The sequence below is a fragment of the Pseudomonas graminis genome, from assembly GCF_001705435.1.
GTDB classification, from domain to species: domain Bacteria; phylum Pseudomonadota; class Gammaproteobacteria; order Pseudomonadales; family Pseudomonadaceae; genus Aquipseudomonas; species Aquipseudomonas graminis_B.
In genome coordinates this window covers 114380-344532 of record NZ_MDEN01000062.1, presented here as the reverse complement: position 1 = coordinate 344532, position 230153 = coordinate 114380, and the positions used below count along the sequence as shown (strand labels likewise).

190 protein-coding genes, 13 pseudogenes and 1 riboswitch (1 of these 204 cut by a window edge) are annotated in these 230153 nt (G+C 60.7%); of the genes and pseudogenes, 115 read left to right on the top strand and 88 right to left on the bottom strand.

All coding sequences use genetic code 11. From position 1 onward, the window contains the following. The first annotated feature begins 837 nt into the window (after positions 1 to 837). The 4 genes from BBI10_RS13630 (at position 838) to BBI10_RS13615 (ending at position 4095) form a co-directional block, all read left to right on the top strand. Positions 838 to 1902, top strand: coding sequence for a M4 family metallopeptidase (locus BBI10_RS13630; protein ID WP_065989054.1), 1065 nt, complete (start codon positions 838 to 840; stop codon positions 1900 to 1902). A gap of 25 nt (positions 1903 to 1927) precedes the next feature. Further along, positions 1928 to 2233, top strand: a complete 306-nt coding sequence (locus BBI10_RS13625; protein WP_065989052.1) for a protealysin inhibitor emfourin — start codon at positions 1928 to 1930, stop codon at positions 2231 to 2233. Positions 2234 to 2419: 186 nt separating this feature from the next. Continuing rightward, positions 2420 to 3958 (top strand): cryptochrome/photolyase family protein, encoded by a 1539-nt coding sequence (locus tag BBI10_RS13620; protein ID WP_065989049.1) that lies wholly within the window; start codon positions 2420 to 2422, stop codon positions 3956 to 3958. After that, positions 3955 to 4095 (top strand): DUF2256 domain-containing protein, encoded by a 141-nt coding sequence (locus BBI10_RS13615; protein ID WP_065989039.1) that lies wholly within the window; start codon positions 3955 to 3957, stop codon positions 4093 to 4095. Before BBI10_RS13620 ends, BBI10_RS13615 begins: the two co-directional genes overlap by 4 nt. 47 nt (positions 4096 to 4142) lie before the next feature. On the opposite strand, the gene BBI10_RS13610 is transcribed toward BBI10_RS13615, so the two are convergent. Next, positions 4143 to 4364 (bottom strand): hypothetical protein, encoded by a 222-nt coding sequence (locus BBI10_RS13610; protein ID WP_065989030.1) that lies wholly within the window; start codon positions 4362 to 4364, stop codon positions 4143 to 4145. 289 nt (positions 4365 to 4653) lie between these two features. Between BBI10_RS13610 and BBI10_RS13605 the strand changes: the two genes are divergently transcribed. Continuing rightward, on the top strand, positions 4654 to 5280 hold the full coding sequence (locus BBI10_RS13605; protein WP_065989029.1) for a TetR/AcrR family transcriptional regulator: 627 nt from the start codon (positions 4654 to 4656) through the stop codon (positions 5278 to 5280). 144 nt (positions 5281 to 5424) lie between these two features. On the opposite strand, the gene BBI10_RS13600 is transcribed toward BBI10_RS13605, so the two are convergent. After that, positions 5425 to 8166 (bottom strand): beta-glucosidase, encoded by a 2742-nt coding sequence (locus BBI10_RS13600; RefSeq protein ID WP_065989028.1) that lies wholly within the window; start codon positions 8164 to 8166, stop codon positions 5425 to 5427. Between the two features lie 470 nt (positions 8167 to 8636). Between BBI10_RS13600 and BBI10_RS13595 the strand changes: the two genes are divergently transcribed. From BBI10_RS13595 to BBI10_RS13520, 16 genes and pseudogenes are all read left to right on the top strand, one after another. Next, complete coding sequence (locus BBI10_RS13595; protein WP_065989026.1) at positions 8637 to 8864, top strand: hypothetical protein; 228 nt, start codon at positions 8637 to 8639, stop codon at positions 8862 to 8864. A 110-nt stretch (positions 8865 to 8974) separates the two neighbouring features. Continuing rightward, positions 8975 to 10693: a type II secretion system ATPase GspE gene (gene gspE / locus BBI10_RS13590; protein WP_065989098.1), complete on the top strand. Its 1719-nt coding sequence runs from the start codon at positions 8975 to 8977 to the stop codon at positions 10691 to 10693. A gap of 2 nt (positions 10694 to 10695) precedes the next feature. Continuing rightward, the gene (gspF, locus tag BBI10_RS13585) at positions 10696 to 11898 is read left to right on the top strand and encodes a type II secretion system inner membrane protein GspF (protein ID WP_065989020.1); all 1203 of its coding nucleotides are present in this window, start codon (positions 10696 to 10698) and stop codon (positions 11896 to 11898) included. Positions 11899 to 11908: 10 nt separating this feature from the next. Continuing rightward, positions 11909 to 12334 (top strand): type II secretion system major pseudopilin GspG, encoded by a 426-nt coding sequence (gspG, locus tag BBI10_RS13580; protein WP_065989019.1) that lies wholly within the window; start codon positions 11909 to 11911, stop codon positions 12332 to 12334. A gap of 1 nt (position 12335) precedes the next feature. Continuing rightward, a complete protein-coding gene (locus tag BBI10_RS13575; RefSeq protein ID WP_065989018.1) occupies positions 12336 to 12773 on the top strand; it encodes a GspH/FimT family pseudopilin in 438 nt (145 codons plus the stop codon). After that, on the top strand, positions 12770 to 13138 hold the full coding sequence (locus BBI10_RS13570) for a type II secretion system protein (RefSeq protein ID WP_083233109.1): 369 nt from the start codon (positions 12770 to 12772) through the stop codon (positions 13136 to 13138). Before BBI10_RS13575 ends, BBI10_RS13570 begins: the two co-directional genes overlap by 4 nt. 11 nt (positions 13139 to 13149) lie before the next feature. Continuing rightward, positions 13150 to 13761 (top strand): prepilin-type N-terminal cleavage/methylation domain-containing protein, encoded by a 612-nt coding sequence (locus BBI10_RS13565; RefSeq protein ID WP_065989015.1) that lies wholly within the window; start codon positions 13150 to 13152, stop codon positions 13759 to 13761. Then, positions 13758 to 14486 carry a type II secretion system protein GspK gene (locus tag BBI10_RS13560; protein WP_065989014.1) on the top strand — a complete coding sequence of 243 codons (729 nt, stop codon included), beginning with the start codon at positions 13758 to 13760 and terminating at the stop codon, positions 14484 to 14486. The genes BBI10_RS13565 and BBI10_RS13560 overlap by 4 nt, the downstream gene beginning before the upstream one ends. Continuing rightward, positions 14483 to 15514, top strand: a complete 1032-nt coding sequence (locus BBI10_RS13555; RefSeq protein ID WP_065989013.1) for a PilN domain-containing protein — start codon at positions 14483 to 14485, stop codon at positions 15512 to 15514. The genes BBI10_RS13560 and BBI10_RS13555 overlap by 4 nt, the downstream gene beginning before the upstream one ends. Beyond that, a pseudogene (gspM, locus tag BBI10_RS13550) lies at positions 15504 to 16094 on the top strand (type II secretion system protein GspM); the annotation flags it as partial. The gene BBI10_RS13555 and the pseudogene gspM, both read left to right, overlap by 11 nt. 134 nt (positions 16095 to 16228) lie before the next feature. Continuing rightward, the gene (locus BBI10_RS13545; protein WP_065989012.1) at positions 16229 to 16744 is read left to right on the top strand and encodes a DNA utilization family protein; all 516 of its coding nucleotides are present in this window, start codon (positions 16229 to 16231) and stop codon (positions 16742 to 16744) included. Continuing rightward, complete coding sequence (gene gspD / locus BBI10_RS13540) at positions 16741 to 19077, top strand: type II secretion system secretin GspD (RefSeq protein ID WP_065989011.1); 2337 nt, start codon at positions 16741 to 16743, stop codon at positions 19075 to 19077. The genes BBI10_RS13545 and gspD overlap by 4 nt, the downstream gene beginning before the upstream one ends. Before the next feature lie 233 nt (positions 19078 to 19310). Further along, the gene (locus BBI10_RS13535) at positions 19311 to 19946 is read left to right on the top strand and encodes a LysE family translocator (protein WP_065989010.1); all 636 of its coding nucleotides are present in this window, start codon (positions 19311 to 19313) and stop codon (positions 19944 to 19946) included. Positions 19947 to 20019: 73 nt separating this feature from the next. Then, positions 20020 to 20994, top strand: coding sequence for an alpha/beta hydrolase (locus BBI10_RS13530; protein WP_065989009.1), 975 nt, complete (start codon positions 20020 to 20022; stop codon positions 20992 to 20994). A 522-nt stretch (positions 20995 to 21516) separates the two neighbouring features. Beyond that, positions 21517 to 22323 (top strand): DUF1206 domain-containing protein, encoded by an 807-nt coding sequence (locus BBI10_RS13525; RefSeq protein ID WP_065989007.1) that lies wholly within the window; start codon positions 21517 to 21519, stop codon positions 22321 to 22323. 145 nt (positions 22324 to 22468) lie between these two features. Next, positions 22469 to 23689, top strand: a complete 1221-nt coding sequence (locus BBI10_RS13520) for an MFS transporter (RefSeq protein WP_065989006.1) — start codon at positions 22469 to 22471, stop codon at positions 23687 to 23689. A 1-nt stretch (position 23690) separates the two neighbouring features. Here the strand turns inward: BBI10_RS13520 and BBI10_RS13515 are convergent, their stop codons facing one another. Next, positions 23691 to 24578 carry a LysR family transcriptional regulator gene (locus tag BBI10_RS13515; RefSeq protein ID WP_065989096.1) on the bottom strand — a complete coding sequence of 296 codons (888 nt, stop codon included), beginning with the start codon at positions 24576 to 24578 and terminating at the stop codon, positions 23691 to 23693. Positions 24579 to 25530: 952 nt separating this feature from the next. Here BBI10_RS13515 and arnB point away from each other — a divergent pair. The 9 genes and pseudogenes from arnB to BBI10_RS13470 all read left to right on the top strand — a co-directional run bounded on the left by arnB (position 25531) and on the right by BBI10_RS13470 (position 34973). Next, positions 25531 to 26679, top strand: a complete 1149-nt coding sequence (gene arnB / locus BBI10_RS13510; protein WP_065989005.1) for a UDP-4-amino-4-deoxy-L-arabinose aminotransferase — start codon at positions 25531 to 25533, stop codon at positions 26677 to 26679. Next, the gene (gene arnC / locus BBI10_RS13505; protein ID WP_065989004.1) at positions 26676 to 27689 is read left to right on the top strand and encodes an undecaprenyl-phosphate 4-deoxy-4-formamido-L-arabinose transferase; all 1014 of its coding nucleotides are present in this window, start codon (positions 26676 to 26678) and stop codon (positions 27687 to 27689) included. The genes arnB and arnC overlap by 4 nt, the downstream gene beginning before the upstream one ends. Next, a pseudogene (gene arnA, locus BBI10_RS13500) lies at positions 27686 to 29697 on the top strand (bifunctional UDP-4-amino-4-deoxy-L-arabinose formyltransferase/UDP-glucuronic acid oxidase ArnA). Before arnC ends, arnA begins: the two are co-directional and overlap by 4 nt. After that, positions 29697 to 30578, top strand: coding sequence for a 4-deoxy-4-formamido-L-arabinose-phosphoundecaprenol deformylase (gene arnD / locus BBI10_RS13495; protein WP_065989003.1), 882 nt, complete (start codon positions 29697 to 29699; stop codon positions 30576 to 30578). The pseudogene arnA and the gene arnD overlap by 1 nt, the downstream one beginning before the upstream one ends. Next, a complete protein-coding gene (gene arnT, locus BBI10_RS13490; protein ID WP_065989002.1) occupies positions 30575 to 32227 on the top strand; it encodes a lipid IV(A) 4-amino-4-deoxy-L-arabinosyltransferase in 1653 nt (550 codons plus the stop codon). The genes arnD and arnT overlap by 4 nt, the downstream gene beginning before the upstream one ends. Next, positions 32224 to 32568, top strand: a complete 345-nt coding sequence (locus tag BBI10_RS13485; RefSeq protein WP_065989001.1) for an EamA family transporter — start codon at positions 32224 to 32226, stop codon at positions 32566 to 32568. The genes arnT and BBI10_RS13485 overlap by 4 nt, the downstream gene beginning before the upstream one ends. 53 nt (positions 32569 to 32621) lie before the next feature. Further along, positions 32622 to 33027: pseudogene (arnF, locus tag BBI10_RS13480) on the top strand (4-amino-4-deoxy-L-arabinose-phosphoundecaprenol flippase subunit ArnF). Further along, positions 33005 to 34399: a UDP-glucose dehydrogenase family protein gene (locus tag BBI10_RS13475; protein WP_065989000.1), complete on the top strand. Its 1395-nt coding sequence runs from the start codon at positions 33005 to 33007 to the stop codon at positions 34397 to 34399. The pseudogene arnF and the gene BBI10_RS13475 overlap by 23 nt, the downstream one beginning before the upstream one ends. 280 nt (positions 34400 to 34679) lie before the next feature. Further along, positions 34680 to 34973 (top strand): winged helix-turn-helix domain-containing protein, encoded by a 294-nt coding sequence (locus BBI10_RS13470; RefSeq protein ID WP_065988998.1) that lies wholly within the window; start codon positions 34680 to 34682, stop codon positions 34971 to 34973. Positions 34974 to 34986: 13 nt separating this feature from the next. Here BBI10_RS13470 and BBI10_RS13465 read toward each other — a convergent pair whose 3' ends face one another. Beyond that, complete coding sequence (locus BBI10_RS13465) at positions 34987 to 35682, bottom strand: histidine phosphatase family protein (protein WP_141695178.1); 696 nt, start codon at positions 35680 to 35682, stop codon at positions 34987 to 34989. Between the two features lie 349 nt (positions 35683 to 36031). Here BBI10_RS13465 and BBI10_RS13460 point away from each other — a divergent pair, with 349 nt between their 5' ends. Continuing rightward, complete coding sequence (locus BBI10_RS13460) at positions 36032 to 36874, top strand: phosphatase PAP2 family protein (RefSeq protein WP_065988996.1); 843 nt, start codon at positions 36032 to 36034, stop codon at positions 36872 to 36874. Here BBI10_RS13460 and BBI10_RS13455 read toward each other — a convergent pair. After that, the gene (locus BBI10_RS13455; protein WP_065988995.1) at positions 36827 to 39082 is read right to left on the bottom strand and encodes a putative bifunctional diguanylate cyclase/phosphodiesterase; all 2256 of its coding nucleotides are present in this window, start codon (positions 39080 to 39082) and stop codon (positions 36827 to 36829) included. The two genes, BBI10_RS13460 and BBI10_RS13455, sit on opposite strands and share 48 nt — an antisense overlap. A gap of 14 nt (positions 39083 to 39096) precedes the next feature. Then, the gene (locus BBI10_RS13450) at positions 39097 to 42000 is read right to left on the bottom strand and encodes a chemotaxis protein CheB (RefSeq protein WP_244160360.1); all 2904 of its coding nucleotides are present in this window, start codon (positions 41998 to 42000) and stop codon (positions 39097 to 39099) included. A gap of 293 nt (positions 42001 to 42293) precedes the next feature. Here BBI10_RS13450 and BBI10_RS13445 point away from each other — a divergent pair, with 293 nt between their 5' ends. Both BBI10_RS13445 and BBI10_RS13440 read left to right on the top strand, forming a co-directional pair. Next, positions 42294 to 44987 (top strand): ATP-binding protein, encoded by a 2694-nt coding sequence (locus BBI10_RS13445; RefSeq protein WP_083233107.1) that lies wholly within the window; start codon positions 42294 to 42296, stop codon positions 44985 to 44987. 109 nt (positions 44988 to 45096) lie between these two features. Then, the gene (locus tag BBI10_RS13440; RefSeq protein WP_065988991.1) at positions 45097 to 46518 is read left to right on the top strand and encodes a sugar porter family MFS transporter; all 1422 of its coding nucleotides are present in this window, start codon (positions 45097 to 45099) and stop codon (positions 46516 to 46518) included. Between the two features lie 67 nt (positions 46519 to 46585). Here the strand turns inward: BBI10_RS13440 and BBI10_RS13435 are convergent, their stop codons facing one another. Next, on the bottom strand, positions 46586 to 47281 hold the full coding sequence (locus BBI10_RS13435; RefSeq protein WP_065988990.1) for a tRNA (adenine(22)-N(1))-methyltransferase: 696 nt from the start codon (positions 47279 to 47281) through the stop codon (positions 46586 to 46588). A gap of 122 nt (positions 47282 to 47403) precedes the next feature. Continuing rightward, positions 47404 to 47793, bottom strand: a complete 390-nt coding sequence (locus BBI10_RS13430) for a RidA family protein (protein ID WP_065988989.1) — start codon at positions 47791 to 47793, stop codon at positions 47404 to 47406. Between the two features lie 130 nt (positions 47794 to 47923). Between BBI10_RS13430 and BBI10_RS13425 the strand changes: the two genes are divergently transcribed. The 7 genes and pseudogenes from BBI10_RS13425 (at position 47924) to BBI10_RS13395 (ending at position 52528) form a co-directional block, all read left to right on the top strand. Then, positions 47924 to 48844 (top strand): LysR family transcriptional regulator, encoded by a 921-nt coding sequence (locus BBI10_RS13425; RefSeq protein WP_065988988.1) that lies wholly within the window; start codon positions 47924 to 47926, stop codon positions 48842 to 48844. Between the two features lie 17 nt (positions 48845 to 48861). Then, entirely contained in the window at positions 48862 to 49347 is a 486-nt protein-coding gene (locus tag BBI10_RS13420; protein ID WP_065988987.1) for a GNAT family N-acetyltransferase, read from the top strand. Between the two features lie 69 nt (positions 49348 to 49416). Beyond that, positions 49417 to 49545: pseudogene (locus BBI10_RS13415) on the top strand (TetR family transcriptional regulator); the annotation flags it as partial. A gap of 5 nt (positions 49546 to 49550) precedes the next feature. After that, a pseudogene (locus BBI10_RS13410) lies at positions 49551 to 50653 on the top strand (alkene reductase). Between the two features lie 114 nt (positions 50654 to 50767). Continuing rightward, entirely contained in the window at positions 50768 to 51511 is a 744-nt protein-coding gene (locus tag BBI10_RS13405) for an SDR family oxidoreductase (RefSeq protein WP_065988985.1), read from the top strand. 61 nt (positions 51512 to 51572) lie between these two features. Continuing rightward, positions 51573 to 51959, top strand: a complete 387-nt coding sequence (locus BBI10_RS13400) for a nuclear transport factor 2 family protein (RefSeq protein ID WP_065988984.1) — start codon at positions 51573 to 51575, stop codon at positions 51957 to 51959. Positions 51960 to 52087: 128 nt separating this feature from the next. After that, on the top strand, positions 52088 to 52528 hold the full coding sequence (locus BBI10_RS13395; protein WP_065988983.1) for an SRPBCC family protein: 441 nt from the start codon (positions 52088 to 52090) through the stop codon (positions 52526 to 52528). Positions 52529 to 52647: 119 nt separating this feature from the next. Here BBI10_RS13395 and BBI10_RS13390 read toward each other — a convergent pair whose 3' ends face one another. From BBI10_RS13390 to tssI (BBI10_RS13265), 29 genes and pseudogenes are all read right to left on the bottom strand, one after another. After that, a complete protein-coding gene (locus tag BBI10_RS13390; protein WP_065988982.1) occupies positions 52648 to 53367 on the bottom strand; it encodes a hypothetical protein in 720 nt (239 codons plus the stop codon). 119 nt (positions 53368 to 53486) lie between these two features. Then, entirely contained in the window at positions 53487 to 54173 is a 687-nt protein-coding gene (locus BBI10_RS13385) for a hypothetical protein (RefSeq protein WP_065988981.1), read from the bottom strand. Between the two features lie 197 nt (positions 54174 to 54370). Next, positions 54371 to 54565 carry a hypothetical protein gene (locus tag BBI10_RS13380; RefSeq protein ID WP_065988980.1) on the bottom strand — a complete coding sequence of 65 codons (195 nt, stop codon included), beginning with the start codon at positions 54563 to 54565 and terminating at the stop codon, positions 54371 to 54373. A 70-nt stretch (positions 54566 to 54635) separates the two neighbouring features. After that, positions 54636 to 54989 (bottom strand): hypothetical protein, encoded by a 354-nt coding sequence (locus tag BBI10_RS13375; protein WP_065989093.1) that lies wholly within the window; start codon positions 54987 to 54989, stop codon positions 54636 to 54638. A gap of 101 nt (positions 54990 to 55090) precedes the next feature. Continuing rightward, a pseudogene (locus BBI10_RS13370) lies at positions 55091 to 55813 on the bottom strand (type IV secretion protein Rhs); the annotation flags it as partial. Positions 55814 to 56047: 234 nt separating this feature from the next. Further along, entirely contained in the window at positions 56048 to 56401 is a 354-nt protein-coding gene (locus BBI10_RS13365) for a hypothetical protein (RefSeq protein WP_065988978.1), read from the bottom strand. 14 nt (positions 56402 to 56415) lie between these two features. Further along, positions 56416 to 56574: pseudogene (locus tag BBI10_RS28590) on the bottom strand (DUF6531 domain-containing protein); the annotation flags it as partial. A 92-nt stretch (positions 56575 to 56666) separates the two neighbouring features. Further along, positions 56667 to 57359, bottom strand: a complete 693-nt coding sequence (locus BBI10_RS27220) for a hypothetical protein (protein WP_065988977.1) — start codon at positions 57357 to 57359, stop codon at positions 56667 to 56669. A 154-nt stretch (positions 57360 to 57513) separates the two neighbouring features. Next, positions 57514 to 58767 (bottom strand): DUF6531 domain-containing protein, encoded by a 1254-nt coding sequence (locus BBI10_RS28355; protein ID WP_065988976.1) that lies wholly within the window; start codon positions 58765 to 58767, stop codon positions 57514 to 57516. 100 nt (positions 58768 to 58867) lie between these two features. Beyond that, a complete protein-coding gene (locus BBI10_RS13350; protein ID WP_141695175.1) occupies positions 58868 to 59311 on the bottom strand; it encodes an Imm26 family immunity protein in 444 nt (147 codons plus the stop codon). Then, positions 59308 to 59649 carry a hypothetical protein gene (locus BBI10_RS27205; RefSeq protein WP_141695174.1) on the bottom strand — a complete coding sequence of 114 codons (342 nt, stop codon included), beginning with the start codon at positions 59647 to 59649 and terminating at the stop codon, positions 59308 to 59310. The genes BBI10_RS13350 and BBI10_RS27205 overlap by 4 nt, the downstream gene beginning before the upstream one ends. Positions 59650 to 59730: 81 nt before the next feature. Next, a pseudogene (locus BBI10_RS13345) lies at positions 59731 to 61728 on the bottom strand (RHS repeat-associated core domain-containing protein); the annotation flags it as partial. Positions 61729 to 61903: 175 nt separating this feature from the next. Continuing rightward, entirely contained in the window at positions 61904 to 62923 is a 1020-nt protein-coding gene (locus tag BBI10_RS13340; RefSeq protein WP_244160359.1) for a hypothetical protein, read from the bottom strand. Continuing rightward, positions 62923 to 65441: pseudogene (locus tag BBI10_RS13335) on the bottom strand (RHS repeat-associated core domain-containing protein); the annotation flags it as partial. The pseudogene BBI10_RS13335 and the gene BBI10_RS13340, both read right to left, overlap by 1 nt. Before the next feature lie 85 nt (positions 65442 to 65526). Further along, positions 65527 to 66129 (bottom strand): suppressor of fused domain protein, encoded by a 603-nt coding sequence (locus BBI10_RS13330; protein ID WP_065988974.1) that lies wholly within the window; start codon positions 66127 to 66129, stop codon positions 65527 to 65529. Then, the gene (locus tag BBI10_RS13325) at positions 66130 to 67266 is read right to left on the bottom strand and encodes a GH-E family nuclease (RefSeq protein ID WP_065988973.1); all 1137 of its coding nucleotides are present in this window, start codon (positions 67264 to 67266) and stop codon (positions 66130 to 66132) included. Next, positions 67263 to 67865: a DcrB-related protein gene (locus BBI10_RS13320; protein ID WP_065988972.1), complete on the bottom strand. Its 603-nt coding sequence runs from the start codon at positions 67863 to 67865 to the stop codon at positions 67263 to 67265. The genes BBI10_RS13325 and BBI10_RS13320 overlap by 4 nt, the downstream gene beginning before the upstream one ends. Before the next feature lie 21 nt (positions 67866 to 67886). After that, a pseudogene (tssI, locus tag BBI10_RS13315) lies at positions 67887 to 69271 on the bottom strand (type VI secretion system tip protein TssI/VgrG); the annotation flags it as partial. A gap of 366 nt (positions 69272 to 69637) precedes the next feature. Then, positions 69638 to 70231 (bottom strand): suppressor of fused domain protein, encoded by a 594-nt coding sequence (locus BBI10_RS13310; RefSeq protein ID WP_065988971.1) that lies wholly within the window; start codon positions 70229 to 70231, stop codon positions 69638 to 69640. A 305-nt stretch (positions 70232 to 70536) separates the two neighbouring features. Beyond that, entirely contained in the window at positions 70537 to 71166 is a 630-nt protein-coding gene (locus BBI10_RS13305) for a hypothetical protein (RefSeq protein WP_065988970.1), read from the bottom strand. Further along, positions 71167 to 72984, bottom strand: a pseudogene (locus BBI10_RS13300) (RHS repeat-associated core domain-containing protein); the annotation flags it as partial. Between the two features lie 502 nt (positions 72985 to 73486). Next, positions 73487 to 74101 carry a hypothetical protein gene (locus BBI10_RS26585; RefSeq protein ID WP_083233103.1) on the bottom strand — a complete coding sequence of 205 codons (615 nt, stop codon included), beginning with the start codon at positions 74099 to 74101 and terminating at the stop codon, positions 73487 to 73489. 387 nt (positions 74102 to 74488) lie between these two features. Further along, a pseudogene (locus BBI10_RS13295) lies at positions 74489 to 76777 on the bottom strand (RHS repeat-associated core domain-containing protein); the annotation flags it as partial. 11 nt (positions 76778 to 76788) lie between these two features. Further along, the gene (locus tag BBI10_RS13290) at positions 76789 to 77217 is read right to left on the bottom strand and encodes a tetratricopeptide repeat protein (protein ID WP_065988968.1); all 429 of its coding nucleotides are present in this window, start codon (positions 77215 to 77217) and stop codon (positions 76789 to 76791) included. A 4-nt stretch (positions 77218 to 77221) separates the two neighbouring features. Further along, positions 77222 to 77653, bottom strand: coding sequence for a hypothetical protein (locus tag BBI10_RS13285; RefSeq protein ID WP_065988967.1), 432 nt, complete (start codon positions 77651 to 77653; stop codon positions 77222 to 77224). Between the two features lie 7 nt (positions 77654 to 77660). After that, positions 77661 to 81857, bottom strand: a complete 4197-nt coding sequence (locus BBI10_RS13280) for an RHS repeat-associated core domain-containing protein (RefSeq protein WP_065988966.1) — start codon at positions 81855 to 81857, stop codon at positions 77661 to 77663. A 5-nt stretch (positions 81858 to 81862) separates the two neighbouring features. Further along, positions 81863 to 82312 (bottom strand): DcrB-related protein, encoded by a 450-nt coding sequence (locus BBI10_RS13275; RefSeq protein ID WP_065988965.1) that lies wholly within the window; start codon positions 82310 to 82312, stop codon positions 81863 to 81865. 29 nt (positions 82313 to 82341) lie between these two features. After that, the gene (locus BBI10_RS13270) at positions 82342 to 82932 is read right to left on the bottom strand and encodes a hypothetical protein (protein ID WP_244160358.1); all 591 of its coding nucleotides are present in this window, start codon (positions 82930 to 82932) and stop codon (positions 82342 to 82344) included. An 11-nt stretch (positions 82933 to 82943) separates the two neighbouring features. Further along, positions 82944 to 84797, bottom strand: a complete 1854-nt coding sequence (gene tssI / locus BBI10_RS13265) for a type VI secretion system tip protein TssI/VgrG (RefSeq protein WP_065988964.1) — start codon at positions 84795 to 84797, stop codon at positions 82944 to 82946. 749 nt (positions 84798 to 85546) lie between these two features. Here tssI (BBI10_RS13265) and BBI10_RS27980 point away from each other — a divergent pair. From BBI10_RS27980 to BBI10_RS13235, 6 genes are all read left to right on the top strand, one after another. Next, positions 85547 to 86944: a DUF6861 domain-containing protein gene (locus tag BBI10_RS27980; RefSeq protein ID WP_244160357.1), complete on the top strand. Its 1398-nt coding sequence runs from the start codon at positions 85547 to 85549 to the stop codon at positions 86942 to 86944. 8 nt (positions 86945 to 86952) lie between these two features. Further along, on the top strand, positions 86953 to 87216 hold the full coding sequence (locus BBI10_RS13255; RefSeq protein WP_065988963.1) for a hypothetical protein: 264 nt from the start codon (positions 86953 to 86955) through the stop codon (positions 87214 to 87216). Between the two features lie 155 nt (positions 87217 to 87371). Next, complete coding sequence (locus tag BBI10_RS13250) at positions 87372 to 87791, top strand: hypothetical protein (protein ID WP_244160356.1); 420 nt, start codon at positions 87372 to 87374, stop codon at positions 87789 to 87791. A 68-nt stretch (positions 87792 to 87859) separates the two neighbouring features. Further along, positions 87860 to 88105 carry a DUF6966 domain-containing protein gene (locus BBI10_RS28585; protein ID WP_065989088.1) on the top strand — a complete coding sequence of 82 codons (246 nt, stop codon included), beginning with the start codon at positions 87860 to 87862 and terminating at the stop codon, positions 88103 to 88105. Between the two features lie 102 nt (positions 88106 to 88207). Beyond that, the gene (locus BBI10_RS13240; protein WP_065988962.1) at positions 88208 to 89134 is read left to right on the top strand and encodes a hypothetical protein; all 927 of its coding nucleotides are present in this window, start codon (positions 88208 to 88210) and stop codon (positions 89132 to 89134) included. After that, on the top strand, positions 89131 to 89415 hold the full coding sequence (locus tag BBI10_RS13235) for a hypothetical protein (RefSeq protein WP_065988961.1): 285 nt from the start codon (positions 89131 to 89133) through the stop codon (positions 89413 to 89415). Before BBI10_RS13240 ends, BBI10_RS13235 begins: the two co-directional genes overlap by 4 nt. 2 nt (positions 89416 to 89417) lie before the next feature. Here the strand turns inward: BBI10_RS13235 and BBI10_RS13230 are convergent, their stop codons facing one another. Both BBI10_RS13230 and BBI10_RS13225 read right to left on the bottom strand, forming a co-directional pair. Then, on the bottom strand, positions 89418 to 89888 hold the full coding sequence (locus BBI10_RS13230; protein ID WP_065988960.1) for a hypothetical protein: 471 nt from the start codon (positions 89886 to 89888) through the stop codon (positions 89418 to 89420). A gap of 18 nt (positions 89889 to 89906) precedes the next feature. Beyond that, on the bottom strand, positions 89907 to 90449 hold the full coding sequence (locus tag BBI10_RS13225) for a CbrC family protein (RefSeq protein ID WP_065988959.1): 543 nt from the start codon (positions 90447 to 90449) through the stop codon (positions 89907 to 89909). Positions 90450 to 90839: 390 nt separating this feature from the next. Here BBI10_RS13225 and BBI10_RS13220 point away from each other — a divergent pair, with 390 nt between their 5' ends. The 7 genes from BBI10_RS13220 (at position 90840) to BBI10_RS13190 (ending at position 94410) form a co-directional block, all read left to right on the top strand. Further along, a complete protein-coding gene (locus tag BBI10_RS13220; RefSeq protein ID WP_065988958.1) occupies positions 90840 to 91373 on the top strand; it encodes a hypothetical protein in 534 nt (177 codons plus the stop codon). Positions 91374 to 91650: 277 nt separating this feature from the next. Next, positions 91651 to 91953 (top strand): hypothetical protein, encoded by a 303-nt coding sequence (locus tag BBI10_RS13215; protein WP_065989087.1) that lies wholly within the window; start codon positions 91651 to 91653, stop codon positions 91951 to 91953. A 62-nt stretch (positions 91954 to 92015) separates the two neighbouring features. Then, a complete protein-coding gene (locus tag BBI10_RS13210) occupies positions 92016 to 92324 on the top strand; it encodes a hypothetical protein (protein WP_065988957.1) in 309 nt (102 codons plus the stop codon). Positions 92325 to 92330: 6 nt separating this feature from the next. Further along, positions 92331 to 92762: a hypothetical protein gene (locus BBI10_RS13205; protein WP_083233100.1), complete on the top strand. Its 432-nt coding sequence runs from the start codon at positions 92331 to 92333 to the stop codon at positions 92760 to 92762. 92 nt (positions 92763 to 92854) lie between these two features. Beyond that, entirely contained in the window at positions 92855 to 93355 is a 501-nt protein-coding gene (locus BBI10_RS13200) for a hypothetical protein (RefSeq protein WP_347876469.1), read from the top strand. Between the two features lie 76 nt (positions 93356 to 93431). Next, entirely contained in the window at positions 93432 to 93941 is a 510-nt protein-coding gene (locus tag BBI10_RS13195) for an SMI1/KNR4 family protein (RefSeq protein WP_065988956.1), read from the top strand. Between the two features lie 205 nt (positions 93942 to 94146). After that, positions 94147 to 94410, top strand: a complete 264-nt coding sequence (locus tag BBI10_RS13190) for a hypothetical protein (RefSeq protein WP_065988955.1) — start codon at positions 94147 to 94149, stop codon at positions 94408 to 94410. 426 nt (positions 94411 to 94836) lie between these two features. Here the strand turns inward: BBI10_RS13190 and BBI10_RS13185 are convergent, their stop codons facing one another. From BBI10_RS13185 to BBI10_RS13170, 3 genes are all read right to left on the bottom strand, one after another. Further along, complete coding sequence (locus BBI10_RS13185) at positions 94837 to 95568, bottom strand: hypothetical protein (protein WP_083233099.1); 732 nt, start codon at positions 95566 to 95568, stop codon at positions 94837 to 94839. Positions 95569 to 95875: 307 nt separating this feature from the next. Next, complete coding sequence (locus tag BBI10_RS13175) at positions 95876 to 96544, bottom strand: hypothetical protein (RefSeq protein WP_083233098.1); 669 nt, start codon at positions 96542 to 96544, stop codon at positions 95876 to 95878. Positions 96545 to 97103: 559 nt separating this feature from the next. Continuing rightward, complete coding sequence (locus BBI10_RS13170) at positions 97104 to 97892, bottom strand: hypothetical protein (protein ID WP_065988952.1); 789 nt, start codon at positions 97890 to 97892, stop codon at positions 97104 to 97106. A gap of 199 nt (positions 97893 to 98091) precedes the next feature. On the opposite strand from BBI10_RS13170, the gene BBI10_RS13165 reads away from it, so the two are divergent. From BBI10_RS13165 to BBI10_RS13155, 3 genes are read left to right on the top strand one after another with little or no spacing between them, the layout of a single operon-like run. After that, positions 98092 to 98355 (top strand): hypothetical protein, encoded by a 264-nt coding sequence (locus BBI10_RS13165; protein ID WP_065988951.1) that lies wholly within the window; start codon positions 98092 to 98094, stop codon positions 98353 to 98355. A gap of 32 nt (positions 98356 to 98387) precedes the next feature. Beyond that, the gene (locus tag BBI10_RS13160) at positions 98388 to 98732 is read left to right on the top strand and encodes an immunity protein Tsi6 family protein (protein WP_065988950.1); all 345 of its coding nucleotides are present in this window, start codon (positions 98388 to 98390) and stop codon (positions 98730 to 98732) included. Further along, positions 98733 to 99293 carry an HD domain-containing protein gene (locus BBI10_RS13155; RefSeq protein WP_065988949.1) on the top strand — a complete coding sequence of 187 codons (561 nt, stop codon included), beginning with the start codon at positions 98733 to 98735 and terminating at the stop codon, positions 99291 to 99293. It begins immediately after the preceding gene. A 55-nt stretch (positions 99294 to 99348) separates the two neighbouring features. Here the strand turns inward: BBI10_RS13155 and BBI10_RS13150 are convergent, their stop codons facing one another. Then, on the bottom strand, positions 99349 to 99873 hold the full coding sequence (locus tag BBI10_RS13150) for a hypothetical protein (RefSeq protein WP_141695173.1): 525 nt from the start codon (positions 99871 to 99873) through the stop codon (positions 99349 to 99351). Positions 99874 to 100529: 656 nt separating this feature from the next. On the opposite strand from BBI10_RS13150, the gene BBI10_RS13145 reads away from it, so the two are divergent. The 15 genes from BBI10_RS13145 to tssA (BBI10_RS13075) all read left to right on the top strand — a co-directional run bounded on the left by BBI10_RS13145 (position 100530) and on the right by tssA (BBI10_RS13075) (position 121674). Next, entirely contained in the window at positions 100530 to 101279 is a 750-nt protein-coding gene (locus BBI10_RS13145; RefSeq protein WP_065988947.1) for a hypothetical protein, read from the top strand. A gap of 69 nt (positions 101280 to 101348) precedes the next feature. Further along, positions 101349 to 101882, top strand: coding sequence for a type VI secretion system contractile sheath small subunit (gene tssB, locus BBI10_RS13140; RefSeq protein ID WP_062387737.1), 534 nt, complete (start codon positions 101349 to 101351; stop codon positions 101880 to 101882). A 14-nt stretch (positions 101883 to 101896) separates the two neighbouring features. Beyond that, complete coding sequence (tssC, locus tag BBI10_RS13135; protein ID WP_065988946.1) at positions 101897 to 103399, top strand: type VI secretion system contractile sheath large subunit; 1503 nt, start codon at positions 101897 to 101899, stop codon at positions 103397 to 103399. A 27-nt stretch (positions 103400 to 103426) separates the two neighbouring features. Then, positions 103427 to 103909 (top strand): type VI secretion system baseplate subunit TssE, encoded by a 483-nt coding sequence (gene tssE / locus BBI10_RS13130; protein ID WP_065988945.1) that lies wholly within the window; start codon positions 103427 to 103429, stop codon positions 103907 to 103909. Continuing rightward, positions 103909 to 105741, top strand: coding sequence for a type VI secretion system baseplate subunit TssF (gene tssF / locus BBI10_RS13125; RefSeq protein WP_065988944.1), 1833 nt, complete (start codon positions 103909 to 103911; stop codon positions 105739 to 105741). Before tssE (BBI10_RS13130) ends, tssF (BBI10_RS13125) begins: the two co-directional genes overlap by 1 nt. After that, positions 105705 to 106775 (top strand): type VI secretion system baseplate subunit TssG, encoded by a 1071-nt coding sequence (gene tssG / locus BBI10_RS13120; protein WP_065988943.1) that lies wholly within the window; start codon positions 105705 to 105707, stop codon positions 106773 to 106775. Before tssF (BBI10_RS13125) ends, tssG (BBI10_RS13120) begins: the two co-directional genes overlap by 37 nt. Next, positions 106772 to 109399 carry a type VI secretion system ATPase TssH gene (gene tssH, locus BBI10_RS13115; RefSeq protein WP_065988942.1) on the top strand — a complete coding sequence of 876 codons (2628 nt, stop codon included), beginning with the start codon at positions 106772 to 106774 and terminating at the stop codon, positions 109397 to 109399. Before tssG (BBI10_RS13120) ends, tssH (BBI10_RS13115) begins: the two co-directional genes overlap by 4 nt. A gap of 24 nt (positions 109400 to 109423) precedes the next feature. After that, positions 109424 to 110197 carry a type VI secretion system lipoprotein TssJ gene (tssJ, locus tag BBI10_RS13110; RefSeq protein WP_141695172.1) on the top strand — a complete coding sequence of 258 codons (774 nt, stop codon included), beginning with the start codon at positions 109424 to 109426 and terminating at the stop codon, positions 110195 to 110197. Beyond that, on the top strand, positions 110190 to 111533 hold the full coding sequence (gene tssK, locus BBI10_RS13105; protein ID WP_065988940.1) for a type VI secretion system baseplate subunit TssK: 1344 nt from the start codon (positions 110190 to 110192) through the stop codon (positions 111531 to 111533). The genes tssJ (BBI10_RS13110) and tssK (BBI10_RS13105) overlap by 8 nt, the downstream gene beginning before the upstream one ends. Further along, the gene (gene icmH / locus BBI10_RS13100; protein WP_065988939.1) at positions 111530 to 112327 is read left to right on the top strand and encodes a type IVB secretion system protein IcmH/DotU; all 798 of its coding nucleotides are present in this window, start codon (positions 111530 to 111532) and stop codon (positions 112325 to 112327) included. Before tssK (BBI10_RS13105) ends, icmH (BBI10_RS13100) begins: the two co-directional genes overlap by 4 nt. Positions 112328 to 112357: 30 nt before the next feature. Then, complete coding sequence (locus BBI10_RS13095) at positions 112358 to 116296, top strand: type VI secretion protein IcmF/TssM N-terminal domain-containing protein (RefSeq protein ID WP_065988938.1); 3939 nt, start codon at positions 112358 to 112360, stop codon at positions 116294 to 116296. 79 nt (positions 116297 to 116375) lie between these two features. Beyond that, positions 116376 to 117302 (top strand): type VI secretion system-associated protein TagF, encoded by a 927-nt coding sequence (tagF, locus tag BBI10_RS13090; RefSeq protein ID WP_065988937.1) that lies wholly within the window; start codon positions 116376 to 116378, stop codon positions 117300 to 117302. Further along, positions 117299 to 119794, top strand: coding sequence for a type VI secretion system membrane subunit TssM (gene tssM / locus BBI10_RS13085; RefSeq protein WP_065988936.1), 2496 nt, complete (start codon positions 117299 to 117301; stop codon positions 119792 to 119794). Before tagF ends, tssM (BBI10_RS13085) begins: the two co-directional genes overlap by 4 nt. A 159-nt stretch (positions 119795 to 119953) precedes the next feature. After that, positions 119954 to 120472 (top strand): Hcp family type VI secretion system effector, encoded by a 519-nt coding sequence (locus BBI10_RS13080; RefSeq protein ID WP_065988935.1) that lies wholly within the window; start codon positions 119954 to 119956, stop codon positions 120470 to 120472. Positions 120473 to 120573: 101 nt separating this feature from the next. Beyond that, on the top strand, positions 120574 to 121674 hold the full coding sequence (tssA, locus tag BBI10_RS13075) for a type VI secretion system protein TssA (RefSeq protein WP_065988934.1): 1101 nt from the start codon (positions 120574 to 120576) through the stop codon (positions 121672 to 121674). Between the two features lie 95 nt (positions 121675 to 121769). Here tssA (BBI10_RS13075) and BBI10_RS13070 read toward each other — a convergent pair whose 3' ends face one another. The 5 genes from BBI10_RS13070 to BBI10_RS13050 all read right to left on the bottom strand — a co-directional run bounded on the left by BBI10_RS13070 (position 121770) and on the right by BBI10_RS13050 (position 126801). Beyond that, entirely contained in the window at positions 121770 to 122150 is a 381-nt protein-coding gene (locus BBI10_RS13070; RefSeq protein WP_065988933.1) for a VOC family protein, read from the bottom strand. 57 nt (positions 122151 to 122207) lie between these two features. Next, the gene (locus tag BBI10_RS13065; protein ID WP_065988932.1) at positions 122208 to 123545 is read right to left on the bottom strand and encodes an MFS transporter; all 1338 of its coding nucleotides are present in this window, start codon (positions 123543 to 123545) and stop codon (positions 122208 to 122210) included. 109 nt (positions 123546 to 123654) lie between these two features. Next, positions 123655 to 124593: a hydroxymethylglutaryl-CoA lyase gene (locus BBI10_RS13060; RefSeq protein WP_065988931.1), complete on the bottom strand. Its 939-nt coding sequence runs from the start codon at positions 124591 to 124593 to the stop codon at positions 123655 to 123657. Further along, positions 124590 to 125783: a CaiB/BaiF CoA transferase family protein gene (locus BBI10_RS13055; RefSeq protein ID WP_065988930.1), complete on the bottom strand. Its 1194-nt coding sequence runs from the start codon at positions 125781 to 125783 to the stop codon at positions 124590 to 124592. Before BBI10_RS13055 ends, BBI10_RS13060 begins: the two co-directional genes overlap by 4 nt. Before the next feature lie 106 nt (positions 125784 to 125889). Then, the gene (locus BBI10_RS13050) at positions 125890 to 126801 is read right to left on the bottom strand and encodes a LysR family transcriptional regulator (RefSeq protein ID WP_065988929.1); all 912 of its coding nucleotides are present in this window, start codon (positions 126799 to 126801) and stop codon (positions 125890 to 125892) included. A gap of 265 nt (positions 126802 to 127066) precedes the next feature. Here BBI10_RS13050 and BBI10_RS13045 point away from each other — a divergent pair, with 265 nt between their 5' ends. From BBI10_RS13045 to BBI10_RS13000, 10 genes are all read left to right on the top strand, one after another. Then, a complete protein-coding gene (locus tag BBI10_RS13045) occupies positions 127067 to 128713 on the top strand; it encodes a methyl-accepting chemotaxis protein (protein ID WP_432213749.1) in 1647 nt (548 codons plus the stop codon). Between the two features lie 66 nt (positions 128714 to 128779). Continuing rightward, positions 128780 to 129775, top strand: a complete 996-nt coding sequence (locus tag BBI10_RS13040) for an aldo/keto reductase (protein ID WP_065988927.1) — start codon at positions 128780 to 128782, stop codon at positions 129773 to 129775. Continuing rightward, the gene (locus BBI10_RS13035; RefSeq protein WP_065988926.1) at positions 129772 to 130221 is read left to right on the top strand and encodes a thiol-disulfide oxidoreductase DCC family protein; all 450 of its coding nucleotides are present in this window, start codon (positions 129772 to 129774) and stop codon (positions 130219 to 130221) included. The genes BBI10_RS13040 and BBI10_RS13035 overlap by 4 nt, the downstream gene beginning before the upstream one ends. Positions 130222 to 130558: 337 nt before the next feature. Further along, entirely contained in the window at positions 130559 to 131923 is a 1365-nt protein-coding gene (locus tag BBI10_RS13030) for an MFS transporter (protein ID WP_065988925.1), read from the top strand. Beyond that, positions 131904 to 132833, top strand: coding sequence for a 2-hydroxyacid dehydrogenase (locus BBI10_RS13025; RefSeq protein WP_065988924.1), 930 nt, complete (start codon positions 131904 to 131906; stop codon positions 132831 to 132833). The genes BBI10_RS13030 and BBI10_RS13025 overlap by 20 nt, the downstream gene beginning before the upstream one ends. 119 nt (positions 132834 to 132952) lie before the next feature. Beyond that, on the top strand, positions 132953 to 133747 hold the full coding sequence (locus BBI10_RS13020) for an NYN domain-containing protein (RefSeq protein WP_065988923.1): 795 nt from the start codon (positions 132953 to 132955) through the stop codon (positions 133745 to 133747). Positions 133748 to 133779: 32 nt separating this feature from the next. Continuing rightward, positions 133780 to 134028 (top strand): hypothetical protein, encoded by a 249-nt coding sequence (locus BBI10_RS13015; RefSeq protein ID WP_065988922.1) that lies wholly within the window; start codon positions 133780 to 133782, stop codon positions 134026 to 134028. 73 nt (positions 134029 to 134101) lie between these two features. After that, complete coding sequence (locus BBI10_RS13010; RefSeq protein ID WP_065988921.1) at positions 134102 to 134977, top strand: hypothetical protein; 876 nt, start codon at positions 134102 to 134104, stop codon at positions 134975 to 134977. Positions 134978 to 135168: 191 nt separating this feature from the next. Then, positions 135169 to 136467, top strand: a complete 1299-nt coding sequence (locus tag BBI10_RS13005) for an MFS transporter (RefSeq protein ID WP_065988920.1) — start codon at positions 135169 to 135171, stop codon at positions 136465 to 136467. Between the two features lie 41 nt (positions 136468 to 136508). After that, positions 136509 to 137255, top strand: a complete 747-nt coding sequence (locus BBI10_RS13000) for a substrate-binding domain-containing protein (protein ID WP_065988919.1) — start codon at positions 136509 to 136511, stop codon at positions 137253 to 137255. On the opposite strand, the gene BBI10_RS12995 is transcribed toward BBI10_RS13000, so the two are convergent. Both BBI10_RS12995 and BBI10_RS12990 read right to left on the bottom strand, forming a co-directional pair. Further along, positions 137241 to 138149 (bottom strand): LysR family transcriptional regulator, encoded by a 909-nt coding sequence (locus tag BBI10_RS12995; protein ID WP_065988918.1) that lies wholly within the window; start codon positions 138147 to 138149, stop codon positions 137241 to 137243. The genes BBI10_RS13000 and BBI10_RS12995 overlap by 15 nt on opposite strands. 108 nt (positions 138150 to 138257) lie before the next feature. Further along, positions 138258 to 138884, bottom strand: a complete 627-nt coding sequence (locus BBI10_RS12990; protein WP_065988917.1) for a pyridoxamine 5'-phosphate oxidase family protein — start codon at positions 138882 to 138884, stop codon at positions 138258 to 138260. A gap of 164 nt (positions 138885 to 139048) precedes the next feature. On the opposite strand from BBI10_RS12990, the gene BBI10_RS12985 reads away from it, so the two are divergent. Next, the gene (locus tag BBI10_RS12985) at positions 139049 to 139249 is read left to right on the top strand and encodes a DUF2986 domain-containing protein (protein WP_065988916.1); all 201 of its coding nucleotides are present in this window, start codon (positions 139049 to 139051) and stop codon (positions 139247 to 139249) included. Positions 139250 to 139888: 639 nt separating this feature from the next. Here the strand turns inward: BBI10_RS12985 and BBI10_RS12980 are convergent. After that, entirely contained in the window at positions 139889 to 140782 is an 894-nt protein-coding gene (locus BBI10_RS12980) for a helix-turn-helix transcriptional regulator (RefSeq protein WP_065988915.1), read from the bottom strand. Positions 140783 to 140881: 99 nt separating this feature from the next. Between BBI10_RS12980 and BBI10_RS12975 the strand changes: the two genes are divergently transcribed. Further along, on the top strand, positions 140882 to 141772 hold the full coding sequence (locus tag BBI10_RS12975) for an SDR family oxidoreductase (protein ID WP_065988914.1): 891 nt from the start codon (positions 140882 to 140884) through the stop codon (positions 141770 to 141772). A 56-nt stretch (positions 141773 to 141828) separates the two neighbouring features. Here BBI10_RS12975 and BBI10_RS12970 read toward each other — a convergent pair whose 3' ends face one another. Genes BBI10_RS12970 through BBI10_RS12955 form a run of 4 tightly spaced genes read right to left on the bottom strand, consistent with a single transcriptional unit; the run spans position 141829 to position 145426 of the window. Further along, a complete protein-coding gene (locus tag BBI10_RS12970) occupies positions 141829 to 143349 on the bottom strand; it encodes an ArnT family glycosyltransferase (RefSeq protein WP_065988913.1) in 1521 nt (506 codons plus the stop codon). 3 nt (positions 143350 to 143352) lie between these two features. Next, positions 143353 to 143631 carry a lipid-A-disaccharide synthase N-terminal domain-containing protein gene (locus BBI10_RS12965; RefSeq protein ID WP_065988912.1) on the bottom strand — a complete coding sequence of 93 codons (279 nt, stop codon included), beginning with the start codon at positions 143629 to 143631 and terminating at the stop codon, positions 143353 to 143355. After that, entirely contained in the window at positions 143628 to 144386 is a 759-nt protein-coding gene (locus tag BBI10_RS12960) for a glycosyltransferase family 2 protein (protein WP_065989082.1), read from the bottom strand. Before BBI10_RS12960 ends, BBI10_RS12965 begins: the two co-directional genes overlap by 4 nt. Next, on the bottom strand, positions 144386 to 145426 hold the full coding sequence (locus BBI10_RS12955; RefSeq protein ID WP_065989081.1) for an NAD-dependent epimerase: 1041 nt from the start codon (positions 145424 to 145426) through the stop codon (positions 144386 to 144388). The genes BBI10_RS12960 and BBI10_RS12955 overlap by 1 nt, the downstream gene beginning before the upstream one ends. A gap of 392 nt (positions 145427 to 145818) precedes the next feature. Between BBI10_RS12955 and BBI10_RS12950 the strand changes: the two genes are divergently transcribed. Then, positions 145819 to 147891, top strand: coding sequence for a calcium-binding protein (locus BBI10_RS12950; RefSeq protein WP_065988911.1), 2073 nt, complete (start codon positions 145819 to 145821; stop codon positions 147889 to 147891). A gap of 53 nt (positions 147892 to 147944) precedes the next feature. On the opposite strand, the gene BBI10_RS12945 is transcribed toward BBI10_RS12950, so the two are convergent. Next, the gene (locus BBI10_RS12945; protein ID WP_065988910.1) at positions 147945 to 148178 is read right to left on the bottom strand and encodes a hypothetical protein; all 234 of its coding nucleotides are present in this window, start codon (positions 148176 to 148178) and stop codon (positions 147945 to 147947) included. Positions 148179 to 148188: 10 nt separating this feature from the next. On the opposite strand from BBI10_RS12945, the gene BBI10_RS12940 reads away from it, so the two are divergent. Both BBI10_RS12940 and mntP read left to right on the top strand, forming a co-directional pair. Next, positions 148189 to 149508, top strand: coding sequence for a sensor histidine kinase (locus BBI10_RS12940; RefSeq protein WP_065988909.1), 1320 nt, complete (start codon positions 148189 to 148191; stop codon positions 149506 to 149508). 64 nt (positions 149509 to 149572) lie between these two features. Next, positions 149573 to 149734, top strand: a riboswitch (yybP-ykoY riboswitch). Positions 149735 to 149746: 12 nt separating this feature from the next. Then, entirely contained in the window at positions 149747 to 150313 is a 567-nt protein-coding gene (gene mntP, locus BBI10_RS12935) for a manganese efflux pump MntP (RefSeq protein ID WP_065988908.1), read from the top strand. Between the two features lie 52 nt (positions 150314 to 150365). On the opposite strand, the gene BBI10_RS12930 is transcribed toward mntP, so the two are convergent. Further along, positions 150366 to 151115, bottom strand: a complete 750-nt coding sequence (locus BBI10_RS12930) for a glucose 1-dehydrogenase (RefSeq protein ID WP_065988907.1) — start codon at positions 151113 to 151115, stop codon at positions 150366 to 150368. Between the two features lie 215 nt (positions 151116 to 151330). On the opposite strand from BBI10_RS12930, the gene BBI10_RS12925 reads away from it, so the two are divergent. Next, positions 151331 to 152236, top strand: coding sequence for an AraC family transcriptional regulator (locus BBI10_RS12925; protein WP_065988906.1), 906 nt, complete (start codon positions 151331 to 151333; stop codon positions 152234 to 152236). A gap of 6 nt (positions 152237 to 152242) precedes the next feature. Here BBI10_RS12925 and BBI10_RS12920 read toward each other — a convergent pair whose 3' ends face one another. Genes BBI10_RS12920 through BBI10_RS12910 form a run of 3 tightly spaced genes read right to left on the bottom strand, consistent with a single transcriptional unit; the run spans position 152243 to position 154390 of the window. Then, positions 152243 to 153229: a saccharopine dehydrogenase family protein gene (locus BBI10_RS12920; RefSeq protein ID WP_065988905.1), complete on the bottom strand. Its 987-nt coding sequence runs from the start codon at positions 153227 to 153229 to the stop codon at positions 152243 to 152245. Further along, positions 153226 to 153627, bottom strand: a complete 402-nt coding sequence (locus BBI10_RS12915) for a VOC family protein (RefSeq protein WP_065988904.1) — start codon at positions 153625 to 153627, stop codon at positions 153226 to 153228. The genes BBI10_RS12920 and BBI10_RS12915 overlap by 4 nt, the downstream gene beginning before the upstream one ends. Before the next feature lie 19 nt (positions 153628 to 153646). Next, positions 153647 to 154390, bottom strand: coding sequence for an SDR family NAD(P)-dependent oxidoreductase (locus tag BBI10_RS12910; protein WP_065988903.1), 744 nt, complete (start codon positions 154388 to 154390; stop codon positions 153647 to 153649). A 138-nt stretch (positions 154391 to 154528) separates the two neighbouring features. On the opposite strand from BBI10_RS12910, the gene BBI10_RS12905 reads away from it, so the two are divergent. The 3 genes and pseudogenes from BBI10_RS12905 (at position 154529) to BBI10_RS12895 (ending at position 156640) form a co-directional block, all read left to right on the top strand. Further along, on the top strand, positions 154529 to 155425 hold the full coding sequence (locus BBI10_RS12905; protein WP_065989076.1) for an AraC family transcriptional regulator: 897 nt from the start codon (positions 154529 to 154531) through the stop codon (positions 155423 to 155425). 125 nt (positions 155426 to 155550) lie between these two features. Continuing rightward, positions 155551 to 156102, top strand: a pseudogene (locus BBI10_RS12900) (Fic family protein); the annotation flags it as partial. A 76-nt stretch (positions 156103 to 156178) separates the two neighbouring features. After that, positions 156179 to 156640, top strand: a complete 462-nt coding sequence (locus tag BBI10_RS12895; protein WP_065988902.1) for a GNAT family N-acetyltransferase — start codon at positions 156179 to 156181, stop codon at positions 156638 to 156640. Here the strand turns inward: BBI10_RS12895 and BBI10_RS12890 are convergent, their stop codons facing one another. The 6 genes from BBI10_RS12890 to BBI10_RS12865 all read right to left on the bottom strand — a co-directional run bounded on the left by BBI10_RS12890 (position 156641) and on the right by BBI10_RS12865 (position 165153). Beyond that, positions 156641 to 157882: a DUF1835 domain-containing protein gene (locus tag BBI10_RS12890; protein ID WP_065988901.1), complete on the bottom strand. Its 1242-nt coding sequence runs from the start codon at positions 157880 to 157882 to the stop codon at positions 156641 to 156643. It abuts the gene before it with no gap. A 275-nt stretch (positions 157883 to 158157) separates the two neighbouring features. After that, entirely contained in the window at positions 158158 to 159900 is a 1743-nt protein-coding gene (locus BBI10_RS12885) for a right-handed parallel beta-helix repeat-containing protein (RefSeq protein WP_083233113.1), read from the bottom strand. 338 nt (positions 159901 to 160238) lie between these two features. Continuing rightward, positions 160239 to 160949: a hypothetical protein gene (locus tag BBI10_RS12880; protein WP_065988899.1), complete on the bottom strand. Its 711-nt coding sequence runs from the start codon at positions 160947 to 160949 to the stop codon at positions 160239 to 160241. A gap of 119 nt (positions 160950 to 161068) precedes the next feature. Beyond that, positions 161069 to 163255: a M48 family metallopeptidase gene (locus tag BBI10_RS12875; protein WP_065989074.1), complete on the bottom strand. Its 2187-nt coding sequence runs from the start codon at positions 163253 to 163255 to the stop codon at positions 161069 to 161071. 157 nt (positions 163256 to 163412) lie between these two features. Further along, positions 163413 to 164114 carry a DUF3053 domain-containing protein gene (locus tag BBI10_RS12870; protein ID WP_065988898.1) on the bottom strand — a complete coding sequence of 234 codons (702 nt, stop codon included), beginning with the start codon at positions 164112 to 164114 and terminating at the stop codon, positions 163413 to 163415. Between the two features lie 130 nt (positions 164115 to 164244). Further along, positions 164245 to 165153 (bottom strand): hypothetical protein, encoded by a 909-nt coding sequence (locus BBI10_RS12865; protein ID WP_065988897.1) that lies wholly within the window; start codon positions 165151 to 165153, stop codon positions 164245 to 164247. Between the two features lie 318 nt (positions 165154 to 165471). Between BBI10_RS12865 and BBI10_RS12860 the strand changes: the two genes are divergently transcribed. Both BBI10_RS12860 and BBI10_RS12855 read left to right on the top strand, forming a co-directional pair. After that, positions 165472 to 167169 carry a molecular chaperone HscC gene (locus BBI10_RS12860; RefSeq protein ID WP_065988896.1) on the top strand — a complete coding sequence of 566 codons (1698 nt, stop codon included), beginning with the start codon at positions 165472 to 165474 and terminating at the stop codon, positions 167167 to 167169. A 3-nt stretch (positions 167170 to 167172) separates the two neighbouring features. After that, the gene (locus BBI10_RS12855; RefSeq protein ID WP_065988895.1) at positions 167173 to 168771 is read left to right on the top strand and encodes a J domain-containing protein; all 1599 of its coding nucleotides are present in this window, start codon (positions 167173 to 167175) and stop codon (positions 168769 to 168771) included. Positions 168772 to 168870: 99 nt separating this feature from the next. Here the strand turns inward: BBI10_RS12855 and BBI10_RS12850 are convergent, their stop codons facing one another. After that, positions 168871 to 169815, bottom strand: coding sequence for a DNA/RNA non-specific endonuclease (locus BBI10_RS12850; RefSeq protein ID WP_065988894.1), 945 nt, complete (start codon positions 169813 to 169815; stop codon positions 168871 to 168873). Between the two features lie 454 nt (positions 169816 to 170269). Between BBI10_RS12850 and BBI10_RS12845 the strand changes: the two genes are divergently transcribed. Continuing rightward, positions 170270 to 172699, top strand: coding sequence for a DUF3772 domain-containing protein (locus BBI10_RS12845; RefSeq protein ID WP_065988893.1), 2430 nt, complete (start codon positions 170270 to 170272; stop codon positions 172697 to 172699). Between the two features lie 74 nt (positions 172700 to 172773). Here the strand turns inward: BBI10_RS12845 and BBI10_RS12840 are convergent, their stop codons facing one another. From BBI10_RS12840 to tssA (BBI10_RS12755), 17 genes are all read right to left on the bottom strand, one after another. Next, positions 172774 to 174132 (bottom strand): MFS transporter, encoded by a 1359-nt coding sequence (locus BBI10_RS12840; RefSeq protein WP_141695171.1) that lies wholly within the window; start codon positions 174130 to 174132, stop codon positions 172774 to 172776. A gap of 579 nt (positions 174133 to 174711) precedes the next feature. After that, a complete protein-coding gene (locus BBI10_RS12830) occupies positions 174712 to 175734 on the bottom strand; it encodes a serine/threonine-protein kinase (RefSeq protein ID WP_065988890.1) in 1023 nt (340 codons plus the stop codon). Then, complete coding sequence (locus BBI10_RS12825; protein ID WP_065988889.1) at positions 175731 to 176459, bottom strand: PP2C family protein-serine/threonine phosphatase; 729 nt, start codon at positions 176457 to 176459, stop codon at positions 175731 to 175733. Before BBI10_RS12825 ends, BBI10_RS12830 begins: the two co-directional genes overlap by 4 nt. Next, complete coding sequence (gene tssM, locus BBI10_RS12820) at positions 176459 to 179986, bottom strand: type VI secretion system membrane subunit TssM (RefSeq protein ID WP_065988888.1); 3528 nt, start codon at positions 179984 to 179986, stop codon at positions 176459 to 176461. The genes BBI10_RS12825 and tssM (BBI10_RS12820) overlap by 1 nt, the downstream gene beginning before the upstream one ends. 13 nt (positions 179987 to 179999) lie before the next feature. After that, positions 180000 to 180881, bottom strand: coding sequence for a type IVB secretion system protein IcmH/DotU (gene icmH, locus BBI10_RS12815; RefSeq protein WP_065988887.1), 882 nt, complete (start codon positions 180879 to 180881; stop codon positions 180000 to 180002). Positions 180882 to 180886: 5 nt separating this feature from the next. Continuing rightward, complete coding sequence (gene tssK, locus BBI10_RS12810; protein WP_065988886.1) at positions 180887 to 182218, bottom strand: type VI secretion system baseplate subunit TssK; 1332 nt, start codon at positions 182216 to 182218, stop codon at positions 180887 to 180889. After that, positions 182215 to 182721, bottom strand: a complete 507-nt coding sequence (gene tssJ / locus BBI10_RS12805; RefSeq protein WP_065989072.1) for a type VI secretion system lipoprotein TssJ — start codon at positions 182719 to 182721, stop codon at positions 182215 to 182217. The genes tssK (BBI10_RS12810) and tssJ (BBI10_RS12805) overlap by 4 nt, the downstream gene beginning before the upstream one ends. A gap of 5 nt (positions 182722 to 182726) precedes the next feature. Next, positions 182727 to 183926: a type VI secretion system-associated FHA domain protein TagH gene (gene tagH, locus BBI10_RS12800; RefSeq protein WP_065988885.1), complete on the bottom strand. Its 1200-nt coding sequence runs from the start codon at positions 183924 to 183926 to the stop codon at positions 182727 to 182729. A gap of 17 nt (positions 183927 to 183943) precedes the next feature. Then, positions 183944 to 184084 carry a type VI secretion protein gene (locus BBI10_RS12795; protein ID WP_065988884.1) on the bottom strand — a complete coding sequence of 47 codons (141 nt, stop codon included), beginning with the start codon at positions 184082 to 184084 and terminating at the stop codon, positions 183944 to 183946. A gap of 78 nt (positions 184085 to 184162) precedes the next feature. Continuing rightward, complete coding sequence (locus BBI10_RS12790; RefSeq protein ID WP_065988883.1) at positions 184163 to 185680, bottom strand: sigma-54 interaction domain-containing protein; 1518 nt, start codon at positions 185678 to 185680, stop codon at positions 184163 to 184165. A 10-nt stretch (positions 185681 to 185690) separates the two neighbouring features. Continuing rightward, the gene (gene tssH, locus BBI10_RS12785; protein ID WP_065988882.1) at positions 185691 to 188270 is read right to left on the bottom strand and encodes a type VI secretion system ATPase TssH; all 2580 of its coding nucleotides are present in this window, start codon (positions 188268 to 188270) and stop codon (positions 185691 to 185693) included. Beyond that, the gene (tssG, locus tag BBI10_RS12780; protein WP_065988881.1) at positions 188267 to 189289 is read right to left on the bottom strand and encodes a type VI secretion system baseplate subunit TssG; all 1023 of its coding nucleotides are present in this window, start codon (positions 189287 to 189289) and stop codon (positions 188267 to 188269) included. Before tssG (BBI10_RS12780) ends, tssH (BBI10_RS12785) begins: the two co-directional genes overlap by 4 nt. After that, positions 189253 to 191040 carry a type VI secretion system baseplate subunit TssF gene (tssF, locus tag BBI10_RS12775; protein WP_065988880.1) on the bottom strand — a complete coding sequence of 596 codons (1788 nt, stop codon included), beginning with the start codon at positions 191038 to 191040 and terminating at the stop codon, positions 189253 to 189255. The genes tssG (BBI10_RS12780) and tssF (BBI10_RS12775) overlap by 37 nt, the downstream gene beginning before the upstream one ends. A 107-nt stretch (positions 191041 to 191147) precedes the next feature. Beyond that, a complete protein-coding gene (gene tssE / locus BBI10_RS12770; protein WP_065988879.1) occupies positions 191148 to 191567 on the bottom strand; it encodes a type VI secretion system baseplate subunit TssE in 420 nt (139 codons plus the stop codon). A 13-nt stretch (positions 191568 to 191580) separates the two neighbouring features. Then, positions 191581 to 193056, bottom strand: coding sequence for a type VI secretion system contractile sheath large subunit (gene tssC, locus BBI10_RS12765; protein ID WP_065988878.1), 1476 nt, complete (start codon positions 193054 to 193056; stop codon positions 191581 to 191583). Positions 193057 to 193081: 25 nt separating this feature from the next. Then, entirely contained in the window at positions 193082 to 193585 is a 504-nt protein-coding gene (gene tssB / locus BBI10_RS12760) for a type VI secretion system contractile sheath small subunit (RefSeq protein WP_065988877.1), read from the bottom strand. Positions 193586 to 193617: 32 nt separating this feature from the next. Then, the gene (tssA, locus tag BBI10_RS12755; RefSeq protein ID WP_065988876.1) at positions 193618 to 195174 is read right to left on the bottom strand and encodes a type VI secretion system protein TssA; all 1557 of its coding nucleotides are present in this window, start codon (positions 195172 to 195174) and stop codon (positions 193618 to 193620) included. A 680-nt stretch (positions 195175 to 195854) separates the two neighbouring features. On the opposite strand from tssA (BBI10_RS12755), the gene BBI10_RS12750 reads away from it, so the two are divergent. Together BBI10_RS12750 and BBI10_RS12745 are read left to right on the top strand one after the other, a co-directional pair. Continuing rightward, on the top strand, positions 195855 to 196373 hold the full coding sequence (locus BBI10_RS12750) for an Hcp family type VI secretion system effector (protein ID WP_065988875.1): 519 nt from the start codon (positions 195855 to 195857) through the stop codon (positions 196371 to 196373). A gap of 177 nt (positions 196374 to 196550) precedes the next feature. Continuing rightward, a complete protein-coding gene (locus tag BBI10_RS12745) occupies positions 196551 to 196832 on the top strand; it encodes a hypothetical protein (protein ID WP_065988874.1) in 282 nt (93 codons plus the stop codon). A gap of 11 nt (positions 196833 to 196843) precedes the next feature. Here BBI10_RS12745 and BBI10_RS12740 read toward each other — a convergent pair whose 3' ends face one another. Further along, a complete protein-coding gene (locus BBI10_RS12740) occupies positions 196844 to 197671 on the bottom strand; it encodes a DMT family transporter (protein WP_065988873.1) in 828 nt (275 codons plus the stop codon). A 77-nt stretch (positions 197672 to 197748) separates the two neighbouring features. Further along, positions 197749 to 198654 (bottom strand): transcriptional regulator GcvA, encoded by a 906-nt coding sequence (gene gcvA, locus BBI10_RS12735; RefSeq protein WP_065988872.1) that lies wholly within the window; start codon positions 198652 to 198654, stop codon positions 197749 to 197751. A gap of 97 nt (positions 198655 to 198751) precedes the next feature. On the opposite strand from gcvA, the gene BBI10_RS27565 reads away from it, so the two are divergent. Next, the gene (locus tag BBI10_RS27565) at positions 198752 to 198907 is read left to right on the top strand and encodes a hypothetical protein (RefSeq protein ID WP_167355792.1); all 156 of its coding nucleotides are present in this window, start codon (positions 198752 to 198754) and stop codon (positions 198905 to 198907) included. Positions 198908 to 199053: 146 nt separating this feature from the next. Here BBI10_RS27565 and BBI10_RS12730 read toward each other — a convergent pair whose 3' ends face one another. Then, on the bottom strand, positions 199054 to 199974 hold the full coding sequence (locus tag BBI10_RS12730) for a LysR family transcriptional regulator (protein ID WP_065988871.1): 921 nt from the start codon (positions 199972 to 199974) through the stop codon (positions 199054 to 199056). Between the two features lie 194 nt (positions 199975 to 200168). Between BBI10_RS12730 and tcuA the strand changes: the two genes are divergently transcribed. The 3 genes from tcuA (at position 200169) to BBI10_RS12715 (ending at position 204134) form a co-directional block, all read left to right on the top strand. Beyond that, positions 200169 to 201623 (top strand): FAD-dependent tricarballylate dehydrogenase TcuA, encoded by a 1455-nt coding sequence (gene tcuA / locus BBI10_RS12725; protein ID WP_065988870.1) that lies wholly within the window; start codon positions 200169 to 200171, stop codon positions 201621 to 201623. Beyond that, a complete protein-coding gene (gene tcuB, locus BBI10_RS12720) occupies positions 201610 to 202767 on the top strand; it encodes a tricarballylate utilization 4Fe-4S protein TcuB (RefSeq protein ID WP_065988869.1) in 1158 nt (385 codons plus the stop codon). The genes tcuA and tcuB overlap by 14 nt, the downstream gene beginning before the upstream one ends. A 62-nt stretch (positions 202768 to 202829) precedes the next feature. Then, positions 202830 to 204134 (top strand): MFS transporter, encoded by a 1305-nt coding sequence (locus BBI10_RS12715; RefSeq protein ID WP_065988868.1) that lies wholly within the window; start codon positions 202830 to 202832, stop codon positions 204132 to 204134. An 84-nt stretch (positions 204135 to 204218) separates the two neighbouring features. On the opposite strand, the gene BBI10_RS12710 is transcribed toward BBI10_RS12715, so the two are convergent. After that, a complete protein-coding gene (locus BBI10_RS12710) occupies positions 204219 to 205709 on the bottom strand; it encodes an MmgE/PrpD family protein (RefSeq protein ID WP_065988867.1) in 1491 nt (496 codons plus the stop codon). A 117-nt stretch (positions 205710 to 205826) separates the two neighbouring features. Between BBI10_RS12710 and BBI10_RS12705 the strand changes: the two genes are divergently transcribed. From BBI10_RS12705 to BBI10_RS12630, 16 genes are all read left to right on the top strand, one after another. Further along, positions 205827 to 206723: a LysR family transcriptional regulator gene (locus BBI10_RS12705; protein ID WP_065989070.1), complete on the top strand. Its 897-nt coding sequence runs from the start codon at positions 205827 to 205829 to the stop codon at positions 206721 to 206723. A 294-nt stretch (positions 206724 to 207017) separates the two neighbouring features. Next, positions 207018 to 208178 carry a transporter substrate-binding protein gene (locus BBI10_RS12700; RefSeq protein ID WP_065988866.1) on the top strand — a complete coding sequence of 387 codons (1161 nt, stop codon included), beginning with the start codon at positions 207018 to 207020 and terminating at the stop codon, positions 208176 to 208178. Next, positions 208175 to 208759 (top strand): ANTAR domain-containing response regulator, encoded by a 585-nt coding sequence (locus BBI10_RS12695; RefSeq protein ID WP_065988865.1) that lies wholly within the window; start codon positions 208175 to 208177, stop codon positions 208757 to 208759. The genes BBI10_RS12700 and BBI10_RS12695 overlap by 4 nt, the downstream gene beginning before the upstream one ends. Further along, positions 208756 to 209604, top strand: a complete 849-nt coding sequence (locus tag BBI10_RS12690; RefSeq protein ID WP_065988864.1) for an ABC transporter permease — start codon at positions 208756 to 208758, stop codon at positions 209602 to 209604. The genes BBI10_RS12695 and BBI10_RS12690 overlap by 4 nt, the downstream gene beginning before the upstream one ends. After that, positions 209604 to 210530, top strand: a complete 927-nt coding sequence (locus BBI10_RS12685) for an ABC transporter permease (protein ID WP_065988863.1) — start codon at positions 209604 to 209606, stop codon at positions 210528 to 210530. The genes BBI10_RS12690 and BBI10_RS12685 overlap by 1 nt, the downstream gene beginning before the upstream one ends. A gap of 26 nt (positions 210531 to 210556) precedes the next feature. Further along, positions 210557 to 212164 carry an ABC transporter substrate-binding protein gene (locus BBI10_RS12680; protein WP_065988862.1) on the top strand — a complete coding sequence of 536 codons (1608 nt, stop codon included), beginning with the start codon at positions 210557 to 210559 and terminating at the stop codon, positions 212162 to 212164. 78 nt (positions 212165 to 212242) lie between these two features. After that, on the top strand, positions 212243 to 213190 hold the full coding sequence (locus BBI10_RS12675; RefSeq protein WP_065988861.1) for an acetamidase/formamidase family protein: 948 nt from the start codon (positions 212243 to 212245) through the stop codon (positions 213188 to 213190). After that, positions 213187 to 214929 (top strand): ABC transporter ATP-binding protein, encoded by a 1743-nt coding sequence (locus BBI10_RS12670; RefSeq protein ID WP_065988860.1) that lies wholly within the window; start codon positions 213187 to 213189, stop codon positions 214927 to 214929. Before BBI10_RS12675 ends, BBI10_RS12670 begins: the two co-directional genes overlap by 4 nt. Before the next feature lie 262 nt (positions 214930 to 215191). Continuing rightward, complete coding sequence (locus BBI10_RS12665; protein ID WP_083233096.1) at positions 215192 to 215914, top strand: thermostable hemolysin; 723 nt, start codon at positions 215192 to 215194, stop codon at positions 215912 to 215914. Continuing rightward, positions 215904 to 217385, top strand: a complete 1482-nt coding sequence (locus BBI10_RS12660) for an AMP-binding protein (protein WP_065988858.1) — start codon at positions 215904 to 215906, stop codon at positions 217383 to 217385. Before BBI10_RS12665 ends, BBI10_RS12660 begins: the two co-directional genes overlap by 11 nt. Continuing rightward, complete coding sequence (locus BBI10_RS12655; RefSeq protein WP_065988857.1) at positions 217382 to 218071, top strand: TenA family transcriptional regulator; 690 nt, start codon at positions 217382 to 217384, stop codon at positions 218069 to 218071. Before BBI10_RS12660 ends, BBI10_RS12655 begins: the two co-directional genes overlap by 4 nt. Next, the gene (locus tag BBI10_RS12650) at positions 218058 to 218867 is read left to right on the top strand and encodes an SDR family oxidoreductase (RefSeq protein ID WP_065988856.1); all 810 of its coding nucleotides are present in this window, start codon (positions 218058 to 218060) and stop codon (positions 218865 to 218867) included. The genes BBI10_RS12655 and BBI10_RS12650 overlap by 14 nt, the downstream gene beginning before the upstream one ends. After that, the gene (locus BBI10_RS12645; RefSeq protein WP_065988855.1) at positions 218864 to 219505 is read left to right on the top strand and encodes a tetratricopeptide repeat protein; all 642 of its coding nucleotides are present in this window, start codon (positions 218864 to 218866) and stop codon (positions 219503 to 219505) included. Before BBI10_RS12650 ends, BBI10_RS12645 begins: the two co-directional genes overlap by 4 nt. 10 nt (positions 219506 to 219515) lie before the next feature. Further along, on the top strand, positions 219516 to 220178 hold the full coding sequence (locus BBI10_RS12640) for a response regulator (protein ID WP_065988854.1): 663 nt from the start codon (positions 219516 to 219518) through the stop codon (positions 220176 to 220178). Then, the gene (locus BBI10_RS12635) at positions 220175 to 221551 is read left to right on the top strand and encodes an ATP-binding protein (RefSeq protein WP_065988853.1); all 1377 of its coding nucleotides are present in this window, start codon (positions 220175 to 220177) and stop codon (positions 221549 to 221551) included. Before BBI10_RS12640 ends, BBI10_RS12635 begins: the two co-directional genes overlap by 4 nt. 127 nt (positions 221552 to 221678) lie before the next feature. Next, positions 221679 to 230153: the 5' portion of a GH36-type glycosyl hydrolase domain-containing protein gene (locus BBI10_RS12630; RefSeq protein WP_065988852.1), read on the top strand. The gene runs 171 nt beyond the window's last position; the window shows 8475 of its 8646 coding nt (coding positions 1-8475); its start codon is at positions 221679 to 221681; its stop codon lies off the right edge, out of view.

Sequence of the window (230153 nt, the reverse complement as noted above, 5' to 3'; positions counted from 1 at the left end):
GGGTTCCTTCACTCCGGTCTCGCTCCGTGGGCCCGCGCCGAACGGACATCCATGTCCTGACGGCGCTCTCGCCGCATCCATGCGGCTCGACCCACTCCACGAGACCTCCGTTCAGCCTGCACCAAAGTCGCGTTTCGCGGTGACTGGACCTTTTGTGTACGAAGATCAAAAGCAGATCAAAAGCTTCCCGGCTGAAGCCGGTCCCACTAACGGTGCGCGTTGATCGTTCCCACGCTCCGCGTGGGAATGCATCCTGTGACGCTCCGCGTCACCTCCCCCGGCCTGAATGCGCGTTGTCTTCGGGACGCGGAGCGTCCGGGGCTGCGTTACCACGCGGAGCGTGGGAACGATCATGTCGGCGCCTGAGCTGGCCTCTTCCCGGCTGAAGCCGGTCCCACTAAAAGCACCGCGTATACCCGGTAGGACCGGCTTTAGCCGGGAAGCTTTTGATCTGCTTTAGAGGCGCCTTTGATCTTCATACGCAAAAAGTCCAGTCACCGCCAATCGCGACTTGGGTGCAGGCTGAACGCAGGTCTCGCTCCGTGGGCCGAGCCGCATGGATGCGGCGAGAGCTGCCCCCCGCCATGGATGGCGGATGGCAGCGGGCCCACGGAGCGAGACCGAAGTGAAGGAACCCTGACGAAGGAAGGGCCAAACCAGGAGCAAGCACCCTTGGTTACTTGGGGTGCTTTTCCAAGTAACTCGCCGAAGGCGAAACAGTCTGCCCCCAGGCAGACGCTTTTGACCCTGGGGAACACGACAGCATCCAAGCTTGTCGATTAAAGCGAGACCGCGACGCCTCGCTCAACTGAACGATGTCACTCAGGAGCATTGCCCATGTGCAGGAACCACACGCGTAACCCCATTCTTTGCCTCATCCCGCCCTACCTGCTCGACCAGATAGCCCGCAACGGCAACAAAGCCCAGCGGGAAGCGGCCCTGCGCACCCGGGCCAAAGACAACACCTTTCGCTCCCTGCGCCTCAGCGCACAACCCGACCGACGCCTCGTGCACCTGGCCGCAGCCCCCCTCACCGGCAAACGCCGTTCGATCTACACCGCCGACGGCGGCGAAACCCTGCCCGGCACCCTTGTACGCGGCGAAGGCCAACCCGCCAGCGGCGACATTGCCGTCGACGAAGCCTACGACGGCCTCGGCGCCACCTTCGACTTCTTCTTCGACGTGTTCGACCGCAACTCCATCGACGATGCCGGCATGGCCCTCGACGCCACCGTGCACTTCGGCAAAGGCTACAACAACGCCTTCTGGAACTCCGCCCAGATGGTCTTCGGCGACGGCGATCAGTCACTGTTCAACCGCTTCACCATCGCCCTCGACGTGATCGGCCACGAACTGGCCCACGGCGTCACCGAAGACGAAGCCGGGCTCGTCTACTTCAACCAGGCCGGCGCGCTGAACGAGTCCATGTCTGACGTATTCGGCTCGCTGATCAAGCAGTACGCCCTGAAACAAACCGCCAAACAAGCCAGCTGGCTGATCGGTGAAGGGCTGTTCACCGACCAGATCACCGGCACCGCCCTGCGCTCGATGAAAGCCCCCGGCACCGCCTTCGATGACGCCGTGCTGGGCAAGGACCCGCAACCCGGCCACATGGACGACTTCGTCCACACCTACGACGACAACGGTGGCGTGCACATCAACTCGGGCATTCCCAACCACGCGTTCTATCAAGTGGCGACGCGCATCGGCGGTCATGCCTGGGAAAAGGCCGGGCGCATCTGGTATGACGCGCTGCGCGATTCACGTCTGCGCCCCAATGCCGGCTTCGTGCGGTTTGCGCGGATCACCCATGACGTTGCCGGCCGGCTGTACGGTGTAGGCGAAGCGGCCCAAATCGCGGTACAAGAAGGCTGGGCGGCCGTGGGCATTAACGCGCAATGACCCGCCATGACGAGGAACCACCCACATGCGTATCTCATTCAGCGAAAGCGGCGGGGTCGCCTTTTTTCCCGGGCTGAACAAGCCCAACACCATCGAAGTGGACGCCCTGCCCGAACCCGACCAGCGAGAGCTGCGGCAGTTGGTCGACGCGTCCGAGTTCTTCGCGTTGCCGGAAGGTCGGCGCCCGGCCCGTGCGTTGCGCGGCATGCAGCATTACACGCTGACCATCAGCGAAGGCGACCGGGAGCGCACGGTCTGCGTCCCCGCCCCGGTGGAGTCCGGTCCGTTGCAAGGCCTGATGCAGTGCGTCAGGCGCCACGTGTCCGGATAGCCCCCTGACCGCCTGGACCCCTGACTGCGCGCCGGGCAGAACGCTCTGCTCGGCGCTTCACTCCCTTCCCTGCCATCATTTGCCGCCATTCAGGAATCCCTTGCCCTACCTTCACTCGCCCCCTGCCGCTCACACCCAGGCAAAGCCGATGCCCGGCAAACCGTCCTTGTCACCAGAGACCTGCCCATGATGCCTGTCCGCCGTCTGTGCCTGGTCCTCGGCGACCAGTTGTCGTTCGACCTGGCTTCCCTCGCCGAGCTGGACCCCGCACGCGATGCCGTGCTGATGGTCGAGGTCATGGAAGAAGCCACCCATGTCCCCCATCACCCGCAAAAAATCGCCCTGATCTTCAGCGCCATGCGCCATTTCGCCCAGGCGCTGCAGGAGCGCGGCATCATCGTCCAGTACGTGACGCTGGACGATGCGCTGAACACCGGCTCGGTGCCGACCGAATTGCAGCGCTGGCACGCGTCATTGCAGGCCGAGGAAGTCCACGCCACCGAGTGCGGCGACTGGCGTCTGGAGCACTCGGTCAGAGCATGCGGCCTGCCGCTGGTCTGGCACAGCGACACGCGCTTTCTGTGCTCACGCGAAGCGTTCGCCCAATGGGCCAGCGGCAAGGTTCAGCTGCGCATGGAGTTCTTCTACCGCGAAATGCGCCGCAAGCAGCGGCTGCTGCTCAACAGCGACGGCACGCCGGTGGGCGGTGCCTGGAACTTCGACGCCGAAAACCGCAAGGCGCTGCCGAAGAAAGTCTCCGCGCCCTACCCCGCGCGTTTCGCCCCGGACGCCATCACCCGCGACGTGCTGGAACTGGTGGGTGAACGGTTCTCCGGCCACTACGGCTCGCTGGACAATTTCGACTACCCGGTAACCCACGCCGACGCCCAGGCCCTGTGGCAGTACTTCCTCGATTACGGGCTGGCGGCGTTTGGCGACTATCAGGACGCCATGGCCATCGATGAGCCTTTCCTGTTCCACGCGCGCATCAGCGCGGCGCTGAACATCGGCTTGCTCGACCTGCGCCAGCTGTGCAGCGATGTGGAGTCGGCGTACTGGTCGGGCGGCGTCGCGCTGAACGCCGCCGAGGGGTTCATCCGCCAACTGATCGGCTGGCGGGAGTACGTGCGTGGGGTTTACTGGCTGAACATGCCGGACTACGCCGACGGCAACGCATTCGGCAACACCCGCGCGCTGCCAGAGTTCTACTGGACCGGCCAGACCAAAATGAACTGCATGAGCCAGGCCATCGGCCAGAGTCTTGAACACGCCTACGCCCATCACATTCAGCGGTTGATGGTCACCGGCAACTTCGCCCTGCTGGCCGGCATCGCACCCACGCAAATCTGCGAGTGGTACCTGGCGATCTACACGGACGCCTTCGAATGGGTGGAGCTGCCCAACACCCTCGGCATGGTCATGCACGCCGATGGCGGCTATTTGGGTTCCAAGCCCTATTGCGCCAGCGGCCAGTACATCAAGCGCATGTCCGACTACTGCGGCACCTGCGCCTACAAGGTTAAGGAAAGCACCACGGAAGACGCTTGCCCGTTCAATTCGCTGTACTGGCATTTCGTAATGCGCCACAGCAACCTGCTGCGTGCCAATCAACGCATGGGCATGGTCTACAAAAATCTTGATCGGATGACCGAGGCGAAGCAGGACGCGCTGTGGCAAAGGGGCGAGTCGCTGCTGGGCAAACTCGACGCCGGAGAGGCGATTTGAAGAAGAGCGAGCTGCCCGTGAAAACCTGCGTGGTCTGCGGACTGCCGTTCACCTGGCGGAAAAAATGGGCGCGCTGCTGGGATGAGGTGCGTTACTGCTCGGAGCGCTGCCGGCGGGGCAAGCGCTCCGAGTCGTGAAAGGGTTCAATCGGCGTCAGTGGGCCCACACGGGGTGCCCCGCCTGATCAGTGGACCTGTGCGCGACTGGCTCGGCCGATCAGCCTGATCAACAATTGCTGCTTGGGGCCGGCCGTGGTCTCGCGTGCCACCTTGATCAAGTATTCTTGGGGAACGAGCCCGCCCGCTTCGGCCAGGGCTTCGTAATTGGCAAACAGCCGCGAATCGATCGTCGTCTCCTGGGCACATTCGATCAGATAGGCGATTCCGGGATTGGCTTGTTCGTTCACAGTGGATCCTCCTTGTGGGTCAGTTACTTCAAAGGAGAGGCACGCGCGACGGGAGTTCCCACTTTCTGGAAGGGCCTCACCCGAACGGTGGTGCCCGCTCGCCGACAGTCCTGAATATCAGTTTTCGCTTGCCAAAATCCGGTTGCGCCCTTAAACAGAGCGTGCCGTTTCAGCCGCCGCGACGACGTGCCGCGCCCGTTTTGCCTTTTGCGCCTCGCAATCCGGCTACGGGAAAGGCCTGCTGAATCGCCCAGACACCTGCAAATCATGGAGACGCCAGGTAAACCCGATGACAGGAAATACGTCAGACACACTCCCCCGCACCCGTCGCGCACCCAAGGGTGAAAAGCGCCGCGAAGAACTTCTCGACGCCGCGCTGCAACTGTTTTCACTGGAGGGCTACACCGGTTCCTCCATTGCCCGCATCGCCGACATCGCCGGCATCTCGGTGGCGGGCGTGCTGCACCACTTTCCGAACAAGGTCGCCTTGCTGATGGGCGTGCTCGCGCGCCGCGACGAGGTCAACCACAAGGTGATCAGCAGCCTGCACAACGAGCCGACGCTGCAGGGCTTCGTCAGCGGCCTGCGGCAGATCAACCGTTCCAGCGCGACGGCGCCCGGCGTGATTCGCGCGTTCAGCATGCTCAATGCCGAAAGCCTGGTGGAGAGTCATCCGGGGTGGGAGTGGTTTCAGTCTCGCTACGTGACGATTCACGGGCGCATGCGGGCACGGCTCGATCATCTGGTGGCCACCGGCGAGGTGCGTGGGGATGTGGACCTGGATGCGCTCATCCACCAGATACTGGCGATGATGGACGGGTTGCAGCTGCAGTGGCTGCGCTTCCCGGACAAAGTGGATCTGGTGCAGCGTTTCGACAGTTACATGGCCCAGGTCGAGCGCGCTATCCGCGCCTAAAAAAAATGAGGCGATCCGGGCTGGCCGGATCGCCTCACTCTCTGTCACTCGAGCTCAAGTTGCCACGCGGGTTCAGGCCTCAGCCAGCACCGGGATCAGATCCCGACACCGGCCAGTGTTTCAGCCCTTTCCCGTTGTGATCACTCAGTACTCGGTGTTGCCGTCGTAGTCGCTGTTGCCATCGGCTGCGTCGGTGCCTTCGGCCTGATCAAGCACACCGCCGGTCTTCACCGCTGGCAGGGTCACTTTGACCGAGTTCAGCGCCGAACGTGGCAGCGGGTTGCTGGTGGTGGTCGACAGTTCCTGGCGGAACGAGTTGACCAGCTTGGCGTTCAGACGGATGTCGTCCGAGGCCGCGCCCAGGCTGATGTTGAAGGTGTCGGCATCGATCACCCACTGCTTGCTTGCCTCGTCGAAGTACGCCAGCGAACGATCGTTGAGTTCGATGGTGACGTGACGGGTTTCGCCCGGCTGCAGGAAGACCTTCTTGTAGCCTTTCAGCTCTTTGACGGCGCGCTCGACGGTCGGGTTCTGCTGGCCGACGTACAGCTCGGCGACTTCGGAACCGGCACGCTTGCCGCTGTTGGTCAGGTCGAACGAGACCTTGATCGGCGTGTTGCCCACTGCAACGCCCGGGGTGACCGAGATGTTGTTGTAGGTGAACTGGGTGTACGACAGGCCGTGACCGAACGCGAACAGCGGTTTGGTGTTGGTCTTGTCGTAGCCACGGTAGCCGAGCATGGTCAGGTCGTGGGCGTAGGTGATTTCCTTGACCTTGGTGCGTGTGTTATCGAAGGCCGGGAAATCCTTATACAGCGGATTGTCTTCGATGTTGCGCTCGATACTGATCGGCAGCTTGCCCGACGGGTTGACCTTGCCGAACAGGATCTCGGCCAGGGCCTGACCACCGTTCTGACCTGGGTAGAACGCGTGCAACGCAGCCGGAACCTGGTCGATCCAGTCGCTCATTTTCAGCGCGGTACCGCCGTGCATGGTCACCACGGTGTTCGGGTTGGCCTTGGCGATGTTCTGGATCAGTTCGTTCTGGTATTCAGGCAGATCGAAGCTGTGGTCGAAACCTTCACCTTCGTATTCAGCGCTGTTACCGACGGCAACCACGACCGCGTCGTATTGCGACAGGTCGGAAGGTGCGGTCAGCGAAGCGGTCGACATCTGCACGCCCACCAGGCCGCCCATGGTCGACAGGTAGCCGTCACGGCGCGAGTACTCAAGCTTCACGTCGTAGGCCTTGCCGGCTTCCAGCTTGATCTTGCCGGAAACAGGGATGGTCGGCGGAATGCTCTTGTTGGTGATGTTCTCACCGTCGCCGTTGTCGATGACCTTCTCGCCGTTGACCCACAGACGCACAGCGCCGTCGGCACGGATTTTGAAGACCTGGTCGCCGCTGATGGTCGGGGTGACCTGACCGCTCCAGCGAATCGAGGTGTTGGCGGTGTCGCCGTTGCTCGGCACGCTGTCGGTGGACCAGTCCAGGTTGACGTAAGTGTCAATCTGGGTGGCCGAAGGATCGCCGGACCAGGTGGCGTTGTTGAAGTACTCGGTCTTCATGCCCGCAACGCTGTTGCCTTTGCTGTCGGTGGTGGTCCAGTGCATCGCTGTCGGGTCAAGGGACAGGCTGTCGAGGAACTCCACCTGAGCACCCGGTGCGATCTGGCGCAGACCGCTCAGCTCGCTGATGTAACGGGTGGCGTCAACGTGAGCACTGCCGAAACCGGTCGGCGGCGCGTACTTGGCCAGGTCGCCAACGACGGCGATGCGCTTGACCTTGTTCTTGTCCAGCGGCAGCACGTCGCCCTGGTTTTTCAGCAGCACGATACCTTCGCGAGCGATGTTCAGGGCGACCTTGTTGCTGGTAGCGCTGTTCATGTTGTGCGTGGTCAGCGGTGCGAACTTGTCGAACTGGTACAGGTAGATGTTCTTCAGGATGCGGCGGACCTTGTCGTCGATGGTCGCCATGTCCAGCTCGCCACTGTCCAGGTAAGGCTTGAGCACCTTGCTGTTCATCTGGCCGCCCATCATGTCCAGGTCGGTGCCGGCTTGTGCCGCTGGCAGACCGTGGACGACGGCGTTGTAGTCACTCTGTACCAGACCCTTGAAGCCCCATTCCTTTTTCAGGATGTCGGCGATCAGGTGCTTGTTCTCGCATGCGTACTCGCCGTTCACTTTCTGGAACGAGCACATCATCATCGCCACGGTGCTGTTCTTGGTGGCGGATTCGAACGGCGGCAGGGTCATCTCGCGCAGGACGCGCTCAGGCATGACCTGATTCAGGATGAAGCGGTTGGTTTCCTGGTCGTTACCGGCGTAGTGCTTGGCTTCCGCCCAGACGCGACGCTGCTGGATACCGTTGATCACCGCAGGACCCAGGCTGGCGCCGAGGAACGGGTCTTCACCGGAGAGGTATTCGAAGGCGCGGCCGCTCCACGGCATGCGGTACAGGTTCATGCCCGGGCCGGTGACGAACTGGTAGCCGCCGCTGGCGGTGTCGTAGCCTAGGGCGCGGCCGAAATCGATGGCGCGGCGCGGGTTGAAGGTGGACGCCAGGTTCGGGCCGGACGGATAGACCACGCCCGGATCGTTGCCTTCGCTGGTGTAACGGATACCTGCGCCGCCGTCAGCGCCGTGGATCTGTGGTACGCCGTACTGGCTGAGCGGTTTGACGTCCCAGCCGCCGATGCCGCCGATGTAGGCCAGCTTTTCTTCCTGAGTCATCTTCGCCAGGGTTTTTTCTGCGGCTTTGTCCGCGCGCAGTTCCTTGGCAGCGAGTTGCTCTTGGGTGGTGGTGTCGGCTGCGTTGGCGTGGCAGATGGCCAGGCTCAACAAAGCCAGTGCCGAGTGGGCACCGAAAGTTTTACGGTTTCGCATAGGGGACGCTCTCCAAGTACCACCCGCGCTCATTTGTCGCAGTTGACACGCCACAAGCCTTTGTTTTCAGGCAATACGCTGCCTATACCGATATTTCTCGAAAGAACATCGGCGAACGGAAAGTGGCGTTATAACAGGACGATGAGTAAGGGCAATATGATCTTCTGTAACTTATGTTAATGGCGATGAGCCACCCAACTGCACGAGCATTGCCCGAGACGTTTAAATTAAGGCAATTGTTTTCAATTGATGTCAAACAAAATAATCAATCTCGAACAAACTCGACATTTTTTGATACATCATCTGAACTCTTGCTAAACCTACAGGTCTGTAGGTTTAGCAATTTTCACCGCTCACCCCCTGAAACCCCGTAAATACTGGGGTTCGCTCCCCGAGCGAGTGATGAACCTGCGCTGCGAGCCAGCGTTTCGATCATTTCAAACACATGACAAACATTGGAGAAACAACACATGAAACTGCCAGTACTGGGCGCCATCGCTGCACTGACCCTGTCGTTCGCAACTGCAACTATGGCCGCTGATTCCGACACTCAGGAAACTATCTCCGGCGCAGCAGATTCTACCGTCATGACCCAGACGCAAGATGCAAAAGCCGTGAAAAAAGCCACCAAACAGAATCAGGCTGATGAAAACAAGCGTGGCCGTCCGTCCGCTAACACTTCATCTGCGACAAACTAACGCACTGCCGTTCAGTTGCTGTTAAGCAGCATACTGTTATGCACGTTATGTAATTGATCCCCCCCGAGGTCTCGTCAGAGGCCTCTCTTATTTGAACCGGTGCTGTGTCCATTCCCCTGTCCCCTATCAATAGCCAACAACTCACCGCGCACTCGGCCGAAGCGCTGTGTGCCTGGCTGTTGGCCAATGCCGGGCTTAAGACAGGTGATCTGGAACGGGCACAGCGACTGGCCCAGGAATCGGAAGGCAGTTCGCTGACCGAATTGCTGACCCGCTTGGGGCTGGTGTCCGAACTGGACCTGGCCAAGGCGTGGGCCTCAACGCTGCAGGCGCCGCTGCTGCTGGCGGAAAACGTGACGCTGTCCGGCGAGCCGTTGCCAGAGTTGAGCGAGCGCTTTCTGCGCCACTATCGCCTGCTGCCCATCGGCGCCCACGCCGATGGCGTGCACGTGCTGGCCGCCAACCCGGGCAATGCCTATGGGCTGGACGCCGTGGCCTACGCCTGCCAGGCGCCGGTGTACGTGTCGGTAGGCGCTGGCAGCGAGGTCGACGGGCTGATCGAGCGTTATTACGGCCAGGGCCGCTCAGCCATGGGCTCGCTGATCGAAACCCTCGACGAGCACGACGGCGCCAAAGAAGACATCGAGCACCTCAAGGACCTCGCGTCCGAGGCGCCGGTCATTCGACTGGTCAACCTGATCCTGCAGCGGGCCGTCGAGCAACGCGCTTCCGACATTCATATCGAGCCCTTCGAGAGTCAGCTGAAAGTGCGCTACCGCATCGACGGCGTGCTCCACGAAGCGGAAGCACCGCCCTCCAGTTCTTCAGCTGCCATTATTTCGCGACTGAAGATCATGGCGCGGCTGGACATCGCCGAGCGGCGCCTGCCTCAGGACGGCCGGATCATGCTGCGCATTCAGGGCAAAGAGCTGGATTTGCGGGTGAGCACGGTGCCCACCAGTTTCGGCGAGTCGGTGGTGATGCGTCTGCTGGACCGGCAGACCGTCAGCTTCGACTTCCCCAGCCTGGGCATGGACGGCGAGCGCCTGCAGAATTTCCTCGACGTGCTGGAAAACCCCCACGGCATTCTGCTGGTCACCGGCCCCACCGGTTCCGGCAAGACCACCACGCTGTACACCGCGCTGTCACGGCTCAACACCGCCGAGCGCAAGATCATCACCGTGGAAGACCCGGTCGAGTATCAGCTCGAGGGCATCAACCAGATTCAGGTCAAGCCGGCCATCGGTCTGGACTTCGCCGGCGCCCTGCGCTCAATCGTCCGGCAAGACCCGGACGTGATCATGATCGGCGAGATGCGTGACCTGGAAACCTGCCGCATCGCCATTCAATCGTCCCTGACCGGTCACCTCGTGCTCTCGACCCTGCACACCAACAGTGCGGCGGCGAGTATCACGCGGCTGCTGGACATGGGCGTCGAAAGCTACCTGATCGCCTCCACCGTCAAAGGCATTCTGGCCCAGCGGCTGGTGCGCAGGCTCGATCCGCTCACGCGCATCGCCTTCGAAGCACCGCCGGAACTGGTCGCCGAGCACGGCCTGGACCGCTTCACCGATCAGCGTCCCATCACCCTGTATCGCCCCGCCAGCGAATTGCCCGGCGGCGGTTATCACGGCCGCAGCGCCATCACCGAATTGCTGGTGATGAACGAAGAACTGCGCGGCCTGCTGATGCGTCAGGCCGATGCCTCGACGCTGGAACAGGCGGCCCGCCGTGGTGGCCTGCGCACCCTGTATGAAGAAGGCCTGCGCCAGGCGGTGGCCGGCGTGACCTCCCTTGAAGAGGTGCTGCGCGTTACGCGTGGCGACTGATCATGGCCCATTTCAAATACCGCGCTCTGGATGCCGACGGCGTCGCCCAACACGGCACCCTCGAAGCCGCCGATCAGACCGCGGCAACAGCCGTCCTGCACAAACGCGGCCTGTTGCTGCTCAGCCTTGAGGCCAGTACCAACAGCGGCCTGCGTGCGGCCATGCGCCGGGGCGCCATGAACGGCGCGGCGCTGGTGAGTTTGACTCAGCAACTGGCGACCCTGCTCGGCGCCGGCCAGCCGCTGGAACGCGCCCTGACCATCCTCCTCAAACAGACCCACGAGCCCAAGCGTCAGGCGCTGCTCGAACGAATTCGCGAACAGGTCAAGGCCGGTAAACCCTTGAGCCAGGCGCTGGAAGAAGAGCACGGCCAGTTTTCCAGCCTGTACATCAGCATGGTCCGCGCAGGCGAGGCCGGCGGCTCTCTGGAAAACACCCTGCGTCAACTCAGCGAGTACCTGGAGCGCAGCCAGATGCTGCGCGGCGAAGTCATCAATGCGCTGATCTACCCGATCTTTCTGGTGGTCGGCGTGCTCGGTTCCCTGGCCCTGCTGCTGGCCTACGTGGTGCCGCAGTTCGTGCCGATCTTTCGTGACTTGGGCGTGCCGATTCCCTTCATAACCCAGGCGATCCTGTGGCTGGGGGAGTTCCTCAGCGCTTACGGGTTGCTGCTGCTCGGTGCGATCGTCGGCCTGATCTGGACCGTCGCGGTGCTGCGCCGCGATCCGCAACGGCGCCAGCGTCATGACCGACGCCTGCTGTTCATCAAAGTCATCGGCCCGCTGTTGCAGCGGATCGAAGCCGCGCGTCTGGCGCGCACCCTCGGCACGCTGCTGAGCAACGGCGTCGCGCTGTTGCAGGCGATGACCATCGTCCGTCAGGTGTGCGGCAACTACGCCCTGCGCGCCCAGGTCGAGCAAGCCACCGAATGGGTCAAGGCTGGCGGCACGCTGGCCCAGGCATTCGGCGAGCAACCGCTGCTGCCGGAACTGGCCCTGCAGATGATCGAAGTCGGCGAACAGGCCGGCAACCTCGACGGCATGCTGCTCAAGGTCGCCGACGTGTTCGACGTCGAAGCCAAGCGCGGCATCGACCGTCTGCTCGCGGCGCTGGTGCCGAGCCTGACCGTTGTCATGGCGGTGATGGTGGCGGTGATCATGCTCGCCATCATGCTGCCGCTGATGAGCCTTACCAGTAACATTTGAGGAAATACACATGTCCCGATTCAACGCTGCCCAAGGCCGTCGCCAGGGCGGTTTCACCCTGCTGGAAATGCTCGCCGTGATCGTGCTGCTGGGCATTGTCGCCACCATCGTCGTGCGTCAGGTCGGCGGCAACGTCGACAAGGGCAAGTACGGCGCAGGCAAGGCGCAACTCGCCAGCCTCGGCATGAAGGTCGAAAGCTACGGCCTGGACGTCGGCACGCCGCCGGCCAATCTGCAGCAACTGGTGACCAAGCCGGCCAACGCCACTGGCTGGGCCGGCCCGTACGCCAAGCCTTCGGACCTGAAAGATCCGTTCGGCCACGCGTTCGGCTACCGCTACCCGGGCGAGCACGGCAGCTTTGACCTGATCTTCTTTGGTCAGGACGGCCAGCCTGGCGGTGACGGCTACAAGGCCGACATCGGTAACTGGGAATAACATGCGCGCCCTGCCCCGCGCCCGCGGCTTCACCCTGTTCGAATTGCTGGTGGTGATCATTCTGATCGGCATCAGCGTCGGCCTGGTGAGCTTTGGCGTGGGTCGGGGCTTGCACGCGGCCGGTGAGCGTCGGGCGTTGAGCGAAGTGGTGCAATCCCTGCGCGCGGCGCGGGTGCAGGCGATCGTCAGCGGGCAACCGGCGCAGACACGCTTTGACCTGCGCCACGGGCGCCTTCAGGGCCCGCACCTGAAGCCGGTGCAACTGCCCGACGACATGCGCGTGCAATTGCAGACCGCCGACGGCCTGGGCCCGGCGTTCGAGTTCTACCCCGACGGCGGTTCCAGCGGTGGCCATCTGCTGCTGGCCCGGGGCGACAAACACTGGCGCGTCGACATCAACTGGCTGACCGGCAACGTTCAGTTGCGCACGCTCAATTGACGCGTCAGCGCGGTTTCACATTGCTGGAGATGCTTGCTGCCCTGGCGGTGCTGGCGGTGTGCAGCAGCGTGCTGGTGGTGGCGTTCGGGCAGAGCGCGCGGGCCTTGCAGCAGGCGCAACGCAGCGACCGGCTGAGTCTGGCCGCGCGTTCGCTGATTGATGAGTCCAGCGCCGGCCGCTTGCAGCCGGGTCGCACGGAGGGCAAGTGGAGCGGCGTGACCTGGCAGATGGATGTCAGCGCACTGCCCCGCGGCAATGCACCGGCGACGGCCTGGCGCCTGGACCTTGAGGTGAGCGACGGCGCGCGGCGCGCCCATTACAGCAGCCTGCAAGTGCGCAGCTCAGACTCGGGTGCCGGGCAATGAGGCGCCGTTCAATGACGCGCCAATGCCAAGGTTTCACCTTGCTCGAAGTGCTGGCGGTGTTGAGCCTGCTCGGCGTGCTGCTGACCATGGTTGGCGCCGCGATCACCGGTGCCAACCGCGCCATGGCCAAGGCCGAGCGCTACAGCACGCGGCTCGATGAAATACGGTCCACCCAGAATTTTCTGCGCCACGCCATCGGCCAGGCGCTGCCACTGGCGGCCGGCGGGTCCGACCCCGGCCAGGCGCCGGTGTTCGAGGGCGACGCCCAGGCCATGAGCTTTTATGCGCCGCTGCCCGCCACATTGGGCGGCGGTTTGTACCGGCACAGCGTGACGCTGGCGGCCGGTCAGCGTTTGCAGATCAGTCTGGAGCGGTTGAGGGGCCAGGCCTTGCTGCCGGCCGAAGAGCCCCAAGTGCTGTTGCACGACGTGCGCTCGCTGCAACTGAGTTATCGCGGCGTGTCGCCCACCGGTGAATCGACTGCATGGCTGGATCACTGGCCTTGGCCGGGGCGCCTGCCGATCAGCGTGCGCATCGACGCGCAACTGGGCGGCCCCGTGCCTTGGCCATTACAGAGCATCAATCTGCGCCTGGACCTGTCCGGCGAGGCGCACACGTTATGAATGAACGTCGGCAAAAAGGCGTCGCATTGCTGCTGGTGTTGTGGGTGCTGGCGCTGCTCAGTACCCTGCTGGCCGGTTTGCTCGGCTGGGTGCATTTGCAGAACCGCCAGGCCCTGTGGCAACGCCAGCACACCCAAGGGGTGCTCGCCGCTGAAGCCGGGATCGGTATGGCGGTGCTGGCGCAGCTGGACCGCGACCCGGTGCGGCACTGGAAAGCCGACAACCAGCCCCATGAATTGCGTTTCGATGACGCCGCGCTGGCGGTGAGCCTGGGCAGCGAGACCGGCAAGCTCGACCTCAACGCGGCACCGGCGGAATCCTTTACCCGCCTGCTGGTGGCGTGCGGCGCGAATCCGGATCTGGCGCGGCAGGTGGCGCAGGGCCTGGAACAGCGTCGTGGCGGTGGCCGGGCGCCGCTGCGGATGGTCGAGGAAGTGCGCGAACTGCCGGGCATCGGCCAGCCGCTGTACCAGTGCGCCAGCCCGCACGTCACGTTATGGAGCGGCCTGAGCGCGCCGGATCCGCGCATGACGTCGCCCTGGCTGCGGCAAGCGCTGGGGCTGCCCCAGGCCGGGCCCGCAACCGAAGACGCAGGACCGGTTATCAGTATTCGAAGCCAGGCGACATTGCCCGGCGGTTACACCACGACGCTCAACGTCACGTTGTTATTGAACCCATCGAAGGAGGGAGCGCGACCGTATCGCGTTCTGCGTTGGCAAGAATGAAGCAATCACTTTTACAGCAACTGGCGCCCTTGCAGGCCCGGGTGCGCAGTCAGTGGCGCGACAGCCCGGCGCAGCATCTGTGGCAGGCGTGGCTGGACGAGTTGCAGGCGATGCTGCCCGCCAGCGTCCGCGCGCGGCTGATGCCCCAGGTGCGCGAGCGGCTGATCGACTGGCCCCTGCCCGAGCACATTGCCCACGAGACCGGCGAGCGGCTGATCCTGATGCTCCCCGCCGGCATGGTGCTGGCGCAACCGTTGCAACTGCCGCTGGCGGCGCTGCGGGATCTGCACAGCGTGGTCGGCTTCGAGCTGGACAAGTACACGCCCTACCCCCGCGAGCAGATGCATTACGTCGCGCGCGTCACCAGCAAAGGCAAAACCCTGGCGCAGGTGCTGCTGGTGGCGGTGCTGCGCGAGCGTTTGCAGCCGATCATCGACAGCTGCAAGGACCGTGGCCTGTCGCTCTATGCCGTGGATGCGCGCAACGCCAAGGGCGAACGGCTGAATGTCGATCTGCTGCCGGCCGAGCTGAAGCCAGCGACCGCAGGTTCCGCACGCCTGCCGCGCTTCCTTGCCGTGGTCTGCGGTGCGTTGCTGCTGACCTGCATGGTGCTCTGGCTGGATGCGCGTACGGTGCAAGTTGAAGCGATGCAACAGCACGTCGACGAGCAACGCAGCCAGGTGCAAGCCGTACAGAACCTGCGCCGCGAACTGATCAACACCCAAGGCGCCGCGCGCTATCTGGCCCAGCAAAAGGCCGCGCAACCCACCACCTCCAGCGTGCTCGCCGACCTCACCGGTTGCCTGGGCGCTGACACGTGGGTCGAGCAGTTGGAGATTTCCGACGGAGGCAGCGTGTCGATCACCGGCCAGAGCGCCAAGGCCAGTGCCCTCATCAGCCGCATGAAAGACTGCCGCACCCTGACCGACGCGCAGTTCCAGGGGATCATTCAGCCCGATGCGCAGACCGGCAAAGAGCGCTTTTCCCTGCGCGCCCAGCTGCCCAAGGAGGCCGCCGATGCGCCGTGAACTGACCCCGCGCGAACGTCGCGGTGCCGCGCTGATCGCCCTGGCCCTTGTGCTGTGGGCGGCCTGGTGGCTGCTGGTGCAGAGCTGGTTTCTTGATCCGTTGAGCGATCTGCAGGAACAGGCCGAGACCCTGCGCCATCAAGAACAACGCTATGCCGGCGCACTCGCTCAACGCGACAGCCTTGAGGAGCAGTTGCAGGCCGCCCGCCGCGACCCGTCGAGCCGCAGCAGTCTGTTGCCCGGCGAAGACCCCAGCGCAGTGGCCGCCGACCTGATGCAACGCAGCCTCGATCTGGTCAAGGCCCACGCCGATCAGGGCCCCGGCTGCCAGGTGACCCAACGCATGCCGATCACCCCCGAGCGCGACAGTGCCGAGCCCTATCGTCAGGTCAAAGTCAGCCTGACCCTCGACTGCGCCATGGAGCCGCTGGTGGGTTTGCTCCACGAGCTGGAATACGGCCAGCCGTTTCTGTTCATCGACAACCTGAGCATTCGCCGCGCCACCTCGGCCCCGGCCAGTGGTGGCGCCGGCCGCTTGCAGGTGCATCTGCTGTTGCGCGGGTATCTGCAACAGGCCGCGCCGCACAAGGCGCTGCCGTCCAAAGCCCCCGCCGCCGAGCCAGAGACCGACGCCCGGCAGCAGCCTGATCCCGCCGAGCAGGCCGATCTGGATGATCAACCCCAACCACTGACACCGTCCGAGGAGCCTGACGCATGAAGTTCGACTCCCTTACCCTCGCGCTCGGCGCTGTCACGGTCGCCCTCGCCGCCGTTGCCGTCAGCCTGAGCATGGGCGCCGGTCAGGAGATCGACTGGTTGCCGGCCGGCGAAGCCCGTGAAGCGGCACCAACCGCCGGGCCCGCGGCGTTGCCCTCGCTGCCGGCTCAAGAGCTCACGCTGACCTGGCAGCAGTCGATGTTCAGCCCGGACCGCAAGCCTGATCTGGTTACCGGCAAATCCCAGGCCTCGTCCCTGGACGGCATCAGCCTGAGCGGCGTGATCACCGATGGCGCTTCACAGTGGGTGCTGCTGCAACTGCCGCAGAAGCGCCGCCTCAAGCTGGCCGTCGGCAGCACGCTGGACAATGGCTGGACCCTGGATTCGGTCACGCCGCAACACGCCACTTTCAGCCATCAGGGCCAGACCCGCGAACTGCGACTGCCCCTGCTGCGCCTTCCGCCGCCGTCGAAAGTCCCCCCTATTACTCTTCCAAACGTACCCACACCATGAACAATCGCACCCCTGAGTTTTCCCGTCTGCGCAGCCCGTTGTTGTGCCTGGCCACCGCCGTGGCCCTGGCCGGATGCGCGTCCACCCCGGAACGTTTTGAAAACGATCCGGCCCTGATGCAGGAAGCACTCAATGGCACCGGCTCGCAGCGAGGCCCGGTCAGCGATCCGGTCGAAGCGCCGAGTCCGAACAATCCTGGCGCCAGGCCTGCGCCCGCGCGCCAGCAGATCATTCGTGGCAACCAGACCTTCGTGCGCGGTGCCGGTCCGGCCCAGAGTGGCGCGGGTGGAAGAGGCGCGTCGGCGGCGGCTGGTGATATCACCTTCAACTTCGCCAATCAGCCCATCGAAGCGGTAATCAACACCGTGCTGGGGGATTTGCTGCACGAGAACTACAGCATCAATCAGGGCGTGAAAGGCGACGTCAGCTTCTCCACCTCGCAACCGGTGAACAAGCAGCAGGCGCTGTCGATTCTGGAAACGCTGCTGTCGTGGACCGACAACGCGATGATCCGCCAGGGCGACCGTTACGTGATCCTCCCGGCCAACCAGGCCGTGGCCGGCAAGCTGGTGCCGGAGATGCCGGTGGCGCGCCCGGCTACCGGGCTGTCGGCGCGGTTGTTCCCGCTGCACTTTATCTCGGCCACCGAGATGCAGAAGCTGCTCAAACCCTTCGCCCGTGACAACGCGTTCTTGCTGGTCGATCCCGCGCGCAACGTCTTGAGCCTCGCCGGTACGCCGGATGAACTGGCCAACTATCAGGACACCATCGACACCTTCGACGTCGACTGGCTCAAGGGCATGTCTATCGCCGTGTATGGCTTGCAGCGCGCCAGCGTCAGCGAACTGATGCCGGAGCTGCAGAAGATGTTCGGCCCGGACAGCGGCATGCCGTTGGCCGGCATGGTCAAGTTTCTGCCCATCGAGCGCACCAATTCGGTGGTGGCGATTTCTTCCCAGCCGCGTTACTTGAGCGAAGTCGGTGACTGGATTCACACCATCGACGAAGGCGGCGGCAACGAGCCGCAGATGTACGTCTACGACGTGCGCAACATGAAAGCCACGGACCTGGCCAAATACCTGCGGCAGATTTACGGCAACGGCCAGATCAAGGACGACAGCGCGGCCAAGGTCGCGCCGGGCCTGCGCACCCGTTCGCTGTCCTCGCTCAACGGCAGTGGCACCGGCAGCAGCGGCGGATTGAGCGGCAGTGGTCAGGGCCTGAATGGCAGCTCCGGGATGGGCGGCGGCCTGGGCTCGGGCATGGGTGGCGCCAATGGCGGTTTGCAGAACGGCACTCAGCAAGGTGAAGAAGAGCAGGACGGCGAAACCTCCGAGGACAGCGCCGACAGCAGCGGACAGAGCGACAGTTCGGACGCCGCCTCGAGTGGCTCTGGCGCCAGCAAGCGCCTGGACGACAGCACGCGCATCACCGCGCAGCAGAGCAGCAACCAGTTGCTGATCCGCACGCGTCCGGCCCAGTGGGCCGAGATCGAGTCGGCCATCAAGCGACTGGACAACGCGCCGATGCAGGTGCAGATCGAAACGCGGATTCTGGAAGTGAACCTGACCGGCGAGCTGGACCTCGGCGTGCAGTGGTACCTCGGTCGTCTGGCCGGCAATTCCGCCAGCACTACTGTCGCGAACACCGCCGGCAGTCAGGGCGCTCTGGGCGGCGGCGGTGCTGGGCTCGGTGCCACCGATTCGCTGTTCTATTCCTTCGTCAGCAACAACCTGCAGATCGCCCTTCACGCGCTGGAACAGAGTGGCCGCACGCAAGTGCTGTCGGCGCCTTCGCTGGTGGTGATGAACAACCAGCAGGCGCAGATTCAGGTTGGTGACAACATCCCGATCAGCCAGACCACGGTCAACACCTCGACCACCACCGCCACCCTGAGCAGCGTTGAATACGTGCAGACCGGGGTCATCCTCGACGTCGTGCCGCGCATCAATCCGGGCGGCCTGGTGTACATGGACATTCAGCAGCAGGTCAGCGACGCCAACGACACGGCCACTGACGCCAACGGCAACCCACGGATCTCGACGCGTTCGGTGTCGACCCAGGTGGCGGTGCAGAGTGGTCAGACCGTGTTGCTTGGCGGCCTGATCAAACAGGACAACGCCGACACCGTGTCTGCCGTCCCGTACCTGGGCAGCATCCCCGGCCTGCGCTGGCTGTTCGGCAACACCGTCAAGAGCAAGAAACGCACCGAGCTGGTCGTGCTGATCACCCCACGGGTCATCACCAGCAACAGCCAGGCGCGGCAAGTGACCGATGATTATCGTCAGCAACTGCAGTTGATCAAGCCGACGCCGCCGATGAGTACTCGGTAGTTTTGATCGTTCCCGCGCTCCGCGTGGGAATGCCGCCCCGGACGCTCCGCGTCCTTTCGCTGTAGGCTGTTTAAGGTCTGGGGGCGGGATGACGCGGAGCGTCATGGGAGGCATACCCACGCAGAGCGTGGGCACGATCAACCTAAGTCATTGCGCGCTTGGCAATCCACAGGGCCGTGGTAAAACAGGTTTTCAAACGACCCGCTCACCGCGAACTTAAAGGACCAAGGCCCATGCCCTTCGATCTCCATCACCTTCTGCTGGTGTACACCGCCTACATCGTCGGCGCGGCGAGTCCGGGGCCGAGCAACATGCGCATTATGGCGGTGGCCATGCACCGGGGGCGGCGCGCTGCGCTGGTGCTGGCGGCAGGCGTGATCAGCGGGTCGTTTTTCTGGGGTGCGATGGCGGCCACCGGCGTTTCCGCCGTACTCACGCAATACGCCAATGCGCTGACGCTGCTGAAAATCCTTGGCGGCGCCTACTTGCTGTTTCTCGCTTTCAAAGCGGCGCGTTCCGCCATGACGTCGAGTGAACAGGTCGAACGCGCAATCGCGGCTACGCCGGATGTTTCGGGCGTGCGCCTTTACCAGCGTGGCCTGCTCATGCACCTGACCAACCCGAAGGCGCTGCTGGGCTGGGTGGCGACGATGACGCTGGGGTTGGGCGCGCATGCAACGCCGCAGACCGTCGCCGTCATCCTCGCCGGTTGCGCGGTGCTCAGCGTCAACATCTTCTGTGGCTACGCTATTGTCTTTTCGACCACGCCGATGATCCGCGCCTATCGCAGGGCGCGGCGCTGGATCGAAGGCACCCTTGCCGCGGTTTATGCTACGGCCGGCGTCAAACTGTTGTGGTCACGCACGTGAAACTCTCGGCCTCGGGCGAAGACCAACACAGTACCCATGACTGGCGGGTTTGAGCCCGAGAGAGCGCACGCAATTGGACAGCAACGACGGTTTGCATTTTCACGACGACGAACTGGCGCAGGCGCGGCGGTTCAACAAGAAGCTGGCCTGGCTGCCGCGGTTTCGTATCCGCAATCGCTTCACGCCCCTTCTGATCCAATCACTGTTGCGCGTTGGCCAGCTCAATGGCGCAGCCAATCTGGCCCGCCATGGCTTGCACGCTGAAACCACCACGGCGAGTGTCGACGGTCATCGCGTGCCGGTGCGGATCATTCGGCCCAGGGGCAAAGCCAAAGGTGTGGTGCTGGACATTCATGGTGGCGGCTGGGTCATCGGCAATGCGCAGATGAATGACGACCTCAATATGGCGATGGTGCGGGCGTGCGAAGTGGCGGTGGTCTCGGTTGACTATCGGCTCGCTGGCTCAACGCCGGTGGAAGGGCTGATGGAGGATTGCCTCGTCGCCGCGCGCTGGTTGCTGGGTGATGGCTGCCCGGAATTCGCCGGGCTGCCGGTGATCGTCGTCGGCGAATCGGCGGGCGGGCATCTGGCCGGGACGACGCTGCTGCAGCTCCAGGCCTGGCCCGAGTTGTTCAAGCGCGTGTGCGGTGCCCTGCTCTACTACGGCGTGTACGACCTGAGCGGTACGCCGAGCGTGCGCACGGCAGGCCCGGACACGCTGGTGCTGGACGGCCCGGGAATGGTCGAGGCCCTGCGCATGCTCACGCCCGACATCAGCGACGCCCAGCGTCAGGCGCCGCCGCTATCGCCATTGTATGGGGATTTGTCCGGTTTCCCGCCCGCGTTGATGTGGGTCGGCGAGTTGGACCCGCTGCGCGATGACACCCTGCAACTGGCGGATCGCTGGGGCAAAACCGCAGGGGTCGAAGTGCACCTGCTCCCGGAAGCGCCCCATGGCTTCATCCACTTCCCCACCCTGATGGCCGACCGTGTGCTGGAGCATAGCCGCGCCTGGATTCGTCAGCGCATTCAATCTACGGCGGGTTGACCGAATTCGACTGACTGCACGCGGCTTTCTAGCGGGACCTGGCCGTGGCGCAGAATTGTGGGACCGGCTTCAGCCGGGAAGGCGTCGGCAGCCACACCGCCAATTTGAGGGTGTTCATACCGGCCTCTTCCCGGCTGAAGCCGGTCCTACAAAAGCATCGCGTGCATCTAATGAAAACTGGCCGTGACGCGGACCTGTGGGACCGGCTTTAGCCGGGAAGGCATCAGCAGCCACACCGCCAATTTGAGGGTGTTCATACCGGCCTCTTCCCGGCTGAAGCCGGTCCCACTAAAAGCATCGCGTGCATGCAGTGGAATCTGACCGTGACGCGTACCTGTAGACCGGCTTTAGCCGGGAAGGCGTCGGCAGCCCACACCGCTAAATTGAGGGTGTTCATACCGGCCTCTTCCCGGCTGAAGCCGGTCCCACTAACAGCAATCGCAGGGCCCTCCCGCTAAACCCGATCGAACCCCTCGTGCCGTCTCGGGTCTGCTGATCAATCGCTTTCCCGGAGAACCTTCGATGTCCCCGCATCACACCCTTGTCCTGCTCGCACGAGCGGGATATGCCGCACGCGGCGTTATGTACCTGATCATCGGCATTTTCGCCTTGCTCGCCGCCCGCGATTCGTCACGCCCCAAGGACAGCCACAGCAGCCTCGAAGCCCTGTTCAGCCAGCCCTTCGGTCACTTTCTGGTCGGGCTGGTGGTGGCAGGTCTGCTGGCATTCGCGGCCTGGCGGGTGTTGCAAGCCACTCGCGACGTCGACCATCACGGCAGGGAGTTCAAGGGCCTGGTCATTCGCGGCGGCCTGCTCGCCGGCGGTCTGGTCAACGGTGCGCTGGCGTTCTTTGCCCTGGGCCTGTTGATCGACGGCCTGCGCAGTTCCGGCGGCGGTCAAACCGAAGACCTGCTGGCTTACCTGCTGTCGTGGAAACACTCCAATCTGGTCGTCTACCTGGTTGCGCTGGTGCCGTTCGGCGTAGGCATTGCGCATTTCTTCAAGGGCTGGAAAGCGTCCTTCGAGAAGTATTTCGAGGCCGACGATGAAGTCATGAAATACGTGACCCCGGTGTCCCGCTTCGGCCTGATCGCGCGCGGCGTGGCGTTCGTCGAAATCGGCGTGCTGCTGGCCATCAGCGGCTCGAGCTATCAGGCGATGCACCCGCCCGGGCTGAAAGATGCACTCAATGCGCTGCAAAACCTGCCGGCAGGCGGCGTGGTGTTGATGGTCATGGCGCTGGGTCTGATCGCGTTTTCGGCGTACAGCTTTGCCGAAGCCGCCTGGCGCCGGATCAACATGGACGTGCCCGGCATGGCCCAGGCCTGAGCCTCTGCGGGATCAGGCGGTTCAGAGCTGCCGCAGATTGACTGATTGCGGAGTCATCGATCCACAGTGATCGGAACCCCAGCCTGTTTTTCCTCGCGCCCTCGCTCCCTAGCATGGCTCCACTCATTACGGTGGAGCTTTCCCCATGCACGACTTGCCCGTTGTTTCGACCCACGTGACGCCCATGTCCTCGGCGTCCCCCTCCTGGCGCGAGTGGCTGTCGGTGTATTCCGTGGCCTTGGGCGCGTTTGCCTTTGTCACTGCCGAATACCTGCCGGTGGGCGTTCTGCCGCAGATCGCCGAAAGCCTTGACGTCACCGATGGGGTGGCGGGGCTGATGGTCACCGTACCGGGCATCATCGCGGCGATCTCCGCGCCAGCGATCATCCTGGGTGCCGGACGCATGAACCGCCGGCATCTGTTGCTGTTCCTCAGCCTGCTACTGGTGCTGTCGAACCTGATCTGCGCGGTGTCACCGTCGCTGCCGATCATGCTGCTGGGTCGCGGGCTATTAGGGATTTCCCTCGGCGGCTTCTGGGCCGTGGCGATTGCGGCGGCCGGGCGTCTGGTCAGTGAGTCGAGGGCGGCTAAAGCCACGGCGCTGATCTTCGCCGGTATCACCCTGGCGACGGTGTTCGGGGTGCCCTTCGGGACTTTCGTCAGCACGGTCTTTTCATGGCGCATGTCCTTCGTCGTCACCGCCGGATTGGGCCTGATCGCTCTGGCAGCGCAGGCCATCACCCTGCCCTCGCTGCCTTCCAGCGAAGGACTCAAAGCCCGTGCGCTGCGGGCATTTCTGTCCCGGGGCACAGCGCGGCGCAGCATGCTTTTGCTCGGAACGGTGGTCGCCGCGCACTTCACCGGCTACACCTACGTCGCGCCGTTTCTCGGCCAGTACGCCGGGTTCTCGCCCAACGCGATTACTGGGGTGCTGCTGGGTTTCGGGCTGGTGGGCATGCTGGCGAACTTCGCCATGGCCGGGACCCTCACCACGCATTTGCGCGCGTCGCTGGGCGCCGTGATTGTGCTGATGGTGCTGGCGCAACTGGCGTTGCCGCATTTGCAAGGCGTCGGCGTGATACTGGCGGTGCTGGTGTGGGGGGTGGCCTATGGCGCGATTCCGCTGGGCGTCAGCAGCTGGATGCAACTGACCTCGCCGCAGTTGCCGGAAGCCAGTTCGGCGATGCTGGTGACCATGTTTCAGGTGGCGATCGCCTCGGGCTCGCTGTTCGGCGGGCTGATGGTCGATCACCAGGGCGTGTCGGCGGCGCTGTGGCTGGGCGCGGGTTTGGGGCTGCTGGGCCTGGCGGTGATGCTCAGCTTCGGTGTCGCCCGGGCGCCTATCGCTCAAGCGTTGCAGCGCTGAGTCAGCCCTTGAGGATGTTGCCCTTGAAATAGTCGATCAACACCCGCAGCCGAGGGGCGGTCTGCTTCGACGCAGGCCAGAGCATCCACAGGTTGCCGGTGTGGTCGGTGTAATCCCCGAGCACCACCTTCAGCCTGCCGTCGGCCAGCGGCGCGCGGATGGAAAAATCCGGCAGGCAGGCAATCCCGACGCCATCGATCGCCAGATGTGCCAGCGGGTCCGTCGTCGTGCAGGTCAATGCCCGCGAGAGGTTCGGCTGAATGTGCGTGTCGCCGACGCGCAACGGCCAGCGCTCGATCATCCCGGTAGCCGGAAACTTGTGCAGCAGGCAGGTGTGGTGAATCAGCTCGTCGGGGTGCGCCGGCTCACCGCAGCGCTCCAGGTACGCGGGCGATGCCACCAGTTGCAGCTGGAAGCCGCCGAGCTTGCGCGCGGTCAGCCGCGAATCCTGGGGCGCACCGGTGCGGATCACGGCATCGAAACCTTCCTCGATCACGTCCACCATACGGTCGGACATGTCCACTTCCAGCTCGATGTCCGGGTAGGCGCGCATGAACCCGGCCAGCACCGGCATGATCAGTACGTTCTGAATCGGCACGCTGATGCGCACTTTGCCGCGTGGGGTGGCGGACAGCTCATGCAGTTCCAGTTCCGCCGCTTCGACCTCGCTGACGATGCGCTTGCAGCGATCGAGAAACAGCTCGCCTTCGGTGGTCAGCGTCACGCTACGGGTACTGCGGTGGAACAGCCGCACGCCGAGGCGCTCCTCCATGCGCGCCACGCTCTTGCCCACGGCGGACGACGAGATTTCCAGCAGACGCCCCGCTTCGGTGAAGCTGCGGGTTTCGGCCACGGTGATGAACGCCGTGATGCCGCTGAGACTGTCCATCATGGGTGGTGTGCTCTTGGATGGATGAAAGTGATGCATCGTTGGGTGAGACGGGTTGTAGCACTGACTGTGGGGCTGACTCCAGACCGGATTGCGGGACCGGCGATGATCACGACCGTGGAGCGGCTTTAGCCGGAAAGGCGTCGGATGGCGCACTGCAAAAGTGGGGGGTGAATGCAATGGCCCCTTCCCGGCTGAGGCCGGTCCTACGAACAGCATTGCGTGTGTCCAGTCAGTTCCATTACAGATTCCATGCGCCGAGGGGACCGGCTGCGGAACACCGTTGTGGGACCGGCTTTAGCCGGGAAGGCGTCGGATGTCGCTCTGCAGAAGTGAGGGGTGAATGCAATGGCCCCTTCCCGGCTGAAGCCGGTCCTACCAACAGCATTGCGTGTGTCCAGTGCGGTGAGCTGCAGCCTCGCCAAAGCATGCTTCATGTTCAGCTCCGATTAAGTATCCGGGCGCTAACTTATGAAAACGGCCACCCAGCCTGTCAAACAAGTTCAACGGAGGAATTAAAGCAGATCTGCAGCTCGGCTGTTTATAACCCACTACCGATAACTGCCGGCATGCTGAACCCAAGCTGTCTGAGCACGAAATAACAGTCAGATGTTTAAACATGAAGCTTCTAACCACGGCAATACTCGAACAACCGTCATATCCAGCTGATAGCCCCGTATTCATTGGCTATCACTGCCTGACGAACACACGGAAATGTTACGCGTCACGAACGTTATTTTCATATGTGTGAGATTAATCTCCAGATCAGGTGATAGCGGAACAACGTAATCAGATCTCATCATCTGATGACTCAGTTACATAAATGACACGATGCCCGCAACGGCACCGTTATGAATACCTGCACGTGTTTTAAATAACTTCCCAGGCGGTGCATGTTAGCGCCAGCGGACGGGTGTGTTCAAAACTTGAACTTCAGTGGGACGTTCTCATTATGAATGAGGCTTTTCTTCCTTTTTCCCGGCCCAGTATCGGCGATGAAGAAGTGGCGGCCGTAACCCGCGTGCTGCGCTCCGGCTGGATCACCACGGGCCCCGAATGCCAGCAGCTCGAAGCGCAGTTCGCCGAACGGGTCGGTGCCCTGCATGCCATCGCTGTTTCCTCCGCAACAGGCGCCATGCACATCGCCTTGCTCGCCCTGGGCGTCGGCCCCGGCGATGAAGTGATCACGCCTTCGCAGACCTGGGTCTCGACCGCCAACATGATCTGCCTGCTGGGCGCCACCCCGGTGTTTGTCGACGTTGACCGGGACACGCTGATGACCGACGCCGATTTGATCGAACAAGCCATCACCCCGCGCACCAAAGCCATTGTGCCGGTGCATTACGCCGGCGCCGCCTGCGACCTCGACCCGATTTACGCCCTGGCGGACCGCCACGGCATCGCGGTCATCGAAGACGCCGCCCACGCGGCGGGCACAGGCTACAAGGCCCAGCCGGTAGGCAGCCGCGGCACGGCGATCTTTTCCTTCCATGCCATCAAAAACATGACCTGCGCAGAGGGCGCGATGGTCGTCACCGACGATGCCGTGCTGGCCGATCGCGTGCGCCAGCTGAAATTCCACGGCCTCGGCGTCGATGCCTACGACCGCCTGACCCTGGGCCGCAAACCCCAGGCTGAAGTCATCGAGCCGGGCTTCAAATACAACCTGGCGGACATCAACGCCAGCATCGCCCTCGTGCAATTGCACCGGCTGGATCACATCAACGAGCAACGCCGCCGGCTGGCCAGCCACTACCTGGACCGCCTGGCAAGCAGCCCGGTCATGCCACTGGCGCAACCCGTGTACCCGCAACAGCACGCCTGGCACCTGTTCATCCTGCGCATCGACCCCGAGCGCTGCGGCCTGGACCGCGACGGGTTCATGAAAGCCCTGCAAGAGCAGCGCATCGGCACCGGCATTCACTTCATCGCCACGCACCTGCACCGCTATTACCGACAGCGTTTCCCGAACGTGCACCTGCCGAACACCGAGTGGAATTCGTCGCGGCTGTGTTCGATCCCGCTGTTCCCGGACATGACCCGCGACGATGTCGAGCGGGTGGTCGGGGCCATTGAATCCATCGTGGAAGCGCGCCCTTGAAAGCCTATCCCGTCCGCTATGTGTCCATCGTCATCCCGGTCTACAACGAGGAACGAAGCCTGCCCGAATTACTGCGCCGCACCGAGGCCGCCTGCGCCCTGATAGGTCACGCTTTTGAAATCGTGCTGGTGGACGACGGCAGCCGCGACGCCTCGGCCGAGCTGCTTCAACAGGCCGCCGAGCGACCAGGCAGCCCCGTCGTGGCGGTCATTCTCAACCGCAATTACGGCCAGCACGCGGCGATCATGGCCGGCTTCGAGCAGTGCAAGGGCGACGTGGTCATCACCCTGGACGCTGACCTGCAGAACCCGCCGGAAGAGATTCCGCGCCTGGTGCGCCTCGCCGAACAGGGTTACGACGTGGTCGGCACGGTGCGCAACCATCGGCAGGATTCCGCCTGGCGGCGCTGGCCGTCGAAGCTGATCAATCTGGCCGTGCAGCGCTCCACTGGCGTGGCGATGAACGACTACGGCTGCATGCTCCGCGCGTACCGGCGCAGCATCGTCGACGCCATGCTCGCCTGCCGGGAGCGCAGCACCTTCATCCCGATTCTGGCCAACAGCTTCGCCCGGCACACCACAGAAATTCTGGTCGAGCATGCCGAGCGCGAGCACGGCGATTCCAAATACAGCCCCATGCGCCTGATCAACTTGATGTTCGACCTCATCACCTGCATGACCACCACGCCCCTGCGGCTGCTGAGCATCGTGGGTTTTGGCATGGCGCTGCTGGGCGTGCTGTTCGCCCTGGCGCTGGTGGTCCTGCGGCTGATCTTCGGCGCGCCCTGGGCCGGGCACGGCACCTTTGTCCTGTTTGCGGTGCTGTTCGTGTTCACCGGCGGGCAGTTCATCGGCATGGGCCTGCTCGGTGAATACCTCGGGCGCATGTACAGCGACGTGCGCGCACGGCCGCGTTTCTTCATTGAAAAGGTCGTGCGCCGCACCGCTGTTTCCAGCGCCTACCCGGTCAACTCCTCCCCCTCTGCTGATGCCCACAAGGTCGCACCATGAACAAGAAAGCGGTTGTTTTTGCTTACCACGATATTGGCTGCGTTGGCCTGCAGGCCCTGCTCGCCGCCGGGTATGACATCGCAGCGGTGTTCACCCACGCCGATGACCCCAAGGAAACCACCTTCTTCGGCTCGGTGGCGCAGCTGTGCGCGCTGCACGGGATCGCCGTGTACGCGCCGGAAGACCCCAATCACCCGCTGTGGGTTGAGCGCATCGCCCGGCTCGAACCCGATTTCATCTTCTCCTTCTACTACCGCCAGCTGCTCGGCGAACCGTTACTGGCCTGCGCGAAAGAAGGCGCGTTCAACCTGCACGGCTCACTGCTGCCCAAATACCGTGGCCGGGCGCCGGCCAACTGGGTGCTGGTGAACGGCGAAAGCGAAACCGGCGTGACCTTGCACCAGATGGTCAAACGCGCCGACGCAGGCCCTATCGTCGCCCAGCAGCGGATCTCGATCAGTCCGACTGAAACGGCCCTGACCCTGCACGGCAAGTTACGTGAAACCGCCGCAGACCTGCTCTCGGACACCCTGCCATTGCTCGCCCAGGGCCGGTTGCCGGGCACACCCCAGGATGAATCCGCCGCCACCTGTTACGGCCGGCGCAGCGCTGCCGACGGTCTGATCGACTGGTCCCTGCCGGCCACCCGGCTGGGCAATCTGGTCCGCGCGGTGACTCAGCCCTACCCGGCGCGTTCTGCCCGGTGGGTGAGCACAAACTGATTGTCTGGGTCGCCCGCGCAGAGACCGGCTATACCGGCGAAGCCCCCGGCACGGTGCTCGGTTGCGAGCCGTTGCGCATTGCCTGCGGCGAAGGCTCGCTGGTGATCAGCGCCGGCCAGCGTGGCGACAACGGCCTGTACCTGAGCGGCGCGCAACTGGCCCGTGAGTTCGGTCTGGTGGAGGGCTCGCGCTTGCAGGGCATGGACCCGCGCCGCCCGGTCCGACGCACCCGCGTGCTGATCCTGGGGGTCAACGGCTTCATCGGCAATCACTTGTCCGAACGTTTGCTGCAAGACGACCGCTATGAAATCTATGGCATGGACATCGGCTCGGACGCCATCGAACGCCTGCGGACCAGGCCGAATTTCCACTTCATCGAAGGCGACATCAGCATCCACTCCGAGTGGATCGAGTACCACATCAAGAAGTGCGACGTGGTGCTGCCGCTGGTGGCCATCGCCACGCCCATCGAATACACGCGCAACCCGCTGCGGGTGTTCGAGCTGGACTTCGAAGAGAACCTGAAAATCGTCCGCTACTGCGTCAAGTACAACAAGCGCGTGATCTTCCCGTCGACCTCGGAGGTGTATGGCATGTGCCAGGACGCCAGCTTTGACGAGGACACCTCGAATCTGGTGGTCGGCCCGATCAACAAGCAGCGCTGGATCTACTCGGTGTCCAAGCAGTTGCTCGACAGGGTGATCTGGGCCTACGGGCAGAAAGGTTTGCAGTTCACCCTGTTTCGCCCGTTCAACTGGATGGGGCCACGGCTGGATCGCCTGGACTCCGCGCGCATCGGCAGCTCACGGGCCATTACCCAGCTGATTCTGCACCTGGTCGAGGGCACGCCGATCCGGCTGGTGGACGGCGGCGCGCAAAAGCGCTGCTTCACCGACGTGGTCGACGGCATCGAAGCCCTGGCGCGGATCATCGAAAACAAGGGCGGGCTCTGCAACGGCCAGATCATCAACATCGGCAACCCCGACAACGAAGCCAGCATTCGTCAGCTGGGCGCCGAGTTGCTGCGTCAGTTCGAGGCCCATCCGCTGCGCGACAACTTCCCGCCGTTTGCCGGTTTCCGTGAGGTCGAGAGCCAGTCGTTCTACGGCAAGGGCTATCAGGACGTCAGCCACCGCAAGCCGAGCATCGACAACGCCCAGCGGCTGATCGCCTGGACACCGACCATCGAGCTGAGCGAAACCATCGGCAAGACCCTGGACTTCTTCCTCCGGGAAGCCATGGCCGAGAAGGCCGAACCGACTGTCAGCACCGGCGCACGCAGCTGATGAAGGCCGGTCTGCGCATCGACGTCGACACCTGGCGCGGCACCCGCGACGGCGTGCCGCGACTGCTGGACCTGCTCGACGAAGCGCAGGTCAAGGCGACGTTTTTCTTCAGCGTCGGCCCGGACAACATGGGGCGCCATCTGTGGCGTCTCGCGCGGCCACAGTTCCTCTGGAAAATGCTGCGCTCCCGGGCGGCCAGTCTGTACGGCTGGGACATTCTGCTGGCGGGCACCGCGTGGCCCGGCAAACCCATCGGTCGCGATCTCGGGCCGCTGATGCGCCGCGCTCAGGAGGCCGGTCATGAAGTGGGCTTGCACGCCTGGGATCACCACGGCTGGCAGGCCAATGCCGGGCGCTGGAGCGAGGCCGAGCTGGCCGATCAGATACAGCGCGGCGTTGACGTTCTCAGCGATATTCTCGGCCACCCGGTGACCTGCTCCGCCGCCGCCGGCTGGCGTGCCAATGAGCGGGTGGTGCAGGCGAAAGAGGCATTCGGTTTTCGCTACAACAGCGACTGTCGGGGCACCTCGATATTCCGTCCGCTTCTGGCCGATGGCGCGCCGGGCACACCGCAGATTCCGGTGGACCTGCCGACTTACGACGAATTGATTTCGCCACAGCTCGATGCCCAGGCCTTCAACGACGACATCCTCGGGCGGTTTGCGGCCTGGAAGCTGAACGTCTACACCGTCCACGCCGAGGTCGAAGGCATCGTCATGGCCCCGGCTTTTCGCGCGCTGTTGAGCGAGGCGAAAAACCATGGCGTCGACTTTCAGCCCCTTGGCGCGCTGTTGCCGGACAGACTGGATCACTTGCCCGCGGGCCAATTGGTCCGCGGGGCGTTGCGCGGTCGCGAAGGCTGGCTGGGGGTGCAGCGATGATCAAAGCCGAACATCGCAACATCGCCCTGCTGGTGCTGGCCTTCGCCGCGTTCTATCTGCTGCCGCTGGGGTCCCACGGCTTGTGGATTCCCGATGAGACCCGCTACGCCCAGATCAGCCAGGAAATGCTGCACAGCGGTCACTGGGCCGCGCCGCATTTCATGGGCCTGCGGTATTTCGAGAAACCCGCTGCGGGCTATTGGCTGATTGCCGTCGGCCAGGCCATCTTTGGAGAAAACCTGTTTGGCGTGCGCATCGTGTCAGCGCTGAGCAGTGGCCTGAGCGTGGTGCTTGCTTACTGGCTCGCCGCGCGGATGTGGAACGACCCGCGCAAGAGTTTCGCCAGTGCGCTGCTGTTCATGAGTTTCGCCTTTATTGCCGGGCAAGCTGGTTATGCCAACCTCGATCCTCAGTTCACCCTGTGGTCCAACCTGACGCTGGTCGGGTTCTGGTGCGCCGTTCACCGCAGCGGGCGTGCGCGACTCGGCGCCTGGACGTTGATCGGTCTGGCCTGCGGCATCGGCTTCATGACCAAAGGTTTTCTGGCCTGGGCGCTGCCGGTGATGATCACCCTGCCCTACATGCTCTGGCAGCGGCGCCTCGGCGAGCTGCTTCGCTATGGGCCGCTGGCGGTGTTGATCGCCATCGTCGTGAGCCTGCCGTGGGTGCTCTCGGTGCATGTTGAGGAACCGGACTTCTGGCGATTCTTCTTCTGGCATGAGCATGTGCGACGCTTTGCCGGAGCCGATGCCCAGCACGCCGAACCCTGGTGGTTTTACCTGCCACTGCTGGTGGTGTCGTGCCTGCCGTGGGCTGCGTTGCTGCCGGTCACGTTCCGCCAGGCCTGGCAGCGCAGGCGTCGACCCGACATCGGCTTTCTGCTGCTGTGGCTGCTGGTGCCGCTGGCGTTTCTCAGCGTCAGCAACGGCAAGCTGCCGACGTACATTCTGCCGTGCCTGCTGCCGGTGGCGCTGTTGATGGCGGATGGGCTGATCGAACGCCTCAAGCAAGGTCAACTCACCGCGTTGCGCGTCAACGGCTGGCTGAATGGGGCCGCCGGCTTGATCGGGTTGGGCGTGCTGCTCTGGCTGCAACTCCAACAGCCGGTGTACGTCCACGAACCGCTGAACCTGCTGCTGGCGATCATCGTGTTGATCGGCTGGTGCGCGAGCAATGCGCTGCAAGGCCTGCGCCCGATGAAGTATTGGGCCGCACCGGCGCTGGGCAGCTGGCTGCTGGTGGCGTTGTTGCCCGCGGCCCTTCCCTATGACGTGGTGCATAACAAGACGCCTGACCAGTTTGTGCTTGCCCATCAAGCGCAACTGGCAGCGAGCACGCACTTATTGAGCAACGACCTGGGCGCTGCATCAGCACTGGCGTGGCGGCTTAACAGAACCGACGTGTCGTTTTTCAACACCTGGAACGAACTGGATTACGGGCTGGGCTATCCCGACGTCACAGGGCGCGAAGTCCCCCTTAAGGGGATTGATGAGTGGATGACCCAAGCCCGCCGCGAGGGTCAGGTCGGGGTGGTCATGCGTGGCAGAAGTGACGAGGAGCTGCGCGAGCTTGAGTTGCTGCCCAAGGACGCCGAGCGCTATGACGAAGGCAATCTGATCATCCTCATTTACGGGAAGTCAGCGCCATGACCTGGCTGCTGTTGTTGGGCACCTGCGGGCTGACCTGCCTGGGCCAGGTCGCGCAGAAGTGCGCGGTGGAGCGCTGGGGCGGCACGTTCCCCGGCGTGCTCGCGGCCGCGCGCTCGTTCTGGTTGTGGCTGGCCGTGGGCTGTCTGGGACTGGGCCTCGTCGGCTGGCTGCTGGTGTTGCAACGCCTGGAAGTCGGCATCGCTTACCCGATGCTGGGGCTGAATGTGGTGCTGATCACCCTCGCCAGCCGGTTCGTTTTCAAGGAATCCATCGACGCCGTGCACTGGTTGGGCGTCGCGTTGATTCTGGCGGGCGTCGTGCTGCTGGGGCGTCAGGCATGAGCCGGTCAAGTCTTTGCCAATCGGGCAGGCAGCGCGGGGCGACCGCGTGGGCGATGGGCAGCGTGGCGCTGGTGAGTTCGGCGCAGCTGGGCATGCGCTGGGGCATGAGCCGTCTGCCCTCCCCTGATGCCTGGCCGGGTTTGCGCGGGCTGACACAACTGAGCCCTTTCGCCGTGCTGGTGATCGGCGCCGCGATCATTGCCTATGGGCTGTCGATGCTCGCCTGGCTGCTGGCGCTGCGCGACCTTCCGCTGAGTCGCGCCTATTCCCTGCTCAGCGTCAGCTACGGGCTGGTGTATGCCCTCGCCGCGGCGCTGCCATTTTTCCATGAGACGTTCACGGTATCGAAAACTTTGGGCGTCATCCTGATCGTGATGGGCGTGCTGACCATCAACCTTCGGCGCATTTCCAGCACTCCTCCACAGGGCTTTTCTTCATGAGAATCAGCGTTTTCGGTAGCGGGTATGTCGGGCTGGTGCAAGCCACCGTGCTTGCTGAAGTGGGCCACGACGTGGTCTGCATGGACATCGACCAGGCCAAGGTCGAGCAGTTGCGGCAGGGTCAGGTGCATATTTTCGAACCGGGGCTGGCCGGCCTGGTGCGCGAGAACCTGGAGAACAAACGCCTGCAGTTCACCACCGACGCGCAACGCGCGGTCGAGCACGCCGAGGTGCTGTTTATCGCCGTCGGCACGCCGTCCCGCGATGACGGCTCGGCAGACCTGACGGGTTTTTTCGCCGTCGGAGACGCCATCGCGACGTACCGGTCGGAGCCGCTGATCATCGTCGAGAAGTCAACGGTGCCGGTGGGCAGTGGCGACGCGTTGCGCGGTCATATCGACAAGGCGCTGCGCCAGGCCGGTCGCTTGCTGCAGTTCGATATCGTCTCCAATCCGGAGTTTCTCAAAGAGGGTTCGGCGGTCAACGACTGCCGGCGCCCGGACCGCATCGTCATCGGCTGCGACAGCGATGCCGTGCGCAAAGTCATGCGCGAGCTGTACGCGCCGTTCAACCGCAACCATGACCGGATCATGTTCATGGACCTGCGCAGCGCCGAGCTGACCAAGTACGCGGCCAATTGCATGCTGGCGACCAAGATCAGCTTCATCAACCAGATCGCCGAACTGGCCGAGCACCTGGGCGCCGACGTTGAGTCAGTGCGGCTGGGCATCGGCGCAGATTCGCGGATCGGCTACGACTTCATCTACCCCGGCTGCGGTTACGGCGGCTCGTGCTTCGGCAAGGACATTCGCGCGCTGATCCACAGCGCCCGGGAAGCCCATTGCTCCAACGACCTGTTAGCGGTGGTCGAGGCCATCAACGAGCGGCAGAAGAACAAGCTGTTCGAGCGGGTGAACGCCTTTTACGAAGGGGATCTGCGCGGCAAGACGTTCGCGCTATGGGGCTTGGCGTTCAAGCCAAACACCGACGACATGCGCGACGCGCCGAGCCGGGTGCTGATGGAAGCGTTGTGGGACGCCGGCGCCACCGTCCGCGCGTTCGACCCCGAGGCCATGCAGGAGACGCAACGGATTTACGGCCACCGCAGGGATCTGATTTTGATGGGCACGCCGGAATCCACGCTGAACGATGCCGATGCGTTGATCGTTTGCACCGAGTGGCAGCAGTTCAAGGCCCCGGATTTCGAGTTGATCCAGCAGCGGCTTGCCGCGCCGGTGATCTTCGACGGCCGCAACCTGTACGACACCGAACGCCTGGCCCAGAGCGGGTTTCACTACTTCCCGATCGGGCGCGGGGAATCCTGCGAGCTGCCGATCCCGCAAAAGCAGTGGATGCCGTACAAAAGTGTGGCGGGTGGTTCGATGGTGTAGCAGCCGACCCCTTCCCGGCTAAAGCCGGTCCCACAATTGGGATCGGCGCCGGCCCCGCTGGATGCAGTCGATGCTTTTTAGTAGGACCGGCTTCAGCCGGGAAGAGGCCAATGTGTACGACATCAATTTCGCGGTGTGACGCCTGACGCCTTCCCGGCTGCAGCCGGTCCCACAATAAGGGCCCGGCGTCAGCCCCACGAGTTCTTCACACCCCTCAAACCAATTTTTGACAATCGCGGCCCTACTATCCCGTCACTGTCGCGAGGGTGGAATCATTACGATGCTGGTTGTTGAAGATCTGGTGCTGGACACCGGAAAATACAGGGCCTTCCGCGCCGACAAACACTTGAAACTCAACCCGACCAACATCGGAATCCTGGCGCTGCTGATGCTAAGAAGTCCCGCTATTGTCAGCAAGGAAGAGATCGCCAAAATGCTCTGGGGCGAACAAGGTACTGACAAGAGCACCGGCCTCGGCACCCGCGTCCATCAAATCAGAAAAGTTGTCGATGACGGTTTTGCTTATCCTCTGGTTCATACGGTGTATGGCGTCGGCTATCAACTGTGCAAGTAAGCCACTCAATACCTTATGTTGTTTCAGTCACCCCCTCCCTCTCCAGTTGCTTCCAGTCTTGTGGATTGATGACGCCCCTGATCACTGGCCTGTTGCGCTTGTCCAGCGAGATAAATACCGCCCCGTCGTATTCGCTGGTTTCGGCACTGGGATAACCCTGCTGACTTTCCAGCTGACCGATGCATTCGCTGTGGGTCACCAGGACCAGATTCCGGTTGATCGCCTTGTGCGCCATGACCCGGCCGAGGTTCATGTTCTCGCAATCAACCAACCAGTCCTGGGATGCCACCGGATGGCCAAACAGGGATTGGGCGGTCTGCGCCGTGCGTGTGGACGGGCTGGCGAGGATATCGGTCCGCGCTAACCCCAGCTGACTGAGCGAACGTCCCACCTGGGCAGACACTTGGCTGCCGTTGCGGGTGATGCCGTCCTTTGGACCCAGGCACTCATTATCCGACCGATCGCAGCGCTCCCCGTGGCGCACCAGCACCACCACTTGGCCTTTCTTCCAGCTCTCGTAAAGACCCGCCCTGCTCATGTTTTGCCCCCTGACGAGGTCAATCGGCGAACGGGACCAACAGGTATACCCCGTTAACAGCAGCAGCGACACGACGATACCCGAGGCGGTCAGCAGTACACGGAATTTACTGGCGCTGTTGAATAACTTACCCGCTACCAGTGCGGGCGGTACATTGACGTGTTCGCGCATCGTGTTGCTCCGACTGTTCAGTCCATGGCAGATGGAAATCTGCGTCATTGAATGGCAAGGAGCGTAAACAGGGATGCATGGTTATTTGGTTAAGGGCTCGTGAAAAATACAGTGATGATCAAGCGTGACCACTTTCAACAGGAGAACAAGACGCGCGACTAAACGATCATGGGGTACGACGTTTCATACCCACAGCGTCATCTTGTGATTAAAACCCTCAGCACGCCGTATATATCAACGCCGTTTTCACATCGTCTTCACCGCGAGCTGACTCGGTCACCCGTAACTTCCGTCAGCGCCGACTTATTTCCCGGCGAAGTTATGAACCCCACTTATCGGGACACTCAGCGTGCGAAACCAACGATCACGATTTTATGCCTGGAACCTGGGTTTACCGATCGCCATTGCCCTGGCGATATTCGTGGTCTTCGACCTGACTTCGCTGGACGAGGTCATCAGCAACTGGCTGTATGGCCCGAATCACGAATTCCCGTTTGGCCACAATCGCCTGTTTGAAAACCTGACCCACCGCTGGCCGCGGATCATTCCCGACCTCACGGGGGAAGCCGCGATCATCGGCTCGCTCCTGTCATTCCTCTGGCCGCTGTTGAAACCGGGGCGACACGACCGGCTTATCAGGTCGCTGGAGAGGTTGCGCATCGCCCCGCTGCTGCGCTTCACCGCCCGCCACCGGCGGGACTTCCTGTTCATCGTTGTCTCGTTCGCCGTGACCACCGGCATGATCCACTTCTTCAAAAGCCACACCAGCATCTACTGCCCGGTCGAAACGACGCTGTACGGCGGGACGATGGAGAAGAAGGAGTGGTTCGAGAATTTCAGCCTGTTCCATGAAGCCGGCGCCGGTCGCTGCTGGCCGGGTGGGCATGCCTCCGGCGGCTTCACCATGGTCGCGCTGTACTTCGTCGCGCGCCGGTATCAATGGCGCCACGCCCGCGCGATCCTGTATGCCTCAATGATTCTGGGGGCGATCTACGGCACCACGCGCGTCCTGCAAGGCTGGCATTTCATGTCGCACACGTTCTGGGCCGGGGTGATCGTGTGGATCGGTGCGCTGCTCACTGCCCTCGCCTTCTACGGCTGGCGACAGCTTGCCCCTGGGCCCGTCGAGGAGGCCAGTCCCGCGCTACGGAAGCGGTCGGTGTCCGGGCCCAACGGAGTCACCGATCTGTAAATGTGGCATGAGCGGGTCAGCCATCCAGGCGTCGATCCAGCCGCGAATCAACGTCGCCGGCATTGGCTCGGCGATGCCGAAACCCTGGCCGATCTCACAACCGAGCTGCAACAGGCGTGACGCCTGGGCGGGGCTGTTGACGCCCTCGGCGATGACTTCGCGACCGAACGCGCTGGCCAGCCCCAGTATCGCCTGCAGGATCGAGATATCGCCGGGGGCGTCGAGCATGCCGTGAATGAACGTCTGATCGATCTTCAGTTGCGCCACCGGCAAGCGCTTCAAGTAGCTGAGGGACGAATACCCTGTGCCGAAATCGTCCAAGGCAAAGCGCACGCCCAGTTGCTCGCACGCACGCAACGTGCGCGAGACGCCTTCGACGTCTTCCAGCGCGCTGGTTTCGAGGATCTCGATCATCAGCATTTCCGGCCCGACATCAGGGTGTGCTGCGAGTCGCTCGGTCAGGTTCGCCACAAAATCAGGGTGCTGAAGTTGCCGTGCGCCGACATTGATGCTCACCGCCAGATGCAGCCCTTCCCGTTGCCAGCGCTCGATCTGGCTCAAGGCACTTTCGAGCACCCACTCACCCACCACCTCCGCCAGTGAGCTGCTTTCGATCAGCGGCAGAAAACTGCCCGGCAACAGCAATCCGCGCTCCGGATGCTCCCAGCGCAGCAGGGCTTCCGCACCGACGACCGCGCCCGTGCGCAGGTTGACCTTGGGCTGAAAATACAGGCGCAGTTCCCCCTCGCGAATGGCCTGATCGATACGGTCCAGACGCGCGTTGTGCCCACGCATCTCCTGGTCATGCTGCGCATCGAACACGTGGAAACGGTTCTTGCCCTCGAGTTTCGCCTGGTACATCGCCTGATCGGCCTGGCGCAGCAGTTGATCGGCGCTGATCTCGTTATCCTGCGGGTAGTAACTGACGCCGATGCTCGCCGACAGCGTCAGGTTCAGCGCGCCCACCTGCACCACCTCGCTGGCGGCCGTGAGCAGACGTTCAAGGATCGGCGCGCTGTCGCAGAGCTGGTCAAGATCGACGATCAGCGCCACAAATTCGTCTCCCCCCAGACGCGCCAGCGTGCAGGCCTCGTTCAGGACGTTCTGCATGCGCCGGGACACGCTGGACAGTACCCGGTCCCCCACGTCATGGCCGTGCAGGTCATTGATCGCCTTGAAGCCGTCCAGGTCCAGGTAACCCAATGCCAGCCGGGTGCCGTTGCCCAAGGCATCGGCCATCGCCTGTTGCATGCGCGAGGCGAGCAGAACGCGGTTGGGCAAGTGGGTCAGCGGGTCGTAGTGGGCCACGTATTCCAGCTGCCGCTGGTAGCTGTGCAGTTCGGTGACGTCGGTGAACAGCGAGACGTAATGCTGGGTGACGCCGTGGGCGTCGACGATGGCGGTAATGGTCTGTCGCGCGGCATAGGCCGAGCCGTCGCGCCGGCGGTTCCACAAGTCGCCCTGCCAGTAATGCTCGGTCAGCAGGCTGCGCCAGAGGCTGACGTACTCGGCACGCGGGGTCATGCCAGAGGCAAGAAAGCGCGGGTTCTTGCCCGTCGACTCATCGCGTTCGTAGCCGGTGATGGTGGTGAACGCGTCGTTGACCTCGATGATCGCGCCGGTCGGGTCAGTGATCATGATGCCCTCCCGCGCGTGGGTGAATACGCTGGCAGCGAGGTTGAGGCGATGTTCGATCTGCCGGCGCGCGGTGAGGTCGGTCAGGGTCACACGGATGCCGCTCGTCTCGCCGCCGTGGCGCACGCAGTTCAGCCGGGCCTGCCAGTGCGTGCCGTCGGTGCGCTCCAGGCTGAGATCGCACTCCTCCGCTTGCCCGGTGCGACAGACTCGGGCGAATACCTGCTGCCAGTGGTCGCGGTCCCGGCTGACGACGCGGCCGGCAAAGCGCCGTTGCAACAGGCGGTGGCGCGGGTAGGTCAGCAGCGTCTCGCCGGTGCGGTTGACGGCTTCAATGACCCCTTGGCGCGTCAGCGTGAGGTAACCCACCGGCGCGTTTTCGTACAAATCCAGGTAGAGGTCGCGGGAGGCCTCCAGTGCGGACTGGGCAACGCGCAGTTCCTCGTTCTGCATCTGCAACTCGGCCTGGTGCAATTGCAGGTCATGCAGCAGCCGGGCGTTGTCGTCCGGGTCCGGGATGTCGGGAGGGTTCGCCGGATGAACGATATGGGGCTCGAAAGGCGGGGTTTTCATGGTCGTCCCGCACCTCAGGCGTGTGAAGTGTCAGGCTGCATCGCCAGAAGAATCAGGTGCGGCCGCGTCGCGTCTCCCACCACCCGACGGGCGTTCAGGGTGATCGCCCGCGGGCCTGCATCGGTCAGTTCATGTTCCACGACGAAGCCGTCGAAACTGGTGTCGTTCTCCAGCAGGGTGCCGAGCTTTTGCCGCAGCGCCGGGATGTCCCACAGGCGGTTGTTGAGTTCAAAGAGTGTGCGACCGGTGGTCAGCGGCTCGGTCGTCGGAAAGGTGCGGTAGTAGGACCGACTGGCGGACACGACGCACAGGTCTTCGTCCAGCACCAGCAGCGGCTCGATGACCGTGTCGACGATGGCTTCGGCCAACTCGCGCGCCGCCTGCACGGCCTTCTGGTTGGCGATGCGGCTGTTGATGTCGTGAAAGGTCATGACCACGCCGTGAATGACGTTGTCCAGCGTGCGGTACGGTGCCAGCCGCGCCAGGAACCAGTTGCCCGACACAGTGCACAGTTCGATCTCTTGCGGGATCAACATGTCGAGCACCTCCTGTGCGGGGACCAGCAGGTCCATGGAGTGAATGTACGAAGAGATATCGGCCAGTGGCCGCCCCACATCCTTGGGGATCAGGCGGTAGATCTTCACGGCGTCGCGCGTGAAGCGGCGAATGATCAGCTTTGTGTCAAGAAATATAGTCCCGATATTGATGCTGTCGAGGAGGTTCTTCATGTCATTTTGCATGTCGCCGAGCTGTTCGATCTTCGTTTGCAGCTCGGCATTGACCGTGACCAGCTCCTCGTTGACCGATTGCAGCTCTTCACGGGAGGTTTCCAGCTCCTCGTTGGACGACTGCAATTCTTCGTTGGTCGATTGCATCTCTTCGTTGGCCGCGCCCAGCTCCTCGTTCAGGTGCTGCAACTCATCAATGGTCGCCTGCAGGTTCTCCCGCGTGTACGCCAGGTCGTGCTCCAGCAGCCTGACCCGATCGGGCGCCAGATGTGCGGCGGTATCCGGTACCGCGTCGGGCGGAATGTCCGCGCCGCTGGCCGGTTCCTGGAACGTGATCAGGAGCAACTGCTCGCCCTGAGCCGTGTTGCCCATCCGGCGCACGCTGAGGCTGACCCAGCGCGTCGCGCCGTCACCGCTGACCGGCAGCGGCCGGGTGGCAGTCGGCTCGGCGCTGAGGGCGGCACGCTGCACCGCACTGCGCAGGTCCAGCTGCAGGCCTTCGCGGGCCATTTCGACGACGTTGAGGCTGGGTTGCCCCGGCGCAGGGCGCAGGTAGCGGCCGGTGTCGCCGTGGACATACAGAATGTTGCCGGTCAGATCAGTGACCACCGAGGCAGGGCCAAAGTCCTGCAGCAGCGCCCGACGGGTCAGTTCGGCAATGTTGGTTTCCTTGGTCATGGTCGCGGGGCGGTCCGGGGGTCGGCTGATGGGGCTGGGCAGCCACGACAGCGTGCTGTCCATCGGCATGGATTTAGGGGTTCGGGTCTTCACGGCCCGGTAGAACTTCCATTTGCGCTGCAACGGCGTGAACAGTGTGGCATGCCCGCCGATGCTCTCGGAAGGCGAGAGAAACAGCACGCCGTCAGGCTTGAGCGCGTAATGAAAGGTCGGGATCAGGCGGTTCTGCAGCGCATGCCCCAGGTAGATCATCAGGTTGCGGCAGCACAGCAGATCGATACGGGTGAAGGGCGGATCCTTGATCACGTTCTGCACCGCGAACACGATCATCTCGCGGATTTCCTTCTTCACCCGGTAACCGCCTTCGACGCGACTGAAATAGCGCTCCAGGCGCTCGGCGCCGACGTCACGGGCGACGGAAAGCGGGTAGAACCCGGCGCGGGCGGTGCTGATGGCATCGGCGTCCAGGTCGGTGGCGAACACCTGAATGCCCGGCGCCACGCCGGCAGCCTGACCCTGCGGATGCAGGAGCTCGTGCAGAACGATGGCCACCGAGTAGGCCTCTTCACCCGTGGCGCAACCGGCAATCCACACCCGCAGCGGCTCATCGCCAGCCTTGGCGTCGATCATCGGCTGGAGGATCTGCCGCTGCATGACCGTGAACGCGGCCGGGTCACGAAAGAACTGGGTGACGTTGATCAGCAACTCGCTGAACAGCAACTTGCATTCCTCCGCCGAGCCCTGCAGCAGCCGCAGGTAGTCGTCCTGACTAGCGAGGTTCATGATCTGCAGCCGTCGCTCGATGCGCCGCGCGATGGTGCTCTTCTTGTACTGGGTGAAGTCATGGCCGGTCATGGTGCGCAGGTGCAGCAGAATCTGCTCGATGGCGTCGCCCTGCGTCGTCGACGGTGCCGGGCCGTCCGGGTCCGTGCTGCCGGTCAGTACGCCGGGCATTTGCTCCACGCTCATCACATGACTGGCGTTGCCCGCCTGGATCGCGCTGTCGGGCATGCCGCTGTAGGTCGCCTCCTCCGGCCACTGCACCAGGGTTCTGCCGCCGTGATCGAGGATCGCCCGGCAGCCGGCGGTGCCGTCCGCACCGGTACCGGACAGAATCACGCCGACCGCCCTCGTCCCATGGTGCTCGGCCATTGAGGCGAAGCAGGCGTCGATGGGCAGAGGGTGACCGCGCTCGCCCTCGTAGCGGGTCAGGACCAGCGTGTCGGCCGTCACGCTCAAGCCAAAGTGCGGCGGGATCACATACACGGTGTCGGCGTCGAGCGGCGCGCCATGGGTGGCCTCGACGACCCTCATGCCGGTCGAACGGGCGAGGATTTCGGTGAGCAGGCTGGGCGTGGTCGGTGCAAGGTGCTGGATCACCAGAAAGCTCATGCCCGAATCGCTCGGCATCAGGCTCAGGAAGCGCTGCAGCACTTCCAGACCGCCCGCGGACGCGCCAAGGCCGACGAGCAGTCGGCCCTGGGGGCGGTGGTGCTGCGCGATGTCGGACACGGGATCCCTCATGTGGCAAATGGACGCGGATGATGCCCGCTGCCGGCCGGCCGGGCAATGGCGGATAGGCCGCCAGGCCTCGCCGATGAGTCTCCCCGACGGGTCAACACGCCAGACAGGCGCCTGCATTAATGTCACACTAACGCCCGGCCTGTCCCTGATAGCGCTGTGCCATACTCTACGTATGCCGGGTCACAGCGTCGCGCGTCAATGCCGTTCATCCAGAAGCGGAAATCTCTTCCCGCGCCCCCAGTCCATCCCTTTCTCTGAACCACTGTGTCGAGATGTCGCCCATGAAGTCGGACAACGTACAAATTGGCCCGCTGGATTTCCTGCTGGGCGGGGGTGAGATGGGGCAGTTGATCCGGGATTTCGACTGGGCGTCGACGTCACTGGGGGATCCGGCAGCGTGGCCGCAGTCTCTGCGCTCGGCCATCAGCATCTGCCTGCACTCCAGCTTCCCGACCGCGATCTACTGGGGCGAAGACTTCTGCCTGCTGTACAACGACGCCTGGGCACCGATCCCGGCGGATCGTCACCCGGCGGTACTGGGCCACCCGGCGCGGGAGGTCTGGCCGATTATCTGGGACGTCGTCGGGCCGCAGCTCGAAGCCGCCGTCCGGGATGCCGAGGGATTTTCGGCGTTCGACCAGCGGTTGATGATGGAGCGTGGCGGGAGCCTGGTGGAGACGTGGTGGAACTACAGTTTCACGCCGATCCGCGGGGAAAACGGGCGCATCGCGGGCATCCTCAATCAGGGCCACGAGGTCACTGACCGGATTCTCGCCGAGCGTCGCCGTACGGACCAACTCGTCCGTCAACGCAAGATGTTCGAGCAGGCGCCCGGCTTCATCACGGTGCTCCATGGCCCCGAGCACCGCTTCGAATTCGTCAACCAGTCCTACACCCGGCTGTTCGGCGAGCGCGATTACGTCGGCAAAACCATCTACGAGGCATTCCCGGAGCTCGCAGGCCAGGGCTTTTATGAGTGGCTGGACGGGGTCTACCGCACCGGCGAGCGCCTGGTTCAGCAACACACCCCGATCCAGCTCAGTCACCCGGACGCCCCGTGCGAAGTGCGCTACCTGGATTTTATCTATGAGCCGCTGCTCGATGATGCCGGCCAGGTGACGGGTATTTTCTGCGAAGGCCACGACGTCACCGAGGCGCATATCTCCCGGGCGGCGCTGGAGGCCAGTGAAGCGGCACTGCGCGAGGAGACCCGCACGCTGGAGACACTGAATCGGGTGAACGCCGAGCTGGCCCTCGACCTGGACCTCAAACGACTGGTACAGACCGTGACCGATGCCGGACGAGAGATGACCGGCGCACACATCGGCGGCTACTTTCACAACGTTGCAGGCGATCACTTCGATCTCTTTACGCTGTCTGGCGCGCCGCCCACGGAATTGGCCCGGTTGCCAGGCCCGCGGGCGAGCCCGGTGTTCGCGCCGGCGTTCCTCACCGAGGGCGTGATGCGCTCCGACGATATTTTGCCGGACCCACGCTATGGCGGCATCACGCCGCATTTCGGCTTGCCGGCCGGCCATGCGCCGGTGCGAAGCTACCTGGCAGTCTCGGTGGTGTCGCGCTCGGGGGAGGTGCTCGGCGGACTGTTCTACGGGCACTCGGAGCCGGCGCAGTTCAGCGCGCGTCACGAAGCACTGATGTCGGCGCTCGCCGCTCAGGCCGCCATCGCCATCGATAACGCGACGCTGTTCCAGCAGGTGCACAGCGCCAACGAAACCCTCGAACAGCGGGTGCTGGCCCGTACCCGGGAGTTGTCTGAAGCCCACTCGGCCCTGCGCCAGGCGCAGAAGATGGAAGCCGTGGGACAACTCACCGGCGGCATCGCCCACGACTTCAACAACTTGCTCGCCGGGATTCTCGGCAGCCTGGAAATGATCGAGCGGCGCATCGCCAACGGCCGGGTGGACGGCCTGGACCGCTACGTCAGCGCGGCCCATGACTCGGCCAATCGCGCCGCCCAGCTCACCCAGCGGCTGCTGGCGTTTTCCCGTCGCCAGACACTCGACCCCAAGCCGACCGACGTCAACCGCCTGGTGGCGGGGATGGGTCAGCTGATCTCTTCGACCCTCGGCCCCTCCATCGGCACGCGGACGATCGCCAGCGGTGACCTGTGGCTGAGCAAGATCGACGCGCCGCAGCTGGAAAGCGCGCTGGTCAACCTCACCCTCAACGCCCGCGACGCCATGCCGGAAGGCGGCGAACTCACGGTGCAGACCCGCAACGTCTCCTCAGACAGCGCCGCGGGAGTGGCCGCGCAGCTGCCCGAAGGCGACTTCGTGGAAATCAGTGTCAGCGACACCGGCATAGGTATCGCCCCGGAGATTCTCGATCGGATTTTCGACCCGTTCTTCACCACCAAACCCATCGGCCAGGGCACGGGCCTGGGGCTGTCAATGATTCACGGCTTCGTGCACCAGTCCGGCGGGACGATTCAGGCGCGTTCCACCCACGGCGCAGGCACGACGGTTTCGCTGTATTTGCCGCGTTACCTGGGAGACAGCCATTTGGCCCCAGCCCGCAGCGCACCCCAGAACCGCAGCAGTGGCGAATCCGTTCTGGTGATTGACGACGAACCCCACGTGCGGATGCTGATGTGCGACGCCCTGCGCGAGCGCGGTTATGCCGTCACCGAAGCCATGGACGGACCGTCGGGCCTGCAGATGCTGCGGTCGATGACCTCGATCGATCTGCTGGTGACCGATGTCGGGCTGCCCGGCGGCATGAATGGCCGGCAGGTCGCCGATGCCGCCCGTGCGCTGCTGCCTTCGCTGAATGTGCTGTTTGTCACCGGCTACGCGGAAAATTCGGCGGTGGGCGGTGACCAGCTCGAAGCCGGAATGGCCGTGCTGCTCAAGCCCTTCGGCATGGACAGCTTCACGCGGAAGGTCAGCGACATACTCGCGGCGTCACCCCCCTCGCCCTCTGCGGAGCGCGACGGCCGCGGGGTGGATGACTGATCAGTCAGCTTTTTTACACCGACCCATGGAACTCACAGGGCCGGCATGCCCCTAACCACGACGTCAGCGAACCGGCATAACGCCCGTTCCACGAGAGGTTTAGGTTTCCATGTCTTCCAGCACCCCATCCGCCGCCATAGGCCAACCAGACGAGCAGCGCACGTCGCCGCGTCGCCTGATTTTCATCTCGGTCCTTGTCGCCACCATGGGCGCACTCGCTTTCGGTTACGACACGGGCATCATCGCGGGCGCACTGCCTTTCATGACCTTGCCCCTCGATCAGGGCGGTCTTGGCCTGAACCCGGTCAGCGAAGGGCTGATTACCGCGTCGCTGATCGTCGGCGCCGCCTTCGGCTCACTGGCCAGCGGCTACCTCTCCGACCGTTTTGGCCGACGCGTGACCCTGCGCATGCTGTCGCTGTTGTTCATCGTCGGTGCACTCGGCACGGCCACGGCGCCCTCGGTGCCGTTCATGGTCGCCGCGCGTTTTCTGCTGGGTATCGCGGTTGGCGGGGGCTCGGCGACGGTGCCGGTGTTCATCGCCGAGATCGCAGGGCCTTCTCGTCGCGCCCGACTGGTCAGCCGCAACGAGCTGATGATCGTCAGCGGCCAGTTGCTGGCCTACGTGCTCAGCGCCGTGCTCGCGGCGTTGCTGCACACCCCCGGTATCTGGCGCTACATGCTGGCCATCGCGATGGTCCCGGGCGTGTTGCTGCTGATCGGTACGTTCTTCGTGCCGCCGTCGCCGCGCTGGCTGGCCTCCAAAGGCCGCTTCGATGAAGCGCAAGACGTGCTCGAACAACTGCGTGACACCAAAGACGCCGCCAAGCGCGAAGTCGAGGAAATGAAAGCCCAGGAAAAAGAAGCCCACAAGCGCGTCGCCGCTCGCGATCTGCTGCGTCAGCCGTGGGTGTTGAAGCTGTTGCTGATCGGTGTCGGGCTGGGCTTTACCGCGCAGTTCACCGGCGTCAACGCGTTCATGTATTACACGCCGATCATCCTCAAACACACCGGCATGGGCACCAACGCTGCACTGACCGCGACCATCGGCAACGGCATCGTGTCGGTCATCGCCACGCTGCTGGGGATCTGGGCCATCGGCCGGTACGGGCGTCGGCACTTGCTGATGACCGGTCTGGTCATCGTGATCATGATGCAGGCGGCACTGGGTTGCGTGCTGATGTTCATGCCGCAGAACCTGACCCAGAGCTATGCCGCGCTGGCGTGCATTCTGGTGTTCCTGCTGTTCATGCAGATGTGCATCTCGCCGGTCTACTGGCTGCTGATGTCCGAGCTGTTCCCGATGCAGGTGCGCGGGCTGTTGACCGGCACGGCAGTGTCGATGCAGTGGCTGTTCAACGCCACGGTCGCGTTCCTCTTCCCGATCGCGGTGGACACGATCGGCAACCCGACCTTCTTCGTGTTTGCGGCGATCAACATCGGCTCGCTGATCTTCGTCTTCCTGTGCCTGCCGGAAACCAAGGGCAAGTCCCTGGAGCAGATCGAGAAGCACATGAAGAAGGAGCTTTGAGGCGAGGTTTCAGATCCCGGGCCTTGGGTCCGGGTCTTTGAAACCAAGGGGCTGGGACTGCGCAGGGTCAGCCGAGCAATTCGGTGATCCAGCGCACTTGCTGTGCGATGTCGTGCAGCGTGTGTTCCGAGACTCCCTGCCGCGCCCGCTGCAAGCCGGCCAGGCTGCGTTGCTTGTTACGCAGCCGCCGCTGCCATTTATCGAGGAACGACGGACTGCGTTCCGTCATCAACAGCGGGCCGAAGTATAGGGCTTCAGGGCTGTAGACCACCGGTCCGCTGGGTTCGGCGACGATGATTTCGTAGTCGAAGCGGTTCTCCCGCAGCACGTCCTCGTGGACGATGCGATAACCGTTGTCCATCAGCCACTGGCGCAGCTCAGGCTCGCCGCCGTTGGGCTGCAGAATCAGCCGCTCCCTTCCGTTGAGCCGCGCTTTGCCGGCCTCAAAAATGTCTCGAATCGTCTCGCCCCCCATGCCGCAGAGGCTGATCGCAGTGATGCCGTCGTCCGCTTCAATCGCTGCAAGGCCGTCAGCCAGACGCACGCGAATGTGCGCCTCGAAACCGTTCTCGCGCACCGTCCGTTGCGCGGCGCTGAACGGCGTCGTCGCCACCTCCCCCGCCACTGCCATCGCAATGAGCCCACGGCGCATCAACGCCACCGGCAGGTAGGCGTGATCGGAGCCGATGTCGGCCAGTCGCGCGTCGGCAGGCACCAGCGCCGCCACGCGCTCCAGGCGCCTGGACAATGTGTGTTCGTTCAACGTTGCCGCCCCTTCTCTCGCTACCGCCCGGCACGACCTGCCGAAACGGGGCGTGAGTCTGTCGGGCGGTGGCGAGGATTTCAACTGCGGTGAGGCATGGCCGGCGGATTGAGCGTCGGGTACTAAGGCAGCTTGGCGATCACCTTGATCTCGAAATCGAAGCCATACAGCCAGGTCACGCCCACGGCTGTAATGGTCGGATGCGGCGCCTCGCCCCAGAACTCCGGCACCACTTCCCAGGCGGTTTCGAAGGTCGACTGCGGATCGACCATGAACACGGTGACGTCAATCACGTCATCGAAGGTGCAGCCGGCGGCGTTGAGAATGGCATTGAGGTGAGTGAAGGCCAGGCGGACCTGGGCGCGCAGATCGGGTTCGGGCGAGCCATCTTCGCGGCTGCCGACCTGCCCCGAGACAAACAGCAAGCCGGCGGATTTGATTGCCGGCGAGTAGCGATTGCGCTCGTACAGCGCATGGCGGCCAGGGGGGAATACAACGTCACGAACAGTCATGGGCTTTCTCCTTCAGCGGAGCGGGAGGCTCCGTGGTTTCGGTGGGCAGACTGTAGGGCGGCGGATTCCCTGGATAAACCAGCAGCGCTGATCAAGACTGTTTGCATTCCCCAAACAATCAGGTGGCGCGATGGACCGTTTCGACGCGATGCAGGCGTTCGTTCGAGTCGTGGAAACCGGCAGCTTCACCAAGGCCGCCGGGACGTTGCACATGAGCAAGACCACGGTGACGCAACTGGTGCAGCAGCTCGAAGCGCGGTTGCGGGTCAAGCTGCTCAACCGCACCACGCGCAAGGTCAACGTCACGGCCGACGGCGCGGTGTTCTACGAACGGGCGCTGCGCGTGCTGGCGGATCTGGACGATGCGGAAACCGGTCTGTCCGCTGCCTCCGCCTTGCCCCGAGGACGACTGCGTGTTGATGTGCCCAGCCCATTCGCGCGCATGGTGCTGATCCCGGCGCTGCCGGACTTCAACGCACGCTACCCCGACATCCAGATCGACCTCGGGGTGAGCGACCGGATGATCGACCTAATCGGCGAGAACGTCGACTGCGTGGTCCGCGGCGGCGAGCTGACCGACCAATCGCTGATGGCCCGGCACATCACCGACCTGAAGCTGGGCGTCTACGCGTCGCCGGCGTATCTGCAGGGCGCGGGCACCCCGGATCACCCCCGTGAGCTCGAAGACCCGCAACACCGCATCGTCGGTTATCGCTGGGCGCGCACCGGGCAGCTGTTCCCGATGGTGCTGCAACGGGACGGCGAAAGGGTTCAGGTGCAAAGCCGCTACCTGCTCACTGTCGACGATGGCAATGCGTACCTCGCGGCAGGCCTTGCCGGCATGGGTGCCCTCTGGCTGCCGGAGTACATGGCCGAGCCGTCAGTGCGCAGTGGTGAATTAGTGTCGCTGTTCAAAGACTGGCAGCTGGAGTCGATGCCGATGTACGTGGCCTTCCCGCCCAACCGGCACATCAGCATCAAGCTGCGGGTGTTCATCGACTGGGTTGTGGAGTTGATGGGCGACGGGTACAACAGCCGATCTCACGATTAAACAAGGATGAAGGTGCGATGGACGAAGTGATCAGCTACCGAGAGGCGACTGTTGAGGACGTGGCAGTGATCTGCGAGCTGGGGCAGTTGCTCAACGCCATTCACCATGCAGATCGTCCTGATATTTATGCGGCTGAAACCCGGGATTACCTGCGCGATGCCCCTCACTGGAGCGGGTTTCTGAACAATCCGGAGCAGGTTATTTTCTTGGCGTTTGTCGGGGTTCGGGCGGCGGGGTTTGTCAGCGCGGGGATGTTTTCAGCGGGTGGGCCATTGCTGCAGCCGATGGCGTTCGCGCGGATCGGCTCGGTATGCGTGGCCCAGGTTTTCTGGGGCAAAGGCCTGGGGCGTGGGCTTATTGAGCGAGTGCAAGGGTGGGCGCAGGAGCGCGGCGCGAAGGACATTCGCCTGTCGGTGTGGGGCTTTAATACCCATGCGCGGCGGCTGTATGAAGAGCTCGGGTTCGAGACGCGGGCGTTTGAGATGGGCATGCGCCTGACATGAGTGCCGTTCATCGCGGACACTGGTCACTTTGTAGACGACCGGTCAGTTTTTTTTAAGGTGCTGCGCATTATGAAGAAACTCAACCTGGAAATGCGCCAACACATCATCGACGTCGCCAAGTCGCTGATGACCCACAAGGGCTACACCTCCGTGGGCCTGGCAGAAGTGGTGAGCGCGGCGGGCGTGCCCAAGGGTAATTCTCAATGAGCAATCTCAGTAACAGCACCGACTTGTTTTCCCCCGGCAGATGGGCGCCATCGAAATGGCCAACCGTATCGTCATGGCCCCCGTCACCCGCAGCCGATACGAAGAAGACGGTGTGCCCGGTGAACTGCACGCCACCTATTACGCCCAGCGCGCCACTGCCGGATTGATCGTGGCCGAAGCCACCAACATCTCGGCCCAGGGACGCGGCTATGCGGCGACCCCTGGCATCTGGAGCGAAGCGCAGGTCGCCGGCTGGCGCAAAGTCACCGACGCCGTGCACGCGGCCGGCGGCAAGATCGTCAGCCAGCTCTGGCATGTGGGGCGGTTCTCCAGCGTCGACCTGCAGCCCAACGGCGAAGCCCCGGTCGCGCCGTCCGCCATCCAGGCCGAGGGCAACACGTACACGGCCGACGGCTTTGTCCCGGTGTCGATGCCCCGGGCGCTGGAAACCGACGAAATCCCCGGCATCATCGAGCAGTACAAACACGCGGCCGAGAACGCCAAGCGCGCAGGGTTCGACGGCGTCGAGGTCCACTCGGCGAACAGCTATTTGCTCGACCAGTTCCTGCGCGACTCCACCAATCAGCGCACCGATCAATATGGCGGCTCCATCGGAAACCGTGCCCGGCTGACGCTGGAAGTCACCCAGGCCATCGTCGACATCTGGGGCAACGACCGCGTCGGGATTCGCCTGTCGCCCGTCACGCCGGATGCGGGTAACACGCCGCCGGACAGCAACGTCATGGCGTTGCACGGTTACCTGATTCAGCAGTTGAACCGTTTCAATCTGGCGTACCTGCACTTTGTCGAAGGCGCGACCGCCACCTCCCGTGAAGTGCCGGCAGGCGTCGACATGGATGCGCTGAGTGCCCAGTTCAACGGTCCGTTCATTGGCAACAACAACTACGACCTGGACATGGCCGTCGAACGCCGCGCCGAGGGCAAGATCGACGCCGTCGCGTTCGGTCGCCTGTTCATCTCCAACCCGGACCTGGTCGCGCGTCTGCGCCACGGCGCCGAACTGACCATCGCTCCGCGCGAAAGCTATTACGGCGGCGGCGCCAAGGGCTACACCGACTGGCCGCTGGGCACTTACTAACAGCGCTGGCGACCGCAGCGTTTTCTAGCACCGCATTCACTAACGGCTGAACGGCAAGGCTTTCCCAGGAAAGCCGACGCTGCCCGCACGCCTTGAATTTAAGGAAACATGATCATGAATTATCTGGACAAGAAAACCGCCATCGTCACCGGTGCGTCTTCAGGCATCGGCGCTGCAACCGCCCGAGCATTGGCCGCCCAAGGGGTTAACGTTGTGGCTGCTGCGCTGGATGAGAAAGGCCTCGCCGCGTTGGTCAGCGAACTCCGCGGAGCGGGCTTTGAGGCGTCCAGCTTCGTCACCGACGTGACCGACGCTGAACAGACTCGCGCACTGGCGCAGTTCGCCAAAGACACTTACGGCTCCGTCGACATCCTCGTCAACAACGCCGGCCTGATGCTGTTCTCCCACTGGGTTGACCTCGTGACCCAGGACTGGAACGCCATGATCGACGTCAACATCAAGGGTTACCTGAACACCATCGCCGCCGCCCTGCCCTTCATGCTCGAACAGAAATCCGGGCAGATCCTCAACATGGATTCGGTGGCCGGGCATCAAGTCGGCCCCGGCGCCGGCGTCTACAGCGCGACCAAATTCTTCGTGCAGGCCATGACCGAATCCATGCGCAAGGAGCTGGGCGTGCACCACGGCATCCGCGTCAACACCGTCAGCCCGGGCGTGATCAACACCGGCTGGGCCGACAAAGTCACCGACCCCGCTGGCCGCAAGGCGGCACAAGCGCTCAACGAAATTGCCATCGCACCGGAAGACATCAGCCGCGCCGTCATCTACGCGCTGAATCAGCCGACCAACGTCACCGTCAACGACCTGATCATTTCACCCACCCGACAGGACTGGTGATTGCGCGGCTGTTGGTCATTGAAGCCATCGCCTATCTAACTCAAACCCTGGAGTCATAAACATGAGCAAGAACATCAAAGCCGTTGCCACCCACGACTACAACGCCGTGATCGACACCGCCAGCCGCTACGTTGAAGGGCTGCGCGAAGGCAGTGTTGCGACGATCAAGCAGGCCTTTCATGAAGAGGCGGTGATGTACGGTTTCACCAACGGCCAATTGCTGGGCGGGCCCATCAGCAACTTGTATGACTTTGTCGAGAGCAACGGCAAGGCGGCGGACATCACGACTCGGCTGGATGTGTTGGCGATTACGCCGACTACGGCGGTTGTGCGAGTGGATATGGAGAAGGACGCGATCGGCGCGGATTACAACGACTACCTGACGTTGATAAAGATCGATGGGGACTGGAAGGTGATTGCCAAGGTTTATCACCAGTTTGAGGGGTAGGTTTTACAGCGACTGTTTTGGACGTAGGCCTCGGGGTTTCGATCTCGGGGCTTGCGGGCCGGGTTCTAGCGGCTGGGTATTGAGCGTGTTTTGAGTCGTAGCGGTGGTTATTTTTGGAGTAAGACGTGATGGTTTTAGTTGAGTACAGCGCCGGTTTGCCGTGCAGTGCGGATCAGGCGTGGAAGGTGCTGCGGGAGTTTGGCGGGATCGCGGACTGGCATCCGGCGATTGTGAAGAGCGGCATCGAGGGTGAAGCCGGGATTTTGCGGGTGGGTGCGATCAGGCGGCTGGCGCTTGCGGACGGTGCGGTGTTGCGGGAGCGGTTGACCGAGTTTGATGATGGGGGTCGGGGGTTGGCTTATGTGTTTGAGGAGTCGCCGTTGCCGGTGGATGGGTACCAGGCGCGGGTTCGCGTGGATGCGGTTGCGGATTTGGTGGATCGGTGTGTGGTGCGCTGGAACGCGCGGTTTGAGGTGCGGGAGGCTGGGACGGAGGCGGAATTTGAAGAGCTGGTCAGGAGGTTGATTGCGCAGGGGCATGAGGGTTTGGAGGGGGTTTTTCGGGGTTGATGGTGGGCATCTGCGAGTGAATTGGCTGGATAGGCCAGCCGGAGCCCGATCGAGGCAAGGCGCGCCCGGGTTCCGACGTCCATTGGGCATCGAGTGTGACTCGCCAGGCTGACGCCTGACTAGCGGCGCCTGGAAGCAAGCCAGTTGAACAGCCTGCCCAGCCACCAGCGGCTGCGTGCTTCGCGTATTTCATCAATCTGCATGAACGTGTAAGGCGTGAGCCTGCTCTTTTCTCTCTTGCGCAGTGTGCGTAACCCCCTGATACGGTCGCGAGCGTGGATCAGCATGCAAACGGTGGCAAACAGGAAAATCAGAATGATCAAAATGCCCGTGGTGAACGGCGTGACTGATTTAATCACTGCACCTGCGGCCAAGGTCCCAACACCGGCAATCAACCCTTCCGCTCCCGCGGATGTGGAAGATACGGAAAATGAAACCCTGTTATCGGATACGTCGAACGCGAACCCTCGAGAAGGCGTTAGATAAAGGCCAGCATACAACGTCGCGATGAAACCCAATATCAACCCGGCGGTTATACGTCCCTCAGTCGGAGAACCTCCCAAGTCATCCGTGACCACGGTGTAACTGACCCACGCGGGGGCAAGGGCCAAGAGAAAAATCATCAGAGTGAAGTAACTCAGGGCGAATGTCGTATAACGCTCACACCAATATCTCATGTACAGCGTATAACCTGAGAGCAAGAAAAACAGCAGCCCATACACCCATCCGTCTGTGGCTGAGCGCCAGAGACCAACGACACCCAAGCCAATGGCAACTATGAAAAGCATCCGTGTCAGGGCGTTGACAGTACGGGCGTCAGGATCGTAGATAGTGGACATTTAGACGCTAGCTCCTTGCATGGGCTACCGGGGTGTGTACCTATCGCACATCGCGAGGCGGGCTAATCTTCCCACACCCACTCTAACGATTTTTTCTTCGATGCGGATACACAGAACCATCATGACCAGCGGCCTATGAATGAGGCAGCACGTCGTGCGCGTATCCTCTCCACCTCCATGAACGTGTAGCTCACCCGCTCCTTGAGCTCCTGCTCCTTCAAACTGCGAAGAGACGCAATACTGACCCGATGGTAAAAGAGCATGAACAGTGAGATTGCGAAAAAGATAAAGGCAAGCAATAAAGCGGTAGAGTCGTAGGAATTGACCATAGGGTAGATCATGCTCGACAGTGCCGCCCCTATTCCGCCCTGCAGCGACTGGTTTCGGAAAGGAGGTGCGGTCACCTCGACCCGATTTCCCCGGGCAACCAGTACCGTCGTTCGGCTTCTCCACCTGTACAGCGCTAAGTAGATGACGAATGCGATGAGCAGCGGAATGCAAGCCAATGAAAGTGATGTGAGTGGTCCTAATCTCAATTGCTTATAGGCGGCGATCAATACCAGGAGAAATGTAAAACCTGGTGCAAAGGCGAGATTCAGAAAAAGTCTGAGATTGGCATATCGGGTGAATTTTTCGGTGCGGTAAGCGCAATCGAAACACCACCAACTCAGCCACACCTCCGCCGCGCACATTGGGAAAAATAAAAGGCTGGGCAAAATACCTGCAGAAAACACCGCTTGCATCGTGAACAACAGCCAGGTGCTGAAGATGATGGACATGAAACGGTGTGGATCTGTGTCAAACATCAGTAATTCCCTACTGCTTATTTGAGCGTCACTGGTCGGCCCATTCACTCACTTATGACGAACCGAGCTCGGCACCTCAAGCCTGCAGTCTACTACCGAGGCTGCGAGTTTTGGGCGTGTTCGACCAGCAGACTGTTGTCGACGCGGTTGAGGATCTGCGGAAGCTTTTCCAGCAGAAGCTTACGTCCGGTAGTCATTCAGACAGGATTACCGAGCAGGCCGCCAGTGACTTTGGCGGCCATCGACGAAATTGCGAAACGCATGTTGGCGTCACCAACCACGAAGGGCGTGCAGAGAATGGCGACCTTCAAACCTATAACGCCAATCCTGTAGATGCCTACCAGACCCTCCGCGCCGTCGGCCGGCATCAGAATGTCGACGTTGTAGCTCAACTAATTTTATACCGCATCCTTGACCGGCAATTGGTATGTATGGTGCCGGTCAGGTTGCTAGCGCTAATATTTACAACCCATAAATGCTATCAGCTTCTTTATTCATAGTTAACGACCCTAAAGCTCCCAAATCCAAGCTATAGACTTCATCCTCTCCTTTTAAACTTAAAAAATATCCTAAATCTCCATCCTGGCCGATTAGAAAATAGCCCGACTCAAATAATTGCACTTCATACGCTGCATTTCTTTCAAGCAACTCTGCACAACCATAAATATATACCTGGCCTCCTGACACAAGCTTCAGCTCATAAACACAATCCCCCTGTATCACTTCAGCAGAGAACTTTTTATAATTTTCAGAAAGCCTACCCCCAAGACCGACTTCAATTTCTTTGAGTTTTTCCAGCACCTGACTTTCGCCCATATTCAAAGCCCTCATTCGGGAGTTAGCAATTAGATATCAAAAAAGGAGCTTCCATATTTTTCGCTCGAAAACTATCAAAATACTTATCCGTTTCCTCCAGTACTTTTCCACCAGAGATAGTTCGATTTGTAGGTTGCGTCGATAATCATGTGCGGCAGGCCGACGTCGCTGTTGAAGTATTCGGTCTTGTGCCCCGGCGGATCGGTTTCAGCGATCAGGTTGCCTTTGTCGTCATAACGGGCTTTCCAGACGCTGCCGTCCGTGAAGGCGGTTTCGGTGATCAAGGTGGTACTGAGGTGATAGCTGTAGGTGATGCTTCGACCGAGCGGGTCGGTCTCTTCGATCAGGCGCGAGAAGTCATCGTACTTGAAGGTCAGACGATTCCCATCGGGCAAGCTGATGCCGGTCGTATTCCCCGCTTCATCCAGATCTATGCCGTAACGTTCGCCGCCGAAGTCGCGGCTGGCGATGACCTGCTTGTCCTCGTTGTACTGCACTTCGAGCTCGCGGCCGAGGACGTCGACCGCCCAGGACGTTCTGTTCTTGAAGTCGTAACGGAAATGAAAGTGTTCGCCGTCACTGGTCCAATGCTCAACCACGCGCGGTTGGCCGTCGATGGTCTCCCAGCGGTAGTTGCAGCTCAGGCCCAATGCGTTGCTGTGACTGGCCATCACGCCTTCGGCGTAGCTGAACCGGCGCATGGAATCGCCATTGCGATTGATCACTTCGATGAGCTGGCCGTTGTCGTCGTAGCGGTAGTACTTGACGAGGGTTTCCACAGGCAGGTTGTCGACGATGCGTTTGACGTCGGTCAGGCAGCCAAGCTGAGAGCGATCTACTTTGAGCATGCTTTTTATCAGCACCTTGGGTTGCTGCGGGACTGACTGGTAGTGGCTTTATTGCATTCCCCGTGTTTTATACAACTCAGCTAGGCGCCAGTCAGTACGGCACCATACCGGCATTGTTAATCGTTATGGGAAAGCTCCGCGCCCCCCCTACAAGCACAACCTAGGCACTAGAACCACCTCACATCACGCAAGAGAACTCATGAACCTGTGTCACCCGTTCAACTGGCGTTCAATTTCAACGTCGGCGGCAGTCAAAACCCCCTCAAAAGTCTCCGAATTGATGAGCCACGTAGTGCGGCAAAAATCATCTGAATAATGCTTACCATATGGAACCTCATAATAATCGGCAGTTATATTATGTTTCTTAAGCGAAGAAATCACTGCTCGTATTAATTCGGCATGGACTTGATAGTCACCGTCAAATATCTCTAGCTCTAAGATCGGCTCGCGATTAGTTACTTTTTCTTTTATCTCCAGCAACGACACCCCTAAGATCCGATGAAGCTCAAGCAGCGCTTGAGCATTGGCCGATGCCTCACTAAGTACGACTGCAATAAATGACATTAGAACTCCTCAGGATATGAAAAGCTGCTACTGCGGCGCCGGCTTTGCTCCCACAATAGGCCCCATCCGCGACCTAGCACGCTGTCGACGGTCAGGTCGCTTGCGTAGAAGCGCGACCACTCAATCGGCATCAGGCCGGGCAGCACGAAATCGGTCTCGCCTGAATCCAGCAACTTTCCAGGGCTTCCATGCGCAGGCGCAACAGCGTTTCGCCCTCGTCATAAGTGCTGTGGGTACAATTAAAGCGCTCTTGAGGTAGGCAAAATTACAAATCAATTCCTATTACATCTTCGTTCGAATCGGCATTTTCCAAGAAGATTCCCATCCATGCATCAATCACTGCCCACACATCAATATCTGTTTCAGGTTGAGACTGCTGTTCATGCCACCAAATATAGAATTCCGGACAATCAATTCCATTTACTACAGTAATATAATCGCCAGCTCCATTCGAGAAGAAACCCGTCATGTCAGGTATGGCGATAGGTTCATCATCAATCAAGTCGTCTATGCTTACGAAGTCTTCGATCGCCGACGGACCCATCGAGGAATCTATATAAAAGCAAAAACCATTGTGAAGATTTGTATAAAATCTCTCGAACATGGGCGCGCGCCGAAACACATCCAGCGTTGCTACTTCACCAGAGACCGGGCTCCCACCAAGATAAAGGCCAAGCTCATTATCTTCACGATAAATATATACCAAATACACTTTGTCGCTAACCGCGACAGCTGTTCCGACTACGCACTGCTTGAGCCATTTGTCGACTGTTGGAAGGACTGAAGAAAATGTATCCCACTCTTTAGGCACCCATACAGAGGAGGCATGATGCACTCCAAACCCTGACCAACTTGAAGGTATTACAACCGCATCAGGCAAATCGCTTGGTGAAAAGTAAACTGAATAGCCATTCAGCTCAGCCCTAACGCCCGCCTTAAGAAGCTCAATAGTATTCATTCTTCCCCTCCCACACTAATAACTATCTAACGAAGAATATATATGGCTCTGGATTTCTGGCTCGAGCTCTGCTACTCGGCGCATCATACTCGATCTGAGGGCAGGATCAACCTCGACACCTCCCTTTTTGTAGGAGGTCCATTCCGCGTAAGACTTAGCCCCCCTTGGAGGTGTTTGCTGTTTCGCTTAAGCCAACGAAGTTAGGTTTATAATTGAGAACAGCAACTTGATCACTATATGTCAGATTCGAAAAACCATCCATTTCAGTGATAGTTTTAATGGAAACGACATGATCGGCATGCAGTGCTTTAGTGATCTGCAATCCAGGGAGCGCGGGATCGCTCATCGGCAACACGACGCCTTTGTTCACCATTTTTCTAATCTGCAAACTCGGGGTTTTAGTTCTAAGCTTTTCATAAAGCGCGGGAGATATGCCTTCAGGGCCCTCCGCAGGAACCAGTGGTTTTTTTACAACTTTCACATTTCCGAAAAGTGAACCAAGTCCTTCTTGTTTAATCTCATAGCGCGCACCAAACCACTCACCACCTTTCGCACCAAGCCCGCCGCCCAGCAATGCCCCGGCAAAGGCCATATACTTCTGCTTGTTCGAGCCGTCCCCGAATAATCTTCCACCTAAGACGCCGCCGGGCGCGCTAATGTCGGTGAGCGTTCCTTCGACCGTGCGGGTGAAATGCAGGTAATGCCCGAGCGCATTTTCCAGACGCTGCAACGGCACCGAGGTGTTGTCGTCCGGCACTTCGCCGAAGTAGAAAAACACGTTGTCGAGCGTTTGCAGCAGGTAATGCCCACCCAGGGTACGGACCAGATGAATCTGCTCGTAGGGGTTGTAAATGCGCTCCCCGGGCTCGATGTCGACAAAGGGCACGCTGCGGCCCTGGTTGTCGGTAAGGTAAACGAAGCTTCCGCTGCGGCGCAGGCTCTGCTCCCAGGGCAAGACCCAGCCCTGACCCAACACGCTGTTGACGGTCAGGTCGCTGGCATAGAAGCGGGACCATTCAATCGGCATCAGGCCGGGCAGTACGAAGTCGGTTTCGCCTGAATCCAGCAACAGTTTGCGGCCGGTCGTGAGATCGACGGGATTGCCGATAAAACCGCCCAAGACTTTCCCGACTGCCGGGCCAATGATGCAGGTGCCCGTGAGGTAGCTGGCGGCAACGGTAGCGCCGAAGCGCAGCGCGCACGGCCCTGCGGCCTTCAACCCTTGCGTCAGCCCTAGTTTGGCGACTGATACCAACGCTTTACCCATCGATGCGACGATCATCAGCACGTCGACAACGACGCGAAGCCAACCCGGAATTTCGTCGTCGATGTGAAGGTATTGAACCGTGCCGCCGCCGATGAACACATCGTCCGAGCCGGATGAAATCCTGGCACCGCGGCCCAGCATGCCATCGTGGTATGACGAGTATTTATTCTTGCCTAATAACCTCGGTAAAACCGAGCTTTACGTACCTTACTTTATAATCAGCCTCTCGACCCTTCGACTACTAGTGCTGATTTAAATATCTCTCAACCAAGACATACCCAGAAATAGCCATAGACAAGTAATCTTTATACTCATCAATCGCCAGCACTCTCACCGGCTCACCACAAAGATACAGATCCCCTGCCATATTGAACTCAAAATTCACCATTTTCTCATCTTTTATCGGGCCTCTTCCAATCACAGGCCACTCCCCAGAAAGAAGTTTATCTACGGCAGTAAAAATCACCTCAAACGTACCCCTGTGGTTTTGAAAGCTTAAGTAACTTACTTCATCAGGAATACCTTTTTCGTCGCCTACAGACAAAACGCAAAACGCAAATACTTTTTTAAACGTTTGCCCTGAACTATCTTTTCCTATCCATATCGCCTGGCAGACGGCTTGTCGCCCGTCAGTCATTGGTATGGTGAAATAATCACCACTATTCACTTTCTGTTTAGAACTCACAATCCCAGCCCCTTCATTTTTATCAATGCATCAGATAGCACGTTACTGCCCCAGCCGGAGCTATGCCCTGCGACATCATACGTTCCTGAATTTGGGTTAGTCGGGCTATAGGACCTAATTTTATTAAGTAGATTTGTTACTGCGTTAGTAGACTTAGCCCCGCCGTTGAGGTCCATGATTTTTTGCTCAAGAAATTTAGCCTCTGCCTTTGTCAAATTATTATTAAAAATAACATATTGCTCCAAATGAGCCTTACCATCTGTCACCGCATGTACACCCAAACGAGATGCGGCATCACCGCGACCAACGTATTTTATTACACCATTATCAGCAAGCACTTAAAGCCCCTGGCCGTTGACAGAATCGTACTTAGCACCGGTACCGCCTGCGCTACGTTGTGATGGCTTCCCCATGCACGGGGTAAGCCCTAACGGATCGACCCATGCAATCGTATTGTTTACATACTGGTAAAGATTCCACCCACCAGCAACGCCCACCGGATCTTGGGTTATGAACCGCCCAACCTCAGGATCGTAATACCTGAACGTGTTGTAGTGCAGGCCCGTCTCATCGTCGAAATACTGACCTTGAAACCGTAGGTTCTGCTCAACCTCACTCACGGCTAATGATTCAACTTCACCCCAGGCCTTATACGTTGCCTGCCAGACGATCTGGCCATCGACATCCGTCATCTCAAGTGGCGTGCCAATCTGGTCGGTATGAAAGTAGTAAAGCGCCCGCTCTGCCTCACCTTCGCCCTGGTCAACCCGGGCAAGCGGCGCATAGCTTCCAGGCTCGTAAATATAGAGGCTGCTTTGCCACGGCGTTTCCTCACGCAGCATCCGCAGGCCTTGCCACAGAAAGTGCTTGTGCTCAGTCTGGCCATCAATCTCGGACGTCTTGCCAACGCGGCGGCCCAGACTGTCATACCGGTACGTGCCAATGCTGTGCACCTGGCTGTTAACCATCGTTTCCGCACGCAAAAGCCGGTCTTCGCAGTCGTAGGTGAACGTCTGCAGCTTGGATAAGCCCGACCGCTTCTCAATCAGGTTGCCCCAGGCGTCATGGGTATATTCCTGATCGCGCCAGCGCTTGATGCGGTTGTCTTTCACCTGATCAAACTGGCTGGTGTTGAAGTTCAGGCGGTTGGCCGCAGCGTCGTATCGAAACTCTTCGCTATCCACCAGTCGCCCAGTGTCGCGACTGTGAAGCTGACCATTCGCGTCATACTCGTACTTAATCTCGCCACGCAGTTTGTCGAGCGTTCGGGTGAGCTCTCCCGCAGGATCGTATTCGTAACGCCGATGAATCGGGTTGTACGCATGATCCACTAGCAACGAGGTGTTGATGCCTGGGTTCTGAACCTGCGACAGCTTTTCCGCAGGCAATGTCGACGCGAACTTCCAGCTCTTGCGCCCCATCGCATCGTAACCAAAGCAACTGGTGAGTTTACCCTGTGATCGATAGACCTCCCGATGCAGGTCATCGCGCTCTATGTCACTGATGAGCAGCCCGTCGAGGTTAAGCTGATGCAGGTGGCCGCTGCCGTAGTAGAGGTGATTCAGGTGCTGGCCAGTCGGCAATGTCAGCGTGGTCAGGTTGCCTAGCGGATCGTATTCGTAAGCCAGCGCACCTTGCGGTGTGATCTCTTTGATCAAGCGACCCAACAGGTCATAACTGAAGTCGAGGGTCTCTTCCTCAACGCCCAGCTTCTTGCCAATGCTTGAAGGCAGCCGATGGATGCTGAGCAACCGATCCGCTTCGTCATAAACGTAATCCTGCCGCGCATCCTGATTGACCTTTGCCAGCAAGCGGCCAATCACATCACGCTCAAACTCGGTGCTGCGCTGCGGCCGCTCTGCCCTATCGCCGTAGCCGATTTCATCCAACCGCGTCAGATGCCCACCCACGTTGTAGGTGAACCGACGCGTCAGGTTGTCGATTCGTTTTTCTTCGATCAGACGATCCGACGCGTCGTAGGCAAATCGGTAAGCCGCATTGTTTTCGTTAACCAGTGCGGTGAGGCGGATCGCCTTGTCGTACTCGTAGCTGATGCGCTGGCCCTTGGCGTCCTGGCGGCTGGCAGGCAGTCCGCGCGCCGTGCGCAGCAGACGCGTAATCTGACCTTTGCCATCGGTGTGCGTCAGAACCTGGCCAAGAGCGTTGTAGGTAAACGCTTCAGCGGTGCCGTCCGGGTGCTCGATGCGTACCACTTCGACGTCAGGCTTGCGCTCAAGTCTTGTCGTCTGATTCAAAGCGTCGGTGACGGCAGCCAGATGAGACCGATCATCGTAGGTGTAGAAGGTGTTTTTGCCCGAGCAATCCTGAAACCGCTCCACCTGCGCCAGCTCGTTCCACCACAAGTATTTGGATTTGTGTGTGGCGTCGATGATGGTGTGCGGCAAACCATCGTCGCTTGTGCAGATGTTCGATGCGCAGCACTTAGCCGTGGGGATTACGATCAAATCTACTTGTAGACTTCATCGTATCGACCGTTTCAAGATGCCAGCGTTTTCCATCGTCGTGCTACAAGCCCTCGCGCATAGAAACGAAACCATCGAACCTGAAAAAGACCACGACGGCTGTAGCAAATTAATATCCAGGTTCTGGCTCTGCGCTCTCGATATCTACGACAAGAAGCGGCGCGATCTCGAGATCAGCACCTGTTCGCTGAACCGTAATCACCGCAAGTAATGGCCCAAATTCGCCTGGAATGGGATCAAAACCCCTTAAGTGCACATCTACTGACACACCTTCGCCACTACCTGGCAGCGCTATTTTTGGCCATTCTTGCGTCCTACATAACGGCCAATTCAGCAATTGCTCGCCGGGGACAACGCTAAGCTCCTGAATATCGTCCCTGACCTTATATCTCCCATTGAATTGAGGTAAGGGAACATTCGGAACGAGATCAACATCCTCGCACTTAGCAAGCCCATGAATATAGTATTGCCAAGGCGTCATACCCCATACCAAAACTAGCAGACCAGCTTCAAACAAATAATTAGCGATTTCTGTTTCACAAAATGCTTGCTGCAAATCAATTATTGCACAAGAAAGGTTTTCTTTAATAAAAGCATCCATTTTATCTATGTCTGCGAGAAAAAAACCCAGCCGCGCAGCGCCATCGTACACGGGCCCCGGATAACGCTCAATTACTGAGGGAGGCTTACCTAGCTCAGAAAGAACTGCTGTTACGTTGACGATCTCGCTGTATTCAAGCATGGGCTTAATATGATCTGGCACCTCACCTAGCGTCTTCAATGGCCGATCCAAGTATACGGTCAAATCAAGGTAATAAACTCCTGAAGGCAAGGGTGTCGAGTCGAGGGTAATTTGTTCTCCAGCTAGTTCAATAGAAACAGTTTCGCATGCAGACGCAAGATGAATTAAAACTTGCTTGCTTGATAATAACGTGGATTTAAATGTAGGATGGTAATCAAAAACCCTCGAGTTTCTCGTCCATCGAAAAATGACTTTTCGCTGATGCTGTGAAAATAGCGAGAAGTCATAATCTCGAAGATCTATTGAGGTGACTCCGAAGTTTATAGTCGCATTCGCGACAACTCTTGAATCGTTCAACGTAAGATATTTGCTTTCAGAGCTTAACATCAACTACATCCTCCCATGGCAAACCCTTTACTTCTGGCCCATTTTTTTGTTGCTTCCCAAGCTTGAGACGGCGATACATTCGACGCGAGAATCTTACCCGGCCGGCCGTTTTCAATAATCCTCACATCACCTCTAACGTGTGCAATTTCAGGATTGTTATAATGTGTTTCCAACGACTTCAGCCAACCTTCGTTCGTTAACCCTTGCGCTTTAACAGCATCCGCACTAACTAGGGGCCTAGTGTTTGCTCCCGTTTTATTGTACCCATGCATACGACTATGCTCGACATCATTCCATTGCCCCGGCTCTAACCAATACATTGAGGGAACATTATGGAGAGAATTGAATGGAGCGATTCCCAGCTTGGTTGCAGCAGCGTGCGAAATCATATGGTGCCCTAGCAACACAGGATTGCCCAACGGCATCAATCCCAAAGGATCAACCCACGTGATTGCATTTGGGGCGTAACGATAAAGATTGTCGCCGCCGATCAACCCAATCGGATCCTGCGTAATAAACCGTCCAATTTCCGGATCGTAATACCTGAATGTGTTGTAGTGCAGCCCCGTTTCATCGTCAAAGTACTGACCCTGGAACCGCAGGTTCTGCTCAACCTCGCCCACCGCCAGCGACTCAATTTCACCCCACGCCTTGTACGTTGCCCGCCAAACAATCTGGCCGTCAACATCCGTCATCTCAAGCGGCGTGCCGATCTGGTCGGTATGGAAGTAGTAAAGCTTTTTTTCTGGCTCGCCTTCGGTTTGGTCGATCCGGGCAAGCGGCGCATAGCTCCCAGGCTCGTAGATGTAGAGGCTGCTATGACCCGGCGACTCCTCGTGCAACATCCGCAGGCCTTGCCAGTGGAACTGCTTGTGTTCTGTCTCGCCGTTTATCTCGGAGGTTTTGCCAATCCGGCGACCCAAGCTGTCATACCGATACGTGCCAACGCTATGAACCTGGCTGTTAACCATCGTTTCCGCACGCACCAGCCGGTTTTCGCAGTCATAGGTAAAAGTCTGCAGCTTGCTCAGCCCTGAGCGCTTTTCAACGAGGTTGCCCCACGCGTCGTGGGTGTATTCCTGATCGCGCCACTGCTTGATGCGGTTGTCTTTTACCTGGTCGAACTGACTGGTGTTGAAGTTCAGCCGGTTGGCCGCAGCGTCATATCGGAACTCTTCGCTATCCACCAGGCGGCCGGTGTCTCGGCTGTGCAGCTGGCCATTGGCCTCATATTCGTACTTGATCTCCCCGCGCAGTTTGTCCAGCGTGCGGACTAGTTCACCCGCCGGGTCGTATTCATAACGCCGATGAATGGGGTTGTACGCATGATCGACCAGCAACGAGGTGTTGATGCCTGGGTTCTGGATTTGCGACAGCTTGTCCGCAGGCAACGTCGATGCAAACTGCCAGGACTTGCGCCCCATGGCGTCATAGCCAAAGCAGCTCGTAAGTTTGCCTTGAGACCGATAGACCTCACGATGCAGATCATCGCGCTCCAAGTCGCTGATCAACAATCCATCGAGGTTGAGTTGGTGCAGGTGGCCGCTGCCGTAGTACAGGTGATTGAGGTGTTGGCCTGTCGGCAAGGTCAGCGTGGTCAGGTTGCTGAGCGGATCGTATTCGTAAGCCAGCGCACCTTGAGATGTAGTTTCTTTTACCAAACGACCTAGCAGGTCATAGCTGAAGTCTAGCGTCTCTTCCGCAACGCCCAGTTTCTTGCCAATGCCTGAAGGCAGCCGGTGAATGCTGAGCAACCGGTCCGCTTCGTCGTAACTGTAATCCTGCCGCGCATCCTGGTTGACCTTAGCCAGCAAGCGGCCAATCACATCACGCTCAAACTCGGTGCTGCGTTGCGGCCGCTCTGCCCTGTCGCCGTAGCCGATTTCATCCAACCGCGTCAGATGCCCACCCACGTTGTAGGTGAATCGACGTGTCAGGTTGCCGATGCGCTTTTCTTCGATCAGACGATCCGATGCATCGTAGGCAAATCGGTACGCAGCATTGTTTTCGTTGACCAGCGCAGTCAGGCGAATCGCCTTGTCGTACTCGTAACTGATCCGCTGGCCCTTGGCGTCATGGCGACTGGCAGGCAGTCCGCGCCGTGCGCAGCAGACGCGTAATCTGGCCCTTTCCGTCGGTGTGCGTCAGGACCTGGCCAAGAGCGTTGTAGGTAAAGGACTCAGCGGTGCCGTCCGGGTGCTCGATGGGCACCACTTCGCCGTCAGGCTTGCGCTGAAGTCTTGTCGTCTGGTTCAACGCGTCGGTGACGGCGACCAGATGGGACCGATCGTCGTAGGTGTAGAAGGTGTTTTTGCCCGATCAATCCTGAAAGCGCTCCGCCTGCGCCAGCTCGTCCCACCACAGGTATTTAGATTTGTGTGCGGCGTCGATGACGGTGTGCGGCAGGCCGTCCTCGCTGTTGAGGTATTCGGTCTTGGCCGAGTGCATCGACTTCAGCGATCAGGTTGCCCTTATCGTCCAAGCTGGCTTTTCCAGACGCTCCCGTCGGGTCACCAACGTCGTACCGAGTTGGTGCTTGTAACGGATTTAGGGCCCGTATGCAATCCAGCTAATTTCAGCTGTGAGATACCTGCTTATGACGATTAGAGCTTACTGAAATCAATAGGTGGCCGACGCATGTCAAAAATATCGACTTCCTGCTGGGAAAGGATATCCTCAAACGACTCAAAACCACGGCTGGCTATAAAATCTTTTTCCGTCTCATGAATCGAGAAGCACTGCAACCAGTTAATCCTCATACTTCCAAACATAAACTCTTCAAAATGCCCGTCATTCCATAAAAAAGGTACTGAAAAGTATAGATGCGGCATATTCAGTTCGGGATAAAACTCTCTCACGACATTTTCAAGCACCGCACCTGGCAGTATCGGAAATTTTCGCTGCTCAATAAAAAAAGCTGCTGAAACAACCACATTTTCCCAGAGGTCAAAGTGTTTAGGTACCGCGGAGCATAGTTCAACTCGAGTTACGAATTCATTGCCATCTTTACCTAAGAGCCGCGCCTCTGACAAGCCAATGGTTCCAACCGACTTGATGCCATCCTCTATCGTATCTAAAGTTGTGATTACTGAAATAGATCGCGTTTCCGCCTCATCGTAATAAGCGTGAACCTCAGGCTTACCCTTAAACATATTCAGCACGTGTTTGGCGACGGCTTTTCGTTGTGGGCTTGGTGGTGTTTTCATTTAGTACCCGAAGTAATCGTCAGTTTCAAGTTCACCTTTATGCCCTCTATTAGAAGAAGGAATCTCAGGACGATAGTGCTCGACATCATTAAATTCATCTAAAAATTGCTTCCTGCTTATACCACGGTCTGCTGCGCTGCGAGCGTGCTTCCAATGCTCATAGCCGGGCTTATGACCCATATCCCACGGATCTTCGAACCGCATCGGCTTTTCGAGCAGTGGATCTCTAACTATCCCATCCGGGCTGGCTTCTTCCGCATTTTTCCAAACAGTTTCGCGAACATTTTTCCTGAATTTACCGCGATTATACTTAGTCTCAGACTCAGCGGAAGGTTTATCCAGCTCCGTTTTTTTCACAACTTTAACGTTCGCGAGATTCGATCCCAATCCCTGAGTTTGGACCTCATAACGCGCACCAACCCACTCACCGCCTTTCGCGCCCAACCCACCGCCCAGCCATGCCCCGGCAAACGCCATAAACTTCTGTTCATTCGAGTCTTCCCCGAACAATCTTCCACCCAAGATGCTGCCACCAATCCCGCCTGATAGACCGCCTATCAGCCCACCCACCGCAAAGGCGAACGACCTCAAGACCGTAGCGCTACCGAACCCAATTCCGGCGACCAACACATGAACCCATAGAGCAACCTCAGGGTTAATGTCGTCAGTCTGCGCGGTCGGGCCACCGATGTTGACATTGCCAGACCCAGCACTGATTTTCCCGTCACAGACGGTACGATCCCCCACCCGAGCGGCAGGCTGACCATTGATGTGAACCGTGCGGCTTCCTTGCGCAATGACTTGCGGCGCCGAGCCATGTTTTTCACATGCTGCAGTATCAACATGAGCCCGTGCTGCGGGTTTTCCGTTGGTGAAGACGTTTCCTGATCCTTTGAATATCTGTCCGGCTTTGTTGGTGCACCAAGACAAACTGCCAATCAGCTCGCCTACTCCCCCAGACAGCGAGACGACCGCGCCGATCACGGCCACCGTCGCCAACCCACCCGAGGCAGCGATGGTGACACCCGCTGCCAACGCGCCCACCACTACCGCAGCGCCTAAGGCCATCCCCAGCAGCAAACCTTCCAACGCTGAAGTGTGTTCAATCGGGTCTCCGACTCGGGCGGCCGCACTCATACCGAGGCAGCCTCTCCACTATGCGCATCATCGGGGCTAGGCGGTGTTCGTAATTCAAGCGTTTCGACGATGGAAGCAAATGCCTCACGCTCGGCTGGCGTCATCCCAGCCGGGTTGTTGCTTGTCCCGGTGATCTGCATCAGCAACGGTTGTTCATGCTCATCACGGTGCAGGAAGATCAGCTGAAGTTGGTGAACGGGCTGTCCCTGCTGCCGCCATTTGAATTCAACCTGTCGGGCATCAACGCCTGCTACCTCAGTGGGGAACAGTGGCTCGACCCACTCCAGGTGGGCGAGGGTTTTATTCAGTTCAGCCAGCAATTGCTGCGCCACCGTTTCTAAATCGGTATCAACTGCGACGACCGAGCGGCCAATGACGAGTGAAAATGGGCTGGGCCCGAGATCCGTCAAGGTGAAGACATGAAAGGTCTTGTCCTTGAAACTCTCCGGCCGCACGAAGCTCAACTCGTTGGTCTGAAAACGCTCATGGGGTTTGGGAATCAGGTTTGCCAAACGCTCCTGTTCCAGGCGTTCAGCTTCCAAGCGTCGTTCTTCCGCAATGCGTTTTTCGGAAATCCGGTCATACATACTGGTGCGCATGGGGCGTTCCTTGTCCGTCTGCTACTTGTTCAGGTTGATGATCGATTTGCCTTCGATGTCCACGACGTTGCCGGACAACGTGATGGTGCCGTCGGCCTTCATGGTCAGGGAGCTGGCGCCCACTTGCAGCGTGATAGAGGTGGTGGCGGTGATCTTCACCTCACCCTTGTTGACGGAGAGCTTGTACGCCCCATCCTCAACATTAATGGCTGTCTGCAGCTGGATCGTTTCGGTGTGGGTGCCCCCGACCTTAACTTCACGATTGCCTCCAACTTTGTGGATCTCATTCGCCTCGATCTCGGTTTCCATATCCCGTTCAGCGTGCAGGCTGACCTTCTCAGCGCCAGACTTATCTTCAAACATGAAGGAGTTGGCGTTCGAGCTTTTACCCTTGATCGAGCGCGTAAGAAAACCACTCTGCGTCTTGTTCGCCGGCAACGACCACGGTGGGGTGTTCTTGCTGTTGTAGACGCTGCCCATGATCAGCGGGCGGTCGGGGTTGCCATCCAGGAAAACCACCACGACTTCATCACCCACGCGCGGAATCTGGATGCTGCCGAAACCGCCGCTGGCGCCGGATTGGGCGACGCGAACCCAGCAGGAACTATGGTCGTTGTACTTACCGTTGCGGTCCCAGTGGAACTGGACTTTTACGCGGCCGAGCTCGTCGGTGAAGATTTCTTCGCCCGGCGGGCCAACGATGATGGCGGTCTGTGGCCCCGCGATGGTCGGGCGTGGCGTGGACAGTTGCGGGCGGAAGGGAATCTTTTTGCGCACGCAGGAGAAGGTGTTGTAGTAGCTCGCCTGATGGCCGTTGAGATAGTTGTTGTGGCCTTCGCTTTCAACGCCCATCAGCAGGAACTGGCGATCGTCGGCCGAGCCTTGATCGTGGTCGTAGTGCTGCACCAGCTCGAAGGTATAACCAGGCTTCATCGCGCGGCAGTTGCTCGCCCCGTCGAACTTCTTGCCGCGGATTTCCAGGGCTTCCATGTGCAGGCGCAACAGCGTTTCGCCCTCGTCGTAAGTGCCGTGGGTGTACTGGCCGGGGAAGTCGTAGATCTCGAACGTCTCGACGTCGCCCTGCTTGTTCAGGCTGTTCATGCCGACGGGCAGACGGTTGTTGGGCTGACGGTAGTCGAAGGTCTGCACGGCCATCTTGCCCGCCTGCAACTGGCGGTTGCCGCTCCATTTGGTGATGGAGTCTGCGGTTTCGGTGACGGACGCGGTGTGGAACCGGATCTGCGGTTGCTCGGGCAACGGCTGCAGCATGCTGGAGTCGTCGCAGATGATCATGGTGTGGCCTTCGGCGGTGTGCTCGAAGTAGTAAAACATCCCTTCTTCTTCAAGCAGACGCTGGACGAAGCTGAAGTCGGTTTCACGGTACTGGTGATGTAGGTGTAGCGCTTTTGCGATATGTCAGCTTAAGTGGAACGATGACAAAATTCCGCCAGCGCCCTCGCTTGAAAATAAGTAAAGGACATCTAAACCAACTTCGGAGATCAAGCATTCAGCATATTTGAATAAAGGCATTAACATTCCGACTGGACGATCAGGCGACAGCAGCCGAGCTAAATATTCGACCCATACAAACAGCATCGGAACGCATAAATTCGCACCCAACGCTTACTACCAGATATGAGCAACTTTATTTATAAGTATGTTTGGCCGGTTAGACTCAGCAAAACGACCAAATGTTCAAAATTTTATATAATCCCAACGAACGACGACCTCATAGATGCCCATTAGCAAGAGACACAATTGAACACATGAGATCAATCAAACTTCACTGGTAGCCTTTGAGCATCCAAGGTATTGATCTCCTGCTCGGAAAGCAAGTCATCAAACGCATCACCACCAAATTTTTCGATGAATACTCTTTCAACCTCATAAATCGCGATGCACTGTAACCAATTAATCTTTAAATTTTTAAAGCTTAACTCTGGAAAGTGAGCATCATTCCAAATATAGGGCACAGTTAAATAGATGTGAGGCATAATAGGATCGGGCAGATAGTCCTGAAATATGTTCGGAACTACATCTCCAGGCATCACAGCTTCTTTGCGCTTTTGAATGAAGAAAGCGGCTGAAGCGACAGCGTTCTCCCAATATATTTCGGGGATTAGTGCCGCAGCACATAATTCCACGCGAGTTCCAAACTCGTCGCCGTCTGCATCAAGCAACGAAATTTCAGAAAGGCCGATGGACCCAATTGACTTGACACCCTTATGCACTGAATCAAGCGTCGTGAGCAACTCGACTGACAACACTCTATTGTCGTCGTGGTAGACTTGAACTTTTAGCTCACCTTTGAAAACTTGAAGAGTATGTTTAGCTACTGCGCGACGCTGTTCACTTGGAGTAGACATCTTGAGGCCCTAACTATGTGATTGCTTTCGAATCAGAAAAATGGCTTAGTGAAAAAGTAAACCCTGTAGCCATGCAGTGCAGTGCACTGCTCACATGCGCATTAAGAAACTTAACAGGTTCATTAACCCTTCTGCACTAAAATCAAATAACATATAAAGCGCTGGCATTTTGACAAGTGGAAGCGCGAGCCTAGCTCGACCAGTTTCAGTCGAATAGCAACTCACCACATTCGTGGCGAGCTGAATTCTCACGGAGCAGCGGATAATGAATGCATACACGCGTCGTTAATATATTAAATTTTACTCTAATTCCCCAATTCACTCCAAGGGTCATACTTAAAATGCTCGTCAATAGGTATAAAGTTAAGCCCCTTTAACCCTTGCCTTGTAGACTCATCAATGAATCTTTGGCTACACGCATGTTCCATTAATTCTGAGCACCAGAAGAAATCCCTATCTATACCACTTCTAACTGAGAACTTTTTTATCCAGTTATAGCAATGCGCTCCAGGATAAAATTTGTTGACAGCAACCTCCCCAGTGGAAAGATCTTTCTCTAATGAAAACTCAGACTTCTCCTCATCCAGCAATGCAACCCACTCTGCCGCCAGGTAAAAGAAATAATCTTTACTTGGTTTTCCTCCATTAGCCAGACGGACTTCAACAGGAACTGCTCTATATTTAACACCTAGAACATCACATACCGCGATAAATTTATCAGAAACAAAGCCTCTCGGAGATCCGATATAGTCAAAATCCAAATCTACATCTTCTAAGTCAGTGCACTTAAAAATATGCGTGTTCTCGATCACGTATTTGTCCGGATCCGGATCATAAGCCTCCCATTCCCAGTCACAATTCTCTTCCCCAGCTAAATAGATAGGGCAACCCCTAGAACCGCCTGCATATTCTACTATGTAAAATTCGTGACCCATCTACTTTAATCCCCCTGTGATTGCATTAACCGCATATTTCCCGTTCTCTAAGCCCTCCCGAGCTATTCGTTGGATGTTACCAATACCCAGCGCAAGCTGGGTATCACTTAGTGCGCCCCGTCCAAACAGCTTGTTTAGCTTATCTAATTCCGGGCGAATGGCTGCGGTGTATTCTTTATGACTTGTCCAGTGGCCCGGTAGATCGAGAATTTTTGCAAGCGACGGATTGTCAGGTAGAAACATGCCATTCGACGGCCCGTCGTTTCTGAAACCGATGCTTTTCAATTTGGAGAACATACCGGCGTAGAGTTTATCCTTCATTAACTGCTCCGGGATCAGATGGTGATTCGCCATATCATCACCAACTTTATGACCCATCGCTTGACCGAGCTTTGTAGAACACAGTCCCAAAACGTCTACCTCGCCCAGCGGGCTTAGTACGTACTGGTAAAGATTTATGCCCCCTAGTAGCCCTATCGGATCTTGTGTGATGAACCGCCCCACACCCGGATCGTAATACCTGAACGTGTTGTAGTGCAGGCCCGTCTCATCGTCGAAATACTGGCCCTGGAAACGCAGATTTTGCTCAACTTCACTCACGGCAAGCGATTCGACCTCACCCCATGCCTTGTACGTCGCCTGCCACACGATCTGGCCGTCCACATCAGTCATGTCCAACGGCGTGCCTATCTGGTCTGTATGGAAGTAGTAAAGCTTCTGCTCTGCCTCACCTTCGTTTTGGTCGACACGTGCTAGCGGCGCGTAGCTTCCAGGCTCGTAGATATAAAGGCTGCTCTGCCACGGTGTTTCTTCGCGCAGCATCTGCAGGCCTTGCCAGAGGAAATGCTTGTGCTCGGTCTGGCCATCGATCTCGGACGTCTTGCTAACGCGGCGACCCAAACTGTCATACCGATACGTGCCAATGCTGTGCACCTGGCTGTTAACCATCGTTTCCGCACGCACGAGCCGGTTTTCGCAGTCGTAGGTGAATGTCTGCAGCTTGGATAAGCCCGACCGTTTCTCAATCAGGTTGCCCCAGGCATCGTAGGTATATTCTTGGTCGCGCCACTGCTTGATGCGGTTGTCTTTCACCTGATCAAATTGGCTGGTATTGAAGTTCAGCCGGTTGGCCGCAGCGTCGTATCGAAACTCTTCGCTATCAACCAAGCGACCTGTGTCGCGGCTGTGCAGCTGCCCGTTGGCTTCGTATTCGTACTTGATCTCCCCGCGCAGTTTGTCGAGCGTGCGGGTCAGTTCGCCTGCAGGGTCGTACTCGTAGCGCCGATGAATCGGGTTGTATGCATGATCGACCAACAGCGAGGTGTTGATGCCTGGGTTCTGGATTTGCGACAGCTTTTCAGCCGGAATGGTTGATGCGAACTGCCAGCTCTTGCGGCCCATCGCGTCGTAACCAAAGCAACTAGTCAGCTTGCCTTGAGAGCGGTAGACCTCTCGATGCAGATCGTTGCGCTCCATGTCGCTGATGAGCATTCCATCAAGGTTCAGTTGATGCAGGTGGCCGCTGCCGTAGTACAGGTGATTTAGGTGTTGGCCAGTCGGCAACGTCAGCGTGGTCAGGTTGCTTAGCGGATTTTATTCGTAGGCCAGCGCCCCTTGCGGCGTGGTCTCTTTGATCAAGCGACCCAACGGGTCGTAGCTGAAGTCGAGCGTCTCTTCAGCAACACCGAGCTTCTTGCGAATGCTTGAAGGCTGGCGGTGGATGCTGAGCAACCGGTCTGCTTCGTCGTAACTGATGCGTTGGCCCTTGGCGTCCTGACGGCTGGCAGGCAGTCCGTGCGCCGTGCGCAGCAGAAGCGTAATCTGGCCTCTGCCGTCGGTGTCTGATTCAACGCGTCGGTGACGGCTAGTCGTTGCAACGGTATGGAGGTGTTGCCGTCCGGGATTTCGCCGAAGTAGAAAAAAACGTTGTTCAGAGTTTGTAGCAGGTAGTGCCCGGCAAGGGTCTGGACCAGATAAATCTGCTCGTAGGCGTTGTAAATGCGCTCCCCGGCTCGACGTCGACAAAGGGCACGCTGCGGCCCTGGTTGTCGGTGAGGTAAACGAACCTGCCGCTGCGGCCCAGGCTCTGTGCCCACGGCAAGACCCAGCCTCGGCCCAGAACGGGATCTCTTTTTGCTCTATCGGTCCTTACCTCACTCTTGAGAAAAATATTCCGAACGCACCAGCTTGACCAGGCAGACGGCTAAAATGATTTCCACACTACAGAGCGGAGACACCATTGGAAACGGGAACTGTAATGCAACGCAACTGTGCAATAACCTTTCAATGCCCACATCCAGAGTTTATAAATTGTCGAACCTCATAAGCCATTTAAAAGCTCCAGATCAAAATCTTTATTTTTTATTATTTTTTTGTTGGATTTGATCTGCTCCAATTTTTCATTAGTGACAAGCCCTGGACTAGAAGCGAGAGCGCAATGAATAAATACAGCGGGATACGCGTAGTCAGACGGTGATTCTATAACGCCCTCTATAGTTAGAGCGCTTGGTATGATGCAAGAAATTACTTTCGGCACATAGTAATCAACCAGCGAATCTATTATTTTCTTGCAAACTTCGGTAGCTGCATCAGGCTTTGGCGTTTTGATTGCGCCGCCGATATCGCTGCTAAATCTCTTATCTGAACGACCTGAAGTCACAAATGAAAAACATGAATCATTAAAAAGATTACTTTTGTAAGGCGGCTCATACTTTCGAGAGCACTCAAATATAACACCACCATATACAAAACCACCTAGAACATACGCATCAGCCTTTGCTAAATGCTGAAAAAAAATATCGGCAACTACGATTTTATCCAAGCGGAATTTCAGTTTATTTTTTGAGGCTGCAACAGTGACTCCCTGCGAGCCTGTTATTTCTTTCAGCTCCTTTAATAACATGCTCTCAAAAAAAACTCTATTTTCTAAGCTCATAAGTCACCGGTACTTGAGAATATTAAACGTAGCATCATGAATCGCCCCCTTACCACCCAACTTTCTACCTATATCACTTTTGGTATCGACTTTAAAAGTCCCAGCAATCCCCTGTGATGGTTTGATACTCCCCCCGCCCAAATGCTGAGTCGTATTGGCGGGACTTGACATATTGTATACACCCGCAGCCTTCTGGTTTTTAGTCAGCCCGCCTGAACCATGCTTGACTTCGAAGACGTGCATATTCCCACGCGCATCCTCAGCTACTAAGTCAGCGCGAATCCTGCTTCCATTAACTTTCATGGTTACCTCCTCGGCTACGACCTTGTACCCATTTTGCTCAATATCATGGGCGGCCTTAGCCCTGCCTTTATCCCCACTCACTGAGCTTTTGCATAGGCCAAAGGGGTCAATCCAGCCAGTGGTATTCGGCCCGTATTGGTAGAGGTTAGATCCACCCAACAATCCAATCGGATCCTGAGTGATGAACCGCCCCACCTCCGGATCGTAGTACCTAAACGTGTTGTAGTGCAGCCCCGTTTCATCGTCGAAGTACTGACCCTGAAACCGCAGATTTTGCTCAACCTCACTCACGGCAAGCGTTTCAATTTCACCCCATGCCTTGTAAGTCGCCTGCCAAACGATCTGACCATCCACATCCGTCATCTCAAGCGGTGTGCCGATCTGGTCGGTGTGGAAATAGTAAAGCTTCTGCTCTGGCTCACCTTCGGCTTGATCGACACGGGCTAGCGGCGCGTAGCTGCCCGGCTCGTAAATATAGAGGCTACTCTGCGCCGGTGTTTCCTCACGCAGCATCCGCAGGCCTTGCCAGAGGAACTTCTTGTGCTCGGTTCGCCCTGCGATCTCTGACGCCTTCCCAACCCGCCGGCCCAGGCTGTCATACCAATACGTGCCGACGCTGTGCGTGTGGCTGTTGACCATTGTCTCAGCACGCACGAGCCGGTTTTCGCAGTCGTAGGTAAAGGTCTGCAGCTTGCCCAGCCCTACCCGCTTTTCAATCAGGTTGCCCCAAGCATCGTAGGTATATTCCTGATCCCGCCATTGCCTAATGCGGTTGTCTTTTACCTGATCGAACTGGCTGGTGTTGAAGTTCAGACGGTTGGCCGCAGCGTCGTATCGGAACTCTTCGCTATCAACCAAGCGCCCGGTGTCACGACTGTGCAGCTGGCCGTTGGCTTCATATTCGTACTTGATCTCACCGCGCAGCTTGTCGAGCGTGCGAGTCAGCTCGCCTGCAGGGTCGTACTCGTAGCGCCGATGAGTCGGGTTGTAAGCATGATCGACCAACAGCGAGGTGTTGATGCCCGGGTTCTGAATTTGCGAAAGCTTTTCCGCAGGCAATGTCGACGCGAACTGCCAGCTCTTGCGCCCCATCGCGTCATAACCAAAGCAGCTGGTGAGTTTGCCTTGGGACCGATAGACCTCACGATGCAGGTCATCGCGCTCCATGTCACTGATGAGCAGACCATCGAGGTTGAGTTGGTGCAGGTGGCCGCTGCCGTAGTACAGATGATTGAGGTGCTGGCCAGTCGGCAATGTCAGCGTGGTCAGGTTGCTGAGCGGATCGTACTCGTAGGCCAGCGCACCCTGCGGAGTCGTTTCTTTTACCAACCGACCCTGCAGGTCATAACTGAAGTCGAGCGTCTCTTCCTCAACACCCAGCTTCTTGCCAATGCTTGAAGGCTGACGGTGGATGCTGAGCAACCGGTCTGCTTCGTCGTAACTGTAATCCTGCCGCGCATCCTGGTTGACCTTAGCCAGCAACCGTCCAATCACATCACGCTCAAATTCGGTACTGCGCTGTGGCCGCTCTGCCCTGTCGCCGTAGCCGATTTCATCCAGCCGCGTCAGATGCCCACCCTGGTTGTAGCTGAACCGACGCGTCAGGTTGTCGATGCGCTTTTCTTCGATCAGTCGATCAGAAGCATCGTAAGCAAACTCATAAGTCGCATTGTTTTCGTTGACCAGTGCGGTCAGACGACTCGCCTTGTCGTACTCGTAGCTGATGCGTTGGCCTTTGGCGTCCTGACGGCTGGCAGGCAATCCGCGTGCAGTACGCAGCAGTCGCGTAATCTGGCCCTTGCCATCGGTGTGCGTAAGGACCTGGCCAAGAGCGTTGTAGGTAAACGACTCAGCGGTGCCGTCCGGGTGCTCGATGCGTACAACTTCGCCGTCGGGTTTGCGCTCAAGTCGCGTCGTCTGATTCAACGCGTCGGTGACGGCGACCAGATGGGACCGATCGTCGTAGGTATAAAACGTACTTTTGCCAGAGCAATCCTGAAACCGCTCCACCTGCGCCAGCGCGTTCCACCGCAGGTATTTGGATTTGTGGGTGGCGTCGATGATGGTGTGCGGCAAGCCGTCGTCGCTGTTGAGGTACTCAGTCTTGTGGCCGAGCGGATCGACTTCAGCGATCAGGTTACCTTTGTCGTCGTAGCGGGTTTTCCAGACACTACCACCGGGGAACGTGGTTTCGGTCACCAGCGTCGTACCCAGGTGGTGTTTGTAGCGGATCTTGCGGCCCAGCGGATCGGTCTCTTCGATCAGGCGGGAGAAGTCGTCGTACTTGAAGGCCAGCTTATTGCCATCGGGTAGCGTGATGCCGGTCAGGTTGCCGGCTTCGTCCAGGTCCATGGCGTAGCGTTCGCCGCCGTAACAGCAGCGCTCTAGGACTCAACATCAAGATGAGATTTTACCAACGCAATATATTTACCATCCTCATCTGCAAAAATCTTCTCGCCTTCCATCATGTACGCTCTGCATAAATACTCTATTGCATTCGGCTTATTCTGCTCATAGAGCACCTGGCCCAGCCTAAGTAAAACAAATGAATTAAACGCACCGTCGGGCCCATTCATTGCATCAAACAGCTCTGCAGTAGCGCGCTCGTAATCTTTTAGAAAAAAGAGAGCATCTGCCGTTCCAGCCTTTAACCAAGTGTAAGCATCCCAAATCTCCTTGGGCTGCGGAAGCAGCTCAAGGGCTTTTTGAAAATCATCAAACGCTAATTCATACATCCTGCTGTCCATGTGTGAGTTCCCCAACTCACTTAGCTCCGAAACCTTCGCATAAATATCATCCTCTAGATCACACATATGGCTATCCTTTGAGATGATCAAGATAGAAATTCAAATACTTGCTGTCGAAACCTTCGAATGCTCGTTTCTTGCCGAACTTAAAAACCTTATCGAAATGTTCGAAGGCCAGTTGAGTCTCACCAAGCTCATAGCAAGCGCTAGCGAAGACTACAACGCTACTTGTCTCCCGCGGAGGTTTAGTATCCATAGCAATCACGGACCAGCTCTTTGCCTCATCGTATTGCTTGGCGGCGAAATATGAGGTCGCGAAGCAACTCGCTATCCAGTGAGCCAGATCCCAATTCTTCTTAGGTTCAGGGAGCAAGGACCATGCCTCACGATACATACTTAAAGATTCAATACCGTTCCCGGCGGACTCAAAACGATTACCTGACTCGACGACATTAACAATGGCGTCAGACAGCTCACGATCAACAACACTCAAATCTTCCATAGCATTCTCAGTAATTAAAGTTTTCGTGCGGACCGACCATGCTTTCAGGAGGACGATACAACTGATTTAGCTTGGCGCCTGCAGATCGATTAATTGAGTAGTGATCCAATTCATAGTTTTTCGAATCCAACATCCAGCTCCTCACCTCTTTAGACTTAGCTCCATAGTATCCGCCCTTAGAATTCCAATACGTGACTGCATCTGTTTTATGAGCCATGTCTGCCTCTTTTATTGGATACCACTGTTCGTCAGAGGCCTTAAATCTCATGCCTTCTCCCTCGCCGCGTATTTTTCCCTGGGATCGCATATCCCCAATCACCTCTCGTCCAGTTTTGCTGCCTTTTCCTGGAGTTCGCCCGACGTAATCTGTTCTGCAACTCAGACCCCAAGGGTCAATCCAAACATTAGTGTTAGGCGCGAAAGCATAGAGATTACTACCTCCCACCAGCCCAATCGGATCCTGAGTTATAAACCTCCCCACTTCCGGATCGTAATATCTGAACGTGTTGTAGTGCAGTCCCGTTTCGTCGTCGAAGTACTGACCCTGGAACCGCAGATTCTGCTCAACCTCATTCACGGCTAGCGTTTCAACCTCGCCCCACGCCTTGTACGTCGCCTGCCAAACGATCTGGCCTTCGACATCAGTCATCTCAAGCGGCGTACCAATCTGGTCGGTGTGGAAGTAGTAAAGCTTTTTCTCCTCTTCGCCTTCGTTTTGGTCCACTCGCGCCAAGGGCGCGTAGCCACCGGGCTCGTAGATATAGAGGCTGCTCTGCCAAGGCGTTTCCTCACGCAGCATCCGCAGGCCTTGCCAGAGGAAATGCTTGTGCTCGGTTTGCCCTTCAATCTCAGACGTCTTCCCAACCCGACGCCCCAAACTGTCATACCGATACGTACCAACACTATGCACCTGGCTGTTAACCATCGTCTCCGCACGCACAAGCCGGTTTTCGCAGTCGTAGGTGAATGTCTGCAGCTTGGATAAGCCCGACCGTTTTTCAATCAGGTTGCCCCAGGCGTCGTAGGTATATTCCTGATCGCGCCATTGCTTGATGCGGTTGTCTTTGACCTGATCAAACTGGCTGGTGTTGAAGTTCAAGCGGTTGGCGGCAGCGTCGTACCTGAACTCTTCGCTATCAACCAGGCGGCCGGTGTCACGGCTATGCAGCTGGCCGTTGGCTTCATATTCGTACTTGATCTCACCGCGCAGCTTGTCGAGCGTGCGGGTCAGTTCTCCTGCTGGATCGTACTCGTAGTGCCGGTGAATCGGGTTGTAAGCATGATCCACCAACAACGAGGTATTAATGCCAGGGTTCTGGATCTGCGACAGCTTTTCAGCCGGAATGGTTGATGAGAACTGCCAGCTCTTTCGGCCCATCGCGTCATAGCCAAAGCAACTGGTCAGTTTGCCTTGAGACCGATAAACCTCGCGATGCAGGTCGTCGCGTTCCATGTCGCTGATCAACAATCCATCGAGGTTAAGTTGGTGCAGGTGACCACTGCCGTAGTACAGGTGATTCAGGTGTTGGCCAGTCGGCAACGTCAGCGTGGTCAGGTTGCTAAGCGGATCGTACTCGTAGGCCAACGCCCCTTGCGGCGTCGTTTCTTTTACCAAGCGACCCAGCAGGTCATAACTGAAGTCGAGGGTCTCTTCAGCAACACCGAGCTTCTTGCCAATGCTTGAAGGCAGTCGGTGAATGCTGAGCAACCGGTCCGCGTCGTCATAGACGTAATCCTGCCGAGCATCCTGATTGACTTTCGCGAGCAAGCGACCAATCACATCACGCTCAAAATCCGTACTGCGCTGCGGCCGCTCTGCCCTCACCCCGTAACCGATTTCGTCCAACCGCGTTAGATGCCCACCCAAGTTGTAGGTGAACCGACGCGTCAGGTTGTCGATGCGTTTTTCTTCGATCAGGCGATCCGAAGCGTCATAAGCAAATTCATAAGTCGCATTGTTTTCGTTGACCAATGCGGTGAGCCGAATCGCTTTGTCGTACTCGTAACGGATGCGCTGGCCTTTGGCGTCTTGCCGCGAGCTTGGCAGGCCACGCTCGTTGCGTTGCAACCTGATGACCTGGCCCTTGCCGTCGGTATGAGTAAGGACTTGTCCAAAAGCGTTGTACGTAAACGCTTCTTGTGTGCCATCGGGATGTTTGATGCGCAGCACTTCACCCGCAGGTTTAAGCTCCAGCTCGGTGGTCTGGCCCAGCGCATCAGTGACCGAAACCAGCTGCAGGCGCTCGTTGTACTGGTAAGTGGTGCACTTTCCAGAGCAGTCCTGAAACTTCTCAACCTGTGCGTGATTGTTCCACCAGACGAATTTCGACTTGTGGTTGGCATCGATGATGGTGTGTACCAAACCGTCATCGTTGTGGAAATACTCGGTGCGCTGGTCCAGCGCGTCGTATTCCTCAATCAGGTTGCCCTTGTTGTCGTAATGGCCTCTCCAGGTACTCCCGTCGGCATAGCTGACCTGTTTGACCAGCGAGGTCAAATGGTGATGTTGATAGCGCGTGCTGCGACCCAGCGGGTCGACCTCCTCGATCAGGCGCGAGTACTCGTCGTATTTGAGTGTCAGCTGGTTGCCGTCGGGCAGCGTCAAGCCGACGATGTTGCCGAAGTCATCCAGATTAATTGCGTACTGTTCTCCGCCGAAGTCGCGACTAGCGGTCACCCGGCGATCGGCGTTGTAGTGAACCAGCGCCTCGCGACCCAGCACGTCTGTGACGCGGGTGGTGCGCGCCTTGAAGTCGTAGTCGAAATCGAAATGTTCGCCGTCGCTGGTCCAGTGCTCGACCACACGTGGCTGGCCGTCAATTGTTTTCCAGCGGTATTCGCAGGCGAGGCCGAGCGCGGTGCTGTGCCGCGTCATAATGCCATCGGTGTAGCTGAAATAACGCAGGGTGTCGCCGTTGCGATTACTGACCTGGCTCAACTGGCCGTTGTCGTCATAGCGGTAAGTGACCAAGGTTTCAAACGCTTGGTCACCGACGATACGTTTGACCTCTGTAAGGCGACCGAGTGGGTGGTTGTAGTGCAAATGCACGCGCAGCCCCCCGGTCGCGCTGATGTCAGTTAGCTTGCCATCGGCCGTGCGTGTGAAATGCAGAAAATGGCCAAAGGCGTTTTCGATGCGTTGAAGCGGTACTGAGGTGTTGTCTTCGGGCACTTCGCCGAAGTAAAAAAAGACGTTATCCAGCGTCTGCAGCAGGTAGTGGCCGCCCTCGGTGCGGACGAGAAAAATCTGCTCGTGCGGATTGTATAGGCGCTCACCGGGGTTGATACCCACAAACGGAACAGTTCGCCCCTGGTTGTCGGTCAGGTAAACGAAACCGTTGTAGCAGCGCAGGCTTTGTTCCCACGGCAGCACCCAGCCTTTGCCAAGGGCGCTGTCGACGTTGAGATCGCTGGCGTAGAAGCGCGACCACTCGAGCGGCATCAAACCCGGCAAGCTGAAGTCGGTTTCATCTGTCAACAGTTTGCGGCCCGTCGTGGTGTCGACGGGATTACCGTGAAGGCCGCCTAGTACGCGGCCCAGCAAGGGGCCTGCGACGTAGCGACCGAGTAAATCACCGCCAAGTACTGAAGCCATGAACCCGACCGCGCAGGGGCCAGCGGCCTTGAGGCCGGCTTGTGCACCCAGCTTGTAGATGTTCCAGATCAGCTTCGCGCCGCCTGCGGCCCCCATCAGAATGTCAACGCCGTATCGAAGCGGTGCCGGTATTTCATCGTCAATCGGTAGATAGGCCTGAGTGCCCCCACCGATTCTTACATTGTCGGATCCTGTCGCAATTTTGGCCCCGCACGTCAGCTTGTCGCCCTTGCGTGCCGCAGGATTCCCATTGATGAAAACGTTGGTAGAACCCTCGGCGACTAAAACCGTAGGCGGATGCTTGGTACATACGCCAACGCTGACGATCGCGTAGGCTGCATTGAGTGAATTGATAAATACATTTGGGGATGCGGTTTGGATATTACCGGCGGGAGAGCTAAACAAACTTCCCGCCATCTCACCCAACCATGCGATTCCGCTGCCCATGGCGCCGAAAGCCATACCCAACAGAAAACCGCCAACACCTGCAGTGCAGAAGGTAAAACTGAGGTAAGCGACCACCGCAATACCCACTAGAGCGCCTACTAAGAAGCCGCTCAAAGCGCTGGTATGTTCTATTCCATCATGTAATCGGGCGGCCTCGAACATGGGGATTATTCCTGTTCAAGCGTGGGGGAGTTGAGCACAAAGCTGGCCAGTAGCTCGTTCCACTGAGCGTCTTGCGCGGTTGTGAAATCCAGCTGACTCGTGGCGGAAAACACCAACACGCGCGCCGGCGCGATGATAAAGGCGGCCTGACGTTGGTGAATGGGTCGCTTTTCGACGATATGGTAGGCGCTGATCTGCAAACCCTGAAGCGGCTGGTCAGCGTTTAATGCCGCAGATTTCTTATCCAGCACTGTATAACCGCGCAATTTGGAAGCCATCAGCTTGAGTTGACGCTCAAGATAAGCACTAATGTCTTCCCCAGGCAGCGTGTCATCACGCGAGATAGTAATACTAAGCGAGGCAGGACCACTGCCATTCAGCGCGAAGATATTGACCGAACGGTCCTGAAACCCTTCCGGCAATGCGAAACGGCCTTCTTGAATCTGATAGTCCATGGGAAATACTTTCCTTGAATATGTGTCGTTCAGACGCCTGCCAAGCCGTCGAGCATTTGATCAAACTGCAACAACCACTGACTGAGCGCTTCGCTGTTCGGATCGACTTTGCAGCCAATCGACAGCCACTGGGGTGCAATCCCCCCGGCATGCGGAACCAACCCTGCAACAAAACGACCGTGGTGGTCGCTATGGCCGACGTTGAAACGATAATCCAGCGCTAACGCAGGGCTACCTGCCAACAGGCATTCTCTTTTCCGGATAATGCGCATCTGCGGGTGACTCTGCCGCAACGCTGCAATGGCTTCATCAAACAACAGTTCGAGCGTTTGTTGCTCACTGACAGTGCGACGTCGTACCGACACCTCCACAGGCTCACCATTCTGGTCAAGCGTGAGTGTCAGGTTCTGAATGCTGAAGCAGCCCGGAAACGCAAAGTTGAACCCGCCAAAATTGAAACTGCTGGGGCTTTCAGTCATAGGCACGACAGGTACCACGATAGGCGCAAGCGCCAGCGCCTCAGCCTCGGCTAAAGCCTGGTCGGCTTGCTGTTTTTCAAGTGCCTCTCGGGCCAAACGTTGTTCAGAAATACGATCATACATACTGGTGCGACGGATCATATTGAGTGCACTCAATCGTTAATTTGAACAGTTTTGCCAGTGATAGTCGTTTCAGCTGAGCTTTCAGTAATAATGACGTTGCCCTTTATCTGAATACCATCAGGGGTGATAACGATGCTACTTTCGCCGCATTGCAGGACAATTTGCTGCTTGGCCTCTATGTAGATGTATTTGTTGTCTACCAACAACTTGAATGCCCCATCCTGCACGTTAATAACCGTGTCTTGCTTGATCGTTTCGGTATGGGTGCCGCCTACGGTGATGGTCCTGTTATTCCCCACCTCGTGCTTTTCATCCACCTCGATCTCGGTGTCCAAGTTGCGCTCGGCGTGCATATGGATCTGCTCGGCGCCTGACTTGTCCTCAAAGCGGAAGAAATTCGCCGTGGCCGCACTGCCCTTGGTCGAACGCGTCAGAAAACCACTCTGCGTCTTGTTCGCAGGCAACGACCACGGCGGGGTGTTTTTGCTGTTATAGACGCTGCCCATGATCAGCGGGCGATCCGGATTGCCATCCAGGAAAACCACGACAACTTCATCACCGACGCGCGGAATCTGGATGCTGCCGAAACCGCCGCTGGCACCCGACTGGGCGACGCGGACCCAGCAGGAGCTGTGATCGTTGTACTTGCCGTTGCGGTCCCAGTGGAACTGGACTTTCACGCGACCGAGTTCGTCGGTGAAGATTTCTTCGCCCGGCGGGCCGACGATGATGGCGGTCTGCGGCCCAGAGATGGTCGGTCGCGGCGTGGACAGTTGCGGGCGGAAGGGAATCTTTTTGCGCACGCAGGAGAAGGTGTTGTAGTAGCTGGCCTGATGGCCATTGAGGTAGTTGTTGTGGCCTTCGCTTTCGACGCCCATCAGCAGGAACTGACGATCGTCGGCGGAGCCCTGATCGTGGTCGTAGTGCTGCACCAGCTCGAAGGTGTAGCCGGGCTTCATCGCGCGGCAGTTGCTCGCGCCTTCGAACTTTTTGCCGCGGATTTCCAGGGCTTCCATGCGCAGACGCAACAGCGTTTCGCCCTCGTCGTAGGTGCCGTGGGTGTACTGGCCGGGGAAGTCGTAGATCTCGAACGTCTCGACGTCGCCCTGTTTGTTCAGGCTGTTCATCCCGACGGGCAGACGGTTGTTGGGCTGACGGTAGTCGAAGGTCTGCACGGCCATCTTGCCCGCCTGCAACTGGCGGTTGCCGCTCCACTTGGTGATGGAGTCTGCGGTCTCGGTGACGGACGCGGTGTGGAACCGGATCTGCGGTTGTTCCGGCAACGGCTGCAGCATGCTGGAGTCGTCGCAGATGATCATGGTGTGGCCTTCGGCGGTGTGCTCGAAGTAGTAAAACATCCCTTCTTCTTCAAGCAGACGCTGGACGAAGTTGAAGTCGGTTTCACGGTATTGGGTGATGTAGGTGTAGCGCTTTTGCGGCTTGGTCAGGCGGAATTCATGGCGGGAGAATGCCGGGCACAGTGCGAACACCTGGGTCACCACTTCCTCGACGGTATTGCCCTGAAAGACCCGCGTGTCGAAGCGGTTTTTCAGCATCGAGAACCAGGGGTTGAGCGTCGCGGTGTAGCGGGCCATGCCGCCGTCGCTGCCGGTGCTGGCAAAGCGCGTGAGGTAACCGGCGATATAACGAGGCGTGCTGTCGGCCAATTCGATTTCGATGGTGACCAGTTGCCCCATCATCGACTTGAGCTCGACGCCGGAATCTTCGCAGATAAGCAGCAGCTCGAAGCTATACGCCTGGGACAGCGCTTCCCGACCTTTGAAGGACTCGAGCAGCAGTTGCTGTTCCGGGCTGGCGAGGTTATTGAACTTGAACAGGCGCCGGTTCTGGGGCGAGAGCAACGCGGCAAGGTCCATCATCATGAAAATCTCCTGGATGGCACGGGGTAGAACGCTACCGCCATGCTCAGCAACAACAGGTTACGAGCCGACAAGGGGGCCGGAGCCCTTGTTGCATCGTCGCTAACGGGTCGATGACGCGCCACCGGGCGCGTTCGCCATCGGCCGTGGGGGCATTCCTACAATCACGTAGGACCCGGGCTACAGACGCTTCTTTAAAACAACAGTCTCGGAATCGACGGTCGGGTCCGCGCGCATGTGCGCAATCGGCAGCGCCGCCAGCAGCTTCCGGGTAAAAATTCAATTGCTGGACACTGCGACCGCGCTGCAATGCGAAAGTGCCACCAGGCACCGGAATTCGCGAACGACATCACGTTCTCAGAATCGTTACAGATGTTTCACAGCGGCAAAGGAGACACTTATGCGCCTCCCCCTGTCAACCCGGTGAATCGATTTTGCGAAGGGACACGCAGGATGGTGTATTCCATTTGAAATTTCTTAACGGGCGGGTGAATGTCTCGAAGTGCCCGTAATCACAGGCGCTTGCCGGGGGCTATAGGCATCGGTTGGTTCAGTGACTGTGGTCTGCCATCATTGCTGAGTGTAAAAAACCTGAGAAAAATGCGCGCCGGTGGAAATTAAATCGTACTTTAGTGGTCGATAGCGGACTTGACCGCTCCTGCTGGCAACGTGCTAGCTGTAACGGCCAACCGCAACACCCACGCTCACTCACGGCGCTCCATGGCGCCTCTCTCCAGGACTGTGATGTGTAAATGGACTTTTTAGCCAACATACCTAGCTGGGACGATATTGAGCGAAACCTCGACCAAACCTTCGGCGAGCTAAACCAAAGTATCGATAAGGGCCTGCAGAGCGCCAACGACGGTTGGGATGGGTTCACCCGTAGACTTAGCAATGGCGCAAGCCAAGTCTATGCCGACCATGGAGGGGCCCAGATTGATCACGTCCGGCAAGCGTTGACCCTTTCCTACCCGATAGTGCTGGACGACCTCACGCGGAAGTTGGCGTCGATCAACATCACTGAAATCTTGCCGGTGCTGCTGAAGCTGGTGCGGGAAGTGGTGATGATAATGGGGGGGAGCGTTGCAGTGGGCGCCGGGATTGGAGGCGCAGTCGGCTCTCTTGCTTTCGGAGCGGGCGCACTACCGGGAGCAGCGGTCGGCGGCAGTATCGGCTTGGAAGTGGGCAATATTATTCTCATGGCGCTGGGATTGGCGTCCTTAGCTGAGTACTTCCGGCAAGGCGTCGGGCCATGCGCTAGCAGCTTAAGTGAAGGATTCATGACCGCATGGCGGGCCGAAGATGGTTTGAAACCCCCAGGTCTCGACCCAACCGGCGGTTCAGCCGCGATGATTCAAGAGCGGATCGAACGCGCCGCCCGACAATTCGCAAGCGGGCAAGAGCAGTACGTTCTGCTGCTTTTGACCGCCATCGTGGCGTTTTTGATGGGCAGGTACTCTCTAAACGCTATGGAAAGCGTCGCGACACGGAGTTTCAGGCTGCGGGCTGAAATCACGAACAAGGAATTTGCGGAGTGGTTGGCGCGCAATGAGCAGCAGCTTCTTAAACTGCAGGAATTGCAACCGAAAGATGTGACGCCATTGAAAAAGGCGGAGCCTGAACCACCTCCGGAGCGACGCGGTGAGCGGAGTGCTCCTCCTAAGATCGAGATGTTTAAAAAGGGATGGACTGCAGAGGATGTTCTGGCGATACCGCAAGGATCGAGGCCTGATCCTTCAGTGTATCTGACGCCTGAATACATGGAGTATCACCTTGCACAGTTTAAGAACGGCGCTTCGCGTGTGATGCCAGTGCGTAACTTTGAAAAATACGGAATAGGTCAGACAGACGGCACGTCATTCATTATGCCCCACCATGAAGTGGACGAAATCTTCGCGAAGGCGGCGGGTGACAAAAGAATTCTGGAACAGAAACTCGGTCTTCCTGAAGGGTTCCTAGAAAAGGATAAGATTGTGCGTATTGATATCCCGTCTCCTAACGAGCTAGGCCTGCGTATTCCATCCGGCAATGAAGCGGGGGCTAATGAATTCTGGCTTCCGGGAGGGAAATTACCCGCTGGTAACCTTGAAGCCGTTATTGATGCCGGTAAGATATCCGGGGATCGATTGATAACAACTCCAATACCGTAGAGGACATTATGGAATTTAGAGATATCTACTTTAACCGCGAGGAACGCTTCTCCTTGGGAATTGAAGAAACATCCGGAAAGTTCTACGCTTCATTTCCTGTCAGAAATGACATGATTGAGTATGAGGAATACTACGAAATTAGCCGTGCGCAGTTTGACTTGTTTCAAACGGACCTCAATGCCGCTCTGGCTTTCGTCAACCGTTGCCGCCGCAGAGAACTAGACGAATTGTTGATTCAGAAGCCTGGCAGTAGAAGAGGGTCAGCTAACTAACTCAGGGAATTTATCCCCGGATATTCCGGCCGCTGCTGGGACCGAAAACCTCCAGCAGCGAGGCCGAGCCGCCCAAGTTGTTGCGTGACTCACCACTACTGGAGGTGAGCGGCGGTCAGCAAATTGCAAATATGACGCCAACAAGGAACGTTAATTTGACACACATAGACCGACGCTTGCTCGCCTCCGCGATAATGCTCTTGTGCATCACACCGACGTACGCTCAGGACAGTGAACAAGCGCTAAAAGCCGTTATTGCCGAGCAACAGAAACAGCTCCCCATCATGCTCGACCCTATAACCCGCATCGACAACATCAGCTACACCAATCACAACGTGCTCTACAAAATCACGCTTTACGGCTATGACAATCGGCCAGGTGAGCGGGTGTACTACGAGAGCTACCTGGCTCAGCAGATCCCAAAGGCACTGTGCAGTCAGACGGCCTATTTGCTCCTGCTTGGGCTGGGCAACAAGATCACTTACAGCTACTCAAGCAGCCAGGCCGAGCCAATCACTGAAGTGACCTTCGGACCAGAGACTTGCCGAAAACATGTAGGCGGTGATCCATCGTGATCATCTGCGGTTGAAGCGACGGCATCCGGACCTCCGAAGTGACGAATATCGTTCCGATAAGCGCAATCATGACCCGCATGTCTGCGTTACTGCGCGTCGGGAATAAATACGAATGGGCTGAGCGTCTCGATCAGTATCGAGCAGATCTACCCCACGGCTATGACTTTGCCCTCTCACAAATCTTAGGACTGTACGGAGGAATGGGGTCCCTGACTGACATCGTTTTGTACTGCGACGGCCATCCCTTGATCGACGAGAACAATGAGTTTGCCGAACTCCGCACCCGGTTATATGAGCTCTGCATGCGCCACTAGCTGTCTCTGTACCCCATCGCCCCACTAGCTAGAAAAGTAGCATTGGCCCCGGCCCGCGACCAAGGCCGCGTATACATCCCAAAGACAAGGACGCAAACACTCATGCAACCAAACAACTTCCACACTTCCTCCGACACCGGCGAGCTGATCGCAACGTTCCGCCAGGGCAAGGCCTTTTTGATTTTCGGCCTGATATTGGCCGTAGTGTTTTTGGGCCTCGCCGCATTCGTGTTCTATCTGAGCACGATTGTGCCAATGGGCGATAACGGCCCGGTCACGCTTCACACGTCCCGCGGGATGACCATGAATTTCGCCAGCCAGGACGTCGTATTTAGTTTCACGACCGGCTTGTTGGCCCTTATCGGTCTATGCCTGTTGGGTACCACCGCTTGGCACAAGAAGCTGCGCAGTACCGACTACGAAGTTTATGGAAACGGCATCGTGCGCATCACTAAAGACCAGCGCGACTACACGGCGTTTGCCGAGATAGAGGATCTGTATCTGTTCAGCTCCGGGCAGACCGTATTGACGGGCCTAATCACAAACCTGGCCTACCGTCGCGATGCCTCAGAACCCTTTCATAGAGTGGTCGATACTCTGAAAGGCTTCCAGGCATTTCAGGAGCTGGTCCGTGACTTACACGTACGGGCGCGGCTGCCGGCCGTGGCCGAAGCGCTGGAGTCGGGCCGTTCGGTCATCTTCAACTGCATCAGTTCAAAGCAGGTCTGGGGCAAGCGAGTGACCGGCAACTTCCTCAAAGTCACTACTGCGCCTATTCTTGTGAGCCGGGACTTCCTCGAGCACCAAGGCAACAAAGTGCCGATGTCGTCGCTGCGCACGGTGAATCTAGGCACTTGGACCGAAAACGTGGTGATCAAGGACGAGAACGGCAAGCCGGTATTGTCGACCATCGCCACCGGCATTCTGAGCCATGACCTGTTCCTCAATACCCTCGATATCGTATTGGGGGTTGAAGAGCAGGCACGCGAGCCAGCGTCCAATGTCTTCGAAATGAACATCCAACGATGATCTATCGCGGCGCAGGCTGGATGACTCTGTTAACACCACTGGCCATGGTGCTGTTACTGAGCTGGTTGTTGATGGACCCCAGCGCTAAATCCAGTGATTTATCGCTGATGCAATTCTTGCTGGCAGTGGGTATTGGTTCAGCCATCAACGTTGTGCTGGGCTTTGTGTTAAATCGCGAGCTTCACCCCGATGGCGTTCGCCACCACTTCTTTTTCGTGCCGATGCAGTGGCCGGCGCTGGCGATCATGCTTGCCTGCGCAGTGGTTGCTTTACTGAAATAGGCTCACCGGCCGCTCGGCAAGGGCGGTCGGGTTTCGACTTGTTCAAGGCTTACACGGTAAGTCGTGTAAGTGTCCCCGTCTTTCAGGTAAAGGTCGCTGCGGTAATCCGAGATGGCGCCTTTCAGCTTGATATGCAGGCCGTTGGGGACACGCTTGATTTCCACGTCTTTCAAGTCAGTGTCCGAGACCAGGAAGGGTGGGGTCTTGCCCAAATACACCTTCATGGTTTCGTCAGTCGATTCACGATGATCCATGTAGAACCTTAACCACTTGGGCTCTGAACGGTCCCTCGCCTCCTCCACGATATAAAGCCACTCCCCCGGTATGAAGTTTTGCTTCAGGACTATTTGCGGAGGAAGCTCAGGTTTGTGGATGTAGCCATAGATAAGCGCCCCTACAATGCAGATCAGGAAGAAAATCGCGAAGTACTTTTTAAGCCTGAGCTTGAGAGCTTGCCATTCTGTTTTATTCATAGCCTTCAACGTTGGGCGTCAATGTTTGTCTTGATAAGCGCCTAGCGTGGCGCAGTTGCGACATTTGAAGAGGTAAGCCGTAGGCCCATGATCCTTATCCAGGGCAGTAAAGAACGCTTGCCACTTCGGCCCCTCCTCCAATCCTGTTGAGTCCCGAACGGCGGCGATGGCTGCTGGCCCCATTTCAAGCAATTCTGTGTGGCCGGCCTTGCCAATGAATTCGGCCGCGTCGTCGCAGTGAGTGAACCAGCATTCTTGCTGCCAGCCATTAAAACCAGGCGTGCGCTGACAGATTTCGGCGATCTGCGCCTCGTTAAGCGTGTGTTCGCCATCCAGGCCAACGCTCTCGTCATCGGCAAACGTCGCGCCCAGACGCTGGTGCGCACTCCCGTCGGCAATGCACCAAGGGCAGATGCAGTTTTCGTATTCCTCGACGGCGTATACCGGCCCCACGTAGATGTAGCCGCGCGCCTGGTTGCACCTCACGCAAGTGTCGGAAGAGGATTGCACCGAACCGGTACCGACGGGATCGGGATGGTAGATAAAGCGGGGCAGTGTCATAAACGCATCCTTGGTGATTGCTTAATCGCATTCTTACACGCTAATTGAATCGAGCAAAAAAATGGCGGATTGCTCATCCAGGTGACCATAAATCGGCACATCTCCATGGCGATCAGCGAACACGCGCTTGGCTTGGAAACACAGCTGCGTGCGGAGCAAATTCACCATAGCTAATATCTAGCTTCAAGCTGAGGAGCTCATCCTACCCGGCCGGTACGCATCACCGGTATGCTAGCGGGAGTATGGTCACGTGCCCCGGGTAGGCCTTGGGCCCTGGAAACGAAAGGATTAATCATGCCAGATGCCACCCCCGCTATGAACCGCAGGGAAACCGCCAACAAAAAAAGAGGTGGCCATCCGTGCAATTGACTGCGCAAGGACGTGAACCCAATGACAGATAACCTGGACAATGTGTTGCTGATCGCGCTAGCGGACGGCGCACTCGACAAATTTATAGTCGGCGAGCCCATCTATTTTCAAGAAGCCAAGGTAGACACCAAAGAACCACAAAACGTGAAGGCTGCCTTCGACTTGTTAGTGCTCGACTATTGGACAAAAACCAAGAATCAAACCTTTGCGGTCAAATTTGCAACAGCAATGTTAAAGGCTCTGGACACCTACCCAGACAAAAATCGAGCGATTTATGCTGTATCTTACTGGATCCAGTATTACCAATATTGCCTCATCCAAAAGAAGTCAAATCCAAACGGCAAGTATGGTGACCTTTTTGAAATGGATACAGCTGGCATCGCAAGAGCGCTCAAGCATGAACTTGAGGCCAACAAAGCTGAATTGATTAACGACACGCGGTGGGCAGGCGAGTCGTGGAACAGTAAGCAAGGTCTCTGGGAGCCATTGATGCGCATGGCGTTAGGCGTTCGGGACAAGTTTGAAGGTCCCGACTTCGTGCCTGATAATCTCTAGCGGGACGTTCGTCTATTGGCATTTGCGCCGATTCGAAGCGTGTTTCCATGAGTCCGCATCACCCTCAGATCACAGCCTGCGGACTGCGGCCCGAACGCCACGAAGGTGCGGTTACCCAACCATCAGCAGAGCCGTGGCGGCTCGCTTCAACACCACTTGAGCAGCGAGGGCTAGAGGATGACTGAAATCCCGTTTAGACCGGCAACTTGCCGCGGAGCGCTGACCAGCAGGGTCAGCTTTTGTAATGCGCAGGAAGGCAGTTTTGAAGAGGGCCGCGATGAATAAAAACAAACTCCAGGCATCGGCGCGTGAGCTGCAGCGCACGCTAGATAAATACGCAGTCGTTGACCCTGCCGCAGCGTTACTATCGGGTTCGCTTCAGGACCTTATCGAGCGGGCCGAGCGATGCAGCATTCTTCAGGCGGTGGAAATCGGAGATATCCCAGGCTACAGGCTGCTCTCGGAGACCCATCTCCAAGGCTACAGTGATTTGTCCGAAGCATACGCTGCGTTCTACATTGAGCTTACCGGCGGCGAATCCGACGCTCTCAAAGCCTTCAAAGCGAGACGCGGCAAGTAACACGTTCGAGCTCACTATCTACAAAAGATTTGCACGCACAGCTGCATGCGAAGGAACTCACCATGAGTAACAACAAGCTTCACGCTGCAGCACTCAACCTGGAAACCCATCTCAAGGCGTATGCCGATCTCGATGCTGAGGCAGCGGAGCTATACGCTGAACTGAAGCCTCTGCTAAAGCTCGTCATGGAAGGGGCGATTACGACGCCTTGGGAGTGGGGCCAGATTCCGGGGCGATACCGCTTTAGCGAACGAGGCCTCCAGGCGTATGAAGCGCTTGAGCAGGCGTTTGCAACTTTTTGCACTGAGCTCACAGGGGGAGAAACGCCTGCCCTGAAATGGATGCGTGAATTCAGGTCTCAAAACCACTAGGCGCTGATGGCGTTCGGTTGGCTTGAGCAACGCCCGCTCTCCTCAACCGGCGCCCATCACCGGTATGCTGCTGGCAGTTTTGGTCACGTGGGCCGGGAGCTTCTGAATCTTGAAAACGGAAGAAAAGTCATGCAGGACGCCACCAAGATGAACCGCAGAGAAACTGCCAAACAAAAAATAGAAGCGGCCCTTCGTGCAATTGACTGCGCACTGACTGCCCGGCGGCAGGCGATTTTTGAGATCACCACCGAGGATCAACTCATTCGCTTCAAAGCAGTACTACTGAAGGCTTTACACCTGATTTCGCGAGGCGAGATTCCGGAACTGATCAGCCATCGTAAGCTCGGGATGGCTAGAGTCATTACGGATCAGTGGCCTTACAACCTGTCACTGGGTCTTATCATAATCGAAGCCGAACACGCCTTCGAAGCGACCTAACTGATGTAGTCTCCCTCCAATTAAGCAGCCCGCGCAGACCACGCCGTAAATCACCCTCGTTCACGCGCCACACGCTCACGATGGAGAACTGAATGAACAAGGAACCTGCCACCGTACTTGAGCTTGCATTGCATCACGATGAATTCGACAGATTCCTCGCAGGCGAGCCCTTTTATTTTCTCGAGACCAAAGACGACAACGCCGACCCTCAGAATGTTGTCGTCGCTTTTGATCGGCTGTTCATGCCGCAATTTAACGCCCGTAACGCTTCATTCTCAGCGAGTTTTGTTCAGGCTTTGCTGAAACTGCTCAACCATTATCCAGATCAAAATCGGGCGATCTATATGGCTCAACGCTGGATCTGGTGCTACTGCTACTGCCTCGCGAATAAAGAAGCGCAGCCAGACGGGCCATATGCAGCGCTGCCCAAGATTGATTTGAGTGCCGTCTCAGATATCCTCAAACGACGCTTGGTCGAACGCAGGGCTGAGTTGACCGCCGACCAACGTTGGGCAGGCGCTGCGTGGAAACAGCGAGGCAGGCCTGTGGGATCCCTTGGTGCGCACAGCACACCACGTCCGGGACAAGCTTAACGGCCCTGACTACGTTCCTGATGGAGCATAATCATTTGAAGGATCGGCACTGGGTCATCGGGTCAGGAGCGGCAACATGAGAGCAATCAGCAAAAGAATGTCTGAGGTACTCGGGGCTCATTGCGCAAACCCAACCTCTCGCCAGATTGACGAACCTCTGCAGGAGGGATGTGTCATTGAGATTGAGGATCTATTGCTGGATCTCACCTCCGATCTAGGCGGAGCAGTAGTCTTCACGCGAGGTGCCCAGTGCGTGAGCCAGACCGGGACCTACGACCTGGACATCATCTATGGCCTATCACCCGACGGATACAACATCTTCCACAGGAACAACATGTATTCCAGACGAATCCCCAACAATACCTACACATTCGGCGAGTCGCCGACGGGCGACCAGTTTTGCATCGATAAAGCAACTGGAGCCGTTCACTACTGGGTACATGACGCAGCGAATGAAGACCGGGGATATGTTTTGATTTCGTCCAGCCTTGAAGATTTCCTCAACCGGTTAGCGCCAGACGGGGCAAGCGATAGCGAAGCGTTGGAAAAGAGCAAAAAGATCATCAGCATCGATTTGTCCTTCTGAGATATCACTCTTTAGGGCGGTTCGCCCAGGTGGCATGGTGAGCGCGAACGAACTGATTTTTCGCAGACCGGGAAAGTGACATCGGTGATCTGTCCATCGCGATACCTGCCGCGCTTCTGCACGACGTGATGAAGGACACCTGCCGGCATCAATAAGAGGTATCCGCGCCTCGAATTTTAAAGACTGATCTATCGCAGAGGATCTTATGAAATTTACAGATATTTACTTCAATCGCGAAAAGCGCTTCTCACTAGGAATAGAGGAATCTTCAGGAAAGTTCTATGCTTCATTTCCGGTGAGAAATGACATGACTGAGTATGAAGAGTATTACGAAATTGATCGCGCGCAGCTTGATCTATTCCAAAGTGATCTGAATGCCGCACTGACGTTCGTTACCAAATGCCGCAACAGACAGCTGGACGAGCTGCTCATACAGAAGCCCGGAACTAGACGAGGGGAAGCTATATAACTCGCCGAATCAATTCACGAATATGGCAGCGTCTTGAGGACTGGAAACGCTTAGCAGCAAGGCTACTCTCTCCCAAGTAATTTACGATGCCGACGACAAAGGTGGTCGAGGCTAATGTGTAAATCCTCCCTAAAAGTGACATAGCCATGGCCACTCGTGAACTTGGCCCCACATTAGATACACATTTAGTGATCTACCCTTACCGCGGCGGCGCCGTAGTTTCAGGGTCAAGCTCAAGGTCTTAGTGAGGATTCACCAGATCCAGAGGGCACTGCAGCGCCAGACGGCCTACTAGCTACGTCAAGTGGGGAACAAAATCACCTATAGTTACTCCAGCATTCTGGTAGAGCCGATTGCCGGAATCCCGTTTGTACCGGGTACCTGCCGAAAGTACTGGGAAATACGGGCTACCATACCCCAAATGGCCTAGGCGTCCGTCGAGGCGCACCTAGAGGCAACCCAGGTGAAAAATCTACTGATCCACCACCGACCGCGCGCTTCGCGGATGCCGTCGATTTCCATAAACGTGTAGCGCCCTGATGTGGTTTTTTCTTTTATGCTCAACGTGCGCAGCGCTCTAACTGAATGACGCAGGTGGTAAAGAATCACTAAAGCGCAGGTCGTCAGGACGACCGCACCAATAACTCCCGCTGCGGGTACCCCAAAGATTTTGACGAAGATACTCGCGACTAATGTGGAGGCACCAGCCAACAACGCAGCCGGATACCTTGCTGACTTACTCTGACTAATTCTCGGCACTACCTTTACCTTGTTTCCACTGTATTCAAACGGATGAAACGACGGTTTTGTGCGCGTGATTATAAAATAAGTCAAAAATACTAAAGCCACGGGTAACAAGCCTGCAATGAATGCCTCGGCACTTGCCAAGCCCCATACGTCGGCGGCGGAAGAAAACGCAACACTGCTTGCCAGCACGATCAGAAAACTCTGCACACTTGCTAAGACCGACCACAAATAAAATGTAAACCTCTCGCAAAAATAGATCAGGTAAAGAAACCAGCTAAGCTTCAAGATAAAAAAAAATAAGTAGACACACCAGAAGAACGGTACAGCAGAGAGCCCTAAAACCATAGCAAACACAAGCACACTGAAACAGACCCAAGCACCACGCTTAAGATAATCGGAGTCCAAAATCATCAGCCATCACCCTTTTCAACGCTTCAACGCATTCTTTATCTGTTTGCCTCAACCCTATGGATCAACAAATGTTCCAACCCAATCCATACCTCCCAAGCAACGACTGATTTGTTAGAGGTCCTGCGTCCGTCGCCAGCGCGCCACTGGGCAGTTTCGGATTGGCAGAGCCTAGACTCGATCAGCCGTACGCTCTGCGGCACGAGAAACGCTGCGAGGACCATGATCATGTAAACCTCCTTTACCCCTTAAGCGAACACGCGAAGAGACAATTCAGCGTGCGCAGAATCACCTTTAATCATGCACCTGGTCACTGGTGCCGGGAACTAATCCACTTGAACAATCTACTGATCCACCAACGGCTGCGGGCTTCACGGATCTCGTCGATTCGCTTGAAGGTGAATGGAGCAGGCATGGACTTCTCTCGAGAACGGAGGGTGCGCAGGCCGCTAATCGCATCCCGTTCATAAAGCATGAGAACCACGCAGCAAAAAAAGACGCCCAACACAGCGACGGCGCTAGACGTCAGTGATGACACAGAGTTAATCAAAAGAGCTGATACCACTGTACCAACACCTGCAATGAGGCCGGGACTGTAATCACTGCCTCGCATAGCGACACGTGAAACCTTGTTCCCATCGGTTTGAAAAGGAAAACTCTTACGGGGAGAAAAATAGACAAATGCATAGATCAATCCCATCAACGCCACGAGCCCTATATTTGCAACGGCAGCCTGGGATCTCGAAGCGTGCAAATCTACGACAAGCGCAACATGGGCTAGACCCGCCGCAGCGACGCCAAATGAGAATACAAATGACGAAAACATGCCGAGCGTGAAAGAGGTGAAACTTTCACACCAGTAAATCATATAGAGCGTATATAAAAAGAATAAGGCCACGAAACCGAAATATAGCCAAGTACATTCAGGAAAGTTAGCAGGCCCAAACGCACCTGCGCCCACGACAAACAGAAAGGTCAATAGGGGACCTCGTTTGATTGTACGCGGGTCTGGATCATACATCGTATTCATTGAACCAGATAACTCCAATCCGCACATTAATGATGAATTCCCGGTCGCTCTATCAACGCTTGTAGCGAGCGATAGCTTTTCGAACAAAAAATTGCAATCGGCGGCAACTGTCCCCGTAGTTGAATTCCAAGCCTTGCAACCGGCTGCGAAAAGTATTCAGGAAGTCGGACCTCTCATATCTTCGCAGCGCATAAACTGCGAAGGAGGTCACAGTCTCAGAATCGTTACAGGCGTCACCGCGAGAAAGGAGACACTTTTGAGCATCTCCCTGTCAACCCGGTGAGTCGATTTTGCGCAGCGTTGAGTATCGTGCTTGGGAGTTCCAGCAGTCCGCCTCGTTGCAGGAAGACTGCGCAGCCAAACGGTCTCTGGATTGTCGAAATGTGTTAGACGCGCACCCATCGGCGAATGGGCACTGGCTTCTGCCCTGCAACTGCCTTCCGGTTCCATCCCGCCGGGCTATCGGATGACGTCAACCCACACGCGCCGTTTCCGTCGCCATAACCGTTCACAAATCAGCGACGCGAGATACCCACCAAACCAAGTTGAGACGAATCATTGAGCAATCAGTCATCCTGCGACGCCCTCCAAGACGCGATCGACGTGAGAACCATCTGCTCAAATACCAACGCCTCCGCGCTTCGCGGATTTGGTCAATTTGCATGAACGTGTAGGGCGTAGGCATTGATTGTTCTTGAAGGCGGAGCGCACGTAGCCCCCTGATGATGTGCCGAGCGTGAAACAACGCGGCGATGCAAAACGCCTGCAATCCAACCATAGCGACCATTGCAGCAGTTAAATGGCCGAGTGAATTTATAGTGATACTTGCCGCCAAGGTTGTAGCTGCGGCAACTAACACGGGATTATACGAGGCAGTTGCTCGCTGCCTATCCTGATACCTCGGCTGGACTTTTAGCCCGTTATATTCGAACGGATGAAAGGATGGTCTGCCTTTGGCCAGTACATAGTAGATCAGCAGCGTGATACCAACCGGGGCGCACCCTAGCAATAAGGGCACAAGCCCCTCTTTGCCCCAGATGCTTCCTGCAGCGAGATACGCGACCGAGCAGACTGGTAAACAAAACGCGCCTAAAAACGCCACGACCAGCGAAATCATGTAAGCGGTAAATCTTTCACAAAAATAAACCAGGTAGAGAGTCCACAGAATCGCCAGCAGCGCCACCACGAGATACAGATGCCAGAAATATTCAAGATTTGATGGACCTAGGGCCATCATGGATAAAAGGAATGTTAGCAATGTCCAACTGACCTTCTTGAGATTATGCTCATCAATCATTACCGTTCCCTAGCCCATAAGCACATACATTCATCGTCGATCACTGACGGTTGACCAGACAAAAACTCGACCTCATTCGCACCGCCTTGCTCAACGACAACCGACCTGTGTAAAGCTTTGCGCAGCGAGCTTTACGAGATATTGCAAAATGAGGCAGCGCTAAAGCTGCTTTAGCAAGCAAACTGGAGCCCTACGAACGATGACATTCAGCGACACTTACGTAAACCGAGAAGAGAGATTCTCACTAGGCATCGAGGAAACCTCAGGCCAGTTCTACGTATCATTCCCCGTAAGCAGCGGCTTAGCGGACTACGAAGAATATTACGCAATTGACGCGCACATGTTCGAACGCTTCCACCACGATCTCGCCTCAGCGCTTGAGTTCGTCAACCGTTGCCGTCGGCGAGAGATGGACGAGTTGCTGATGCAAAAGCCAGGCTCGAACCGAGGCAGCGCGATCTAGCAAACGCGGCCGCAACTCAGGGAAACGACCCATTGAAAAAAGCCATCGACTACATCGACGAAGCCATTGCGATCACCCGCCTGAGGGAGGCATCGTGTCCAGCGTTTCCCCTTTACGCAAGCTCGCTGATCCAACTCGACTTCATCAGAAACATTTTGTTGGGCACCGAAAAAGATAAGAGCCGCCTGCACAAATTGACCATTGGCGCGTGGGCCGGGAAGGAGTTCGAGGAGACGGATCCTGAGCTTGCCCATGCACTCGGCATCGCTTACTACATCGGCATCCAGATCGGTCGCGGTTTAAAAATCAAGCTCCCCGACGGCCAGCCCCTGGAAAGCCTTCACCGCCCATCTCCCCCCATCTCAGGAGTGAATTGATTGACGTCCACCGATCTGCAGCATCTCTACAACAAAGCCTGGCTGTTCGCCTCCCACGCCCACGTCGGGCAAATGATGAAGGGTTCCGACCTCCCCTACTCCACCCACGTCGCCATGGTCGCGAACGAACTGATTTTTGCGGACCGGGAAAGTGACATCGGTGATCTCTCCATTGCGATGCCCGCCGCGCTGCTGCACGACGTGATCGAGGACACCTCTACCTCGGAGGAGGCACTGGCTGAAGTGTTCGGCGCCGCTGTCGCATCGACCGTCGCCTGCCTGAGCAAGAACCTGATCGTGCCCTTCTCGGACGAGCGCTATTTCCAGGCAATCGCCGCGCATTCCCGGGAAGCGGCAGCGATCAAGTTGTGCGACCGGATCACCAATCTTCAATCCGCGCCCTCGACGTGGTCGCTGGAAAAGCGCGCGTCCTATCACGAGGAATCTGCGCAGATCCTGGCAGCGGTTGGGCATACCAATGATTACCTGAATCGCCGGCTGACGGACGCCATGGCGCGCTACAAATCCTTGTACGTTGATGAGCCGCGCAAACACATCTGATGCCGTCTTCGTGAGCAAGCTCACTCCCGCGGGAAACAGTCAACCAGTCAGCCCTTCACTCAGCGCCCTGCCTCAGCTGTGCGCCAGACGCAATCACGGTCACATACTCATCAAACAGTTGCACCTGACCCCCGACCCTGCTCCATCCCCGATACGATTCCGCGTCCCTCCTGTAGCGGGCAAAAGCTTCCGATTCCGATCCGTCCGCGAACAGTGAAGCGATGGCTGCGCTCTGGAAGTACCAGTAAATTCCGTCACATTGCTCGGTGGCTTTGGCGTTGGAAAGGTCGATCGCCCTGGACCGCCATTGCGCTGCAAGCTGACGTCCCTCTTCCCGAGAAGCGTCTGGCAGCGCTCGCCAGCCAATCTTCTCGGCGTCGTCTACATAGGCGTGATACCGGGCGAGTAATGCCTTATCTCTTTCCCAGACCGAAGGACAAACGGGCGGCGGCGTCGCGAACGCACCAGGCGCCTGACAAACCGGCAACCCGCTGAGAAGTTGCTGCACCCGCGACGACGGCTCCTCCTGCCCCCGCTCCTCGCCGCCGACAGAAGCTGACGCCGAATTCGAACTCGGCACGCTCTTCTCCACCCGCCCTCGCGCCCCAGCACTGCCCTCAACCAACCTCGCACTCCCATCACCCGCTCCCTTGATACATCCCTTCCACAACAACGACGCTCAACCCAAGCCATCGACCCAAGCCACGCCCCGGCAAACTACACCACCCCGCGCCCGAGAAAATCCAGACGCCGCACAAAAAACCACAGATTCGTCACCGCTCCAGCAAAGCTCTTTTGCATCGGTTTTCCTTAGTTGCCCGCTTAGTTCAGATCAGTAGGTGAACCGGTTCACCTTTCCGCCCTTTTCTTTACACGCGCCAAAGGGATCCAATAAATCCCTGCAGCCCTTTAACCATAAGGCCTGGAGCCATTTCCAAGCCCACCGCAGCGCCCGTAGTGGCCATAAAGCATCATTGCGGCCTGTATCAAATCTGAGAAAAACTTCGCGTCTGTAGGAACTTTCCCACACAATTAACTGCCTGAGCTGACACTGCTGGCTACTAGCTATCGGTGTTCGGCCACGTTTCACGCGCCTAATCTTCGCAGCGAGTTTTCGGGATGACGTTCATCCGGACTGCTTCTCGAGAAGGTGTGCCAGCCGGGCAACGCGTATCTCTTCACGCTGTCTCGTCGCATTCGCCGCATTGTTGAGAAAGGTTCAGGGACGATGTACCCATGACTCAAACGTTTGACGTAGAAGCACTCATAAAGCTGCGCAGCCAGACCCGGGCTATTTCCGACGTGCTCAAAGCACAGGCGTCCGATTACCTGGCCACGCTGGCGCTGTTGATTCGCCCTCAGAATCTGTTCGGTGAGTACCTGCAGGGTGCCCAGCGCAGTAGCGGCCGGGAGACGCAGCATCACTTCAAGGAACTCAAAGAGCTGTACGACAGGATTGGTTCGGCGTCTCCGTTCCAGTTGGTCAATGAGATGGAAGTGCCGCTGAACCTGATCAGCACCACGCCCGAGCTGTTTCCGCTGGAATACGACAAGGTCCTGGCCGACAGCGGTCAGACCATCCGCATCACCAGCCCGACCCGCTGGGTGATCGGCTTCAACTCCTTTGATCTGGCACGCTTTCGCAGCGTCATCAAAGACCCTAATCGCAGCAGCGCCGAGCTATATCGCTTCGTCGTGCACTACCTGGTGCTGTTTTACTGCGTGAGCAAATCACCGGGCCTGGGGCGTTTGTTTGACGGCCTGCGTTTTCCAGTGAGCTTTGAACGACTGAAAGATTTTGGCGACCTGCCGTTTTGCGTGATCAGCTCACCGGTGCGCTCGACGCTGCCGGACGACTCGGTCATTCGCAGCAGCACGCAGATTGCCGGCAACGCCAGTTTTGAAGAACTGGTGGGCCAGGACAGCATCATGGACATGAAAGATGAGATTCGTCAGCGCCTGCTGATGACGATCGAAGGACTGTAAAGCACTCGGCTCAACGTCGAGCCGACACGCAAAATGACTTGCAGCGAGTTGCTCGCACAGGAGAACACGATGGCGAAGAAGGAAAGTACCCAGCACAAACTCGACCGCGTTCGCGCCCCTCGGGTCCACATCACCTACGACGTCGACATCGGCGATGCTCAGGAAAAGAAAGAGCTGCCCTTTGTCGTCGGCGTGCTGGGCGATTTTTCCGGCAACCCCCTTGAGCCACTGCCCAAGCTCAAGGATCGCAAATTCATCTTCATTGACCGCGACAACTTCAACGGCGTGCTCAAAGGCATCAAGCCGCGCCTGGCCTATCGCGTCGACAACACGCTGGCCAAGAACGGCACGCAGCTGGGCGTCGAGCTCAACTTCAACGCCCTCGAAGACTTCGAGCCGCAGAACGTCGTCAAGCAAGTCGAGCCGCTGCGCAAGCTGCTGGAAGTGCGCAACAAGCTCGCCGACCTGCGCAACAAGATGGGCGGCAACGACAAGCTGGAAGAGCTGTTGATGGACGTGTTGCAGAACACCGAGAAGCTGAAAACGCTGGGCAAGGAATTCGGTCGTGAAGCCGCCGTTCCCGCCACCGACGCCAAAGAGTAAGCAGGAGCACGACCATGAACGACAAACAAACCGTGGCCCAGCAGGACACTGATCTGGTTGAAGTGGAAAACTTCGCCCCGCAGTCCTCGCTGCTCGACAGCATCATCTCCGAAAGCCGTGTCGCCCGCTCCGAAACCGAACGCACCCGCACCCGTGATCTGATCGGCGAGCTGGTGGGTCAGGTGCTGGAAGGCGAAATGACGCCGAGCAAGGACCTGATCGCCGTGCTCGATGCGCGCATCGCCGAGATCGATTCAATGCTCTCCGAGCAGATGAACGAGATCATGCACGCTCGCGAATTTCAGCAATTGGAAGCTTCCTGGCGTGGCCTGAAATACCAGGTCGACCAGACCGAGACCAGCACCACGCTGAAGATTCACCTGCTCAACGCCTCGAAGAAAGACCTGGTCCGTGACCTCAAGGCCTCGTCGGAATTCGACCAGAGCGCGCTGTTCAAGAAGATCTACGAAGAAGAGTACGGCACCTTCGGTGGCGCTCCGTTCGGCATGCTGCTGGGTGATTACGAGTTCAACCGTAACCCGGAAGACATGTACCTGCTCGAAGAGATCTCCCACGTCGCCGCCGCTGCCCACGCGCCGTTCATTTCGGCCGCGTCCCCCGAGCTGTTCGGCTGGGACTCGTTCACCGACATGTCCGGCCCGCGCGACCTGGCGAAGATCTTCGACACCGTCGAATACGCCAAGTGGAAGTCCTTCCGTAACTCCGAAGACTCCCGCTACGTCGGCCTGACCCTGCCCCACGTGCTGGGTCGGCTGCCGTATGGCCCGGATACCACGCCGGTCGAAGAATTCAACTTCGTCGAAAGCGTCGATGGCCGCGACCACAACAAATACCTGTGGATGAACGCTGCCTACGCACTCGGCACCCGCGTGACTGACGCGTTCTCCCGCTACGGCTGGTGCGTGGCGATTCGTGGTGTTGAAGGCGGCGGTCTGGTGGAAGGTCTGCCGACCCACACATTCAAGACAGATGACGGCGAAATCGCCCTCAAGTGCCCGACTGAAATCGCGATCACCGACCGCCGCGAGAAAGAACTCTCCGACCTCGGTTTCATCCCGCTGGTGCACTGCAAGGGCACCGACTACGCGGCGTTCTTCGGCACCCAGTCGACCCAGAAACAGAAGCAGTACAACACCGACATTGCCAACGCCAACGCCCGTCTTTCGGCGCAGTTGCAGTACATCTTCGCCACCTCGCGCATCGCTCACTACATGAAAGCGATCATGCGCGACAAGGTCGGCAGCTTTGCTTCACGTAAAGACGTCGAGATGTTCCTCAACAAGTGGCTGTCCAGCTACGTGCTGCTCGACGACACCGCCAGCCAGGAAGCCAAGGCCAAGTTCCCGCTGCGTGAAGCCCGCGCCGAAGTCTTCGAAGTGCCGGGCAAGCCGGGCGTGTACAAAGCCGTGACGTACCTGCGTCCGCACTACCAACTGGATGAACTGACGGCGTCGCTGCGACTGGTCGCAGAACTGCCGCAATCCACACGCGGTTAACCGGTCCGGGTCTGCCAGGGAGGCAACATGAGTAGCCAACACAAGTTGTTGCCGTCACTGCTGGACCGGTTGCTGGACGACCGTCCGCACCAGTCCGTTGAAGCCTCGGCGCAACGCTTGTGTTCGCTGGCCGATTACAAGGCCAGCATCGTGCGTGACCTGGAAATCCTGGTGAACACCCGCCAGTCCCTGGTGGCTGGCGAGCTCGCCGGTTTCCCGCAACTGCCCGGCACGATCCTCGATTACGGCATGCCCGATTTCACCAGCAAAAGCGTGCTCGACCCCCAGGACCGTTACCTGATTCAGCAGCAGCTGGAGAAGGCGATTTCCGACGGCGACCGGCGCTTTCGCAGCGTCAAGGTACAACTGCTCGCACAACAAACCGGCCAACGCATGCTGACCTTTCGCGTGGACGCCGTACTGCGCCTACAAGACATCTCCCGTCAGGTTTCATTTGACGCGGTGTTGCAGGTCAATACCCAGGAATACACAGTACAGAACCTCAACTGATGCTCGACGACCTGCTCCCCTATTACGAAAAGGAACTGTCGCACCTGCGCTTTCTGGGCCAGGAGTTCGCGAGCCAGTACCCGAAAATCGCCTCGCGGTTGCTCATCGAGGGCGATAACTGCGAGGACCCTCATACCGAGCGCTTGATCGAGGCGTTTTCGTTTCTCGCGGCGCGGGTGCACAAGAAGCTCGATGACGAGTTTCCGGAAATCGTCGAGTCGTTCCTTGAGGTGCTGTACCCGCACTACCTGCGCCCTACCCCGTCGATGTCCATCGTCGAGTTCACCCTGGGCAAGAACGAGAAGGTCACCGAGGCCTATCGCGTTGCGCGTCACACCGAGATCCACGCCACGCCCATCGACAGCGTGGTGTGCAAGTTCCGTACGTGCTACCCGGTCGACCTGTGGCCGATCAGCGTGCAGCAGGCTTCGTTCGTCGAAATGGAACGCTCGGCGTTCAACGGCCACAGTGCTGATCTGGTGGCGCGTCTGCGCATCGGCCTGACGGCGACCTCCGACGTGCTGTTCGGGCAGATGGAGCTGGACTCGCTGCGCTTCTTCCTCGACGGCGAAAGCACACTGATGCTGCAGCTGTACGAATTGCTCTTCAACAACCTGGCCAAGGCCACGCTGACCTTCGAAGACGAAGGCCGTATGCGCGAAGTGGCCCTGCCGGCCAATGCGCTGAAGGCGGTCGGCTATGGTCTGGATGAGGGGCTGGTGGATTACTCGGAGCGTTCGTTCCTTGGCTACCGGCTGCTGCACGAATATTTCACCTTCCCGGACAAGTTCATGTTCTTCGACCTGTCCGGTTTCGGTCGCATTCTGGCGGGCAAGGCGCTGGGCAAAGTCGAGATCAATTTCTACTTCTCCGACTACGACCTGCACGACCGCCTGGCGCGCCTGACGCAGAACATCGGCCGCGCCAACTTCAAGCTCAACTGCACGCCGATCATCAACCTGTTCCGCCAGCAGGCCGAGCCAATCACCCTGACCCATGCTCAGCATGAATACGCCATCATTCCGGACGTGCGCATGCAAAACACGGCCGAGGTGGTGTCCATCGACAAGGTGCGCCGGGTCAAGAAAGTCGGCGGGCTGGAGCAGGTCACCAGCTGCCATCCGTTCTTCGAGCCGCGCGCCGATCAGGGGCCGGGCAACAGCTTCTGGATCGCCCGCCGACGCCCCTCCCAGAGCCGGCAACGGGACGGCACCGACATGTTCATTCGGGTGGTCGACCGGGACCTGGAGCTGATCAACTCGGCCAGCGATACCTTGAGTATCCGCCTGACCTGCAGCAACCGTGACCTGCCTTCACTTCTGCCCTTCGGCGGCGCGCGCGGGGACTTCAGTGTCCCGGCAGGCTCGGTCATTGACGACATCCGCTGCCTGCGCAAACCGACCGCATCGGTGCGCGTGCCACTGGGCAACGGGGTCATCTGGCGCCTGGTCTCGCACCTGTCGCTGAACCACATGTCGCTGGTGAGCAAAGGCCGCGACGTGCTGCTGGAATTGCTGTCGCTCTACAACTACCGCAACACCTCGGCGATCCGTAAGCAGATCAACGGCATTGTCTCGGTGAGCAGCGAGCCGGTGGTCGCGCGGATCGGCCACCCGCGTCCGAACTTCGTGCGCGGCGTGGGCATCACCCTCAAATTCGATGAAAGCCAATACACCGGCAGCGGCGTGTTTCTGTTCGGCATGGTGCTCGACCATTTCTTCGGCCAGTACTGCTCGATCAACAGCTTTACCCAATTAACCCTGCGCACCTTGCAGCGCGAAAAGAGAGTGGTCCAATGGCCCCCGCGAACCGGCGATCAACCCCTGGTCTGATCGACCAGGCACGGGCTGAGCCGCACCGATTCGAATTCTTTCAGTTGGTGCGTTTGCTCCGCCTGCACTACAGCAGGAACGGGCGAATGGACCTGCAGACGCGGCCCCATGAAGACCCGTTGCGCTTTCGCTCGCAGCTGTCGCTGAATTTTCCGGCGAGCGAAGTCAGCGACGTGAAGTTTGAGCGCGAGGGCAAGGTGTCTGCGGCCGGGCTGCCGCTGACCGAAGTGCAGGTGACGTTCATGGGTCTGGTCGGGCCGTCCGGCGTATTGCCGCGCCCGTACACCGAGCTGTTGCTGGAACGCCATATTCAGTACCGGGACGACGCCGCCCACGCGTTTCTCGACGTGTTCTCGCACCGCATGACCACGCTGTTCTACGAGGCCTGGCAGAAGTACAAGTTTTACATCGAGTACGAGCGCAACGGCACGTCGGACTTCGATCGCTACCTGCTTCATCTGGTGGGCCTAGGCCCGCAGGCGCAGAAGCAAAAGTTCGCCCCTGAAGGCTCGCCCCTGCGTCGGGAGCTGTTCAGCTATTTCTCGGGGATGTTCGCGCAGAAGCCGCGCAACGCGCTGAACCTGCAGGTGATGCTGAGCTTTTATTTCTCGCTGCCGTTCAAGGTCCGGCAATTCGCCGGGCGCTGGCTGAAGCTCGACGTCAGCCAATGCACGCAGCTGGGCCGCAAGAACGCCGCCATCGGGCAGAGCGCCGTGGTCGGCAACCGGGTCTGGGATTACCAGTCCACCGTACGCCTCGACATCGGCCCGTTGGCGCTGGCCGATTACCAGCGTTTTCAGCCCGGCACCGAGGACTACCAGAAGCTGGTGGAGTTGGTGCGTTTTTACATCGGCGCGCACCTGGATTTCCAGATCGCGCCGACGCTCAAGCGCGAGGCGGTGCCACTGGCGAAGATCGGCCGTCAGGGCAACGTCGCGCTGGGGTGGCTGGGCTGGTTGAAACGTCCGGGCGCCGATGTCGAGCCGGCCCGTTGTGCTCTTTTCCATATTCCTTTTGATGGGGTCTCACTGTGAACCTGAAGTCGCTGTTCGCCAAACTGAACGAAACCAGTCGCACAGCCACAGAAGGCGCTGCCGCCCTGTGCTTGTCAGAAAACCATTACGACGTTGAAGTCGAGCACTTGCTGCTGCAGTTGCTGGAAAACAACGACAACGACTTGCCAGCGATCCTCCGTCACTACGACGTGGTCCCCGAGCGCTTGCAGGCGCAGTTGGTCACCGCCCTCGGCACCTTCAAGAAAGGCAACACGCGCACGCCGGCTTTGTCGCCGCACATCACCCGGATGATCGAGCAGGCCTGGGTCCTGGCGTCCATCGAGTTTGGCCAGAGCCAGATCCGCACCGGTTACCTGATTCAGGCGTTGCTGGACGATGACGAGCTGCACCGTGTGGTCGTGGCCTCCGCGCCTGAGCTGGAGAAAATCAACGCCGACGACCTGCGGGTCAACCTCGCCGCGCTGGTCGAAGGCAGCCCGGAGTCGGGCTTGGCCAGCCCGCTGGAGAGCCCGAAAGCCGCGAGCGGCCGCGCCGTTCAAGGCAATGGCAAAACGCCGGGGCTGGATCAATACACCATCAACCTGACCCAGAGCGCCCGCGAGGGTCGCATCGATCCGGTGCTGGGCCGCGAGTTCGAAGTGCGGCAGATGGTCGACATTCTGACCCGTCGCCGGCAGAACAATCCGATCCTCACCGGTGAAGCGGGAGTGGGCAAAACCGCGGTCGTAGAGGGCCTGGCGTTGCGTATCGTTCAGGGCGACGTGCCGTCGGTGCTCAAGGACGTGGCGATTCACACCCTCGATCTGGGCCTGCTGCAAGCCGGCGCCGGGGTCAAGGGCGAGTTTGAGAACCGCCTGAAGTCAGTGATCGAAGAAACCAAACGCAGCCTGCACCCGATCATCCTGTTCATCGACGAAGCCCATACCCTGATCGGCTCCGGTGGCCAGGCCGGGCAGAACGATGCCGCGAACCTGCTGAAGCCGGCGCTGGCCCGGGGCGAGCTGCGCACCATCGCGGCGACCACTTGGGCTGAATACAAAAAGTACTTCGAGAAAGACGCCGCCCTCGCCCGCCGCTTCCAGGTGGTCAAGGTCGAGGAGCCGGACGAAGACAAAGCCATCTACATGCTCCGTGGCCTGCTCGGCAAAATGCAGGAGCACCACAAGGTCACGGTGATGGACGAAGCATTGGTGCAGGCCGTGCGCCTGTCCAACCGCTACATCACCGGGCGTCAGTTGCCGGACAAAGCCGTCAGCGTGCTCGACACCGCCTGTGCTCGCGTTGCCCTCGCGCAGTCGGCACAGCCCGGCCCGCTGGAAGACTGCAAGCGCCAGATCGACAACGTTCAGGCCGAGATCGCCGTGCTGGAGCAGGAAGCCGCCAAAGGCAGCGACCACTCACGCCGCCTGGCTGCGCTGAACGAGGAATTGCAGAGCGTTCAGAACACTCGGGAAACCCTGGAGCAGCAGTGGCAGCGTGAGCTGGATCTGGTGAAAAAACTCGCGGACCTGGGCAGCGTCGAGGCCCCCGATGTGAGCGAGATTTCCGCCGTCCGTGCCGAGCTGTCAGACGTTCAGGGCGAGCAGCCATTGGTTCACGCACTGGTCGACGGCGGCACCATCGGCGAGGTGATTTCCGGCTGGACCGGCATCCCGCTCGGCAAGATGCTGCGCAACGAAATCGACACCGTTCAGCGCCTGCCGGCACTGCTGGGGGAGCGCGTATTGGGTCAGGATCACGCCCTGGCGGAGATCGGCAAACGCATCAAGATCTCCCGCGCGCGCATGGAAGACCCGAACAAGCCCATCGGCGTGTTCCTGCTGCTGGGTCCGAGCGGCGTCGGCAAGACCGAAACCGCTCTGGCACTGGCCGACACCCTGTACGGCGGTGAACGTAACGTCATCACCATCAACATGTCCGAGTACCAGGAAGCCCACACCGTTTCCAGCCTCAAAGGCTCGCCGCCGGGCTATGTCGGTTATGGCGAAGGCGGCGTACTGACCGAAGCGGTGCGGCGTAAACCCTACAGCGTGGTGCTGCTGGACGAGGTGGAAAAAGCCCACCCGGACGTGCTTGAGCTGTTCTTCCAGGTCTTCGACAAAGGCGTGCTCGATGACGGCGAAGGTCGCGAGATCAACTTCCGTAACACGGTGATCATCCTCACCTCCAACACCGGTACCGATCGCATCATGCAGCGCTGCCTGAACACCACCGAGCAGCCGACCCCGGACGAGATCGTCGAGGACCTGCGCGACGAGCTGAACCAGGTGTTCAAGCCCGCCTTCCTCGGGCGGTTGACCATCGTGCCGTACTACCCGGTCCAGGACGAGATTCTGGAGCGCATCGTTGCCCTGAAGCTAGAGCGTATTCGCAAGCGTTTCGAGCGCAATCATCAAGCCGTGCTCGGTTACGACGAGGCGCTGGTCAAGGCCATCGCGGCGCGCTGCACCGAGGTCGACAGCGGCGCACGCAACATCGACAACATTCTGTCCAAGACCCTCATGCCGGAACTCTCCCAGCACGTGCTGGAACGAATGGCCCAGGACAAACCGATTCAGAGCCTGCACATCGAACTGGGCAGCGACGGCGGTTTCGCCTACCGCCTGCTTTTGATTGGGTTGGAAGGGAGTTGGCTGGATTGATCAAGCATTCATAGGTATGCAGTCATGAATATGCAGAACAGGGAACGTCTTTACGCCGGCGCTGGCTGGGCCACCCGCGTGACCCTTTTGACCGTCCTGATGGCGCTCACCGCCTGCGGCATCACCGACCGCGCCAGCAAGCGCGTCGATGACACCTGGGCCGGTGACATGCTTTTCGGCGACAAGGAAAAAGTCATTCTGACGGCCGACGGCGGCAACCAGCTCAACCCCGATGAAAGCGGCCGGCCGCTGTCGGTCGTGCTGCGGGTCTATCAGCTCACGGCGCTGGAGCGTTTTGCGTCCATCGACGCCGATTCGCTGTGGGACAACCCGCAGCAGGCCCTTGGCAACACGCTCATCGACAGCCAGGAAATCACCCTGCTGCCGGGCATGGGCCAGATCGACCAGTGGCCGCTGAACACGGCCACTGGTTATGTCGGCATCGCCGCGTTCTTCCGCTCCGACGAGAAGAGCCACTGGAAAGTCGCCTTCGATGCCAACTCCCTGCGCAAGGACGGCATCTGGTTTTCCTCGGACGGCCTGCGCGTGCTGGTCGACAACAACCACGTGCTGGCGGTGCGCGGCAATGACGTGCTGAACAAGCCGCAGACCGAAGCGCAGTTCGCCAAAAGCAATGTCATGCCCACGGCCGCGCCCGCCGCCAATGCAGGCAATCCGTCCCTGACTCAACAGGTGCAGGACGCGGCGGTGCAAAAGGCCCAGGACACGGCGGTCGACTCCGCTCAGAAAGGCGCGCAATCAAAATTCAATTCATTAGTGGAAGGCGTTCATGAGTAAGCAGAGCCGCGTGATGTGGTCCGAAGGCATGTTTCTTCTGCCACAGCACTTCCAGTACCAGGATGAATTCCACCAGCACCAGCTGAGCGAATCGACGCTGCGCGCCACGCCCTTTCATTGGGGCGTGCAGGCCATGCAGATCGACGAAGAAGCGCTGGCCAGCGGTTCGCTGCAATTCAAGCGGCTGAAGCTGGTGTTTCCGGACGGCAGCCTGTTCGATGCGCCGGGCCACGATCCGCTGCCGGCGGCGCGGGATTTGCGCGAGTTGCTCAAAGGCAATGACTTCAAGGTCTACGCCGCCCTGAAACTGCCTGAGCCGTTCGGCCTCAATTACGTTGAAGACGGCCAGGAGCAGAAAAGCGCGCGCCGATATCGCAAGCAGTTCGACACCCTGCCCGACCTCAACGAAGGCGATCTGGAAAACGAGATCACCAGCCTGCGCCTGAACGTGGTCATGCTGATCGACGGCGACACGCTGGACGGCTACAGCTATTGCCCGATCGCGCGGCTGTCGCGCAACAACATCGGCGGCTTCAGTCTCGACACCCACTTCGTGCATCCGACCTTGCACCTGGGCACCCACGAAACCCTGATCGGCCTGGGCAAGCGTCTGCTCGGCGCCCTGCACTCGAAGAGCAAGGCGCTCTCCGGCCGCCGCCGGGAACGTGCTGATCAGATCGCCGAGTTCGGTTCCAGCGACGTCACGCTGTTCTGGTTGCTCAACACGGTCAACCGCGCGTACCCGAATCTGGCGCACTTGCTGGCCCACCCGCGCCTGCACCCGGAGCGTCTGTACCTGTTCCTGGCAGAACTGGCCGGTGGTTTGCTGACCTTCTCGCTGGACGTCGAGCTCAACGACATCCCCGAGTACAACCATCACGACCCGGCGGCGTCGCTGGTCACCCTGGACCAGATGATCCGCACGCTGCTGGACAACGTGATCCCGAACCAGTGCATCGTCATCAACCTGACCCAGACCAAGCCCTCGTACTGGCAGGGTCAGCTGCACGACCCACGACTGGTCGATGCCGATTTCTATATTTCCGTGCACGCCGACATGCCCGGCTCCAGCCTGCTGGAACTGGTGCCACGGGCGGTCAAGGTCGGCTCCCCGGAAGACATCGAAGTGGTGGTCAACAGCGCCATGCCCGGCGCCACGCTCAACCATTCGACACGGCTGCCCAACGCCATTCCAGTGCGCCTGGACAACCACTACTTCTCGATCGAACCCCATGGCCGGGTCTACGAACGCATGATGAGCGCCCAGGCGATCTCGTTCTACGCACCCAGCGCTTTCACCAACCTCAAGCTTGAACTGATGGCAGTACTCAAATGAGCGAAGCCGTAATGCAAGGCGCCATGGCCGCCGACCAGCCAAAACCGACCCTCAAAGACCTGGTGCAGGACTTCATCAGCATGGCGCTGATCCTGCGTCGTGGCCGTCAAGTGACCTCGGTCCGCGCGTTCGAGGAGAGCGTCGACAGTTTCTTCGCCACCCTGGAGCGAGAAGCCCGCGCCTCCAATTACAGCGTCGAGCAGGTCAAGGACACGCAATACGCGTTGTGCGCGTTTCTCGACGAAAGCGTGCTGCGGGCCAAAATGCCCGAGGCGCCGGTCGTGGCAAACGCCGAGGCTTCGCCCACTTCAGCCCATGCTGCACTGGCGGCGCCGGCCGAGAAAGTCAACGAACTGCGCCGGCACATCGAAGTGTCGCCGCTGCAGTTCCGCCACTTTGGCGTGCACCTGGCCGGCGAAGGTTTCTTCGACAAGATCGAAACCCTGCGCGCCGACGTCAAGCGCAACCTCGACGTGCTAGAGGTGTATCACCTGTGCCTGGCCCTGGGGTTCGAAGGCAAATTCAGCGTCGGTGAAGGCAAGGATCAGTTGCGCTATCTGGCCAACACCCTCGGCCAGGACATCGCCCGTTATCGCAAGACGCCCAAAGCGCTGTCGCCGGACTGGGCACTGCCGGATCAGGTCTCGCAGATGCTGCGCCACGAGGTGCCGGTGTGGGTCTACCTGGCGCTCATCGCGCTGGTCTGTCTGGCGGTTTACCTGACGCTGGACTGGCTGCTGGGCAAGGACGTCGCCTTATTGTCCGAACACATCAGCCAATTGTTCAGTGCCTGAGCACTGCTCGGGTAAGCGAGTCAGGAAGACATGAAAACACTACTTCGCGCTCTAAAAAGTTTCTGGTTCATCCTCATCGCGCTATGGCTGGCGAGTCTCGTTGCGTGCGTGGTCGTTGCGGCGCGCAGCCAATGGTCGCGGGAATACCTGCTTCAAGTCATGCTGGTGGTCAGCGCGTTCTACGTCTTCGTGGGCGTATTGCGCCAGCTGCGGCGCATGTCCGCGGAGCGCAATCTCGAGCGTCTGGTGCACCATGAAGTCGACCGCTCATTGCCGGCCGACGGCGATTTCCGCGACCAGCAGGTACTGCGCGACCGCCTCAAGCACGCGATCACCATGCTCCGCGCCGATCGCTCGGCAGGCGGCGGCGGTTCGTCGGCACTGTATGAGCTGCCGTGGTACCTGGTGATCGGTCAGTCAGCGGCCGGCAAGACGTCGCTGCTGACCCGCTCGGGGCTGTCGGCCACCACCGCCGGAGGCCAGAGCAGCGGCGAAAGCGGCACCCGCCACTGCGACTGGTACTTCAGCCCTGAAGCGGTGCTGATCGACACGGCCGGCCGTTACCTGAACGACGACCAGTCGGCGAGCGAATTCACCGCATTCCTGCAACTGCTGAAAAAGCAGCGCAAGAAAACCGCCATCAATGGTCTGGTGCTGGTGGTCAGCCTGCCTGAACTGCTGGCGGCAACGGCCCATGAACGTGCGGAAATGGCGATCCAGCTGGTCGCGCGGATCGAGGAATACAGCCGCAGCCTCGACGCCCACCCGCCGATCTACCTGATGCTGAGCAAGACCGACCAGTTGCCGGGCTTTAATCAGGCTTTCGACGGCCTGGACCTGAACGAGCGTCAGCAACCGCTGGGCATGACGTTTGCGCTGTCGGAAATCCGCACCCAGGGCTTGAAGACGGTCCTCGACGGCAAGCTGAAGAATCTGCACAACGGCGTGCAGCGTCACGTCGATGCGCAGATGATCAGGCTCGGTTCCGACGCCAACAGCGCGTTGCTCAACTTCCCCAATTACTTCGCCGATCTGTCGGGCGTGCTGGTGCCGTTCCTCGAACACTTCACCCAGCCGGCCAGCCACGGCAGCCCGTTGCTGCTGCGCGGCCTGTATTTCACCAGCGCGTTGCAGACCGCTCAGCAGCTGAGCCAGGTGTTCGACGACGATCTCGCCGAGGCCTTTGCCCTGCAGCCGGCACACGAAGGCGCCCATCTGGCGCAAGCGGGCGGCAGGAAGACCGGCGACCGCAGCTACTTCATCACCGACACCTTCCGCCGGGTGATCTTCCCCGATCGCGCGCTGACCTCGTACCAGTCCCGCGATGGCCGCGACACGTCAATGACCCCGGTGGTCCTCGCCGCTGCGGTCCTCGCCGGCCTGGGTTTCATCGGCTGGCAAGCGCTGTCGTTTCAGCACAACCGCGAATGGATCGCTGCCCTGCAAGACAAGCTGACCGAGCTGAGCGATGCCCCCGATCGTGCCCAGCGCATGGCGGCAGGCGAAGGCCTGGAGCTGCTGCGCAATGAGCTGGCGCTGATCGAAAAACACCGCGCCAAAGGCGTGCCGCTGCAACTGAGTGCCGGCCTGTACCGCGGTGACGAGATCTTTGCCGCCGCGCAAACGGCCTATCTCCAACAACTGCGCAGCCAGGCCCTTGAGCCGGTGGCGCTGAAGCTGCAAATGCAGATGCGGGCGTTCAATGAGTTCACCAAATCCGTGGACCCTCAGAACGAACTCGCTGCCACGGCCAGCAAATCAGGTGGCAAGCCGGGCAGCAAAAACGATAAGGGCCAGAAGCTGGCCGATCGCGGCGTGCGCAGTTTTGCCGCCAACACCGGCAAACCCAGCTTGAGCAGCATTCCGCGCAGCGTCGGTGATGTCGGCAGTCGTCTGAAAGGCGCCGTGCGCAGCAACGTGACCAAGACCCGCGAGGCGGCGCTTGCCGATCTGCGCAACCCGGCCTCGGCCAGTGACGCGGCAGAACTGTCGGCCACCACCGGCGGGCTGTCGTTGTCCGAAGAAATGCTTGGCCGCCTGGATGAGCAGCAAGTCGCCTCGATCATCGAGTCCTACAACTCGCTCAAGCTGTACCTGATGCTGACCCAACCGAGTGTCCACTCGGACCCGGAATTCGTCAGCGCCGCCTTGCCGGTCGCCTGGAGCAACACCGCTTCGGCAGACAGCCCGGTCAGCGATGAGGTCATCGCCGTTAACGTGCCGATGTACGTGCAGTTACTCAAGACCGGACAGGCCCCTGCCCTGCCCCGCAATGATCAACTGGTCGAAGAAACCCGCAGGAGCCTCAAGTCGTTCATGATTTCCAGCTCGCTGGTGGACCGTGAATACCTGCGCCTGCAACTGGAAGCCAGTCGCCAGTTCCCGGCCGTGGGCCTCAACGAGCTGGTGCCGCTGCCCGGCCGTCAGTTGCTTTACGGCAGCGAAGCGGTGCCGGCGATCTTCACCCGCCAGGGTTGGGACGGCTTCGTCAAACCCGAGCTGATCAAACTGATGTCGAGCAACCTGCGCAACGAGTCCGACTGGGTTCTGGACGGCGACGGCGGCGACAGCATCATTCAGAAAGCCAACTTCATGCGCGAGTTCATGGCGCGTTACAAGCGTGACTACGCGCAGTCCTGGTACACCTTGCTGAGCAGCGTTGGCGTGCGCCACTTCACCGACATGGCCAACGCCACGCAACAGCTGTCGTTGTTGAGCGACGTGCAGAACTCGCCGGTGAAAATCCTGCTGTCCGGGGTCAACGACAACACCCAGTGGGACGTACCCGCGCCCCAGGTCAATCAACAGGCCGGCACGCCGAAGCCCGATGATTTCTGGAGCAAGGTCACCGGACTGGTCAGCGGCCCGCAAGTGCCGACCGCCGCCATGCTCTCGCCGCTGCCGCCGGTGGACGACGGCAGCCTGGCCCAGCGCTTCGAGCCGGTGTCGCGGGTCTTCGCGACGCAGAACGCCGAAGGCGCCGACAGCACGATCATGGATCGCTACCTGGCGGCGCTGCGCAAACTGAAAGTGCGGATGAACAACATTCAGCGCTCCCAGGACGTCGGCAAGAGCAGCAAGCAACTGATCAGCGAAACCCTCGAAGGTCAGCCGAGCGAAGTCACCAACGTGCGCAACTACGTCGAGACCACGGTGGACACCAGCCGGGGCAGCCTGTCGGAATCGCTGCAGGGCCTGTTCAGCCTGCCGATCCAGTTCGCCTGGGAAACCCTGCGCGACCCGGCCGGCCAGCAGATCGCCAAGGCCTGGGCACAGCAGATCGCCAAGCCGTGGGAGCAAGTCATGGCGCACCGTTATCCGATCGCCGCCGGCAGCCGCAACGAAGCGTCGGTAAAAGACCTGCAGCGTTTCGTCGACCCCGAGTCCGGCCTGCTGCCGAACTTCAAGCGCAACGAAATCGGTAACCTGTCCGGCGGTGAAGGCCTGGGCATGAGCAGCGGCGCCAAGGCCGCACCGTTGGTGAACCCGAACATGGTCACCAGCATCGACAAGGCCAGCTCCCTGGGCCAAGTCATCGCCAGCCTGTCGGACAAGGAAAACGGCTTCGAAATCATGCTGGAGCCGTCGGCGTTCTTCACCGACATCATCTTCACCCTCGACGGTCAGGTGCAGCATTACCGCAACGGCAAAACCAGCTGGAGCCGTTTCTCCTGGCCGGGCACCACCACCGCACCGGGCGCACGTCTGGACGTGGTGACGCTGACTGGCGAACGCATCACCGTGTTCGACTACCCCGGTCGCTGGGGCCTGTTGCGCATGAACGACAGCGCGCGGGTTGATGACCTCGACGGCATCCAGCAACGCTTCAGCTGGAACACCGCCAATGGTCAGGTCAGCCTCGCGGTGCGCAACTACGGCGGCGTCAAGCTGACCGACCTGGCCAACGTCAAATCCCTGAGCGCGCTGAACTCGCCGTCCAAGTTCGTGGCGGAAGGATCGGCCAAGTGATGAGGGTTGCGCGGGTGGTTGAACGCGGCCCTGAAGGCGGGGTTGAGGGCGGGCTGGTGAACGGTCGGGAGCGCCGTCGATGATCGGCTGCTTCGGCAAGCTGCCGTCGAGCGCGGACTTCATCAGCCTGCACGGCGCCGCGGATGACGTGTGTGAATTCGACGGCTGGCTGCAGGCGTCGCTCGCGGCGATTCATGCGGAGGACGACTGGCAGGCGCGATTCGATCGCCTGCCGGTGTGCTTCTTCTCGTACCGCGCGCGCTCGGGCAACTGGCTGCTGGGCGGTCTGGTCAGTTCGATGGACTCCAGCCAGCGGCGCTACCCGCTGTTCATCTTCCAGACCGTGAAGGCAGGCGATGGCGAGCCGCTGGTCAACCCGTTCACCTTGAGCGAGTTGTTCTGCGCGCAGATCAAACCGTTGCTGCACCTCGGTGCCCAGGGCGAGCAGGCGGCGGTGCTGTTCGAACGGATCAAGGCCCTGCGCCCGTTGCAGGGTCAGGACTTCGCGTTGTTCCGCCAAGTGCACGAGAAGTTCCTGCGCAACTTCAACCTGCGGGACATCGCCACGGCGCTGGAACAGGCCTACCCGGAGTTCGTCACCAACGCCGTACTGACCCGATTGAATGCATTGCGCCGCCCGCTGAACCACGCTCAAGCGCTGGGCATCAGCCTGCCGCTGCCCGCTGAACGCGGCTTGAAAAACCCGACAGCGGACCTCTGGATCGACTGGCTGACGCGGATGAAAACCGGCCGTGTGTCGCCCCAGGTCAGCGTGCTGGCCGACGACTTTATGCGGCCCAAACTGTTGTGCTTCCCGTCCCGCAGCAACACCGGCCTGTACACGGTGCTGGCCGACCCGACCGAGCGGCCTGAGCATTACGACGTACTGGCGGACTTCGCGGCATTCGACGAACACCACCGGCCGCCTGAGTTTCCTGACACCGATCGCCCCCTTTTTGACGTCATCGACCGTTGTGTCGACGCGCTGGATGTGAAGTCCGTATGAACAAGCTCAAGTATTACCTGCTGCGCTACCAACCCTACATTCTGGGGATCTGTTTCTTCCTGACGATCTTCATTGTCTGGGGGCTGGGCCGCGCGCTGGACTTCAGTTCCCTGGGCAGCCTGCTGACCGGCATCGCTGTCTTTCTGCTGCTCTCGATCGGCTACGTGCTCTTTCTCTACAGGAGCAACTCGCGGCAGCACAACCTCGAAGGCGTGCTGCGCGACGACGCCGATCAAGCGGTGTTGAACGCAAGCCCGGCGGACCGTGAAGAGGTCAGTCTGCTACGCGAACGCCTGCTGCAAAGCATCGATCGCCTGCGCAGCAACACCCCCAACGGCACCCGTGCCAAGGACGCGCTGTACGCCCTGCCGTGGTATCTGGTGGTCGGTCAGCCCGCCGCCGGCAAGAGCACCATGCTTTATCAATCCGGCCTGAACTTCCCGTACGCCGAGCGAGAAGGCGTTCGGGTCGCCGGGCTGGGCGGCACGCGCAATTGCGACTGGTTCTTCAGTTCCGAAGCGGTGCTGCTGGACACCGCCGGGCGCTACATGACCGATCAGGAAGAAGCCGGGAAATGGCGCGGTTTCCTGCAGCTGCTGCGCCAGCACCGCCAGCGTCGTCCGCTCAACGGGCTGATCGTGACGGTGAGCATCCACGACATCCTCCAGGCCTCGCTGGAAGATCAGGAACGTCTGGCCAAGCGCCTGCGTGAACGCCTTCAGGAAACCTATTCGCTGCTGGAAGTGCGCCTGCCGATTTACCTGGTCTTTACCAAATGCGACCTGGTGCCGGGCTTCGCGCCGTTTTATCGCCAGCTCGACGAGGTGGCCCGTGGCGAAGTGATGGGCAAGACCTTCACCCACAAAGACTATGAAAAAACCGACTGGGCCCAGCGTTTCGGCGTGGCCATGGACGAACTGGTCAACTACTGGAAAGAAGTTGCCAGCCAGCAACTGGTGTTGCAGGACATTCAGATCACCCGACGGGATTCGGCGGTGTATCGGTTCCCGCTGGAACTCGCCGCGCTCAAGCCTCGGCTGCAACTGTTCGTCGACGCCCTGCTGCGCGCCAATCCGTACCAGCATGCCGAGCTGCTGCGCGGCTTCTACTTCACCAGCGCGCTGGATGCCGATGCGCCCGAGTTGGGCGGCCACACCCGTCAGGTCAGCGAGCGCTTCTCCCTGGAGGCCGAGCAGTCCGCTGCCAGCGGCCACGCCCAGCCGCAGCCGCTGTTCATCAACAGCCTGTTCCGCAAGGTGATCATTCCCGACCAGCATCTGGTCGCGCTGTACACCAGCAATGTTCGCGAACGCCGTCGCAAGGCCGCGTGGGTCGGCGACGCCAGCCTGATTGCGCTGCTGCTGTGCGGCGCGTGGGGCTGGTCGTACTGGAACAACAAAAGCGAGATACAGACGCTGTCGTCTGAACTGACCGCCGCTGCGGCCCAGGACGATCGGGCGCCGGCGCAGTACACCGACTGGCAAACCCTGGACCGTCTGCGCCTCCAGACCGCCGATTACTACGCCAGGCACCACGATCAGGGCGTGCCGCTGCGCCTGCGTCTGGGCCTTTATCAGGGCTATAACGTCGAGCCGCTGGTGCGCGCGCGTTACTTCAACCGGCTGGAAACGGTCATGCTCAAGCCGACCGCCGACAACCTCACCCGCTCGCTGTACCTGCTGACCACGATCAAGGTCTATCAGCGCAACGCCAAGGACCTGATGCCGGTGACCGGCGTTGACAGCGTCGAGCCGCGCGCCCTGCCCAACGACAACCGCGCGCAGTCGATCGCCGACTTCGGCAAGGCCACCCTGGAGACCTACGTTCAGCTCTCGCGCTCCCAGCGAGAGAAAGCCGACCCGGCCTTCCTCAAGGCGAAGATCCCGGACTACTGGTACCCGGCCATCGCCAAACAGACCGGCAAAACCATCGGCGCGACGGGCGCTGCGACGAACTCGGGCACGGACTACGAGCTCGCCAGCCGCCAGGTCAACTTCTACAGCGACCAGATCCACGAACCGGACGTGCCGAGAATTCTCGACAACGCCTTCCTGACCTCCAGCTCGCGCAATTACATCAACAGCCTGCTCTCGCAATCGCTGCGCTCCATCGAGACCATCACCCTGGAATCGGACACCCTGTTTGCCTTCGGCCGTGCCGATTTCCAGAGCCTGAAAACCGAGGGCCAGAGTCAGCTGAGCGCCATTGCCGGCAAGCTGCTGAGCACGCCGAACATCGGCAAGATCGTCATCGCCGGTCACGCCGACCAGCTCGGCGACCGACAGGGCAATCTGCAGGTGTCCAGGCAGCGGGCGCAAACCATCAAGACCTACCTGGTCGGCAAGGGCGTGCCCGCCGAGCTGGTGGAAGCCGTCGGCGAAGGCAGCGAGAAGCCGCTGGTCAAGTGCGACATGCAGCAGCCGCGTGCGCAGTTGATCCAGTGCCTGGAGCCGAACCGACGCGTAGAAATCGAGGTGCGTGCGCTCAACTGATCGCGCGCAGGCACCTGAAGAACCCGGCGCCCGGGCCTGTTGTATGAAGGCCCGGGCAGCGGCAACCGATCCTTTTGAATCTTCAAAGGGGTCAAATCAAGGGGCGTGATCCGGCCGCTGGACGGCTGGCCCCAACCTGCAAGAAAGGAGAATCAAGAAATGGCATTTGACGCATATATTCAGATCGACGGCATTCCAGGCGAAGTTCTGGATGACAAGCACAAGGACTGGATTGAAGTACTCGGCTACGAGTACGGCGCCACCCAAGCGACGTCGGCGACTGCCAGCTCTTCGGGCGGTGCGTCCTCCGAGCGCGTTGCACTGAGCGATTTCAGCATCCGCAAAGCGGTCGACAAGGCCTCTGCGAAGCTGTTCGAAGCGTGCTGCAAAGGCACTCACATCGCCAAGATCCAGCTGAACGTCAACCGTGCGGGCGGCGACAAGCTGACCTACCTGACCATCAACCTGGAAGAGGTTGTAGTGTCGTCGGTCAAGGCCGTTGCCGGTGGCAGTCAGGATGGCGAAGACAAAGCCGTCAGCGACCTGCCGATCGAAGAAATCAGCTTCAACTTCGCTCGCATCAAAACCACCTACACCCAACAAAGCCGTGCCGATGGCCAGGGTGGCGGTAACGTCACCGGCGGTTGGGACCGTACGGCCAACAAGGTTTTCGCTTGATCGAGTAGTCACAGCGGTCCGTTGCCTGGGGCAGCGGACCGTATTCAACACCGCGTCGGCTGGATCGACGCGGTGTTCTTTTTTCTTATCCCGAGTTGACCATGTCTGAATTTCTCAACGACCTTTCACTGACCGAACTGACAGCGCCGATCAATGGAGGAAGCGGCGAAGACCTGAGCTTTTCCACGCTGTTCGACAACGTCAAGGAAGCTCGTCGAGCGGACCCTGATTACTTGACCCAGGGTGACTGGCAGACCGATCTGAAATCCTCGGATTGGGACCTGACGATCACCCTGGCTGCACAAGGCCTTGCTCAGCAGAGCAAGGACCTGATGCTGGTCGCCTGGCTCAGTGAAGCCCTGGCGCACAAATACCACTTCGTCGGCATCACCTTCGGCCTGACCCTGGCCGAGCGGATTCTCGAACGCTTCTGGGATGACCTGTTCCCGGCGCTGGACGAAGGTCTGGAAGAGCGCGCCGCCCGCCTGGCCTGGCTGAAGACCACCCTGGCCGATGTTGTGGGGGGACTGCCGATCACCCAGGGCGATCAGTTCGGCCTGCTGCGCTACGACGAGTCACGGCACATCGAGAACCTGGCGCTGCAAAACCCGCAGGCCATGCGCATCGCGCTGGACGAAGGCAAGATCAACGCGGAGATCTTTCAGCGTTCCGTGGTGTTGACCGACACCGAGCACTTCCTGCGCAAGGCCTCGGAAATCACCGACAGCCTGCAGGCCTGCCGGCAGTTGCAGGACACAGCCGATCGCCTGTTCGGCAGCGAAGCACCGAGCTTTGCCGGCCTGAGCGAGATCCTTTCCCGCGCCGCGCAACTGGCTGAAAAACTGCTCAAGGACCGCGGCGTGGAAATCAATCCCGCGCCTGCCCAACCGACCGCCGAGCCTGTCGCCGAACCGGCCGATCAACCCGCTGCGGGGCCTGCCATGACCATCACCGTGAAAGACACCGCGTCAGCGCCCTTGCGCACCACGCCGCTGACCCGCGACGAAGCCTTTACGATGCTCGCCGGCGTCGCCCAGTTCTTCAAACAGACCGAGCCGCAAAGCCCGGTGCCGTACCTGATCGAACGCGCGATCAAATGGGGCAACATGCCCCTGGAAGGCTGGCTCAGCGACGTCATCAAGGACAGCAACGTGGTCGACAGCATCCGCGACGTGCTGGGCACGAAAGAGCCGAAGGGTTGACACAAAACCCTGACGGGCAACCGCGCCCTCCTCAAAACTGACTCCGCCGCAGTGGTTACAGGCAGACGCGGATCCTGAGGGAGCGACCAGCACTGTCAGCCCTTCAATTCGGAAATCTCGATCAAGTTGAGATCGGGATCACGCACGTAAACCGAGCGAATCGGCCCTGTCGCGCCGGTGCGCTGAACCGGCCCTTCGACGATGGGCCACTGCTGCGCCTGCAGGTGCGCAATCACCGCGTCGAGGCCCTGGCTGGCGATGAAGCACAGGTCCAGCGCGCCGGGCACCGGCAGGTGGGCCTTGGGTTCGAACTCGTGACCGCGCTCGTGAACGTTGATCTTCTGGTTGCCAAAGCGGAACGCCAGGCGGCCGCTGCCGAAGGTTTCCAGCTGCATGCCCATGACGCGAACGTAGAAATCCTTGCAGGCCTCCACGTCCACAGTGGTCAGAACCAGATGGTCGAGGTGATCAATCATTGATTGCGCTCCGTGGGCTAATGAGGTCGACCGTCAGGCAGTCCTGGGGCACGGACCTCAGTGGTCGTTCTTGTCCAGCGTTCTCAGCTTCTGCGGCAATGCCCACATTAACAGGCCCGCCGCGATCAGGCTGCTGACGCCGATGACGTAGAGCGCAGGCGTCGTGGTGCCGGTGAGGTCCTTGATCCCGCCGACCATCACCGGGCTGACGATGCCGCCGAACTGCCCCAGGGTGTTGATCAGCGCAATGCCGCCCGCCGCGCCGGCACCTGCGCCCGCCAACAGCTTGGGCGGCAGGGTCCAGAAGGCCGGAATGGCGGCGACAATCCCGCCGCCGAGCATGGCCAGGGAGACGATCAACAGGCTGGTGTGCTGGGCAAAGAAACCGGCGCTGAAGAAGCCGATGGCCCCAAGCACCATGAGCCCGCAGACGAATTTGCGGCGTTCACCGCTGGCGTCCGACAGGCGTCCGACCACGATCATGCTGATGGCGCCGAAGATGTACGGGATGGCCGTGAGCAGCCCGATGATCACCGGGCTTTCGACGCCCGCGCTGCGAATCAGCTGCGGCGCCCAGAAGTTCAGCCCATAGGACGCCACCTGAATCAGGAAATAAATCAGCCCGAGCATGAGGAAGCCCGGCATTTTCAGCGCGGTCAGCAGCGAGCCCCCATGCTTGTTCGGCTCATGCCGGGCGATGCGGCTCGACAGATACGTCTTCTCGGCGTCGGTCAGCCAGTGCGCGTCGGCGACACGGTCCTTGAGCAGCTTCAGCACCGCAAACCCCAGGGCAATACACGGCAGCCCGCCGAGCAGGAACAGCCAGTGCCAGCCGCGCAACTGCATCACGCCGTCCATATGACCGAGCACCAGCCCCGAGACCGGTGCGCCCAGCAGCCCGGCGAACGCCGAGGCCAGGAACAGAATTGACGTGATGCGTCCCCGGTAGGTCTGCGGGAACCACAGCGTCAGGTAAAACAGCACCCCCGGTGCGAAACCCGCTTCCATGGCGCCGATGATGAAACGCAGCACATAGAACTGCCATTCGGCGGTGACGAAGACCATCAGCGCCGTGGCGATGCCCCACGACATCATGATGCGGGCAATCCAGCGCCGCGCCCCGACCTTGTAAAGCATGATGTTGCTCGGCACTTCGAACAGCACGTAGCCGATCACGAACAGGCTCGCACCCAGCCCGTACGCGGTGTCGCTCAGGCTCAAATCGGTTTGCAACTGGAACTTGGCGAAGCTGATGTTGATGCGATCAAAAAACGCGAACAGGTAGCAGACCATGATCAACGGCATCAGGCGCCACGCGACCTTGCGGATCAATGCCTTTTCGGCGCTCACAACCTCGGCGAGGCTGCTGTTCGGGGTCAGAACAGAGACGGTCATTGCGATACTCCAGATCGACTCTCTGAGAGAGCCCTATTGTTTTTGTTGTCTGGACGCGCACGCAGCGGAGCGTGCGCGTTTGTCGGGGGAAACCGGTACGGGTGGCGCGTTAGCCGGGCAGGTTTTCCGGCGCCGGGTGCAGATCTCGGTTGCGTCCGGCCTTGGCCACCTGCCCCGGCATTTCATGGCCCAACAGGGCCGGTAAACGGCGGGACAGCGTGAGCAGATGCGCCAGGTCGATGCCCGTCTCGATGCCCATTTCATCGCACAGATTCACCAGGTCCTCGGTGCAGATATTGCCCGAGGCGCCCGGTGCAAACGGGCAGCCACCGAGCCCGCCCAGCGATGCATCAAACCGCCGCGCCCCCGCTTCGTAAGCCGCCAGCACATTGCTCAGCCCCAGCCCGCGAGTGTTGTGAAAATGCAGCGTGAGCGCCGATGCCGGGACACGGCTCAGCACCCGCTGCACCAGCGCAAACACCTGACGGGGGTTGGCCATGCCGGTGGTGTCGGCCAGGGAGATGCCGTGCATGCCCAATGCCAGATAGGCATCGACAATTTCCAGCACCCGGTCTTCATCGATGCGGCCCTCGAACGGGCAACCGAACGTGGTGGCGATGGAGCCGTTCAGGCTCAGGCCTGTGCCCGACGCCAGCGAGACCACGTCGGCGAAGGCCGCCAGGGACTGTTCGCAGCCCATGCGCATGTTCGCGCGGTTGTGGGTCTGGCTGGCGGACATCACCAGATTCAGCTCATCGGCACCTGCGTCGAGGGCCCGCTGGGCACCGCGCAGGTTGGGAATCAAGGCGACGTAGGTCACGCCGGGCTGGCGCCGGATGCCACGGAACACCTCATCCCCGTCACGCAAGGCAGGAATGGCTTTGGGGGAAACAAAGGAACCGGCTTCGATGCGGCTGAAACCGGCGAGAGAAAGTTGGTCGATCAAGGCGATCTTGTCAGCGGTGTCCACCCACGTCGGCTCGATCTGCAAACCGTCGCGCGGTGACACTTCCTGCACGATCAGGCGCTGGGAGAAGTCGGTGATCATTGCACCACCCCGCTGTGCTTGAGTTGGGCAATGTCGGCGGCGCTGATGCCCAGCTCGCCGAGCACGCTGTCGGTGTGCTGCCCGAGCGCAGGGCCTTGCCAGTTCACCGAGCCTGGGGTTTCCGAGAGTTTCGGCACGATGCCTGGCATTTTCACCGTGGCCCCGCCCGGCAGATCGGCGTCGAGAATCATCCCGCGCGCCTGGTAATGCGGGTCGGCGACGATGTCCGCGACGTTATAGATCCGTCCCGCCGGCACCTCCGCCTGCTCCAGCGCCTTGAGCACCGCGTCAATGGGCAAGGCCGACGACCACGCGCTGATCGCCCCATCGAGCCTGTCGCTCTGGGCGGCGCGGCCGTCGTTGTGGGCGAACTCGGGGGCCTCGGCCAGATCGGCGCGGCCAATGGTCTGCATCAGGCGTTTAAAAATCGGATCGCTGTTGCCGGCGATGACCACGTAGGCGCCGTCGGCGGTCGGGTAGGTGTTGGACGGTGCAATGCCCGGCAGCGCGCCGCCACTGCGTTCACGGACGTGGCCGAGCATGTCGTATTCCGGCACCAGGCTTTCCATGACGTTGAACACGCTTTCGGCCAGGGACACATCGACCACCTGGCCGTCGCCCTGGCCGGTCTTGACCCGCAACAGCGACATCAGCGCGCCCATCACCGCGTGCATCGAGGCCAGCGAATCGCCCAGGCTGACCCCGACCCGCGCCGGTGGCGAACCCGGCGTGCCGGTGGTGTAGCGGATGCCGCCCATGGCTTCGCCGATGGCGCCGAAGCCGGGGCGATCGCGGTACGGCCCGGACTGACCGTAGCCGGAAATGCGCACGAGGGTGAGTTTGGGGTTCAACGCGTGGAGCACGTCCCAGCCCAGCCCCAGTTTTTCCAGCGCACCGGGCCGCAGGTTTTCGATCAGCACGTCCGCGCTTTCAGCCAGCCGCTTGACGATGTCGATGCCTTCGGGCGATTTGAGGTTCAGCGAAAGGGATTTCTTGTTGCGCGACTGCAGGTACCACCACAGCGAGGTGCCTTCATGCAGCTTTCGCCATTTACGAAGCGGATCGCCCTGCCCCATGGATTCGATTTTGATCACTTCGGCACCGAACTCGCCCAGCAGGCGGGCGGCGAAGGGAGCAGCAATCAGCGTGCCGATTTCAATGACGCGCACGCCTTGAAGGGGGCCTGTCATAGCGGTTACCTCGAGTCTTTCTTGGAATTTGTCGCCCAGACTAGAGGAACGCGGTTCAGCAAATCCAACCGTCAGTTGGCAACGACCGTTCGCGAAACGCGAAGGCTTAGCGGTCGTGGCTGTGCAGGTGCTCGAACAGCAACTGGCTGACCGGCGACAGCGCCGCGGTGTCGCGGACCACCAGAATCAGTGTGCGCCGGGCCCAGGCATCGCTCAGGCCCACGGCCTTGAGGCCCAGGGACGGGCCGAGCAGGTCGAACGCCTTGCGCGGCAGCACGCCGATGCCCATGTCGGCCTGGACCATCCGGCACATGGCGTCGAAGCCCGGCACATGAATGCGCACCCGCAGCGGTCGGCCGTGGGCGCGCGCAGCGTTCTGGGTGCGCATGTTGATGGAGCTGGCGGCGTGCAGACCGATGTAGTCGCTGCCGAGGGTGTCTTCGAAGGCCACCTGCTGCAGCCCGGCGAGCGGGTGATCGTCACGCATCACAACGACCAGTTCGTCGCGGCGATACGGTGCGCTGTGGAGCCCCTGAACATCGGTGTCTTCAGAGCAGATGCCGATGTCCGCGACACCGTCGACCAGTCCCTGCACGACGCCGTTGCTGGGCCGCTCTTCAAGATCGACTTTGACCAGCTCATGGCTGGCGACAAAGGCGTGCAGGTCTTCCGGCAAGAACTGAATGATGGCCGAGAGGTTGGCCAGCATGCGCACATAACCGCGCATGCCCTGGAGGTGCTCGTCGAGTTCAAGGCCCATTTTTTCCAGATCGGAGAGCATGCGCCGGGCATGGTGCAGCATGGTCTCGCCGGCGGCCGTCAACAGCATGCCCTTGGCATTGCGCAGGAACAGGCCGATGCCGAGCACTTCTTCCAGCTCCATCAGCCGCTTGCTGGCGGCCGACACGGCAATCGCCTCGCGCGCCGCCGCCCGGGTCAGCGTGCCTTCTTCGTACACCGCCACGAACAGCTTCAGGGTGATCAGGTCGAGACGACGGATGAGGTTTTTGTGGAGCATGGGACGTACTCGATCAAGGTCCGGCCGAAAGAATACACGGGTTGTCGGACGGGGATGGCTGAAGCCGGTCCTAATGGATGCTCGCGTCGTCTGTAGGACTGGTTTTAGCCGGGAAGTGGCCAGCACGTTCGCCATCCATTTTGCGGTGTGACGTCCGACGCCTTCGCGGCTAAAACCAGTCCTACCAGGGATCCGTGGTGTGCCAGTAGTAATCCACTATCAAGCTGAACCGATTCAGGTCGATATACCGGTGATTTCTATTTTTATGGACAGCCCCGACATGAACCTCAGACGCCTCAACATCGCTCCCCGCTCCCTGATCTGCTTCGGCTTTTTCGCCGTGTTGATCTCCGCCGTCGGACTGTTCTCACTGATGCAATCGTCCAAGCTCAAAGATGCCCGGGACGCACTGCAGGACAACGTACTCCCCACCCTCCTCGCCATCGCCGATATCAAAAATGATCTGCTGACCATCCGCCTCGGCAACACCAGCCTGCGCGCTGCCCAGAGCGCCGCCAGCACCGACTCGGCCATGAAACGCGTTAGCCAGGGCCGCGCTGACCTCGAGCGCGATACCAAACGCCTGAAAACCCTCTTGATCAGTGAGCGTGGTTTGAGTGCCTACGCGCAGATGGAGCGCGACATGCAGGCCTACCTCGCCGTGCACGCGCGTTTTCTCGACGCCGTGGCGCAGAAGCGTGATGACGTTGTCGCCTCGCTGACCGAGCCGTCCGGGGAACAGACCCGCGCGGCAGACGCACTCGCCAGAGACATCGCGACCATCGCCGACCTCGGCAACCAGAAAATGCAGGACTCAAATGTCGCGGCAAATGAAAGTTACGCCCAGGCCCGCGAGGTCATCATCGCCGCCATCGTGGTCGCTCTGGTCGCCACCCTTGCTCTGGCGGCACTGTTCACCCGCAGCCTGGTCGCGCCGATCGCCAAAGCCCTGGCCGTCGCGGAAAACATCGCTGCCAATGACCTGAGCAAGCCGATTCAAGTGGACGGTTCCGACGAGCCGGGCCGCCTGCTGCAAGCGCTGTCGGTGATGCAGCAGAACCTGCGCCACACGCTTTCGGAGCTGGGCCACTCGTCCAATCAGCTGGCGTCGACCTCGGAAGAAATGACCGCCGTGACCGAAGAATCCCTGCGCGGGGTTCAGCGTCAGAACGACGAAATCAATCAGGCCGCCACGGCCATCAATCAGATGAGCGCGGCGGTGGAAGAAGTCGCCCACAACGCCTCCCTGGCCTCGACGGCCGCGCGGGATTCCAGCGACTCGGCGGAACAGGGCCGCCTGCGGGTCAACGAGACCATTTCGGCGATCAACGCGCTGCACGACTCGGTCGGCAGCACCGCGGACGAAATCAATGGGCTGGCCGGCCAAGTGCAGAACATCAGCGGCGTGCTGGACGTGATTCGCGGCATCGCCGACCAGACCAACCTGCTCGCCCTCAACGCGGCCATCGAAGCCGCCCGTGCAGGCGAAGCCGGACGTGGTTTCGCGGTGGTGGCCGACGAAGTCCGCGCCCTGGCGCACCGCACCCAGCAGTCCACCGCCGAGATCGAAAAGATGATCGACTCGATTCAGGGCGGCACCCACAAGGCGGTCACCGCCATGGGTCAGAGCAGCGAGCGCGCCCGGGTCAGCCTGGACGTCGCCGGTGCCGCTGGTCGTGCCCTCGCCGACATCAAAACCGCCATCGTGTTGATCAATGAGCGCAACGTCAGTATCGCCACGGCCACGGAACAACAGGCCCAGGTCGCGCGGGAAGTCGATCGCAACCTGACCAGCATCCGTGACCTGTCGCTGCAGACCTCTGCCGGCGCCCATCAGACCTCGGCGGCGAGCAACGAGCTGTCGCAACTGGCGGTGGGCCTGAACGGTCTGGTGATGCAATTCAGAACTTAATGGCACCGACGGAATCGCACCACTGAGCCGCCTGTTTGCGGCATCAGACGATTTCGGAGGTAAAGCATGAAGTTTGTGAAGCTGGGTTCCACGGGACTGGACGTGTCGAGGCTGTGCCTGGGGTGCATGACGTTTGGCGAGCCAGACGCCGGCACGCACCCGTGGACGCTGGATGAGAACGCCAGCCGGCCGATCATCAAGCACGCGGTCGAGCAAGGCATCAACTTCTTCGACACGGCCAACAGCTATTCGGCAGGCACCTCGGAAGTCATCGTCGGCAAGCTGTTGAAAGAATTCACCCGTCGCGAAGAAACCGTCATCGCGACCAAGGTGTTTTTTCCGGCCAACATGTGGGAAGGCTCCAAGCGGCCCAACGAACAGGGACTGTCGAGGAAAGCCATCATGGCCAACATCGACGCCAGCCTGACGCGGCTGGGCACCGACTACGTCGACCTGTACCAGATTCATCGCTGGGATTATCACACCCCCATCGAAGAAACCATGGAAGCGCTGAATGACGTGGTGCGGGCCGGCAAGGCGCGTTACATCGGCGCGTCGTCGATGTTCGCCTGGCAGTTCGCCAAGGCTCAGCAGGTGGCGACGGCCCATGGCTGGAGCCGCTTTGTGTCGATGCAGAACTACCTGAATCTGGTGTATCGCGAAGAACAGCGCGAGATGATTCCGCTGTGCCTGGATCAGGGCGTCGGCCTGATGCCGTGGAGCCCGATGGCCCGCGGCAGGCTCACCCGGCCCCACGGCCAGCAGACTGAACGCACCAAGACCGACATCTCCGGCCAGTCGTTTTACGAGGCAACGGAAGCCGAAGATGGCCGCGTCATCGATGTGGTCGAGCAGATTGCCAGCGAGCGCGGCGTGCCCATGGCGCAAGTCGCGTTGGCGTGGGTGTTGGCCCAGCGTGGCGTGTCGGCACCGATCGTCGGCGCCTCCAAGCCGCACCATCTGGACGATGCGATCGCGGCGCTGGATCTGATGCTCAGCGATGATGAGGTAAAACGCCTTGAAGCGCCCTACGTTCCCCACGCCGTGACGGGCTTCGCGTGAAGCCCAACGGCAATTCCGGGCTTGCCACCGGCCGGGCCGTCGTGCTGTTCGACGGCACCTGCAAGCTGTGCAATGGCTGGGCGACCTTCATCATCAGCCAGGACCACGAGCAGCGGCTGACGCTCGCGGCGGTGCAGTCGCCCGAGGGTCAGGCGCTGCTGAAATGGGCGGGGTTGCCCCAGGATCAGTTCAACACCATCGTGCTGGTGGAGAATGACCGTTTTTACGTCCGCTCGGACGCAATGTTCAAGATCCTCGCCCACCTCCCCGCCCGATGGCACTGGCTGCTCATCGCGCGGGTTTTCCCAAGGGTTTTGCGGGACTGGCTGTACGACAAGATCGCGCTGAACCGCTACAAACTGTTTGGCCGTTATGACGCCTGTCGCTTGCCTGCCGCGGATCATCCCGGCCGTTTCTTGAGCCAGAACGCCCTCAACGACCGCTAACTCTTCAGCGGCTGAAATGCCGTCTTCGTGAGCAAGCTCACTCCCACATGTCGTGCGCATGGCTCGAAATCTCAGGCCGTTCCGCGATCCCGTGGGAGCGAACTTGCCCGCGAAGGCTTATTTTCATTCCCCACACAAAGTCGCCAAATGTCCCGGCCCCTTCGTGAGCAAGCTCACTCCCACATGTCTTGGGCATGGCTCTAGAGGTCTAGTTAGTCCCATACCGAAAAGTTCCACTATATGGGACAGACAATCACATATTGAGATCTCAGAATAGGTCGTCTATGGTGAAACCTGTTCGCTCCTCATAGCCACTATAAAAACAACAGGAAGTCCCATGCCCACGCCATCTCTGGATTCGGGCCTGCACGCTAGCACCATGAAGCGCCTCAACCTCAAGTTGATCCCCTTCCTGATGCTGCTGTACATGGTCGCGTACATCGACAAGTCGAACATTTCCGTCGCCGCGTTGCAGATGAATGCCGAGCTGGGCCTGACCGCTCGCATGTATGGCATCGGCGTAGGCCTGTTCTTTCTGACGTACATCCTTCTCGAAGTCCCCAGCAGCGTCATCCTCACGCGGGTCGGCGCGCGGCGCTGGATTGCGCGGATCATGATCACCTGGGGCATCGTCGCGGCGGGCATGGCGTTTGTGCAGAGCGCCAATCAGCTGTACGGCATGCGCCTGTTGCTGGGCGCCGCGGAGGCCGGTTTCACGCCGGGGATCATTTACTACCTGTCGCAGTGGTACCCGAAGACCGATCGGGCCAAAGCCATGTCGTTCTTCTACATTGGCGCCGCGCTGGCGTCGGTGATCGGCCTGCCGCTGTCGGGCGCGTTTCTGCACCTGGACGGGTATTTCGGTGTGAGTGGCTGGCGCTGGCTGTTTCTGCTGGAGGGCCTGCCGGCGGTGATCCTCGGGATTGTCGTGTTGCGCTACCTGCCGGACTCGCCGCAGACCACCCACTGGCTGCAAGACGATCAGAAAGACTGGCTGAGCCGCACCATCGCGGCCGAGCAAGCGAACTCGCCGATCTCCCACCACGCCGCCTGGCAGACCGCATTCCGCAGCCGTCAGGTCTGGCTGCTGAGCCTGTTCTGGCTGTTGCAGGCGTTCGGCACCATCGGCATCACGCTGTTCCTGCCGCTGATCGTCAAATCGGTGTCCGGCCAGGAATCGTTCACCGTCAGCGTCATGTCCGCGCTGCCCTTCCTGTTCGCCTGCGTGTTCATGTACTTCAATGGCACCCATTCCGACCGCAAGGGCGAGCGCGGCTGGCACTTGGCGCTGCCGCTGATGGCCGCCGGGGTGCTGCTGGCGCTGGCGGTGTGGACCAGCAACCCGTGGCTGGCGTACGCCTTGCTGGTGCTGGCGGTCGGTCTGAACTGGGCCGCCACGCCGGTGTTCTGGGCGACCACCACCGAATACCTGTCGGGCGCTGCGGCCGCGGCGTCCATCGCACTGATCAACTCCATCGCCAACATCGCCGGCCTTGGCCTGCCGCCCGTCATGGGCTGGATAAAGGACGCCACGCAAAGCTACGACTACGCCCTGCTGCTGGTCTCTGCAGCCTTGTTGGCCGGCGGTGTGCTGGGACTGTTCCTGGCCCGTTCGCCCCGTGCTGCACCTGTCACCGCCCGCGCAACTCCCCCCGCTGCTGCTCCTGTCCCAAGAGGTTTAAATGAAGCCAAGGCTCCTTAAAATCGCCCGGTTGCCGGCCATGCTCGATGACGCGCTGAACGCGACCTACGACGTGGTGGACGCCGATCAAAACGGCACCGGCGTCGGCGAATTGACCGCCGACATCCGCGCCATGGTCGCCAATGGCGAATCCACGGTCAGCCGTCAGTTGATCGACAGCCTCCCTGAGCTGGAAGTCATCGTTGTGTTTGGCGTGGGCTACGACGGCGTCGACGTGACGGCAGCGCGGGAGCGTGGCATCCGCGTCACCCACACCCCCGATGTGCTCACCGAGGACGTGGCGGATTTTGCCATGGCCTTGATGCTGGGCATCGCGCGCAACCTTCGCGTCGCCGACCGTTTCACCCGCTCGGGCGCCTGGGCAAACGGGCCTATCGCCTTCAGCCGCAAGGTCAGCCGGGCGCGCCTGGGCATCATTGGCCTCGGTCGCATTGGCGCCGCCATCGCTCGCCGCGCCCAGGGCTTCGATATGTCGATCGCCTACACCGGTCGCCGTCCTCAGGACGTGGCATACACCTATTACCCGTCAGCGCTGGAACTGGCCGGCGCGGTGGATTTTCTCGTCGTCGCAGTCGGCGGCGGCGCCAGCACCCATCATCTGGTGGACGCCAAGGTGCTGGAGGCGCTGGGCCCCAAGGGCTATCTGATCAACGTCGGCCGTGGCAGCGTGGTCGATGAAACCGCCCTCGCCCGGGTCCTCGCCGAGGGTCGTCTGGCCGGCGCGGCGCTGGACGTCTACGAAGACGAGCCGCACCCCATCGCTGCGCTTGTGGATCTGGACAACGCCTTGCTCACCCCGCACATGGCCAGCGCCACCTGGGACACCCGGCAGGCGATGTCCGATCTGGTCATGGCCAACCTCCATGCCTGGCACAGCGGCGCAGACTTGCCCACGCCCGTGCCGGAATAAGCCGATGCTGCCTGCGCCTGGCTGAATGAAAGAACCGAGTCGCAGAAGACGGAATTCGTTGCCTGTTGGCAGTGAGGATTTGGAGGTATGGTGTGGCTTTCCCCTGCCAAGGAAGATCCATGGCCACGCACCCCTCCAGCCACGCACAAAAGCACCTCGCCGTTCTCATTGATGCGGACAACGCCCCCGCCGCCATCGTCGAAGGTCTGTTCGAAGAAATCGCCAAATATGGCGTCGCCAGCGTCAAGCGCATCTACGGCGACTGGACCGGGCCGCAGCTCGGCGGCTGGAAAAAGGTCCTGCTGGATCACTCGATCCAGCCTATCCAGCAATTCGCCTACACCAAAGGCAAGAACGCCACCGACAGCTCGCTGATCATCGACGCCATGGACCTGCTGTACACGCGGCGCTTCGACGGCTTTTGCCTGGTCTCCAGTGACAGCGACTTCACCCGCCTGGCCTCGCGACTGCGCGAAGAAGGCCTGACCGTGATTGGCTTCGGAGAAGAGAAAACGCCCCGGCCGTTCGTGGCGGCCTGCGACAAATTCATCTACATCGAACTGCTCCGCGAAGAGGTCATCGCTGCCGCCAGCACAGAGCAGCCGCTCGACGCGCCCGCGCAGTCGGACGTGGCAAAACCCGCGGCCGCGGACACCCAGAAGCGTCCCAAAGCGCCCATCAGTTTCATCGCGAAAATCCTCGACGACATTGCCGACGAAGACGGCTGGGTGCAGCTAGGCGCCCTGGGCACCAACATCACCAAGCTGCGACCGGAATTCGACCCGCGCACCCATGGGTACAGAAAGCTCAGCGACCTGATCAAGGGCTACCCGCAAGCCTTCGAGCTGCAGGCCAGACCCGCGTCCAGTGGCACGGCGGTGATGTACGTCCGGCACAGACAAAACGGTAAATAACCCATCAGCCTGTTTCATTTATGGAGCCCTCCATGCTTGTTTTCTCAGTTGACTATCGCTTCAAAGACCAACCCCGCACCCATCGCTTCGAGCTGAATCTGCCAGCGTTGTCAGCGTCCGACGCCGCGATGCACCTGCTTGAGCTGCATTTCGGCGACAGCGAAAACAGCCTGATCATGCCCAATGCCGATGCCGAACCGGATGAAATCATCGAACAGGCCAGCCAGCTCGGGCTGACGGACATTCGCGTCACCCAGGCGGCGAGCGATGACGTCCGGTAAAACGCGTTGAACCCTGCGGCGGCACCTGCATCCGATCACTACGACTGAACATTTCCCGACTGACAGGTGCCCCATGATCGAGATCAACAGCTACACGACCGTCAAACGCCGAGAGCGCGTGCCCCACGACGTATTCGCTCATTACTGGCGTGACGTCCACGGCCCGCTGTGCTCGCGGCTTCCGGGCCTTGGCTTGTACATCCAGCACCACTTTTCCCGGCAGCAGGATGCGCACCTGTGGCCGCTGGCCGATGGCATCAGCGAGATCCAGGATTACGAACTGGACGGTGGCGTGGAGATCGGTTTCGAGTCCGCCGCTGACCAGAAGCTGTTTCAGGAGGCCAGCCCGATCCTGTTCTCGGACGAGCAGAACATGTTCGACGAAACTCTGGCCTACGCCCTGCATGACGGCTCGCTGACCCTGACCAACGCGCTGGCGGATGAGCGGTTCAACGGCACCGACACCTTTGACCGGATTCACATCCACTTCAGCCCGCGGGAGACCCTGGCGCAGCTGCACGCGTACCTGAAGTCAGACCTGGGGCCGCTGCTGGCGGCGGCCGACGACGTGGTCAAGGTTTGTCTGCACCTGTGCGACCCCTTCGAAAACGACGGCCAGCACCCACCTGCGCCCAACGTCGCGCACTTCGCCAACCCGGCGCGTGCCGAATTGGCCGTGCTGGAAATCGCGTTCACCTCGCCACTGGCGCGTCGTCGTTTCTTCCAGAGTGACGCGTTCCAGAACACCTTGCCTGAGCAGTCGAAGCACATCGCCCAGCTCAAGACGTTCGCCGTCTCCGGGCTCTACACCTACGTGCGCGACAAGTCCCTGACCACCGCCGGATTGCGCGGCAGTCGGGCGGCCGAGTTGATCGAGTACCTCGGCGCGGTGAATCAGGTTCAGCCGGACGTGAAGGCGCTGATGCTCAAAGGCACCCAAGCCAGCTAGCGGTTTCTGTTGGCGGCCGTGGCTCACGGCTGCCGACGTTTCCATGGCCTGTCGGGAAACGCTACCGCCTTTCGATTGATCTGATCCATGCATCAAAGGATGAAAAAATAACGATTATCGTCGTCTGAAAATTGCCACAGAATCTCCAGTTACAAGCGCTTACAAACTCAAAAAAAACGCTGGAGAACAACATGCATCAGCCGCCAAGCCAGACCTCCTCCGGGAAGTCCAGGGCAGGAATGGTCTTCCGGGTCACCTCCGGAAACTTTCTTGAACAGTTCGACTTCTTCCTCTTCGGCTTCTACGCCACCCAGATCGCCTCCGCCTTCTTCCCCGCCAGCAACGAATTCGCCTCGTTGATGATGACCTTCGCTGTGTTCGGTGCAGGCTTCCTGATGCGACCCCTGGGCGCCGTGCTGCTGGGCGCGTACATCGATGATGTCGGCCGCCGTCGCGGCCTGATCGTGACGCTGGCGATCATGGCCAGCGGCACGTTGCTGATTGTCCTGGTGCCGGGTTATGCCACGATCGGCCTCTGGGCACCGGCGCTGGTCTTGCTCGGACGGCTGCTGCAGGGATTCTCCGCCGGCGCAGAGATGGGCGGCGTGTCCGTCTACCTCGCCGAAATGGCAACGCCGGGGCGCAAGGGTTTCTACGCCAGTTGGCAATCGGCCAGTCAGCAGGTGGCCATCGTCGTCGCCGCCGCCCTGGGTTACGGGCTCAATCAATGGCTTGCCCCGGCCGAACTGTCGGCGTGGGGCTGGCGCATTCCGTTTGCCGTCGGCTGCCTGATCATCCCGTTCATTTTCCTGCTGCGCCGCAGCCTTGAAGAAACCGCAGAATTCACCACGCGCAAACACCGCCCGACGATGAAGGAGGTGTTCGCCACCCTCCTCGGCAACGCCAGTGTGGTGATCCTCGGCATGCTGATGGTGGCAATGACGACCACCGCCTTTTACATGATCACCGTGTACGCACCGACCTTCGGCCGCTCGGTGCTGCAGCTCAGCACCAGTGACGCCCTGATCGTGACCCTGCTGGTGGGGGTCTCGAACTTCTTGTGGCTGCCCATCGGCGGCGCCCTGAGTGACCGACTGGGACGCAAGCCGCTGCTGCTGGCGATGTCATTGCTGACGCTGGTCACGGCGTATCCGGCGCTGTCATTCCTGGCCCAGGCGCCGACCTTTGCCCACATGCTCGAAGTGCTGCTGTGGTTCTCGTTTCTCTACGGTATTTACAACGGCGCGATGATTCCGGCGCTCACCGAAATGATGCCCGTCGAGGTGCGCGTCGCGGGTTTCTCCCTCGCCTACAGCCTGGCGACAGCGATCTTCGGTGGCTTCACGCCGGCGGTTTCGACCTGGCTCATTCACCTGACCGGGGATAAGGCAGCGCCGGCTTACTGGATGATCTTCGCCGCCCTGTGCGCTTTTACCGCGACGCTGGTGCTGTACCGCCGTCTCGCCACTCAGTCACTCGCCACTGCTTGAAGGACCCTGTCATGAATTCTTTACTTAAACCCCTCTGCGTTATGGCGCTGACCAGCTGCGCCTACGGCAATCTTGCGCACGCCGAAGAGCTGACCGTCATGACCTCGGGCGGCTTTACTGCGGCCTATCAGCACCTCGGGCCGGAGTACGCCGAGCACAGCGGCAATACGCTGAAAACCGTGCTCGGCCCGTCGATGGGTAAAGCGGCGGAAGCCATCCCCAACCGGTTGAGTCGCGGCGAGCACGCCGATGTGGTGATCATGGTGGGCTACGCCCTGGATGACTTGATCAAACAGGGCAAGGTCGACGCCGGCTCGCGTGTGGAACTGGCGGACTCGCGCATCGGCATGGTGGTGAAGGCCGGCGCCGACAAACCGGCCATCGGCACCGATGCCGAGCTGAAACAGACCTTGCTGGCGGCCAAGTCAGTGGCTTATTCAGACAGCGCAAGCGGCGTCTACATCGAGAAAGAGCTCTTCATGAAGCTCGGCGTTCAGCCGCAGATGGCGCCCAAAAGCAAGATGATCGAGCGCATTCCGGTGGCCTCCGTCGTGGCCAAGGGTGACTACCAGCTCGGCTTCCAGCAGGTCGCAGAATTGTTGCCGATCCCGGGCGTAACCTTCGTCGGCAAGATTCCGGAAGACGTGCAGTCGGTGACCCGCTATGCCGCCGGCATTCCGAAAAATGCCGATCACCCCGTGGAAGCGAAGGCACTGCTCAAGTTCCTGTCGTCCCCCGACGCGCAGGCCAGCATCCGCGAAACCGGCCTGGACTCAGTCCCGCGGTAACGTCCCGGGCAGCGCGCGAATTCGCTGCTCCAGTTCCAGTGCCGCGGGCGTCAATGTGCGTCCGCGGCGTTTTAGCACTCCCATCTGCCTGACCACCTCCGGCTCCACCAGCCTCACTTTCGCCAGAATCGGGTGGGCGGAGATTGGCATGGCAATGGACGGAACCACCGCAATGCCCAGCCCCGCCTCGACCAGCCCCAGCACCGTGGTCACGTGCCGCGCTTCGCAAACGCTGTTCCTGCCCGGCTGCAATCCGGAAAGCGCGCGATCCAGCACCAGGCGATTGCCCGAAGATTTATCCAGCGTAATGCACTCGTGCTCACACGCCTGAGCCCAGGTGACGGTGTCGAGGGTGGACAGCGGATGGTCGCGGCGGCAGGCAACGACGTAGTGCTCTTCGAGCAGCGGACTGAACTCGATTTCCGGCGCCAGGTTGCCGGTGAAACTCACCCCGAAATCGGCTTCGCCGGACGCCACCGCCGCGCTCACTTCATTGGCCGACACGTCGATCAGTCTGATGTTGATCAGCGGGTATTGCGCGTGAAAGCTGCGGATCGCATGGGGCAGGAAGTAGTACGCCGCAGACGGCACGCAGGCCACGGTCAGGGTGCCCCTGCGGTTGGCGCCGCCATCGCCGATGCTGAGCAGGGCCAGGTCCAGGTCATCCAGTAGCCGTTCGACCTGTGGCAAGAACGCCCGCCCGACGTTGGTCAGCGAGACCTTTCGCGTGGTCCGCTCAAACAGTTTGACCCCCAGGGCGGACTCAAGCTTTTCGATGCGACGGCTCAGCGCCGACTGGGTGATGCGGATGGACTCGGCCGCCCGGCGAAAGCCCTGCTTTTCAACCACCGCGCGAAAAGCCTGGAGGTCATTGAGGTCGAAGTGGATGTTCACGGCATGTCGTCGCTTTGATCGTAGACGGGCATCAATGGTAAAGCGGAACCTGTCGACGAGCTATCCCGGGGCAAGTCGCGCGGCTCGCCCCGGGCTCGACGGAATGACTTAGTAAAGCGTGTCGGCGATTCGGCCCGGCAGCGCCTTGTCATACGCCTCGCCGTCGATGGCCGCCTGGGACACCTCTTTGAGAATCTGCCCCGCTGTCGGCAACGCGCTGCGCGGCACCTGCTTTGACGCATCCCACAGCCCTGCCCTGATTACCGCTCGGCTGCACTGGAAATAGACGCTGGTGACGGTGATGCGCAGCACCGATTTCGGCGGCTTCCCGTCCACGGCAAAACGCTCCAGCAGCTTCGGTGAGATGGATATCTGCGCCGTGCCGTTGACGCGCAGGGTTTCGCCGACGCCCGGGACGAGAAACAGCAGTGCGACGCGCGGGTCTTCGACGATGTTACGCAGGGTGTCGATGCGGTTGTTGCCGCGCCGGTCCGGCAGATACAGCGTTTTGCTGTCTTCGATGTGCACGAAGCCCGGCTGATCGCCCCGCGGCGAAGCATCCAGGCCGCCAGCGCCCGACGAGGCGAGGATCACGAAGGACGCCGCTTCGATGAACGACCGGTAGACCGGGTGGATGTGGTCGACTTCCTTGACCAGGGACGGCGGCGCGATCGGGCCATACACCGCTTCCAGTGCCTGTACGGTGGTCAGGTATGAGCTGTCTTCAAGGTCCATTGTGGGCTCTCTACAATTTCTTCGTGGCTGGACAGGTTCAGCATGCTGTGACGTTTCATGCCCGTTCGGGGCAATAGTGCCAGACGCGTGTGGCAGATTGACCGGCGATCTGATTCACTGCCTGCCTTTTCACCGTCCAGCATCTGCACACCGGGTAAACAGGCATGAACCGTCGCAAGAAACTCAACCAGATACTCAAAGCCAACGCAAAAAAGGCAAGTGCCAAACTGGCGCCGAAGAACAAAGACATATACATCAGCAAGGCCGACCGGTTGAAGCTGGCGGCGGAGGCGAATGCTGAAGCCGCTTCAGATCCCACGACCGAATCCGCGCCTGGAGCGGCCAGCCCTTCCGAGCCGGTTTGAACGCCCTCAGTTTGCAGCGCCACTGCCGACGCCTTCCCGTTGTAGGACCGGCTTCAGCCGGGAACAGGCCAGCGGCGACGCCCTCAATTTTGCAGCGTGATTGCCGACGCCTTCCCGGCTAAAGCCGGTCCCACAGAAAGCGCGCGGTGTCAGTAGGACCGGCTTCAGCCGGGAAGAGGCCAGTGCGTACGCCATCAATTTTGCAGTGCGACTGCCGACGCTTTCCCGGCTAAAGCCGGTCCCACGGAAAGCGCGCGGTGTCAGTAGGACCGGCTTCAGCCGGGAACAGGCCAGCGGCGACGCCCTCAATTTTGCAGCGTGATTGCCGACGCCTTCCCGGCTAAAGCCGGTCCTACGGGGGCGCGCGGTGTCAGTAGGACCGGCTTCACCCGGGAAGAGGCCAGTGCGTACGCCATCAATTTTGCAGTGCGACTGCCGACGCTTTCCCGGCTAAAGCCGGTCCCACGGAAAGCGCACGGTGTCAGTGGGACCGGCTTCAGCCAGGAAGAGGCCAGTGCGTACGCCATCAATTTTGCAGTGCGACTGCCGACGCCTTCCCGGCTAAAGCCGGTCCTACAGGGAGCACGCGGTTTCATAGTAGGACCGGCTTCAGCCGGGAAGAGGCCAGTGCGTACGCCATCAATTTTGCAGTGCGACTGCCGACGCCTTCCCGGCTAAAGCCGGTCCCACGGAAAGCGCCGGCTTTAGCCGGGCAGCGTCTTCGATCACCGCCCGTACACGATCGGCATCGGCGGCGGTGACCGGGCTATACACGATCATCGACAGGTCCAGTCGTCCGTCCACCGCAAAATTGGAGTATTCCAGCTCAATGACTCCGTGGGGATCGTGGCGCAGGCGCTTGGTGCCTTCGCCCTGAAGCCGCACGTCGTTGTCCTGCCACAGCGCCGCAAACTCGGGGCTCAGGGTGCACAGTTCTTCAGCCAACTGGGTGACCTCGGAAGCAGCACCGGCGCGGGTCGCGTCCCCCCGAAACGCCGCGACGATGAAACGCGCGACAGCGTTCCAGTCTGCCTGCCGGGCCTGGGCGCGCGGGTTGCAGAACATCAGGCGCAAGATGTTCCGCTGCCCAACCGGCAGCAGGCTGTAGTCGGTGAAGACCGCCGCCGCTGCGGTGTTCCAAGCCAGCACGTCCCACGTCGCCGTCTTGATAAACGCGGGGCTGAACGCCAGGGTATCGAGGACGCGTTGCAAGCGCGGCGTCACCCCGTCAGGCGCGCTGTAGACCACTTCCGGCGGATGGCCGAAGGCGAGCATGAACACGTGCTCGCGCTCGGGTGCGGTCATCAACAGACTTTCGGCAATCCGGTTCAGCACTTGGGCCGAGGGTGCACCGCCCCGCCCCTGCTCCAGCCACGTGTACCAGGTCGCGCTGATATTGGCGCGCTGCGCGACTTCTTCCCGGCGCAAACCCGGCGTACGTCGTCGGCCGGAAAAACCGAAACTGGCCGGATCCAGACGCGCCCGGCAATCCTTCAGATACGTGCCCAGCAAATGAACAGACGGGTTGGCCATGATGATCCTGTTAGTTCGTATACCCTGATAACGTCACGTCTTTTAAGCGGATAAACGTTACGCGCATCCTGCCGGCTTCAGCAAAAGGAGTTTTCAGCAATGCGCGTATTTCTTACCGGCTCCACAGGTTTTATCGGTTCCCGGGTTGCTCGGGAATTACTCACCGCAGGTCATCAGGTGATGGGGATGACGCGTTCCCAGGCCGGCGCCGACGCACTGCGGGCCATCGGTGCCGAACCCTGTCGCGGCACCCTTGAAGACCTCGCCAGCCTCAGACGGGGCGCTGATTTGTGCGACGCGGTCATTCACACCGCGTTCGATCACGACTTCGCCCACTTCATTGACAACTGCCAGAAAGACGCCTGTGCCATTGCCGCGCTGGGCGAGGCGCTGAACGGCTCGCAACGCCCGCTGCTGATCACTTCGGCGACGCCGATGGGCTCGTCGGCACCGGGCGAGCCTGCCGATGAGGATCATTTCAATCCCGAGCATCCCAACCCCCGGGCCGCCTCGGAACTGGCCGCAGAGGCGCTTTTACAACGCGGCCTCAACGTCGTGGTGATGCGCCTGTCGCAAATCCACGACACGGCCAAACAGGGCTTGGCCACCGAACTCATCAGACACGCGCGGCAGACAGGCGTCTCGGCTTACGTCGATGAAGGTCTGAATCACTGGTCCGCCGCGCACATTTCAGACACTGCCCAGCTGTATCGTCTCGCGCTGGAAAAATACCAGCCCGGCGCTCGCTATCATGCAACCGCCGAAAGCCACATCCCATTCCGCCTCATTGCCCAAACCCTGGGCGAAGGCCTTGGCCTGCCCGTTGCGTCGGTGCCGGCGGACGAGGCGATGGCAAGGTTCGGCTGGCTGTCGAGCTTTGTCGGGCGAGACATGGCGAGCCATAGCAACAAAACCCGCGAACGGTTGGACTGGGTGCCGACCGGGCCGGGGCTGATCGAGGATCTCAAAGGGTGTTTTCAGCAGCGGTGAATGATTCGTGGAGACAGAGCTGCCGCGTCTAACGAAAGGCCCGTGCGCGCCACGGGCTACAACGCGTCAGAACCCCAGGAGAAGCGATAAGCGCGAACAGGCGCCGGCGGCTGGCAGCGACCATCATCCGCGTCGGGCCCGACGATCAACCACTCGGCCCTCGACGTTGACCCCAACTGGCGAGCCTTGGCCGCTACAAAACAGCGCTCAACCTCGGCGGCGGGCACCAGGGCAAAGGCGGATGGATGGGTGCGCAACCAGAGCGCGGCGTGCCCGACGGCGGATTGATCGGCAAACCCGAAATGCACCACCGGCTGGCGCGCGAAAAGCCAATGCCCTTCTCGCCAGCCGACCAACACCAGTTCGGCGCCGTCAGTCAGCCGGTCCGCTTCGACCATGAGGGCCTTGTGGGGATTAGGCCCGTCGGTGTAAGGCTCGACGAAGCCACGGGCGAACCACAGGCAAAACCAGGTCACCACCGCCACGCCAAACACGGCGCGGGCTTTCGGGCGATCGCCAAACCAGCGTCGCAGCAGCCACGGAATCAGCGGCGCGGCGGCCAGCACCAGGCCGGGTAACGCCGGGAAGATGTAGATTTTGCGCTTGCCGGTGCTCAGGCAGAAAAACAGCACCACCAGGACCACCCAACCCAGCAACAGCAGTATTCGGGCGTCGCGCTTTTGCAGTTGGCGACGCCAGGCGGGAACCAGCCACGGCAGGGCCAGCACCAATGGCAGCCAATACTGCGGGATGACGGTCAGGAAATACCAAAACGGTTCGCGGTGATCCCACGCCGACGCGTAGCGGCCACCGGTCTGGTGAAACAGGATCTCCTTCAGGTACGCCACCTCGTCAGCGCCACCCTTGAGCCAGACCGTGGCAAGCAGCGGGACAACCCAGACCGCACACCCGGCCAGCACCAGCAGAAAACCGGTCGCCCAGCGAAGCCCCTGCCCCGGCATGACCGCCACACCCGGCCATCGCTTGCGCACGGCGTAGCCGTAGGGCACCAGCATCAGCGCCGGCAGAAAACCGACCCCCTTGCTGATGATCCCCAGGCCCATCGCCAGACACCCCAGGTAGAACCAGCCCCACGCCGGCCCCAGCAGAAGATGCCGAACCGTGCCGTAGAAGCCCAGCGCGACCCACAGGCACAGGAAGCTGTCGATCTGGCCGGTGCGCAGGATGCTGTAGGTCTGGTAAGTCGCCAGAAACAGCAGCGCGGCAATGCGCCCCACCCTGCGGCACCAGAGGCGCCGGCCCAAATCGTACAACACCGCCGTGGCGGTCGCCGCCGAGAGCAGGCCCGGGATGAAGAGTGCCAGCGAAGGCGAACCGGTCAGCCAGGTGAAAAGCGCCACTGTCCACATGAACAACGGCGGCTTGTCACCATAGATTTCCCCGGCCCGATGGGGGATCAGCCAGCTGCCGCTGTGGAGCATTTCCAGTGCGACGCCCAGAAAACGTTCTTCGTCGACATTCAGCGGCTGCCTGATGCCAAAGCCGGCGCCGACCAGCAGCAGCGACAGCACCACCAGCGCCAGGCATTGCCACGCGGGAGAATGAACACGTCCCACCGGCTATTCCTTCAGGTCTTTGTGTTTGGCAATCAGCTGCAGGTTGCGCAGGTAAACCACGAAGCCAAATGACTGGCCGATGATGAACACCGGGTCTTCCCGGTAGATGGCGTAGATCAGCAGCAATGCGCTGCCAAGCATGCTCAGGTACCAGAAGCCCACCGGAATCACGCTGCGTTTCTTGATTTCGCTGTACAGCCACTGCAAGACGAAACGGCCGGTGAAGACCGCCTGGCCGAGAAAGCCCACCGTGAGCCAAAGCGCTTCGCGGGTGAAATTCATCCGTTCATCTCCTCGGGCCGGGTATTGAGTCGCGTGCGGCGCACCAGCCACCAGACGCCGAACAGGTCGAGGATGCCGACCAGCGCCCGGTCCAGATTGCCGTAGTTGGAAACGCCGGCCTGTCGGTGCCGGTGGTGAACCGGATGAACGATCATTCGGCCATGATGGCGCTGGATCAACGCGGGGATGAAGCGGTGCATGTGATCGAAATAAGGCAGTCGCAGAAACGCCGCTCGATGGATCAGCTTCAGCCCGCAGCCTGTGTCCGGCGTGGCGTCCTTGAGCAGGCGGCTGCGCAAGGCATTGGCGAAACGGGACGCCCAGCGCTTGCTCGCAGTGTCTCGCCGGTTGACGCGGTGCCCGGCCACCAAGGTCAGTGGCTCAAGTGGGTTCTGGTCGTTGCCCTGCCCTGCATCGCGCACCAGCGCCAGCATGCCGGGCAAATCGGCAGGGTCGTTCTGGCCGTCGCCGTCCAGCGTTGCCAGCCACTCACCGCGCGCGGCGTGTGCGGCATGCCAGATCGACGTGCTCTGCCCGAGGGAAACATCGTGGTGCAGGATCCGAAGGGGTTCGAAGCCTTCGGCCTTGATCTGCTGCAGCACACGCAGCGTGTCGTCGGTGCTGCCGTCGTCGACCACCCACACCTCATAGCGCTCCCCGGCCAGCGCGGCGCGTACTTCATTGAGCAATGAAGGCAGGTTCTGCGCCTCATTTTTTGCCGGGATCAACACCGACACGAACACCGATTCACTCATCACGCCCACCGCGTCGCTTGTTTTGATTGTCTGGCCGGTTGTGCCTGTCTGGCCGGTTGGCCCTGTTTGCCGGGGTAGAAATCGCAATACCAGCGCACGAATTCGGCGACGCCCTGCTCCACCCCTGCCTGGGGGCTGAAGTCGATCCATTTCGCCAAGCCGGACACATCGGCCCAGGTCTGCAGCACGTCCCCCGGCTGAAGTGGCAGATAGTTGCGCTTGGCCTGAATCCCCAGCGCCGACTCCAGGCAGTGAATGAAGTCCAGAAGCTTCACCGGCGCGCCTCGCCCGATGTTGAACAGCTGACACGGGGCGATCCCGTCCACGAGCGGCGGCGGTCCGGGCAGCAGCCGGCTCATCGACTCCGTGATGTCGTCGATGTAGGTGAAATCCCGCGCCATCTCGCCGTCGTTGTAGATATCGATGGGCTCGCCGTTGAGGATGGCCTGGGTGAATTTGAACAGCGCCATATCCGGCCGTCCCCAGGGACCGTACACGGTGAAAAACCGCAGGCCTGTCGCCGGAATCCGGTACAGATGGGAATAGCTGTAGGCCATGAGCTCGTTGGCGCGCTTGGTCGCGGCATACAGGGAAACGGGCTGCTCAACCGCGTCTTCCACCGCGAACGGCATCTTGGTGTTGGCGCCGTACACCGAGCTGCTCGACGCATAAACGAGGTGCTTTACCGGGTAGGCCCGGCAGGCTTCAAGGACATTGAGAAACCCGACTAGGTTGGCATCGGCGTACACGGCCGGGTTGTCGATGGAATAGCGAACCCCCGCCTGCGCCGCAAGATGAATCACCTCGCTGAAGCCGTACGCGCTGAAAAGGCCACGCAATGCGCCTTGGTCGATGATGTCGATTTGCTGAAAGTGAAAGCCTGGGAGGTGTTCAAGCTGTGCGAGCCGGGCACGCTTGAGGTCAACGCTGTAGTAATCGTTGAGGTTGTCGATGCCCACCACGTGAACGCCCTGGCGGCACAGTTTTCTGGCCATGTGAAAGCCGATAAACCCAGCCACCCCTGTGATCAGAACCGTCATTGCGCTATCGCCCAGGGGCGGCATCGAGCCTGGGTAAGTGCTGCGTATCCTGCGCATGAGACCGTGACATTCATTTCATGAGTCCTTTTTACAGAGCCAGCCCACCGCCCGTGATCACCGGGATGGCTGTCTGACGCTGTCGGATGCTTGATCAAGCGACATGAAACTGTGTCACAGCAATATTTAAGCAATGTGAATGGGGTGAGCGGCACATCGCGTGAAGCGATCGAGACGTTGACCGAGCGAAGTCCAGAGCCGTTGGGCCATCGGCTCTAGCGCAGCCCTGACGGCTTTTTGTCGCCGACAGGCAGCCTCGTTCGCATTTATTGACGCCCATACGGTCAACTCGAGAGCGTCATTCCCATCAAGTTCCATGTCAAAAGGACAATGTCATGGCTTCAACCGACCGCAAGCCCACCATCGATTACACCGTAAGAACCGGCCCGGGGACCGTGCAGGTGGACCCCTCCACGGGGGGCGATCAAACCTGGAGCGTCATTCTCCAGCCTGACGGCAAGATCATCGTCGGCGGCGAAAGCTTCCAGACCGCCATTGGTTATCCGGGCTCCCCCGGCGATGAAAGCTATGGCACGCGAGGCAGCTTCACGTCGGTGCGCCTCAACAGCGACGGCAGCCTGGACAACAGTTTCGGCCAGGACGGGATTGCCCTCGTGCCCGCCAGCCTGGATCCGGAAGACGAGGCTTACTACGTGATGGCGGTCCAGGCCGACGGCAAAGTCCTGTCGGCGCAGCCCGGGCCTGGCGGTTTGAAAGTCGAACGCTTCAACGTGGATGGCACCCTGGACACCACGTTCGGCAAAGGCGGCGCCGCAGCACTTGATGTACCGATCAGCACCGATGGAATGGCGATTTACGCCACAGCCGACGGTTCGGTGTACGTCAGCGCTCGCGGCACCTCGCAAGCAGTGGTGCTCAAGCTGGACAGCAGCGGGGCTCCGGCAGAGGATTTCGGTACCGAAGGCGCGCTTATCCTCAACCCTGCCGGACGTTACGGCACCGGCAATATCGCCACCGTTGTGCAGCCCGACGGCAGCGTATTGCTCGGCAGTTGGCTGTACGTGGGTTCCGACGGCCCCCACGACCCGGGCGATCCGGTTTATGCCGTTCAGCGACTTGCAGCCGACGGCAACCTGGATACCGCGTTTGGCGTGGACGGCGTGGTGTACTTCGATACCGCGCTGGGGCTGGACTACCGTTCTGCGATAACCGTGCAAGCCGATGGCAAGATCATCATTGCCGGCGAGAGCAATGACAACAACGCCTTCAACGTACTGCGGCTGAATGCCGATGGTTCCTTCGACACTTCCTTTAGCGACGATGGCAAGCTCACGATTCGGGTGCCTCAAGGCGAGAAGAACTATGCCCACTCTGTGGTTGTTCAGCCCGATGGCAAAATCCTGATCGCCGGCGACGTCATCACTCGACTGAACGCCGATGGCAGCCTGGACACCACCTTTGGCAGCCAGGACGGTCAATTCCATGTGGATGGCTCCAGCGAGGCCAATCACTTGCTTGGCAACGACACGGCCGAGATCATCCGCGGTCTGGGCGGTGACGATCTGCTGCAAGGCGGGGGTGGCCGTGACGTGCTGGCAGGCGGGACCGGCGCAGACATTTTCCGCTTCAGCCAGATCAGCGACAGCTACCGTACCGCTACGGAAACCGGTAGTGACCGGATTCTGGACTTCGACGCTTCCCAGGACCGTGTAGACCTGATTGCATTGGGCTTCACCGGCATTGGCGACGGCCACAATGGCACGCTGGCCATCCAGGCCAACGCTGAGGGCACCCGCACCTACCTGAAAAGTTTCGATGCCAACGCTGACGGGCAGCGCTTTGAACTGGCGTTCGAAGGCAACCTGACAGGGCAATTGAACAGCACCAATCTGGTGTTCACCGCCCCCACCGTCGAAGGAACGGCTGGAAGGGACGTGATCACGGGGAGCGCCATGTCGGAGGTCATCTACGGCCTGGCCGGTAACGACCGCATCGATGGTGGCAGAGGCTCGGATGTGATTATCGGCGGCGCGGGTGCCGACCTGTTGAGCGGCGGCGACGACCCGAACCTTTCGGTCTACGGCCGCAACGGCATCAATGACGCTGACGTGTTCCGTTACACGGCAGCCACTGACAGCTACCGCACCGACACCCAGAGCTTCGTGGACCTGATTGACCGGTTCGCCAACAACAACGACAAAATCGACGTGTCGGCATTGGGCTACACGGGTTTCGGAGACGGCACCGGGACGACGCTGAAGATGGTCTATAACCACGATCTGGACCGCACCTACCTGAAGGATGTGGAAGCGGACGCTCAGGGCCATCGGTTCGAAATCGCCCTCACCGGCGACTGGACCCAGGACTTGGGCAATACTGAAATGATCTTTGCGCAGGCCGAGGAAGTGACCCTGGTGGGCATGACCAGCGAGGTTGCCCTCGGCTGACAGGCTGGGTGCATCGAGGGGAACGGCTGATGCGCGTTCCCCTCTTCCAACGCTTAGAGCCGGTGACCTGCATCGACCAACTCGTTATAGGACCTCAAGATCCGCATCGGTGCCGCCTTGGCTGACTCGTCCAACAGCGCGCCGTAGGCGTCGATCGCTTTCGAGGCCTCGACGAGTTGCACAGCAGACAGCGGGTCGTTTTCTTTCCCCAGTTCGGCATCAACAGGCCTCCGCCCTTGCGGTAGCACGGGGCACAGCGCATGATGCCGGACTACTTTTTCCAGCACCGGTTTATCGATGGCCCACCATCCCGCCCCCTTTCCTTTCAACGAGGAAGAGCGTGTCCTCTCGCTCGAACACCTGGACGTGCTGGACAGTGCCAACGAGAAGGCATTCGACGACATTGTTCTATTGGCGACCACTTTGTGCGACGCGCCCATTGCGCTGGTGTCGCTGGTCGATCGGGATCGTCAGTGGTTCAAAGCCTGCATAGGCCTTGAGGTGCAGGAAACCCACCGGGATCTGGCGTTCTGCGGCCACGCGATCCTGGACCCCGCGCAGGTGCTGGTCGTCGAAGATGCGGCCGTTGACCCTCGCTTCGCTTCCAGCCCGCTGGTGCTCGGTCCTCCCTATATTCGTTTCTACGCCGGTGCGCCCATTGTCACGGACAGCGGCGCGGCGCTGGGCACTGTCTGCGTGATCGACACACAACCCCGGCAACTGAGCGAACGCCATTCCCTTGCCTTGCAGGCACTGGCACGGCAGGCCGCTGCCTTGCTCGAGGCCCGCTGGCTGAGCACACAGCGCGCGAAGCAACTGACGCAACTTCAGGACCAATTCAAACACGCCGAGCAGAACCAGAACGAAGTCACCCCGCTGCTGGATAGCTCGAGGGGCATTTCATCCCTGGGAATGCTGACGGCGAGCATCGCCCATGACTTCAATAATTTGCTGCAGAGCGTGAGCGCTGCGTTTCAATTGATCCGCCTGCGCTCCCGACGGCCAGTAGACGTGGAGCGCTTCGCCGAAACCGGACTGCAAGCCGTTGAACAAGGTCGGCAGTTGATCGGCTATTTGATGACCAGCGTGCGCGGTGACGGGCCTGAACTGATCTGCATCGATGTGACCGCTCGCCTTCACGGTGCGCAGTCGCTGATGCGTCACTCGATGAGCGAAACCATCGACCTCACGTTCGATCTCGCCGAATGGGGCTGGGGCGTTCTCTGTCTGGAAGCTCAACTCCATGCGGTCGTCATGAACCTGCTGGCCAATGCACGTGATGCCCTGAAGGGTAGCGGTCAGGTGCATCTGTCCACGCGCTGGGTGCATGTGGAGGATGATTTATCGCTGCAACAGGGCGACTACCTGGTCGTGAGCGTACGGGACAACGGTCCCGGCATGGCCCCTGAAATAGCAGGCCGCGTGTTCGAGCCTCTTTTCACGACCAAGGCGACCGGCCAGGGCACGGGGCTGGGGTTGGCGCAGGCAAAGGATTTTGCGATCAAGTCGGGCGGTGACGCGCGCATCGAAACGGCTCCGGGAGCGGGTACGACGGTGAGTCTGTATCTGAGAATCCTGGGCTGTATTGCGACGTCGGAAGCGGTTCAAGCCGTCTGATGATTCGCTGAACTGAACGTCACGCGTCGACATTTCTTTCACATTCACGCGGTATAGTGGCGGCCCTTGTTGGGGAGTAGCCTGCTCTGGACTCATTGTCACAGAGCGTTCGTGTCAACATTCTCGGCGGCCTGCCGTGGCACGAACACCTTCGGGTTGGCGAGACCAACGATGCATCCATGCCTAAAGTCGGGCGTGTGGTTGCGTCGTTGACTCACAGCCCGACTGGAACATAACCGTGAACCCGATTTCCCTCATCCTTCTTGCTTTGGCCATGTCCACGGACGCTTTCGCAGCGGCCATCGGTAAAGGCGCGAGCCTGCACAAGCCTCGTTTGATAGAAGCGCTGCGCACCGGCATTATCTTCGGTGTGATTGAAGGCATTACGCCCTTGATCGGCTGGCTGATCGGCCAGGCGGCCACGTCTTATGTCGAGAACTGGGATCACTGGATTGCCTTCACGCTCCTCTTGGTGCTCGGCGTGCACATGATCTACAACGGCCTCAAGCACGAAGAAGCCGAAGAAGAAAAGCCCAACCAGCACTCCTTCCTGATATTGGCCGTGACGGCCTTCGCCACCAGCATCGATGCGCTGGCCGTGGGCGTTGGCCTGGCGTTCGTCAACGTGAATATCCTGGTGGCCGCCGCCGCCATCGGTGTCGCGACAACGGTCATGGTCACCCTCGGCGTGATGCTGGGCCGCGTGCTGGGCACGGTGGTGGGCAAACGCGCTGAAATCATCGGCGGCATTGTGCTGATGCTGGTCGGCGCGACGATTCTTTACGAGCATTTGTCGGCGGCGTAAACGACGATATGAGCGCACATGAACCGTGCGCTTCAGTCGTCAAACCAATAGTTCAATATCCGACGCCGCGCACCCCGCCGGACGCCCTGATGGATTCGCCGGTGACCCAATGGGAATCGCCGGAAGCCAGGAACACGGCCAGAGGTGCAATGTCCTCTGGCTCTCCAAAACGCCCCAGAGGTGTGCCCGCCAGTATTTTCTCTCCCAGCTCGCCCGCAAAGTGGCCGGCCGTTGCGGGTGTGTTGGTGTGGCCCGGCAGGATCGAATTGACCCGGATGCCCCGCGGCCCCAGCTCCCTGGCCAGCGCAAAGCTCAAGGTGTCGACCGCGCCCTTGGTGGCCGAGTAGACACTGGAGGCCAGGTAGGGATCGGTGCTCAGGATCGAGCTGATGTTGATGATGCTTGCCCCAGGCGCCATCAGCTTGACTGCTTCTCGCACCGCGAGCAGGTAGCCGAGGACGTTCAGGTTGAATTGTGTGTGGAAGGCTTCCTCGGTGAGGTCGTCAATCATCTGGAACACCGCCACCCCTGCGTTATTGACCAGCACATCCAGGGTCCCGTACTGCTCGCGAACCGTGTCGAACAGGCGCGTGACCTCAGCCCCCTGACTCATGTCCGCTTGCACGGCGATGGCAGAGCCGCCCTGGGCGGTGATGTGAGTGACCATCTCCTCGGCGTCGGCCCTGCTGGAGGCATAGTTGATAATGACCGTTGCGCCCTGGTTGGCCAGCGCCTTGGCGATTCCGGCGCCGATACCTTTCGAGGCACCCGTGACTACCGCGATTTTTCCGTTGAGTTTCATACCGTGACCTTTTGAAATGAGGTGTTGTTGAGCGTCGTTACTGTCCGTGGTGAGCACCGGTCGCGAGCACCGGTCGTGAGCACCGGACCTGGAACGAGCCGCGTGCCCCCAGTATTCGGTCAACCACCGGGCTAGCGTTTGCCGGTTGTTCGCACATCCTTGCCTGATCTTCTCAAATGGCTTGCCAGGCACCGCGGTGTAGCCCACGGTGGGGTATGGAAAATCCAATCGCAGAACTGCGCCGCATCGTGATGAGCGCCCAAAACACCTGGACGGACACAGGTCTGCCCCGCGTTGCAATGGTCTGCGCCGAGGCCTGCGCAGATCAGGTCTACCAGCCGATGCTGCATCTGGTACTCCAGGGCACAAAAAGCCTGTCGATAGGCGATGAGGTTTTTCGCTACACCGCAGGCCATTATTTTCTGGTGCCGGTCGACGTGCCCGCCACGGGCCAGATTCACGCCGCAGCGGCCGATCAACCCTATCTGGCGGTCAGCCTGACCCTTGATCTGGATGTGATTGCGACGCTGCTGATGGAGGTGAACACGGCACCAGGGGCAGCACAAAGCGCGTGCTTTCAGGCCGTGTGCGCGTCGGATGAGATGCTGGACGCTTGGGTGCGGATGATGCGGCTGGTCGATCGTCCCCATGAAGCTGGAGTCCTCGCCCCGATGATCGAACGCGAGATTTTGTATCGTGCGTTGCAGGGGTCACTGGGCGGCATCCTTCGTGACATGGCGCGCCCGGATGGCCGGATGACACAGATCCGCCGTGTGACGCAGTGGATTCGCGGGCATTACACCGAGCCTTTCCGCGTCGAGCCCCTCGCACTGATGTCCGAGATGAGCGTTGCTGCCTTTTATCGGCATTTCAAGTCGGTCACAGCCATGACACCCATTCAGTATCAAAAACGCCTGCGCCTGTTACGGGCTCGCTGGTTGCTGCTGTTCGACACCCTGGACGCCACGTCCATCGCTTACAAGGTCGGCTACGAAAGCGCTTCGCAATTCAATCGCGAATACGCCCGGCTGTTCGGCCTGCCTCCCCTGCGGGACGCCGCGCGGTTCAAGTCGCCCCTCGCCCCAACCGGCGATACCACTGCCCCACCGGCAGCCCCCTGACCGGAACTACCTGGCTGACAGGTCGGTAATGACCGTGCCCGCGATGCTCAGCGCAAACCCGCCGCCGAACACCTGCGAAGGGGCTGTGAACCCCCGCCGCCGCTCACCGCCCAACACACGGCGGGCAGCTTCAACCGCAGCGAGTGGTGTGTAGGTGTAGCCGTTCACGGTTTCGATGACCGACCGCGCAATCGAGCCATCTGCCCCGGTGATCTCAACCGCCGCGCGGGCCCTATGGGCATCACGCGCTGCAGCGTCGGGGCCATCGTGAAGCAGTGAGAGGTCGCCCTCTGGAAACGCTTCGCCCGAGAGGTGGACATACATCCTGATGTCGGGAATGGCGGTTGCATGCCACGCGGTCACGAGATCCCCGAACGAGAGCGGCACACAGAGCATCGGTCCCTGGCCGAAATCAAACTGACGCGGCGGGGCATCAGGTGTCGCGACAAGTTCACCCGCCACCCTGGCGAGCACACCGGCGCCGATGATTTCGCTGACGCTCTTGGCCGAGCCCCGAGACATCGACCCCGGCACTTGCAGCGCGATGCGCAGCGAACGCGGTTGATCAACGCGCCTGGCGACATGCAGTGCCAGCGCGTCGGTAGGCACCACGTCCCAGCCCACGCCCGGCAGCAACATGACGCCCTGTGCAAAGGCTTCAGCGCCCAATCGTTCGGCCAATCGGTACACGTTGATTTCGGCGGTGATGTCCAGATAGTCCACGCCGGCGTGGATGCAGGCGCGCATCAAAGGTTCCGCCGTGTGGGCAAACGGGCCGGCGAAGTTGAGCAACACCGAGATCCCTGACAGCGAAGCGGCGGCATTCGCGTCGGCATCGAATACCCGATAAGGCACTTGCAGCTGCGCAGACAGTGCTTCGAGACGCTGACGATTGCGCCCGGCGATTTCGAACACCAGCCCCTGGGCTTTGGCGCGTTCTGCTGCCATGCGCCCGGTGTAGCCCGTGGCGCCGTAGATCAGCAGCGGGCTCATTGGGCGTGCTGCCATTTTTTGCAGACGAATTCCAGGCTGTAGCCGTCCGGGTCCAGCACATTGGCGGCGTAGTAATCAGGGTCGTAGTGCAAGCGTGCGCCGGGCGCGCCATTGTCCACGGCTCCGTGATCCATGGCGGCGGCGTAAGCGGCATCCACTTCGGCCTTGCTGCTGGCGACGAAGCCGACATGGACAGCACGTCCTTCGACTACTCCCTCGCGCAGCCAGAAAAACACCCGACCGTTGGCGCCGAAGCCTTTGAGGTCCGGATGACCCGGCGGGCCGTCCTTGCCGTCGTAGTCCAGCCGTGCCGTGACGCCCAGAGGTGCGAGCACCTGCTCATAGAAGCGGACGGCACGTGGGACGTCGCTCACTGACAGAAAAATATGATCCAGCATTCTCGAAATCCTCCCGTGGTCAGATGTTGTAGCCGCCGGCGACTTCAAGGGTCTGGGCATTGATCCAGCCGCTTTCGTCGGACAGCAACATGGCAATCACTCGGCCGACGTCTTCCGGTTCGCCCACTCTGCCGAGCGCGGTCTGCGCCGCCAGCATCGCTTCGAACGCATCGTTGAGGCCGCCGCCCAGCTCTGTGCGGATGGCGCCCGGTGATACCGCATTGGCGCGTATTCGCCGGTCGGCAAATTCTTTGGCCATGTAGCGGGTCAGCACTTCAAGGCCACCCTTGAACGCGGCGTAGGGAGCAACGCCGGCCGTGGCCACTCGCGTCGTGGCGCTGGTGAGATTGACGATGCTGGCGTTGTCCGCGAGTAACGGCAGCAGCGCCTGAGTCAGAAAAAACGGGCCTTTGAGGTGCACATTGAACAGACCGTCGAACTGCGCTTCGCTGACCGTTGCCAAGGGGTTGAACAGGCCATAGCCGGCGTTGTTGACCAGGCCACTCAACGTGGCGGTCGCCCAGGTTTCGCGAAGTGCCGTGACCACGGATTCGCGAAACGCCTCGAAGCTGCCGACGTCGGACACGTCGAGTTTCAGCGCAACGGCCTTCCCACCGGCCTGTGCAATGCGCTCGACGACCAAAGCCGCTGCCTGAGGGTTGGCGTTGTACGTCAGGATGACACCCATACCCAGTTTCGCCGCGTGTTCGGCTGCACTGGCACCGATCCCGCGGCTGCCGCCTGTGATAACGATAACGCCCATGTCGTGTTCCTCTGTGATTCAAACGTGGCTCCACAGTACTCATCACAGAGACCGAGGACGTGTCCGTTCCTGCTCGGAACCTGCCCGTTTCTGCTTTTCCCTTGCGCGGCATGACGCTCAGCCCTCAGCATGCTGCCCATGGAAAAACAACTGAATGAACTCCGATTGCTTGCGGCCGGTGCTGAAAACCGTCGCACCGAAACGGGCATACCCCGGGTGGCCATGGTTCAGGGCAAAATCCCCGAGCATCTGCTGGCAGCGGTGTATGACCCGATGATCAACGTGATTCTGCAAGGCAGCAAAAGCATGACCGTGGGGGATCGAACACTCAGGTATGACCCGGCGACCTACTTCGTCATGTCCATCGATCTGCCTGCGGTGGGTTCGGTGCACCCGGCGCCTGCAGGCGAGCCTTATCTGGCAGTCAGCCTGACGCTGGACCCGGCGGTGCTGGCGACGCTGTTCGCCGACCTGCCCAAACCTGCCAGCCGCGCTGAACAGGATTCGGGGTTTTCCGTCGCATTGATGACCGATGAACTGATGGATGCCTGGGTGCGAATGCTGCGACTGATGGGCGACCCCGAAGCGATCGCCGCCCTCGCCCCGGTCTATGAACGGGAAATTATTTTCCGCGTGCTCCAGGGCCCGCTCGGCTGGATGTTGCGCGAAATCGCCGCGCCGGACAGCGCCATGGCCCGGGTCAACATGGCGATCCAGTGGATCCGTCGCGACTTCGCCCAACCCCTGGGCGTGGAGCGCCTTGCCGAGCGCGCTTCGATGAGCGTCTCGGCGTTCCATCGGCATTTCAAGGCGGTCACTCACCTGAGCCCTTTGCAGTACCAGAAGCGGGTTCGCCTGTTGCAGGCCAGAACGCTGATGGTTGCCCATGCCAGGAGCGTCATGGCAGCCGCGTTCGAGGTCGGCTACGAGAGCGCCACCCAGTTCAGTCGTGATTACGCCCGGGTGTTCTGGCTCCCTCCCGCCCGGGATGCCGGCAGGATTCTCAGGGCTACGGGGGTGGTCGCGCGGTCCTAGGAGTAAGACGGGATGTATCAAGTTAAGAAAAAATCAGGACAATTGGTCGAACTGAAGATTTTCTGAGTGCACTGAAGAAAAACTGCATGGGATCGTCGTGAATCAAGGAATTGCGCTATGAATACGGCAATGGTCGCCTCTCCCGTTTTTTGATCCACCACACTCTGTGCCGCGCCGGCGCGCTGGAAAATGGTTTGCTGCTGCCGGTATCTGTGGCCATGAAACGCGAGGAGCGCCTGTATCTGGAGACGTTGCAGTCCTTCTCTCGCCCGGCGCGTGAGTTCTGGGATGTCCGGTGGATTGATCAGTGTCAATACTCGTTCGAATTCACGGGTGATCCCTCGATCTATCGCTTCTGGGATGCCACTTCAGCGGTACGTTTCACTCTGGAAATGGCGAAGCGTGCGTTAGAAGTGGAACTTCGGGAAGAGACAATCTTTCTTGAAAACTATGACAGGGTCGTGCGGACGGTAAATGAGGTCTACGACGTGCGCGGCAGCGACTTGGCCAACCTCGTGATGATGTGCCTGACGAATAACGGGAAAGTTTCCAACAACCGTCGCAAGCAGTACCAATACTCGGTCCAGCCTGAGGTGTTCGACTACATTGAGCAGGTCACACAAATGCTGCTTGATCAGCAGGCGCAGCAACGGCCACAAGATGAAAACGACCAGTAAATGAAAGGGGATTATCGGTGTGTGCTGCTCACCCGGTATTCAGATAACCGCGCGCGGACACAAGGACCACAGCCACATGAACTGCCATATCCGCAAGGCAACGGATAATGACGCCACCGCGATCAGCCGCGTCATCGTGGCCGCCTTAGGCGAGTCCAATAGCCAGGATTATTCCGCCGCCGTGATCGCCCAGGTGACGCTGAGTTTTTCCCCGTCGGCGATCCTGCGCTTGCTGGTGCAGCGGCAGGTGTACGTGGCGACCCTCGACGAAGAAGTTATTGCCACGGCGAGCCTCGATCAAGCCACGGTTCGCAGCGTGTTCGTCGCCCCGACACACCAGGGCCAGGGCGCCGGCCGCGCGTTGATGGCGGCTGTTGAATCAACCGCCCACTCCCACGGCATCCGTCGGTTACGCGTGCCCTCCTCCATCACGGCCGAGGGCTTCTACCAGTCCCTGGGCTACTCGACCGTTCGGGATGAATACCACGGCGAAGAGCGGACGATCATCATGGAGAAGGCGCTGACGCCTCTGGCCTAGTCAGCGACGCCACACCCGCCCTTCGGGGCTGACCACCCAGGGCAAGCGGTCCGCAATAATCTGCACACCGCCGACCCACCGCTCTGCGGGCTCAAGATCAAGCCAGTTCACTTCCCCGCGCACGACGCGCTCACCCAGGGCCGTCAGCCGGACGAGTCGCTTGGGCCATTCGCTGCCCGATTGTTCGTGCAGCAGCGGGTGCGGTGCGTCGATGAGCGGTCTCAGCAGCGCGTTGAACATCATGTCGCCCAGATACGGCAGCGGCTCATAGGTCAGCATCAAATGACCGAACACCTTCCCCGCCGGCATCTCGCCTTTCTCCGCGAGAATGCGCAGGGTCAGCCGCTGGGTCAGGCTCAAGCCATCCTCTGCGCCGGGCAGTTCCTGCAGTTGTCTTGCCAGCGCGGGACCGAGCAGCGGCAGCGCCGAATGGTGCTGTGCCGCAAGCTCGGCCCAGCGAGTCGGGTCCGCTGCGGTGTAGGCCGCCCATACCTGCCGCGCCAGTGCCAGTGCGTCTTCACCGATGGCGCGCCGCTGGGGCCAGAGCCAGGCGAGCACGTCCGGGGCCAGTTGCCCGATGCCAATGAATCGCTCGACGCCGGGCACGCGGTTGATCTCGATCAGCTCCAGCCTGCGCGGGACGCAGGGCAAACTCGCCAGCAGCCGAACCAGAAACAGCTGATCGTAGGCATCGGCTTCGCACCACAGGACCAGTTCACTGTCGGCATTCAGGCGTGCCAAAGCCCCGCGCTGAGTCGCCTGCCGTTGCTGAGCATCACGGGCCGACAAGCCGAAGGCCTGCTGGGCAAAGACTGCCCTCACCGCCCAATAGTCGTCGTCAGGCAGCGCGGGAACCGGTCCCATGACCATGGGGTCGTCGAACATCTGGAACGCACCTGCGAAGCCGGCAACGCGCAGGCTGCGCTCGATGTCATTGCCGCAGCGCCAGTGCTGAACCTGTGCTTCACCCGTCGCCGCAAAATCCGGATGGCGGGCGGCAAATCCGACGGCATCGGCATGGGCGATCAATTTGGGCCAACTGGCGAACCCTGCGTCCCGGGCCACCAGCCATTGGGTGTCGGCGAGCCGATAGGCCGGCCCCGGCAGGCCCATCGCGCGCAATTGCGCCCGGGCGTCATCCGCTTCGTGGGTGTTCAGGGCTTTGAGAAGACGTTTTGCGTGCTTACGCAGCGCAGGTACATCGAGCAGACCGTGTTGACGGGACGCATGTGTGGCAGGCATGCCAACTCCTTTGGGGCTCGGTCCGCCGACAAGCCGGGAGCTGGAATGAATGAGTGTGCAACGCTTGCCTTGGAAAACCCCTTCGCGCGGACCGCAGGCGCAGCAGACGCCCGAAGGCGGACTTTAGCCGGAAGGCCGGCAGGATGCAAAGGTGGGGGCGGAAATGGAGGCGGGAGTTGTATGGGACCACGCCGTGAGTATGACCTCACGGCGCGGGCCTACCTCGGTCCACTCCCCGTGCCAGCGCGCAGGGGCAAGACGGGCCTGCCGTTACGTCACACGAGAGCAGTCTCCGGATGATCCTGAGCCACACCTACCAGCTCCACCGACACGGCATCCGCTGGGGTTGATGTACTGGCCAGCGACGTCGGGGCGTCGGCAAATACCATGGATTTTGAAGGAAGAGCGGCCTTGAAATCACCGTCCAGAATCAGTTCGAAGCGATGCCCTTGCACGTCGGCGTCCAGGTCTTTCAGGTAGACCCGGGTGTGCTCGGCGTTGGTGGTGAACTTCAGGGTGCCGTCGTGGCCGTCGCCAAACCCGGTGAAGCCCAAGCCCGAGACATCGATGATGTCATGGGCGGCATCGAAGTCGCCAATGCGGTCTGCATGGCTGGCAGTCGCCGTTCTGTAGCTGTCGGACACCGAGGCAAACCGGAACAGGTCCGAGCCTGCGCCGCCGAACAGCACGTCGGCATCGGCGCCGCCGATCAGGGTGTCGTTGCCGCTGCCGCCCAGCAACCGGTCATGGCCAGCGCCGCCCCAGAGCAGGTCCGCGCCGGATCCGCCATTCAGGGTGTCTGCCCCGTCCTTGCCGTTGATCGAGTCGGCCTTCGCGGTTCCGACGATGGCATCGCCGCCATTGCCGCCGTCGATGGCATTCAGCACGGGGTTGGTCCCGACGTGGTCACCCGCGCCCTGCAGCGATACGGTGTCCTGCAGGTGCGCGAAGGTGTTGCCGTACACCGAGTTGCTGCCGGACTGCCCGCTCTCCTCTGCCACCCCGAAGGTGCTTTTGTCGCCGCCGGTAATGATGTTGTCTGCGAAGGTGTTGTGGTCAGACGGATGAAGCTTCCCGGAGACGCCGCCGCGGTCGTCGAACGGCTGGATCAGCACTTCAGGGATGCCGGCTTTCTGTGCGTTCTCGTGAATCAGATTGCCGCGAACCTCAACGTCCGTGCTGCCGTAGACACGCACGCCGGAGGTACCGTTGTGGTGAATGTCCACGCCGCTGATATCAACGCCGTTGGACAGTTTCACCAACACGCCTTCAGCCGCATTGCCGTACACCTCGCCACCTTCGATGGTGATGTGATAAGGCGAGGGGATGTTTTCGCTGCCGCGCTGGACGACGATGCCGCCCCCGCCATTATCGTGGGAGACGTTGTTCAGGAGCGCCAGATCGTGGGTGGTGGTGACGATGTTGAAACCGTGACGGTCATTGTCGTAGGCCAGGTTGTTGCGAAACGTGCTGTCGATCAGGTAGTCGGCGACGAAGCCGTCGAGCCCGTTGCCGTGGGACACGCTGTTTTCGATGAGCATGTTCGCCGTGCGCTCGTGGGGGTCGAAGCCGTAGCCCGAGCAATCGCGGATCTCGACGCCGGACAGCGTGACATTGGAGTCCTGACCCGGCTGGCCCGGCAGAAAGCCGTTGTACCAGCCATCCACCTTGCCGCTGGTGGCATCGCGATTGCCGTCGAGGGTGAGGTTGCTGACGCCGAAATCGTGGGTTGCCTCGCCGCTCGCCGAGCGGATGATGCCGGTGACAGCCTGGTCGGTGCCATCGGCCAGCTTGAGCACCGTGACGCCCATGCCCTCGCCCTTGATGAACACATTGCTTTTTAGCATCAGCGCGCCGTCGGCAGGCTTTCCGCCCGGGGTCAGGGTCCAGGTGCCGGCAGGAATATACACATCGCCGCCGCCGGCTTTCGCCGCCGCATCGATGGCGGCTTGAATGGCCGCTGTGTCGGACGTATGCCCATCACCGACTGCGCCAAAATCCCGGACATTGAATTGCAGTGTCATAACATGCTCCGTTTCGAATGAAGAGACGGGAGCAGTATGGGCATGCTGTGTGAAAGCTGGGTCATCTGACGGGATAGGTGACGGGCGGTGGGGGAAGTCGATCCGGCCTTTCACTATTCAGCTCAAGCGTCTGCTGCCCATCAGCGTTTGGGGACAATCGGAGATCCGGGGTCGCCCCCCCTCTGTGGGAGCGAGCTTGCTCGCGAAGCTTTTTCAATACTCCGACGACCCGGCGAATGCACTGACGCTTTCGTGAGCAAGCTCACGCCCACACGGACGGCGTCTGCTGCGTGACAATGCGGCGCCATGACCACGGGGTCCCCCACGGGTCGCTACTGACCACAGCGAGAAGGGTCCGGCTGCTTTCGCAAATACTTCCGCGCCGGGCTGGAGATACTTTTAAGACCCTGTTTGGGCAACTCCAGGGTCCGAAACTCCACACCTTCCTCGTCGCATTTGGTCCGTTGCAGGATAAATACCATGTCGTCGGATTCGGCAACTTGGCACCCTTCAAAATGATTCAGGTTCGCGTAATCGAAACGTCGTGCCGTACATGTGGCGGCCTCATCCAGCGCCGCTGTTCGGCCCGTTCCAGAGGGTAAGGTCACCAGCAAGGCCCAGGCGGCGAATAAAAGAAAAGCAATCAAGCCAATGCAACCGACGAAGATGAATGCACCACGATTTCTCGCCGCCCTGTCTCGCGCCTTCACTATCCAACGAGCCGGGTCAGGCTGTCTATCCGTGCTGACCGTTGGCTTTTCAAAAAGAACAATCAGAAGAGTGACGGCTCCCACCAAAGCCATCGCGAACACCATCGCGGCGAGATAAGAACCAAACCCGGCCGCGCCGTAAGCCAGGAATTGCTGCGTGGTGATATTAATTCGGCTAACTGATACGTCCAGCGTCAGGTAAAACTTTTCAAGGTATGCGAATCCGCTGAGCGTAAAAGCGCCCACCATGCTGGCGATGAACAGCGCGGCATCAATCCTGAGATATTTTCTAAAGCGGCTGAGGTTTTCCTGTTGGATCCTTGCATCACTCACGGTGGCACTCTTCCTGCGTAAATTGATCGGCGACCTTCACTGCCTTGTGATGGCTGGATCTGAATGAGATTTTCTCTAGAACCCGCCTCCGATTTTGGGGAAGGATCCATGACTCGCGGTTACCCAGCCTTCAATTCGCCACTCTGCTCTGACCGCTGCTGCAGCAAATGCCGCGCGGCGCCGGCGTTGACGTAGTTCCCGATCAGTTCGGCCAGCTCGGGGAGCTTGAGCTTTTTGTCATCGCGGCAGAATTTGCTCATCGGCAACATCAGCCACCGTTTCTTCTTGTTCAGCGCCACATCCGGTGCGAAGAACGACCGGGAGGTCAGCTCCGGCAGGGGTGCGTTGTCTTCGAGCAGGATCGTCAGCATGACGACATTCCCCACCTGCAGGTTGAAGTCGGCGATGTCGCGAATCGGCAGCGGCGCCTTGAGGTTGGCGAACACGAAGTGATCCGGCGTCAGCAGCAGCGCGGTTTTATGCGCACGTCTGAACAGGCGCACGCCAAAGGGCAACATGCACAGCATGATGAACAGAGCGATGCCGGCACCGACGAAAAATGGCTGCGGATCACGTCCCGCAGCACCTGGAAACAGCACCGGTGCCAGTAGCAGGATCAGCCCCGCCACGGCCAGCAGGCCACTGAACCCGATCAGGATTTGCCCCCGCAAGCGCGCGCCTTCGTGCAGCGCAACGTCCCCGGTCACATTGCCGGCGTGGGTGCGCAATGTCTCGACGAGGACGGCGTCCTGCTGGACGTGATGGCTCAGATAATCGTCCGTCAGGCGAGCGCGCAACACGTCGGGCTGGGCGAAGTAGCGATCCATCGCCGCACAGGCTTGCGTTGCATCCAGCGGCCGCGTGCCACTGCGCACGGCATCGTCGATCGACACCTTGAGAGACGCCACGCGCTCGCCATTCGAAGGATGGGTGTCTGACGGATGCGGCAGCTGGGTGGCCATTTCCTCTTCCGGCAAGGTCAGGGGCAAGGCCGCGATTTCGCGCAGAACCGTGGTTGGCAGATCACTGACCGGCACGTGCTCGGACGTCGGCCGGGTTGCCTGGGTGATGTGGGCGACCAGGCGCTCTTGCAGCATCGGATCGATGGCGGAAATGCGCACCAGCGCCGACGCGGCCGCCAGATTGCCCGCCAGCTGCGCACCGGCGGCGTCGGCTTCCAGCTCACGCACACGGCTCCAGTGCATCACCGCGTGGTCGAAACTTTCCATGAAGTAGGCGCCCAGCATGAACGCCGGGTGCAGGGTCGCGCGCTGCAGCCATTCACTGTCGACCAGGGTCTGCCCGATCACCACCAGGCTGCGCTCGATGCCGTGGTAGATCGGCACGAAACGCATACTGAACTCGGTATCCGCGCCTGCGAAATGCCCCAGCTCGTGGCCGATGACCGCGGTGGTTTCGGCTTCATCCAGGATGCCGAGATAGGCCAGCGGCACATGCAGGGTGCGGCCCGTCAAGGTGGTGTTGGCCGGCGCGAGGGCGATGTCGCCGGAGGTGACGTAAAAGCCGGCGGCCATGCCCAGCACGATGTGATCGGGCGGCAGTGCGCCCAGTGTCAGGGCCAGATCCTTCACGTAAGCCCAGAGCACCGGCGCCTGCTCGACGGTGACCGCCTCGCCCATCACGTCCATCGGCGTGGGCTGGAACATGTTGAGCATGACGCGCAGTTGCGTGCCCATCTGCCAGATGGAATACAGACAGCCTGCGACGAGCACCATGCCGAAGAACATGAACTTCATTTCGCCGGCCGACAGCCGCCCGGCGTGCCACGCGCCCAGCGCCTCGAACGCGACGATGGCGGCAATCGCTGCCCCCATCACCACCACGTGCCCGACCAGAACGTAGGGCAGCAGTTTGGTCACACGGGTGAAGCTGTGCAGCAGTTGGTCCCGCGAATGCATGGCGCGCCGGCCTGCCCAGTTAAGGGCGAGCAAGCCGAGCCCGCCCACCAGAGCCGCCAGCAAACCGAGGGTAATGGTGCCCTTTGCCACCCACGCCATGACATTGGTCAACGGAAGCAAGGTGTCCAGCTCGTCCTGCATCTCAGTGACGCGGGACAGCGCCATTTTGACTTCCATTTTCTCGCCGTCGCCCACATCGACCATAACGGGTCGCGAGCCGCTGTTGTCGGCGATGGCCTGGAGCTCTGGACGAAATTCGGCAAGGTCGGCCTGGTAGGCCGCGTATTCGGCGTGGTCGTCGGTGCTGCGTTGCAGCTCCCAGACCCCAACCAGATTCAACCCAAGGGGAAATAAAACCAGTACGGCAATCAGCTTCAGCTTTTTGATGTCCATCGGACGGCCCTCTTCTGCGCCGCCGAGTGCCCTCCCTGGCGCGCGCCTGCTTCCTTGAGCAACGGTCAGATGACCGTTGCGTGTGTGTCAAAAGCGACGCCTTCGACGCTGTGGCTCAACGCGGTGAGCCACGCAGCCATCGGCGTCTGGATCAGCGACCCAGCAACACCGTTTGCATGCGCACCTGCGCTTCCTGAACCACCCTGGCTTTGGCATTCAGGTCCTGCAGCAACGTGTTCAACTCAGTCTGCACCTTGGGGTCCGTCACTTGAACCACGGAGCCATTGATCTGGATCTGCGCTTTGTGGGCGTCGACGTAGTCAGCCACTTTCAGGCCCGAATCAATGGTGCCGTTGACTTGCGGCATCACGGTCAGGAGCGTGTTGGCCGGTAGGGTCACGGTGCGGTCATAGGCGCTGTCATACACCGTCTTCAGATCGTCAGGCTGCTTGAGCTGGGCATGGGCGGCATCGGCTCTTGCCAACTCTTGCTTGAGCTGCACGACCAGGTCATTCAAGCCGGTCTGCGCAGTCTTGATATCGTCACGGCGTTCGATCACGTCGCTCAATGAACGGAACGCGCCTTTCTGCACGAAGCCGTTGAGGGGTTTGATGCTCGCGTCCATCCCGCTGTTGAAGTCAGTGATCACGGCATAGTGCTGGCTGTAATCGCCGAACGATTTCGATTCATCCGGGGTCAGCTTGGGCACGTGCACGCCGGGCTTGTCGATGATCCGGGTCTGCAGGAACTGCTTGAACGCGGCACGCTGGTCAGGTTCGCTGCTGCCACAGGCGGTCAGTAGCAGAGGCAGTGCAAGGGCGAGTAACCAGTGGCGGGTGAGTGAGACGGTCATTGTCGGAGAATCTCCAGAAGTGATACGCCCGTGGCAGATGGGCCTGCCGAAGGCTGTGAATGTCGACGCTTCGATGCCCGGGGCAACCCCTGAACAGCCGTGAGCGAAGACGCGGTGGGTTGAGCAGCGTTCAGGCAAACGTCGGCGCAGTGGCTGGCCGATCATTCGCCGGTGTTTCCATGAGCAGCCCAAGGGTGCTGAGAAACAGATCATGGCTGAGGATGCCGGTCGCCAGGGTCGACAGCACGACCTTGCCCGCCGCATCCCGAATCTCGATGGTCTCGTTCCAGCGGCTGTGATCCATGCTGCGCAGCGCGGACATCGGCACCACGCTGTTCTGAATCAGCACGGCGTCGCGGGAGACCACGATCGGCTGGGTGTCGACGTTGAGGAAATCGCCGCCCATGCGCTTGCGCCAGACCTGGGCGCCGTTGAGGCAGTTGAAGGTAACGCTGCCACCGGCGTGCAGGGTATCGAGGACCACGGGCTGACGCGCGTTGAGGTACAGCTCGCGGAAGGTTTCCATGAAGGTGTGGAAGCCCTTCAACGAGGGCTGCACCCGGTGGAAGGGTTCGCTGGCAGTGCGACGGAACGCCAGATTGGTGATCAACCCGGTGTAGGCCACCTGCCCCGAACTGAACAGGTAAAGGTCCTGAATCTCGGCGAACGGCACGTAGGTGCGGGCGCCCCGGGTCGTGTGCGCAACGCCGAGTTCATACAGCTCATAACGCGTCTGGCGCTGCTTGTTCTGCCACCCATAAAGCCCCAGTACGATCAGCCCGAGCACGGCCAGGAAAGCGCTGGTGGCATAAATCATCATGGCGGGGCTGGAGACGTTCAGAGGGGTGCCACGGGAAGTGTTCAGTTCGACAGGGCCGGCAGCGCTGTGGGGCAGGATCGTGCCCAGGTACAGAACATACCCGGCCAGGCCCAACAGGACCACGCCGAAAATCAGTAGAAAAACCAGAAAGCCTTTGCCGTAGCTGAAGCTGGCGACGCGCTCGCCAGTGGCGGGTGCCGCAGTGGAGGCTGTTTGCATGGCGAGTGTGCGTCCCTGTCAGAAAATATGGATCAGCGCCGTCCGAGGTGGCTTGGCGGTGGGTTGACTGGCGCCGGATGAACGAGGCTGGCGCAAATGAAACCGTCTGTAACCGTCATGCTAGATAGCTTAAGCAGAAATAAATTCCCTTTGGATCCCATTATTTTGTAATTTTGCGGCATGTTACGCAGTCCGCGCACACAAGGCGCAGGGAGGCTTGAACCCCTCCCGCCGATCATTCTCAAATCTGCGCACCCAACCTCCAGGCTCAGGGAAGACACCGCTTATGAACGATAAAACGCACACAGGGTTTCGCCCATGATTGTCGGGATTGACCTTGGAACGACCAACAGCCTGGTCGCGGTCTGGAAAGACGATGCCAGCCTGCTGGTGCCGAACGCCCTGGGCGAGGTGCTCACCCCGTCCGTGGTCGGACTGGACGATGAGGGTCGGATTCTGGTCGGGCAAGCCGCTCGCGAACGCCTGCACACCCACCCTTGCGTGACCACTGCGCTGTTCAAACGCCACATGGGCAGCGCCCACACGATCAACCTGGGCGATCACGCCTTTCGTCCCGAAGAGCTTTCCGCGCTGGTGCTCCGCAGCCTCAAGGAAGACGTCGAGCGTGCCTATGGCGAAACCGTTGTCGAGGCGGTCATCAGCGTCCCGGCCTACTTCAGCGACGCCCAGCGCAAAGCCACGCGCATCGCAGGGGAGCTGGCCGGCCTCAAGGTCGACAAGCTGATCAACGAACCCACCGCTGCCGCGCTGGCATTCGGACTGCCGCAACACGGAAACGAATGCTCGTTTCTGGTGTTCGACCTGGGGGGCGGCACGTTTGACGTGTCGATCCTCGAGCTGTTCGAGGGGGTGATGGAAGTGCGCGCCAGTGCCGGTGACAACTTCCTCGGTGGCGAAGATTTCGACCGGCTGCTGGCCGAGGCTTTCGTTCGCACCCAAGCCGACCAGCCAGGCTTTCCCGCCCCTGAATCGATCGCTTACGCGCTGCACCGCGAAGCCCAACGCCTGCGCATTGCCCTGGGCCAGGCGCGCAGTGACGCGTTCGTGCTGCGCGTGGACGGCCGGCAGTGGCAGCAGACCTTCACCCAGGAGGACATGGCCGCGCTGTATGCGCCGCTGCTCGAACGGCTGCGCAATCCGGTGGAACGCGCGATGCGCGATGCCAGGCTGCTGGTCGGCGATCTGGACGAAATCCTGTTGGTCGGCGGCACCACGCGTATGCCGCTGGTGCGCAAACTGGCGGCGGGCATGTTCGGGCGCTTCCCCTCCATCCAGCTCAACCCGGATGAAGCCGTGGCCCACGGCGCGGCGATTCAGGCGGCGCTGAAATCCCGGAATGCCGCCCTCGAAGAAGTGGTGCTGACCGACGTCTGCTCCTACACCCTGGGCATCGAGGTCGCAGAACGGGTCGGCCGGCACCGAGAGCATGGGCACTATTTGCCGATCATCGAGCGCAACACCACCGTACCGGTCAGCCGGGTCAAGACCGTTTACTCCGCCGAAGCGGGGCAAACCGGCGTGACGGTGAGCATCTTCCAGGGCGAAAGTCGCCTGGTGCGCGACAACATTCCCTTGGGCGAGCTGGCGATTCCCCTCCCCCCGCACAATGAAGGCAACGTCAGTCTCGACGTGCGCTTTACGTACGACAACAACGGCATTCTCGAATGTCAGGTCACCCTCCCCAGCACGGGCGAGGCGTTCGCACTGGTCATCGAAAACAACCCCGGCGTGCTCAGCCCTGAAGAAATCGCCGAGCGCCTGCAAGCCTTGGCCGCGCTCAAGATTCATCCGCGCGATCAGCAGGTCAACACGCTGCTGGTTGCGCGCCTGGAGCATCTCTACCAGGAGAGCCTGGGCGACCGCCGCGAACTGATCGGTGACTGGGCAAGCGTGTTCCAGCGTGCCCTCGACAGTCAGGACGAACGCCTCATCCGGCAGACGCGCACGGAGCTGAACGAGCGGCTCAAACAGCTGGAACGCGGCGGGTGGCACTGACCCATGGACGCGACGTTCGATTGCTGGACAATTCTCGACCTCCCTGCCCGCTCCGATGAGCGCAGCGTCAAACGCCAATACGCCAGACTGCTGAAGGTCACCCGCCCGGACGAAGACCCCATCGCGTTTCAGCAACTGCGTGAAGCCTACGAACGCGCGTTGCAGCTGGCCCGCGAGGGCGACGATGGCGTTGGTGGTGACGCTTCGTTTGTACAGACTTCGGCAGCGCCTCTGGTGCAAAGGCCTGCGCCGGTCACTCGGCCAGTGGTGCGTTCCGCACAGGAGCAGGCCGCCGAGCTGCTCGAACATTTCAACGACGATGCCGTTGACCACTGCTGGACTGAAGCCGTCGCAAAAGGCATCGAAGCGACCGTCGAAGCCTTGCTGTTCGTGCGTTGCGTGCAAGCGCCAGACGCCAGCCCGAACCTCTTGCGATGGGGCCTGGAAACCCGCCAGTGGCTGACCCCCTGGCAGCAGGTTCGTCCTCGGCAATCCGATCAGGAGCGGCTGGGCCATTTGCTCTCCCTGGGGCTGTACCACAGGCTGGAGCAGTACATGGCCGCCGGCGACGAAACCCGCTTCATCGACTGCCTCGAGCACCACTGTCGACAAGGCTGGCTGGGCGATTTAGCCCGCCGCCAGACGCTTCAGGTGCAGGTGCTGGACCTGTTTTTCAACCACGGAAACTGGTCGCCGGGGTTGTTTGAAAGGGTGCGGCAGCTGTTCGGCTGGGACACCGAATCAGCGGTTGTTCCCGTCGTCGATGAGCAATGGCACACCCTGCTCACCCGCAATGAAGAGAAGAAATGGCTCGGCGAACTGCGGGCGCTGGCGCGTCTGGGCGAGCAGCATCCGGCCCCCTCTGCCAATGCGGCTGCGCTGTTCCTGACCGGTTCGTCTGCGGAACGCCTTCAGGCGCGCGCCGCGACATTCACCGAGGCTGACTGGCAGGCTTGCGAACAATTATCCCAGGCGTTCATCACGCGGTTTCCCGACTGGCCAAAGCGGTTCCCGGACCACAATCCGTGGTTCTGGAAAGCACTGGTAGGGCACGAACGTCCTCAGCACGTCATGAAGCGGGCCTGCGCCGCCATGACGATTACCCTCGCCCTCGGCATGAATGGCCTGCACCCCGCCGAGCTCCCGGTCATGGTGATCATGTCGCCGATCCTGATATTGCTTGGGGTGCTCAGCGCGTATATGGGCAAATGGTTGCTTGAGCATTGGGTCACCTTCACGGAACCCTTCTACGACCTTGATCAACGCGTCAGCGCCTGGTGCGCACGCCACCAACTGACGCGGGATCGGCGGCATCTGGTGATCCGCAACAGCGTACCCATGCTGGCCGTGGCCTTCATTCTCTGGAAATGGCTGGGACTGCTGGGCGTGGTCACCTTTGTGGTCACCGGCCTGATCGGCAAACTGCAACCTGGACGCGCGGCGCCGGTGGATCGCCAATACCGCTGGCGCCGGCCCTTGCAGGCGATCTACCGGATCGCCGGGATCAGTGTGCTGCAGTGGCTGTTCTGCCTCTTCATGGTGGGTCTGATCCTGTATGTGCAACAAAACATGCCCGGCACACTGTTGACCCAAGGCGCCTGAGAGCCGGGCGCCGCGCCAGGTCGCCCGGCTGGACGTTGCGCTGAAAGGCCTCGGCGCAAAGGCCCGAGGCCCCGTGGCCAATAAAGCCGCAGCGTCAACCTAAAGCCGAATGTCCTCCGGCCGCTGGATCAGTGCCTCGATGCGGGTGCCGGTGAGCTGTTCTTCATTGGAAAACCCGTCATACCGCGCCAGCTCACCGAAGCTGATGCCGGTGAGCTGCTCGATCTGCACGACGCTGCGTCGATAGGTCCTCAGTGCACCAAAGACCAGTTCCAGCTTGCCCAGCTCGCGGGTCTGGTCGATCAGGTACGCGCTGGCCGACGGTGTGCCGTCATCGCCGAGGAACGCGACGACTTTCCAGAAGGCTCTGGGAATTTGCACGCCCCGGTACAGCGGGTCGTCACTGCGCAGGACCGGTCCGGTGAAAACCGTGGCGCGCTCCTTCCAGCGGCGGGTGTTTTCCAGGATGAAGTCTTCGAGCTCCAGCCAGGTTTTCTGGTTGAAGGCAGACATCTGCGGCGAGCAGTTGGTGAAATGGAAGGTGTCCTGATTGGCGGTCTGCGCCTCGGCGCCCCAGTTGGGGTCCTGCCTGCGAACCAGATGGCCGCGATCCAGCAGGTTGTCGCGGTACAGATCGTCGCCAATCTGCGCCTCGACCGGCAGCCGGCCGTCGTAGGCCCAGGCGTCCTGACTCCGCACGATCTCGACGCTGCTGCCCCCCTCGATGTTCACGCCGACGTACAGCGCGATGCGCCGGCTGCGCGACATGCTGATGGAGAAGTGGGTGTAATCCAGACGATTGCCCGGGTTGCCCAGGAGGTACACATCGTCAGGCGTGGATACCGTTGGCCACGGCACCACGAACTCCCCGAGAAATTCATCGCTGTAGCCTGACCGGCCTTCCAGTCGCGACGCCGGCGTGACCCGCCCTTGAGGGCTTGATCGCAGCGCGGTGGCATGGGATGACGGGCCGGCCGTGATGGGCTGAAGATCAGCAAGACGGGGGCGATGGGCGAGATTCACCTGAGCGTTATGTGTCGGCATCCTGCTACCTCTTGATTGATGAGGCCCAATCGGCGGGCCTTGTTGATACAACGCACACGATCATGTACCGCACAGTGTGAATATCACATGACCTGAAGGGGCGGTGGGTATCGGTTAGCCGTGGTACTTGAAAGGGCCCCTTCCCGGCTGAAGCCGGTCCCACTAACAGCCGCGGGTGAATCCAGTGGGACCGGCTCTGTCTGTGGGACCGGCTTTAGCCGGGAAGCTTTTGATCTGCTTTTGATTTTCCTACGCAAAAATCCCAGACACCGCCAAACGCGACGTGGGTGCAGGCCGAACGCAGGTCTCGCGCAGTGGGCCGAGCCGTCCTGACCCAATACTTGCTATGATCCGCCCCCGCGCGCACGAACGTGTCGAGAGCCCCTGCCTGCCGTTCAAGACCTGCGCCAGACGATCAGATCGTAAAACCGGTTAACGCCCCAAAGGAACCCGAATGCAACACGCCACGTTGAACCGTTTCTACGCCGGGGTGCTCGCGCTGCTGCTGTGCATCACCGTGCCAGCTTTCGCACAGGCTGCGGCGGCGCAGGTCGCGCCGCAAGCCACAACACAGCCCGCCAGCCAAGCCAATGTGACGCCGGAAGCCGAGGCCCCGAGCCTGGATGACCTGAGCGAGCAGCTCGACCAGATCCGGCAAAAAGTCACCGTCAGCGCCAATGACGATTTGCTTTCGAGCCTGCGTCAGGCCGCGCTGCAGGTGCAGAAGCAAGCCGATGACCTGATCGCCAAGCAGGCAGTCGACATTGAGCACCTCAACGATCAGCTGAACATCCTCGGCCCGGTGCAACCGGACGAAGCGCCCACCCTGACCAGCCAGCGCAAGACCTTGACCGCCCAGAAAAACGCGCTGGTCAGCGACGAGCGGCAGACCAATACCTTGAGTCAGTCGGCACGGGACCTCGCCACACAGATCTTCAGCCTGCGCCGCAGCCTGTTCGATTCCCAGATCAGCACCCGCACGGCAAGCCCCCTCAGTTCGGCATTCTGGTCGACCCTGATTCGCCCGACCGATGACGATCTGAGGCGCATGAACGGCCTGCTGGACGACGTCCGCAGCGTCTTCACCAGCGCCCTGGCGCCCGGCAACCGCCTGCTGTTTGCCAGCGTGGTGATCGGCGCGCTGTTGATCTGGGTGGTGGTGCGCCGCCTGCTGGAGAGCCTGTTGATCCGCCTGATGGTGCGCTGGCTGCCCGAAGGTCGCCTGCGCCGCAGCGCCCTGGCACTGGCGGTCGGGCTGTCGACAGTGGTGACGATCACCGCCGCTACGTCCTTGCTGCGGTGGGGCATCGTCAGTAATGCGGTGCTCAGCAACGACGTGGTCAACCTGCTCGACCAACTGCAAACGCTGATCACCTTCTGCGCCTTCATCGTCGGCCTGGGCCGCGCGTTGCTGATGCTGCCGCACCCCTCGTGGCGCCTGCCCAACATTCCTGACGAAATCGCCACCGCCATGGGCCGTTTCCCGGCCGTGCTGGCCCTGGCATTGATGATCATCGGCACCCAGGAACGCATCAACAGTGTCATTGCCAGCAGCCTCGCGCTGACCGTGGCGGTCAACGGCCTGACCGCACTGGCCGTTTCGCTGGTGTTTTTCTTCGGCCTGGTGCGCTACCGCCGCACCCGTCGCCGCTGTGCCATCGAACGTCCGGGCGGCCTCGCCGGGTTGATTCCCTTCGTGGTCGCCGTCTGGGTCGGCTTGAGCCTGCTGGCGCTGCTGAGCGGCTACCTGACCCTGGCCTACTTCCTCGCCGTCAAGCTGTTGTGGATGAGCGTGGTGGCGTCAACCGCCTACCTGCTGGTTGCGTTCTTCGGCGACGTCTGCGAAACCCTGCTGTCGCCCAAGCAACCCGGCGGCATGGCGCTGGGTTCGGCACTTGGCCTGTCCCCTCGCCATCAGGCCCAGGCGAGCACCGTTCTGGCGGGCGTTGGCCGGAGTTTGCTGTTGCTGGCCGCGGTGCTGCTGGCCTTCCTGCCGTCGGGCTCAAGTCCCGGTGAGCTGCTCGAAAGCTTCACCCGCATGGAAGTCACCGACAAATCCCTGGGCGCCCTGAACATCGTCCCAAGCGACATTCTCATGGCACTGGGCTGCCTGGTCGCCGGCCTGTTTGGCGTGCGCGTGCTCAAGGACTGGTTCGGCGAACGCCTGCTGCCGGAAACCAACATGGACGCCGGCATGCAGGCCTCCCTGGTGACCCTGATCGGCTATATCGGCTTTGTGCTGGTGATTGCGGTGGTGATGTCCACCCTGCACATCAGCCTGACGAACCTGACGTGGGTCGTGAGTGCGCTGTCGGTGGGGATCGGTTTTGGTCTGCAGGCCATCGTGCAGAACTTCATCTCGGGCTTGATTCTGCTGACCGAGCGGCCAGTCAAGGTCGGAGACTGGGTGAGCCTGGCGGGGGTCGAGGGCGATATCCGCCGGATCAACGTGCGTGCCACCGAAATCCAGATGTCCGACCGCTCCACGGTGATTGTGCCGAACTCACAGTTCATTACCCAGAACGTGCGCAACGTGACCATGGGCAATGCGTTGGGCGTAGTCGGGATTTCCCTAACGCTGCCGCTGGAAACGGATGTCTTGCAGATCCGCGAATTGCTGTTGCAGGCTTTCACCGAGCACGAAGCCATACTCGATACGCCAGCGCCGTCGGTCACCTTCAAAGACCTGACCAACACGGGCCTGATCATCAGCGCGAGCGGTTTCGTCAACAGCCCGCGTTCGGTGGGCGGTGCGCGTAGCGACCTGTTGTTTACCGTGCTGGGCCGCTTGCGGGAGATGGGCATTGCGCTGTCTGCACCGCAGAGCATGGTGTTGATTAATGACGGCCTGGGCAAGGAGCAGCCGCCGGCAGTCGTCGATTGATTCGTCTGCCGCGCTGAGGTGCGCGGCGCGTCAGTCGAGCCCTTCATGACTGGCGCGCGGCGCGCCCACCGGAATCAGCTCACGTCTTTGTTCGGGTCTTCCGCATGGGCCCACCGATAATCCAGACGCGGCGCGAACACTTTGATGCGGCGCTTGATCTTGATCAGGATCGGGTCATGCACAGGCTCCGGATCTTTCAGGAATGCGGTCATCACGGCGCTCAGCGCGTATAAGCCGCAGAATGCCCAGACCACGCCTTCAATGCCGTAACTCTCATTGAAAATCGCGACCACCGCCGGGCCTACCCATGTCGACGCACCTGCACCCAGGCTCAGCACCGACAACGCAGCGGCCTTGTTATTAGGCGCCAACGCTGGTGCAAGCGCCGACAGCGGCACAAAACACGCCAACGTCAGGCCGTAGAACGCGCCGAAGATGGAAGCGATGAGGAAGTCGTGGGGAAACGCTTGTGGCATGAAGAAGAACAACGGCGTGCTGATCGTGCTGCCCACTGCGCCAAACCACAGGATCGTATTGCGATAGCCGATCTTCGTGCTGATCACGCTGGAGCTCAGATTGCCGATGATGTTGAACACAAAGACGATGGTCAGCAGGCGCAGCCACTCTTCCAGGGTGAAGCCCACGGTGTGCATGAAGAAGCCGGGCATGACCACCAGAAAACCGAACATCGACGAGGTGTTGATCACCCGGACAAGGGCGGCCAGTGACACTTTCGGACGCGTCCACATGATGGTGATGTTCTTGGCCATCGACACCATCGGCCGCTCACCCTCGGGGGCGAGTCGACGCATGCCGTGGGCTTCGCGCATCCCGATCAAACCAATCGCACCGCCGATGACCACCAGGGCAAAGGACAACCAGAAAGTTTGCAGCGCGCCGATCAGCGGGATCGCGGCGCTCGCCACCAGAGAGCCGAGCATCGGCAAGCCTGCAGCGTAAGCGACCCAGAACCAACCCACGGCCATGCCCATTTTGCGGGATGGTGTGGAAGCGGCGATCCAGACCAGGAAGCCGTAAGCGAACAGCGGATAACCGAAGCCGCGCAGACCGTAGGTCAGCAGAATCATCGAGTAGCTCAACTCCTGCAGGCCGTAGATCAGGAAGAGCACTTCAAACACGCTCCAGATGATCAGCCCCAGGAACATCACCCGTTTCGGGCCCCAGAGGTTGGAAAGCGCACCGGCGAGCCACGATGAAATGCCGACCGTGATGCCGTAGGTGGTGAAGATCATGGCGATTTCGTCATCGGGCATGCCGCGATCACTGAGGAAGGGCGAGAGGTAGCCGAGTTCTACGCCATCGCCGATCATGAAGATCAGCAGGCCGACAAAGCCCCAGAACATGGGATAGGGAATACCCACTTTGTCGCAGAATCGTGAGAGTGGAGTGTTCGGAGTGGATTGATCGCTCAATTTTCCGTTCCTTTTTTGATGCATGACGCTTGGGCGCGCCGAATGAATGGCCTCGATGAGGTTGGAAGGCAGGTGGGGTGCACAGATTTCCGCTTCGGGCAGCGAGCAAAACTGGCTTATGGGTAGCGCGCGGGGGTCGGACGTGAAAGCCGCTATCGTCGACCCATTAATCTATGTTTTTCTAGATTTTCGAGCCCGTAGCCCCTCTTTTATGACAGATGAAACGATTAAGCTCAACCGCGTGGCGCTGGCTTGGGTGCGACAACGTGCCCGGTTGTATCGCCTGAGGGGCAGAGGGACCGGGCGGTCAGGGGTTGCGGTTTATTCATGAAAATAAATCTGCTTTTTTTGTGGAAAGGGCTCTATTTCGGCATTCTCGGCGGGTTTTTACCTGATCAGTGGAGAAGTGCTTTACCGAAGGTGCCCCACCGCGAGATTGAGAGCGTTCAAGCCGACCCCTTCCCGGCTGAAGCCGGTCCTACAATACGAGCGCGTCCCACCTGACACACCGCGTGCGGTATTAATAGGACCGGCTTTAGCCGGGAAGGCGTTGGATCTCGCACCGCGCACGTGATGGCGTCACCAGGATGGGCGGATCTTCCTGTACCACGGCCAGGACGAGGAACCGGTGAACGCGTCTCGCATTTGCCCGGCCGTTATCGCGCGGTCACCGGTGTCAAATGCGAGGGCGGTTCGCAAGGCAGGCCAGCAACGTTTTGGTAGACGGGCTGGCGCCTGCAAGCCGACGTGGAGGTGTTCATCCCGTGCCTGGGTCGAGGGCAGGTGGCGAAAGGGATGTTTGCCGCTTGCCAGTTCGTAGATCACACACGCGACCGCGTAGATGTCAGCGCTTGCCGAAAGCTGCCCGTATTCAAGCAGCTCAGGTGCGGCGTAGCCCGGAGTCCAGGCGTTGAAGCGCTCGCGGCTCAGGTGTGGCAGGCCGGGCAGTACGCCCTCCTCGGCCCTGCCAAGGCCGAAGTCGAACAGGCGCACGCCGTTCTCGCTGAGCATGACGTTGCTCGGTTTCACATCCCCGTGAATAACACCGCAGCCGTGGGCGTAAGCCAGGGCGTCCAGCAACGGCAGCACGATCTGCCGCAGTTCTTGCCACGGCAGCCCCAGAGGCCGCTCGCAAAGAAGTTGGTCCAGCGTCAGACCTCGCATCAGTTCCATCGTGATGAAGGCGCGCTCGCAGGCGGTGTCGACGTGAAATCCGTGCACACGCAGCACGTTGTCATGCCGCAGGTAGCGGGTCAGGCAAAACTCGCTGTAGAGCACGGCGCTGGCGTCTGGCGATTCGGCGAAGTCCTCATTGAGGACCTTGAGCGCGACATACGGGTCGGGATCGCCGTACTGCTGGGCGAGCAAATCGCGGGCGCGGTAGACGGCTCCCATGCCGCCGGCGCCAAGCAGTCGCTCAATGCAGTAACGGCCTGCGAGAACGTCGGGCATTGTGCTGAAGGCCGATGGGGCCGACAGGCGAGCGGGTTCACGATTTTTCGACTGAGCGAAGGCGTAGTAGGTGAAATCGCTGGGCGGGTCATCGTCGGGGGGAGCAACGAGCGCTTGTCCATCGGGATCTGTTTGCAGAGGATCGGTCATCCGCGGATCACCACAGCCGTCAGGTTATCTCGGGCGGCACCCCGCAGCGCGTCGTCGAACAGGCGCTTGAGTGCCATTGCCGGCAGAGCAAGACTCAACGCGTGGCCCAATGCATCGCTGCTCAAGCCCTGATACAAACCGTCGCTGCACAGCAAGAACGCATCGCCGGCAAACACCTCAAGCTCCAGCACCTCAAGTGTCAGTTGTTCGGCAGCGCCTACCGCTCGGGTCAAGGCGTGCCCGCCAGGGTGGGCCCGGGCCTGTCGAGCGTTCATCTGTCGTTCATCGATCAGTTGCTGCTGCAGCGAATGGTCCCGGGACAGCTGATACAGCCGCTGACCGCGCCACAAATAGCAGCGGCTGTCCCCGGCCCAGACGCAGGCCGCCCGGTTTTCCTCCATGAGCAGTGCGACCACCGTGCTGCCAATGATGCTGTCCTGTCGGCCTGCATTAACGGTCAGCTCCTGACCCAGCCGCCGGTTCAGCCAGTGCAGGCACCGTCTGATGCCGATAAGCCTGTCATCGAAGTTTCCGTGCAGCGGCAGCTCCGCCAGACTGGCGACGATCATCTGGCTGGCGATGTCGCCCCCCTGGTGGCCGCCCATGCCATCGGCGACCACCCACAGCCCCTGCTCGGGACACTCCAGAAACGCATCTTCGTTACGTTCCCGGACCTTGCCGGCGTGGGTCCGGGCAGCGCTGCGCCAATGGCCGACGACCGCCATCAGAGTTGTGCCGGCATGCGGAAGCTGCGCAGCACGGCCATGTCGAACGGGTTTGGCGAGCGCTGGCTCGTCAGCAGGTAGCTGGCACGCAGCCCCCCTACGTCGGCCTTCAATACCAGGACGTCTCGACCGCTGAGTTCCTCCCGCTGCATCGAATCCAGCAACCGGAACAATGACCACGGTCCCGAGCTTTCTTCGATACCCAATGGGCGGCCCACCATTCTGTCGAGCACCAGGCTGGTTCGACCGGCCTGGGCATCGGTGGGCCACTGAAATGACACCGGGACAATCGGGCCATGGCGGTATTCGAGGGTCTTGTCGCCCAGCTTGAATTCGGAACGGCTGACAGAAGAGTCCAGGGTATGGGGCTCAAGTTTGAACTGCAGCTGTGGCTCGGCCGGGTTGTCCGCAAAGAACCCCTGCCGGATGACCCGGGCCGCGACCAACTGATCGAGATACGCACGGGAGATCGGCAGGCTTTGCCCGTCGATACTGCGCAGACGGTAACTGCCCTTCTCGCCACTCACGAACGGCCGCAGAAAACCGTCGAAGAAGCGGTCTGCGACGCCCTGTACCTTGAAGAACTCGCGAAAATCACCGAGTGCGACATCGCTGGCACTGTTGGCGTTGAACGGATAACGCTTGCTGATCGCCTTGGCGTAAAAGCTGTACACCTCACTCTGGTAGTGCTGGTTCACGTGTTGATAGGCGTCGCGAAGCACCAGCCGCCATGAGTCCTCGGCCAAGGTGCTGAACCACGCGCCCACCGGACGCGGCAGCCGACTGGATGCCGCACGCAAGGTGCCCAGCGCATCACGCTGCCCGCCCATGCGTGACTTGGCCATGTCGAATGCCGCCTGCTCCGGCGAGCTGGCCCTGCCCAGACTGGCCATCTGCATTTGCAGCTCGTTGAGCACTGCCAGAACGGGCATCAGATCAGCCGTCGGCCCGTCCTTGTCGTCGAGCAAGCGGTGCAACGGATCAAAGCGCGTTTGCAGGGATTTGCGCGCGGTATCCGGGACGGAGGCACTCAAAGTTTCAGAAGCCTTGCTGGACGCAGCCACCGCCAGTTTGCCGGCTTTGCCCCCTTTGTCCGCCACCTGCGTGGCAACATCGATGGCGTTTGTCAGGGCCTCGGCAACCGGGGTGAAGCGTGTGTTTTCGCGGACCTCCCTGAGCAGGTTGATCACTGGCGAATGGGCCGACGTCAGGCCCGCCAGTTGCTCGGCACTGTCGGCGAAATCGTAGGGTCCGGGCAGCTCGACCGCGCTGACCGCTTCGCCCCAGTAATCGGCGTAATCGCGGAAATAGAGCTGTTCGAGCTCCACCATCAGACGCCGCATGTCCATGCCACTGAGGCCGGCGCCTTCACCCAGCACCCAGTTGTCCCGCAGGATATCGGCCACCACCCGGGAGCCGTGCACCGAAAAGTACTGCTCGTAGCCCTGTCGGGTGTAGAACCCCGGAATCACATAATCGGCGCCGACGAACAGCGCCGCCTGCGGCCCGAGGTGCTGGTCGAAACTGTAATCCGGCAAGGTACCGGCCTGCTCGCGCAGGATCCGGTAGACAACGTTCGCCAGGGACTCTCCGCGCAGGACCTGCCGTGCCTGCGATACGCGTTGATCATTGAGGGCATGGACGAAAGGCAGCTTCAGCAACCGATCGAAGTGGCTGTTCAGACCGTCTTGCACCGCGACATTGCCGGGGTACAGCTCGGACCCGTCAGCGGCGACCCGCTCCCTGAGCCACGTCGCATCACGCCGGTCTTTCATGCCGAGCATCAAATAGGCACGCAGGCTTTTGAGCAGACCCTCACGATTCTCAAGGTTGGCGGCAATCTGCCCCTCCAGCATCATCGCCACCTGAGGCAGGAGCAGACGCTCCAGCTCGCGCTCGTAAGCGCCTTCCACAACCGGATTGACCGCTTCGCCTTGATAAAGGCCGCCACGCGCCTGGTAACCGACGTCCCCTTTGCCTGGGAAAACCTGGGTCGCCGCGTAACGGGTGTCCAGCACTTTGAGCACTGCGACAAGGTCAGCCTGGACCGTGTGCGCCGACCGCTGTTCGGCCCAGGTTCGAGCCAGGGCACTCACACTGTCGAGCCGTTCATAGTTGCTGGAAAAACTCACGGCCCAGAGGCTGCCAAACAGCGCGAGTGACGCCAGCGCCCCTGCATATAGTGCACGCTGGGCCCAATGGATACGGCTGCGCTCGCGGGTGTCCAGGCCGGCAAGGTCCGCCTCCGGGAAGATCACCCTGCTGAGCAGATGGTTGATGAAACGCGAGCGCCTGCTGCCCAGAGTCGGCAGCGATCCCGTGCTGATCCCCGGACTCACACCCCTGCCGACCGCAGGCGCGTGCATGTCCTGCTCAAAGCCGGGCGCGCTGGTGAGGTAGAAGCCCCGCAACTGGCTGGCTGACTGATAGCGATTGCCAGTGAAGGCCAGTTCCACAAACACGCACACGCGCTCGCCGATTCGACTGAGTTGATGGGGGAAGTCGAGAATGCCGCCACGGCGCGAGGGATCGCGCTCTTGATGGATGCGGGTGATCACCTGACTGTTGAGCCGAACCAGCAGTTCGCCGAATTCATCGCGCAACACCTCGGCGTCAGTGCCGCTCTGCCCTTTTCGGAAGGTCGTACCGAGGACCTGATCACTTTCCTCGCGGGTCAATTGATCGAAAAACGCGTCGAACCCCGGAAGACTGTCGGCCTTGCTCAGCACGAGGTAGACCGGCACCTCGGCGTGCAGCTTCTGATGCACCTCCTGCAAACGCGTACGCACCTGCCGTGCGAGGATTTCGAGTTCAGGGTCGCTGTCGTGGAGCAGCGTGTCGACAGGGAGTGTGACGAGTACGCCGTTCAGAGGGCGGTTGCGGCGATATCGGCGCAGCAGGTCAAGCAGCGTGCACCAGGCGCTGCGGTCGATGTCAGTGCCGGGTTGGGTCAGGTAACGGCCAGCGGTGTCGACGAGCACGGCATTGTTCGCAAAATACCAGTCACAGTGGCGAGTGCCTCGAGGGTCACGGGCGAGTGTGCACTCGGCCTTGTCGAGCGGAAACTCGAGCCCTGAAAAGTCCAGCAGGCTGGTCTTGCCGGCTCCCTCGGGGCCGATCAGCAAGTACCACGGCAGCTCGGTGCGCCAGTGATCACTGCGGCCGCGATACAGGTCTGAGGTCTTCAGTGTTTTCAGCGCGTCCTTGAAACGCGTCGTCAGTTCAGCCTGCTCCTCGTCGATCTGATCGTCGCGCAGCATGCGCGCCTGACCGTCCTCACTGTCCTCCACCGCTTTCTTGCGCTCTCCGGCACGCCAGCTGACATAGACCATGGCAAGGCCCCAGAGCAGGCACAGCGAACTGATGGTCAACAGCCGAGAGGTTGAACTCTCCCAGAACTTTCGATCGTCAACCGCGAGGGCCGGCCCGACGAACCAGACCGTGAGCGCCACGAGCAATAGCAGCAGGAGCGTCCACACCCACGTCTGACGCAAAAGCGCGCCGGTTTTCTTGAAAAGGTTTTTCATTACACGTCTCTGTTTACGGCTGCGGCTGCGATTGCGGCTGAACGGCAGGCTGATCAAACGGCTGATAAGGTTGCAGGACGGCGTTCCGGTGCTCGCCCAGCACCCAGGCAAAGCCCGAATACATCACAATCAGACAGACCAGGGTGAAGCCCACGACCATCCCGCTGGGCACGATGCGCACCAGGTCGCGGCGCTGGTTGCTCAGGCCTTCCCAATGGGGCGATAGCTCGCGAGGCGCATCACCGCGCAGCTGGCGAATTTGCCGGTAGACCGCGTCGCGGATGTTCTCGAGTTCCTGCACGCCACGGGTCTGCACCCGGTAGCGGCCCTCGAAGCCCAACGACAGGCAGAGGTACATCAGCTCCAGCATCGGCAGATGCTTCACCGGGTTCTTCGAGAGTCGATCCAGCAACTGGAAGAATTTTTCGCCGCCGAAGGTTTCCTGGTGAAACCTGCTCAGCAGGCTCATCTGCGACCACTCGCTTTCGTTGCCCCAGCCACTCGTGACCACGGCCTCATCCAGCGCAGTACAGAGCACATAACGGGCACCCGCGACCTGACTGGTCTCGGCGCCGTTGTGCAGCGCGCGCGCTTCAAACGACTTCATCACGCGGGTCAGATGCTCATGGAGCGCTCCCATGTCTTGCGGGAGGTCCCCGCGCTTGAGCCGTACCACCTCGGACAACAGCTCCGATGCAGCGGCCACGAGCGGGTTCATGCCGACATTGAACGTCTGCGCCGGGCGCAGATGCGCGGCGTAAATCATGCGTTCTTCCAGTTGCTCGAAGCGCGGCGGCGGCGTGGAATCCGTGATCGGCGCCGATGCGGGGCCATGCCCCTCTCGGCTGACCAGCACGGTTTTGTGGTCCTGGCGGTAATCGTTATCCCTGATCATGACGGTCAGTTCCTGATGGCCCAGAATTTAAGCTCCAGCTCGGCGAACTCACCGGACACATGGAACGCGAAACCGCCGGAGCGCTCCAGCTGCGCCAGGTCTTCGGAGCTGAGTTCGAGGAGGAAGTAGGTTTTGTTCGAATGAAACGCAATTTGCCGTGGCGCCACCGGCAACGGGGTGAGCTTGATGCCGGGCAGATGCAGGTTCACCAACTGGCGGATACGCTCCACCGGTGCAACCTTGAAATGCGCCGGCAGACGGTGGCGCAGTTCCTCGGAGTCGCAATGGGCACTCGCCGCCAACACAAAGGAGGCCGAACCCAGCAGCGTGCGATCGTGCAGCGGCGATACCGTGATGCCGTATTGACGCGGCTGCAGCACCAGTTCGATCGCGTGCTGCTCCAGCACCATCGACAGCATCTGCCGAAGCGCTTCCATCAATTTGCGGAAGCTTTCCCCTTGATCGCTGTGCCGATAGCGACTGTCCAGACGCGGCCGCTTGCTGTCGCTCGAGAAGGTCGCCAGATCGCCCAGCAGGGTCAGCAACACGCGGTAGAGTGCTTCCGGATGCACGTGCTCCAGACCCAGGTAGTGACGCAGCAGCAGTTCGGCGCGATTGATCAGCTGAAGCATCATGAAGTCGCCCACTTCGGCGCCGGCGACCGTGCCGCTGGCGCGGATGCGCTCGGCGATGCTGTCGCCCCGGTGACTGAGCATGCTGATGACTTCCTTCAGGCACGACAGCAGATAGCTGGAGGCATGGGACTGAAGGTAGGTCGGAACGAAATCCGGGGCGAGGCTGACCACACCGTCAGGGGTGGTGTCGAGCACATCGCAGATCTTCAGCTTGACGTACGCGTGGTCGCTCTGCTGTTCGCCCAGCAGCAATCTGAAGTCGGGCCGACCGCAGCTGACCTGACACGCCGCGTCATCACCTGCATTGGAATCGGCGACTTGCGCTTCGTACGCGGTGTAACGCGCCAGCACATCGGACTGCTCCGGACGCCGCGCCTCCACGTGATTGCCGGTGATCAACGGCAACGCCAGGTAAACAGGCGTGTTGCCGGTATTGGGCGGTATGTCGAGGGCCAACGACTGGGTGTTGCCGCCCAACTCGAACACACTGCCGTCAGGGAGAATGCCCGACGCCTGGCTGATGACCAGTTTGCCCATGTTGAGAAACTGCAGGTCGATCTCCAGCGTCAAGAATCCCCAGGCATAGCCACCCATCAAGCGAGTGCGGACTTTCAACTGGTGGTCGTAGTACCGGTCGTTGTGCTGGAAGTGCTGCGGACGCAGCAGCATGCCCTCCTGCCAGATGACTTTGTGAGTATTCATGGCTGGTCAACCGCCTCGGCGAGCGTTTCATGGGAAGGCCGAATGCCGTTTTCATCGAGGGTCAGATCGACGTCGGTGGCGGCTTGCGGCGCGAGGTAAAGCGTGGAGCGCCACGACGCTTGTGACAGGTCGCGGTACGCCGCCACAACACCGACGTAGCGACTGCCCTTGTGCACGCTGAGCTTGAGCTCGACCGTTTCGCCCGGGCGCAGCTCAAGCTCCTCGGTGGCGACCAAGTCCGGCGCCAAGGACTCTTTGGCCCGCTCATACAGGCTGAAAAAGTCAGCGTTCTCGAAGGCCACTGCATGCTCGAGCTCGTACAGCCGGACCACAACGGGTGACGGCCGGCCGTTCAGATCGGGATTCAGCTGATCGCTGGCCATGAGCCTGAGGTTGAGTTTGGTCAGGTGTGAGTACGGCGACAGCGTCGAGCAACCTGCCAGCATGAGCAGAGCAATCAACGCAGTCAGCGTATGTAGGAAGACAGTTGAACGGCGAGACATGCGCTTCATCCCTGGTGATCTGTGTGGAGGGTGGAAATCAGACGAATTTGCTCTTCATAGGCCTGGGCGAAGTCCCGCGCCAGCAAGCGTTCACTCCAGTCATTGTCCTGGCGCAACGCCTGGTGGTAGCGGCCGAAGGCTCTCCAGCGACTGCCGGAGGTCACGAGCAGTGGCGGGTTATCGCGCTCGAATCGCAGGGCGAGTTGCTCGGGTGAAAAATGTTCCAGCGTGGCGCGGGCTGCTGCGCGACTGGCGGCCAGCAAGGCCACCTGGTGCGCCTGCACGTCATGGAATGCCCGGTTTATTGCCAGCTCGGCAGGCAGTTGCCCGGGCTTGCCAGGGCGCAACAACGCCGACAGTGCTTCTTCAGCATCAACCGCCGACTTCAGCGGATTCCGCTGAGCGCCCTGCACGGTTGTCTGGGACAGGCGCAACTCGTTTTTCAGCTCGCTGCGGGTGTGCAGGTTCTGCTGCAGACCGCCAATGCACTGTCTGAGCAAACGGCCGGCATTGAGCGCCAGCATTTCCCGGGCATCCTGATCAAGCCCGTCGAATTCGATGCCCAGCGCTTCGGCAAACCGGGTCCAGAAGTCATCGGTCTGGCGCTCGACTTCACTCACTGCAGGCGCCGGTGGTGGCTGTGCCGCGGGATCTTCGACCAGCTCTGGCACGCGCAGGCTTTCCATGTCCACCCGGGCATAGTCCGCACGCTGTTGACCGTCCTTGATGGCGCCACCTGGCGAAATGAGTTCGTCGATGTTTGAGTGGACGCGCTCCTGCTGATCGAGCGCATTCAGCGGGTCGAGGTCCAGAAACGAGTCGTCCGGGATGATGCTGCCGGCCGCATAAATACGACCCACGTCACCGTCGAATGAGGCCGGGTCCCGTGTGAGCCGGGCACGCAGTTCGAAATCGCCCAGCACATACAGACTCCCATGCTCGATGAGCACGGCCTGTCCCTTGGGCAGCCTTGTCCTGCTCTCCCCGCTCAGCACGCCATTGCTGCTGGTGTCGGTGAGATAAAAGCGGCCATCGCGGTAGCTGATCAGGATGTGGTGGTGGGACACGTGCCGATTGCGGTCAGGAATGACCCAGTCGCAGTCCTCGCCCCGTCCGATCACGCCGCCCGCCTGCCTGAAGGTTTTTTGGCACTGCTCTGCAGGCACAAACTGCCGGGCGCTGAGCATCTCGAAAACCAGTTCCATGGTGATTCTCCTGGCGGTCAGTAATTGCGGTTGGCCGCCTGCGGATCACCCAGCGGGCGATAGCTGTTGTCGTTGAACGTGTAATTCCCGCTGCAACCCGAGAGGCCACAGAGGAGAACAAGGGTGAGCAGAACAGCGTTCCGGTGATGAGCAAACATCAGAGGGTCTCCAGGGGTGAGCACCAGGCGCCAACGGTCGGCGCGAGGGAAAGCAAGTGGGAAAGAAATGGTTCGGGGCTACGCATTGACTTCACCCGGATTGATATTGAGGCGGCCAAGGCGGTACAGCAGCGTGCGCCTGGGCAGGCCAAGCTCGCGGGCGGACAGGGTCTGGTTCCCCGCGTTTTTACGCAGGCAATCGAGCAGCAAGCCGCGTTCGACCTGCTCAAGACGTTCGCGCAGATTCAGGCGGGCATCATCAGGGGCGGCCTGCGCGCGCAGGGTGAAATGCTCGGCGAGCAATTCGTCGCCTTCACACAGCAGAACGGCGCGTTCAACCAGCCCCTTGAGTTCGCGAACGTTGCCAGGGAAGGCATAGCCAGAAAGATAATCGAGCGCGGCGTCCGACCAGCGCAGTGCATCCCGTTGCAGAAATGCGCAAGCCTTGTCGGCAAAATGTCGGGCGAGATCGACGATGTCATCGCCGCGCTGACGCAGGGCGGGCAACTCGATGGGGAATTGCGAGAGACGGTAGTAGAGGTCTTCGCGAAACGTGCCTTCCCTGACCATGACCGATAAATCCCGGTGGGTCGCTGCAAGGATGCGCACGTCTATCTTGTGCGTATCGTTGCAGCCCAGCGGGCGTATCTCGCCCTCCTGCAGCACCCGCAGCAGCTTGGCCTGCAGCGACAATGGCATGTCGCCGACCTCATCGAGCAACAGGGTCCCGCCGTTGGCAGCGTCGAACAGCCCGGCGCGATTACGCAGGGCACCGGTGAACGCCCCTTTGCTGTAGCCGAACAGCTCGCTTTCCAGCAGGCTTTCGGGCAGTGCCGCGCAGTTCTGCACAATAAAAGCCTGAGAGCGACGCGGACCATGGTCGTGGATGGCACGTGCCACCACCTCCTTGCCCGTGCCCGTTTCTCCGCACAGCAAAACGGTATACGGGCTGTGCAGGACTTTACTGATCATCGAACAGGTCTGGCGCAGGGGCGCGCTTTTGCCGATCAATCCATAGGCGCTGATGCTGGGCACACTGACGGGCACGGGTCGTGAGTCATCGGTACGGCGTTTCAAGCGCTGAAGAAGGTGCAATTGGCGCAGCACGAACGTGCCCAGTCGGCCGAGGGAGTCGGCAAAAGCGTGCAACTCGAGGTGTCGAGTGCTCGCGCAGACGAGCAAGCCTTCCACCTTCTGCTTATCACTGACGATGGGCACACACAGCAGCGACTGCCAGGGCACGGCTCTGGTCGGCAGGAACCTGGTTTCATGCAGGCTGCCCGGCAAATCGGCAAGGCACACAACGCGGTTTTGGCACAGCGCAAACTGCAGCAGCTGCTCATCGTTGTAATCGGCGGGCAGGTTTTGTCCCTCGCGGGGTTGCAAGCTGCCCTCAAGGCACTCGGCGGTCATCCCCAGACCCGTATGACCCGCGTCCAGCAGATAAAGCTGTGTCAGCTCGCACCCGCTCAAATCGGCGAGCCCCAGCGCGAAACCGCCCAGCAGCGCCGCATCGTCGCTGGCGCAGGCGAGCCGGGCGAATTGCTCCAGCAACGCTTCGGCGTAGGCCAGCGGCTGCGGGACCTGAATGAACATCGCGCCCACCTCAGGCAAACTCGCAGGTCACGGCGGCTTCGTGATCGACGGTTGCGTGCACGGACGTGAGACGTTGACCTGCCGCCATCGCATCGAGCAACCGGTCAGCCACCTGGGGCAGTACGTGAAGCTCCAGCAAGTGGTCGATCAGACGTGCGCCGCTGTCACTTTGGCTGCAGCGCTCCACCAGATGATCGACCAGCGCCTCGGAAAAGGTGAACGCCAGCTGACGGCGATTCAGACGCTCGCCCAGGCGTCCCAGTTTGACCTCGATCAATTCGCGCAGCACTGACCCGCTCACGGGGTAATAGGGGACGACGCGCATGCGGGCCAGCAGCGCCGGCTTGAAGTGACTCGCGAGCACCGGACAGATAGTGTCCTCAAGCACCTGCGCAGCGGGACGCGCGCCGTCGGCACAGAGGTCACTGATGAGGTCGCTTCCCAAGTTCGAGGTCATCAGGATCAGCGTGTTGCGGAAATTGATCTCCCGCCCTTCCCCGTCGTTGGCCACGCCCTTGTCAAAGATCTGATAGAACAGATTCAACACGTCCGGATCGGCTTTTTCGACTTCATCGAGCAGGACCACGGAATACGGTCTCTGCCGCACCGCTTCGGTGAGCATGCCGCCCTCGCCGTAACCCACGTAGCCCGGCGGCGCACCAATCAGACGCGAGACGGTGTGCTTCTCCTGGAACTCGGACATGTTGATGGTGGTGATGAACCGCTCGCCGCCATACAGCAAGTCAGCGAGCGCCAGCGCGGTTTCAGTCTTGCCCACACCGCTCGGCCCGACCAACAGGAACACGCCCACGGGTGCGTCAGGTTTGTTAAGACCGGCTGCAGTGGCCCGCATCGAACGATCAAGGGCGTGCACCGCGTGCTCCTGACCGCGAATGCGGGCGCTCAAGTCCCTTGAAAAGCTGGCGATTTTGGCGTTGTGCTCTCGCGCCAATTGCGCCAAGGGCACGCCGGTCCAGGCACTGATCACTTCGGCGACAAGCCGCGGGCAGACTTCGAAGCTCACCAGCCGCTCCCGGGCCTGGGCCTGAGTCAGGGCGAGGTGAATCTCATCGCGGGCGGCTTGCAGGTCTTCGACAGTGTGCGGTTCATCGACATCAACCGCCTGCGCCATTCGCTGACGCAGCTCCAGCAGGCGCTCGGCCAATCCCTTCTGTTCAAGCCAGAGTGACTCGAGCGCAAGGCGTTCTTCATCCGCAGCGCGCAAACGGTTTTCCAGTGCATCCAGTGCCGGATGATCAATGAGCAAACCGGCTTCGGCGTCACGACGCAGCGCCTGACGCTGGCGGCTGCCTTCAGCCAGTTCATTGCGCAGACGCTCAAGACGTTGGGGGGCGGCGGCGAGGCTGATGCGAACGCGTGCGCACGCCGTGTCGAGCACATCGACGGCCTTGTCCGGCAACTGGCGGCCGGCGAGATAGCGGGCAGACAACTCAGCAGCGGCGACCACTGCGTCGTCCCGCAGATAGATGCCGTGGCTCCGCTCGTAAACGTGAGCAAGGCCACGCAGGATGGTCACAGCTTCATTGATGGTCGGTTCGTGCAACCGCACCGGCTGGAAGCGGCGGGCCAGCGCCGGGTCTTTCTCGATGTATTTTTTGTATTCGGTCCAGGTCGTCGCAGCGATGGTGCGCAGTTCGCCACGCGCCAGGGCCGGCTTGAGCAGGTTGGCCGCATCGGAGCCACCCGCCTCCCCCCCGGCCCCGATCAGGGTATGGGCCTCGTCGATAAACAATATGATCGGTTTGGGCGACGCCTTGACCTCGTCGATCACGCCCTTGAGGCGACGTTCGAACTCCCCTTTGACGCTGGCGCCGGCCTGCAACAGCCCCATGTCCAGCGACAGCAGCTCAACGTCCTTTATTGCCTGCGGCACTTCCCCGGCGACGATACGCGACGCCAGCCCTTCAACGATCGCCGTCTTGCCGACACCGGCATCACCCACCACGATCGGGTTGTTTTTCCGCCGACGGGCGAGAATATCCACCATTTGCCGAATGGCGTCGTCACGGCACAGCACCGGGTCGAGCCTGCCGTCTCGGGCCTGTTGGGTGAGGTTATGGGTAAAGCGGGTCAGCAGTGACTCGCCGGCCGCATCGCGGTTGCCGGCGTCGGAATGGGCCTTCTGTGACAAGGCGAATGCTTTCAAGCGCTCGATGTTCAGTCGGGCGAGCAATGCCTGATAGCGGCTGCCCGCGTAACGCATGGGGTTGCGCAGTAACGCAAGGATCAGCGCCCCTTGTTCAACCTGGGTCTGGCCCAATTCAAGGTTGGCGACCAGCAGCGCATCCTGCAGCCACTGCACCAGTTCCGGGGCAAATACCGGGCTGCGGGACGCACTGTGTTCCATCCGCATCTGCAACGCGGCGCCAAGTTCACCCGCGTCCACGCCGGCATCCTGCAGCGCGCGGGACAGCAGGCCCTGTGGGCGCTCCAGCAAGCACAGCAACAGGTCCTCGACAAGCACCTTGCTACCGCCGCGTCCCACGCAGCGCTCGGCGGCGTGCTCCAGGTCGCGACGGCTTTCGGCGTCGAGCGCCTGAATAAGTTGTTGCAGGTTGATGTTACTCATCGTTCGGCTGTCCTTAATGATTGGCTGCCCAGGGTGACCACGCCGTCCGCGCGGTCGCGGCCCAGCCAACTGGTCCATCCAAGGCGACACGCGTTCTGACCGGCCAGGCGCAGTTCGCGAATTTCTTCCTGACGCAGCGCCAGGCGAACGTCGTAATCAAGCGGGTCACGCAGCGTGAATCGCACCAATGCGCACAGCGGTTGGTAACCCGCGCCGATGGGCAGGAACTCGTGGAAACGCTGCCAGCCAAGCTCTCGAACATGAATGCGGAATTTGCCACTGCGGTCGCGGACGTGTTCGCCAAGCACCAAGTCCTCGCCGAGCTGGCTGTTGGCTCGGCCAAGGCTGTTGCGCTGCTCTTGGAGAATGTCCACGCGACGCTCCATGCATTGTTCAATCGTCAGTGCTGCGTGTTTGAAGTAGTACCGCAGCACCGCCTCGATCAGCGCTGCCGAATGCGCGCGCAGGCTGAGCAAACCCAGGTAGGGCAGCAGTCGCTTCCAGTTCAGCTCCCGCGCCTGTCGAATCTCCTCGCTGCCCAGTCCGATGAGCGCGAACAACTGCGACGAAAACGGATCGATCGCGCCGCTTTCAAAACAGGCGCGGTAGCGGTATTTCTTCCAGATCGGCAGCATCAGCCGATGCAGGCGGTGGTGAAACAGGTCCAGGAACTGGCGGGTCGGGTTGCCTTCCTCGCTGTCGCCCAATGCCTGCTCGCTATAAAACGCAGGCAAAGGCGATCCGGACCCGACAAGTCCCGGCAGGTTGAAGCGCAGGCGTGCACGCATCAGCCCGGACGCTTCAAAAAACTCCACGCGGTCCACATCACTGCCCGGAAAGCCAAGGCTCGGGTTGGCCTGGAATTCCAGCTGGTCATACAGGTCGTCATCGCTCAAATGCGGGTGCGCCATGCGCAGCCGGTCGATGACCAGCAAGACGGCCTGAAACAGCGAATATTCGCGTATGCCTTGGGTCAGCCCGCTCAAAGCAGGGGCTGCAGGCCCATACGGGGTGTCCATTGGTACACCTCTCCCTGTGTGCTTTTCACGCGCAGCTCGTGATACGAATTGAGGCTGGCGTAAAGCGCAAAAAACTCATTAAGAACGGAGGCAAACACGAACACGTCGCCCTCGCCGATATAGCCGTGCGGGTCGATGGTCAGCTCGGTGCGCAACCCGCGTACCGGCAGCCCTTTGTGCAGCCGGTCGACATGCTGGTGCCGGATCGACTTGAGCCCGCCCAGCAGGCGCCTGCTGACCTTTTCTGCGTGCGGGTCGTAATAGCGCGGCAAGTCGTAGGTTTCGAGGATCACCTTCAAGGCGTTGACGTCCGCCAGGGACAGGTAGTTAAGCGACATGTTGCTGATCAGCTTCCACAGGAAGTCGCGGTTCAGCGGCGGCGCATAACTGGGCGTGGCCGGGGTGATATTGCGGAAGGTCAGACCTTCCGGTGTCTGTTCGCAGGCGATGCAAATGTCACCCAGCTTGAGCTTGCGCGGCAGGTTCTGATGGGTGCACGTCATCTCGATCGACAGTGTTTCAGAGGCTTCGGTGTGACGGATGCCGAAGCTCAGGTAGGTGTCGAGCCCATCGTGCAGCGACGATGAACGCTGGCGAATGCTGTAGTGCGGACGGCGGTTCGGCACATCGAAACTGGGGTCATGCTCAAAGGACTCGAAAGGCACGTAGGTTTCGTAACCCAAGCCACCGGGCTTCCAGCCGATCACCGATTCGACCGAAAACACGCCGCAATTTTCCGGGCTATAGAGCGCCGGCATCAGCAGGTACTCGTCCTGTTTGCCCTCGAGGCGGATCGGCGTGGCGTCATGTTTGAACAGGTTCACGATGGGCGTGCAATGGAGCTTGACGTTGTCCAGCGTCGGTCGCAGGCGCTGCACACCGCTCTTGCGAATGTCGAAACGCAATTCAAGCCCGCGTAGGCGTTTGAGCGTTTCTTCCGGCAATGCAGCGAGCAGGTCCAGACCATTCACGTCCACAAACAGAAACTTGTCCTGGAAAGCGAAGTACTCCTGCAAATAGCGGTAACCGCGGAAGGTATTCAGCGGATACGGGATCAGCGCTTCGTCTTCGGCAAATCCCACGGGCTGGATACGGTCGCCAGGGATGCTGAATGACATGGGCAGGCCATTGACGCCCTGGATGGGCTTGCCGTCCCCGTCCAACGGCACCAGCTCGATCCTCTCGATATTGCGCAGAAGGCTCAGATAGAGCATCTGGCTGATGTAACGCTCGCCGGCAAAATGCAGGCGCAAACGGCTCAATTGCAACTCACCAAAATGGCCTTCGCCGCTGGTCTCCAGCCGCAAACTCAACAGTGAGCCCTCGCCCTTGACCGAGTACGTCAGTGCGACCAGATCGAGCGCCTGGACATCGGTCGGGTAGCAGGTGCGGAAGCGACACTGCACGCCATCGATCGGCACGCTGTCCACCGGCGTATCCCGCTCCACCCTCAGCGCAGGCCCTGCCAGCTTCAGCGGGTCAAATTGCAGAATGCTGAAGGCAGGCAGCGGCTGCATGTAGTTGGGCCACAGCAGTTGCATCAGCGAATGACTGAGCTCGGGCAGCTCGTCATCGAGCTTCTGTCGCAGGCGTCCGGTCAGGAACGCGAAGCCTTCCAGCAGCCGCTCTACGTCAGGATCCCGTCCGGCCTGCCCCAGAAAAGGCGCCAACGCCGGGCTGCGCTCGGCAAACAGACGACCTAGCTGGCGAAGCGCGGTGAGCTCGCTTTGGTAGTAGTGGTTAAAGGACATGGTTTTACCTTCGAGCGCAGCTGTTTGGTTCAAGGGTGGTCGTTGCGGAAAACCGCCTGCTGGTGCCTTCCGTCATCGGGTGCAGTCACATGCAGCGTGTCCTGACATCAGGCTTTTCTGTGGTTGACCTGTACCTGACCGCCGCCCTCCAGGCAGGCGGCGAAAGTGACCTGACGCTTGAAACCCTCAACCTCCAGCAGCCCCTCGATACGAAAGGCGAGCCGAAGCTGATCGTTTTCGTGGGGCAGCGCGATGACCTGGACGCTGCTCAAGCGTGGCTCGTAGGTTTCGATGAAAACCTCAATAGCGAGCCGCGCGTTGGTCAACGCGTCATGAAGGCTTAAACGCATGTCGTTGAGATCCGGCAGCCCGTAGTCGATAAGCGTCTGAACGCTGCCCGCACGGGTGCTGAGCATCTTGGCCAGATGGGCAGCCACCGATGCCGTCGCAGCGTCTTCGCGGCTCCAGCCAACGCGCTTGTCGGCGTCGCCACCCAGGCGTTCAAAAAGGCTGCCGTACCCAGTCATGCGTCGACCCCCTTCACTCTTTGTCCAGCTTGCCCACCAGCGACAGGGTGAAATCGGCGCCCATGTATTTGAAATGCGGGCGCACGTTCAGGCTGACGCGATACCAGCCGGGTTCACCCTCCACGTCACTGACGATGATCTGCGCGGCACGCAGGGGACGCCGACCACGGACTTCAGCGCTCGGATTCTCCTGGTCGGCAACGTACTGGCGAATCCACTTGTTCAGTTCCAGTTCGAGGTCAGTGCGTTCTTTCCAGGAACCCAACTGCTCGCGTTGCAGGACTTTCAGATAGTGAGCAAGACGGTTGACGATCATCATGTACGGCAGCTGGGTGCCGAGTTTGTAGTTCAGCTCCGCCGCCTTGCCCTCCGCGCTGGTGCCGAAAAACTTGGGTTTTTGAACCGAGCTGGCGGAGAAGAACGCCGCGTTGTCCGAGCCCTTGCGCATGGTCAGGGAGATAAAGCCCTCCTCCGCCAACTCGTATTCACGCCGATCACTGACCAAGACTTCGGTAGGGATCTTGGTTTCGATTTCACCCATGCTTTCGAAGTGGTGCAGCGGTAAATCTTCGACTGCGCCACCGCTCTGGGGGCCGATGATGTTCGGGCACCAGCGGAATTTCGCGAAGCTGTCCGTCAGCTTCGTACCGAAGGCGTACGCCGTGTTGCCCCACAGGTAGTGCTCATGGCTGTTGGCAACGGTTTCCTTGTAGACAAACGACTTGACCGGATTCTCCTGCGGGTCGTACGGGTTGCGCAGCAGGAAGCGTGGCACCGTCAGGCCCACGTAGCGGGCGTCTTCCGACTGACGGAAGCTCTGCCATTTGGCGAACTGCGGGCCCTCGAAATGATCCTTCAGATCTTTCAGGTCTGGCAGGCCGGTGAAGCTTTCCAGGCCAAAGAACCTGGGGCCGGCGGCGGCGATAAATGGCGCGTGGGACATGCAGGCCACGCTGGAAACGTACTGCATCAGCTTCACGTCCGGGGCGCTGGGGGACATGAAGTAGTTGGCGATGATCGCTCCCACAGGCTGCCCACCGAACTGACCGTACTCGGCGGTGTAGATATGCTTGTAGAGACCGGCTTGCATGACCTCGGGGGAATCTTCGAAATCTTCCAGCAAGTCCTCTTTGGACACGTTGAGGATTTCAATCTTGATGTTCTCGCGAAAGTCGGTCCGCTCGACCAGCAACTGCAAACCACGCCAGGACGACTCCAGAGACTGGAAGTCCGGGTGGTGCAAAATCTCGTCCATCTGACGCCCCAGCTTGGCATCGATCTCGGCAATCATGCGGTCAACCATTGCCTTCTTCACCGGCTCACCCGCATTTTGGGGTTTGAGCAGTTCCTCGATAAACGCCGACACGCCGCGCTTGGCGATGCCATAGGCATCCTCATCCCGAGGCAGGCGGGTTTCGGCAATGATGCTGTCGAGAATGCTGAACTCGCCGGGTTCTTTGCCCTGCTGCTGCGCTGGTGTAGTACTCATGATGTTGGCTCCTTGGCAGATGGACTCAGGTGTCCTGGGCGGCGGCGTTCAAACCCAGCTCGCCCAGCACGCGACCGCGGGACTCGTCGTTGGCGAGTACCCCTTCAATGGCTTTGCGAAAAGCGGGCGCGTTCCCCAGCGGTCCTTTGAGCGCCACCAGGGCGTCGCGCAGTTCCATGAGTTTTTTCAGTTCCGGCACTTGGTCCACCAGCGAGGCCGGATTGAAGTCCTTCATCGACTTGACGTGCAGTTGCACCGCCAACTCCTCATTCCCTTCCTCCGCTTGGAGACGGTTGGGCACGCTCAGCGTGAGGCTCAGGGCCTGCTTCGCCAGCACCTCGTCAAAGGTCATCTTGTCGATGCTGATGGGCTTGCGCTCTTCGACTTTTCGCTCGTCTTTTCGTAAGGTGTAATCACCGATTGCGAGCAGCTTCAAAGGCAGCTCGATCTCTTCCTGCGCACCCCCCGTGGCGGGCTTGAACGTGACGTTGATACGTTCTTTGGGGGCTACCGATCCTTCTTTGGCCATGGCCGTTCTCCTGGTAATTAGGGCCCTGGGGCCTATTCAAGTACGACTTCGAGGTCGAGGTGGCACAGCCTGCGATAAACCTCTTCCTTGCGTTCCCGGGCGCCATGACCCTGGGGCAGCAATTCGAAACAGCTGTGCAAGAGATGCAGCACCTGCAGCGCAAGATCAGGCTCCCAGGCATTGATGCCTGAGTCCTGCAGGGTTTGGTCGAGGGTTTCGAGCAGGGTCTTGGCGAGTTCGTATTTCCTGGCGGTGAAGCACAACCGGGCCAGGGCGAATTGCCAGAAAAATCGTGCACGCTCGCCCCGGGCGCTGTGCAGGCCCTGCTTCAGGCGCTGGACAGCGGCCCTGAGGCCGTCATCGCGCAGCACCGAGACCGCGCACTCCAGGGCGTCTTCCCAGACCGGCTGGTTAACTGTGGTGTCGACGCTGCGAGGCGCGCTGGCAGCCTGCAGGCGAGGTGTGACGCTGGCGCCAATCCAGGCGCGAGTCGCAGGGTCCGCAAACGGGGTGCCGTCGTGAAAACGAAGCTCGATGACCCCGGGGAGCCGCTGAATCAACAGCGCGAACTGGATTACTACCTCACGCATTGCCACCTCGGCTTTCAGCGCGTGCAGGCACTCCCAGACCATTCGCTGGCCATCGAACCAGAACGGCGCCTTTGCCAGACTCGCCTCCAGCTCGATAATCAGATCGGCGTAGCTGCCCTGATCGTATCGGTCTCGATAACATTTGAGCTTGTCTGCCGGGAGCCCGCGCAGCGCGGTGATGTGCTCTGAGTTGCGCTCCGGCAATGCCTCGATCGGCAACCACAGCAATGTCCGGTTCAAACGCAACGCGCGCAGATCGCTGGCTTTCTGCTTGAGCCACCAGGCACACAATGAGCGCCCGCTATCCTGCTGAAACCGCAGGGACTTTTGCGCGTCTTTCTCGCTGTCGATCAGCGCAGTTGAGGGGAGCGGCGGAGTGGCAGACGGCTTGACTGGCGCATCAGCGCCTCCGGCAATCCTGGCGTCAGGCAGGTTGTGAACCGTGTGCCGGGCCATGTTTTTCAAACGCCGGGACACCGGCAAGAGCAACGGTGCATCGTCGCCCATGTGCTGTGTGAACACCGCATCAAGGTCTTCGAGCATCTCGACGAGGCGACTGAACAGCGGCGACTGCTCTTTGATAGCGACGTCATCAAACAGCACTTGCTCAAGACGGGGGAGCAGCCAACCGATGGCTGCGGAACGGGTGCGGGCCTTGACGGGATGAACTTCATCCCAGTGGCGTACGCAAAGATGGTGAAGAAGCCCAAGTCCTGCCAACAGCCCCTGGAAAGATTCACGCTGATACAGGGCCCACGTCAGCCAAGCCCCGACGCGCAAATCTTTGGATTGGGTGCGAAGCAGGTTTTCACTTTGTTCACGCACGTTCAGCCAGTCGATCTGGGCCGTTTCATGCATGGACTGAGCTTTATTAACCTCGTTTTCCAACGCCTCGTATTCGTTTGAAAAACGAATGTCTTCACCCGCGAAGCTCACAGTGGATATGCAGGCTTGGGCAGCTTCAAGATAATATTCAGACAGTGAACTTGAATAAGACATTCGAGATCTTCAGCGTAAAAACGCGCCAACGACAGACACTTAAATCGGCGAGCCTGACGAAATTAAAATACAAGCGAAGTGGGCAACCGACATGTAACAAAACGTCTACCCATCAGAGGCCGCGAATAGTACTCAGCGGTAATTACACTATCAAGCTTTCTATAAACGCGATATTTCCACTAGCCTTGTAGGAAGTTTCTCTGAATACCGGAGATTCAGAGAGACTTCTTTCATAAATCTTTTTTATCGATGATCGAACGGCGGAAAACACAGGGTTCAGAGGTCAGAACCGGAGCCTGGAGATCATGCAGCCCCCCATGCCTGGCTGGATCATTCTTACTCAGCTGCCTGCACTCACTCGCAACAAGCACTATCACTGGGCCTCCATGCGCAAGAAGTTGCGCACTGCCTGAACGAAAAATCGCTGAGCGATAACTTGCAGCCCTTATATCCCGACCTCTGTAGGCAAATGCGCAAGAAGTTGCGCAGCGCTGTGCAACTTCTTGCGCACATCACGGCAGAAAACTTCCCCCTTCACCGGCAAAGAACCGTTTAATCCCCATCAAACCCATGTTTTACAGGGATGAGTTCTTACATGGCACGAAGCTTGAACTAACACCACTGTCCACCAGGCGAACTGGCTGTTGGGCACTTTAATTTATGAGGCAAGGAGCATCTTCATGGCAACACCAGCGTACATGTCCATCACAGGCACCAAGCAGGGCCTGATCACCGCGGGCGCTTTCACCGCAGACTCGGTCGGCAACACGTTTCAGGAAGGTCACGAAGATCAGGTCATGGTGCAAGGGTTTCAACATGAAATGATCATCCCCCGCGACCCGCAGTCGGGTCAGCCGACCGGTCAGCGTGTTCACAAGCCGGTCAAGATCACCAAGGTGTTCGACAAGTCTTCACCGCTGTTGCTGGCAGCCTTGACGTCGGGCGAACGCCTGACCGAGATCACTATCCAGTGGTATCGCACCTCGGCGGCAGGCACACAGGAGCATTACTACACCACTAAACTCGAGGATGCGATTATCGTCGACATCAAAGACTACATGCACAACTGCCAGGACCCGTCGAACGCTCACTTCACCCATCTGGAAGACGTGGAGTTTACCTACCGCAAGATCACCTGGACCCACGAAGTCTGCGGCACGTCGGGCTCCGATGACTGGCGCTCGCCGGTGGCTGGCTGAGTCCGGCTGACCCTCAAAATCCCGGCCGGTAAGACTGGCCGGGATTTCCGAGCCTTCGCGGCGCGGGCTAGCGGATTTTGCGGCAGATGCGCTGTCCAACCCCATGTTCGCGGGATCGGCTGCACATCCGTCCCGCGCCCTGTCAGCCCGCGACCGATGTGCTCGCCTGGAGGCCCCATGAATCTGCACACGCCCCTGACCGACGATGCGGGCTCTGCCCCTCAGCAGGACTGGTTCTCACAGGAGCACCGCGCCCGGATCGACGAGCTGATTGCCAGGCTCAACACCAGTGACACTCGGGAGAGCGTGTCGCGGTATCACGCCATGGCCGAGGGGTATTTGTTGGGACTGCTGGACAGCTATCACGTCAGCGTCGAGCACCACGACGCCGTACGGCAATACCTGCACAACCTGGCCATTGCGCGGTTGAAGGCGGTGAAACCGAAGCTGCGCAAGTGAGCCTGCACGGCTCAGCCAATGATGATCGTGCCGGCCGCAATGACCACGCACGCGAGGATCTTGCGCACGGTCAGCGACTCGCCCAAAAACAGATACCCGAGCAATGCGGCAAACAGCACGCTGGTTTCGCGCAGTGCCGACACGGCCCCCATCGGCGCAAGAGTCATCGCATAGATGACGATGCCGTAAGCAAGCAGCGACACCACGCCTCCGCCCAACGAGGCGACCAAACCGGGCCGGACCGTCAGCAGACTGCGTGCGCCCCGCAGACCGATGTAGGTGATCGGCATCAGCACACCCCACAGCGCGCACATCCACACGGTGTACGCCATCGGCGCGCCGGACAGACGCCCGCCGATGCCGTCCGTCACGCTATAGGCCGCAATGAAACAGCCGGTGCCCAACGCATACGGAAGGCTGGCCGTGTCCAGTTTCCGGCCTTTGAACGCCAGAGAAATAATCCCCGCTGACACCAGCGCAATGCCGATCATCGCGCCGGTCTCGACCACCTCCCCCGCAAATAGCGACGCACACAGCGTAATCAGCACCGGCGATGAGCCCCGGGAGATCGGGTAGGTTTGCCCGAGGTCGCCGCTGCGGTAGGTGCGCACCAGAAACAGGTTATAGCCGACATGCAGCAGCGCAGAGAGCACCGCGTAAGGCCAGCTCTCCGGCGCCGGGGCGTTCATGAACAGTACCCCGGCCAGGCTGACGACGGCCACCGCCACGCACATGATGGTCATTGACCAGAGCTTGTCATTGCCGCCGCGCAGCAACGCGTTCCAGCTGGCGTGCAGCAGAGCGGCGAAGAGGATTAACAGAATGATATGGGTCGGCATGGGGCGGATCTTAGTCAGGCTGACCCACAAAACGGAAGCGAAGTCTGCTCATCGAATCATGAGCAATTGCTCATGCCTCAGCCATAACTAAGCCCGGCTGCGGTCGACTCCCTGATCAACCAGTCGCGAAAACTTGCCACATGAGGCTGCGTTTCGACCCCCTTCGGGCAAACGAAGTAATAGGCCACCGGCGAGGGAAACGGCACGTCGAACAACCTGATCAAACTGCCGTCGCGCAGCTCTTTCTCCACGTGGCCACTTCGAACAAGAGCGATGCCCTGCCCTAACAAGGCCGCCTCCACGGTCATGTTGGTGTCGGGAAAACGCACGCTCTCCTTCAGCGAGGTGACGCCCAGGCCGATGCTCTGAAACCACACCTCCCATTTGGGCACCAGGTCGGAACCGTCCCGGGCCAACAGCGGATAGCGCAACAGCTCGGCCGGCTCCCGGGGCATGTCGAAGCGCTTGAGCAAATCAGGGCTCGCCACCGGAAAGATGTGCTCCCTGAACATGAATTCCGAGTGCAGCGCGGGGTAGTTGCCGCCACCCAGACGGATCGCCACGTCGGCCTCGCCGCTGGCAAAGTTGATCGCGGTGTCTGTGCTGTCCAGCGTGACGAGGATTTCCGGGTGCAGCTGGGACAGATTGGGCAGGCGCGGCAACAGCCATTTGAGCGCGTAGGAATAGGTCGTGCTGACCTTGAGCCTGACCCGGCCGTTCTCTTCCCGGAGGTCCGCAAGCGTCGCCTCCAGGTTCATGAAAAACGTCCGCACGATGGGCGCCAGCGCTGCACCGGCCGGCGTCAGGCTCAACGTCTTGCCACGCTGAAACAGCTGCACGCCCCAGATGTCTTCGAGATTTTTTAATTGGTGACTCACGGCACTTTGGGTAACGTGCAGCTCCTCGGAGGCGGAGGTAAACGTCCCGTGACGGGTGGCAACTTCGAAGGCGCGCAAGGTGGCGGTGGGTGGCAGGTCTCTCATTTGATCGGGCCTCGCGGGCGTGAACGCAGCGGCTCACACCATGAATGACGACTCATGGTAGAACATTATTCAGATCGACAGAGGGAACGACTTACTTATGACCGGGCAGATCATCTACAGCGTGAAAGGCGAGAGCGACGAACTCAAGGCGGCAGTCACCAACGCTCAGGCCACTTTCAAGTTCTTCTGGCGCGAAACCGCCAAGCCCATGACCGCGCCGGAGCTTGCTTTTCGGGAAGGCCGCCAGCGTTAAAGTGGTGCCTGCCGAAGAAGGCAGGACGCTCATCAGTCATCGATACTGAACCAGTGCGCTCAGTCAGCGACAGTGGGTGAAAAACCAGGTGCAGGACCGGCTTTAGCCGGGAAGCCTGTAGATGGACCGCCGCAGGTGGCCGCGACTCAAAGCAAGGTCGCCCCGGGCCACTCGCGCTTCTCCACCAACACCCTCACCACATCCCGAATCACCACCCGGACCGCCAGCGCCGCAGGCGAAAGCTCGTCGTCCGGCAAACTGGCCAGGGTGTTGCGGCGCATCAGGTGCTTCTCGTGAATCTGCACCACACACAATCCCGACCCGGCAAAGCGTGCCGCCGCAGCCCCGGGCTGAAGGGTGGCGGCGACGCCGTGGCGCACCACGTCCATCAAGGTCGCCAGCCCGTCGATCTCCATCACCACGTTCAACGGCATGCCGGCCGCTTCGAAAGCGTTCGCGAGGGTGGCGCGCAGGCCGTGGCCGCTGCTCGGCAGCACCAGAGGAATGTCGCCGATCTGCGCGAGGCTGAGGGTGTCGCCAGGGGGAATGCCGGGGAAGCCCGGGGCGTGCAGCAGGGTTACGGCTTCGTCGAGCAGCGGAATCATGGTCCAGCGCCGGGCGATGTCGGCCTGGAACACCACGGCGAGGTCCAGCTGTCGCGCGCTGAGCTGGCTGGCGAGGTAGCCGGAGAGCATCTCCACCAGGTGCAGCTGGATGTCCGGATAACGCGCGCGCATCGCTTCGATCAGCGGCAACGCCAGGACGCTGGCCGTGGTCGGTGGCAGGCCAACGCTGACGTAGCCGCGCATCCGCCCCCGTTGCGCGGCCTGCACGGCGGCGTCGGCCTGGCGCAGGGTCAGTTGCGCATGGTGCAGAAACGCCAGGCCCGCCGCTGTCGGGCTGACGCCGGTGGAGGTGCGATTGAGCAGGCGCGTGGCCAACTCGTCTTCGAGCTTGCTCATCTGCTGGCTCAAGGCGGACGTGCCGACATTCAGTTCCAGGGCGGCGCGCCCCAGGCTGGTCATCTCGACGACTTTGACGAAATAGCGAAGTTGGCGCAGTTCCACAGGGGCTCCTCGTTGAGCTATGACGCAAGCTGCGGAAAGTCAGCCGTCAAAGGATACGTATTCCGAGCAGCCTAACCCTTTACTAAAACTAAAGCCCCCTCGCCTTAACCCGCCTTTCGGCCAGCGGCGCCTGTCCCTACTGTTCATCACCGCCAGTTGCACTCTGTCCAGCGCTGGCGTGACGAGGAGTGATGATGGTTGATGTTCTGGTGATCGGCGGCGGTAACGCGGCCTTGTGCGCCGCGTTGATGGCCCGGGAAGCCGGTTCCAGCGTGATGTTGCTGGAAGGCTCGCCGAAAGTCTGGCGCGGCGGTAATTCGCAGCACACCCGCAACCTGCGCTGCATGCACGATGCGCCGCAGGATGTGCTGATCGACACCTACCCGGAAGAGGAATACTGGCAAGACCTGCTCAAGGTGACCGGCGGCCTGACCGATGAAAAGCTGGCGCGCATCGCCATTCGGGCCTCCGCCACCTGCCGCGACTGGATGCGCTCCCACGGCGTGCACTTCCAGCCACCCTTGTCGGGCGCCTTGCACGTGGCGCGCACCAACGCGTTTTTCATGGGCGGGGGCAAAGCCCTGATCAACGCCTATTTCCGCAGCGCCGAACGTCTGGGCATCCAGATTCGCTACGACGCCCAAGTCACTGACATCGAGATGAAGGACGGCGCGTTCGTCGCCGCTCACGTCGGTGAGCGGGAGGTGGATGGGCAGTTGCTCCCCGCTGAGCGCATCGAGGCGAGGTCTTGTGTCATGGCGGCGGGCGGTTTCGAATCCAACCGTGAGTGGCTGCGCGAAGCCTGGGGCCAGAACGCGCGCGGAGAATGGCCGTCGGACAACTTCCTGATTCGCGGCACGCGCTTCAACACCGGCGTTTTGCTACGGCGCATGCAGGACCTCGGCGCCGACATCATCGGCGACCCGACCCAGGCACACATGGTGGCCATCGACGCCCGCGCCCCGCTCTACGACGGCGGCATCTGCACGCGGATCGACTGTGTGTCTCTGGGCGTGGTGGTCAACCGCGACGGTGAACGTTTCTACGACGAAGGCGAAGATTTCTGGCCCAAGCGCTATGCGATCTGGGGACGTCTGGTGGCCGGTCAGCCGAATCAACAAGCGTTCTCGATCATCGACCAGCAAGCCGTCGGCCGCTTCATGCCGCCGGTTTTTCCGGGCACCAAGGCCGACACCCTGGAAGCGCTGGCGGGGCTGCTGAATCTGCCGGAAGCGACCTTCGTCAAGACCGTCGAGGACTACAACCGGGCCTGTCAGGTCGGCACCTTCGATCACACCGCCCTGGATGACTGCCACACCGAAGGCCTGACGCCGGCCAAGACCCATTGGGCCCGGCCGCTGGTCAAGCCGCCGTTTTACGCCTACCCGCTCAAGCCGGGGGTGACCTTTACCTACCTCGGGCTGGCCACCAACGACACCGCCGCCGTGCACTTTCAGGGCAAGCCCAGCCCCAACCTGTTCGTCGCTGGCGAGATGATGGCCGGCAACGTATTGGGCAAGGGTTACACGGCGGGCATCGGCATGGCCATCGGCACTGCGTTCGGCCGTATCGCCGGCGTGCAGGCAGCCGCCTCAGCGGGCTTCGGTCCCTCTTCAGCGAAATCGGAACGCCGACATGCAACTGTTTGATCCACAGGCGCCGAGCGCCTTGATCCCGGTCCTCAACCTGCAGGAGAGCGAAGTCGAGCGGCAGATGACCATCTGCAACGCCTGCCGCTACTGCGAAGGTTTCTGTGCGGTATTCCCGGCCATGACCCGTCGCCTCGAATTCAATCAGGCCGACATTCATTATCTGGCGAACCTGTGTCACAACTGCGGCGCCTGCCTGTCGGCCTGTCAGTACGCGGCGCCCCACGAATTCGCGATCAATGTGCCCAAGGCCATGGCCAAGGTGCGTCTGGACACCTACGCCGAATACGCCTGGCCCAAGGCGCTGGGCACGTTGTACCAGCGCAATGGCTTGACCCTGGCGCTGGCGTCAGGGGCCGGTCTGGCGTTTTTCCTGTGCTTGACGCTGATGGTCATGGGCAACCTGTTCACCGCGATGCCGGGCGGCAACTTCTACGGGATCTTCCCGCACAACACCCTGGCCCTGATGTTCGGCGCGGTGTTCGGCTTTGCCGTGCTGGCCCTGGGCATTGGCGTGCGCCGATTCTGGCGCAATGTGTCGCCCGCACAATCGACGCTGCCATTGAAGGCCAGCGCTGCATTGGAAGCGACGGCCAACGTCGCCCAGCTCAAGTACCTGGACGGCGGTCACGGCGAAGGCTGCACCAACGCTGACGATAAATTCACCTTGTGGCGCCGGCGTTTTCACCACTTCACCTTTTACGGATTCATGCTGTGCTTCGCCGCCACCGGAACGGCGACGCTGTATCACTACTTGCTCGACTGGTCGGCGCCCTACCCGATTTTCAGCCTGCCGGTGATGCTCGGGGTGGTTGGTGGCATCGGCCTGCTGGTGGGCCCGGCCGGGCTGCTGTGGATGAACCTGCGGCGCAACCCGGACCAGGGTGATGAAAAGCAGAAGCCCATGGACCGCGGCTTCATCGCCCTCTTGATGCTGGTGAGCGGCAGCGGTCTGGCCCTGCTGGCGTTCCGCGAAAGCAGCGCATTGGGCCTGTTGCTGGCCATCCATCTGGGACTGGTCATGGCCTTCTTCCTGACCATGCCCTATAGCAAGTTCGCCCACGGCATCTTTCGCAGCGCCGCGTTGCTCAAGTACTCCATCGAAAAACGTCAGCCGAATCCGATCAACGCGGGCAGTGACTGAAGCCCGCAACACCGATGCACACACGTTGCCCACTCCATAAAAACAAAGAGTCCTGATTAGCCATGAACAGCACCCCCACCCCCGAAGCCACGCGGTCGCGCGCCGCGAAAGTCGGCGCCATCATCCGCGTCACCAGCGGCAACTTTCTCGAACAGTTCGACTTCTTTCTGTTCGGGTTCTACGCCACCTACATCTCCCAAACCTTCTTCCCGGCCAGCAGCGAGTTCGCCTCGCTGATGATGACCTTCGCCGTGTTCGGCTCCGGCTTTCTGATGCGTCCGCTCGGCGCGATCGTGCTGGGTGCGTACATTGACAAAGTGGGTCGGCGCAAAGGCCTGATCGTGACGCTGGCAATCATGGCCTGCGGCACGGTGCTGATCGCGCTGGTGCCGGGTTACGCCACCATCGGCGTCGCTGCACCGGTCCTGGTGCTGCTCGGACGGTTGCTGCAGGGCTTTTCGGCGGGGGCTGAGCTGGGTGGCGTGTCGGTGTACCTCGCCGAAATCGCGACCCCGGGCCGCACCGGCTTCTACACCAGTTGGCAGTCCGCCAGTCAGCAGATCGCAATCATCCTCGCCGCCGCGCTGGGCTACGGCATCAGCACGTATATGCAGGCCAGTGAGATCGCCGCGTGGGGCTGGCGCATTCCGTTCTTCATCGGCTGCGTGATCATCCCGTTCATCTTCGTGATCCGTCGCTCCCTTGAAGAGACCGAAGCGTTCAAGCGCCGTTTGCACCATCCCAGCACCCGCGAAGTGTTTCGTTCGATGCGCGAAAACTGGCGCACGGTGCTGGCCGGCGGGTTGCTGGCGTCGATGACCACCACGACGTTTTACCTGATCACCGTGTACACCCCGACCTTCGGCCGAACCGTGCTGCACCTGAGCACCACTGACAGTCTGGTGGTGACGCTGTTTGTCGGGCTGAGCAATTTCATCTGGCTGCCCATCGGTGGCGCATTGTCTGACCGCATCGGGCGTCGGCCCCTGTTGCTGGGCATTTCGCTGCTGTGCATCCTCACGGCCTACCCGGCGATGCACTGGCTGGCGGAAGCGGCAAGCTTCGAGCGGCTGCTGGCAGTCTTGCTGTATTTCTCATTCTTCTTCGGCATGTACAACGGCGCGATGGTCGCAGCGCTGACCGAGGTCATGCCCCAGGAAGTGCGCGTGGTGGGGTTCTCGCTAGCCTTCAGCCTGGCAACGGCGGTGTTCGGCGGCTTCACCCCGGCGATGTCGACCTTTCTGGTGCAGGCGACGGGGGACAAAGCTTCGCCGGCGTTCTGGCTGATGTTTGCGGCGATCTGCGGATTCGGTGCGACGCTGGTCTTGTATCGCCAGCGCGCGCAGGTCGTTGCGGCGGCGCCGTGATTCGCTGAGGCGATGGGCGACAGTGTCAGGCAAAACGTCCCGAGCCACCGTCGCCCTCCCTTGGGCTGTTGACGATCAACGCTGTCAGGCTGCAGATACCGCGGCTTTGCTGATGTCTGCCGCTGAGGCCAACTTTTCCACATCCCAACAGGTACGCATCAGCTTCCGAGCCTGGCTGTCCGGCAATATGCCTTTGGCCAGGTCGAGGAATTTCGCCTCAAGCTGCTGATCGGACATGGGGACCTCGACGCTGCCGAGTGCATGTTCGATGAATTTGTGCAGGGTGCGCCCGTCGTTGAGCGTGATGGTCATGTCGACCTGCTCCGGCCTGATCGCCGGATCCACCGTCGCCACGACCTTTTCCCGCAGGGTGATCACCGCCGGGTCGAGCACTGCCTGATCACTGTACTGCCGCTCCCCGGCCGCGCCCTGAATGATGGCCACCGCAACGGAGTGATAGATGCTGAACTTGCCTTCAAGGCCGATTTTCGGCGTCTTCTTGCCGGTGAGTTCGATGACCAGCGGGTGGACTTTCAATTCGACCCTGGCGATCTGGTCGGCGGTCAGCGTGTACTGATTGCGCAACTGGATGGCCGCATCGAGGGCCGGATGAATCACGATCCCGCACGCAAACGGTTTATAGGTGTTGAGCGCCGCCTCGTAGTGGGTGCCGAGCCCTTCAGTGATCTGGCTGAAGTCCTGCTTGGTGCTGATGGTGTGCGCCCAACCGCGTTTGGCCTCGATCATCCCGTCCGAACTGGTGAAGTTCTGCGCCGCCAGCAGGGCTGCGAACAAGCCGTTACTGGCCGCGCGACCTGGATTGAAGCTTTTGTTCATGGAGCCGAAGGACTCCCGCAGCCCTACCGGTTGTGATGCGGCGAGGCCGAGCGCCCAGACCATTTGCTGCTCAGTGAGCCCAAGCAGCTTGCCCGCCGCCGCGGCAGCACCGAATACCCCCGCTGTGCCAGTGATATGCCAGCCGACATCGTAGTGGTTTGGGTAAACGGAATTGCCAATGCGGCATTCGGTTTCAACGCCGAGTATCAATGCATTGAGAAACTCGGTGCCCGAAACCGGGCGGTATTCCGACAGCGCAAGGATCGCCGAGACCACTGGGCCCGCCGGATGGATGATGGTTTTGAGATGGGTGTCATCGAAATCGAAAATGTGGCTTGCCACGCCGTTCAGGAAGGCGGCGTTCATGATGTCGAAGCGCTCGGTGCGACCGAGCAGACCGGCCTGAGCCGCGCCCGAGAAAGGCTTGAGCGCCGCAATGGCGCGTTCCACGGTTTCGTGATGAGACCCGCCCACCGCCACGCCGACCCAGTTCAGCAGGGTGCGGCACCCTTCTTTGCGGACGTTCTCCGGCAGATCTGTGTACTGCGCTTTGACCAGATAAGCCGCCAGCAGGCGGGTCACGCCCTCCCCATCCGACGGCTCATTCGTTTTAGCGGCGATGGAGGCGTTTGAGACAGCGGCGGCAGGCTGGGCGGCGAAGACAAAGCCCGGTGCAGCGCTGGCGACAGAGGCAACGGCGCCAGCCTTCAACAGGGTGCGGCGGTTAAAAGGGTTCATGGGTGATCCTGTGCTTATGATTATGTGGATGCACGTGCGAGTGCGCACCGGGTCATCATGGCGTACAACCCTCCCCAAGTTAATTGCAATAATAATGGGAACTTATGCATGGCCAACATGAATGTGGAGATGGGCGATTTACGTGCGCTGGTGGCGGTTGCCGAACTGGGCAGCTTCAGTGCCGCTGCGAAAGAACTGCACCTCTCCCAGCCAGCGTTATCCCGGCGCATTTCAAAACTGGAGGCCAACCTGGGCGTCCGTTTGCTGGAACGGACCACCCGACGCGTTGAACTGACCGCAACCGGACGCGAGTTCTCGCGCAAGGCGCGGCTGGTGGTGCACACGTTCGAGGAGTCAATGCTGGGGATAAGCGAGGGCAGCGGCAGGATGCGCGGCGAGGTGACCATCGCCTGCGTGCCCACAGCGCTGAACCATTGCCTGCTGGGCACGTTGAAGGCATTTCAGCAGCTGTATCCGCGCATTCTGGTTCGAGTGCTGGACGACGGCGCGAGTGACGTGCTGTCTACTGTGGTGCGCAATGAAGCCGATTTCGGTGTGAACTACATCGGCGCGCAGGAGGCCAACCTGCAATTCACGCCGATCTTCAAAGAACGATTCGTGATGATCTGCCGCCGCGACCATCCCCTCGCCACCCGGGCATCCGTCACCTGGGCGGACCTCAATCGCCACGATTACATTGCCGTCACCAAAGCCAGCGGAAATCGGCTCCTGCTTGACCTCGCGCTGGCGGGCGTACCGGAACTTCCGGAGCCGCTCTGTGAAGCCAGGCATGTGCGCACGGTGGTGGACATGGTTGCTGCCGGGCTGGGGGTCGCCGCAGTTCCGCAACTGGCGATCCCTGCGCACCTTGCCCATACCGAGTTATGCACCGTTGCGCTGACAAGGCCAGTGGTCAATCGCACCATCGGGCTGATCAGGCGCAGAGACAGAATTCTCTCACCCGCGGCCGAGCGCGCTTACCAGATGATTGCAGCCGCCGCCTTTGCGCAGTGAACTCACGGTCGACGAGGGCCTGGACGCTGGGGGTTGGGCTATAACCCTGCGCCCTGCTTTGAAGCGCTTCATGACCGAGCGCCCCACTGCGGAGCCATGCCGTGCAGACCAACGCCAGCGAAGGCCGTCAACCCGGTGAATTTTCACTTGGCACGCTTATTTCATGCTCAACGCAAACGGCAAGCCGGACCCCGGTCCTTAAGTCTCGTCCACATACGCGCCTCGAATGCGCCAGGTATCGAAGCCTGATCGACCCCCACCGGGTTGATCGGGCTTTTTTTATGGAGGCTGTTCATGCCGAACCATTTGACTCCCGACCTGCGCCCCACCGTTCACGTTGGCTTTCTGCTCTCGACCGAAGGCACCTACCGGCGCATGGGCCGCAGTGCCTTGCTCGGGTTGCAGGACGCGCTCGCCGAAGTCAACGCCGACGCCCGCCGCAGCGTGCGACTGGAGGCGATCTGCATCGACCCCCAAGGCGACCCGGCGGGCTACCGCCGCGGCATCGCGCAGTTGCTGAGTGCGGGGGTCCGGCACATTTTCGGCACCACGCTGTCAGCGAGCCGCAAGGAAATCATTCCGGACCTGGACCAGCACGGCGCGCTGCTCTGGTATTCGAGCCCCTACGAAGGTTACGAAAGCAGCGAAAACGTCTTGTACCTCGGCGGATGCCCTAACCAGACGCTGCTGCCGCTGCTGCGCTACGCCTTGAGCCAGTTTGGACGGCGGGCATTTTTGCTGGGCTCGAACTACGTCTGGGGCTGGGAAAGCAACCGCATTGCCCGGGAAGTGCTGGAAGCCAACGGGGCCGACGTGCTCGGGGAAAAGTACTGGCACTTGGGCTCGACCGGCTTCGACACGCTGATCGACGGGCTGATTCAGGACCCGCCGGCGTTCGTGCTGAACAACCTGGTGGGTGAGTCGTCCTACGCTTTTCTGCAGCAATTGGACCAGGCATCCGAGCACCATGGCCTGCGCCTGCCGGTGCTCAGCTGCAACCTGACCGAAGCGGAGCTCGAGGCGGTCGGCCCGATGCGGGCGCTGCGCCTGCTGTCGTGCGGGCCGTTTTTCGAAACCCTGAATCCAGCGTTTTGCGAGGGGCAGCAGCGTCATGGTCCGCGCACCTGTTCGCATTACTACACCAGCGCCTACACGGCGCTGAGGGTGTTCGCCGACGCCTTGCACACCAGCGAAGATGCATCGCCAAAAGCGATTTGCGAGCACCTTTACGGGCACCCGGTCGCCAGCGTGCTGGGCACCGTCAGCCTGTCGGCGCGCAATCATCACAGCGCGCTGGCCAGTCATATCGCTGAATTGCGCGATGGGCGCTTTCATGTGGTGCAGTCGGCGCCTCATGCGATCACCGCCGACCCCTATCTCACTGTTACGGATGTACACGCCGATGGGGTCGACCGACACGCCATCCCGGCGCCGTGCTTGAGGATAGTCAAATGAACACACGCGCCTTTCCTGCTTTCGACCAGGGCCACTTGCTGCTGATCGACTGCGATGAACGCAGTCAGGGCAATCTGGGCAAAAGCCTGCAACGCCTGGGGATTCACTCGCAGGTGCTCGAGCACGATGCGCCCTGTGACACCCGGGGCTGTTTCGCGGCGATCCTTGAGATCGAACATTTCGCCAGCCCACTCGCCGTTCAGGCCCTGAACGCGGCCAGCATTCCCATCGTCGCGCTGACGGCTCACGAAACCCTGTCGCAGATCCAGCGGGCACTGCAGCTCGGCGCGACGGCGTTGCTGAACAAGCCCATCAGCCAGGGCTCGGTCTACACCACGTTGATGATGGCGGTGGGATTGCGCGACCGTCAGCGCGCCGATGCCGAACAACTCAACGAGCTGCAACAGCGCCTGGCGCTGCGTCCGCTCATGGCCCAGGCCCTGGCGCGCTTGATGGTGACCCAGCGCATCAACGAGGCGACGGCGTACGAGCGCTTGCGCAGTCTGTCGATGCAGCTCAATCGTCCGATCGAAGCACTGTGTGTGGAACTGCTCGCGGCGCGGGACGAGGACCGCGCATGAACACCCTCAAAGCCCTGCTGCGTCGGCCGGCCGTGGCGGTTTCGCTGTTGTTTATCGTCACCGTGGTGCTGCTCGCGGCGCTGGCCCCGTGGCTAAGCCCCTTCGACCCGGACGAGCAATTCGTCGAGGGGCTGACGATGGAAGGCGCGCCCATGGCCCCGGCGACGCCGTACTGGATGGGCACCGACCTGCTTGGCCGTGACCTGCTGTCGCGGTTGATCTTCGGCGCGCGCACCTCGCTGTTCATCGGTGTGCTGGCCAACGGGCTGGCGGTGCTGATCGGTACGCTGGTGGGCCTGACCGCAGGCTTTGTGCGCGGCTGGCTCGGCAGCGTGTTGATGCGCCTGACCGACTTGATGATGGCCTTCCCTGCGCTGCTGCTGGCGATTGCCCTGTCGGCGATTTTCCAGCCCAGCGTGTGGATCGTGGCCATGGTCATCGCGATGGTCAACTGGGTGCAGATCGCCCGGGTCATCTACGCCGAAACCGTGGCGCTCAGTGCGCGGGACTTCGTTGCCGTGGAGCGCACCCTCGGCGCCAGTTCTATGCGCATTCTGTTCTCGCACCTGTTGCCCCATCTGCTGCCAACCATTCTGGTGTGGGCAACGCTGGGGATTTCCACCACTGTTTTGCTGGAAGCCACCTTGTCGTACCTTGGCGTGGGCGTGCAGCCACCGACGCCGAGCTGGGGCAACATCATTTTCGAGAGCCAGACGTACTTCACCTCGGCCCCGTGGCTGGTGTTCATTCCCGGCGCCGCGATCATCCTGCTGTCCCTGGCGTTCAACCTGGTCGGCGACGCCCTGCGCGACGAACTCGACCCCACACTCAAGGGGCGTCGCTGATGCTGCCGTTTATCTGCCGCCGGGTCGGCTACGCACTGCTGATTCTGCTCGGCGTGACCTTCATCACCTACCTGCTGCTGTTCCTGCTGCCCGCCGACCCTGCGCGACAGATCGCCGGGCGCAGCGCCACCCCTGAAGTGGTCGCGGCGATTCGGGCGCAACTGGGCCTGGACCTGCCCTTCTATCAGCAATACCTGAGTTATCTCGGCAACCTGCTCCACGGCGACCTTGGCCGCTCGTACATCCAGCGCACCGCTGTCAGCGAACTGATCGGCGCGCGACTGCGCCCGTCTCTGGAACTCATGGCAGCAGGGATCGGTTTCGAGCTGTTGATCGGCATCAGCCTGGGCATGCTCGCGGCGCTCAAGCGCGACAGCTTCGCCGACAAGCTGCTCATGGCGTTTTCCTTTGTTGGTGTGTCGGCCCCGCAGTTCATCGCCGCCATGCTGTTTCTGTACTTCTTCGCCGTGCAACTGGGCTGGTTCCCGCTGGGGGGCTATGGCGGCGCCAGCCATTTGATGTTGCCAGCGCTGACCCTGGGGCTGCTCGGCAGCGGCTGGTATTCGCGCATGGTCCGCTCTTCCATGATCGAAGTGCTGCATCAGGATTTCATCCGCACGGCACGGGCCAAGGGCCTGAGCCGGGCGCGGATCGTGTTCGTGCACGTGCTGCCCAACGCGATCGTGCCGGTGATCCCGATGATCGGCATCGACATCGGCGTGTTCATGGGCGGGCTGGTGGTGGTCGAGTCGGTGTTCGGCTGGCCGGGCATCGGTCAGCTCGCCTGGCAGTCGATCCAGCAAGTCGACATTCCGGTCATCGTCGGCGTCACCACGCTGTCGGCGGTGGCCATCGTGCTGGGCAACCTGCTGGCGGATCTGGTGATCCCCCTGGTGGACCCGCGCATCGACATCAAGCAGCACTGAATCCATCAACACAACGGGGCACAACAATGAAGATCAACGCGCTGACCCTGGCCGTGGCGGCCACGCTGTTTACCACGCCACTGTGGGCCGACACGCCGAAAAGCGGCGGCGATGTGGTGGTCACCTACCAGAACGATGTGGCGACCCTGGACCCGGCCATCGGCTACGACTGGCAGAACTGGTCGATGATCAAAAGCCTGTTTGGCCGCCTGATGGACTACAAGCCCGGCACCACCGAACTGGTGAAAAGCCTGGCCGAGGACTACAGCATTTCCCCGGACGGGCTGGTGTACAGCTTCACCCTGGTCAAGGGCGTGAAATTCCAGAACGGCCGTGAGCTGGTCGCCAATGACGTCAAGTATTCCCTTGAGCGCACCGTCAACCCGAAAACCCAGAGCCCGGGCGCCGGTTTCTTCAGCTCCATTGTCGGTTACGACGACGTGACCGGCGGCAAAAGCACGACCCTCAGCGGCATCAAGGTGGTCGACGACCAGCACCTGACCATCACGCTGAGCGCACCGAACGCCACCTTCCTGCACATCATGGCGATCAACTTCGCCTCGGTGGTGCCCAAAGAGGCGGTCGAGCAATGGGGCGCCGACTTCGGCAAGCACCCGGTGGGCAGCGGCGCGTTCAGCCTGGCCGAGTGGAAACTGGGGCAGAAACTGGAACTGGTGAAGAACCCTAATTACTTCCAGAAGGGCCTGCCCTATGTCGACAAGATCACCTTCGAGATCGGCCAGGATCCGACGGTCGCGCTGCTGCGCCTGAACAAGGGCGAAGTGGACATTGCCGGCGACGGCGTGCCGCCCGCGCAATTCCTGCAGTTCAAGAACGACCCGGCGTCCAGGCAGTTGCTGGTCACCGGCAACCAGTTGCAGACCGGCTACGTGACGCTGAAAACGACACTGCCGCCGTTCGATAACCTCAAGGTGCGCCAGGCCATCAATATGGCCATCAGCAAGGAACGCATCGTGCGCATCATCAATGGTCGCGCGGTGCCGGCGAACCAGCCGTTGCCGCCGGCGATGCCCGGTTACGACACCCAATACAAGGGCCTGCCCTACGACGTCGAAGGCGCGAAAAAACTGCTGGCCGACGCCGGTCTGGCCAAAGGTTTCGACACCGAGCTGTACGTGATGAACACCGACCCGCAACCGCGCATCGCCCAGTCGATCCAGCAAGACCTGGCCAAGGTCGGCATCCGCGTGCAGATCAAGTCCCTGGCCCAGGCCAACGTGATTGCCGCCGGCAGCTCCAAGGATCAGGCGCCGATGGTGTGGTCAGGCGGCATGGCCTGGATCGCCGACTTCCCGGATCCGTCGAACTTCTACGGCCCGATTCTCGGTTGCACCGGCGCGGTCGAAGGCGGCTGGAACTGGTCGTTGTACTGCAACAAGGCGCTGGATGAACGCGCCGCCAAAGCCGATGCCATGGCCCGTCCGGAACAACAGGCCGAACGCACCGAGGCGTGGAAGAAGATCTTCACCGACGCCATGGCCGACGCGCCTTGGGTGCCGATCTTCAACGAGCAACGCTTCACCGTGCGCTCCAAGCGCATGGGCGGCGACGACGCGCTGTACGTCGATCCGGTCCACGTGCCGGTCAACTATGACTCCATCTGGGTGAAGTGATTTCCCTTGGCCTGTCCCCCGGCAATCTCGCTGGAACAGGCCATTGCGCCTGCCCCCTTAGCCACGAGGACCGCACCCATGTGCCAGAACTGCCTGGTCAAGACTATTCACAGCGTCAACAGCCACTTTGGCTGGGACCACCGCTTTACTCCGGTCGAGCGCGTCGCGCCCGGCACCACCTTGCAAATGAACTGCCGGGATTCGTCCAACGGCTATTTCACCGCGCAGTCCCAGGCCGCGGACGTCAGCGTCATGCCCTTCGACCAGATCAACCCGGTCACCGGGCCGATCTACGTCGAGGGTGCCGAGCCTGGCGACATCCTGAAAATCACCCTGGACAGCTTTAAGCCCGGTGGCTTCGGCTGGACCGCCAACATCCCCGGCTTCGGCCTCCTTGCCGATCAGTTTCAGGCGCCGGCGTTGGCGCTCTGGCACTACGACACGCAGACCCTCGCCCCCGCCGCCTTTGGTGATTTCGCCAAGGTGCCGCTCAAGCCGTTCGCCGGGACGGTGGGCGTGGCGCCGGCCGAAGCCGGGCTGCATTCCATCGTGCCGCCGCGTCGGGTCGGCGGCAATCTGGACATCCGCGACCTGGCGGCAGGGAGCATCTTGTACCTCCCGGTGGAAGTCGCCGGCGCGTTGTTTTCCATCGGTGATACCCACGCGGCCCAAGGCGATGGCGAGGTCTGCGGCACCGCCATCGAGAGCGCCATGGACGTGGTGGTCACGCTCGACCTGATCAAGCAAACGCCCTTGGCCACGCCGCGTTTCAGCACGCCGGGACCGGTGACCAGCCACCTGGACAGCGCCGGCTACGAAGCCTTCACCGGCATCGGCCCGGACCTGATGCAGGCCGCCCGCCAGGCCGTGGCCAACACCATCGACTGGTTGTGCCGCGAGCACCGCATGCCGGCGGAACAGGCGTACATGCTGTGCTCGGTGTGCGGCGATCTGCGCATCAGCGAAATCGTCGACCTGCCGAACTGGGTGGTGTCGTTCTACTTTCCGAAAGTGGTGTTCCAGTGAAGCCAGACGATCAGCCGAGTCTGTCGGTGGAGCGGCTGAGCATCGACGTCGGCGGCGGCGCGTCACGGCGGCGGGTGGTCGATGAGTTGAGTTTCGCCCTGTACCCGCGCCGCACTCTGTGTATCGCCGGTGAGTCGGGCAGTGGCAAATCGCTGTCGTCCCTGGCGATCATGGGGCTGCTGCCCAAGGCGGCCAGCGTTCCCGGTGGCGCGATCCTGTTCGACAACCGCGACCTGCTGAGCCTGCCGGAACGGGACCTGCAACGCCTGCGTGGCAAGCGCATCGGCATGATTTTTCAGGAGCCGATGACGTCGCTGAACCCGCTGCTGACCGTCGGCCAGCAACTGGCGGAAACCCTGCGCCGGCATGAAGCGTTGAGTCGCAGTGAGATTCACCAGCGCTGCCGGGCCATGCTTGACGCCGTGCGCATGCCCCAGGTCGACAAGCGCCTGACCCAGTACCCCCATGAGTTATCCGGCGGCATGCGCCAGCGGGTGATGATCGCCATGGCGATGCTCTGCCAGCCGGAAATCCTCATCGCCGACGAGCCGACCACCGCACTGGATGTGACCATTCAGGCGCAGATTCTTGAGCTGATGCGCGAGTTGCAGCAGCAGTTCGCGACCAGCCTTCTACTCATTACCCACGACATGGGCGTGGTCGCCGAGATGGCCGATGAAGTGGTGGTGATGAATCAGGGCCGCATGGAAGAGCGCGGCTCCCTGCATCAGGTTTTCACCGACGCGCAAGCGCCCTACACGCGTAAATTGCTGGCCGCCGTGCCGGTGCTGGGCAGTGCGCCGCCACCCGAGATGTTGACCGAGCAACCAGTGGTGCTCGCCGTTCAGGACCTCAGCGTGCGCTTCCCCTTGCGCCATGGCTGGTTCGAAACCCCGCGCACCGTGCATGCAGTCGAGGGCGTGAGTTTCGAGCTGCGTCAGGGGGAAACCCTGGGGCTGGTGGGCGAAAGCGGCTGCGGCAAGTCCACCACCGGCAAGGCCTTGATGAACATGCTCAGCTATCAGGGCAGCGTGAAATTGCTGGGGCAGGAACTCAACGGTTTGCAGGGTGACGCATTGCAGCGGGTGCGCCGCGACGTGCAGATGGTGTTTCAGGACCCGTACGCTGCGCTCAATCCGCGCAAGACCGTGTTCGATCTGGTGGGCGAGCCGCTGCTGATTCACGGCAAGATGCCCGAACCCCAGCGGCGCGAGCGTGTGGCGCAATTGCTGCAACAGGTCGACCTGCCACGGGACGCCCTCGAACGCTATCCCCATCAGTTTTCCGGCGGGCAACGCCAGCGGATTTGCATCGCCCGGGCACTGGCGCTGAACCCCAAAGTCATCATCGCGGATGAATCGGTCTCGGCGCTGGATGTTTCGGTTCAGGCGCAAGTGCTGGCGCTGCTGGAACGGCTGCGTGCCGAGCATGGGCTGAGCTACCTGTTCATTTCCCACGACATGGCCGTGGTCGAACGCATCTGCCACCGCGTGGCGGTGATGTACGGCGGCCGCATCGTCGAAATCGGCGCCCGCGACCAGGTGCTGCACAATCCGCAACACCCTTATACCCGCCGCCTGCTCGCTGCAGTGCCGGTACCGGAAGTGGGCCGGCGCCGGGATTTCAAGAGCCTGCTCAAAGAGCTGGAACGGCCTGACCCGATCAAGGCAGCGGATTTTGTCGCGCCGGTGCAACGGTTTTCGGCGGTGGCGGCGGATCACTGGGTGGCGGTGGAGTGATAAAAGCGGTGACCGCTTAAAGCTTTTCCGCCGTCCACGGCAGCATGCGGCGCAGGGTCTTGTCGCGGACCATGCCGGGGCGCTCGCTGAGTGGGGGAATGTTTCTTGATGCCGCGAACCTTGAGGCCCCTGTCTTAAGGCAGTCTGAAGACGTCGCAAAGATCAGCAGGAAAGCCAGGCCAGGCAAATTTCTCACCTTCAGACTTCGTTAAGAATCGACCCCGATACTCCACCCCATCACCACTGGGGAGGAGCCACATCCATGCAGGGTCTGGACTGGAATAACCGATTACCACCGAACTCAATGCCGTCCGGTGCGCTGCCTCTGGATTTCCTGCCTATGGGATTCGGCACTGCGCAATCACCGGCCCTCTCGCTCAATCGTGCGCTGCCTCAGGAGCCACTGCGCGACGCCTACGAGACGTTCATCCAGCAGCGCTTCCGCCAGGCGCACAACGCCGAGATCCGTAGCTTCATGCCGGAGTTGTTCGGACTCCACGACAACACCGGCACGCTCTGTGCCGTGGCCGGCGTGCGTGTGGCGACCTCCGGGCCGCTGTTCCTGGAGCACTATCTCGACCAGCCTGTTGAGCACATGATCGAAGCCCGTGCCGGCCGGCCGGTGGACCGTCAGGGCATCGTCGAAGTGGGCAACCTCGCCGCCAGCAACCTGGGCAGCGCGCGGCTGAGCATCATCGCCGTGACCTGGCTGCTCGCCATGAGCGGCCTGGAATGGGTGGCCTTCACCGGCAACGCCGGACTGGTGAACAGCTTCAATCGCCTCGGCCTGCGCCCCCTCACACTGTGCCTCGCCGACCCTCTGCGCCTGGGTGAAGACCGGCACGCCTGGGGCAATTACTACGACTCACAACCCAGCGTGCACGTGGGCGACATCCGCTCCGGGTTCCTGCACTTGAGCAGCAGCGGCGTGTTTGAACGCTTCGGGTTGCCCCTGACGCTGGAGGACAGCTGTCATGTCGCCTGAACTGAGCAGATTCCGCCAACGCATCGCTGATCTCGCCGCCGGGCAGGCCGATGCGTGTGCGCTGTGGGGCGACGACCTGAAACTGAGTTATGCCGAGCTGGACGCCGAAATCAATCTGCGCCAGGAGAGGCTCAAGGACCTGGACGCAAGGGTCGTGGCCCTCGCCCTGGAGAATGGCCCGGACCTGTTGATCTGGGACCTGGCGATTCTGTTCGCAGGACTGGCCTGTGTGACGCTGCCGCCGTTCTTCAGCGCAGCCCAGCGCCGTCATTGCCTGGAGCAGAGCCAGGCTGACGTGGTCATTGCTGACGACGAGTACGCCAGTGAACTCGCCTCCTCGGCATTCCGTCATGAGGAGGGGTTCTGGCTGCGCACGAACCGTCAGCCGTCGCCCCTGCCCGAGGGCACGGCAAAGCTCACGTTTACCTCTGGCACGACCGGCACCCCCAAAGGCGTCTGCCTGGACGCCACCAGCGTGCTGACGGTGGCCATGGAGGTGCAGCGCGCCAGCGAGTCTCGCCAGCCCGCCCACCACCTTTCACTCTTGCCTCTGGCCATTCTGCTGGAAAACGTCGGCTGCTATGCCGCGCTTTACGCCGGGGCGATGCTGAGCCTGCCAAGCCAGCGAACCCTGGGCATTCAAGGGGCCAGCGGTGTGGAATTGCCGCGTCTGCTGTCGACGCTGGCGGTGCGACAGCCCCACAGCATGATCCTTGTCCCGCAGCTATTGCTGTTGCTGGTCAGCGCCTGCGAGATGGGCGCGTTTAACCCGGCAGCGCTGCGTTTCATCGCGGTGGGCGGCGCCAAAGTCACCCACGAACTGTTGCTGCGCGCCGAAGCCCTTGGCATTCCGGTGTACGAAGGCTACGGCCTGTCGGAGTGCGCGTCGGTCGTGGCCCTCAACCGCCCGGACGCCCACCATCCCGGCAGCGTTGGCAGACCCCTGCCCCATGTGCAGATACGCCTGGCCGAAGACGGCGAGGTCCTGATTCGCGGGTCGCGGATGCTGGGCTATCTCGGCGAGGCAGAACCCACACCGGAGTGGTGGCCGAGCGGTGATCTTGGTGAGTTTGACGCCAACGGTTACCTCTACCTTCACGGCCGCAAGAAGCATCAGTTCGTGACCAGCTACGGTCGCAACGTCAACCCTGAGTGGGTCGAGGCGGAGCTGACCCAACGCGGTCGGATCGCCCAGGCGTTTGTCTACGGCGAAGCCCTGTCACGCAATCATGCGTTGGTGTGGCCGCTGCGCCCCGACACCACCGACCTGCAGATCAAACAGGCTGTCGAGCAGGCCAACCAGGCACTGCCGGACTACGCACGCGTCCACAGCTGGACCCGTCTCGATCAGCCCTTCACCGCCGCCAATGGCATGGCCACCGCCAACGGCCGACCCCGGCGCGACGCCATTCTGGCGAACTACCGACATCTTTTCACCGAGCCCACGCGAGCAAAGGATCTTCAATCATGAGTTTTTTCCAAACGCTGCAAGACGCCACCCGCACCGAGCGCGAGACCCTGTTCAACCTGCCCGTCATTCATCAGGCGCTGCACGGTGAAGTCTCGCTGGAGAGCTATCGCGCCTTCCTGACTCAGGCCTACTACCACGTGCGGCATACCGTGCCATTGATGATGGCCTGTGGCGCGCGGCTGCCTTCCCGGCTGGAATGGCTGCGGGGCGCGGTGTGCGAGTACATCGAGGACGAATACGGCCACGAGCAGTGGATCCTCAACGACCTGCGCGCCTGCGGTGGCGATGCCGATGCCGTGCGCGAGGGTACGCCCGGTCTGCCCATCGAGCTCATGGTCGCCTACCTCTACGACCTCATCGCCCGGGGCAACCCGGTGGGACTGTTCGGCATGGTCAACGTGCTGGAAGGCACCAGCATCGCCCTCGCGACCCATGCCGCCGGCAGCATTCAGCAGCGCCTGGCACTGCCGGCCACTGCGTTCAGTTACCTGAGTTCCCATGGCAGCCTCGATGTCGGCCACATGGAAACCTATCGCACGCTGATGGACCGCCTTGACGATCCGGAGGATCAGGCGGCCGTGATCAAGGCCTCGAAAGTGGTCTACGGCCTGTACACCGACATGTTTCGTCAGTTACCCCTCGCCCATGCCGAACCGTTGAAGGAGCTCGACCATGCGGCTGTCTGAAGCGCGCGTGGTGCTGACCGGCGCCAGCGGCGGCATCGGCATGGCCATTGCTCAGGCGCTGTGCAGCCATGGCGCCGAAGTGCTCGCCGTCTGCCGCCATCAGGAGCCGCTGTTGCCGTTGCAACAGCAGTACCCGCATCTACTGCACTGGGTGAAGGCCGATCTGACCACCGCCGAAGGTCGTCAGCACGTGTTGATGACGGCGCAAGCGATGAACGGGGTGAACCTGCTGGTCAACGCCGCCGGCATCAATCATTTCGCCATGCTGGAACAGCTGCCAGGGCACGAGATCGATTCGATGCTCGACATCAACCTGAACGCGCCAATCCAGCTCGCCAGCCTGCTGTTGCCGCTGCTGCGCCAGGCCAGCCGCGCCATGGTGGTGAACGTCGGCTCGACCTATGGCTCGATCGGCTATGCCGGTTACGCCACGTATTGCGCGAGCAAGTTTGCGCTGCGGGGGTTCTCCGAAGCGCTGCGCCGTGAGCTGGCGGATACGCGGGTCGGCGTGCTGTACGTCGCGCCCCGCGCTACCCGCACGACCATGAACAGCCCCGCCGCACGCGCCCTTAACTCCGCCCTGAAAACCACCGAGGACGATCCGCAGACAGTCGCCGCCGCGGTTGTTCGCGCCATTGTCGGCAATCAGCGCGAGCTTTACATGGGCTGGCCTGAACAGTTCTTCGTCCGCCTCAACAGTCTGCTGCCTGCCGTGGTGGACCGCGGGCTGCGCAAACACCTGCCCCTCATTCGCCGCTTCAGCAGCGCCACTCACGAAAAGAGCACCAAGCCATGAAACGCCTACTCGTCGTACTGCTCGCCACCCTCGCCCTCCCGGTATGGGCACTGGATGCACCGGACCAGCAACGCCTGACCGGGATCCAGCAGGAGTGGGCACGGATTCAATACCAGTTGCCGGAAGACCAGCGCGTCGCGGCATTTGAACAATTGGCCGCCAAGTCCTCCGCGTTCACCCAGCAGCGTCCCGCTGTCGCCGAAGCCTGGATATGGTCGGGCATTGTCACCAGCAGTTGGGCCGGTGCCCAGGGCGGACTGGGTGCCCTGAGCAAAGTCAAAACGGCCAAAGCCGACCTCGAGAAAGCCATGACGCTGGACCCCAATGCCTTGCAAGGCTCCGCCTACGCCAGCCTGGCTGCGCTGTACGATCGAGTGCCCGGGTGGCCCATCGGGTTCGGCGACCCGGATAAGGCCCAAGCACTGCTGGAGCAGGCGCTCAAGCTCAATCCCGACGGCATCGATCCGCTGTACTTCTGGGGCGATCATCTTTACCGCCAAAGCCACTATGCCCAGGCGAAGGACGCGCTGGAAAAAGCCTTGCTCGCCGCGCCCCGACCCGGTCGCGAAGTGGCGGACAGTGGACGCCGTAAAGATATCCAGCTATTGCTGGTGGACGTAAACAAGAAACTGAAATGACGGAGCATTCATGCGTTTGCTGCTGGTTGAAGACGATGTCGCCCTCGGCGAGGGCATTCATCAGGCGCTGAGTCGCGAAGGCTACACGGTGGACTGGGTGAAAGATGGCGCCAGCGCCCTCCATGCCTTGTTGAGCGAGGTCTTCGATCTGGCCATTCTCGATCTCGGATTGCCCAGGCTGGACGGCCTGGCGGTGCTGCGGCGCCTGCGTGAAAGTGGCTCGGCTTTGCCGGTGCTGATCCTGACCGCACGGGACGCCACCGAAGACCGCATTGCCGGCCTCGACGCAGGGGCCGACGATTACCTGATAAAGCCCTTCGACCTGTCCGAACTCAAGGCCCGCCTGCGGGCGCTGTTGCGGCGCAGTGCCGGGCGCGCGCGGGTCACGATCGAGCACGCGGGCATCCGCCTGGACCCGACCACCCAGCAAGTCAGTTACAAGGATGATCCCGTCGCCCTCACCCCCAAGGAATACCAGCTGTTGTACGAACTGCTCTCGCCACCGGGCCGGGTGATGACCCGCGAACGCTTGATGCAGTTGCTGTACGGCTGGAACGAAGAAGCGGAGAGCAACACCCTCGAAGTGCACATCCATCACCTGCGCAAGAAGTTTTCCAGCGAGCTGATCCGCACCGTACGCGGCGTCGGCTACCTGGTGGAGGATCGCCCGTGACGTCGATCCGCCGCCGCACGCTGACCCTGATCCTTGGACTGGTGCTGATCGGCCTGCTGATCCTGACCCTGGTCAACCTCCATGACAGCAACCACGAAATCGCCGAAGTCTACGATGCCCAGCTCGCCACCAACGCCCGGTTGCTGCAGGGCGTGATGCGCATGCCCCTGGCGCGGCAGGAGCATGCGCAGTTGTACCAGGCGTTCAATCAGGCCCTGGCTCAGGCCGAACCGCGAGTCGACGGCCACCCCTACGAGAGCAAAATCGCTTTTCAGGTCTGGGACCTTCAAGGCCGGTTGCTGGTGCACACCCCCAGCGCACCGACCCTGACCCATGCGCCTCAATACACCGGCTTCAGCGACATCAATGATCTGGGCAAACATGAATGGCGCACCTTCGTGCTCAGGGACGAGCAACACGACCTGGTGATCTGGGTCGGCGAGCGCGACGACGTGCGCTCGGACCTGGTCAACCGCATCGTCCGCCACACGGTGATCCCCAATCTGATCGGCAGCCTGCTGCTGATGGGCGCGATCTGGCTGGCCATTGGCTGGGGCCTCAAGCCGCTGGCCGACCTGGCCGCCACCCTGCGCGGTCGTCATCCGGGCTCCCTCGAACCCTTGCAACTGGCGCCCCTGCCCAGCGAGCTGGAACCCATGCAAGCGGCCCTGAACCGATTGCTCGGACAGATTCAGGAGGTGCTGAGCCGTGAACGGCGCTTCATCGCCGACGCCGCCCATGAAATGCGCACGCCGCTGGCGGTGCTGCGGGTGCATGCACAGAACGTCCTCGAAGCGCGCGACGACGCGCAGCGCAATGAGTCCCTGAGCTACCTGATCGTGGGCGTTGATCGGACGACACGCCTGGTCAATCAACTGCTGACTATCGCGCGACTGGAGCCCGGCGCGGGGCCCGTACCGACGCGCAGCGCTGACGTGGTCGCTGCCGTGCGCGACAGCCTGGTGCAGATGACGCCGTGGGTATTGAGCCGAGGGCTGGAACTGGTGTTCGAATGCGCTGAGCCGTCCCGTGAGGTGACGACCGATTTCGCTGCCATCGACATCGCGCTGCAAAACCTGTTGACCAATGCCGTCAATTTCTCGCCTGCAGGGGGTCAGGTGAGTGTGACCCTGGGCTTCGGCGATGGCGCTTTCCGGCTCAGCGTTGCCGACGAGGGGCCTGGCATCGACGAAGCCGAGCGGGAGCGCCTGTTCGAACGCTTTTACAGCCGCGGCAATGATCAGGGCGTCGGCCTGGGCCTGACCATCGTGCAAACCATTGCGCGGCGCCTGGGCGGGGAAATCATCATGGAGAACCGCGCCGGGAAAGGCTTGCGCGCGACGCTATGTGCGCCAGCGAACAGACAGCCCTGAGAAAGCGTACTCACACTGTCGTGGTCTGAACGCATCGTTCACCAGGGCACATCAGTGCCGGCGCTCCGCTGCGCACACCGCCCAAAACGCTGCGTCCGCCGGAGTGCAAGTCATTTCAGGGAAACTAATGACGAGCACATGGACACGCACCAAACAGGCGATCTCACGGGTCAGGCTGGCGGGTCGCGCCGGGGCCCACCCGAAGCTGGCGTTCGCCTACGAGCGACTGCTGCGCGCCGAACTCTTCAACGCCGACCAGATGGCCAGCCACGGCATAGACCTGGCCACTCAGCATCAGCTCGGTGCAGTGACCACGCGGGACTTCCTGCTGGGCAGGCTGGATGACAACGAGGCATTGCTCAAGGAAAGCTGCAGCGCGTTGACTGAGGCCCAGGCCTCCGACCGCCGGATCACCCCCGCCGCCGAGTGGCTGCTCGATAATTTTTTCCTGATTGAAGATCACATCCGCACAGCCAGGTCGCACCTGCCCCAGGGTTACAGCCGTGAGCTGCCGCGCCTGAGCAATGGGCCCTCCAGCGGTTTGCCGAGGGTGTACGACATTGCCCTGGAGACCATTTCCCACGGTGATGGCCGCTTTGACGAACTGAGCCTTACGCGCTTCGTGGTGTCGTACCAGACGGTCATGCCGTTGGCGCTGGGCGAGTTGTGGGCCATCCCGATCATGCTGCGCCTGGCGTTGATCGAGAACCTGCGGCGGGTGGCCTCCCGGGTCATGGCCAACTGGGACGATCGAAACCTGGCTGATGACTGGGCCGAGCGGCTCATCGAGGTGTCCGAGCACGACGTGAAAAGCGTGGTGCTGACTGTCGCTGACATGGCCCATTCGTCCCCGCCCACAACCGCTGCTTTCGTTGCCGAGTTCGCCCGTCGGTTGCAGGGTCAGAGCGCTGCCCTGGCGCTGCCGCTCAACTGGATCGAGCAGTTGCTCGCCGAGACCGGTTCGAGCATCGAGCGACAGGTGCAATTCGATGCGCAGCAGCAGTCGGCGGATCAGATGTCCATCAGCAACAGCATCGCCAGCCTGCGCCTGCTGTCAGCGACCCCTTGGCGTGAGTTCGTCGAAGGGATGAGCCATGTCGAGCAGACCCTTCAACAGGACCCGGCCGAGGTCTATCCGCGCATGGACTTCGCCACCCGCGACAGCTATCGCCACGTCATCGAACGGCTGGCCAGGCGCAGTGGACGCACTGAAATATCCGTCGCGCAGACCGTTGTGGCGCTCTCCCGAGAACGCCGGAACGCGTCAGCCGGAGACGATCTCGCCCGCCATATCGGGTATTTCCTGGTCGGCCCCGGCATCGGGGTGCTCGAGCAAAAGCTGGGCGCCCGTGTGCCCTTTCACGAACGCTGGAAACGCCTGCTGCAAAGCTCACCGCTGACGTTTTACCTGGCACCTGCCGGTGCCCTGACCATTATTTTTGCGCTGCCGCTGCTGTCTTCGGCACACCGGGACGGGCTGCCTGATCTGGCGCTCATCGCACTGGCAGTGCCCTGCCTGGTCATGACCAGTCGCCTGGCCTTCAGCCTCATCAACTGGCTGGTCACCTTCAGCCTGCTGCCCGCCATGCTGCCGAAGATGGATTACGCCAACGGGATTCCCGATGAAGCGCGCACGCTGGTCGCCATTCCCACGCTGATCGGTTCGCGCGCGGACGTCGACGACCTGGTAGAGGGCCTGGAAGTCAGGTTCCTCGCCAATCGCGACAGCAATCTTTTCTTCGCGCTGCTGACCGACTTTCTCGATGCGCCGGCCGAAGTGCAGGCAGCGGATGCAGACCTGCTCGACTATGCCTCGGCGGCGATCAACCGACTCAACGGCAAATACGAGGACGAACTGCCCGCGCGGTTTTTCCTGTTTCACCGCCCGCGCCGCTGGAACGCCAGTGAACGCGCCTGGATGGGCCACGAGCGCAAACGCGGCAAGCTGACTGACCTCAACGCCTGGCTGCGGGGTGCGGACGACAACCGTTTTACCACCATCGTGGGCGACACCTCTGCCCTTGGCGCGGTGCGTTATGTGCTGACCCTTGATACCGACACGCTCCTGCCGGGAGAGGTTGCCCGCCAATGCGTGGCCGCCATGATGCACCCGCTGAACCGCCCGGTGTTCGACGCGCGACGTGAGCGTGTCATTTCCGGGTACGCGCTGTTGCAACCCCAGGTCGGCATCAGCCTGACCAGCACCCCCCGCTCGATCTATTCGCGCCTGTTTGGCAGTGGCGGCGGCGTTGATCCCTACACCCGGGCGGTCTCGGACATTTACCAGGACCTGTTCAAACAAGGCTCGTTCATCGGCAAGGGCATCTATGATGTCGACGCGTTCACCTGTGCGCTGGAGGGCTGTCTGCCGGACAACCAGGTCCTCAGTCACGATTTGATCGAGGGCTGCTACGCCCGGTCAGGCCTGCTCAGCGATGTGCAGTTGTACGAGCAATACCCGTCTCGCTACAGCGTGGACGTCAAGCGACGCCATCGCTGGATTCGCGGCGACTGGCAGCTGATCCCCTGGATTCTGCCCTGGACCCTGAATACCCGCGGCCAATGGGCACGCAACCGTCTCGATGTCATGGCCCGCTGGAAGATTCTCGACAACCTGCGCCGCAGCCTTGAGCCAGCGGCAGTGTTGCTGATGCTGGCCTGGGGCTGGTTCGCCAGCAGTGAACCGCTGGCCTGGACCTTGGCGGTGGTCGGCTTGCTGGTCATGCAACCGTTGCTCAGGACCCTGACCGACGGGTTGCAACCGCCGTTGAACGTGCCTTACCGGCAATACCTGGCCGCGCTGTGCAGGAGTCTGGGGCAGGACCTCGCCCAGATCGCTGCCACCGTCGCATGGTTGCCGTTCGAGATGTATTACAGCGTGGGCGCCATTGCCCGTTCGCTCTGGCGCATCCTGTTCAGCCGTCGCCTGTTATTGCAGTGGCAACCCTCCCGGGAAGTGGAGCGCAACACGCAGAACCCGCTGCCGGGACTCTACCGCGAAATGTGGGCAGGCCCTGCCCTCGCCCTCTGCGGGCTGGCCGGTTTGATGAATGACCCGCTGGCTCTGCTGATTGCCATGCCGTTCCTGCTCGCCTGGGCTGCCGGCCCCTGGATCGCCTGGCGCCTGAGCGCGATGCCGGAAAATGCCGTGTTCGAGCCCTCGGTGGACGCACTGCGCTTCCTGCAGGTGCTCTCGCGGCGGACGTGGGCGTTCTTCGATGACTTCGTCGGGCCCCAGGATAACTGGCTGCCCCCTGACAATGTTCAGGAGGAGCCGAAATCGGTGATCGCCCACCGGACCTCGCCGACTAACATGGGCATGGCGCTGCTCGCTCATCTGGCCGCCCACGACTTCGGTTACCTCAGCACCGACCGGCTGCTGCAGCGTTTGTCCGCATCGCTGGACACCATGGACAGCCTGGAGCGGTACCAACGACATTTCTACAACTGGTATGACACGCAGACACTCAAGCCCCTGCGCCCTCAGTACATCTCCACCGTTGACAGCGGCAACCTGGCCGGGCACCTGCTGACCCTGCGCGCCGGCTTGATCCAGCTGCCCGACGCTGCGGTGTTCGATGCCGCCATGCTCAAGGGCCTGCGCATCACGCTGGACACGCTGCTTGAAACGACGGACACCGCTGGCACGTTGACCGCGCTCTATCCCCTGCTCGACGAGCCCGCCGGAACCGATGACACCGGTGCGCTGTTGACGGCGTTACAGACCGTCCGTGCCCGGGTTGCAGCCATGGCAGCCGGTGGCAGCGAAGAAGGCGTGTATTGGCAAAACGCCTTGCTCGCGCAGTGTGACGACTGGCTCGCGGCCCTCGAACGCTACCGACTGCCGCCGCCTTTGGCCGGCCGCCAACCCCGTCGCCGCACACTGCGGGCGCTGTCCCGGCTGGACGAAGCTGACTGGGCTGCGGAGGATCACCCGCGCATAGCAGCAGTGCGCAGAACGGCCCTCGACGCTATCGCCCGGATTGATCGCCTGATTCTGCTGACGAGCGATCTGGCGCAGATGGACTTCTCCCTGCTCTATGACAACAAGCGCGACTTGTTCGTGATCGGCTACAACGCCGACGAGCGTCGCCTGGACACCGGTTATTACGACTTGCTGGCGTCAGAAGTGCGCCTGACCAACTTCGTGGTGATCGCCCAGGGGCAGATTCCGCAGCGAGCGTGGTTCACCCTCGGGCGACTGCTCGGTGACTCCGCCGGCGTACCGACCTTGATGTCCTGGTCCGGCTCGATGTTCGAATACCTGATGCCCATGCTGGTCATGCCCAACTACGACGGCAGTCTGCTTGACCAGACCTGCCGGGCGGCGGTGGCCGTGCAAATCGAACACGGCAAACGTCTGGGCATCCCGTGGGGGGTGTCGGAATCGGGCTATTACACACTGGATGCGCACTTTAATTATCAGTACCGGGCGTTCGGCGTTCAGGCCCTCGGCCTCAAGCGCGGCCTGGGCGACGACGTGGTTGTCGCGCCTTACGCCAGCGTCCTGGCCTTGATGGTGGACGCCGACGCGGCCTGCAAAAACCTGCAGCGTCTGGCCCGCAAAGGCGCCTCCGGGCGCTACGGATTCTACGAGGCCGTCGATTACACCGAAGCGCGTCTGCCGCGGGGCCAGCGTTACGCCTGGGTGCAGTCCTTCATGGCGCACCATCAGGGAATGAGCCTGCTGGCGTTGACCAGTGTTCTGCTCAACCAGCCCATGCAACGGCGGTTTGAGTCGGACCCTGCCCTGCAATCGGCCCTGCTGCTGTTGCAAGAGCGGGTGCCGAAAGTGGCCGCGCCTTACCTGCAAACCGCCCAGCAGCCCGCCGCCAGTGATACCGGCGCCGGGCAGGAGAACGACCTGAGGGTGTTTGCCAACCCGGGGCATAAGCGCCCGGCGGTGCAATTGCTCTCCAACGGCCGGTACCACGTCATGCTCAGCAGCGCCGGCGGCGGGTACAGCCGCCTCGACAACATGGCCGCCACCCGCTGGCATGAAGATGCGACCCGGGACAACTGGGGCATGTTCTGTTACCTGAGAGACGTTGCCACAGGCGCCGTCTGGTCCAGTGCCTTTCAGCCGACCTTGCACCGGGCCGAGAGCCACGAGGCTATTTTCAGCGATGCCCGCGCCGAGTTTCGCACCCGGGAACTGGGTTTCGACACCCACATGGAAATCGTCGTCTCCCCTGAAGACAACATCGAACTGCGGCGCCTGCACGTGACCAACCGCGGGGAGTCTACGAAGACGCTGGAGATCACCACCTACGCGGAAGTGGTGCTGGCGTCACCGGAAACGGACGCCATGCACCCGGCGTTCAGCAAGTTATTCGTGCAGACCGAATTGCTGTTGCCGCTGCAAGCCATCGTCTGCAGCCGTCGCCCGCGGGCCAGCGATGAACACACGCCGTGGATGTGCCACCTGCTGGCGGCCCATGGCGTTGATATCCAGGCCATCTCCTACGAGACCGACCGCGCCCGCTTCATTGGCCGAGGCCGCAGCACCCAGTCGCCGGCCGCGCTGGACCCGGACTGCGAGCAACTGTCAGGCAGCGCCGGCCCGGTTCTGGACCCGATTGTCGCCATCCGTTGCCGGATTACCCTGCAGCCCGGGCAGCAAGGCACCATCGATCTGGTCACGGGCGTGGCGGACAGCCGCGAAGACTGCCTCTCGCTGATCAACAAGTACCGGGACCGACACTTGGCGGACCGGGTCTTCGATTTGTCATGGACCCACAGCCAGGTGCTGCTGCGTCAGCTCAACGTTTCCCCCGCCGACGCCCGTTTGTTTGAACAGATGGCCTCTTCCCTGATTTACGCCAACGCAGGCTTGCGCGCCGACAGCACCGTGCTGACGGCCAACCTGCGCAATCAGCAGGGCCTGTGGGGGCAGTCGATTTCAGGCGACCTTCCCATTGTGCTGTTGCAGGTCAGAAGCCTTGAGAACATCGAGCTGGTCCAGAAGATGATTCAGGCCCACGCCTACTGGCGTCAGAAAGGCCTGCTGACGGACCTCCTCATCTGGAACGAAGATCAGGTGGGTTATCGCCAGCAACTGCAGGACGCGATCATGGGACTGGTCACTTCCGGCAGCGAAGCCACGCTGGTGGATCGGCCGGGCGGCATATTCGTGCGCATGGCGCAGCAGATGTCCAACGAAGACCGCACGCTGATCCTGTCGGCCGCGCGGCTGGTGTTTTCCGAAGGCCTGGGCACCCTGGCCGAACAGGTTCACCGCCGCCGCGTCGTGCGGGTGCACGCGCCGTTTGTCGCTACCGTGGTTCATGTGCCAGCGCCATTAAAGGCCCTTGCGCCGTTGCCCGTTTCGCTGCCGCTGAGCAACGCTTACGGTGCGTTCAGCCAGGACGGCGACGAGTACATCATCAACGCCCCGGCCTCCCATCCCACGCCAGCTCCTTGGGCCAACGTGATTGCCAATGCCCAGATGGGCACGGTGGTCTCGGAGTCCGGCAGTGCTTACACCTGGGCTGAAAATGCCCACGAATACCGTTTGACTCCCTGGCACAACGACCCGGTGAGCGACCCCGTCGGCGAGGTCATTTACCTGCGCGATGAAGACACCGGCCTCTTCTGGTCGGCCACCCCGCAACCCGCTTCGGGCACTGGCGCTTACCGAACCCGCCACGGCTTTGGTTACACCGTGTTCGAGCACGAGGAAGACGGCATCCACAGCGAGCTCTGGGTTTACGTGGCGCTGGATGCACCGATCAAGTTCTCCAGGCTGGTGCTGCGCAATGTCTCGGGGCGAGAGCGCAACCTGACGGTGACCGGCTATGTGGAGTGGGTGCTGGGCGATCTGCGCAGCAAATCAGCCATGCACGTGGTCACCCATTCGGACCCTGCCAGCGGCGCACTGTTTGCGCGCAACGCCTGGTCGGTGGAATTCAGCGAGCGCGTGGCGTTTTTCGACACCGACACCGTCGATCACAGTGTCACGGCGGACCGTACCGAATTCATCGGACGTTGCGGCAGCCTGCGGTCGCCCGCCGCGATGCGGCACAAGGGGCTGTCGGGAAAAACCGGTGGCGGTCTGGACCCGTGCGCTGCGATACAAGTGACATTGGCGCTCGCACACGGGCAAGGCACCGAAGTCATTTTGCGCCTGGGTGCGGAGAAAAATCCCCAGGCAGCCACCCAGTTGGCGCAACGCTACAAAGGCGTGCAGGTGGCGGCGGAGCAGTTGCAGAAAGTCAAAGACCACTGGCGTTCGGTGCTCTCGGTGGTTCAGGTGAAGACCCCGGTACCGGCCCTGGATGTGATGCTCAACGGCTGGTTGATGTACCAGGTGATCGCCTGCCGGTTTCTCGCCCGCAGCGGTTATTACCAGTCGGGTGGCGCCATCGGCTTTCGCGATCAGTTGCAAGACATCATGGCGATGATTCATGCCGATCCGGCGGCTGCGCGGACGCATCTGTTGCTGTGCGCCAATCATCAATACGCCGAGGGCGATGTTCAGCACTGGTGGCACCCTCCCCTCAATCGAGGCGTGCGCACGGCCTGCTCCGACGATTTCCTGTGGCTCGTCGCCGCCACCAGCCGCTACGTCGAGGTCACCGGTGATCTGTCCGTGCTGGACGAACCCGCCGGCTACCTCGAAGGGCGCGCGCTGGGGCCGGGGGAAGAATCCTATTACGACCTGCCCGGTCTCTCTCCCTTGCAGGAGCCGCTGTATCGGCACTGTGTCCGCGCCATCGAGCACAGCCTGAGCCGTGGCGAACACGGTTTGCCGCTGATGGGCAGTGGCGACTGGAACGACGGCATGAACCGCGTGGGCTATCTCGGCCGGGGTGAAAGCGTCTGGCTGGGCTTCTTCGGGTGCCATGTGCTTGAGCGCTTTGCGCGGGTGGCCGAACGCCACGGCGACAGCGAATTCGCTGCACGTTGCGGTGAACAGGCGAAACAGCTGCGCGACAACCTGGAAGCGTCTGCCTGGGATGGCGCGTGGTATCGCCGCGGCTGGTTTGACGACGGGCAACCTCTGGGCTCATCAGTCAACGATGAGTGTCGGCTGGACTCCATCGCCCAGAGTTGGTCGGTGTTGTCCGGCGCCGGATCACCCGCCCGGCAGCAACGGGCGATGCAGGCGGTGGATCAGTACCTGGTCAAGCCGGACATCCGCGCGGTCCTGCTGCTCGATCCGCCGTTCGACAAAGGCCTGCAAGACCCGGGCTACATCAAGGGATATGTGCCGGGCGTGCGCGAAAACGGTGGGCAGTACACCCATGCGGCGGTCTGGGCGGCGATGGCGTTCGCGCACTTGGGCGACACGGCCAAGGCCTGGCAATTGCTGCACATGATCAACCCGGCCGACCCCCTCAACAGCGCCAGGATCGACACGTATAAAGTCGAACCCTATGTGATGGCGGCCGATGTCTACGGCACTGCACCCCATGCGGGGCGCGGCGGCTGGACCTGGTACACCGGCTCCGCTGGCTGGATGTACCGCTTGGGCGTCGAGTCACTGCTGGGGCTTCAGCGCAGCGGCAACCTGCTGCAGCTGAACCCGTTGATGCCGGAAGACTGGCCGGGGTTCAACCTGAGTTACCGCTTTGCAGGGACGCAGTACCACTTCGAGGTG

Excerpts from the sequence above, each read along its gene's own strand:
- BBI10_RS13275 (WP_065988965.1), bottom strand. The coding sequence starts at position 82,312 with ATGGACTATCAGATTCAAGAAGGCCGTTTCGCATTGCCGGAAGGGTTT.
- BBI10_RS12870 (WP_065988898.1), bottom strand. The coding sequence starts at position 164,114 with ATGACCGTCTCACTCACCCGCCACTGGTTACTCGCCCTTGCACTGCCT.
- BBI10_RS13575 (WP_065989018.1), top strand. The coding sequence starts at position 12,336 with ATGCGCGCCCTGCCCCGCGCCCGCGGCTTCACCCTGTTCGAATTGCTG.
- BBI10_RS13465 (WP_141695178.1), bottom strand. The coding sequence starts at position 35,682 with ATGCGCGAACACGTCAATGTACCGCCCGCACTGGTAGCGGGTAAGTTA.
- BBI10_RS13535 (WP_065989010.1), top strand. The coding sequence starts at position 19,311 with ATGCCCTTCGATCTCCATCACCTTCTGCTGGTGTACACCGCCTACATC.
- BBI10_RS13605 (WP_065989029.1), top strand. The coding sequence starts at position 4,654 with ATGACAGGAAATACGTCAGACACACTCCCCCGCACCCGTCGCGCACCC.
- BBI10_RS12845 (WP_065988893.1), top strand. The coding sequence starts at position 170,270 with ATGCAACACGCCACGTTGAACCGTTTCTACGCCGGGGTGCTCGCGCTG.
- BBI10_RS13230 (WP_065988960.1), bottom strand. The coding sequence starts at position 89,888 with ATGAATAAAACAGAATGGCAAGCTCTCAAGCTCAGGCTTAAAAAGTAC.
- tssG (WP_065988943.1), top strand. The coding sequence starts at position 105,705 with ATGGCCCCCGCGAACCGGCGATCAACCCCTGGTCTGATCGACCAGGCA.
- tagH (WP_065988885.1), bottom strand. The coding sequence starts at position 183,926 with ATGGAACTGGTTTTCGAGATGCTCAGCGCCCGGCAGTTTGTGCCTGCA.
- BBI10_RS12710 (WP_065988867.1), bottom strand. The coding sequence starts at position 205,709 with ATGAACCCTTTTAACCGCCGCACCCTGTTGAAGGCTGGCGCCGTTGCC.
- gcvA (WP_065988872.1), bottom strand. The coding sequence starts at position 198,654 with ATGAGAGACCTGCCACCCACCGCCACCTTGCGCGCCTTCGAAGTTGCC.
- tssJ (WP_141695172.1), top strand. The coding sequence starts at position 109,424 with ATGAATATGCAGAACAGGGAACGTCTTTACGCCGGCGCTGGCTGGGCC.
- BBI10_RS13565 (WP_065989015.1), top strand. The coding sequence starts at position 13,150 with ATGACGCGCCAATGCCAAGGTTTCACCTTGCTCGAAGTGCTGGCGGTG.
- BBI10_RS12895 (WP_065988902.1), top strand. The coding sequence starts at position 156,179 with ATGAACTGCCATATCCGCAAGGCAACGGATAATGACGCCACCGCGATC.
- BBI10_RS13050 (WP_065988929.1), bottom strand. The coding sequence starts at position 126,801 with ATGCTCCACAAAAACCTCATCCGTCGTCTCGACCTGATCACCCTGAAG.
- BBI10_RS13195 (WP_065988956.1), top strand. The coding sequence starts at position 93,432 with ATGAGAGCAATCAGCAAAAGAATGTCTGAGGTACTCGGGGCTCATTGC.
- BBI10_RS13325 (WP_065988973.1), bottom strand. The coding sequence starts at position 67,266 with ATGAGTGCGGCCGCCCGAGTCGGAGACCCGATTGAACACACTTCAGCG.
- BBI10_RS12795 (WP_065988884.1), bottom strand. The coding sequence starts at position 184,084 with ATGTTTGCTCATCACCGGAACGCTGTTCTGCTCACCCTTGTTCTCCTC.
- tssG (WP_065988881.1), bottom strand. The coding sequence starts at position 189,289 with ATGGACACCCCGTATGGGCCTGCAGCCCCTGCTTTGAGCGGGCTGACC.
- BBI10_RS12925 (WP_065988906.1), top strand. The coding sequence starts at position 151,331 with ATGGAAAATCCAATCGCAGAACTGCGCCGCATCGTGATGAGCGCCCAA.
- BBI10_RS13625 (WP_065989052.1), top strand. The coding sequence starts at position 1,928 with ATGCGTATCTCATTCAGCGAAAGCGGCGGGGTCGCCTTTTTTCCCGGG.
- tssB (WP_065988877.1), bottom strand. The coding sequence starts at position 193,585 with ATGGCCAAAGAAGGATCGGTAGCCCCCAAAGAACGTATCAACGTCACG.
- BBI10_RS13400 (WP_065988984.1), top strand. The coding sequence starts at position 51,573 with ATGAGCAAGAACATCAAAGCCGTTGCCACCCACGACTACAACGCCGTG.
- tssE (WP_065988879.1), bottom strand. The coding sequence starts at position 191,567 with ATGACTGGGTACGGCAGCCTTTTTGAACGCCTGGGTGGCGACGCCGAC.
- tssC (WP_065988878.1), bottom strand. The coding sequence starts at position 193,056 with ATGAGTACTACACCAGCGCAGCAGCAGGGCAAAGAACCCGGCGAGTTC.
- tssF (WP_065988880.1), bottom strand. The coding sequence starts at position 191,040 with ATGTCCTTTAACCACTACTACCAAAGCGAGCTCACCGCGCTTCGCCAG.
- BBI10_RS13375 (WP_065989093.1), bottom strand. The coding sequence starts at position 54,989 with ATGGGCGAAAGTCAGGTGCTGGAAAAACTCAAAGAAATTGAAGTCGGT.
- BBI10_RS12980 (WP_065988915.1), bottom strand. The coding sequence starts at position 140,782 with ATGGCCAACCCGTCTGTTCATTTGCTGGGCACGTATCTGAAGGATTGC.
- BBI10_RS13240 (WP_065988962.1), top strand. The coding sequence starts at position 88,208 with ATGCAACCAAACAACTTCCACACTTCCTCCGACACCGGCGAGCTGATC.
- BBI10_RS28355 (WP_065988976.1), bottom strand. The coding sequence starts at position 58,767 with ATGCTGGGCCGCGGTGCCAGGATTTCATCCGGCTCGGACGATGTGTTC.
- BBI10_RS13255 (WP_065988963.1), top strand. The coding sequence starts at position 86,953 with ATGGAATTTAGAGATATCTACTTTAACCGCGAGGAACGCTTCTCCTTG.
- BBI10_RS12740 (WP_065988873.1), bottom strand. The coding sequence starts at position 197,671 with ATGCCGACCCATATCATTCTGTTAATCCTCTTCGCCGCTCTGCTGCAC.
- tssE (WP_065988945.1), top strand. The coding sequence starts at position 103,427 with ATGAGTAGCCAACACAAGTTGTTGCCGTCACTGCTGGACCGGTTGCTG.
- tssK (WP_065988940.1), top strand. The coding sequence starts at position 110,190 with ATGAGTAAGCAGAGCCGCGTGATGTGGTCCGAAGGCATGTTTCTTCTG.
- BBI10_RS13005 (WP_065988920.1), top strand. The coding sequence starts at position 135,169 with ATGCATCAGCCGCCAAGCCAGACCTCCTCCGGGAAGTCCAGGGCAGGA.
- BBI10_RS12745 (WP_065988874.1), top strand. The coding sequence starts at position 196,551 with ATGAATCTGCACACGCCCCTGACCGACGATGCGGGCTCTGCCCCTCAG.
- BBI10_RS12955 (WP_065989081.1), bottom strand. The coding sequence starts at position 145,426 with ATGACGGTTCTGATCACAGGGGTGGCTGGGTTTATCGGCTTTCACATG.
- tssM (WP_065988888.1), bottom strand. The coding sequence starts at position 179,986 with ATGAAAAACCTTTTCAAGAAAACCGGCGCGCTTTTGCGTCAGACGTGG.
- BBI10_RS13065 (WP_065988932.1), bottom strand. The coding sequence starts at position 123,545 with ATGACCGTCTCTGTTCTGACCCCGAACAGCAGCCTCGCCGAGGTTGTG.
- BBI10_RS12965 (WP_065988912.1), bottom strand. The coding sequence starts at position 143,631 with ATGAATTTCACCCGCGAAGCGCTTTGGCTCACGGTGGGCTTTCTCGGC.
- BBI10_RS13430 (WP_065988989.1), bottom strand. The coding sequence starts at position 47,793 with ATGACTGTTCGTGACGTTGTATTCCCCCCTGGCCGCCATGCGCTGTAC.
- tagF (WP_065988937.1), top strand. The coding sequence starts at position 116,376 with ATGATCGGCTGCTTCGGCAAGCTGCCGTCGAGCGCGGACTTCATCAGC.
- BBI10_RS13045 (WP_432213749.1), top strand. The coding sequence starts at position 127,067 with ATGGACAGCCCCGACATGAACCTCAGACGCCTCAACATCGCTCCCCGC.
- BBI10_RS13010 (WP_065988921.1), top strand. The coding sequence starts at position 134,102 with ATGATCGAGATCAACAGCTACACGACCGTCAAACGCCGAGAGCGCGTG.
- BBI10_RS13030 (WP_065988925.1), top strand. The coding sequence starts at position 130,559 with ATGCCCACGCCATCTCTGGATTCGGGCCTGCACGCTAGCACCATGAAG.
- arnT (WP_065989002.1), top strand. The coding sequence starts at position 30,575 with ATGATCAAAGCCGAACATCGCAACATCGCCCTGCTGGTGCTGGCCTTC.
- tssB (WP_062387737.1), top strand. The coding sequence starts at position 101,349 with ATGGCGAAGAAGGAAAGTACCCAGCACAAACTCGACCGCGTTCGCGCC.
- BBI10_RS13305 (WP_065988970.1), bottom strand. The coding sequence starts at position 71,166 with ATGGGTCACGAATTTTACATAGTAGAATATGCAGGCGGTTCTAGGGGT.
- BBI10_RS12920 (WP_065988905.1), bottom strand. The coding sequence starts at position 153,229 with ATGAGCCCGCTGCTGATCTACGGCGCCACGGGCTACACCGGGCGCATG.
- BBI10_RS13455 (WP_065988995.1), bottom strand. The coding sequence starts at position 39,082 with ATGAAAACCCCGCCTTTCGAGCCCCATATCGTTCATCCGGCGAACCCT.
- BBI10_RS13080 (WP_065988935.1), top strand. The coding sequence starts at position 119,954 with ATGGCATTTGACGCATATATTCAGATCGACGGCATTCCAGGCGAAGTT.
- tcuA (WP_065988870.1), top strand. The coding sequence starts at position 200,169 with ATGGTTGATGTTCTGGTGATCGGCGGCGGTAACGCGGCCTTGTGCGCC.
- BBI10_RS13060 (WP_065988931.1), bottom strand. The coding sequence starts at position 124,593 with ATGATCACCGACTTCTCCCAGCGCCTGATCGTGCAGGAAGTGTCACCG.
- BBI10_RS12685 (WP_065988863.1), top strand. The coding sequence starts at position 209,604 with ATGCTGCCGTTTATCTGCCGCCGGGTCGGCTACGCACTGCTGATTCTG.
- BBI10_RS12915 (WP_065988904.1), bottom strand. The coding sequence starts at position 153,627 with ATGCTGGATCATATTTTTCTGTCAGTGAGCGACGTCCCACGTGCCGTC.
- BBI10_RS13320 (WP_065988972.1), bottom strand. The coding sequence starts at position 67,865 with ATGCGCACCAGTATGTATGACCGGATTTCCGAAAAACGCATTGCGGAA.
- BBI10_RS13630 (WP_065989054.1), top strand. The coding sequence starts at position 838 with ATGTGCAGGAACCACACGCGTAACCCCATTCTTTGCCTCATCCCGCCC.
- BBI10_RS13525 (WP_065989007.1), top strand. The coding sequence starts at position 21,517 with ATGTCCCCGCATCACACCCTTGTCCTGCTCGCACGAGCGGGATATGCC.
- BBI10_RS27565 (WP_167355792.1), top strand. The coding sequence starts at position 198,752 with ATGACCGGGCAGATCATCTACAGCGTGAAAGGCGAGAGCGACGAACTC.
- BBI10_RS12985 (WP_065988916.1), top strand. The coding sequence starts at position 139,049 with ATGAACCGTCGCAAGAAACTCAACCAGATACTCAAAGCCAACGCAAAA.
- BBI10_RS13015 (WP_065988922.1), top strand. The coding sequence starts at position 133,780 with ATGCTTGTTTTCTCAGTTGACTATCGCTTCAAAGACCAACCCCGCACC.
- tssJ (WP_065989072.1), bottom strand. The coding sequence starts at position 182,721 with ATGTCTCGCCGTTCAACTGTCTTCCTACATACGCTGACTGCGTTGATT.
- BBI10_RS13000 (WP_065988919.1), top strand. The coding sequence starts at position 136,509 with ATGGCGCTGACCAGCTGCGCCTACGGCAATCTTGCGCACGCCGAAGAG.
- tcuB (WP_065988869.1), top strand. The coding sequence starts at position 201,610 with ATGCAACTGTTTGATCCACAGGCGCCGAGCGCCTTGATCCCGGTCCTC.
- BBI10_RS12705 (WP_065989070.1), top strand. The coding sequence starts at position 205,827 with ATGAATGTGGAGATGGGCGATTTACGTGCGCTGGTGGCGGTTGCCGAA.
- BBI10_RS12700 (WP_065988866.1), top strand. The coding sequence starts at position 207,018 with ATGCCGAACCATTTGACTCCCGACCTGCGCCCCACCGTTCACGTTGGC.
- BBI10_RS12790 (WP_065988883.1), bottom strand. The coding sequence starts at position 185,680 with ATGTTCATTCAGGTCCCGCAGCCGCTGGCCTACGCCGAAGCGTTGCTG.
- BBI10_RS13310 (WP_065988971.1), bottom strand. The coding sequence starts at position 70,231 with ATGTCTACTCCAAGTGAACAGCGTCGCGCAGTAGCTAAACATACTCTT.
- BBI10_RS12855 (WP_065988895.1), top strand. The coding sequence starts at position 167,173 with ATGGACGCGACGTTCGATTGCTGGACAATTCTCGACCTCCCTGCCCGC.
- BBI10_RS12960 (WP_065989082.1), bottom strand. The coding sequence starts at position 144,386 with ATGAGTGAATCGGTGTTCGTGTCGGTGTTGATCCCGGCAAAAAATGAG.
- gspD (WP_065989011.1), top strand. The coding sequence starts at position 16,741 with ATGAACAATCGCACCCCTGAGTTTTCCCGTCTGCGCAGCCCGTTGTTG.
- BBI10_RS27220 (WP_065988977.1), bottom strand. The coding sequence starts at position 57,359 with ATGAATACTATTGAGCTTCTTAAGGCGGGCGTTAGGGCTGAGCTGAAT.
- BBI10_RS13545 (WP_065989012.1), top strand. The coding sequence starts at position 16,229 with ATGAAGTTCGACTCCCTTACCCTCGCGCTCGGCGCTGTCACGGTCGCC.
- BBI10_RS13560 (WP_065989014.1), top strand. The coding sequence starts at position 13,758 with ATGAATGAACGTCGGCAAAAAGGCGTCGCATTGCTGCTGGTGTTGTGG.
- BBI10_RS13555 (WP_065989013.1), top strand. The coding sequence starts at position 14,483 with ATGAAGCAATCACTTTTACAGCAACTGGCGCCCTTGCAGGCCCGGGTG.
- BBI10_RS13055 (WP_065988930.1), bottom strand. The coding sequence starts at position 125,783 with ATGACAGGCCCCCTTCAAGGCGTGCGCGTCATTGAAATCGGCACGCTG.
- BBI10_RS13470 (WP_065988998.1), top strand. The coding sequence starts at position 34,680 with ATGCTGGTTGTTGAAGATCTGGTGCTGGACACCGGAAAATACAGGGCC.
- tssA (WP_065988876.1), bottom strand. The coding sequence starts at position 195,174 with ATGTCTTATTCAAGTTCACTGTCTGAATATTATCTTGAAGCTGCCCAA.
- BBI10_RS13285 (WP_065988967.1), bottom strand. The coding sequence starts at position 77,653 with ATGGAAGATTTGAGTGTTGTTGATCGTGAGCTGTCTGACGCCATTGTT.
- BBI10_RS12850 (WP_065988894.1), bottom strand. The coding sequence starts at position 169,815 with ATGCCGACACATAACGCTCAGGTGAATCTCGCCCATCGCCCCCGTCTT.
- BBI10_RS13205 (WP_083233100.1), top strand. The coding sequence starts at position 92,331 with ATGGCGTTCGGTTGGCTTGAGCAACGCCCGCTCTCCTCAACCGGCGCC.
- BBI10_RS13040 (WP_065988927.1), top strand. The coding sequence starts at position 128,780 with ATGAAGTTTGTGAAGCTGGGTTCCACGGGACTGGACGTGTCGAGGCTG.
- tssC (WP_065988946.1), top strand. The coding sequence starts at position 101,897 with ATGAACGACAAACAAACCGTGGCCCAGCAGGACACTGATCTGGTTGAA.
- tssK (WP_065988886.1), bottom strand. The coding sequence starts at position 182,218 with ATGAATACTCACAAAGTCATCTGGCAGGAGGGCATGCTGCTGCGTCCG.
- BBI10_RS12665 (WP_083233096.1), top strand. The coding sequence starts at position 215,192 with ATGCAGGGTCTGGACTGGAATAACCGATTACCACCGAACTCAATGCCG.
- BBI10_RS12830 (WP_065988890.1), bottom strand. The coding sequence starts at position 175,734 with ATGACCGATCCTCTGCAAACAGATCCCGATGGACAAGCGCTCGTTGCT.
- BBI10_RS13020 (WP_065988923.1), top strand. The coding sequence starts at position 132,953 with ATGGCCACGCACCCCTCCAGCCACGCACAAAAGCACCTCGCCGTTCTC.
- BBI10_RS12930 (WP_065988907.1), bottom strand. The coding sequence starts at position 151,115 with ATGAAACTCAACGGAAAAATCGCGGTAGTCACGGGTGCCTCGAAAGGT.
- BBI10_RS13390 (WP_065988982.1), bottom strand. The coding sequence starts at position 53,367 with ATGTCCACTATCTACGATCCTGACGCCCGTACTGTCAACGCCCTGACA.
- BBI10_RS13185 (WP_083233099.1), bottom strand. The coding sequence starts at position 95,568 with ATGATTTTGGACTCCGATTATCTTAAGCGTGGTGCTTGGGTCTGTTTC.
- BBI10_RS13070 (WP_065988933.1), bottom strand. The coding sequence starts at position 122,150 with ATGATTGATCACCTCGACCATCTGGTTCTGACCACTGTGGACGTGGAG.
- BBI10_RS13200 (WP_347876469.1), top strand. The coding sequence starts at position 92,855 with ATGAACAAGGAACCTGCCACCGTACTTGAGCTTGCATTGCATCACGAT.
- BBI10_RS12865 (WP_065988897.1), bottom strand. The coding sequence starts at position 165,153 with ATGCAAACAGCCTCCACTGCGGCACCCGCCACTGGCGAGCGCGTCGCC.
- BBI10_RS12950 (WP_065988911.1), top strand. The coding sequence starts at position 145,819 with ATGGCTTCAACCGACCGCAAGCCCACCATCGATTACACCGTAAGAACC.
- BBI10_RS13170 (WP_065988952.1), bottom strand. The coding sequence starts at position 97,892 with ATGATTGATGAGCATAATCTCAAGAAGGTCAGTTGGACATTGCTAACA.
- BBI10_RS12640 (WP_065988854.1), top strand. The coding sequence starts at position 219,516 with ATGCGTTTGCTGCTGGTTGAAGACGATGTCGCCCTCGGCGAGGGCATT.
- tssF (WP_065988944.1), top strand. The coding sequence starts at position 103,909 with ATGCTCGACGACCTGCTCCCCTATTACGAAAAGGAACTGTCGCACCTG.
- BBI10_RS13445 (WP_083233107.1), top strand. The coding sequence starts at position 42,294 with ATGAAGTCGGACAACGTACAAATTGGCCCGCTGGATTTCCTGCTGGGC.
- BBI10_RS13220 (WP_065988958.1), top strand. The coding sequence starts at position 90,840 with ATGACAGATAACCTGGACAATGTGTTGCTGATCGCGCTAGCGGACGGC.
- tssH (WP_065988882.1), bottom strand. The coding sequence starts at position 188,270 with ATGAGTAACATCAACCTGCAACAACTTATTCAGGCGCTCGACGCCGAA.
- BBI10_RS13025 (WP_065988924.1), top strand. The coding sequence starts at position 131,904 with ATGAAGCCAAGGCTCCTTAAAATCGCCCGGTTGCCGGCCATGCTCGAT.
- BBI10_RS13225 (WP_065988959.1), bottom strand. The coding sequence starts at position 90,449 with ATGACACTGCCCCGCTTTATCTACCATCCCGATCCCGTCGGTACCGGT.
- arnD (WP_065989003.1), top strand. The coding sequence starts at position 29,697 with ATGAAGGCCGGTCTGCGCATCGACGTCGACACCTGGCGCGGCACCCGC.
- BBI10_RS12825 (WP_065988889.1), bottom strand. The coding sequence starts at position 176,459 with ATGGCGGTCGTCGGCCATTGGCGCAGCGCTGCCCGGACCCACGCCGGC.
- gspG (WP_065989019.1), top strand. The coding sequence starts at position 11,909 with ATGTCCCGATTCAACGCTGCCCAAGGCCGTCGCCAGGGCGGTTTCACC.
- BBI10_RS13210 (WP_065988957.1), top strand. The coding sequence starts at position 92,016 with ATGAGTAACAACAAGCTTCACGCTGCAGCACTCAACCTGGAAACCCAT.
- BBI10_RS13620 (WP_065989049.1), top strand. The coding sequence starts at position 2,420 with ATGATGCCTGTCCGCCGTCTGTGCCTGGTCCTCGGCGACCAGTTGTCG.
- BBI10_RS13270 (WP_244160358.1), bottom strand. The coding sequence starts at position 82,932 with ATGATCCGTCGCACCAGTATGTATGATCGTATTTCTGAACAACGTTTG.
- BBI10_RS13420 (WP_065988987.1), top strand. The coding sequence starts at position 48,862 with ATGGACGAAGTGATCAGCTACCGAGAGGCGACTGTTGAGGACGTGGCA.
- tssA (WP_065988934.1), top strand. The coding sequence starts at position 120,574 with ATGTCTGAATTTCTCAACGACCTTTCACTGACCGAACTGACAGCGCCG.
- BBI10_RS13290 (WP_065988968.1), bottom strand. The coding sequence starts at position 77,217 with ATGTGTGATCTAGAGGATGATATTTATGCGAAGGTTTCGGAGCTAAGT.
- BBI10_RS13600 (WP_065989028.1), bottom strand. The coding sequence starts at position 8,166 with ATGCGAAACCGTAAAACTTTCGGTGCCCACTCGGCACTGGCTTTGTTG.
- BBI10_RS13165 (WP_065988951.1), top strand. The coding sequence starts at position 98,092 with ATGACATTCAGCGACACTTACGTAAACCGAGAAGAGAGATTCTCACTA.
- BBI10_RS27980 (WP_244160357.1), top strand. The coding sequence starts at position 85,547 with ATGGACTTTTTAGCCAACATACCTAGCTGGGACGATATTGAGCGAAAC.
- arnB (WP_065989005.1), top strand. The coding sequence starts at position 25,531 with ATGAATGAGGCTTTTCTTCCTTTTTCCCGGCCCAGTATCGGCGATGAA.
- BBI10_RS12650 (WP_065988856.1), top strand. The coding sequence starts at position 218,058 with ATGCGGCTGTCTGAAGCGCGCGTGGTGCTGACCGGCGCCAGCGGCGGC.
- BBI10_RS12975 (WP_065988914.1), top strand. The coding sequence starts at position 140,882 with ATGCGCGTATTTCTTACCGGCTCCACAGGTTTTATCGGTTCCCGGGTT.
- gspF (WP_065989020.1), top strand. The coding sequence starts at position 10,696 with ATGGCCCATTTCAAATACCGCGCTCTGGATGCCGACGGCGTCGCCCAA.
- BBI10_RS12680 (WP_065988862.1), top strand. The coding sequence starts at position 210,557 with ATGAAGATCAACGCGCTGACCCTGGCCGTGGCGGCCACGCTGTTTACC.
- BBI10_RS12695 (WP_065988865.1), top strand. The coding sequence starts at position 208,175 with ATGAACACACGCGCCTTTCCTGCTTTCGACCAGGGCCACTTGCTGCTG.
- BBI10_RS13515 (WP_065989096.1), bottom strand. The coding sequence starts at position 24,578 with ATGGACAGTCTCAGCGGCATCACGGCGTTCATCACCGTGGCCGAAACC.
- BBI10_RS13215 (WP_065989087.1), top strand. The coding sequence starts at position 91,651 with ATGAATAAAAACAAACTCCAGGCATCGGCGCGTGAGCTGCAGCGCACG.
- BBI10_RS13595 (WP_065989026.1), top strand. The coding sequence starts at position 8,637 with ATGAAACTGCCAGTACTGGGCGCCATCGCTGCACTGACCCTGTCGTTC.
- BBI10_RS12990 (WP_065988917.1), bottom strand. The coding sequence starts at position 138,884 with ATGGACCTTGAAGACAGCTCATACCTGACCACCGTACAGGCACTGGAA.
- BBI10_RS13095 (WP_065988938.1), top strand. The coding sequence starts at position 112,358 with ATGAAAACACTACTTCGCGCTCTAAAAAGTTTCTGGTTCATCCTCATC.
- BBI10_RS13235 (WP_065988961.1), top strand. The coding sequence starts at position 89,131 with ATGATCTATCGCGGCGCAGGCTGGATGACTCTGTTAACACCACTGGCC.
- BBI10_RS13340 (WP_244160359.1), bottom strand. The coding sequence starts at position 62,923 with ATGTTAAGCTCTGAAAGCAAATATCTTACGTTGAACGATTCAAGAGTT.
- tssM (WP_065988936.1), top strand. The coding sequence starts at position 117,299 with ATGAACAAGCTCAAGTATTACCTGCTGCGCTACCAACCCTACATTCTG.
- BBI10_RS12910 (WP_065988903.1), bottom strand. The coding sequence starts at position 154,390 with ATGGGCGTTATCGTTATCACAGGCGGCAGCCGCGGGATCGGTGCCAGT.
- icmH (WP_065988939.1), top strand. The coding sequence starts at position 111,530 with ATGAGCGAAGCCGTAATGCAAGGCGCCATGGCCGCCGACCAGCCAAAA.
- BBI10_RS13280 (WP_065988966.1), bottom strand. The coding sequence starts at position 81,857 with ATGTTCGAGGCCGCCCGATTACATGATGGAATAGAACATACCAGCGCT.
- BBI10_RS13405 (WP_065988985.1), top strand. The coding sequence starts at position 50,768 with ATGAATTATCTGGACAAGAAAACCGCCATCGTCACCGGTGCGTCTTCA.
- BBI10_RS13475 (WP_065989000.1), top strand. The coding sequence starts at position 33,005 with ATGAGAATCAGCGTTTTCGGTAGCGGGTATGTCGGGCTGGTGCAAGCC.
- icmH (WP_065988887.1), bottom strand. The coding sequence starts at position 180,881 with ATGATCAGGGATAACGATTACCGCCAGGACCACAAAACCGTGCTGGTC.
- BBI10_RS13330 (WP_065988974.1), bottom strand. The coding sequence starts at position 66,129 with ATGAAAACACCACCAAGCCCACAACGAAAAGCCGTCGCCAAACACGTG.
- BBI10_RS12890 (WP_065988901.1), bottom strand. The coding sequence starts at position 157,882 with ATGCCTGCCACACATGCGTCCCGTCAACACGGTCTGCTCGATGTACCT.
- BBI10_RS12940 (WP_065988909.1), top strand. The coding sequence starts at position 148,189 with ATGGCCCACCATCCCGCCCCCTTTCCTTTCAACGAGGAAGAGCGTGTC.
- tssI (WP_065988964.1), bottom strand. The coding sequence starts at position 84,797 with ATGATGATGGACCTTGCCGCGTTGCTCTCGCCCCAGAACCGGCGCCTG.
- BBI10_RS13485 (WP_065989001.1), top strand. The coding sequence starts at position 32,224 with ATGACCTGGCTGCTGTTGTTGGGCACCTGCGGGCTGACCTGCCTGGGC.
- BBI10_RS12655 (WP_065988857.1), top strand. The coding sequence starts at position 217,382 with ATGAGTTTTTTCCAAACGCTGCAAGACGCCACCCGCACCGAGCGCGAG.
- BBI10_RS13190 (WP_065988955.1), top strand. The coding sequence starts at position 94,147 with ATGAAATTTACAGATATTTACTTCAATCGCGAAAAGCGCTTCTCACTA.
- BBI10_RS12715 (WP_065988868.1), top strand. The coding sequence starts at position 202,830 with ATGAACAGCACCCCCACCCCCGAAGCCACGCGGTCGCGCGCCGCGAAA.
- BBI10_RS12660 (WP_065988858.1), top strand. The coding sequence starts at position 215,904 with ATGTCGCCTGAACTGAGCAGATTCCGCCAACGCATCGCTGATCTCGCC.
- BBI10_RS28585 (WP_065989088.1), top strand. The coding sequence starts at position 87,860 with ATGACCCGCATGTCTGCGTTACTGCGCGTCGGGAATAAATACGAATGG.
- BBI10_RS26585 (WP_083233103.1), bottom strand. The coding sequence starts at position 74,101 with ATGAGCTTAGAAAATAGAGTTTTTTTTGAGAGCATGTTATTAAAGGAG.
- BBI10_RS13440 (WP_065988991.1), top strand. The coding sequence starts at position 45,097 with ATGTCTTCCAGCACCCCATCCGCCGCCATAGGCCAACCAGACGAGCAG.
- BBI10_RS13520 (WP_065989006.1), top strand. The coding sequence starts at position 22,469 with ATGCACGACTTGCCCGTTGTTTCGACCCACGTGACGCCCATGTCCTCG.
- BBI10_RS12750 (WP_065988875.1), top strand. The coding sequence starts at position 195,855 with ATGGCAACACCAGCGTACATGTCCATCACAGGCACCAAGCAGGGCCTG.
- BBI10_RS13425 (WP_065988988.1), top strand. The coding sequence starts at position 47,924 with ATGGACCGTTTCGACGCGATGCAGGCGTTCGTTCGAGTCGTGGAAACC.
- BBI10_RS12905 (WP_065989076.1), top strand. The coding sequence starts at position 154,529 with ATGGAAAAACAACTGAATGAACTCCGATTGCTTGCGGCCGGTGCTGAA.
- BBI10_RS12860 (WP_065988896.1), top strand. The coding sequence starts at position 165,472 with ATGATTGTCGGGATTGACCTTGGAACGACCAACAGCCTGGTCGCGGTC.
- BBI10_RS13365 (WP_065988978.1), bottom strand. The coding sequence starts at position 56,401 with ATGTCATTTATTGCAGTCGTACTTAGTGAGGCATCGGCCAATGCTCAA.
- BBI10_RS12690 (WP_065988864.1), top strand. The coding sequence starts at position 208,756 with ATGAACACCCTCAAAGCCCTGCTGCGTCGGCCGGCCGTGGCGGTTTCG.
- BBI10_RS13145 (WP_065988947.1), top strand. The coding sequence starts at position 100,530 with ATGACTCAAACGTTTGACGTAGAAGCACTCATAAAGCTGCGCAGCCAG.
- BBI10_RS13385 (WP_065988981.1), bottom strand. The coding sequence starts at position 54,173 with ATGTTTGACACAGATCCACACCGTTTCATGTCCATCATCTTCAGCACC.
- BBI10_RS12645 (WP_065988855.1), top strand. The coding sequence starts at position 218,864 with ATGAAACGCCTACTCGTCGTACTGCTCGCCACCCTCGCCCTCCCGGTA.
- BBI10_RS13395 (WP_065988983.1), top strand. The coding sequence starts at position 52,088 with ATGGTTTTAGTTGAGTACAGCGCCGGTTTGCCGTGCAGTGCGGATCAG.
- BBI10_RS12675 (WP_065988861.1), top strand. The coding sequence starts at position 212,243 with ATGTGCCAGAACTGCCTGGTCAAGACTATTCACAGCGTCAACAGCCAC.